The sequence below is a fragment of the Pseudoalteromonas thalassia genome, from assembly GCF_049257215.1.
Classification (GTDB): domain Bacteria; phylum Pseudomonadota; class Gammaproteobacteria; order Enterobacterales; family Alteromonadaceae; genus Pseudoalteromonas; species Pseudoalteromonas lipolytica_C.
The window spans coordinates 57,672-288,357 of the sequence record NZ_JBMMUE010000001.1 but is presented as its reverse complement, the minus strand read 5'-3'; the positions used below and the strand labels follow the sequence as shown (position 1 = coordinate 288,357).

Annotated in this window: 218 protein-coding genes, 1 tRNA gene and 4 pseudogenes (2 of these 223 only partly in view); 60 read left to right on the top strand and 163 right to left on the bottom strand. The window is 41.1% G+C overall.

What is annotated here, in order from left to right:
- The 4 genes and pseudogenes from AAEU31_RS01390 to AAEU31_RS01375 all read right to left on the bottom strand — a co-directional run.
- Positions 1 to 1,792: the 5' portion of an HD domain-containing phosphohydrolase gene (locus AAEU31_RS01390; RefSeq protein WP_421966210.1), read on the bottom strand. Its footprint begins 1,385 nt before the window's first position; the window shows 1,792 of its 3,177 coding nt (coding positions 1-1,792); its start codon is at positions 1,790 to 1,792; the stop codon falls past the left edge of the window.
- A gap of 122 nt (positions 1,793 to 1,914) precedes the next feature.
- Positions 1,915 to 3,489, bottom strand: a pseudogene (locus AAEU31_RS01385) (HD-GYP domain-containing protein); the annotation flags it as partial.
- Positions 3,490 to 4,439: 950 nt separating this feature from the next.
- A complete protein-coding gene (locus AAEU31_RS01380) occupies positions 4,440 to 5,603 on the bottom strand; it encodes a GGDEF domain-containing protein (protein WP_421966209.1) in 1,164 nt (387 codons plus the stop codon).
- A gap of 175 nt (positions 5,604 to 5,778) precedes the next feature.
- Complete coding sequence (locus tag AAEU31_RS01375) at positions 5,779 to 6,429, bottom strand: glutathione S-transferase family protein (RefSeq protein ID WP_421966208.1); 651 nt, start codon at positions 6,427 to 6,429, stop codon at positions 5,779 to 5,781.
- Between the two features lie 101 nt (positions 6,430 to 6,530).
- Here AAEU31_RS01375 and AAEU31_RS01370 point away from each other — a divergent pair, with 101 nt between their 5' ends.
- Positions 6,531 to 7,370 (top strand): LysR family transcriptional regulator, encoded by an 840-nt coding sequence (locus tag AAEU31_RS01370; RefSeq protein ID WP_421966207.1) that lies wholly within the window; start codon positions 6,531 to 6,533, stop codon positions 7,368 to 7,370.
- 13 nt (positions 7,371 to 7,383) lie between these two features.
- On the opposite strand, the gene AAEU31_RS01365 is transcribed toward AAEU31_RS01370, so the two are convergent.
- Positions 7,384 to 9,387 (bottom strand): winged helix-turn-helix domain-containing protein, encoded by a 2,004-nt coding sequence (locus AAEU31_RS01365; RefSeq protein ID WP_421966206.1) that lies wholly within the window; start codon positions 9,385 to 9,387, stop codon positions 7,384 to 7,386.
- Between the two features lie 130 nt (positions 9,388 to 9,517).
- On the opposite strand from AAEU31_RS01365, the gene AAEU31_RS01360 reads away from it, so the two are divergent.
- The 3 genes from AAEU31_RS01360 to AAEU31_RS01350 all read left to right on the top strand — a co-directional run bounded on the left by AAEU31_RS01360 (position 9,518) and on the right by AAEU31_RS01350 (position 13,392).
- On the top strand, positions 9,518 to 11,524 hold the full coding sequence (locus AAEU31_RS01360) for a fused MFS/spermidine synthase (protein WP_421966205.1): 2,007 nt from the start codon (positions 9,518 to 9,520) through the stop codon (positions 11,522 to 11,524).
- 78 nt (positions 11,525 to 11,602) lie between these two features.
- The gene (locus AAEU31_RS01355) at positions 11,603 to 12,250 is read left to right on the top strand and encodes a DUF6795 domain-containing protein (protein WP_421966204.1); all 648 of its coding nucleotides are present in this window, start codon (positions 11,603 to 11,605) and stop codon (positions 12,248 to 12,250) included.
- On the top strand, positions 12,247 to 13,392 hold the full coding sequence (locus tag AAEU31_RS01350) for a lipase family protein (protein WP_421966203.1): 1,146 nt from the start codon (positions 12,247 to 12,249) through the stop codon (positions 13,390 to 13,392). Before AAEU31_RS01355 ends, AAEU31_RS01350 begins: the two co-directional genes overlap by 4 nt.
- Before the next feature lie 82 nt (positions 13,393 to 13,474).
- On the opposite strand, the gene aroC is transcribed toward AAEU31_RS01350, so the two are convergent.
- On the bottom strand, positions 13,475 to 14,575 hold the full coding sequence (aroC, locus tag AAEU31_RS01345) for a chorismate synthase (RefSeq protein ID WP_421966202.1): 1,101 nt from the start codon (positions 14,573 to 14,575) through the stop codon (positions 13,475 to 13,477).
- A gap of 65 nt (positions 14,576 to 14,640) precedes the next feature.
- On the bottom strand, positions 14,641 to 15,576 hold the full coding sequence (prmB, locus tag AAEU31_RS01340; protein WP_135923936.1) for a 50S ribosomal protein L3 N(5)-glutamine methyltransferase: 936 nt from the start codon (positions 15,574 to 15,576) through the stop codon (positions 14,641 to 14,643).
- A 101-nt stretch (positions 15,577 to 15,677) separates the two neighbouring features.
- Here prmB and smrB point away from each other — a divergent pair, with 101 nt between their 5' ends.
- Together smrB and AAEU31_RS01330 are read left to right on the top strand one after the other, a co-directional pair.
- Positions 15,678 to 16,235, top strand: coding sequence for an endonuclease SmrB (gene smrB, locus AAEU31_RS01335; protein WP_135923935.1), 558 nt, complete (start codon positions 15,678 to 15,680; stop codon positions 16,233 to 16,235).
- A 24-nt stretch (positions 16,236 to 16,259) separates the two neighbouring features.
- Positions 16,260 to 17,180, top strand: a complete 921-nt coding sequence (locus AAEU31_RS01330; protein ID WP_295512678.1) for an AEC family transporter — start codon at positions 16,260 to 16,262, stop codon at positions 17,178 to 17,180.
- A gap of 3 nt (positions 17,181 to 17,183) precedes the next feature.
- Here the strand turns inward: AAEU31_RS01330 and AAEU31_RS01325 are convergent, their stop codons facing one another.
- Genes AAEU31_RS01325 through sixA form a run of 4 tightly spaced genes read right to left on the bottom strand, consistent with a single transcriptional unit; the run spans position 17,184 to position 19,251 of the window.
- Positions 17,184 to 17,918 (bottom strand): SDR family oxidoreductase, encoded by a 735-nt coding sequence (locus tag AAEU31_RS01325; protein WP_421966201.1) that lies wholly within the window; start codon positions 17,916 to 17,918, stop codon positions 17,184 to 17,186.
- Positions 17,915 to 18,391: an ASCH domain-containing protein gene (locus AAEU31_RS01320; RefSeq protein WP_421966200.1), complete on the bottom strand. Its 477-nt coding sequence runs from the start codon at positions 18,389 to 18,391 to the stop codon at positions 17,915 to 17,917. The genes AAEU31_RS01325 and AAEU31_RS01320 overlap by 4 nt, the downstream gene beginning before the upstream one ends.
- The gene (locus tag AAEU31_RS01315) at positions 18,375 to 18,725 is read right to left on the bottom strand and encodes a RidA family protein (RefSeq protein WP_421966199.1); all 351 of its coding nucleotides are present in this window, start codon (positions 18,723 to 18,725) and stop codon (positions 18,375 to 18,377) included. Before AAEU31_RS01315 ends, AAEU31_RS01320 begins: the two co-directional genes overlap by 17 nt.
- 49 nt (positions 18,726 to 18,774) lie before the next feature.
- A complete protein-coding gene (sixA, locus tag AAEU31_RS01310) occupies positions 18,775 to 19,251 on the bottom strand; it encodes a phosphohistidine phosphatase SixA (RefSeq protein ID WP_138557457.1) in 477 nt (158 codons plus the stop codon).
- A 196-nt stretch (positions 19,252 to 19,447) separates the two neighbouring features.
- On the opposite strand from sixA, the gene AAEU31_RS01305 reads away from it, so the two are divergent.
- Together AAEU31_RS01305 and AAEU31_RS01300 are read left to right on the top strand one after the other, a co-directional pair.
- A complete protein-coding gene (locus tag AAEU31_RS01305; RefSeq protein WP_199527867.1) occupies positions 19,448 to 22,168 on the top strand; it encodes an insulinase family protein in 2,721 nt (906 codons plus the stop codon).
- Between the two features lie 176 nt (positions 22,169 to 22,344).
- Positions 22,345 to 24,459 carry a sensor domain-containing protein gene (locus AAEU31_RS01300; protein ID WP_421966305.1) on the top strand — a complete coding sequence of 705 codons (2,115 nt, stop codon included), beginning with the start codon at positions 22,345 to 22,347 and terminating at the stop codon, positions 24,457 to 24,459.
- On the opposite strand, the gene AAEU31_RS01295 is transcribed toward AAEU31_RS01300, so the two are convergent.
- Positions 24,456 to 24,650: a hypothetical protein gene (locus AAEU31_RS01295; RefSeq protein WP_135923927.1), complete on the bottom strand. Its 195-nt coding sequence runs from the start codon at positions 24,648 to 24,650 to the stop codon at positions 24,456 to 24,458. The two genes, AAEU31_RS01300 and AAEU31_RS01295, sit on opposite strands and share 4 nt — an antisense overlap.
- A gap of 374 nt (positions 24,651 to 25,024) precedes the next feature.
- On the opposite strand from AAEU31_RS01295, the gene AAEU31_RS01290 reads away from it, so the two are divergent.
- A complete protein-coding gene (locus AAEU31_RS01290; protein WP_135923926.1) occupies positions 25,025 to 25,501 on the top strand; it encodes a DUF4234 domain-containing protein in 477 nt (158 codons plus the stop codon).
- Positions 25,502 to 25,579: 78 nt separating this feature from the next.
- On the opposite strand, the gene AAEU31_RS01285 is transcribed toward AAEU31_RS01290, so the two are convergent.
- The 7 genes from AAEU31_RS01285 to efpL all read right to left on the bottom strand — a co-directional run bounded on the left by AAEU31_RS01285 (position 25,580) and on the right by efpL (position 32,889).
- On the bottom strand, positions 25,580 to 26,899 hold the full coding sequence (locus AAEU31_RS01285; protein WP_421966198.1) for a DUF58 domain-containing protein: 1,320 nt from the start codon (positions 26,897 to 26,899) through the stop codon (positions 25,580 to 25,582).
- Positions 26,896 to 27,879 (bottom strand): AAA family ATPase, encoded by a 984-nt coding sequence (locus AAEU31_RS01280; RefSeq protein WP_138557453.1) that lies wholly within the window; start codon positions 27,877 to 27,879, stop codon positions 26,896 to 26,898. Before AAEU31_RS01280 ends, AAEU31_RS01285 begins: the two co-directional genes overlap by 4 nt.
- Positions 27,876 to 29,024, bottom strand: coding sequence for a hypothetical protein (locus AAEU31_RS01275; protein WP_421966197.1), 1,149 nt, complete (start codon positions 29,022 to 29,024; stop codon positions 27,876 to 27,878). Before AAEU31_RS01275 ends, AAEU31_RS01280 begins: the two co-directional genes overlap by 4 nt.
- On the bottom strand, positions 29,014 to 30,474 hold the full coding sequence (locus AAEU31_RS01270; RefSeq protein WP_421966196.1) for a hypothetical protein: 1,461 nt from the start codon (positions 30,472 to 30,474) through the stop codon (positions 29,014 to 29,016). The genes AAEU31_RS01275 and AAEU31_RS01270 overlap by 11 nt, the downstream gene beginning before the upstream one ends.
- Positions 30,464 to 31,414, bottom strand: coding sequence for a stage II sporulation protein M (locus AAEU31_RS01265; RefSeq protein WP_421966195.1), 951 nt, complete (start codon positions 31,412 to 31,414; stop codon positions 30,464 to 30,466). Before AAEU31_RS01265 ends, AAEU31_RS01270 begins: the two co-directional genes overlap by 11 nt.
- Positions 31,411 to 32,139, bottom strand: a complete 729-nt coding sequence (locus tag AAEU31_RS01260) for an RDD family protein (protein ID WP_421966194.1) — start codon at positions 32,137 to 32,139, stop codon at positions 31,411 to 31,413. The genes AAEU31_RS01265 and AAEU31_RS01260 overlap by 4 nt, the downstream gene beginning before the upstream one ends.
- Before the next feature lie 177 nt (positions 32,140 to 32,316).
- On the bottom strand, positions 32,317 to 32,889 hold the full coding sequence (efpL, locus tag AAEU31_RS01255) for an elongation factor P-like protein EfpL (protein WP_135923919.1): 573 nt from the start codon (positions 32,887 to 32,889) through the stop codon (positions 32,317 to 32,319).
- A 190-nt stretch (positions 32,890 to 33,079) separates the two neighbouring features.
- Between efpL and AAEU31_RS01250 the strand changes: the two genes are divergently transcribed.
- Positions 33,080 to 33,466, top strand: coding sequence for an MmcQ/YjbR family DNA-binding protein (locus AAEU31_RS01250; protein WP_135923918.1), 387 nt, complete (start codon positions 33,080 to 33,082; stop codon positions 33,464 to 33,466).
- Between the two features lie 14 nt (positions 33,467 to 33,480).
- Here the strand turns inward: AAEU31_RS01250 and AAEU31_RS01245 are convergent, their stop codons facing one another.
- From AAEU31_RS01245 to fadI, 3 genes are all read right to left on the bottom strand, one after another.
- The gene (locus AAEU31_RS01245; RefSeq protein WP_421966193.1) at positions 33,481 to 34,011 is read right to left on the bottom strand and encodes a GNAT family N-acetyltransferase; all 531 of its coding nucleotides are present in this window, start codon (positions 34,009 to 34,011) and stop codon (positions 33,481 to 33,483) included.
- A gap of 138 nt (positions 34,012 to 34,149) precedes the next feature.
- The gene (gene fadJ / locus AAEU31_RS01240; protein WP_138557448.1) at positions 34,150 to 36,375 is read right to left on the bottom strand and encodes a fatty acid oxidation complex subunit alpha FadJ; all 2,226 of its coding nucleotides are present in this window, start codon (positions 36,373 to 36,375) and stop codon (positions 34,150 to 34,152) included.
- The gene (gene fadI, locus AAEU31_RS01235) at positions 36,375 to 37,685 is read right to left on the bottom strand and encodes an acetyl-CoA C-acyltransferase FadI (protein WP_063529462.1); all 1,311 of its coding nucleotides are present in this window, start codon (positions 37,683 to 37,685) and stop codon (positions 36,375 to 36,377) included. The genes fadJ and fadI overlap by 1 nt, the downstream gene beginning before the upstream one ends.
- 358 nt (positions 37,686 to 38,043) lie before the next feature.
- Here fadI and AAEU31_RS01230 point away from each other — a divergent pair, with 358 nt between their 5' ends.
- From AAEU31_RS01230 to AAEU31_RS01195, 8 genes and pseudogenes are all read left to right on the top strand, one after another.
- Entirely contained in the window at positions 38,044 to 39,000 is a 957-nt protein-coding gene (locus tag AAEU31_RS01230) for an AAA family ATPase (RefSeq protein ID WP_135923914.1), read from the top strand.
- Between the two features lie 3 nt (positions 39,001 to 39,003).
- Entirely contained in the window at positions 39,004 to 39,948 is a 945-nt protein-coding gene (locus AAEU31_RS01225; RefSeq protein ID WP_421966192.1) for a DUF58 domain-containing protein, read from the top strand.
- A 2-nt stretch (positions 39,949 to 39,950) separates the two neighbouring features.
- Positions 39,951 to 40,391 carry a DUF4381 domain-containing protein gene (locus AAEU31_RS01220; protein ID WP_138557445.1) on the top strand — a complete coding sequence of 147 codons (441 nt, stop codon included), beginning with the start codon at positions 39,951 to 39,953 and terminating at the stop codon, positions 40,389 to 40,391.
- A complete protein-coding gene (locus tag AAEU31_RS01215) occupies positions 40,384 to 41,370 on the top strand; it encodes a vWA domain-containing protein (RefSeq protein ID WP_135923911.1) in 987 nt (328 codons plus the stop codon). Before AAEU31_RS01220 ends, AAEU31_RS01215 begins: the two co-directional genes overlap by 8 nt.
- A gap of 1 nt (position 41,371) precedes the next feature.
- Entirely contained in the window at positions 41,372 to 43,249 is a 1,878-nt protein-coding gene (locus AAEU31_RS01210) for a VWA domain-containing protein (protein WP_421966191.1), read from the top strand.
- On the top strand, positions 43,243 to 44,892 hold the full coding sequence (locus tag AAEU31_RS01205) for a BatD family protein (protein ID WP_421966190.1): 1,650 nt from the start codon (positions 43,243 to 43,245) through the stop codon (positions 44,890 to 44,892). The genes AAEU31_RS01210 and AAEU31_RS01205 overlap by 7 nt, the downstream gene beginning before the upstream one ends.
- 78 nt (positions 44,893 to 44,970) lie before the next feature.
- Positions 44,971 to 45,513: pseudogene (locus AAEU31_RS01200) on the top strand (sigma-70 family RNA polymerase sigma factor); the annotation flags it as partial.
- Positions 45,513 to 46,262, top strand: a complete 750-nt coding sequence (locus AAEU31_RS01195; protein WP_421966189.1) for a DUF3379 family protein — start codon at positions 45,513 to 45,515, stop codon at positions 46,260 to 46,262. The pseudogene AAEU31_RS01200 and the gene AAEU31_RS01195, both read left to right, overlap by 1 nt.
- A gap of 74 nt (positions 46,263 to 46,336) precedes the next feature.
- Here AAEU31_RS01195 and AAEU31_RS01190 read toward each other — a convergent pair whose 3' ends face one another.
- From AAEU31_RS01190 to AAEU31_RS01175, 4 genes are all read right to left on the bottom strand, one after another.
- Positions 46,337 to 47,527, bottom strand: coding sequence for an amino acid aminotransferase (locus AAEU31_RS01190; protein ID WP_421966188.1), 1,191 nt, complete (start codon positions 47,525 to 47,527; stop codon positions 46,337 to 46,339).
- 73 nt (positions 47,528 to 47,600) lie between these two features.
- A complete protein-coding gene (locus AAEU31_RS01185) occupies positions 47,601 to 48,260 on the bottom strand; it encodes a GAF domain-containing protein (protein WP_138557441.1) in 660 nt (219 codons plus the stop codon).
- Positions 48,261 to 48,305: 45 nt separating this feature from the next.
- The gene (locus AAEU31_RS01180; protein ID WP_421966187.1) at positions 48,306 to 49,976 is read right to left on the bottom strand and encodes an ATP-binding SpoIIE family protein phosphatase; all 1,671 of its coding nucleotides are present in this window, start codon (positions 49,974 to 49,976) and stop codon (positions 48,306 to 48,308) included.
- Positions 49,976 to 50,281, bottom strand: a complete 306-nt coding sequence (locus AAEU31_RS01175; protein ID WP_135923903.1) for an STAS domain-containing protein — start codon at positions 50,279 to 50,281, stop codon at positions 49,976 to 49,978. Before AAEU31_RS01175 ends, AAEU31_RS01180 begins: the two co-directional genes overlap by 1 nt.
- Before the next feature lie 133 nt (positions 50,282 to 50,414).
- On the opposite strand from AAEU31_RS01175, the gene AAEU31_RS01170 reads away from it, so the two are divergent.
- The gene (locus tag AAEU31_RS01170; protein ID WP_135923902.1) at positions 50,415 to 50,744 is read left to right on the top strand and encodes an SUI1 family translation initiation factor; all 330 of its coding nucleotides are present in this window, start codon (positions 50,415 to 50,417) and stop codon (positions 50,742 to 50,744) included.
- Positions 50,745 to 50,760: 16 nt separating this feature from the next.
- Here the strand turns inward: AAEU31_RS01170 and AAEU31_RS01165 are convergent, their stop codons facing one another.
- Positions 50,761 to 53,760: a bifunctional diguanylate cyclase/phosphodiesterase gene (locus AAEU31_RS01165; RefSeq protein WP_421966186.1), complete on the bottom strand. Its 3,000-nt coding sequence runs from the start codon at positions 53,758 to 53,760 to the stop codon at positions 50,761 to 50,763.
- 332 nt (positions 53,761 to 54,092) lie between these two features.
- Here AAEU31_RS01165 and AAEU31_RS01160 point away from each other — a divergent pair, with 332 nt between their 5' ends.
- From AAEU31_RS01160 to AAEU31_RS01150, 3 genes are all read left to right on the top strand, one after another.
- Complete coding sequence (locus AAEU31_RS01160) at positions 54,093 to 55,244, top strand: chorismate mutase (RefSeq protein ID WP_135923901.1); 1,152 nt, start codon at positions 54,093 to 54,095, stop codon at positions 55,242 to 55,244.
- Between the two features lie 127 nt (positions 55,245 to 55,371).
- On the top strand, positions 55,372 to 55,890 hold the full coding sequence (gene dsbB / locus AAEU31_RS01155) for a disulfide bond formation protein DsbB (RefSeq protein WP_135923900.1): 519 nt from the start codon (positions 55,372 to 55,374) through the stop codon (positions 55,888 to 55,890).
- Positions 55,890 to 56,192 carry a DUF6170 family protein gene (locus tag AAEU31_RS01150; protein ID WP_421966185.1) on the top strand — a complete coding sequence of 101 codons (303 nt, stop codon included), beginning with the start codon at positions 55,890 to 55,892 and terminating at the stop codon, positions 56,190 to 56,192. The genes dsbB and AAEU31_RS01150 overlap by 1 nt, the downstream gene beginning before the upstream one ends.
- A gap of 23 nt (positions 56,193 to 56,215) precedes the next feature.
- Here the strand turns inward: AAEU31_RS01150 and AAEU31_RS01145 are convergent, their stop codons facing one another.
- On the bottom strand, positions 56,216 to 56,509 hold the full coding sequence (locus tag AAEU31_RS01145) for a ComEA family DNA-binding protein (protein WP_135923898.1): 294 nt from the start codon (positions 56,507 to 56,509) through the stop codon (positions 56,216 to 56,218).
- Between the two features lie 287 nt (positions 56,510 to 56,796).
- Here AAEU31_RS01145 and AAEU31_RS01140 point away from each other — a divergent pair, with 287 nt between their 5' ends.
- The gene (locus tag AAEU31_RS01140) at positions 56,797 to 57,099 is read left to right on the top strand and encodes a YebG family protein (protein ID WP_135926253.1); all 303 of its coding nucleotides are present in this window, start codon (positions 56,797 to 56,799) and stop codon (positions 57,097 to 57,099) included.
- Positions 57,100 to 57,161: 62 nt separating this feature from the next.
- Here AAEU31_RS01140 and putP read toward each other — a convergent pair whose 3' ends face one another.
- The gene (gene putP, locus AAEU31_RS01135) at positions 57,162 to 58,673 is read right to left on the bottom strand and encodes a sodium/proline symporter PutP (protein ID WP_135923897.1); all 1,512 of its coding nucleotides are present in this window, start codon (positions 58,671 to 58,673) and stop codon (positions 57,162 to 57,164) included.
- Positions 58,674 to 59,043: 370 nt separating this feature from the next.
- Between putP and AAEU31_RS01130 the strand changes: the two genes are divergently transcribed.
- A complete protein-coding gene (locus AAEU31_RS01130; protein WP_421966184.1) occupies positions 59,044 to 60,267 on the top strand; it encodes an EAL and HDOD domain-containing protein in 1,224 nt (407 codons plus the stop codon).
- Positions 60,268 to 60,333: 66 nt separating this feature from the next.
- Here AAEU31_RS01130 and AAEU31_RS01125 read toward each other — a convergent pair whose 3' ends face one another.
- The 10 genes from AAEU31_RS01125 to ccmA are packed head-to-tail and all read right to left on the bottom strand — an operon-like array spanning position 60,334 to position 68,046.
- Positions 60,334 to 61,065 carry an MlaA family lipoprotein gene (locus AAEU31_RS01125; protein WP_135923895.1) on the bottom strand — a complete coding sequence of 244 codons (732 nt, stop codon included), beginning with the start codon at positions 61,063 to 61,065 and terminating at the stop codon, positions 60,334 to 60,336.
- A 9-nt stretch (positions 61,066 to 61,074) separates the two neighbouring features.
- Entirely contained in the window at positions 61,075 to 62,334 is a 1,260-nt protein-coding gene (gene ccmI, locus AAEU31_RS01120; RefSeq protein WP_421966183.1) for a c-type cytochrome biogenesis protein CcmI, read from the bottom strand.
- Positions 62,335 to 62,796, bottom strand: a complete 462-nt coding sequence (locus AAEU31_RS01115; RefSeq protein WP_135923893.1) for a cytochrome c-type biogenesis protein — start codon at positions 62,794 to 62,796, stop codon at positions 62,335 to 62,337.
- Entirely contained in the window at positions 62,793 to 63,365 is a 573-nt protein-coding gene (locus AAEU31_RS01110; RefSeq protein WP_421966182.1) for a DsbE family thiol:disulfide interchange protein, read from the bottom strand. Before AAEU31_RS01110 ends, AAEU31_RS01115 begins: the two co-directional genes overlap by 4 nt.
- A complete protein-coding gene (locus AAEU31_RS01105) occupies positions 63,362 to 65,317 on the bottom strand; it encodes a heme lyase CcmF/NrfE family subunit (protein ID WP_138557435.1) in 1,956 nt (651 codons plus the stop codon). The genes AAEU31_RS01110 and AAEU31_RS01105 overlap by 4 nt, the downstream gene beginning before the upstream one ends.
- A gap of 1 nt (position 65,318) precedes the next feature.
- Positions 65,319 to 65,798, bottom strand: coding sequence for a cytochrome c maturation protein CcmE (gene ccmE, locus AAEU31_RS01100; RefSeq protein WP_135923890.1), 480 nt, complete (start codon positions 65,796 to 65,798; stop codon positions 65,319 to 65,321).
- Positions 65,795 to 65,998: a heme exporter protein CcmD gene (ccmD, locus tag AAEU31_RS01095; protein WP_054553244.1), complete on the bottom strand. Its 204-nt coding sequence runs from the start codon at positions 65,996 to 65,998 to the stop codon at positions 65,795 to 65,797. The genes ccmE and ccmD overlap by 4 nt, the downstream gene beginning before the upstream one ends.
- A 2-nt stretch (positions 65,999 to 66,000) precedes the next feature.
- Complete coding sequence (locus AAEU31_RS01090) at positions 66,001 to 66,738, bottom strand: heme ABC transporter permease (RefSeq protein WP_135923889.1); 738 nt, start codon at positions 66,736 to 66,738, stop codon at positions 66,001 to 66,003.
- 1 nt (position 66,739) lies between these two features.
- Complete coding sequence (ccmB, locus tag AAEU31_RS01085) at positions 66,740 to 67,426, bottom strand: heme exporter protein CcmB (RefSeq protein WP_421966181.1); 687 nt, start codon at positions 67,424 to 67,426, stop codon at positions 66,740 to 66,742.
- Positions 67,426 to 68,046, bottom strand: coding sequence for a cytochrome c biogenesis heme-transporting ATPase CcmA (gene ccmA, locus AAEU31_RS01080; protein ID WP_135923887.1), 621 nt, complete (start codon positions 68,044 to 68,046; stop codon positions 67,426 to 67,428). The genes ccmB and ccmA overlap by 1 nt, the downstream gene beginning before the upstream one ends.
- 102 nt (positions 68,047 to 68,148) lie before the next feature.
- Here ccmA and fliK point away from each other — a divergent pair, with 102 nt between their 5' ends.
- Entirely contained in the window at positions 68,149 to 70,782 is a 2,634-nt protein-coding gene (fliK, locus tag AAEU31_RS01075) for a flagellar hook-length control protein FliK (RefSeq protein ID WP_421966180.1), read from the top strand.
- A 5-nt stretch (positions 70,783 to 70,787) separates the two neighbouring features.
- Positions 70,788 to 71,096 (top strand): EscU/YscU/HrcU family type III secretion system export apparatus switch protein, encoded by a 309-nt coding sequence (locus tag AAEU31_RS01070; protein ID WP_421966179.1) that lies wholly within the window; start codon positions 70,788 to 70,790, stop codon positions 71,094 to 71,096.
- A gap of 30 nt (positions 71,097 to 71,126) precedes the next feature.
- On the opposite strand, the gene AAEU31_RS01065 is transcribed toward AAEU31_RS01070, so the two are convergent.
- The 31 genes from AAEU31_RS01065 to AAEU31_RS00915 all read right to left on the bottom strand — a co-directional run bounded on the left by AAEU31_RS01065 (position 71,127) and on the right by AAEU31_RS00915 (position 101,512).
- Positions 71,127 to 71,531, bottom strand: a complete 405-nt coding sequence (locus tag AAEU31_RS01065; protein ID WP_421966178.1) for a DUF2802 domain-containing protein — start codon at positions 71,529 to 71,531, stop codon at positions 71,127 to 71,129.
- A 15-nt stretch (positions 71,532 to 71,546) separates the two neighbouring features.
- Positions 71,547 to 72,044 (bottom strand): chemotaxis protein CheW, encoded by a 498-nt coding sequence (locus AAEU31_RS01060; protein ID WP_054553251.1) that lies wholly within the window; start codon positions 72,042 to 72,044, stop codon positions 71,547 to 71,549.
- Between the two features lie 21 nt (positions 72,045 to 72,065).
- Complete coding sequence (locus tag AAEU31_RS01055; protein WP_421966177.1) at positions 72,066 to 72,824, bottom strand: chemotaxis protein CheW; 759 nt, start codon at positions 72,822 to 72,824, stop codon at positions 72,066 to 72,068.
- Positions 72,825 to 72,826: 2 nt separating this feature from the next.
- On the bottom strand, positions 72,827 to 73,597 hold the full coding sequence (locus AAEU31_RS01050) for a ParA family protein (protein WP_135923878.1): 771 nt from the start codon (positions 73,595 to 73,597) through the stop codon (positions 72,827 to 72,829).
- Between the two features lie 11 nt (positions 73,598 to 73,608).
- On the bottom strand, positions 73,609 to 74,568 hold the full coding sequence (locus AAEU31_RS01045; protein ID WP_135923877.1) for a flagellar motor protein MotB: 960 nt from the start codon (positions 74,566 to 74,568) through the stop codon (positions 73,609 to 73,611).
- A gap of 4 nt (positions 74,569 to 74,572) precedes the next feature.
- Positions 74,573 to 75,337, bottom strand: coding sequence for a flagellar motor protein (locus AAEU31_RS01040; RefSeq protein ID WP_135923876.1), 765 nt, complete (start codon positions 75,335 to 75,337; stop codon positions 74,573 to 74,575).
- Positions 75,330 to 76,469 carry a protein-glutamate methylesterase/protein-glutamine glutaminase gene (locus AAEU31_RS01035; RefSeq protein WP_138557432.1) on the bottom strand — a complete coding sequence of 380 codons (1,140 nt, stop codon included), beginning with the start codon at positions 76,467 to 76,469 and terminating at the stop codon, positions 75,330 to 75,332. The genes AAEU31_RS01040 and AAEU31_RS01035 overlap by 8 nt, the downstream gene beginning before the upstream one ends.
- Before the next feature lie 63 nt (positions 76,470 to 76,532).
- Complete coding sequence (locus tag AAEU31_RS01030; RefSeq protein ID WP_421966176.1) at positions 76,533 to 78,809, bottom strand: chemotaxis protein CheA; 2,277 nt, start codon at positions 78,807 to 78,809, stop codon at positions 76,533 to 76,535.
- A gap of 15 nt (positions 78,810 to 78,824) precedes the next feature.
- Positions 78,825 to 79,592 (bottom strand): protein phosphatase CheZ, encoded by a 768-nt coding sequence (locus AAEU31_RS01025; RefSeq protein WP_135923873.1) that lies wholly within the window; start codon positions 79,590 to 79,592, stop codon positions 78,825 to 78,827.
- A 17-nt stretch (positions 79,593 to 79,609) separates the two neighbouring features.
- Complete coding sequence (cheY, locus tag AAEU31_RS01020) at positions 79,610 to 79,993, bottom strand: chemotaxis response regulator CheY (protein ID WP_016708035.1); 384 nt, start codon at positions 79,991 to 79,993, stop codon at positions 79,610 to 79,612.
- A 40-nt stretch (positions 79,994 to 80,033) separates the two neighbouring features.
- Positions 80,034 to 80,744 (bottom strand): RNA polymerase sigma factor FliA, encoded by a 711-nt coding sequence (locus tag AAEU31_RS01015; RefSeq protein WP_135926251.1) that lies wholly within the window; start codon positions 80,742 to 80,744, stop codon positions 80,034 to 80,036.
- A 26-nt stretch (positions 80,745 to 80,770) separates the two neighbouring features.
- The gene (locus AAEU31_RS01010) at positions 80,771 to 81,631 is read right to left on the bottom strand and encodes a MinD/ParA family ATP-binding protein (protein WP_135923872.1); all 861 of its coding nucleotides are present in this window, start codon (positions 81,629 to 81,631) and stop codon (positions 80,771 to 80,773) included.
- Complete coding sequence (flhF, locus tag AAEU31_RS01005) at positions 81,624 to 83,105, bottom strand: flagellar biosynthesis GTPase FlhF (protein ID WP_421966175.1); 1,482 nt, start codon at positions 83,103 to 83,105, stop codon at positions 81,624 to 81,626. Before flhF ends, AAEU31_RS01010 begins: the two co-directional genes overlap by 8 nt.
- A 20-nt stretch (positions 83,106 to 83,125) precedes the next feature.
- Complete coding sequence (gene flhA, locus AAEU31_RS01000; protein ID WP_421966174.1) at positions 83,126 to 85,237, bottom strand: flagellar biosynthesis protein FlhA; 2,112 nt, start codon at positions 85,235 to 85,237, stop codon at positions 83,126 to 83,128.
- Between the two features lie 71 nt (positions 85,238 to 85,308).
- The gene (gene flhB / locus AAEU31_RS00995; protein ID WP_135923869.1) at positions 85,309 to 86,439 is read right to left on the bottom strand and encodes a flagellar biosynthesis protein FlhB; all 1,131 of its coding nucleotides are present in this window, start codon (positions 86,437 to 86,439) and stop codon (positions 85,309 to 85,311) included.
- Between the two features lie 9 nt (positions 86,440 to 86,448).
- Complete coding sequence (gene fliR / locus AAEU31_RS00990; protein ID WP_135923868.1) at positions 86,449 to 87,228, bottom strand: flagellar biosynthetic protein FliR; 780 nt, start codon at positions 87,226 to 87,228, stop codon at positions 86,449 to 86,451.
- A complete protein-coding gene (gene fliQ, locus AAEU31_RS00985; protein WP_054553264.1) occupies positions 87,229 to 87,498 on the bottom strand; it encodes a flagellar biosynthesis protein FliQ in 270 nt (89 codons plus the stop codon).
- Positions 87,499 to 87,538: 40 nt separating this feature from the next.
- Complete coding sequence (fliP, locus tag AAEU31_RS00980; RefSeq protein ID WP_421966173.1) at positions 87,539 to 88,279, bottom strand: flagellar type III secretion system pore protein FliP; 741 nt, start codon at positions 88,277 to 88,279, stop codon at positions 87,539 to 87,541.
- A 4-nt stretch (positions 88,280 to 88,283) separates the two neighbouring features.
- Entirely contained in the window at positions 88,284 to 88,667 is a 384-nt protein-coding gene (gene fliO, locus AAEU31_RS00975) for a flagellar biosynthetic protein FliO (RefSeq protein WP_135923866.1), read from the bottom strand.
- On the bottom strand, positions 88,664 to 89,065 hold the full coding sequence (gene fliN / locus AAEU31_RS00970) for a flagellar motor switch protein FliN (RefSeq protein ID WP_135923865.1): 402 nt from the start codon (positions 89,063 to 89,065) through the stop codon (positions 88,664 to 88,666). The genes fliO and fliN overlap by 4 nt, the downstream gene beginning before the upstream one ends.
- A gap of 22 nt (positions 89,066 to 89,087) precedes the next feature.
- Positions 89,088 to 90,179, bottom strand: a complete 1,092-nt coding sequence (gene fliM, locus AAEU31_RS00965) for a flagellar motor switch protein FliM (RefSeq protein ID WP_135923864.1) — start codon at positions 90,177 to 90,179, stop codon at positions 89,088 to 89,090.
- 9 nt (positions 90,180 to 90,188) lie between these two features.
- Positions 90,189 to 90,710 carry a flagellar basal body-associated protein FliL gene (gene fliL, locus AAEU31_RS00960; RefSeq protein ID WP_135923863.1) on the bottom strand — a complete coding sequence of 174 codons (522 nt, stop codon included), beginning with the start codon at positions 90,708 to 90,710 and terminating at the stop codon, positions 90,189 to 90,191.
- 75 nt (positions 90,711 to 90,785) lie between these two features.
- Complete coding sequence (locus tag AAEU31_RS00955) at positions 90,786 to 92,999, bottom strand: flagellar hook-length control protein FliK (protein WP_421966172.1); 2,214 nt, start codon at positions 92,997 to 92,999, stop codon at positions 90,786 to 90,788.
- Between the two features lie 100 nt (positions 93,000 to 93,099).
- Positions 93,100 to 93,555, bottom strand: coding sequence for a flagellar export protein FliJ (fliJ, locus tag AAEU31_RS00950; protein WP_063706592.1), 456 nt, complete (start codon positions 93,553 to 93,555; stop codon positions 93,100 to 93,102).
- On the bottom strand, positions 93,555 to 94,874 hold the full coding sequence (fliI, locus tag AAEU31_RS00945; protein WP_421966304.1) for a flagellar protein export ATPase FliI: 1,320 nt from the start codon (positions 94,872 to 94,874) through the stop codon (positions 93,555 to 93,557). Before fliI ends, fliJ begins: the two co-directional genes overlap by 1 nt.
- A gap of 32 nt (positions 94,875 to 94,906) precedes the next feature.
- Positions 94,907 to 95,725, bottom strand: a complete 819-nt coding sequence (gene fliH, locus AAEU31_RS00940; protein WP_135923860.1) for a flagellar assembly protein FliH — start codon at positions 95,723 to 95,725, stop codon at positions 94,907 to 94,909.
- 3 nt (positions 95,726 to 95,728) lie between these two features.
- Entirely contained in the window at positions 95,729 to 96,769 is a 1,041-nt protein-coding gene (fliG, locus tag AAEU31_RS00935) for a flagellar motor switch protein FliG (protein ID WP_036970138.1), read from the bottom strand.
- Positions 96,762 to 98,477, bottom strand: a complete 1,716-nt coding sequence (gene fliF / locus AAEU31_RS00930) for a flagellar basal-body MS-ring/collar protein FliF (protein WP_135923859.1) — start codon at positions 98,475 to 98,477, stop codon at positions 96,762 to 96,764. Before fliF ends, fliG begins: the two co-directional genes overlap by 8 nt.
- Positions 98,478 to 98,497: 20 nt before the next feature.
- A complete protein-coding gene (fliE, locus tag AAEU31_RS00925; protein WP_135923858.1) occupies positions 98,498 to 98,830 on the bottom strand; it encodes a flagellar hook-basal body complex protein FliE in 333 nt (110 codons plus the stop codon).
- Positions 98,831 to 98,999: 169 nt separating this feature from the next.
- Entirely contained in the window at positions 99,000 to 100,403 is a 1,404-nt protein-coding gene (locus AAEU31_RS00920; protein WP_135923857.1) for a sigma-54-dependent transcriptional regulator, read from the bottom strand.
- Entirely contained in the window at positions 100,400 to 101,512 is a 1,113-nt protein-coding gene (locus AAEU31_RS00915; protein WP_135923856.1) for a sensor histidine kinase, read from the bottom strand. The genes AAEU31_RS00920 and AAEU31_RS00915 overlap by 4 nt, the downstream gene beginning before the upstream one ends.
- Before the next feature lie 128 nt (positions 101,513 to 101,640).
- Here AAEU31_RS00915 and AAEU31_RS00910 point away from each other — a divergent pair, with 128 nt between their 5' ends.
- Positions 101,641 to 102,228 carry a DNA-3-methyladenine glycosylase I gene (locus tag AAEU31_RS00910; protein WP_135923855.1) on the top strand — a complete coding sequence of 196 codons (588 nt, stop codon included), beginning with the start codon at positions 101,641 to 101,643 and terminating at the stop codon, positions 102,226 to 102,228.
- 53 nt (positions 102,229 to 102,281) lie between these two features.
- On the opposite strand, the gene AAEU31_RS00905 is transcribed toward AAEU31_RS00910, so the two are convergent.
- Both AAEU31_RS00905 and AAEU31_RS00900 read right to left on the bottom strand, forming a co-directional pair.
- Positions 102,282 to 103,721 (bottom strand): sigma-54 dependent transcriptional regulator, encoded by a 1,440-nt coding sequence (locus AAEU31_RS00905; RefSeq protein ID WP_421966171.1) that lies wholly within the window; start codon positions 103,719 to 103,721, stop codon positions 102,282 to 102,284.
- A 141-nt stretch (positions 103,722 to 103,862) separates the two neighbouring features.
- Positions 103,863 to 104,648 (bottom strand): flagellin N-terminal helical domain-containing protein, encoded by a 786-nt coding sequence (locus AAEU31_RS00900; RefSeq protein ID WP_421966170.1) that lies wholly within the window; start codon positions 104,646 to 104,648, stop codon positions 103,863 to 103,865.
- 193 nt (positions 104,649 to 104,841) lie between these two features.
- Between AAEU31_RS00900 and pseB the strand changes: the two genes are divergently transcribed.
- From pseB to AAEU31_RS00880, 4 genes are all read left to right on the top strand, one after another.
- On the top strand, positions 104,842 to 105,843 hold the full coding sequence (pseB, locus tag AAEU31_RS00895) for a UDP-N-acetylglucosamine 4,6-dehydratase (inverting) (RefSeq protein ID WP_421966169.1): 1,002 nt from the start codon (positions 104,842 to 104,844) through the stop codon (positions 105,841 to 105,843).
- Between the two features lie 8 nt (positions 105,844 to 105,851).
- Positions 105,852 to 107,015, top strand: coding sequence for a UDP-4-amino-4,6-dideoxy-N-acetyl-beta-L-altrosamine transaminase (gene pseC, locus AAEU31_RS00890; RefSeq protein ID WP_421966168.1), 1,164 nt, complete (start codon positions 105,852 to 105,854; stop codon positions 107,013 to 107,015).
- Positions 107,012 to 107,896: an aldo/keto reductase gene (locus AAEU31_RS00885; protein WP_421966167.1), complete on the top strand. Its 885-nt coding sequence runs from the start codon at positions 107,012 to 107,014 to the stop codon at positions 107,894 to 107,896. The genes pseC and AAEU31_RS00885 overlap by 4 nt, the downstream gene beginning before the upstream one ends.
- A 62-nt stretch (positions 107,897 to 107,958) precedes the next feature.
- Positions 107,959 to 109,101 (top strand): Gfo/Idh/MocA family protein, encoded by a 1,143-nt coding sequence (locus tag AAEU31_RS00880; protein ID WP_370317390.1) that lies wholly within the window; start codon positions 107,959 to 107,961, stop codon positions 109,099 to 109,101.
- A 13-nt stretch (positions 109,102 to 109,114) separates the two neighbouring features.
- Here the strand turns inward: AAEU31_RS00880 and AAEU31_RS00875 are convergent, their stop codons facing one another.
- From AAEU31_RS00875 to AAEU31_RS00715, 33 genes are all read right to left on the bottom strand, one after another.
- On the bottom strand, positions 109,115 to 110,668 hold the full coding sequence (locus AAEU31_RS00875) for an AAC(3) family N-acetyltransferase (RefSeq protein ID WP_421966166.1): 1,554 nt from the start codon (positions 110,666 to 110,668) through the stop codon (positions 109,115 to 109,117).
- The gene (locus tag AAEU31_RS00870) at positions 110,637 to 110,897 is read right to left on the bottom strand and encodes an acyl carrier protein (protein ID WP_304636853.1); all 261 of its coding nucleotides are present in this window, start codon (positions 110,895 to 110,897) and stop codon (positions 110,637 to 110,639) included. Before AAEU31_RS00870 ends, AAEU31_RS00875 begins: the two co-directional genes overlap by 32 nt.
- Complete coding sequence (locus AAEU31_RS00865; RefSeq protein ID WP_421966165.1) at positions 110,897 to 111,979, bottom strand: FkbM family methyltransferase; 1,083 nt, start codon at positions 111,977 to 111,979, stop codon at positions 110,897 to 110,899. The genes AAEU31_RS00870 and AAEU31_RS00865 overlap by 1 nt, the downstream gene beginning before the upstream one ends.
- A 7-nt stretch (positions 111,980 to 111,986) precedes the next feature.
- Positions 111,987 to 113,465 (bottom strand): class I adenylate-forming enzyme family protein, encoded by a 1,479-nt coding sequence (locus AAEU31_RS00860; RefSeq protein WP_421966164.1) that lies wholly within the window; start codon positions 113,463 to 113,465, stop codon positions 111,987 to 111,989.
- Positions 113,458 to 114,966 carry a class I adenylate-forming enzyme family protein gene (locus AAEU31_RS00855; protein WP_421966163.1) on the bottom strand — a complete coding sequence of 503 codons (1,509 nt, stop codon included), beginning with the start codon at positions 114,964 to 114,966 and terminating at the stop codon, positions 113,458 to 113,460. Before AAEU31_RS00855 ends, AAEU31_RS00860 begins: the two co-directional genes overlap by 8 nt.
- Before the next feature lie 4 nt (positions 114,967 to 114,970).
- Positions 114,971 to 116,533, bottom strand: coding sequence for a UDP-2,4-diacetamido-2,4,6-trideoxy-beta-L-altropyranose hydrolase (gene pseG / locus AAEU31_RS00850; RefSeq protein ID WP_421966162.1), 1,563 nt, complete (start codon positions 116,531 to 116,533; stop codon positions 114,971 to 114,973).
- A complete protein-coding gene (locus AAEU31_RS00845; protein ID WP_229677543.1) occupies positions 116,520 to 116,771 on the bottom strand; it encodes a phosphopantetheine-binding protein in 252 nt (83 codons plus the stop codon). Before AAEU31_RS00845 ends, pseG begins: the two co-directional genes overlap by 14 nt.
- Before the next feature lie 5 nt (positions 116,772 to 116,776).
- On the bottom strand, positions 116,777 to 117,814 hold the full coding sequence (gene pseI / locus AAEU31_RS00840; RefSeq protein ID WP_421966161.1) for a pseudaminic acid synthase: 1,038 nt from the start codon (positions 117,812 to 117,814) through the stop codon (positions 116,777 to 116,779).
- 1 nt (position 117,815) lies between these two features.
- Positions 117,816 to 118,565, bottom strand: coding sequence for a cytidylyltransferase domain-containing protein (locus AAEU31_RS00835; RefSeq protein WP_421966160.1), 750 nt, complete (start codon positions 118,563 to 118,565; stop codon positions 117,816 to 117,818).
- A 1-nt stretch (position 118,566) separates the two neighbouring features.
- Positions 118,567 to 119,871, bottom strand: a complete 1,305-nt coding sequence (locus AAEU31_RS00830) for a DUF4910 domain-containing protein (protein WP_421966159.1) — start codon at positions 119,869 to 119,871, stop codon at positions 118,567 to 118,569.
- A gap of 1 nt (position 119,872) precedes the next feature.
- Positions 119,873 to 121,183 (bottom strand): aminotransferase class III-fold pyridoxal phosphate-dependent enzyme, encoded by a 1,311-nt coding sequence (locus AAEU31_RS00825; RefSeq protein ID WP_421966158.1) that lies wholly within the window; start codon positions 121,181 to 121,183, stop codon positions 119,873 to 119,875.
- A gap of 36 nt (positions 121,184 to 121,219) precedes the next feature.
- On the bottom strand, positions 121,220 to 121,729 hold the full coding sequence (locus tag AAEU31_RS00820) for a GNAT family N-acetyltransferase (RefSeq protein ID WP_421966157.1): 510 nt from the start codon (positions 121,727 to 121,729) through the stop codon (positions 121,220 to 121,222).
- Positions 121,729 to 123,807 carry a motility associated factor glycosyltransferase family protein gene (locus AAEU31_RS00815; protein WP_421966156.1) on the bottom strand — a complete coding sequence of 693 codons (2,079 nt, stop codon included), beginning with the start codon at positions 123,805 to 123,807 and terminating at the stop codon, positions 121,729 to 121,731. The genes AAEU31_RS00820 and AAEU31_RS00815 overlap by 1 nt, the downstream gene beginning before the upstream one ends.
- Positions 123,808 to 123,818: 11 nt before the next feature.
- Positions 123,819 to 124,118, bottom strand: a complete 300-nt coding sequence (locus AAEU31_RS00810; protein WP_421966155.1) for a hypothetical protein — start codon at positions 124,116 to 124,118, stop codon at positions 123,819 to 123,821.
- A complete protein-coding gene (gene fliS / locus AAEU31_RS00805) occupies positions 124,108 to 124,536 on the bottom strand; it encodes a flagellar export chaperone FliS (RefSeq protein WP_370317404.1) in 429 nt (142 codons plus the stop codon). Before fliS ends, AAEU31_RS00810 begins: the two co-directional genes overlap by 11 nt.
- Before the next feature lie 41 nt (positions 124,537 to 124,577).
- On the bottom strand, positions 124,578 to 125,981 hold the full coding sequence (fliD, locus tag AAEU31_RS00800; RefSeq protein WP_421966154.1) for a flagellar filament capping protein FliD: 1,404 nt from the start codon (positions 125,979 to 125,981) through the stop codon (positions 124,578 to 124,580).
- 26 nt (positions 125,982 to 126,007) lie between these two features.
- Positions 126,008 to 126,430, bottom strand: coding sequence for a flagellar protein FlaG (locus AAEU31_RS00795; protein WP_370317406.1), 423 nt, complete (start codon positions 126,428 to 126,430; stop codon positions 126,008 to 126,010).
- An 88-nt stretch (positions 126,431 to 126,518) separates the two neighbouring features.
- Positions 126,519 to 127,484 carry a flagellin N-terminal helical domain-containing protein gene (locus AAEU31_RS00790; protein WP_370317407.1) on the bottom strand — a complete coding sequence of 322 codons (966 nt, stop codon included), beginning with the start codon at positions 127,482 to 127,484 and terminating at the stop codon, positions 126,519 to 126,521.
- 161 nt (positions 127,485 to 127,645) lie between these two features.
- Complete coding sequence (locus AAEU31_RS00785; RefSeq protein ID WP_421966153.1) at positions 127,646 to 128,620, bottom strand: flagellin N-terminal helical domain-containing protein; 975 nt, start codon at positions 128,618 to 128,620, stop codon at positions 127,646 to 127,648.
- Between the two features lie 426 nt (positions 128,621 to 129,046).
- On the bottom strand, positions 129,047 to 130,012 hold the full coding sequence (locus tag AAEU31_RS00780) for a flagellin N-terminal helical domain-containing protein (protein WP_370316349.1): 966 nt from the start codon (positions 130,010 to 130,012) through the stop codon (positions 129,047 to 129,049).
- 348 nt (positions 130,013 to 130,360) lie between these two features.
- A complete protein-coding gene (gene flgL, locus AAEU31_RS00775) occupies positions 130,361 to 131,593 on the bottom strand; it encodes a flagellar hook-associated protein FlgL (RefSeq protein ID WP_421966152.1) in 1,233 nt (410 codons plus the stop codon).
- A 2-nt stretch (positions 131,594 to 131,595) separates the two neighbouring features.
- Complete coding sequence (gene flgK / locus AAEU31_RS00770) at positions 131,596 to 133,605, bottom strand: flagellar hook-associated protein FlgK (RefSeq protein WP_421966151.1); 2,010 nt, start codon at positions 133,603 to 133,605, stop codon at positions 131,596 to 131,598.
- A 13-nt stretch (positions 133,606 to 133,618) separates the two neighbouring features.
- The gene (gene flgJ / locus AAEU31_RS00765; RefSeq protein ID WP_135923826.1) at positions 133,619 to 134,575 is read right to left on the bottom strand and encodes a flagellar assembly peptidoglycan hydrolase FlgJ; all 957 of its coding nucleotides are present in this window, start codon (positions 134,573 to 134,575) and stop codon (positions 133,619 to 133,621) included.
- Between the two features lie 205 nt (positions 134,576 to 134,780).
- Complete coding sequence (locus AAEU31_RS00760; protein ID WP_135923825.1) at positions 134,781 to 135,875, bottom strand: flagellar basal body P-ring protein FlgI; 1,095 nt, start codon at positions 135,873 to 135,875, stop codon at positions 134,781 to 134,783.
- A 12-nt stretch (positions 135,876 to 135,887) separates the two neighbouring features.
- Complete coding sequence (flgH, locus tag AAEU31_RS00755; protein WP_135923824.1) at positions 135,888 to 136,571, bottom strand: flagellar basal body L-ring protein FlgH; 684 nt, start codon at positions 136,569 to 136,571, stop codon at positions 135,888 to 135,890.
- Positions 136,572 to 136,586: 15 nt separating this feature from the next.
- Positions 136,587 to 137,375: a flagellar basal-body rod protein FlgG gene (gene flgG / locus AAEU31_RS00750; protein ID WP_135923823.1), complete on the bottom strand. Its 789-nt coding sequence runs from the start codon at positions 137,373 to 137,375 to the stop codon at positions 136,587 to 136,589.
- A gap of 21 nt (positions 137,376 to 137,396) precedes the next feature.
- Positions 137,397 to 138,161, bottom strand: a complete 765-nt coding sequence (locus tag AAEU31_RS00745; protein ID WP_054553307.1) for a flagellar basal body rod protein FlgF — start codon at positions 138,159 to 138,161, stop codon at positions 137,397 to 137,399.
- Between the two features lie 148 nt (positions 138,162 to 138,309).
- Entirely contained in the window at positions 138,310 to 139,662 is a 1,353-nt protein-coding gene (gene flgE / locus AAEU31_RS00740) for a flagellar hook protein FlgE (RefSeq protein WP_130052109.1), read from the bottom strand.
- A gap of 56 nt (positions 139,663 to 139,718) precedes the next feature.
- Positions 139,719 to 140,399, bottom strand: a complete 681-nt coding sequence (locus AAEU31_RS00735) for a flagellar hook assembly protein FlgD (protein WP_135923821.1) — start codon at positions 140,397 to 140,399, stop codon at positions 139,719 to 139,721.
- A 13-nt stretch (positions 140,400 to 140,412) separates the two neighbouring features.
- Positions 140,413 to 140,844, bottom strand: a complete 432-nt coding sequence (flgC, locus tag AAEU31_RS00730) for a flagellar basal body rod protein FlgC (protein WP_135923820.1) — start codon at positions 140,842 to 140,844, stop codon at positions 140,413 to 140,415.
- 2 nt (positions 140,845 to 140,846) lie between these two features.
- Complete coding sequence (flgB, locus tag AAEU31_RS00725; protein ID WP_135923819.1) at positions 140,847 to 141,257, bottom strand: flagellar basal body rod protein FlgB; 411 nt, start codon at positions 141,255 to 141,257, stop codon at positions 140,847 to 140,849.
- A gap of 134 nt (positions 141,258 to 141,391) precedes the next feature.
- Positions 141,392 to 142,222, bottom strand: coding sequence for a CheR family methyltransferase (locus AAEU31_RS00720; RefSeq protein ID WP_135923818.1), 831 nt, complete (start codon positions 142,220 to 142,222; stop codon positions 141,392 to 141,394).
- Between the two features lie 21 nt (positions 142,223 to 142,243).
- Positions 142,244 to 143,176 (bottom strand): chemotaxis protein, encoded by a 933-nt coding sequence (locus AAEU31_RS00715; RefSeq protein WP_135923817.1) that lies wholly within the window; start codon positions 143,174 to 143,176, stop codon positions 142,244 to 142,246.
- A gap of 142 nt (positions 143,177 to 143,318) precedes the next feature.
- Between AAEU31_RS00715 and flgA the strand changes: the two genes are divergently transcribed.
- From flgA to flgN, 3 genes are all read left to right on the top strand, one after another.
- Entirely contained in the window at positions 143,319 to 144,023 is a 705-nt protein-coding gene (gene flgA / locus AAEU31_RS00710) for a flagellar basal body P-ring formation chaperone FlgA (RefSeq protein ID WP_135923816.1), read from the top strand.
- 79 nt (positions 144,024 to 144,102) lie between these two features.
- On the top strand, positions 144,103 to 144,423 hold the full coding sequence (gene flgM, locus AAEU31_RS00705) for a flagellar biosynthesis anti-sigma factor FlgM (protein WP_138557479.1): 321 nt from the start codon (positions 144,103 to 144,105) through the stop codon (positions 144,421 to 144,423).
- A complete protein-coding gene (gene flgN / locus AAEU31_RS00700; RefSeq protein ID WP_135923815.1) occupies positions 144,416 to 144,847 on the top strand; it encodes a flagellar protein FlgN in 432 nt (143 codons plus the stop codon). The genes flgM and flgN overlap by 8 nt, the downstream gene beginning before the upstream one ends.
- 97 nt (positions 144,848 to 144,944) lie before the next feature.
- Here flgN and AAEU31_RS00695 read toward each other — a convergent pair whose 3' ends face one another.
- Positions 144,945 to 145,403 (bottom strand): LPP20 family lipoprotein, encoded by a 459-nt coding sequence (locus tag AAEU31_RS00695; protein WP_135923814.1) that lies wholly within the window; start codon positions 145,401 to 145,403, stop codon positions 144,945 to 144,947.
- Positions 145,404 to 145,516: 113 nt separating this feature from the next.
- Between AAEU31_RS00695 and AAEU31_RS00690 the strand changes: the two genes are divergently transcribed.
- Positions 145,517 to 146,719, top strand: coding sequence for a flagellar assembly protein FlgT (locus tag AAEU31_RS00690; protein WP_421966150.1), 1,203 nt, complete (start codon positions 145,517 to 145,519; stop codon positions 146,717 to 146,719).
- Here AAEU31_RS00690 and AAEU31_RS00685 read toward each other — a convergent pair.
- On the bottom strand, positions 146,690 to 147,589 hold the full coding sequence (locus AAEU31_RS00685) for a LysR substrate-binding domain-containing protein (protein WP_421966149.1): 900 nt from the start codon (positions 147,587 to 147,589) through the stop codon (positions 146,690 to 146,692). The two genes, AAEU31_RS00690 and AAEU31_RS00685, sit on opposite strands and share 30 nt — an antisense overlap.
- A 110-nt stretch (positions 147,590 to 147,699) precedes the next feature.
- Between AAEU31_RS00685 and AAEU31_RS00680 the strand changes: the two genes are divergently transcribed.
- From AAEU31_RS00680 to AAEU31_RS00670, 3 genes are all read left to right on the top strand, one after another.
- Positions 147,700 to 148,428 (top strand): glutathione peroxidase, encoded by a 729-nt coding sequence (locus tag AAEU31_RS00680; RefSeq protein WP_421966148.1) that lies wholly within the window; start codon positions 147,700 to 147,702, stop codon positions 148,426 to 148,428.
- Between the two features lie 233 nt (positions 148,429 to 148,661).
- Positions 148,662 to 150,095, top strand: a complete 1,434-nt coding sequence (nhaD, locus tag AAEU31_RS00675) for a sodium:proton antiporter NhaD (protein WP_421966147.1) — start codon at positions 148,662 to 148,664, stop codon at positions 150,093 to 150,095.
- Between the two features lie 280 nt (positions 150,096 to 150,375).
- Positions 150,376 to 151,440 carry a zinc-binding dehydrogenase gene (locus AAEU31_RS00670; RefSeq protein WP_138557381.1) on the top strand — a complete coding sequence of 355 codons (1,065 nt, stop codon included), beginning with the start codon at positions 150,376 to 150,378 and terminating at the stop codon, positions 151,438 to 151,440.
- Positions 151,441 to 151,512: 72 nt separating this feature from the next.
- Here AAEU31_RS00670 and AAEU31_RS00665 read toward each other — a convergent pair whose 3' ends face one another.
- The 14 genes from AAEU31_RS00665 to rppH all read right to left on the bottom strand — a co-directional run bounded on the left by AAEU31_RS00665 (position 151,513) and on the right by rppH (position 163,691).
- On the bottom strand, positions 151,513 to 152,832 hold the full coding sequence (locus AAEU31_RS00665) for a HipA domain-containing protein (protein WP_421966146.1): 1,320 nt from the start codon (positions 152,830 to 152,832) through the stop codon (positions 151,513 to 151,515).
- Positions 152,810 to 153,112, bottom strand: a complete 303-nt coding sequence (locus tag AAEU31_RS00660; protein ID WP_135923808.1) for a helix-turn-helix domain-containing protein — start codon at positions 153,110 to 153,112, stop codon at positions 152,810 to 152,812. The genes AAEU31_RS00665 and AAEU31_RS00660 overlap by 23 nt, the downstream gene beginning before the upstream one ends.
- A gap of 283 nt (positions 153,113 to 153,395) precedes the next feature.
- Positions 153,396 to 153,470, bottom strand: a tRNA-Arg gene (locus AAEU31_RS00655).
- 182 nt (positions 153,471 to 153,652) lie between these two features.
- On the bottom strand, positions 153,653 to 154,306 hold the full coding sequence (locus AAEU31_RS00650; protein WP_135923807.1) for a FlgO family outer membrane protein: 654 nt from the start codon (positions 154,304 to 154,306) through the stop codon (positions 153,653 to 153,655).
- Between the two features lie 3 nt (positions 154,307 to 154,309).
- The gene (locus tag AAEU31_RS00645) at positions 154,310 to 154,984 is read right to left on the bottom strand and encodes a FlgO family outer membrane protein (protein WP_135923806.1); all 675 of its coding nucleotides are present in this window, start codon (positions 154,982 to 154,984) and stop codon (positions 154,310 to 154,312) included.
- A gap of 14 nt (positions 154,985 to 154,998) precedes the next feature.
- A complete protein-coding gene (locus AAEU31_RS00640) occupies positions 154,999 to 155,592 on the bottom strand; it encodes a FlgO family outer membrane protein (RefSeq protein ID WP_138558642.1) in 594 nt (197 codons plus the stop codon).
- A gap of 380 nt (positions 155,593 to 155,972) precedes the next feature.
- On the bottom strand, positions 155,973 to 156,308 hold the full coding sequence (locus AAEU31_RS00635) for an SPOR domain-containing protein (protein WP_421966145.1): 336 nt from the start codon (positions 156,306 to 156,308) through the stop codon (positions 155,973 to 155,975).
- 138 nt (positions 156,309 to 156,446) lie between these two features.
- Complete coding sequence (locus tag AAEU31_RS00630) at positions 156,447 to 156,839, bottom strand: SPOR domain-containing protein (protein WP_421966144.1); 393 nt, start codon at positions 156,837 to 156,839, stop codon at positions 156,447 to 156,449.
- 547 nt (positions 156,840 to 157,386) lie between these two features.
- Positions 157,387 to 158,268 (bottom strand): UTP--glucose-1-phosphate uridylyltransferase GalU, encoded by an 882-nt coding sequence (galU, locus tag AAEU31_RS00625; RefSeq protein ID WP_135923802.1) that lies wholly within the window; start codon positions 158,266 to 158,268, stop codon positions 157,387 to 157,389.
- A gap of 26 nt (positions 158,269 to 158,294) precedes the next feature.
- A complete protein-coding gene (locus AAEU31_RS00620) occupies positions 158,295 to 159,146 on the bottom strand; it encodes a thymidylate synthase (protein WP_135923801.1) in 852 nt (283 codons plus the stop codon).
- A 13-nt stretch (positions 159,147 to 159,159) separates the two neighbouring features.
- Complete coding sequence (lgt, locus tag AAEU31_RS00615) at positions 159,160 to 159,963, bottom strand: prolipoprotein diacylglyceryl transferase (protein ID WP_130052128.1); 804 nt, start codon at positions 159,961 to 159,963, stop codon at positions 159,160 to 159,162.
- A gap of 14 nt (positions 159,964 to 159,977) precedes the next feature.
- Entirely contained in the window at positions 159,978 to 160,787 is an 810-nt protein-coding gene (locus tag AAEU31_RS00610) for a sulfite exporter TauE/SafE family protein (RefSeq protein ID WP_421966143.1), read from the bottom strand.
- A gap of 75 nt (positions 160,788 to 160,862) precedes the next feature.
- A complete protein-coding gene (gene ptsP, locus AAEU31_RS00605) occupies positions 160,863 to 163,139 on the bottom strand; it encodes a phosphoenolpyruvate--protein phosphotransferase (protein WP_421966142.1) in 2,277 nt (758 codons plus the stop codon).
- 33 nt (positions 163,140 to 163,172) lie between these two features.
- Positions 163,173 to 163,691: an RNA pyrophosphohydrolase gene (gene rppH, locus AAEU31_RS00600; protein ID WP_138557318.1), complete on the bottom strand. Its 519-nt coding sequence runs from the start codon at positions 163,689 to 163,691 to the stop codon at positions 163,173 to 163,175.
- 540 nt (positions 163,692 to 164,231) lie between these two features.
- Here rppH and mutH point away from each other — a divergent pair.
- Positions 164,232 to 164,903: a DNA mismatch repair endonuclease MutH gene (gene mutH, locus AAEU31_RS00595; protein WP_058586533.1), complete on the top strand. Its 672-nt coding sequence runs from the start codon at positions 164,232 to 164,234 to the stop codon at positions 164,901 to 164,903.
- A gap of 48 nt (positions 164,904 to 164,951) precedes the next feature.
- Here the strand turns inward: mutH and eno are convergent, their stop codons facing one another.
- The 5 genes from eno to rlmD all read right to left on the bottom strand — a co-directional run bounded on the left by eno (position 164,952) and on the right by rlmD (position 172,449).
- Positions 164,952 to 166,250, bottom strand: a complete 1,299-nt coding sequence (gene eno, locus AAEU31_RS00590) for a phosphopyruvate hydratase (protein ID WP_138557317.1) — start codon at positions 166,248 to 166,250, stop codon at positions 164,952 to 164,954.
- Between the two features lie 113 nt (positions 166,251 to 166,363).
- The gene (pyrG, locus tag AAEU31_RS00585; RefSeq protein ID WP_063529466.1) at positions 166,364 to 167,998 is read right to left on the bottom strand and encodes a CTP synthase; all 1,635 of its coding nucleotides are present in this window, start codon (positions 167,996 to 167,998) and stop codon (positions 166,364 to 166,366) included.
- A 157-nt stretch (positions 167,999 to 168,155) separates the two neighbouring features.
- The gene (gene mazG, locus AAEU31_RS00580; protein ID WP_421966141.1) at positions 168,156 to 168,956 is read right to left on the bottom strand and encodes a nucleoside triphosphate pyrophosphohydrolase; all 801 of its coding nucleotides are present in this window, start codon (positions 168,954 to 168,956) and stop codon (positions 168,156 to 168,158) included.
- A complete protein-coding gene (relA, locus tag AAEU31_RS00575) occupies positions 168,956 to 171,115 on the bottom strand; it encodes a GTP diphosphokinase (RefSeq protein WP_135923796.1) in 2,160 nt (719 codons plus the stop codon). The genes mazG and relA overlap by 1 nt, the downstream gene beginning before the upstream one ends.
- A gap of 8 nt (positions 171,116 to 171,123) precedes the next feature.
- Positions 171,124 to 172,449 (bottom strand): 23S rRNA (uracil(1939)-C(5))-methyltransferase RlmD, encoded by a 1,326-nt coding sequence (gene rlmD, locus AAEU31_RS00570; protein WP_421966140.1) that lies wholly within the window; start codon positions 172,447 to 172,449, stop codon positions 171,124 to 171,126.
- 80 nt (positions 172,450 to 172,529) lie between these two features.
- Here rlmD and barA point away from each other — a divergent pair, with 80 nt between their 5' ends.
- Positions 172,530 to 175,292 carry a two-component sensor histidine kinase BarA gene (gene barA, locus AAEU31_RS00565; RefSeq protein ID WP_235382560.1) on the top strand — a complete coding sequence of 921 codons (2,763 nt, stop codon included), beginning with the start codon at positions 172,530 to 172,532 and terminating at the stop codon, positions 175,290 to 175,292.
- Positions 175,293 to 175,398: 106 nt separating this feature from the next.
- A complete protein-coding gene (locus tag AAEU31_RS00560) occupies positions 175,399 to 175,647 on the top strand; it encodes a hypothetical protein (RefSeq protein WP_421966139.1) in 249 nt (82 codons plus the stop codon).
- Positions 175,648 to 175,829: 182 nt separating this feature from the next.
- On the opposite strand, the gene pdxJ is transcribed toward AAEU31_RS00560, so the two are convergent.
- The 10 genes from pdxJ to rpoE all read right to left on the bottom strand — a co-directional run bounded on the left by pdxJ (position 175,830) and on the right by rpoE (position 184,349).
- The gene (pdxJ, locus tag AAEU31_RS00555; protein WP_054554340.1) at positions 175,830 to 176,561 is read right to left on the bottom strand and encodes a pyridoxine 5'-phosphate synthase; all 732 of its coding nucleotides are present in this window, start codon (positions 176,559 to 176,561) and stop codon (positions 175,830 to 175,832) included.
- A 43-nt stretch (positions 176,562 to 176,604) separates the two neighbouring features.
- On the bottom strand, positions 176,605 to 177,291 hold the full coding sequence (recO, locus tag AAEU31_RS00550) for a DNA repair protein RecO (RefSeq protein ID WP_135923793.1): 687 nt from the start codon (positions 177,289 to 177,291) through the stop codon (positions 176,605 to 176,607).
- Between the two features lie 16 nt (positions 177,292 to 177,307).
- Positions 177,308 to 178,240 carry a GTPase Era gene (gene era / locus AAEU31_RS00545; RefSeq protein ID WP_135923792.1) on the bottom strand — a complete coding sequence of 311 codons (933 nt, stop codon included), beginning with the start codon at positions 178,238 to 178,240 and terminating at the stop codon, positions 177,308 to 177,310.
- Entirely contained in the window at positions 178,230 to 178,907 is a 678-nt protein-coding gene (gene rnc, locus AAEU31_RS00540) for a ribonuclease III (RefSeq protein WP_135923791.1), read from the bottom strand. The genes era and rnc overlap by 11 nt, the downstream gene beginning before the upstream one ends.
- 2 nt (positions 178,908 to 178,909) lie before the next feature.
- Positions 178,910 to 179,845 carry a signal peptidase I gene (gene lepB, locus AAEU31_RS00535; protein WP_135923790.1) on the bottom strand — a complete coding sequence of 312 codons (936 nt, stop codon included), beginning with the start codon at positions 179,843 to 179,845 and terminating at the stop codon, positions 178,910 to 178,912.
- A gap of 26 nt (positions 179,846 to 179,871) precedes the next feature.
- Positions 179,872 to 181,659: a translation elongation factor 4 gene (gene lepA, locus AAEU31_RS00530; protein ID WP_135923789.1), complete on the bottom strand. Its 1,788-nt coding sequence runs from the start codon at positions 181,657 to 181,659 to the stop codon at positions 179,872 to 179,874.
- A gap of 69 nt (positions 181,660 to 181,728) precedes the next feature.
- The gene (locus AAEU31_RS00525) at positions 181,729 to 182,178 is read right to left on the bottom strand and encodes a SoxR reducing system RseC family protein (RefSeq protein ID WP_295512559.1); all 450 of its coding nucleotides are present in this window, start codon (positions 182,176 to 182,178) and stop codon (positions 181,729 to 181,731) included.
- A gap of 3 nt (positions 182,179 to 182,181) precedes the next feature.
- Positions 182,182 to 183,135 (bottom strand): MucB/RseB C-terminal domain-containing protein, encoded by a 954-nt coding sequence (locus tag AAEU31_RS00520; RefSeq protein ID WP_135923787.1) that lies wholly within the window; start codon positions 183,133 to 183,135, stop codon positions 182,182 to 182,184.
- Positions 183,136 to 183,139: 4 nt separating this feature from the next.
- Complete coding sequence (locus AAEU31_RS00515; RefSeq protein ID WP_135923786.1) at positions 183,140 to 183,766, bottom strand: sigma-E factor negative regulatory protein; 627 nt, start codon at positions 183,764 to 183,766, stop codon at positions 183,140 to 183,142.
- A gap of 1 nt (position 183,767) precedes the next feature.
- On the bottom strand, positions 183,768 to 184,349 hold the full coding sequence (rpoE, locus tag AAEU31_RS00510; RefSeq protein ID WP_036969086.1) for an RNA polymerase sigma factor RpoE: 582 nt from the start codon (positions 184,347 to 184,349) through the stop codon (positions 183,768 to 183,770).
- A 404-nt stretch (positions 184,350 to 184,753) separates the two neighbouring features.
- Here rpoE and nadB point away from each other — a divergent pair, with 404 nt between their 5' ends.
- Positions 184,754 to 186,376, top strand: a complete 1,623-nt coding sequence (nadB, locus tag AAEU31_RS00505) for an L-aspartate oxidase (RefSeq protein WP_135923785.1) — start codon at positions 184,754 to 184,756, stop codon at positions 186,374 to 186,376.
- Here the strand turns inward: nadB and AAEU31_RS00500 are convergent.
- Positions 186,351 to 186,659: a hypothetical protein gene (locus tag AAEU31_RS00500; protein ID WP_135923784.1), complete on the bottom strand. Its 309-nt coding sequence runs from the start codon at positions 186,657 to 186,659 to the stop codon at positions 186,351 to 186,353. The genes nadB and AAEU31_RS00500 overlap by 26 nt on opposite strands.
- 91 nt (positions 186,660 to 186,750) lie before the next feature.
- Positions 186,751 to 187,002, bottom strand: a complete 252-nt coding sequence (locus tag AAEU31_RS00495; protein WP_135923783.1) for an FAD assembly factor SdhE — start codon at positions 187,000 to 187,002, stop codon at positions 186,751 to 186,753.
- Between the two features lie 120 nt (positions 187,003 to 187,122).
- On the opposite strand from AAEU31_RS00495, the gene ygfZ reads away from it, so the two are divergent.
- Positions 187,123 to 188,034, top strand: coding sequence for a tRNA-modifying protein YgfZ (ygfZ, locus tag AAEU31_RS00490; protein WP_421966138.1), 912 nt, complete (start codon positions 187,123 to 187,125; stop codon positions 188,032 to 188,034).
- 12 nt (positions 188,035 to 188,046) lie between these two features.
- Positions 188,047 to 188,532 carry an FKBP-type peptidyl-prolyl cis-trans isomerase gene (locus tag AAEU31_RS00485; RefSeq protein ID WP_135923781.1) on the top strand — a complete coding sequence of 162 codons (486 nt, stop codon included), beginning with the start codon at positions 188,047 to 188,049 and terminating at the stop codon, positions 188,530 to 188,532.
- A gap of 53 nt (positions 188,533 to 188,585) precedes the next feature.
- Here the strand turns inward: AAEU31_RS00485 and AAEU31_RS00480 are convergent, their stop codons facing one another.
- The 5 genes from AAEU31_RS00480 to AAEU31_RS00460 all read right to left on the bottom strand — a co-directional run bounded on the left by AAEU31_RS00480 (position 188,586) and on the right by AAEU31_RS00460 (position 194,681).
- A complete protein-coding gene (locus AAEU31_RS00480) occupies positions 188,586 to 189,050 on the bottom strand; it encodes a hypothetical protein (RefSeq protein WP_421966137.1) in 465 nt (154 codons plus the stop codon).
- Between the two features lie 14 nt (positions 189,051 to 189,064).
- Entirely contained in the window at positions 189,065 to 189,850 is a 786-nt protein-coding gene (locus tag AAEU31_RS00475) for a DUF481 domain-containing protein (protein ID WP_135926247.1), read from the bottom strand.
- 68 nt (positions 189,851 to 189,918) lie between these two features.
- Complete coding sequence (locus tag AAEU31_RS00470; protein ID WP_135923779.1) at positions 189,919 to 190,239, bottom strand: HI1450 family dsDNA-mimic protein; 321 nt, start codon at positions 190,237 to 190,239, stop codon at positions 189,919 to 189,921.
- Between the two features lie 119 nt (positions 190,240 to 190,358).
- The gene (locus AAEU31_RS00465; RefSeq protein ID WP_421966136.1) at positions 190,359 to 193,472 is read right to left on the bottom strand and encodes an efflux RND transporter permease subunit; all 3,114 of its coding nucleotides are present in this window, start codon (positions 193,470 to 193,472) and stop codon (positions 190,359 to 190,361) included.
- Between the two features lie 9 nt (positions 193,473 to 193,481).
- A complete protein-coding gene (locus AAEU31_RS00460) occupies positions 193,482 to 194,681 on the bottom strand; it encodes an efflux RND transporter periplasmic adaptor subunit (protein WP_421966135.1) in 1,200 nt (399 codons plus the stop codon).
- Between the two features lie 258 nt (positions 194,682 to 194,939).
- Here AAEU31_RS00460 and AAEU31_RS00455 point away from each other — a divergent pair, with 258 nt between their 5' ends.
- The 7 genes from AAEU31_RS00455 (at position 194,940) to AAEU31_RS00425 (ending at position 201,117) form a co-directional block, all read left to right on the top strand.
- Positions 194,940 to 195,731, top strand: coding sequence for a crotonase/enoyl-CoA hydratase family protein (locus AAEU31_RS00455; RefSeq protein WP_421966134.1), 792 nt, complete (start codon positions 194,940 to 194,942; stop codon positions 195,729 to 195,731).
- Between the two features lie 69 nt (positions 195,732 to 195,800).
- Positions 195,801 to 196,154, top strand: a complete 354-nt coding sequence (locus AAEU31_RS00450) for a CidA/LrgA family protein (RefSeq protein WP_421966133.1) — start codon at positions 195,801 to 195,803, stop codon at positions 196,152 to 196,154.
- Positions 196,144 to 196,854 carry an LrgB family protein gene (locus AAEU31_RS00445; protein WP_135923775.1) on the top strand — a complete coding sequence of 237 codons (711 nt, stop codon included), beginning with the start codon at positions 196,144 to 196,146 and terminating at the stop codon, positions 196,852 to 196,854. The genes AAEU31_RS00450 and AAEU31_RS00445 overlap by 11 nt, the downstream gene beginning before the upstream one ends.
- Positions 196,855 to 196,887: 33 nt before the next feature.
- Positions 196,888 to 197,727, top strand: coding sequence for a mechanosensitive ion channel family protein (locus AAEU31_RS00440; RefSeq protein ID WP_421966132.1), 840 nt, complete (start codon positions 196,888 to 196,890; stop codon positions 197,725 to 197,727).
- A gap of 101 nt (positions 197,728 to 197,828) precedes the next feature.
- Positions 197,829 to 198,980 carry a PepSY-associated TM helix domain-containing protein gene (locus AAEU31_RS00435; protein WP_421966303.1) on the top strand — a complete coding sequence of 384 codons (1,152 nt, stop codon included), beginning with the start codon at positions 197,829 to 197,831 and terminating at the stop codon, positions 198,978 to 198,980.
- Complete coding sequence (locus AAEU31_RS00430) at positions 198,980 to 199,450, top strand: PA2404 family protein (RefSeq protein ID WP_281546630.1); 471 nt, start codon at positions 198,980 to 198,982, stop codon at positions 199,448 to 199,450. Before AAEU31_RS00435 ends, AAEU31_RS00430 begins: the two co-directional genes overlap by 1 nt.
- Before the next feature lie 254 nt (positions 199,451 to 199,704).
- Positions 199,705 to 201,117 (top strand): family 43 glycosylhydrolase, encoded by a 1,413-nt coding sequence (locus AAEU31_RS00425; protein ID WP_421966131.1) that lies wholly within the window; start codon positions 199,705 to 199,707, stop codon positions 201,115 to 201,117.
- Between the two features lie 32 nt (positions 201,118 to 201,149).
- On the opposite strand, the gene AAEU31_RS00420 is transcribed toward AAEU31_RS00425, so the two are convergent.
- Together AAEU31_RS00420 and AAEU31_RS00415 are read right to left on the bottom strand one after the other, a co-directional pair.
- The gene (locus AAEU31_RS00420) at positions 201,150 to 201,899 is read right to left on the bottom strand and encodes an RIO1 family regulatory kinase/ATPase domain-containing protein (protein WP_421966130.1); all 750 of its coding nucleotides are present in this window, start codon (positions 201,897 to 201,899) and stop codon (positions 201,150 to 201,152) included.
- A gap of 86 nt (positions 201,900 to 201,985) precedes the next feature.
- Positions 201,986 to 202,450: a MarR family winged helix-turn-helix transcriptional regulator gene (locus tag AAEU31_RS00415; protein WP_421966129.1), complete on the bottom strand. Its 465-nt coding sequence runs from the start codon at positions 202,448 to 202,450 to the stop codon at positions 201,986 to 201,988.
- A gap of 127 nt (positions 202,451 to 202,577) precedes the next feature.
- Here AAEU31_RS00415 and AAEU31_RS00410 point away from each other — a divergent pair, with 127 nt between their 5' ends.
- From AAEU31_RS00410 to AAEU31_RS00400, 3 genes are read left to right on the top strand one after another with little or no spacing between them, the layout of a single operon-like run.
- Positions 202,578 to 203,729 carry a hypothetical protein gene (locus tag AAEU31_RS00410; RefSeq protein ID WP_421966128.1) on the top strand — a complete coding sequence of 384 codons (1,152 nt, stop codon included), beginning with the start codon at positions 202,578 to 202,580 and terminating at the stop codon, positions 203,727 to 203,729.
- Between the two features lie 48 nt (positions 203,730 to 203,777).
- Positions 203,778 to 204,668 (top strand): dienelactone hydrolase family protein, encoded by an 891-nt coding sequence (locus AAEU31_RS00405; protein ID WP_421966127.1) that lies wholly within the window; start codon positions 203,778 to 203,780, stop codon positions 204,666 to 204,668.
- Between the two features lie 49 nt (positions 204,669 to 204,717).
- Positions 204,718 to 204,933 carry a hypothetical protein gene (locus AAEU31_RS00400; RefSeq protein WP_054562273.1) on the top strand — a complete coding sequence of 72 codons (216 nt, stop codon included), beginning with the start codon at positions 204,718 to 204,720 and terminating at the stop codon, positions 204,931 to 204,933.
- A gap of 65 nt (positions 204,934 to 204,998) precedes the next feature.
- On the opposite strand, the gene AAEU31_RS00395 is transcribed toward AAEU31_RS00400, so the two are convergent.
- The 7 genes and pseudogenes from AAEU31_RS00395 to AAEU31_RS00365 form a co-directional block, all read right to left on the bottom strand.
- Positions 204,999 to 205,706: a TorF family putative porin gene (locus AAEU31_RS00395; RefSeq protein WP_421966126.1), complete on the bottom strand. Its 708-nt coding sequence runs from the start codon at positions 205,704 to 205,706 to the stop codon at positions 204,999 to 205,001.
- 11 nt (positions 205,707 to 205,717) lie between these two features.
- A complete protein-coding gene (locus AAEU31_RS00390; RefSeq protein WP_421966125.1) occupies positions 205,718 to 206,935 on the bottom strand; it encodes a BCCT family transporter in 1,218 nt (405 codons plus the stop codon).
- Between the two features lie 129 nt (positions 206,936 to 207,064).
- Positions 207,065 to 208,735 carry a choline dehydrogenase gene (gene betA / locus AAEU31_RS00385; protein WP_421966124.1) on the bottom strand — a complete coding sequence of 557 codons (1,671 nt, stop codon included), beginning with the start codon at positions 208,733 to 208,735 and terminating at the stop codon, positions 207,065 to 207,067.
- Positions 208,735 to 210,198, bottom strand: a complete 1,464-nt coding sequence (betB, locus tag AAEU31_RS00380; RefSeq protein ID WP_421966123.1) for a betaine-aldehyde dehydrogenase — start codon at positions 210,196 to 210,198, stop codon at positions 208,735 to 208,737. Before betB ends, betA begins: the two co-directional genes overlap by 1 nt.
- 1 nt (position 210,199) lies before the next feature.
- Positions 210,200 to 210,790: a transcriptional regulator BetI gene (betI, locus tag AAEU31_RS00375; protein ID WP_199527253.1), complete on the bottom strand. Its 591-nt coding sequence runs from the start codon at positions 210,788 to 210,790 to the stop codon at positions 210,200 to 210,202.
- A gap of 281 nt (positions 210,791 to 211,071) precedes the next feature.
- Positions 211,072 to 211,539 (bottom strand): nuclear transport factor 2 family protein, encoded by a 468-nt coding sequence (locus tag AAEU31_RS00370; RefSeq protein ID WP_421966122.1) that lies wholly within the window; start codon positions 211,537 to 211,539, stop codon positions 211,072 to 211,074.
- 89 nt (positions 211,540 to 211,628) lie between these two features.
- Positions 211,629 to 212,084 (bottom strand): annotated as a pseudogene (locus tag AAEU31_RS00365) (MFS transporter); the annotation flags it as partial.
- Between AAEU31_RS00365 and AAEU31_RS00360 the strand changes: the two are divergent.
- Both AAEU31_RS00360 and AAEU31_RS00355 read left to right on the top strand, forming a co-directional pair.
- Positions 212,083 to 212,460 (top strand): annotated as a pseudogene (locus AAEU31_RS00360) (LysR substrate-binding domain-containing protein); the annotation flags it as partial. The pseudogenes AAEU31_RS00365 and AAEU31_RS00360 overlap by 2 nt on opposite strands.
- Before the next feature lie 98 nt (positions 212,461 to 212,558).
- Positions 212,559 to 213,647, top strand: a complete 1,089-nt coding sequence (locus AAEU31_RS00355; protein ID WP_421966121.1) for an alkene reductase — start codon at positions 212,559 to 212,561, stop codon at positions 213,645 to 213,647.
- A gap of 7 nt (positions 213,648 to 213,654) precedes the next feature.
- Here the strand turns inward: AAEU31_RS00355 and AAEU31_RS00350 are convergent, their stop codons facing one another.
- Both AAEU31_RS00350 and hrpB read right to left on the bottom strand, forming a co-directional pair.
- Positions 213,655 to 214,092, bottom strand: coding sequence for a membrane-bound O-acyltransferase family protein (locus AAEU31_RS00350; protein ID WP_421966120.1), 438 nt, complete (start codon positions 214,090 to 214,092; stop codon positions 213,655 to 213,657).
- Positions 214,093 to 214,242: 150 nt separating this feature from the next.
- Entirely contained in the window at positions 214,243 to 216,663 is a 2,421-nt protein-coding gene (gene hrpB, locus AAEU31_RS00345) for an ATP-dependent helicase HrpB (RefSeq protein ID WP_421966119.1), read from the bottom strand.
- 248 nt (positions 216,664 to 216,911) lie between these two features.
- On the opposite strand from hrpB, the gene AAEU31_RS00340 reads away from it, so the two are divergent.
- Positions 216,912 to 217,109, top strand: coding sequence for a CsbD family protein (locus AAEU31_RS00340; protein WP_135926245.1), 198 nt, complete (start codon positions 216,912 to 216,914; stop codon positions 217,107 to 217,109).
- A 40-nt stretch (positions 217,110 to 217,149) separates the two neighbouring features.
- Here AAEU31_RS00340 and AAEU31_RS00335 read toward each other — a convergent pair whose 3' ends face one another.
- From AAEU31_RS00335 to metA, 4 genes are all read right to left on the bottom strand, one after another.
- Positions 217,150 to 218,190 carry a GGDEF domain-containing protein gene (locus AAEU31_RS00335; RefSeq protein ID WP_421966118.1) on the bottom strand — a complete coding sequence of 347 codons (1,041 nt, stop codon included), beginning with the start codon at positions 218,188 to 218,190 and terminating at the stop codon, positions 217,150 to 217,152.
- A 178-nt stretch (positions 218,191 to 218,368) separates the two neighbouring features.
- Entirely contained in the window at positions 218,369 to 220,999 is a 2,631-nt protein-coding gene (metH, locus tag AAEU31_RS00330; RefSeq protein ID WP_421966117.1) for a methionine synthase, read from the bottom strand.
- Between the two features lie 9 nt (positions 221,000 to 221,008).
- A complete protein-coding gene (locus AAEU31_RS00325; RefSeq protein WP_421966116.1) occupies positions 221,009 to 222,076 on the bottom strand; it encodes a homocysteine S-methyltransferase family protein in 1,068 nt (355 codons plus the stop codon).
- On the bottom strand, positions 222,066 to 223,013 hold the full coding sequence (metA, locus tag AAEU31_RS00320; protein WP_135923752.1) for a homoserine O-acetyltransferase MetA: 948 nt from the start codon (positions 223,011 to 223,013) through the stop codon (positions 222,066 to 222,068). The genes AAEU31_RS00325 and metA overlap by 11 nt, the downstream gene beginning before the upstream one ends.
- A gap of 246 nt (positions 223,014 to 223,259) precedes the next feature.
- Between metA and ettA the strand changes: the two genes are divergently transcribed.
- From ettA to AAEU31_RS00305, 3 genes are all read left to right on the top strand, one after another.
- Positions 223,260 to 224,933, top strand: coding sequence for an energy-dependent translational throttle protein EttA (gene ettA / locus AAEU31_RS00315; RefSeq protein ID WP_135923751.1), 1,674 nt, complete (start codon positions 223,260 to 223,262; stop codon positions 224,931 to 224,933).
- 138 nt (positions 224,934 to 225,071) lie between these two features.
- Positions 225,072 to 225,437, top strand: coding sequence for a PilZ domain-containing protein (locus AAEU31_RS00310; protein ID WP_135923750.1), 366 nt, complete (start codon positions 225,072 to 225,074; stop codon positions 225,435 to 225,437).
- Positions 225,438 to 225,490: 53 nt separating this feature from the next.
- On the top strand, positions 225,491 to 226,399 hold the full coding sequence (locus tag AAEU31_RS00305) for a histone deacetylase family protein (RefSeq protein ID WP_295511751.1): 909 nt from the start codon (positions 225,491 to 225,493) through the stop codon (positions 226,397 to 226,399).
- Between the two features lie 80 nt (positions 226,400 to 226,479).
- On the opposite strand, the gene cyoE is transcribed toward AAEU31_RS00305, so the two are convergent.
- The 5 genes from cyoE to cyoA all read right to left on the bottom strand — a co-directional run.
- A complete protein-coding gene (gene cyoE, locus AAEU31_RS00300; RefSeq protein WP_054554292.1) occupies positions 226,480 to 227,364 on the bottom strand; it encodes a heme o synthase in 885 nt (294 codons plus the stop codon).
- Between the two features lie 142 nt (positions 227,365 to 227,506).
- The gene (gene cyoD, locus AAEU31_RS00295; protein WP_421966115.1) at positions 227,507 to 227,866 is read right to left on the bottom strand and encodes a cytochrome o ubiquinol oxidase subunit IV; all 360 of its coding nucleotides are present in this window, start codon (positions 227,864 to 227,866) and stop codon (positions 227,507 to 227,509) included.
- A complete protein-coding gene (gene cyoC / locus AAEU31_RS00290) occupies positions 227,866 to 228,501 on the bottom strand; it encodes a cytochrome o ubiquinol oxidase subunit III (protein ID WP_054554290.1) in 636 nt (211 codons plus the stop codon). Before cyoC ends, cyoD begins: the two co-directional genes overlap by 1 nt.
- On the bottom strand, positions 228,498 to 230,486 hold the full coding sequence (gene cyoB / locus AAEU31_RS00285) for a cytochrome o ubiquinol oxidase subunit I (protein ID WP_054554289.1): 1,989 nt from the start codon (positions 230,484 to 230,486) through the stop codon (positions 228,498 to 228,500). The genes cyoC and cyoB overlap by 4 nt, the downstream gene beginning before the upstream one ends.
- Before the next feature lie 2 nt (positions 230,487 to 230,488).
- Positions 230,489 to 230,686, bottom strand: the 3' end of a protein-coding gene (cyoA, locus tag AAEU31_RS00280; RefSeq protein WP_421966114.1) for a ubiquinol oxidase subunit II. 717 nt of this gene lie beyond the right edge of the window; the window shows 198 of its 915 coding nt (coding positions 718-915); its start codon lies beyond the right edge, outside the window; it ends in the stop codon at positions 230,489 to 230,491.

The window sequence follows — 230,686 nt, the reverse complement described above, 5'->3', positions numbered from 1 at the left end:
ACAGCTTAATTTTCTCGCGAGTAGAGCTTAATACACCTTCTTTGGGCACCACTATCGCTAGGAAATCGCTATTATCGCCCATCTCAGAAAGCGGGGTGATATATACGTACTTTTCAACCCCATTAAGAGTCATCAAACGTAAATGGGCAAAGTTTGTTTTATCTTTAATTAAGGTTAAAAATTCAGGGTAAGGCACGGTGCCAATCACTTGTGGTTGCTGATTGGGGTCGCTTCCTAACCATTTACGCTCAAGTGCTGCAATATACGAATCTGGCAGTTGCTCTATTGCCATATCAATTAAATCTTTAAGCGCTGCATCCTCCGGGTGAAACAGTAAATGCAGCGTATCGGGTAAAAGGTCATGGCTGTAACTATCAAGCTGATTATATTGAACCCCATCAATAAAAAACTGCTTTTGGGTGTATTTGAATACCGCCTCGTTATCTAGGCCTGCAAAGACCCGCCCTTGGCTTACCGCATCAAGTACCGCTTTTGTACTTGGCAGCTCAACAATGTCGATGTCGGGAAAGTGCTCTTTGATCACTTTGATCACCGACCAACCTTCGCCAATTGCAAGCTGCTTACCCGCCAACTGCTTCATACTAACAACTGGGGGCGTACCTTGTGCAGTAACAATACTAAATGGTAAGGTTGCCATGGTTTGGCTCATAATACCAAGCGGCTCATTGGCAGGCGTTTTAAAAATAGGCTGAATAACATCTATTTCTTTTTTAGCAAATTGATTCAAAAACTCAGACCAAGTAAACCCATTGATAAAGGTCACTTTAATTCCGAGCATATTGGCCAAGCCATTAATGTAATCAATGCTATAGCCTTTGGGGTTACCGCCGACACTAAAATCCATTGGCGGCCAATTAGTTTCGTTTGAAACACTTAAATAAGGGTACTTAGCCAAGACACTTTGCTGGGCCTCAGTCAGAGGGAGTTTTTCAAGCGTTGGCAGAAGTAAGCTATGCTTTTGTTGGTTAGAGGCGACAATTTCACCCTCTTTATTATAAATATACAGCTCACTTAAATACTGGCTGCTCATTTTACTTTGCTGTTTGCTTAGGTACTCTGAAATGCTCGATAAGCTAACGTCTAACGCCAACACACTATTTTCGCTTGCTGACTTTATCGAATAGGTTTGCCCTGGTGCTTGCAGGTGGGTAAAGAAGTATGGTTTGGTTTTATTGACACGGGTAGAGTTTGCTTGCTTAAACCACAAACGCTCTCGGGGGTCATAGCTGGTACCTTTTGTTTGAGAGATGCGTAAATTAAATTGCTGGTCAAAGTAATGAGTGTGCTGAACTCGATCTGCCCCTTCACCGGTAATATGGATCACCACCCAGCGATCAGCTTCGATGGCTTGCAGCTGTTGGCGAACTATTTCACTACTCTCTAAATTAATTAATTCGTAAAAGTCACCATTTTCATACCCCACATATAAAGCATAAAACAATGGATTGAGCTGCATGATTTCACTCATGACATTTCTCAGTTCACTTTTATCTTCATTGTTGGCACTGATAAGACTACCGTTTTGTACCATCACACTTAAAGTGTTTTCAGATTTTTCGTTCACACCGGTCAGGTAATCAGCGACAGAGCCTGTGGCTAAATTAAAGTTTTTGACACTGGCTTCTAACGCCATTTTTTCACTGAAATAATATTGCAAACTGATGGCAATTAACGCGGTGAGTGAGGTTGCTAATACGAACACAGCAACAACGGTAAGACGAATCGAAAAACGAATTTTTTGTTTGAGTTTTTGAAAAGCAGATACCAGCACTTATGCATCTCCTTGCAATGCTTTGTTCGTAAATAATATTAGCTTGTATAATATGTATACACCAATAACTTTGTATTACAAACAAAAACACTGCAATATTAGCCTAAAGCATAAGCAAATAATTATCTTAGATATTTTTGAATATCGACCGAATCGATTTGCGACTCATCTAAAAACTGTTTTGCATATTTTAGGTATATGCCTGAGGTTAAAAATAGCTCAAATACATCACGATCAATATGCTCGTCATCGACCATCTTCGCTAAAATATCAATTGCAACACTCAGAGGTTTGGCTTTTTTATACGGCCTATCTGTCGCAGTTAGAGCCTCAAAAATATCAGCCAGCACTAACACTCGTTCAGGTATTGATAAATCTTTTGCAGTTAATTGGCGAGGATATCCAGTACCTTTTAATGTTTCATGATGCGTCGAGGCATAACGTGGGATCCGAGCAAGCTCTTTCGGAAAAGGAACATTAGAAAGCATGCGAATAGTACTGATAACATGTTCATTAATTTTAAACCTATCCTCAGCAGTGAGCGTACCGCGTGAAATAGATAAATTATAAATCTCACCTAGATTGTATTTATACTCAGGGATTGTCATTTTTATCCCTAAATCAGGTTCGTAATCAATGGCCTTTTCATGAGGAATTAAATCACTTGGTTTATCACTCAATAGTGATTCTTCAACAGGCAAAGTTTGATCTTTAAGGTTTACCATGCGCAACTCTTCAAGTGGCGATAAACCAAGACTAGCATCGAAGTGACGATACCACTTGATGCTGGCAATCTGATGTAAACGATTTAATTGCGACTCATCCATAAACTCTCCGCCGACATTACATGCCGCAATAAAGCTAAAATCTGCATGCAACTTTTCAATCTCAGCGTCTAATTGCTGTTGTAACTGCTGTTTTTGTTCTGGGTTTACAAGCAGTTTTTCGTAGTAGTCTAGTTTTGCATCTCGCAGCAGTACTTCAAAGCGCATACGAACTTCATGAATTCGGTTGTAAATTGTTTCCAGCTTAGTGCCTTTATCAACAATATGTTCTGGCGTAGTAATTTTACCGCAGTCATGCAACCATGCTGCTAAACGAAACTCTCGTCGCTCATCTGGGGTTTTAAAACTAAACTCAGAAAACGCCTCATCCTTTGAACCTGATGCTGCATCGGCAAGCCAAATTCCGAGCTCTGGCACCCGCTCACAATGCCCTGCCGTGTAAGGTGATTTATCATCAATTGCTTGCGCTATAAGCTCAATAAAAGATTCCATTAACGCTTTTTGCGAGTTTTCATGCTGCTCAATTGAGCGACTCATATCAACCATAGAACTGGCTAAATAATGAATCTCTAGAATATGGCTCGAAAGTGTAGAAACCTCATTGTAATCACGCTGTTGGATTTTTTTATTTTCGCCCACCAATTTCAAAATAGGATTAACAATCGAAGATGCAAAAAACCACGATACGGGCAAAAGTAACAATAAACATAACCCTGTGACTAAAATTGAGATTCTGATTTTCTCTTTAATAATTGCTAGCACATCTTCTTTCGCAACTAGCACTGTAAAGTAATCCACTTCATCAGAGTGCATATCGCCACTAAGTGGTAATGGCACTACAAACATATATTTTTCTTGACCATTTTCGTGCACATCAAGCATTTTACCGAACTGTTGCTTTTTATTGGCAAGCCCAGGTTGTTGCTCATCAAGTCGAATAAGCGCAGATAAGTCGTCGAATGTTCGTTGCTGACTTTGATTACGACTTGCTGCGATGATTTCGCCACCACCCCGGTAAACATACATTTCAGAAGAAACTAAGAACTGCATTTTAAGTTGTTGCTCTAAAAGAAAGTGGCTCAAACTGGAGCTGGCTATATCAAGTGCAAGTACATCACCTGTGTCTGCTGACTGTATTGAATAGGTATAGCCCGGCATTTCTAATAGATTAAAAACATACTGCTCAGACTTTGAGACTGACTCACTAGAGGCCTCCTTAAACCACTTTCGGGTACGAGGATCATAGTCAGTTTTTTCTTCTTTGACTCTAATAACCGAAAGGCTTTCATCCAAGAATAACTTTACGGTTTTGCGAGCATCACCTTGCCCGGAGACTTTATAAATCAACCAGCGCTCCAAAGGCCGGATTTGAAAACTAGCGGGTAAGATTGCATCACCTTTTAAATTAATTACTTGCAGCATATCACCATTTTGATGCGCAAGAATTAATGAGTAAAAATCCGCATGTCGACTTAGTACCTCTATCAACACATTACGCAAGGTGTCTTTATCCTTGCTATCTTCAGAAAAGAGTCGAGTATCATGGATCATTACGCTGAGCGTATTATCAACCCGATGATTTATTCTCGAGATATGGTCTGCTATTTGTTGACTGGTCTGCTTAAATTGGTCCGTTTTTGTCTGCAGTACAAACTTTTCACTAAAGTAATAATGGAGACTAATTGCCACAATCCCTGTTAATAAACTTGCCAAGGCAAACACCAGTAACACACTGACGCGAATTGAAACTTTAAAGCCCTTAGGTTGGCCTGGTAGCATATTGCGGCTCCTTGCATGCTGAATATACCTATCTAGGTATAAAATAAAAGTGAAATCTAAAACAACTTATTTAGACAGACTCGCTAGATTTTAACGACCAGTTGATTGCGACCAGCCTCTTTGGCTTCGTATAACGCTGAATCTGCTCGAGCAATAACAGACTTTTGAAGCTCCTCACGCATAACTGTCAAACCAAAGCTTGCTCTTATTGATAAACACATATCATTAAGATGTAACGGCTCAGCATTCAGTGTTTCAATCATCTTATTGACAATTATCATCGCATCTTCAACAGAACAAAGCGGCAACACAATTACAAACTCCTCTCCGCCAAAACGATAAACATCGTCAGAAGCTCTCAAAGACTTTGTAAGGAATGTTGAAAACTTTTCTAGCACAGCGTCGCCAACTTCGTGCCCATGGGTGTCATTAACACGTTTAAAGTAATCAATATCAGCTAAAACAACACATACTTGTTTTGATTTATATTGATTTTCTTTACTGAGTTTTTGGTAATGCTCATAAGTATTATCAAACGCTCTGCGGTTAGGTAACTGTGTAAGCGCATCTTTCAAGGCCTGCTTTTTCATTTCTTGAGCTAATTGACCTAATTGCGTATTACGTACAAATAGCTCACGACGAATAATGTGTTCATGGGCAGCCATGATCGACCCCGCTAAATTAGCCGCTATGTGAGCTAAAATAACCACATAAAAAGAATGCAAATTTATATCTTTATTAAAATAAATAACGGAAATAGCCAAACAGCTATAAAACACACCTAATAGCGCTGATAGTTTCAAGGAAAGCAAAGTAGAGAAGTAAAATGTAATCAATACAATGACATCAAAAAACATATGCAATATATAATGACGCTCATAGGTGATAACCATAAATTGCATATTCAAAAACATAAACATCATAAAGGCGATGACCATCTTTATTAATTGCTTCGGTGACTTTACAAAACTAATACCAAAAGCAGCGCTAACGCATACAAATACAGTGATAGTTCTACCAATCAAAGCAATTTCAGGCCAGAAATCTGGCTGAATGATCATCTTATCGAAAAAAGTGACGAGCATACTGACAACGGCGATTATACATGCAAGAAATTGAGCAAGCTTTTTATCTTGCATCAATTTACTTTGTATAAATAACAACTCAACCTGTTTCGACTTGAACTGACAAGCATAACGGTTAATAGTCATATCTTTGTTTAATAACTTTGCAGCATAAACGCCCATAAATGTGCCTACAACAAAAGGGAGAATGAGAAGTGTTGAATTAAAGAGCAACAACTCTATTATAGAAGGAAGAGATTAGAATTGAACTAGTTATTTTGTATAAAAATAACACATTTTAACCAGTACAATATAAGTAGGGGCAAACGAAGTCTTAATGAAATACTCCGTGGTTATGTTATAAAATTTCTTTTCCTGCCTCATCACATACAACAATATCGGTTTCTTTTAATGCTTGATTGATCCAGGTTTGCAACACAGGGCATGCTAGCACATACTGGCAATAAGCTTGTGCTGCACGCGACAGCTCCACCTGATAGGTTTTAAAACGCAACACCACAGGTGCAAACATCGCATCAACAATAGAAAACTCGCCAAATAACCACGCATTAGGATAACGCTGCTGCTGAGCCGAAAAAATCTCATCGATACGTGCGATATCTTTTTTAGCTTGCTCTGATAATTCAACATGCCTTTTAGCGCGAATGTTCATCGGCATTTCATTGCGAAGTGCAGCAAAACCAGAATGCATCTCGGCAGCTAGACTTCGAGCTTTTGCTCTTTGGGCTATTTCACTAGGCCAAGCAGCACCATTTAGATAAGCATCATTGATATATTCACAAATAGCGAGTGAATCCCACACGATTAACTCAGCATCAATAAGTGCCGGCACTTTTTGCACTGGAAACGTGCTTTTTAATGCTTCATAAAACTCAGGCGTATCTAAAACTAACTGTTGCTCTGTAAAAGAGATATTGAATTTACTCAGTAAATACCACGCTCTTAATGACCAAGTTGAGTAATTTTTATTGCCAATAAATAATTGCATTGCGCTTCCTTTAACGTTTAGATTAGGCTCACTATAAAACAGCAATTGGTGAATTACTCGCCAATTGTTTTTATGCTACCTATAAGTAAAATTGATACATTATGGATATTGATGCCCTCAGGACTTTTTGTGCCTTTGTTGATACAGGCAGTTTTACCCGCGCTGCAGCACAGATTTGCAGAACCCAATCTGCGGTAAGTATGCAAATGAAAAAGCTTGAACAAGACATTGCAAGCCCCCTATTTGAAAAGCAAGGTCGTCAACTGGTGCTAACTCATCAAGGCCACCAGCTAGCAAGCTATGCAAAACAATTGATAGCGCTTCATGATGAAGCGTTTAAGCAATTAAAAGCAGGCACAGGCAATATGCGCGTACGCATAGGTTGTCCTGACGACTATGCCCACTCTTTACTACCAGAGCTTGTTGGTGCCTTACATCAACAGTTTAATGCGCTAGATTTACAAATAAGCTGCGCCCCAAGTACTGAGCTTAGAGCCAAGCTAGACCAAGGTATGCTCGATTTAGTGATTGCCACTCGCTCGCCAGACAGCGAAGAAGGTTACTTATTACAATCAAGCCAAGGTGTGTGGGTGAAATGCCCCGGTTTTAAGATTAACAATTCAACCCCACTTCCTATCGCCTTGTTTCAACGAGACTGTAAGTTTCACCAAGCCAGTATTGAAGGCCTTTTAAAAGCCGAACGCCGTTTTAATATTATTGCCTGTTGTGGCTCAGCGGGAGCGTTACATGGCTTGATTAAACAGGGACTGGCAATTGGCAGTATGGCGCGAATAAGCATGCAATCAGGTGTGGAAGAAATCAGCAATAACTCACTTCCGATACTGCCTGTCATTGATATCGTCCTGCTTTACGGTAATCATGCCCACAACCCACTCAGTCATGAAAAAATTAAACAGCTTGTGGAAATAATTAAGGCATAAAGACCATATCAAGCTAAAGAAGCTTTACTAACTTACGAGTTCTATTAGGCTCTGTAAGGTATAAAAACTCTGTTAAATCATGGGCACTGTTGATCAGCATATGTTGCTTAGGTTGAGTTAATTGCCAACTTTCGGTTGCGGCAGTTGCCAAATCGATACGCTGGAAATTAATAGTATCAGCATGCTCCATAGTGACCGCTAATTGCTGGTTACTTACAGATATACCAATGATGTCATTGTTAGCTGCTTGCCAAACAGTCTCAATATCTCCTCGGCTATTAACTCGAAACACTTCGTTGCTATTTGAAAAATAGATCTGGTCTTGCTCATCTAAATCCATGCCATAGCAACTTAAACGTTTCCCTGAGCCTGTGAATGGTGTCAAAGTTAGGCTTGTTAAATCGAATTTAGCCGGATGAAACGTCTGTCCATCCTCTGCTCGATACGAAACTAAAATCGCGTCTTGATTGTGATACATTTCTCTCAAATAGAAAGAATGATTGCCGTGAGGAATTGTTTCATAAGTGCCACTGCTTAAATCAATTTTAAACAATGTATCTTTACTTGCGGCGTACACCTGTCGTGCGTCCTGGCTCCAAACAATGCCAAATAACTCATGGTTATCAGGATTAGCAAAAATGCGCGTTTGCTTGCCATTATCGTATAAAAATAATTGTTTTAATCCAAAACGATGTGACTCAAAAACAAATTTCGTTGAGTCTGGCGAAAACACGGGTAGAAAGTCGATTGATGAGGTATCAACGAGTTTGGTCAATTTGTCAGGGGTGGCGCGTGTTTGGCTAACAATATCTACATCAACATTCACTAACTCCATCAAAATGGCTTCAGCGTCTGGTGTGTACTGGGCATCACGAATTATTTGATAATTATTAAATGAAATTAGCTGAAGCTCACCATCTAGCTCTAGATTAATAAGCTGATTTCGTTGACTTATCAATAGCGCTTGATTGTTCGGGTGCCAACTTAACCCTTGAATACCGTTTTCTATGATAGCAATAGTTTGTATTTTTTTACTGGCAAGGTCGAGTACATCAATACGGTATTTGTTTTGACCCGCTTCAATCCCCATTGCGACTTTACGGCCGTCTTTCGATAACGCATTAACGAGTAACCAATCTTGCTGTGTAGCGGCTAGTAAATGTGCCTTTTGTTTAGACTCTAAGTTGAGTGAAACGAGTCGAGTATCGTTGTTTAGTTTATCTTTTTCTATGTAATAGAGCAGCTTATCAGCATGCCAATCGATATGGTGACTGGTCACAACGGTGTCATTTAAAACACTCACCGTCGCTTGTTCTAATGGCTGAAATTTCGATAAATCAATGCTTAATGTGTTCAGATATTGTTTCTGCTCTGCGCTTTTCACAAACGCAATCGCATTATCGGAGTTAGACCACCCCAAAGCGTAGTAGCTTGCTGCGTCTTCAGTTAGCCTCACCTCTCGCTCAGTCGCAAGCTCTTTAATCCAAATCTGCTGACTTCCTTTATTACCTCGAACAAAAGCAAGGTACTTACCACTATGTGAAAGTGACAAATTAGCTTCATTTAGTTCACTCGAAGTGAGTGGCATCAACTGGGTAAAGTGAGCATTATCTTGTTGCTTAGGGACTAGTTGCCACGCAATAGCGATAAGGCTTACTAGTAAAACAAACAGCAACCCAAGATGTTGCGATTTTAGTTTTTTGCTTTGCCCCTGTGTTACTTTTTCAAGGCTATAACCGCGCTTAGGGTGTGTAATTATATACTGCGGATTTTTGGCATCTTCTTGGAGTGCTTTTCGTAGCAATGCGATACAACGCTGTACAGAACTTGGGTTGTAGGTAGCATTAGGCCACACTTTTGCAAAGATTACTTCTTGGCTTACAACTTCACCTTTATTTAAATAAAGGGTATGTAATACATCCATGACCTTTGGCTCGACTATTTGCTCATAATCTTGCGATGAAATTAAACATCGACTCTCATCAATTGCAAATTTGCCGATTCGATAACGCGCCACTTACTTCTCCAATAAATATTTACGAATCAAAGATTAAGGTTTTCTTAAGAGAAACTCAAGCGTTACTCCATTGTCACTTTGCTCTGGCTATTGGATTGTTTTTGCTATCTCAAAATAGGTAATAAAAACAATGTATAAATATTTATCAACGCTCACTATTTTCATCAGTGCTTTTTTAATTTTTCAAATTCAGCCGATGCTTTCAAAGCAACTTCTACCGCAATTTGGTGGTGGTGCTTCTATCTGGTCAGCAAGTTTAGTGTTTTATCAAGTCATGTTACTTATTGGCTATTTCTATGCGCATGGTATGGGTCGCTTTCATATTAAGTTGCAGGTAGTCACCCATATAGTTTTAGTCAGCTTTGCCACACTCATTGTTGTGACAGAATTTGCAGCCCCAAATCTCACAAATTGGCCGCCTACGCTTGCGGTGTTTGTTAATTTATTTATAGAAATTGGTCCAATATTTATTCTACTGAGCGCTACCAGCGTTATTTTACAAAGATGGTATGTGCAAACTGCTTCAGCACAGGTGCCTTACCATTGGTATTCCATCTCAAACTTGGGTTCTTTAATGGCGTTAATGAGCTACCCACTCGTTTATGAATTACTATTTTCTTTAGAGCAGCAAACTACTTACTGGCTATTTGGACTCATCAGCTACTGCTTGTTATTAGCACTTCTTGTAATATTTTTACTAAAGAAAGCACCCGATTTATCAAGAGCATCTATTCAGACTAGGCATATCACGCTATTAAAAGGTAAAGGTCAATGGCTGTTATTAAGTGCCTTAAGCTCGGCCATGTTGGTATCTACCACGCATATGATCAGCACTAATATTCCACCCATGCCATTACTTTGGTCGTTACCTCTTGTAATTTACTTGCTCACCTTTAGTTACACGTTTGCCAACAAAGTAAATTATCAGCGTCATGTGTGGGCATATGCGTTTATATTTTCGGCTTTTGCAGGCCTGCTGATGTTTTATTTTGGCAGCTTATTCAATGCCCTAGCCCAGCTTATAATTTACAGCTTTATTCTATTAACCGCCGGTATGGTCTGTCATGGTGAGCTGAGAAACAAAGCCCCTGAAAACGAGCAATTTACCGTTTTTTATTTTTATATCGCCCTTGGCGGTGTGTTAGGTTCGCTTTTCAGTACGCTCGTTGCCCCATTGCTATTTGTCCAGATTGACGAGTATTTACTTACATTAGCGGTTATCTTTAGTTTTGTGTGTTACTACCAAACAAAAGCTAAAACAAAGACAAACCAGCTCAAATTCACTCTCATGACCAGCTCAGTTACTTGGTTAGCATGCTATTGTTTTTTAGCGGTAAACTTTAACCAATATAACATTGCCACTAGCCGCAATTTTTATGGCTATTTAGCGGTAAAAGATATAAACACTCAATCAATAAAAGAAAGGCGCTTAATTGACGGCACCACGATTCATGGCTCAGAGCCACTAAATCCAAACCAACAGTTTGAGCAAAGTTATTACCACCAGCATACTGGTGTCGCTAAATCACTTGCCATACTAAAGCAAAACAGCGCACTAAACATTGGCGTGATTGGTTTGGGTGCAGGCGTTTTAGCTCGGTTTGCAGACCAACAGGATAGTATTCACTTTTTTGAGTTAAACCCTGCTGTGTACGAGATGGCAAAGCGTTATTTCTCATATTTAGAAAACAGTGAAGCCAAGCTCACAGTCAGCTTAGGGGATGGTCGTATTGCGCTAAAAAATAATGCGAACGAAGTATTTGATGTCTTAATTATTGATGCATTTACCAGTGATGTAATTCCTGCACATTTGCTAACCCAAGAAGCAATGTCACTTTATTGGCAAAGGCTCAATGAAAATGGCGTATTGATTGTGCATATCTCAAATAATCATATCGACTTACTGCCTGTATTACAGGCACATAGCCAATATTTTAATAAGGCAATGTTAAAGTTTAGCTATCAAGGCCATAGCCCATCAGACATAGGCTCAGACTGGGTGGTGCTAACTGATAATCAGGCTTTTTTAAATCGTGTATCTATCAGTGATTTGTCGCCTATTAAACGCTACCCACATAGCGAGCTGGCAATGTGGACTGATAGCAAACACAGCCTACTCCCTTTATTAAAATTCTAACAGGCATAAAAAAGGAATAATCAACTTTACATCTGTTTTTCAATCTATTAGTGTTCCCTAAATACGCACGGATTGCTTATGAAAAAATCAATTACAAATAAAATTACCCACATTATTCTAGCCTTCTCTGCGTGTGTAATTATTTTCACAGCTATAGGTCAAGGAGACGATATGTTTAGCTGGTTCAGAAAGAAAAAAGAAGTATTTTTAAGCCCAGAAGTCAATGGTATTGTGACTGAGAATGGTCAACCCATTGCTAACTTAGAGATAATTCGCGCACTGACTTATATAGATGGTGTAGAGCGCCGTGATACAGTCACAACAGGTAAAGATGGTCACTTTCACTTTCCAAAGAAAACAATATTTTCCTCTATTCCGAATAAATTAATTTCGGAAGACAGAGTACACCAGAAAATTGTTATAGAAAAAGATGATCAGTCAATCATTGGTTTATGGGGGACGACTCAGCCTGGCATATACGAAATTCCAGAATACACAGAAAAACTAAAGTTTTTAAATTGTGAACTAACTAACCCATTAGTGAGATTTGAGTTTAAAAATAATACTAATGAACACCTCAATAGAATTGCGACAAGTATTTGCAGATGGGAAGTGGATTATATCCCAACGTATATAATTGAAAATGGAGAAGCAAAATATAAGATTCATGATGGAAACTTTAAGATTTTAACTGATCGTTTTACAGGGAAGAGAGTAGAATTATGAGACAAACGTTACCCCCAAGTATTGCTGCGAATGTAGCGACTAGAGTCTACGATATAAAAAACAGCTATAATTTTTCGGAAGATTTTAGTGTCGGCTTTGTAGACAATTTCAAGATCACCAGCAACCAAATTAAAGGTATTAGTGGTGGCTTAATAAACCAACTTCTAAACCGCACAACAGGGTTTGCTTTAACAGCTGAAGGAATATCTCCCCGGTTTAAAGGCCATCATATTATAGGTATCCGCGGAACTGTTTTTACCTCCTGTTCTGATTGGCTAACCAATTTAAATGTAGCCATTACTCACGGACCTAAAAACTTAGAGGTGCACTCTGGTTTCGAAAAAGCATTTACCAGTATGAAACCCATGTTTGAGGCTTATGTAAAAAGTCATAAACCTAAGTGCTTGCACCTTGTTGGGCATAGCCTTGGTGGTGCCATCGCACAACTCACGGCAATTTGGGCAAGCGAAAAAGGCATTCCTGTAAATTTATATACCTTTGGTGCGCCGCGAGTTGTATTAAACCACTCAGTACATTCTGCCGCTCACAATATTGGCCAGTATCGCGTTACACATGGCGCAGACCCCGTCCCATGCGTGCCTGCTTGGCCGTTTAGCCATACATCTAGCGAATATCAAACGGCAATGAATGAAGGGGCATTTTTTAACCTTAATGCGCATTCCATGGAAAAAAGTGAGCCCGGTTACGCTAATACTGTTGCCGCCTATCAAGACTACGCCAGCATGGAAAGCTCAATTAAGCCCCTTCACTACAACCATACTGTATTAAAGTATGATCAGCGCTTTAATGTTAGATTCTCGCTTAACTGGCAGCGAGTAATTACCAATGGCTTAATTACTTTTTTAAAGAAAACAGGACAATACGCCTTCATCTCTGCACAGGCAGGTTTAACTGTCGGGTTAACTTTTTATGATATTTTAGCCCGCTGCCTATATGAATCAGTGGTTAAATTTGTTGAGCTTACAGAAGAGTTAAAAGGGTTAATTGGCCATATGCTCGCGTTTGTTGGTAAAGCATCATATGAAGTCAAAGAGCTTACCGCTCAATTTATTCGTTGGGTATTAGGTTTAATGATCAAAAAGCTATACATGGTAGCAAAGCAGGCAATTGATCGTATTTAAGTTTCTTTATTGACCTTCTGCAATCAAAAACGCGGCAATATTAGAGCCGCGTTTTAAGTTTATAGTTCTTTGCTAAATCAAGTTAATCAATCGAACCTTTGATTGGTCCATGTTCGTGGCTTACATGTGGGTTTTGACCACGTTGACGCAATAAGTGATCCATTAAGGTAATCGCCATCATCGCCTCAGCAATAGGAATTGCACGAATACCTACACATGGGTCATGACGTCCTTTGGTGATCATCTCTACCGCTTCGTTGCTGGTGTTAATGCTGTTGCCCGGTATGGTAATGCTTGAGGTTGGCTTAAGTGCGATAGAGGCAATGATATCTTGCCCTGTCGAGATACCTGCAAGTACACCACCCGCGTGGTTTGATGTAAAACCATCAGGAGTCAATTCATCACGGTGTTCAGAGCCTTTTTGCTCAACCACATCAAAGCCATCACCAATTTCAACGCCTTTTACTGCATTAATGCTCATTAACGAGTGTGCAAGCTCTGCATCTAGGCGATCAAATACTGGCTCACCTAAGCCTACAGGCACATTTTTAGCAACCACTTTAACTTTAGCGCCTACTGAATCACCTTGTTTTTTTAGGTCGCGCATGTACTCATCAAGCGCTTCTAGCTTGCTGGTGTCTGGAAAGAAAAATGCATTATTTTCTACTTCATCCCAGTTGTAGTCTTCTGCTTTGATTGGCCCTAGTTGGCTCAAACATGCTCGAATTTCAATACCATGAAACTGTTTTAAGTATTTTTTAGCAATTGCACCTGCCGCTACACGAATAGCCGTTTCACGGGCAGAAGAGCGACCACCACCTCGGTAATCACGGATACCGTATTTATGCCAATAGGTATAATCGCCATGACCTGGACGAAACACCTCAGCGATTTTGCCGTAGTCTTTTGAACGTTGATCGGTGTTTTCAATCAGTAAACCAATGCTAGTACCTGTGGTTTTACCTTCGAATACACCTGAAAGAATTTTTACTTCGTCACTTTCGCGGCGCTGCGTTGTATAACGACTTTGTCCCGGTTTACGACGGTCTAAATCAATTTGTAAGTCGGCCTCGCAAATTTCAAGGCCTGCTGGTGTACCATCAACAACGCCGCCTAATGCAACGCCGTGGCTCTCACCAAAGGTGGACACTTTAAATAGTTGTCCAATGCTATTACCTGCCATTAACTTTCCTCATTCCTAATGACTACTGAGACCGAGCCCTCAGGCTCGGCTTTTAAAATCTGCTATTAGTCAGCAAAATACTTAACTAGTTGCTCTTTGCTGATCACAAACACACCTAATCCACCTTGCTCGAACTCAACCCACTCAAACGGTGCATTTGGATATAACGCTTCCATATGTACCATAGAGTTGCCGACTTCGACAAATAACAAACCGTTATCAGTTAGATGTTCAGCGGCTTCAGCTAAAATTGTACGCGTTACGTCTAGGCCGTCATGACCCGATGCTAAACCAAGTTCTGGTTCATGGTGGAATTCACGCGGTAAATCAGCCATATCTTCAGCATCAACATAAGGTGGATTTGCTACGATCAGATCATATTTTTGACCCGGAACGCCACTAAACACGTCTGATTGAATTGGTAGTACGCGGTCATTGAGCATGTAATCGCTAATATTAATATCAGCAACTTCGAGCGCTTCATAAGAAATATCAACCGCATCAACTTGAGCATCTTCAAATGCTTGTGCAAGTGCAATGGCGATACACGCAGAGCCGGTACATAAATCAAGAATGCGCGTTACTGAGCTTGGCTCTTCTAACCAAGGTGCAAAGCGGTTGTTAATTAGCTCTGCAAATGGCGAGCGTGGAATTAACACGCGCTCATCAACATAAAACGGCATACCTGCAAACCATGCTATGTTGGTCAGGTATGGTACTGGCGTACAATCATTAATACGCTCTGCAATTAGTTCAGCTAAACGGTTTTTCTCGGTGCTGGTTAAACGCGCATGCATTAGCTCTTTTGGCGCGTCGATAGGCAAACTTAATGCGGGTAATAATAAGCTAACTGCTTCATCCCACGCATTATCTGTGCCGTGCCCAAAGAAAATACCACTGCTGGCAAATTGACTGGTTGTCCAACGTAACCAATCGTGCAACGTTGAAAGTTCTGCAATTGCCTCGTCTAAAATTGCATCTTCAATCTGGAAATGGTTCATGTATGTTCCTTAACTTTCAAAGTCTATTCTGACGCGTATTGTACCGTCTTTTCAGTTGGTTTTTACTCGATTTTTAGCGTTTTTTTGTTTAGACTGCCGCCATGAAAAAAGATCCCCACGCCAACAATCACATTAGCCCTGACGATATTGATTTATTTCGTCAGAGTATTAGTGGTGCCAAAGCCTTTAAACAAGACACTATTCGATTCACCAATAAGCCTAAAGTGTCACAAGCGAAGCAATTTTCCCAGCAAAAAAAGCAACATCAGGCAGAATTTTTCTTTTCTGATGAATATGTACCAGACATCGACACTCATGGCACTGTCAGTTATGTCAAACCAGGTCATGATAGCTTTTTGGCAAAGCAACTTCGTCGTGGAGATTACCCGCCTGAGTTAACCCTTGATTTACATGGCTTAAATAAAGAGTTAGCCAAAGATGAGCTGGCTGGATTAATTCATGAGTGTAAAAAACAGCACTACTATTGTGCCTGTATTGTGCATGGTATTGGTGAGCGCATACTCAAACACAAAGTGCCACAATATTTAGTACAACACCCTGATGTAATTGCTATGCATCAAGCACCTCTTGAGTTTGGCGGTAAAGGTGCGGTACTTATTTTAATTAATCTTCCACAAAGTGATGAGTTCAGACGCTAGCGTCTTCTTGTCATAAGGCCTAATGTGCATATTTTTTCGATTATTTTTCCACTGATTTTTATCGTTTTAAGTGGTTACATTAGCTCGCGTAGCAAGTTTTTATCGAAAGAGCACATAGCAGGGTTAAGCAAGTTTACCTTTTACATTAGCGTGCCTGCTTTTCTATTTTTGAATATGGCACAAGCCGATTTAAAAAATAGTGTTTCTGTTGCCGGCTTTTTAAGTTTTTATATTCCAGTATTAGCTATTTATGCCCTTGGCTATGTGATTGACCGGTATTTTATAGCAACGCAATCTGCACCATCGCGTCACGCTGTATTTGCTCTTGGCAGTAGTTACTCAAATACCGTACTGGTAGGTCTGCCTATTATTATTGCTGCTCTTGGGCAGCAAATGGTCGGCATTGTGTTTATGATCATCACTTTTCACAGCGCATTATTGTTTACCCTCACCTTTTTGCTCAGTGCTAAGTCGCAGCAAACATTCTCTTGGCGAGCATTTGCTAAAAACATGCTACTGAACCCAGTCGTGTTGAGTATCAGTAGTGGCCTTGCTGTTAACCTATTTGGTTTTACACTTTTTGATGATTTAGCAAATGGCCTGAGCTTACTTGCTAAACCCGCCATTGCGTGTGCGTTATTCGTGTTAGGGGCAAATTTGGTGTTCTATAAAGTTGCAGACAACTGGCAGGCCTCCGTTATTGCTACCATCATCAAACTTGCCGTTTTACCTTGTGCTGTATACTTTTTTGCTAGCCACGTTTTTAATTTGGAGCAATCTCTGCTGAAAGTACTTGTCCTTTTAAGCGCCTCTCCTTTAGGTGTAAACGCTTATTTAATTGCTAATCAAATTAAACAACATCAGGCGACACTGGCAAGTAGCGTTGTGCTTTCAACGGTGTTAAGTGTAGTGAGCTTTAGTGTTTGGTTAACTATTTTACTTTAGTTTTTATAAACCACCTGAAACATCTATAAAACTGCCTGTTGTAAATGATGCTTGCTCACTTGCCAAAAAGTAAATCGCTGAAGCGACCTCATCAGCTTCTCCACCACGCCCCAGCGGCAATTTAGATTTTAAACGATCGACGCGGTTTGCTTCACCACCATCACGATGCATATCGGTATAAATAAGACCAGGCCTTACCGCATTAACTCGAATGCCTTTACTCGCTACTTCTTTTGCAAGACCAATAGTGAAGGTATCAAGTGCTCCTTTGGATGCGGCATAGTCTAAATATTCATTTGGCGAGCCGGTTCGCGACGCACCCGATGACACATTCACAATACTACCTTTATCCATGCGCTTAATTGCTTCTCGCGCACACAAAAATGCCCCTGTGACATTGCAACTTAAAATAGTGTTAATACGCTTAGCATCCATCTCTAATAACGGCATTTGCGGCATCATTATCGCCGCGTTATTCACTAACACGTCTAAGCGCGCAACCAGCCCATCGAGTTTGGCGAACATGGCGATTACTTGCTGCTCATCTGCGATATCAGCTTGTAATAAGTACGAATTCACACCGAGGGATTTTAGCTGTTGGGCTACCTGCTCTGCACTTGCTTGATCTGACTTATAATTAATACACACATCATAGCCATGTTTAGCAAACAGCTTTGCTGTCGCGGCACCAATACCTCGTCCGCCGCCAGTGATAAGAACCACAGGATTTGAACTCATGCTGACTCCTTAAAAATTAACTTAAACTGTTCACACACTAAAGGCATATCGGGGTGACATTGATAGCCTGTGCCAGCTAATTCTCGCTGATAATAGTCCCAATGTACGCGTTGCCAATATTCAAGGCTTTTGTCGCCCTCGCCTTCTAGCGCGGCATAATCTGCGCTTATTTGATTAAATGCGGTAATGGTTACAGAGACAGTTTCAATAATACCTAGCGGCTGTCCTAGCCAATTAGTAAAAATGGCCAAATCACCCACTTCAGGAAGGGCTTCATTGTTGGCTTTAAACCAATAAAGTGAAGGGGTTGTTGCTTGTTTTACGCCATTTAAAACCAGCAATGCGCAGTCATTGGCATCTTGCTCACTATCACAAAAATGCCAACTTGGTAATTGAACAACTGCGCGCCCAGATTGCTCATTAAAGCGAGCAATCAACTGCGCAATTCGCTGCTCGTTACTTAACAGCTGCAACAACAGAAATCTCTACAAGCAGAGCATCGCGCGCCATTTTTGCCTCAACACAAGCGCGAGCAGGTGCATGATCCTGTGGTACCCATGCATCCCAAACAGCGTTCATCTCGGCAAAATATTCCATGCTTTTCAGATAAATAGTGGCACTTAACATATGCTCTTTGCTACTACCAGCCTCAATGAGTAAGGCTTCAACTTTATCAAGCATAGTTTGAGTTTGTTCAGTGATATCTTTTTCAGCATCAGCACACACTTGGCCACACAAGTAAACAGTGCCGTTATGCTTAACAATGCGGCTCATACGCGCACCCGTTTGTAAGCGTTCAATTGTCATAGTAAGGACTTAAAAAATTAACAGTGGCGCTAATTTAGCAAATCTACTGTTATATTTCGACGTTATTTGGTGAGTGAATACTATGGTAGTAACTGCGCTGATTGTGCTCATCATATTCAATTATGGCGACTGCGCCAGTATTGAAAATAGGCATGTGGCCAGGACTCAACTGATCAACCAAATAGCTGACTATTGGCATGTGCGCTACCACTAACCAAGTATTACACTGAGGATGCATGGCAATGAGGGTTTCTAAATAATCAGCAGCAACTTGTGGCACGCCATCTGGCGTAATATCGCTACAAGTTTCATTAAATTGTAACGAAATATTTTGCGTTGCATCAGTAGCGGTTTGTTGAGCGCGAATGTAAGGACTCACCAACAGAGCATCTGGTTTATAATGTGTTGCTAACCATTGCCCCATTCTACTGGCTTCTTGATGACCATTTTCGGTCAGTTGTCTTGCTGCATCATCTGCTTGCATTGGCGTTGCTTCGCCATGGCGCATGATTAAGATTGTTTTCATAAAAAATCAACCGATTAAAGAATATAAAACAGTAGCCAGTTTGCTTGATTGTTAGCTATATTAGAATATCATCACTAGATACATTAAACATCCGCTTATTGATATTCAGGTAGATTTTCATTGCTGTGCCATTTTTAGCCTTCCTGAAGTTATCATCTGTTGTTAGCGAGTTAACGCATTCTTTCAGGAGCATCTTTTGAATATCAGCCGCAATGATAACAGAACATATCAGCCCCTAACACTGGACAATGGTCTAAAAGTGCTCTTGGTGCAAGACCTTGAGTCAACAAAATCCGCGGCTTCTATGGCGATAAACGCTGGTCACTTTGACGATCCTCTTGATAGACAAGGGCTCGCTCACTTTTTAGAACATATGCTTTTTTTAGGTACTGATCTGTACCCAGAGTCAGGCGGGTTTTCTAATTTTGTTTCACAATCAGGTGGCAGTACCAACGCATGGACAGGCACTGAGCATTCTTGCTTTTTCTTTGATATCAATAACCAACAATTTTCAGAAGCTCTGGCTCAATTTAGTCGCTTTTTTATTGCGCCACTATTAAGCCCTAACGAAACTGCTAAAGAACGAAATGCGATCGATGCTGAGTTTAAATTAAAAATAAAAGACGATGGCCGTCGTATTTACCAAGCCCATAAAGAAACCGTTAATCCTGCTCACCCTTTTGCTAAGTTCTCGGTTGGTAACCAACAAACACTTGCAGATCGTGAAGGTTGTATTAGCGATGAATTACGTGCCTTTTTTGACCGCCACTACCAAGCACAATGGATGACTTTAGTCATTTGCAGTAACGAAGATATTGCCACGATGAGCGACTGGGTAAGCCAATATTTCAGCGCCATTAAAGGGCAGCAAAAAAGTAAGGCGATCATTGAGCAGCCTCTTTATCGCAAACAAGACTTAGGTAAAGTGCTGCATATTGAGCCACACAAGCATATGCAAAAGCTAATTATAAGTTTTGCAATGCCGAACATTGATGACTTTTATCGTCACAAAACGGTGAGCTTTATTGCTCATTTACTCGGCTATGAAGGCAAAGGGTCGCTGTATTCAATTTTGAAAGAGCAAGGTTGGATCAACGCGCTTTCTGCAGGTGGTGGTATCAATGGCAGTAATTTCAAAGACTTTAACATCAGCATGGCGTTGACAGATGAAGGTATTGAATACTATGAAGATATCGTCGAAATGGTGTTTGAATATATCTGCTTAATTAACCAAAACTGCGATAAGTTGCCGCGTCTTTATCAAGATAAAAAGAACCTTTTGCAAATCGCCTTTGATAATCAAGAAAAAGCACGCTTAATTGATTGGGTAAGTAATTTAAGCATTAACATGCAGCATTATGATGAAGCTAACTATGTTCAGGGTGACTACCTTATGGAAGGCTTTAATCAGTGTGCCCATGAAATTGCTATGCAATGGCTTACGCCAGACAATATGCGCTTAGTGTTAATTCACCCAGGTGTCGAACCTGAGCATACGACAGCATGGTACAATACGCCTTATAAAATTGAGGATATTTCTCCTTGCTGGTTAGAAGCACTCGGCGAAATAAACACCCCCCTGCCTAAAATGTGCTTGCCAAGCGCCAATCCTTACCTTAATAAAGAGGTTGAGTTACTCCCCTTAGACGCGCCAACAAAAACACCAGAATTACTTGTAAAACAAGAAGGTTTTGATTTTTGGTTTAAGCAAGATGCAACCTTTCGTGTTGCAAAGGGGCATTTTTATTTAGCAATGGACTCTTCCTTTGCGATAAAAGATGTTAAGCATATGGCACTCACACGTTTGTTTGCCGACCTATTTATGGACAGTGTCGCTGAACAATTTTATCCAGCAGAACTGGCAGGCCTTAGTTATCATTTAACCTCTCACCAAGGCGGTTTGACCTTACATACTGCAGGCCTTTCATCGAGTCAGTTAGAGCTGGTTAATGAGTTACTTGAAGCACTCTTTAATGTTGAGATCTGCGCAAAACGCTTTGCAGAATATAAAAAGCAACTAGTTAGGCATTGGCGAAACAGCAATCAAAACAAACCTGTAGGTGAATTATTTAGTATTCTTGGTGCACAGATAATGCCTTGGAACCCAGAACCAAATGCGCTTGCACAAGCTTTAAAAGATACGAGTTTTCATCAATTTAATTGCTTTAGAGAAGAGTTTTTCAAAGCATTGCATGTAGAGTCTTTTTTGCATGGTAATTGGCAGCGTAGCGATGCATTGAAATTCCAAAAACAAATCGCTGAGCACCTCGCTGGCAGCAATACCATAATTGATTTAACCAGACCTCTATCTACTATTACGGATGTGTCGCAGCAGCGCTTTTGTTTAAATTGTAATGACCATGCGATGGTTCTTTATTACCAAGCTCAAACCGATGCGACTGAAGAAAAAGTAAAAATGATGTTGTTGAACCACCTCATCAATCAAGATTACTTCAACGAATTAAGAACCAAGCAACAGCTAGGTTATTTGGTAGGCGCAGGTTACGCACCTTTCAATACCCGCGCTGGTATCGCTTTTTATGTGCAATCCCCTAAACATAGCGCTGATGAAATTTTAAAACGTCATAAGCAGTTTATTGAAAATTATGTAACACAGATCTCACAAATCAGTGAGCAACAATGGCTTGATACAAAAGCAGGCTTAGTGACTCATATCGCAGAAAAAGACAAAAATTTGCGTCTTCGCTCACAGCGTTTATGGCTAGCCATAGGTAATCGCGACAGTGATTTTAACATGCAGCAGCAACTTTTAACTGCCCTAGAAGCATTAAGTCTGAGCGATATGCAGCAATATGTGTGCGAGATATTCAGCGATGAACGCCCAAGAATAGAACTTTTAAGCGAACCTAAGACTAAAAAGACAGCAAAAACCACCCTTTATTCGCATTCTCTTTGACTCATTCGTCAGCTTGGATTAAATTAACTGGTGCGAATTAGGGTAATGCATTAATGACAAAAATAATAACAATGATTTCTGCTTTTCTAACAATAAGTATAGCGAGCGTTTTTAGCGCCGCTGCAAGCCCCATAGAACTTGAGCAAACAACTTTGCTGTTAATACCAAGTGGGGTGATGTTGTTATTACTGCCGTACCTATTATTTATAATTTTCAAGCTCAAACGCTCTCGCCATCAACTCCGTATCTCAGAACATCGACTAAAAAGTACTGTAGAGGGAAGCGGAGATACATTGTGGGATTGGAATATAAAAACAGGCGAAGTGCTACGTATTAACGACAAATACACCGCGAATACTAATAATACCAGCGCCTTCCCTCCTAATCGTGACCTTATCCATCCCCATGATGTCCACCAAGTAGAAAAAGCACTAAAAAAACATTTTGCAGAACACACTGCTTTTTTCGAAGCAAGTTACCGTATTAAAGATAATTTTGACCGTTGGCACTGGGTATTAGACCGCGGAAAAATTATAGAAAAAGACGCAAACTTACAGCCATTACGCATGACTGGCACCGTGCGGGATATTTCGCAATTAAAGTCCACTGAGGCACGCTTAAACTTATTTGCTAAATGTGTTGAGTCATTAACTGACGCGATTGCTATTTACGATAAAAACTTCAAATTAGTCGATTTAAACCCAAGCTTTTTAACCTTGTTTGGTGGCAGCCGCGAGCAATACCTAAAAAAAGACTTCATGCTTAATGGTTATGACCAAAGTTATGTAGATGAAGTTAAAGCGACTGTTAAAGCCACTGAACATTGGCAACAAGAAGTCAAACTGAGAAACGCCAAGCGACAGCTACTGCCCATTGAAATTTCAATTGATGAAATCAAAAATGAGCACAATCAAATTTGTAATTATGTGGTTGTATTCTCTGATCAAACTGAACGAAAAAAAGCCGAATCGCAACTTCATAATTTATCAAACCGTGACCGCACAACAGGCTTACCTAATCGAAATCTGTTCTTCACGAATTTAAAGAAGCTCGCTAAGCAAGATAACCATCATGCCCTGTTAGTTTTCGATTTAGATAACTTTAAAAAGATCAACGACTCACTTGGTCATCAACTTGGCGATAGCTTGCTGTCTAAGCTTGCGATGCGTTTGAATAAACTTACCCGCGAAAAAGACGTATTTTATCGCCTAGGTGGAGATGAGTTTGCACTGGTCATGTCGGGTACCAACGACATACACACCATTACTCGTATGGCTAAGCTATTTTTAGCGGCGATAGCTACACCATTCAACATGGCAGGCCATGAGCTGGTGATCACATCGAGCGTCGGTATTGTGTTATTTCCTGAAGATGGTAATACCCCAGAGTTATTGCTTAAGAATGCCGATACAGCCATGTATCATGCCAAGAAAAAAGGGAATAGTTACCTATTTTTCAACGACACGATGAACCGCCAAGCCGTCAAAAGGCTACAAATCGAAAACTTGATGCGCTACGGCTTAAAAGAAGATCATTTTGAAGTCTATTATCAGCCGAAAATGAATATTCGCACTGGCAAACTAGATGGTATGGAAGCACTGGTTCGTTTTATTACTCCGAAAAAAGGCATTATAAGCCCGGGCGTATTTATCCCTATTGCAGAAGAAACCGGGCAAATCATCGAAATCGGTGAAGTGGTCTTAAACAAAGCATGTCGTGATGTAAAAAACTGGATTGATCAAGGCTTATTTAACGGCCGAGTTGCTGTTAACTTATCAGCGAAACAATTCAGTTTGCCTGATTTGACCACTCGCATTGATGTAATTTTACAAAAAAATGAGCTGCCATCTTATTTCTTAGAACTTGAAATTACCGAAGGTACGGTAATGGATGACCCTAAAGAAGCGATAACAATTATGCGCTCACTAAGCGCTCGTGGTATTCACCTAGCAATGGATGACTTTGGTACGGGTTACTCATCATTGGCCTATTTAAAGCAATTTCCGCTTAACACCTTAAAAGTTGATAAAGCCTTTATTGATGATATGCAATCAGAGCGTGGTCGCAACATGGTCGACTCGATTGTGACCATTGCCCATAACCTTGATTTACATGTAGTTGCTGAAGGGGTTGAACAAGCTGACCAAGTGACAATGTTAGAACAATTAAAGTGCCAAACAATACAAGGTTATTTCTATTCTAAACCGTTATCACAGCCCGAATTTACAGAATTTTTAAAAAGCCAGCTCGATAAGTCTGCGCCAAGTTTATTAAGAAGCGTAGAAGCCTAAGGTCGCCAGCCACATGATTGGCGGCCGATATGACGAATAAAGGCACGTCGATAATGTACGTTAAACAAACACCACGCAATTGGGCCAAGCATTCCACCGAGAAGCATCCAACGCTTTACTGGCATCCCTTTAGACAACGACTCTAAATACATCACTAAAACAAACATACAGCTTAAAATAACAAATAGCACACAACACCTCATTAAAAATCAGCGGCAGTGTACATAATTCACACAGCTTTTGGAACTTCACACTTTATATAGTCTGCATAACGCGTGTTTATACAACGAACTTTTTATTATTTTTACTAGGTAAAGCAACAATTAATGTGTACTAAATAATTACAATTTACTAATATAGGAACAAACTAATACCAGTTCGCTTAATTAAGTGGTCTATTTTGAGGCAATAAAACCTCGTTGATAGCAAGGCAAAAATTTCGTTATTTAGTTGTTCTAAATCAGAAATTTTTAACGCAGATAGCGACAGGTTTAATCCCTCAAAATGATTAAGTATTATTGCGGATTGGTGTAATCAAGGAACTAACAAAAAATGAGGATCCGTTGTGTCTGAAGAATCAACAAATGTATATGAAGCACCTGAAGCAGAGCTAACTCAAGCAAATACAAGTGGCAATAAACCTATTTTAAACTTTGAGCGCTTCTCCGCTTGGGGCGTATTCTTTTTGAGTCTTATCACATTAGGTATCTACGCCTTATACTGGCTAGTAAGCCGCGCAAACAAAGCAAACGCACTTGCTAAACATCAGGTAAATCAAAACTTAATTTATGGCTATGTTGCTATTTACGTAATCAACTTTGTTTTGGCATTCACCGATATTTCTGAAGTCTTGTCTGCTATTGCTTCTATTATTTCTTTAATTGTTGGTCTGGTATTCATTTTCTCGCTACGTACTTCACTAAAAGAGTTAATTAATGAAGGCAGCAATGAGCCGGTACATTTAAGTGGCATACTCACGTTTTTCTTTTATGCGATTTATTTCCAATACAAAATTAATGAGGCCATTGATAATCAAAAGTAATCGTTTCACAGGTTTCGTTAATTAATAAAAAAGGCATTGAATTCAATGCCTTTTTTATTAAAGCTTGGTATTCGGGTATTACAACGCCCCTGAGTGCTTCACATTCAAATAGGTATTAAGCACATGCGGTAACAGCTGCTCAGGGTTACAGTCTATGGCTATCACCCCTTGCTTTTTCAGCTTAGCCATATTGGCTTTATGTGAATTTAGTAGTGCTAATGCTGCACAGTAACTGGTTGCATCTTCATACTTTTCTATAGGCTCTTCGAGCACTTCACTCACGGCACGATTGTTAATATTGATAAGTGCCACTAAGTGATGTTTTTGCAATAGCTTTATTGCAGGCATTAACTCGTCAATACTTTGCTCATCTAGGGTGGTGACTAATAACACTAAAGAGCGTTTACTGCGCTTAGCAATTAACTGGTTTACAGCTACCAAATAGTCACTGCTGCTATTATCTGGGTATAAATCATAAAAATGATTCATCACCCGAGATACATTCTGCGCGCCTTTAACATCGGGTAACCAGCGTAGGTTTTGGTTAAAGCTCTGCATACTAAACCAATCACCTTGCTTTAAAACCGTGTGAGAAAGTAGCAATAATGCATTTAAAGCATGATCAAAGTGGCTGCCTTCATTGGCTTCTATGGCCATTTTTTTTGAGGCATCAAGCATAACTATTACATGCTGGTTTTGCTCTTCTTGATACTCTCGCGAAATTAATTTTCGGCGTTTACTTGTTGCCTGCCAATCTATCTGTCTGACGCTGTCACCTTGGCGATATTCGCGTAATTGCTGGAATTCAATACCATCACCGCGCTTTTTGGTAAGTTTTAACCCCGAAATAGGCTTATTCACGACCCCGCTTAAATGCTGTTTCGAGGTAACACGGCTAAAGTCTGGGTAAACCTTTAACTGAGTAGCTTGAGTTGCCAACCAATTTGCTTGCCAAAGGCCTAGTGGCGACCCTACCCTCAGCTCAATCGCACTAATTTGTGCATCCCCCCGCTTATGGGCGCGTATCATAAAGACCAGCTTTGCCTGTTGCGTAGCGTCAATGAATAGGGTTTGCATTGGCTTTAACAATTCAATAGCGTTGCTTAAATGCACACTCACATCTAATTGCTTAGCATGTTTGGCATTATTTTTAATCAACACGTTTAAATCTTGGCGTCTGTATAACGCCATATTTAGGTTAGTTTCTGCGCTTACTTCGAGTAAAGGCGATGACTTAGCTGCCAAGCAATCAACAATTGCAACTAAAGCTGGCACCAATAACAAGGCGGTTAAAAGCATGCCATTTACCTGAGCAATAGCACACACAAGCATAAGCAACAGAATGAATGCTGTTAACACAACTAAACGTTTTGCTGGCCTAAGCTTGATACGGTTCATGAGCGTGGCGCTTCAACACTTGCTAAAATAGCACTGATCACTTCGTCAAACGAAACACCTTCCAGTTCTAAGTCCGCAGATAAAATTAAACGGTGCCTTAAAATATTTGGCGAGACTAGCTTCACATCATCTGGGGTAACAAAATCACGGCCATTCATCAATGCCATTACTTTTGCAGCTTTAATGATATTAATTGAGGCACGTAACCCTGCACCATGAAGCACGCCTTGCCAAGTTCGTGAGCTACGAACTATATCAACGGCATAATTAAGAATTTGCTCGTCTACTAAAATATCCGCACAAAGCTGTTTAATTTCAGCAATACGCTTGGCATCTAATACCGCTGGAAGCTGCTCCACTTTGCTTTCATTAGAAACTATTTGTGTATTCAGTTTTAAAAGCTCAACTTCCGATTCATGAGAAGGAAAACCAAGCTCTACTTTCATCATAAAGCGGTCTAATTCGGCCTCTGGTAATGGGTAAGTCCCTTCTTGATCTAGTGGGTTTTGAGTGGCTAATACCATAAACGGGGAGTTTATTAATAACGATTCACCATCAATAGTGATTTGTTGTTCTTGCATCACTTCAAGTAAGGCTGATTGCGTTTTTGCTGGCGCACGATTAATTTCATCAGCAAGTAAGATATTAGTAAAGGCAGGGCCTTTTTTGATATTAAACTCACCTGACTTCATATCATATAAGCTATGCCCTACTACATCCGAAGGCATTAAGTCTGGGGTAAATTGTACACGTGAGAAATTTACACTTAAGCTTTTAGCTAAAGCTCTAACAAGTAATGTTTTACCAAGTCCCGGAACCCCTTCAAGCAGCACATGGCCACCAGCAAAAAGAACGGTAAGCACATCTTCTACAATGGCATCTTGACCGACTAACACACGCGAAATGTTATGCTTTACTTGTTTTACTGCATCAGCTGCCTCAACTAAGCTCATGCGATTAGTGTCTAATTCCGTGCTCATAAGGCATTCCTTAACTGTTTAAATCGTTTTATATAATTTGTTCTTTGTGTTTTTGAGTCAGGTAACTTGCTAGCCAATAGCTGCGCTACCTGTTGTTTTTCAAAATGGGTTAAATTAGCAATACTCTGCGCCTGTTTTTCTGCGCTTAGCATTTTAAAGTTTGGTACACGCGCTTCTACCTTGCTGTAAAAGTCTTTCTTGAGTGCGGCAAATAATACGGCTTCATGGCCGTGCTCAGAGTAAAAATTTGCGAGTGCACGAATATGCTGATTAAAACTGGTTTTAGCTTCAAAATCAGGGGCGTATGCTCGGCCAATACGGCTCGTAATATGCCACACTGCAAGCACAATTAATAACACTAGAGTCACTACAAATTGCCAGCTCCAGTGCCAAAGCTTTGCAAGCCAATTAGGGTAAGTCAGGTATGGAACATAGCTAATACTCTTAGCGCCTTTACTTAACCAAAGTAATAGACTGCCATGGTCGAGGTGGCGCAAACGATAGTTAGTAAAAGGTAATAACGATGGCATCACAACTACTCTGCCTTGACCAAAGGCAAAATCACACATTACGGTTTTGCCCTCAGAAGTATTTGTACTTACACCAGGGCAGTTTTCGATGTAAAAGGCACGGCTTAATTCGAGTTCGAGCTCAGTATTTTCATCAATAGACAACACACTGTTTTTATCTCCCTCTTTGCGCATCGCAAAATCATACTCAAAGACATCTTCTTGACTTAGCACATTGATGCCAAGCTGCCCAAAGAACACTGAATTATCGATTGCTAGCTCTTCGCGCTGCCTATTTAATACATAAATTAAACGCCCGCCATCAGCGACCCAGTCAGCAAGCTGAGTATCAAGCAGATAAGAGTCAGCAAGTACGGCTTCATCTAAAATTAAAATGCTTTTTGGATCTATCGCAAGCTCTTCACTTTGTGCTTGTTCAGCCAAGTGTTTATCTTTGATCCAACTTATTCCATTGGCCTTTAAAAGACGTTGGGCCATGGTGAAGTTATCTTTGGCAACATCTGAATGAAACCCTATTTCAACTTCTCTTTTTTCCCAATCTAATGAGGCCAGTGAGACAACAATAAACACGGTAAACAAGACTAATAGAGCAATTAGCACAACCTTAAGCTTCATGGGCTTGCTCCTGAGTATTTGCTGTCATTGCTGTAATTTGTGCAGTTAACTCTACAAAATTGATATCAGGGGTTTTATGACCCCAAGCAACCGCGACCCATGCAGAAAATAAGCGGGCAAATATCGCTTGCCCTTGATTTGGCACCTTTGCATCAATTGCACGTTTACATTCGCGTTCAGTCATCGAGCGGTGCAGGCGCACTTGGTGATGCTGCTGAGCCCAACTCAGGGTATGATGAAGCAAATACGCTAACGCTAAGCGATGCTCACCTTGCTCAAAGCATTGCTGTGCAGCAGCTATTAAATCTGCTGGTAAATCTTTACTTTTAATCTCTGCAAATAAGGCTGGGATCACTGACTCTTCAGTTACTTTTGTGCGCTCAGGTAAGCTTAAGTTGGCAAAAAAACCTCGTTTTTTAATCAAGTAATAAATGAGCCAAACCAGTAATAATCCAACTAACAGCCAAACTAATACACCAAACCCATTGCCTATCGCTGTAAACAGATCGATAAGCCATGACCAATCACTGTGTGATGAACTCTCTGTAGGCTCTAAATTTGGCACCCAAGTGGTTTCTGTTTCGATGACATTAGGCTCATTATAGAGTGCGGTGACTTGCTCTTTTATCGCTTGCTTATCGATTTGCTCAGCATAACTAGTTGATGGTTGCAGGGTAAACATTGTTAGCATAAATAGCCCTACAGTACTGAGTAAGCCTACGAGGCGGGTACGAATGTTTTTAAATGCCAGCTCAATGTCCCAACCTTCAAGCTCTACACGGCGGTGTAAATAAGCAAGAAATCCACCACTAACAAATAAAGGTGCAACCAACGAAATACTAATTATGTAGATAAGGTTAAAAGCTATCTCTAGCCACTCTGGAGATTCAAAAATTTGGTACATAGCCTCTTCGGCAGAAAACGATTGGGGGATTAATGCGATAGTCAGTGCCGATATCCCCATCAACAAAATGTATTCAAAATGCACACAAAACAGCATCCATAGTGTTTGCTTAGGCTTCGTTGAGGCAAACAATACTTGCTTACGCTTGGTTTTTCGCTCATCTGAAAGTCGTTCTAGTTGCTCAACTGGCGCTAAAAATGCACGATTTGGGCTAAGCCTATATATCGTTAAATGAGCGACCATGTCGGTCATTTTTAACTGTTTCACTGACCTTAAACTACGACTAATACTTAGCGGCTGATTAAACACCGCTTTTGACATGTAATCGAGTAATGGCCGCTCAAATAGAGGCTTGAGCCACCAGATAACAAAAGCACTTATTCCCCAATTAAACAACAGGCCAATCATTAAAAATACCGGGACTGCCATTATTAAATACATAGCTACCAATGCTACAAAGTGCTGCTTAACCAGTAATACCGTTAAATCAAAGGTTTCATAGGCGCTGCGCTTACGAGGGTTAAAGCTTAGGTGATTAAGCTCCATAACGCATGCCCTTATATAAGCGAAAAATCACATAAGCCCAACAGCCTGCGCCAACAACATACTTAATTTCATTGGCAATATCACGAGGTGACCAAAATGCTTCAATAAAAGCGGCTATCACCAACATTAAAAATGCCCCAACAATCAGTGGGAGTGCTTTTTGAGCAGCCTGTTTCATCGCATATGCACGGGTAAACTGGCCGGGATTTAAAAGCCCGTAACCAATCTGACAGCCTGCCGCTGAGGCAATGATGATAGCGGTTAACTCAAACGAGCCATGGGTGATAACAAATGAGAAAAACGGCCCTTCAAAACCAACATTAACAATATGAGCGGCAATAGCCCCAAAATAAAAGCTATTGAATAATAAGAAAAAGGCAGCGCCTACACAGAACAACACACCGCCTGCAAACATCTGAAATGCAATACCAATATTATTGTAAATGTAGACCCCGAACATCATGAGATCTTGTGATGCGCCTCGCTCAGCCGATTGTACACTACCACTGGGGTTATACATTTGTTCGATATTAAGGACGGTGCCTTGCCCTAAAAATGTATAGACGGCATCAGGGTCAAGTGTCACCCAAATAAAAGCAATAAGAGCCAATCCCCAAAATGCCAATAAGTTAATGCCAAGCATTAAACGGTTTTCATATAGGGCGCGAGGAAATGCTGTGCGTGCTACGTGCCATAATTCAGAAAATTGATTACTACGCGATAAATAAAGTCGCTTTTGCCCTAACTGCACGAGTCTATTGATTTGCTCAATCAACACGGGGCTGTATTGACGACTTTGCGCAATGGCTAAGTCATTACACACTTTTCGATACATATTAGGAAAGTGAATAGGTAAAGTCTCTGTACTTTTTTGTTCACACAAAGTCTTAAATTCATCCCAGCGTTCACTATTCGACTTTACAAATTGAGTTTGTTTCATGGTTTACCCTCTTGCGGTGGGTAACCTGTATTATCATTGACTTGTCCAGCATAATGGCGCGCATAACTGAGCAATTGCCACTCAATATTGTTTTCATCTGTCGCAAATGACTCTGCGAGAATACGCGCTAGTTCGTGGCGCCTAGCATCAGATAACTCGTCATGACGCTCAGCAAAAGCCAGCACTGCAAGTTGCTCTTCGGTAGTTAAACTTACTGTAGGTACATGCACTTGGCCTTTCGACAGCTCTGGTCGCGCTTCTAACTCGTCTTCATAAATAACCATAGTACCAGCAGCCCAATCACCAATTCGCTTGAAACGGTTGTTAAACAACATAACCACAAGACCCAAGAAATAGCCTATCGGTAACATATCTGCGGGGCGTAATAAGTTGCGCACCACTATTTGCGAAAAGCTCGCGGGTAAGCCATTATCTTGCACAACACGAATTTTAAGTCTTTTTTTACCGGGTGTTTGGCCATTCTCCATTTCATAAAGAATGTTGTACCCCCAAGAAATTACAAAGTAAGCAATTAAAATAAGCCCTTGCCCTGCATCACCTAAAAATGCCAAAACGCTGCTCACAGCAATTAAAACAAGGCCTAGGATAATAAAATCAATAAGGTAAGCGTAGCTTCGGGCAACAACGCCAGCAGGAGTTATGGCGATATCAACGCCTTCGGGAAGTTTTATATATTCTCTGTTTTCCAATCCGTGGTTTAACATTAATCGACAACTAGCATAATTATTGTTTTCGTAAGCCCTTAATGATGCGGCTTTTCTGTCCCTTTTTCAATGCCTTTGTAGGAGCAAACTTTTATTCTGTCGCTTAATAAAACACTGAAATACTATTTTTTGACACAAAAAAACCGGCAAATAGCCGGTTTCTATCAGTGAGTGCTATTATTTCTCAGCACGGCCCATAAATTTATGTTCAACCGTGTTGATACGAATTCGGTCGCCTGTAGAAATATGCTCAGGAACTTGAATCGTTAAACCCGTTGTTAAACGTGCAGGCTTTGAACGTGCACTAGCAGAAGCACCTTTAATTGAAGGGTCTGTTTCTTCAACAACAAGTTCAACGCTTGATGGTAAGTCTAGGCCAACCGGAGCACCATCAATTACAATTACGTGAAGACCCTGAGTTTCTTCATTAACGAATAAAATTTCTTCGCTAATCGCTTCTTTGTTTAAGTTATATGGCGTGTAATCTTCATTATCCATGAAAACATACTCTTCACCGTCAATGTAAGAGAACATTGCTTCACGGCGAGTTAAGTCAGCTAGCTTTAACATGTCGCTGTCTTTGAATGTTTCATCCACTTTACCGCCTGTTACTACATCGTATAAACGCATGCGGTATAAGCTACCACCTGCACGACCTTGCGGTACAGAACGTTGAATATCTTTAACTACTAAAACACGGCCGTTATGCTCAATAGCGGCGCCTTTTTTAACTTCACTTGCCTTAGGCATGGGTGTATTCCTATCGTTTTTTGATGACAGGAATTTACCACGTAATAGCGTTTGTTCAATAAAAATTTATAGTTTTAAATCACATCTGTGATTTATCCTATTTTTCAGCAAATTATGGCAATAGTTGTCTCCAAACTACGAAAAAGCTGCTATGTTTATAACTACGAAAAATGACTTCAAGGATTGGATCATGAATCAACACGCAGTACACGAATATTTAATGAACAAGCCATTGGTGATGATCACACAACCATTTGGCCAAGATGTCGATGTTTATAAAGTTAATCATAAAATGTTTGCCACCCTCGCAGAGGGCAAAGAAGGTCAAACAGATGATGAAGGCAACCTTGTATGGTGGCTTAATCTAAAGTGCGACCCTGATGAGGCTCAAGCATTACGTGATATTTTCCCGTCTGTGATCCCGGGTTATCATATGAACAAACGTTTATGGAATACGGTTATTTTAGATGGCACCGTACCACAAGGAGAAATTGAACGAATGATCGATAATTCGTTTAATTTAGTGGTTGCGAATATGCCAGAAAAAGACAGAAAAGCGATTGAGCTTCATCTGTAAAAGTTTTGCACTGATCACACTCTGTGATCAGTGCAGCTTAAATGATAATGATGATCGGCATACAAAATACCACCAATTGCATAGGAATCAGGTTGCTTTTCAATCAGCTGAAAGCCACACTTCTCAAGTACTTTTTCTGAACCGATATTACCTTCGGTAACAACCGCTTTAAATTCACGTACAGCATGTTCTGATGCGGCATAATCGAGCACCGCTTGCAAAGACTCAGTGGCATAGCCTCGACCATGAAAGTTAGGCAACAGCAAATAACCAACTTCTTGTATCTCAGGGACAGTTGATGAGGTAAACCCAGTCACGCCAACTTCTTTTCCTGTGCTGGTTTCAACAATCACTAAACACAGTGGTGTATTCGAATTTGGCTGCCAAGGCTTTAAACGTTCATTAAACTTAGCGCGTAGCTGCGCTTCTGACGGCTTATCAAAGCATTTCGCTATTACTTGGGCATCATTATGCAAAGTATAAAACAATGGCCAGTCATCGGCATTTAACAGCCGTAATGTTAATCGCTCAGTGGTGAGAGTCATGGTGATTAATCAATTAGTAAATAAACCTAGTTATAACAAACCGACATGGCGAGTTAAATACCACTTATGGCCAATATCGAAGCAAAAAGCCCCGCTCAATGTGAGCAGGGCTTTTAAATTAGCTAATTAATTAAAATACTAGCTTTTAGTTGTTTCGGTATCAGCTTCTTCTGAGGCTTGCTCGTCTTCGACCACTTCTTTGGTTACTTCAACCGGATCGACAGGCGCAGCTTCTTCAACTGCCGGCTCTTCGCTTTCTGCTTGGTAAAAACGACCACCCTTTTCAGCCATTGCTTTTAACGTATCACAAGGTGTGAAAATTGGGTTGTAGTTAGCAAAAGTCGCCATTTCTGAGCTCACTTGTGCGGCACCAAGTTTATCCATATAGCTAAATGGACCGCCTAAGAATGGTGGGAAACCGATACCAAAAATAGCACCAATATCACCGTCACGCGGGCTTGCAATAATGCCATCATCTAAACAGCGCACCGCTTCGTTCAGCATTTGCGCAACACAACGTTTAGCAATTTCGCTCTTGTTTAAACGAGGTGATGGCGTAACACCCAGTAGCTCGTAAACTGACTCATCCACTTTTTTATCTTTCTTGTCGTAAAGATAAAAACCACGGCCAGTCTTACGACCTAAGCGCTTAGAGTCAATTAAGCGATTAAAGGCATCCGGGGCTTTAAAGCGCTCGCCCAATTCTTTTTCAAGGATTGGCGCAATTTTAGAACCGATATCAATCCCTACTTCATCAAGTAACGCTAAAGGCCCTACCGGGAAACCAAACTCAACAAGTGCTTGGTCAATCTTTTCAATTGGCTCACCTGCAAGCAGTAAATTAGCCGCTTCATTGACATAAGGCGCTAAGATACGGTTTACATAGAAACCAGCCATGTCTTTAACCACAATTGGAGTTTTACCTTGCTTACGGGCAAAGTTAACCACGCGTGCGATAGTTTCTTCAGATGTACCAGCGTGTGGAATAATCTCAACAAGTGGCATTTTCTCAACAGGTGAGAAGTAATGCAGACCAATTACATTTTCTGGACGTGCTGCATCAGCAGCGATTTGCGCAATAGGTAATGATGAGGTATTACTTGCAAAAATCGTATTGTCTTGGCACTCACGTTCTACATCAGCCACCATACCTTGCTTTAAAGCAAGATCTTCAAACACCGCTTCGATAACGATATCGATGTGCTTAAAGCCACTGTAATCGGTGGTACCGGTGATACGGTTCATGGTTTGTTGTAGTTCTGCTTTAGATAAAATACGACGCTTTTGCTTTTTATCTAAAATTTTATAGCTGTAGTTCATTGCATTGCTAATGCCCTTTTCAGCCACATCTTTAATGCGCACTGGAACACCGGCTTTTACGGCACTAACATGAGCAATACCCGCGCCCATTAGGCCGCCGCCTAATACTGCTGCTTTAGCGATTGCTGGTGCGTCATCATTGCGCCACTCTTTTTTCATTTCTGTGGTTGCAAAGAAAATACCGCGCAATGCTTTTGACTCATCGCTCATAACTAGCGTGGCAAAACCTTCAGCTTCAGTTTTGTATGCTTTTAACTGATCAAGCTCAACACTTGCACGAACCGCTTTAATAATCGCTAAAGGAGCTGGGTAGTGACCGCCTGTTTTCTTCAGCACATTTTCTTGTGCTTTTTTGAAAATAATATTACGACCAAATGGGTTTGACTCAAGTAATTGGCTTAATCGGTCTAGCTTAGGTTTAGTAACCTTAGCCTTCCCTTTGAGTGCAAACTCTTTAGCAACATCTAGTAATACACTGTGCGGGACACAATCATTTACTAAGCCTGTTTTCTTCGCTTGCTTTGCACGCACTTGTTTACCTGTAAGCATCCACTCAAGTGCTTTTTGCAAACCAACTAATTTAGGTAAACGTTGTGTACCACCACCCCCTGGTAATAAGCCTAACTGTACTTCAGGTAAACCAAGCTTAGTGATATCGCTGTCTGAACACACGCGATAATCACAAGCTAAAGCAAACTCTAAACCACCACCTAATGCTGCACCGTGTATGGCACTAACCGTTGGGAAAGGCAGCTTTTTCATATCGAAAAATGCTTGCTGGCACATTTCGCTTAACGCTAATGCATCTTCACGGCTATTGGCGCTATCAAGCATTTTAATATCAGCACCAGCGATAAAGTTATCGCTTTTACCACTGATAAATACCATGCCTTTTACCGCTTTTTCTTGTGCGTCTTTAAGTAAGGTTTTTAAATCTTCTGCAAAACTACTACGCAGGGTGTTCATTTTTTCACCCGGCACATCAATAGTTACAACGGCTACGCCGTCATCAGCCACTGATAAACTAAATACTGAATCTGTCATTACGCACTCTCCAATACAAAGGCTGCGCCTAAGCCACCCGCTGCACACGCAGTCGTAAGCGCTAAGCCGCCACCGCGACGATTAAGTTCATGTAAGCTTTGCGTGATCAGGCGCGCGCCTGTTGCCGCAAATGGGTGGCCGTATGCAAGAGAGCCACCTAATACATTGAACTTGTCCATGTTAATTTCGCCGATCGCTTTACTACGACCTAGCTTTTCTTGTGCAAATTTATCTGACGCAAACATCTTCATGTTGGCAAGTGTTTGCGCTGCAAATGCTTCGTGCATTTCGATTAAATCTAAATCAGCTAATGTGATACCAGCTCTATCTAAGGCAATTGGCGTTGAGTGCGCCGGACCCATTAGCATGTCTTCATGTACACCAATTGCAGAGAAAGCAAAACTGCGTACATAACCTAAAATGTTGTAACCCAATGCTTTTGCTTTGCTCTCACTCATCATTAATACCGCTGCTGCACCATCTGTTAATGGTGTAGCGTTAGCTGCGGTAACTGAGCCGTGTTGACGGTCAAATACTGGTTTTAATTTGGCGTAGCCTTCAACTGTTGAGTTATGACGGATGTTATTGTCTTGCTCAATAAAGCTCTTATAAGGTGCAACATGGGCAGTCATCACTTCGTCTTTCAGTTTACCATCAGCCCACGCTTGGCTTGCAAGAGTGTGAGAACGGTGTGCTAAAGCATCTTGATCTTCGCGGCTAATGTTATGCGTTTTCGCCATTTGCTCAGCTGTTTGACCCATAGATAAGCCAGTAGAGTACTCAGCGACCGCTGGCGGTACAGGCAGTAAGTCTTTAAGACGCAGTTTTGAGAAAATCTTTAATCGCTGACCAAGAGTGCGTGCTTTGTTTAAATCAACAAGGCTACCCGCTAATTTTTTGCTAACACCAATAGGTAATACAGATGATGAGTCAGCACCGCCCGCGATACCAACTTGCACTGAGCCTGCCATAATTGACTCAGCCACGTTAGCAATGGCTTGGAAACTTGTCGCACACGCACGCGATACAGAATAAGCATCAACAGATACAGGCATACCCGTACCTAATACGATTTCACGGGCAATATTTGGCGCTTCTGGCATTTGTACTACTTGACCAAATACCAGTTGGTCGATTTCAGATTTATCGAAATTTAGTCGCTCAAGCATTTCGTTGACAACTAACTTACCCATATCAAGGGCTGGTACATGGTGGAATGCTGTGGCTTGCTTTGCAAACGGCGTTCGTAGGCCGCTAACGATTGCGATACGATCGCCTTTTGCTGTTTTAAGTATATTTTGCTCAGACATTTATGCTCTCCCGCTGACAGGTCTGACCTGTTTGTTTTTCCTGATTCTAAAACAACCCGTGTACGAATGCCAATAGTAAGTTTTCAACCATAGGCTTTTTTCGACCGATTTACAAAAAAACACTGTATTTATATGGTAGGCTAAAATTTTTATAGGCTAGGATAAAATTCCTTAAAAAATAACGAACTATTTGAGGATTTTCTGTCTAACACTTGTGTTATAACTTTTGAATCCTTATAACTTGTTGATAGCGCCCCATTCACGGTAGCGTAAACACAATTGATAAGCACTGAACGTTTCACGTTTGTGCGGTATAAAAACAATTTTTGACTCACGCTTTTAGGACAGTCTTTTTATTATGGCAGTTAACGCATTTTCACAATTAAAAACATACTTAGACACGCAAATTATCGGCCAACCCCAATTAACTCAAGCACTGTTAATCGCAATTTTGGCTGATGGCCACTTATTAGTTGAGGGCCCTCCGGGTCTTGCAAAAACCCGTGCTGTAAATGCATTAGCAAAAGGCGTTGAAGGCAGCTTCCAACGAGTTCAATTTACCCCTGACTTACTACCTGCGGATGTCACCGGTACCGATATTTATCGTCAGCAAACCAGTGAGTTCGTATTTGAAAAAGGCCCGTTATTTCATAACCTAATTTTGGCTGACGAAATTAACCGTGCTCCAGCTAAAGTACAATCAGCACTTCTTGAAGCCATGGCTGAACGTCAAGTAACTGTTGGTAAAAACACCTATCCACTGTCTGACCTATTTATGGTTATGGCAACGCAGAATCCGCTCGAGCAAGAAGGCACTTACCCACTGCCAGAGGCCCAGCTTGACCGCTTCTTACTGCATTTAAGCATTGATTACCCGGGTGCTGAACACGAATTAGACATTTTACGTCTAACCCGAGGTGAAGCTATCTCTGATAAGCAAGCAACGACGCAACAAATTAGTCAAAGTGAGCTTTTTGCTGCCCGTAAAGCCATTTTGGGTTTGTACTTAGCTGAACCACTAGAGAAGTACCTAGTACAATTAATTGTTGCCACCCGTGAAGCGTCTGAACTTGATGAGCAACTTGGCCGCTGGATTGAATATGGTGCAAGCCCACGTGCAACGATTGCCCTTGATAAGTGTGCGCGTGCTCATGCTTGGCTTGAAGGTCGTGATTTTGTAGCCCCTGATGATATCCAAGCAGTGCTTCACAATGTGTTACGTCATCGTATTATATTGAGCTACGAAGCGCAGGCCGATGGCATTAGTAAAGACGATGTGATCAGCCGTATTTTAGAATTGGTGGCAGTACCATAAGCTATGTCGAGCCAATTTGATACAGCGGCGTGGTTAGCGGCAAGCCATAGTCAAGGCGTAAATTTATCACTCAAAGAGTTGATGTATTACAAAGCCAAAGCTCGCTTGCTAGAACTTGCGCCCAAAGTAAAAATCAAAAACAGTTTAGCTGGGCAATACCTTGCGCCTCATAAAGGCCGCGGTATGGAGTTTGCCGAGGTACGGCATTACCAAGCCGGTGATGACATACGCTCTATCGACTGGCGTGTTACCGCACGTACTGGCGAAACCCACACTAAGCTGTTTCAAGAAGAAAAAGAACGCCCTGTTTTCGTATTTACTGACTTTTCAAACTCAATGCTGTTCGGCTCAAAGTTATTATTAAAGTCAGTGCAAGCAGCACACATTAGTGCATTGGTTGCATGGTCAGCATGTCAACGCGGTGATCGCATCGGTGGTCTGGTGTTTAATCAGCATAGCCATCACGAATTAAAGCCTACATCGCGCGAAAAAGCAGTGCTAAAGCTTTGTCACAATTTATGTGATATTCACAGCCAAGCACTGACTAATATAGATCAAACAACCACCAACTTATTTAGCGAAAACCTTAAACGCCTTAATCATTTAGCAAAACCAGGAAGCTTGGTTTATATCGTCTCTGATTTCAGTGCCCTTGATGAAGCAAGCTTCAAACAGCTTGAGATGCTAAGCAGACACTGTGAGTTAATTGGCTGCCATATTAGCGACCCATTCGAGCATCAGTTACCGGCTTTTAAGCAAACTGTGACCGTGTCGGCTAATGGTCAAGAGCTGGCTTTACCGTTAATGGATAAGCAATTTCGCGAGCGTTTTGCTAAGTCTGCTGAAGAGTCGTTTTCTTATAGATTAAAACGCTTACAAAAATCTGGGCTTAGTTTAATTTCATTCAGTGCAGCCACCCCACTTGAGCTGCAATTAGTGAGAAAGTAACAATGCAAAAAAATCCGCTAGATGGCTTACATGATGTCATTGCACCAACCGAGGTTGCATGGTGGCCACTTGCTCCAATTTGGTGGCTTATCATCGCCTTAGTTGGTTCGTTATTAATTGTCGGCTTAGTGCTTTTATATAAAAACCAGCAGTTTAAAAAAGCCAAAAAACAAGCCATTAAATTAAGTAAAACAGTGGCTGATGATGACGCACAACAGCTACACATTATTTTAAAACGTTTAACTCGTCATTATTACAACAACCAGCTTGCCTCTCAGCCTTTAGCAAAGTGGTCAGAAAGCTTGTCTAAGCTTAGTGGCGACAACTTTAGTTACGATGAACTAATGCCACTTTATCAACAGCAAACGAATAATGCCGAGCTTGGGGCTAAATTACGCAGCGCCATCCACAACTTTAAACTCAAGGAGCCAATCAATGTTTGAGTTTAGTTGGCCATGGTGTTTTGTACTTTTACCACTTCCTTGGTTATTAAGCCGCTTTATGCCGCTAAAGCAGCAAGGGCAGTTACGTTTACGTATCCCAGGCTTTGCTAAGCTTGGCTTGAATAATCAAACAGTGCAGCAACATAGCCGTAAAGTTTCATTACTCGAATGGGCAGTATGGGGTTCACTGGTTGTTGCAATTGCAAACCCAACTTGGCTTGATGAGCCTATCACACTACCTAATGAAGGCCGCGACATTATGCTTGCAGTGGATTTATCTGGCTCAATGACCGAGCAAGATATGGCCTATCAGAATCAATATGTCGATAGGCTAACCATGGTAAAAGCTGTATTAAGTGACTTTATTGAGCAACGTCAGGGTGACCGCCTTGGTCTTATTTTATTTGGCGATACGGCATTTTTACAAACGCCACTTACACGTGATGTTAAAACTGTGAGCCAAATGCTAAGCGAAGCACAAATAGGCCTAGTTGGCCGAGCAACAGCCATCGGTGATGCATTAGGTTTATCGGTAAAACGCTTTGCCAACAAAGATGAAAGTAATCGTATTGTTGTGCTATTAACTGATGGACAAAACACCGCTGGTAACCTTGATCCAGAAGATGCGCTACTGTTAGCCCGCGAAGAAGGTATCAAAGTATATACCATTGGCGTTGGCTCAGATAACCCACGTGGTTTTAGCCTATTTAATATGGGTGGCATGAATGGTGGTAACCTTGATGAAAGCTTATTAAAGCGTATTGCAGAGCAAACCGGCGGCTTATACTTTAGAGCAAAAGATGTGGCTGGTTTACAACAAATTTATCAAGAGCTTGATAAACTTGAGCCTATTAGTAGCGATGAGCAAACGTTCCGCCCGCAAATTTCTTTGTTTTATATTCCACTGCTTATAGCGCTTGGCTTAATAAGCTTAGCAATGCTAGTCAGTTTTATCCGCCAATTTAAGCAGGAGAGCTAGTATGGATTTTGAATTTATTCGCCCTGCCCTACTTTGGTTATTAATCCCAACATTGATTATTTTTAGTGTGTTGTTAGTGCGCAATAAAAAAAGCGCCCCAGCTGATTTAATAGCCCCCCATTTGGCACAGTTTGTAATGAGCGACAACCACAAAAAACAAAGCCAACCACTTTGGTTAGTTGCGCTGTTTACCTTATTAGCTATTGTGTTTTCTGCTGGCCCAAGCTTTGAGAAAAAACAAGTGCCAGTGTTTCAGGCAAAAAACGCTCGAGTCATTGTGATGGATATGTCGTACTCTATGTTCAGTACCGACATTGCGCCAAGCCGGTTAGTTCAAGCTCGCTTTAAAGCACTTGATATGATTGAGCTTTTCAAAGAAGGTGATACAGCATTGGTTGCTTATGCAGGCTCTGCATTTACTATTTCGCCGCTAACCAATGACGCCAGCACGTTGGCTAATCTTATCCCAAGCCTAAGCCCTGATATCATGCCAAGCAAAGGCTCAAATGTGATTGATGGTTTAGAAAAAGCAAATGAGTTACTTAAACAAGCGGGTTACCTTGAAGGCGATATTATTTTAGTAACGGATGGTGTTGACCAACTTGACCAAGAAGATATTGCTCGCTTTACAAGTGAATCGGATTATCGCTTAAATATTTATGGTGTAGGCACTGAGCAAGGTGCGCCAATCAAGCTTCCTGAAGGTGGTTTTTTGAAAGACATGCAAGGACAAATTGTTATTCCAAAATTAAATGTGAGTCGCTTAAATGCACTTGCACGTAATAGTGGTGGCAAATTTGCGCTCTATCAAACCAGTAATCAAGATATTAAAACATTCGCGCCTAGTGCCAATGCTGAAGTGCTTAAAGATGAAAAACAAAGCCAAGCTTTATGGCGTGTTGATGCGGGCATTTATGGCCTGATTATTTTACTACCGTTAGCACTTTTTTTGATTCGCCGAAGCAGCCTAGTGCTTGGGGTTTTGTTTGTTATGCTACTGCCTCAGCAACAAGTTTACGCCGCTGAGTTACCAGAGGTGTTTAAAAACCAAGACCAACGCGCCCTTGATGCCTATCAGCAGAATCAATTTGAAAAAGCCGCACAAGCAGAAAACGCGCAACTAAAAGGCGCAGCCCTTTATCAGCAAGGTAATTACCAAGCGGCCATGGACGCCTTTAGCGAAGATAAGTCAGCTACTGGTTTGTATAACTATGGTAATGCTCTTGCCAAGGCTGGTGAGCTAGAGCAAGCCATAGAGGCTTATAAACAAGCCCAGCAACTTAAAAATGATTTTACTGAAGCAAAAGAAAACCAAGCCCTCGTTGAACAGTTATTGCAGCAGCAAGAGCAACAACAGCAGCAACAAGATCAACAGCAAAACAATGATCAACAAAACAGCGATGGCCAGCAAGATAACCAGCAAAAGCAACAGGGCGAGAATTCCCAGCAAGGCGAAAACTCTGAGCAAAGTGAGCAGCAAGAGGGGCAACAGCCCTCTGAGCAAGGTGAACAATCAGATCAAAAAGGTGAGCAAAGCGAGTCTGAAAGTGGCCAGCAAAACAAACCTGAAATGGAATCTGAAGCACAACAGTCACCACAATCAGGTGAACAAAAGCCAGAGCAGTCCCCCGAGCAACAAGATGCAAAACCAGAGCCATCGCAAAGCGATGAACAAGCTAAACAGCAAGCAGAGCAACAAGCTATGCAGGCACAAGCAGCTGAACTGACTAATGAAGAGAAAGAAAAAGCACAACAGCTTAATCAGTTACTTCGTAAAGTCCCTGATGATCCTGCGATCTTATTAAGAAATAAAATGCAACTAGAATCACAAAAACGAAACTATCAACGTCGTCCACGAGGAGCCGAAAAATCATGGTAATGCGATTATTATGTTGTTTATTGCTAATCGCGGCAGCGCCGCTTTGGGCTGCCACCCAACTACAGGCAAGTGTTGATAAAAACCCAGTCCTTGCAGGTGAGTTTTTCATATTAACTATTACCGCTGACGACACCATCAACAGCGAGCAACCTGATACCTCTGTACTATTAAAAGACTTTGTTGTTGGACCAACGAGCGTTAGTACCCGCACCAACATTATTAATGGTGAAATCAGTAAGCAAACGAGTTGGTCTGTAAAATTAATGACTCGCAAAGAAGGGACTTACACAATCCCAGCATTTACCGTTGCTGGTGCAACTTCGCAGCCAATTGAGTTAACGGTTAGCAAACGGAGTCAAAACTCTGAACAAAGCCAAGATGCATTTATCAAAACCAGTATTAAACCGCAAAGTTTGTATGTGCAAGAAGCCGGTGTTTATACAGTTAAGCTATACATAGACAACAATAAAGAGCTACTTGATGGCAACCTTACGACACCAGAAATGGAAAATGCCGAATTAACCGCCATCAATAAACAATCAGAAAGCTATGAGCTGATTGATGGAAAGCGTTATTTGGTGATCACTCGCGAATACCTAGTGCAACCACAAAAAAGCGGCATTAATACCATTACAGCCCCTGTCTTTAATGGCCGTATCCGTCAAAACTATCGCCAAATGGCAATTTCAGCTATGGGTGAAAATGTTGATGTAGACATAAAACCAATTCCTGATAACTACACAGGTGCTTGGCTGCCAAGTGAATTAGTCAACCTTGATGAGCAATGGCAACCAAAAGATGACACGGTAGAGGTAGGTACGCCAATTACACGTACTATCAAACTCACCGCGCTTGGTGTCACTAAAGAACAGCTGCCTGATATCGAGATGCCACAAGTACAAGGTTTTAGAAGTTACCCTGATCAAAAAGAGAATAACCACTTAGTGCGTGATGGTCGCGTTATTTCTCAGCAAACAGCCTCTTATGCGTTATTACCTCAAACACCAGGAACGTACACTTTACCTGAAATCAAACTGCCTTGGTTTAATACTAAAATAAACCGTATCAGTTATGCCACACTTCCTGCACGCACAATTACGGTGATACCAAGTACTAACCCATTAACCCCGCCACCAGCGACGCTTACACAGCCCCAAACTGACAACTCTGCCGCTGTGACAGATATGCCACCGGCTGTGCAAACTGTCACTCAAGTCAGCACACCAGCTTGGCTCGTAATTGTTGCAGCTGTAGGCTATGGCCTGTGGTTAGTCACTTTGGTTCTGTATATTAAAAAACGCCCAACAGTACGTGAAGTCGCACCACAATCAGTAGCTGCTTCTTCAACATCACTTGATGAGCTTAAGAAGGTCGCTAAACAACGCAACAATGCTCTCTTCTACAGCACATTAATGGCCTACGCTAAACAGCAAACCGGTCAAACAACACGACCAATTGAGCACCTGCAAGCAACACTTAACAATCAAGCCCTCAATGAGGAAATTGCTAAATTACGCGCTAAACTCTATAGTTCAGCAGACGAGCATTCTGATTTAGCAAAGATTGTGGCTTTGCTTAGCCAAGCCACTAAGCACGTTAAGTCGACAAACCAAGAAGATGTATTAAAGAATCTATACGATTAATATTAATACGTTGAATTTAAACGGCTAATCTACAATTAGCCGTTTTTTATATAAAAATAATATAAATTCAGAAAGTTTTTTTCTGGTGGGCGGGTCTTATTTACTATGACAGAAAAACAAAAGCGATATGAAGCACTGGTTCATATCTACCACAGTGAGCTTTTTCGCTTTGCATATTGGTTATGTCGTGATCAGAGTATTGCAGAAGACTTAGTGCAGGAAACCTTCCTGAGGGCTTGGCGTGCCTTGGATTCACTGCAAGATCAGCAAGCAGCCAAACCTTGGTTACTCACTATATTACGACGAGAAAATGCTCGGCGATTCGAACGCAAACAATTTGATTACGCCGATGTTGAAAATGACACACTTGTAGATGAAAAAAGCACGACGCTTGATGCTGAAATGGAACAAACAGTGATTCAACGACAAATTGGAAAGTTATCACAAGAGTATCGCGAGCCACTGCTGTTACAAGTAGTAATGGGGTGTTCGGGTGATGAAATTGCCGAGATACTCGATTTAAATAAAAACACGGTAATGACACGTCTTTTCCGTGCCAGAAACCAGCTTAAAGAGGCTTTAAGCAGTGATGATGATCAACTTAGAGGAGCATCAAATTAATGGATGAACTCGAGTTTCGCCGCCGCATCCTCGCCGAGCCAAGCACGACTGATAAGGAGCTTGACGCGTTTGCCGAGCAGGACGAAGATAAACAGGCGTTTATCGATGATGTACGTGCCTTAGATGATGAGCTAAGCAAAGCACTCAACATACCCGTGCCTGAAAATCTAGCAAAGCGAATTATTGATAATACTTATGCAGCAGAAGAACAGCTCTCTGAGCAGCCGTTAGACACTATTATTGAGGCTAAGTCGCGCTTTGCCTTTAATCGCCTTTATTTAGCGGCTGCAGCGTCGTTTTTAGTGGCAATTAGTGTGTTCTTCGTCACTAACAAACAGCATACGTTATACAGTGTTGGTGAGCATGCTTTTACTCATTTGTATCATGAAATTGACTCGCTCAATAAACATGAGCCAATTGACCTTGCCTATGTGAACGAAAAGTTTGCAACAATTGGCGGACATTTAGATGAGCTACCCGGTAAAGTTACTTATTTAATGTTTTGTAATTTTCAGGGGAAAAAAGGCCTGCACTTGGTATTTGAATCTGACTTTGGCCCAATGACTGTCTTTATCGTCCCTGCTGACGAACAACCTTTTGGTACTGGCTCAGAAGATTTCAGTGATGAACGTTTTGCTGGGCATATAAACCGCGGAAAACAAGCTGATACGATACTGATAGCCAGCCTTGATGCACCGCTTGATAGCTATAATGCAATGCTAAATGATGCGATACGCTGGTTACATTAGCCCTGTCCGCAAATAAAATTTAGATACAAAAAAACCGCAGTGTGACTGCGGTTTTTTTATCGCTATAGAGCCGATTATTTACAAACGTCTGCTACTGCATTAGCAAAGTAATCAATGTTTGCATCACTGATACCAGCAACGTTTACACGGCTAGAACCAACAATGTAGATTGAGTACTCTTTTTGTAAGCGTTCGATTTGCTCTTTATTAATACCTAGGAATGAGAACATACCATTTTGACGGTCAATAAATGAGAAATCTTGTTCAATCCCTTTCGCTGCTAAGCTTTCTTTGATTAAAGTACGTAAACCATTAATACGGTTACGCATTTCATCAAGCTCATCGTGCCACATTTGCGTAAGCTCAGTGCTGCCTAAAATCGTGCTAACAATATCAGCACCGTGTGCAGGCGGCATTGAATAAATACTACGTACAACGCTTAATAATACAGAGTTAGAGATATCAGCAGTTGCAGCATCTTTTGCAATAATTGAACACGCACCGATACGCTCGCGGTATAGACCGAAGTTTTTCGAACATGAAGAACAGATGATTAGCTCATCTACCGCTGCTGCTAGTTTACGTAGACCCGCAGCGTCTTCTTCAAGGCTTGAACCAAAACCTTGGTAAGCAATATCAACAAGTGGCGTAAAACCAACTTCAACAGCAAGATCAGCAACGGTGCTCCATTGCTCAGCATTTAAATCCATACCGCTTGGGTTGTGACAACATGCGTGGAATAACACAACATCACCTTTAGGCACTTGCTTTAGGGTGTTTATCATGTCATCAAACAATAGGTCTTTATTTTCGTAATCGTAGTAAGGGTACTCTTTTACTGTTAAGCCTGCCGCTTCGAATAAGCTGATGTGGTTTGCCCACGTTGGCGTAGTAACCCATACCGTTGCATCTTTATTGCAACGCTTGATGAATTCAGCTGCAACACGAAGTGCACCTGTACCACCTGGTGCTTGTGCAGTGCGAACACGGTTTGCTAATAACGCAGGATGCTCACCCAGTAATAAGTTTTCCATTTTTTGGCAGTAATCTAAGTTACCCGCCAAGCCAATGTACGATTTACTGGTTTCGTTTTCTAAACGAAACGCTTCCGCTTTTTTAACCGCTTTTAATATAGGCGTATTGCCTTGCTCATCCTTATAAACACCTACACCCAAATCGATTTTCTTCGGGTTTGTATCTTGTTTAAAGGCCGCCATTAGGCCAAGAATAGGATCTGTTGGTAATGGTTTTAATTCTGAGAACATTGACTATCTCTTTTTATAGGGGTTAGCGTTGCCACTAGCTTAACATAAAAACCCAGCCTAATTACTAGTTAAATTAGACCAAGAGTTGAGGAATTTTAATACAACATGCCACAAGTAATGCAAGGGTTTGTTGATCAAAGAAATCAGTATTAAATGCTTCTGCATCTATAATACCTAAGCATTCGTTTTTGTCTGAAAGTAATGGTAAACAGGTCTCTGCTTTCACTTTAGGATCGCAAGTATAGTACTCACCACCTTGAGCAAGGTAATCAGCAACGTTATTGATCACACGCCCTTGCTTAGATAGTGCAACCTGTACATTATTGCTACCCTTAGCGAATGCGTCTGTTAGAGGAAATAACGGACGACTTGGCGCGCCATGGTAAACCAGCTTCAATAACTGTGGGCCTTCGTCTGTATTTGTTGCTTGATAAATACCAAACCAATCTACTTGCGTCTGGGCTACGACAAAATCGATGATTTGTTGAAGCTTAGCCAGCTTTTCAGTGTTTACAGCATTGTCTGCAACATAGTCGTTTAATTTGAATGGTTCATCTTGCAAATAACCAAATAAGCTACACGCACCACCCTCGCCTAGCTCAGGGATTTGGTACTGCCAGCGCACTGAAGGTAATGCTGACTCTGCAAGATATTGCTCAAGGTTTGATAATTGCTCCGCAACAAGGTTTTCAGGTAAATCTAGTTGGGCAACAGATAAGTAAGTAGAAATCATTTAGCCATCCAAACATCTATAATGCCGAAATGATAACATGCGATTTTAGTGTGAGCTAGCTTTGCTTGCAGTTAATTTATAATTAATTTCGACTTGGTTGCCAGCGCTATTAAATGAGACTTTAGAAGCTATCTCAGAAAGTAAACATAGACCTCGACCATGTTCTCTAACTAGGTTTTGCTGACTCTGCCCTGTTTTTGAAAATCCATTCCCTGAGTCACAAATCGTAAAGTCTAATTCTAATGTTTCGGGACTATATTGAATATCTATAATGATTAATGCTTCGCTTAACGAAGCCAGAGCTTCTTCTCGCTGTTGATAATAGATTAAAAAACCGTCTTCTTGGTTTTTTATCTCTGAGTCAAGCCCAAGAACACCATGATCAAGTGCATTATTATAAGCCTCAGATAACATCAAAAATATATTAGCCCGATGATCATTTAAGCCACCAATTTTGCTAAGCAGTTCGATCACTTCTAAAACGGGGTCGGTACTTTTAATTTGCTTTGCGTTTAAACTCATTGAGATATGAAAAGGTAAAGGCGAAAATTGCTCATATGTCTGTTCTGGTGAAGGAACCGGCAAACAATTTAACAACACTAAGCTCAAGTCATCTTGTTGTTGATTACCACGCGCAAAACGATTAACACGCTCAATTATTTGTTCTGTACTTATATACGATTTTGACGCTAATACTTTTTTAAATCGTTGTTCACCAAAGTACTCATCATTGAGGTTAGTTGTTTCAATAATGCCATCTGTTGCCATCACGATTCGCGATGATGGCTCAACTTCGATGTGAATTAAACCACGTTCAAACTCTTCAGGCTCAAGAATACCCAGCGCCATATGCTGTGATTCTAGCGTTCGGGTTATGTTGCCTTTTTCATTAATAACATAAATGTCAGGTAAACCACCTAACCATGCTGAAGCACTTCTTCCAGATTTACTCAACTCTAAAATAGTCGCAGCACAAAACATATGGCCTGGCAGTAAATTGCCCAGTACAGTATTAATTTCAGCCGCAATATCACTGACCGACATACCTTTACTTACCATGGTATAAAACACGCGTGAAGCGGGTAATGCTCCAACCGCTGCAGCTAAGCCGTGACCTGTAAAGTCTCCTAACATGCAATATAAACTGCCAATAGGGCTTTGTGCCACAAGAAACATATCACCATTAAACATGGCGGCAGGAGATAAATGGAAGTCTAAATGAGCAGGAAATGCTTGCTGGTTTTCTAATGCGTTATTAAAGATATGCTCAACAATCTCATGCTCTCTTTCAACTTGATTTTGATGGTACTCAAGTTGCAAATTCTGATCATGGGCTTTTTGGCTTAGGTTTCTAATTCGGCTATGTGCTTTTATCTTGGCGTTTAGAATCACTTCTTGAAATGGTTTTTGTAAGAAGTCATCTCCCCCAACAGCTAAACAACGCTCAAAACTTGCCTCATCTTCTAATGAGGTAATAAAAATAATTGGCAGGTAAACTTGGCTGAAGCGCTTTTTGATTATCGATGCAGTTTCAAAGCCATCCATAACTGGCATGATGACATCAAGTAACACGATGTCGATTTTATTCTCTTCTAATAGCTTTAATGCATTCAAGCCATTATCGGCAGTAAAAACACGATAACCTTGTTGCTCTAACATCACTGTTAATAGACGGCGATTTAACTCTAAATCATCAACAACCAATATATTTAGCATCAATCAATATCAAACTTTTTGTCAAAACGAGAAATTTGCAGAATTTTCTTTAGCTGTGGCTGACAGTTACTGATTTGAATTGTGTCGACCTTACCAGAAAGGTTTTTTTTCATGTTAAGCAGCATACCTAGTGCAGAGCTATCCATATAGTCTGTTTCTCTTAGGTCAATAACAACTTTGTTAATATTATCGTTTAAGTCAGCATAAGCCTGACGAAAAGTTTGCACTAGATTAAAATCAAACTTTCCTTTGATCTGAACGGTTAAAATTTCGCCATCTGCAGATGTACTGCACGTTAAACTCATAATAAACTCCTAACAAACAATTCCTTCCTCAGAATTATCTAAATATAACTGCTTAAAAGAAATAAGCCAAAAATTAAAACACTTAGAATGAAATTTGTTATTATTTGGGCAAGCTTTCACAATGAGATCCACTATGAGCGACAATAATCTAGTTTATTCAACAGCGACTGGCCGTATTGAACAACCTAAAGAAACAAAGCCAACCCAAAGCAAAACGTTTAAAGATGGCTTTTTACGTATTGAGCGTCAAACAAAAGGCCGCAAAGGCAAAGGCGTCATGCTAGTTGTTGGTATTGACAGTGAGCAACATGACTTAAAAAAGCTGGCTAAAACCATTAAAAGTAAAATGGGTCAAGGTGGCGCCGTTAAAGAAGGCATCATTGAGGTGCAAGGTGACGACAGAGAAAAACTCAAAGCTATTCTCGAAGGGCTTAAATTTAAAGTAAAAATTGCAGGGGGCTAGTCAGCCCCCTCACTCCTTATGACTTCATTGAGCTTAGGTGCTCATAAAGCGCTGGTAACTCATCTTCTGGGACTGGTTTACTGTAATAGAAGCCCTGCACAATATAACAATTGTTATTTTGCAAAAATTCTATTTGCTCAATCGTTTCAACCCCTTCAGCAACCACGTTTAGTTTAAGCTTTTGCGCCATCGCGATAATTGCAGCCGTGATTTCCATGTCGTTGCTATCCTCAGGAATATCTTTAACAAACGAGCGGTCAACTTTCAAAATATCAACCGGGAAACGCTTCAAATAGCTTAATGATGAATAGCCTGTACCAAAGTCGTCAATCGAAATCGACACGCCCAATGCTTTCAGTTGATGTAGTTGCAAGATAGCAGCTTCTACATGCCCCATCAGCATACTTTCTGTGAGCTCTAAGTGCAGTCGCTTTGGCTCCACACCGGTTTGCTTAATAATGTTATCAAGCGTCGATACTAGGTTGGCATCTTTAAACTGTCGAGCAGATAAGTTAATCGAGATATTATTTTTTAAATTCTGATCTGCTAATCGAGCTGCAAACTCACAGGCTTCTTTTAAAATCCAGGCTCCTAACTCAACAATTAATCCAGTTGCTTCAGCAATAGGAATAAATTTTGTCGGTGGGATCATCCCCTCTTCCGGATGGAACCAACGTATCAGCGCTTCGTACCCAACAACTTGGTTGTTACGACAATCAACTTGAGGTTGGTAGTACACTCTGAATTGGCCTTCACGAATACCTGTACGTAACTCATTTTCAATGAATAATCGTTCATTCGCAGCAGCATTTAATTCTTGGCTATAGAAGTGATAGGTGTTTCGTCCCTTTGCTTTCGCTTCATACATTGCAAGATCAGCATGTTTGAGTAATTGGTCTTCTTCTTGGCTATCAAATGGTGCCATTGTAATACCAATACTGGCACTAATGATCACTTCATTGTTACCTAACTTAATTGGCTCATTAAGCGTACGTTGGATGGTATTAGCAACTTCTGTCGCATGAGTTTGATGCTCAATACCACTAAGTAAAACCGCAAACTCATCACCGCCTAAACGGGCTATGGTATCTTCTGTGCGTAAACGTTTTTTCAAGCGATTGGCTACTTCAACCAGTAATTGGTCACCAGCGTCATGGCCTAACGTATCATTGATACGCTTGAATTCATCTAAATCAAAATAGAACAAAGCAAAGGCATAATGACCACGCTCTGCTAAGGCCATAGACTTACGCAATTGCATTCTAAAGAAAGTACGATTTGCAAGCCCCGTCAAGGTATCAAAATAAGCAAGTTGCTCCATCTTACGTTGGCTTTCTTTTACAAAAGAAATATCTTGAGCTGATGCCACGTAACTGGTTATCTCACCACTGTCTTCACGAATTGGTGAAATACTTAAAGAAACCCAAACAGATTGACGATCATTTGCTTGTAATAAGGTATCACCGCGCCAATAATTTCGGCTTCGCAGGTCAATATCAATATCATCAACTAATATTGCCATTTCTTGTGAAATAATGCTCAGTAAAGGAGAGCCTATAAAGTGACGTTCTTCAAAGCCTGTCATCTCAACCATTTTTGGGTTGACGTATTTTACTTCAAACTCTTCATCTGTAATGACCACCCCTGTTCCGGAAAATGCAACAGCCTTAGATAATCGATTTGCCGCTTTTTCTGCAATTTCCTTTTCACTGATACGCTGATTTAAACCATCTATCAATTTACGGATCTCAACGGCCATATCTCTGAAAGAACCATTCAAGGTACCGATTTCATCTTTATTTTCTTTGGGAAACTCTGTTTGCAATTGCCCTTTACCAAAGCTCACCACAGCATTAACCAAAGAGTGAATACGGCGTAACACTAATTGATAAAGTGCTTGATGAAGTAACAGTGCAACTAAAATAGCGTACAAAATAAATAAGCCAAAAAATTTAACTTTCAGCTCTTCTAACGCAGATAATGCCGATGAACGCTTTTTATAAATACCAATATACCAGTCGAGCTGTTCAACTTTGCGGATATTGATAATGTGAGTTTCACCATCTTGTACAAATGAATTTGCCGACTCAGGCAACCTAAGACGAATGGTTTCAGAGACTAGCTTTTGCAAGTCAGCATTCACAAAATCTTGAGTCGCTAATTTTTTCCCATCACGCCCGTATTTTTCTAATGTTTTCTTATCTAAATCAGGGTGCGCCAATAATTGACCATTCGCATCAAAAACAAATAGGTTTTGTTCGCGATCGCCAATCGGTAATTGAGAAAGCAGTGTTTCAAGTGCAATATCACTTCCTGTTACACCAAAAAACTCATTTCCACGATAAATAGGAACGAGCACACTCACAACCCATTTGTGCCATATATTATCGTAATAAACATTTGACCAAACAGCTTCACGACTTGGGTTGGTAGCTTCTTTAGCGTAGTTAAAGGTTTTACCAGTCGTAAAATTAAAATCGCCCGGAACATTTAGCGCCCAGTTAGGCGGCGCAATACGAATAAAATTGTCTTTTGTGATCAGATAGAAATTGAAAAAGTCTTGGATTAAGGTAGGTGAAATAATTTTCCATAATGACTCGGAATCATTAATTAATTGTTTGTAAAACGGTGAGTAATTTTCTTGTGGTATAAATGCAGCTGATAACCCATCAGCAGAAGTGCTACGAATACTGCCGTCTACAGCAAATTTAATTTCTGAGTTAAAATTACTTTGCAAATGAGAGTCGCTTTGTAGCAACTGACTACTAACAACAGAATTAGCCTGTTCCGCAATATTAATTTTAGTGTTGATTAAATGATTAAACTGCTTTGTTAAGCGTTCACTTGAGTGCTTTAAGAGATCATGCTCTTCAAACACGAGTTGCTTCTCTTCGGATTTGAGCATTAAAGCCGCTGCACAAATACCCGCAATTAAACAAATCGCAGAGATCAGCAGCGACAATTTCATACTTAATGAATTCACACCAAACCGTGATGGCGGTCGTCGATACACCACAGGACTACCTTATTAATAATTGTTATTATTTATTATGCAAAAACAAATATACCAGATTCATTTTTATATTTATAAATTTTTTATGAAGATTAATGAATTTTCCTAATCAGTGTACTCATTTATAAATTACTGCGATATGCAGTTGACTTTGTGTACAAGTGTTTTTACATTAAAGCAATGAATAAAATTATTTCTCGCACACGTTTTTCGTTTTTTAGCTTCTTTAGATAGAGGAGGCTTAACTGTTTGCGAGATAAATTCACCGAATAGCTAAAGCCTCCCTCTTGGGAGGCTTTTTTGTTTGTGCACTGTTTTGGAATGAGGAAACCAACATGAGCAATGATGTATTAAATGCATTACGACACGATATCAATGAAATAGATTCAGATTTATTAGTCTTACTGGCCAAAAGACGCCGAATAAGCCATAGCGTTGTTGAGTATAAGATTGCTAACAATAAACCAATACGAGATGAAGCACGTGAGCAAGCGTTACTCGAAAAGCTAATAAGCTATGGTAAATCACTTGGCCTAGACGCCTACTACATAAACAATGTCTTTCAGACTATTCTTGAAGACTCAGTTTTAAATCAGCAAGCCATGTTGCAAAAGAACCTCAACCCTGAAGCAATGAGCGAAACACATCGCGTAGCATACTTAGGTGGACAAGGCTCATATAGCCAACTAGCTTGCCATAAATATTTTAGCCGTCGCCCAGGTAAAGTAATTGAAATGGGCTGTACTAGTTTTGATCAAATCACAGGTAAAGTAGAAAGTGGTCAGGCAGACTTTGGCTTATTGCCTATTGAAAATACCAGCTCTGGCAGTATTAATGAGGTGTTTGATTTATTACAACATGCGCAAGTATCCATTGTCGGTGAAGTGACACACAGTGTTGAACATTGCCTATTAGCGATGCCTGGCACGGAGCTTTCTCACATCAACAAAGTGTTTGCTCACCCTCAGCCTTTTGCTCAATGCAGCCGCTTTATCCAAGGTTTGGGAGATATTCAGCATGAAACCTGCGACTCAACCTATCACGCCTTAAAATCAGCTGTTGAAACACCTAACAGTGCCGCAATTGGTTCAGCACAAGCCGGTAAAAATGTTGGCCTAGAGGTTGTTAAGTCAGGTCTTGCTAACCAAAGTGAAAATCATAGCCGCTTTATCGTTGTAGCACGTAAGCCGTTACAAGTTTCAAAGCAAATTCCGACCAAAACCAGTTTAATTATGGCTACAAAACAACAAGCCGGTTCTTTGGCAGATGCACTGATGATTTTCAAACACCATCAGATCAATCTCGTAAAGCTTGAATCTCGCCCTGTACCTGGTAACCCATGGGAAGAAGTGTTTTATGTAGACCTTGAAGCGAACCTTGATGACTTACATGTTAAACAAGCGCTCGAAGAGCTAAAAGAACACACCCAGTACACCCGTGTATTAGGCTGTTATCAAAGTGAATCATTACAAGCAGTAAGCGTTTAATCCACCTTATTCTATTAGTTAAATAAAGGAGCCAACAGGCTCCTTTTTGTTTAATTTTATCGCAGAGACTTGCACCCCCTTCCCAGTGTAAGCATAATCTTGAAAACATTTTTAAACTGGAACATACATGAATTGGTTAGCAGAATTAGCAACTAAAAGAACACCTTGGCTATTATTAGCCGTGATATCCTTAGCATTTGAAATCACCGCATTGTTTTTTCAATACAATATGGGTCTTGAGCCATGCATCATGTGTATTTATCAACGTACAGCAGTATTAGGCTTACTTGCTGCAGGTGTTATAGGTGCGATTAACCCGCAGGCGATGGTATGCAGAGTATTAGCATTTGTCAGTTGGGGTATATCAGCAATTTGGGGTTATTTTATCGCCAAAGAACACATTGCAATGCAAAACAACACTGATCCTTTTGCATTTAGCTGTGCTTTTGAACCAAACTTTCCGAGCTTTATGCCTCTTCATGAGTGGATCCCAAGTTTCTTTGCTGCTACTGGTGATTGCGGCAATATAGATTGGCAGTTTGCATCGCTGAGTATGCCAGCTTGGATGGAAGTGATCTTCGCTGCGTTCTCTGTCGTATTTTTAGTGGTTATAATTAGCCGCCTTGTATGCAAAAAGTCACTGTAATGATATATTTTTTTACCAGTCAAATACCTGAATTAAAGGCCTTTAAAGTGAGGCAGCGCCAGCAAATCATTGCCCTTGCACTTAGCCATTTGAGCCCTATGCACAAAATCACTTTATCTGTCTGTAAACTTGCTTTTTTGGCATCACTATTTTTAGGGCTCGCGTATTTTGAAGGATGGATGCTTCTGCCCTGGTTACTGTTAGCGGGGGTAAGCTATCCGCTTTTAACCACACCACTCGAAAATATATTTGCATTGCCACATCTGCAAACCGCTATTAAAGAATACAAACAGGGCTGTTAGGCCCTGTTTGATAGAGTGGCTTTCTAAAGCGTAATTTGTCCCTTTAATTTTTGGTAGAGTTTCTCACCAATCCCCTTAACCTCTTTTAGCTGTTCGACAGTTTTAAAGTTACCTTGGCTCTTACGATATTCAATAATTGCTTTGGCCTTTGCTTCACCAATACCTGGTAATTGAGTAAGCTGCTCTAACGTGGCTTTATTCAAACTTACTTTTTGTAGCTTAACATCTGCAACATCAACAGGTTTCGCTGCAAGTGCAGCTGTGGCGGGCAAAAGCGCAAGGCTTGAAGCTAACAATAGACTTGATAATAATTTCATATTTTCCTCCATGATGTCCTTACTTGGACAACTAATTTCCTTTGTTACCAAACACTCGCTCCATCGCTTGTGTTCTTAAAATTATAGGCCTAGCAGTTTTCCGATGCTTGGATAGATTTTAGGTAACAATTTAAATTAAGCTAATTTCGCTTTCTTTGTCAAATGATAGAAAGAAAAATGTAAGTTGCTACTTGCAAATAATGCCACAACACATTACTGTATATAAAAACAGTAATCAAGATGGCGATTTTACGCTACAAATGCCACGCTTAAATGCAGGAGAGATCATGGCTGTTGTTGTTAAATATGTTGTAGAAAGAAACGGAGTCGAGCGCATGACGTTTACTACTAAAAAAGAAGCTGATGCGTATGACAAAATGCTCGACATTGCTGAGTCATTGGAACTAATGCTTGAAAAAGTTGATGTACCATTAAGCGAGCAACAAATTGAGTCACTGGCGCTTGAAATGGCAAAAGAAAAAGACCAATTTATGGCTGTACTCAAAGGTGCAAAAGAAGCACCTGCGAAGCCTAAAAAAGCAAAGTCAGACGATAACGTTGCAGATATAAAAGAGAAAGCTGCAAGCTAACCATTCGCTATAAAATTAAAAAAGGGCAACATCTGTTGCCCTTTTTTGTGTTTAATCAAAAATTACAGTGATGATTCAACTTCATCAAATAAGTCTGTAATTTCCTTTTTCGGCTCGGCTGTCATAAGGCTTACAACAACAATCGCTATCGTTGATAAAATAAAGCCAGGGACAATCTCATAGATGATTGCACTTAGAGCTTGGCCGTCAATAGTGATTGGCGCGTAAATCCAAAACAACACTGTTGCTGCACCAACAACCATGCCACTGATTGCTCCTTGTAAATTCATGCGCTTCCAGTACAAACTAATTAGCACAAGCGGACCAAATGCAGCACCAAAACCAGCCCATGCATTACTTACTAAATCAAGGATTGAGCTGTCACGGTCATACGCAAGATAAATAGCAAATAAAGCAACCAAAATAACACTGATACGACCCACTAACACTAGCTCTTTTTGTGAAGCGCTACGATTTAAATAAATCTTATAGAAATCTTCTGTTAGTGAACTTGAACATACTAATAGTTGCGACGAGATAGTACTCATGATCGCCGCTAAAATAGCAGCCAATAAGAAACCCGCAATAAGTGGATGGAAAATAAGCTCAGATAACACCAAGAAAATCGTTTCTTTATCATCGATTGGCATTTGATTTTCGAGCATGTACGCTGCGCCAAATAAGCCTGTAAATACGGCACCAATAGCTGAAAGCGTCATCCACGACATCCCTACACGACGCATCGTTGGCATATCTTTAACAGAGCGAACTGACATGAAACGAACAATAATATGTGGCTGACCAAAATAGCCTAAGCCCCATGCCATTGCAGAAATAATGGCAATTGTTGAACCACCAGCGAACCAGTCCATCATGTTAAGTGCATGTATTTCTGTTTCTTTAGGAGAACTTAATAATAAGTCATAGCGTGCATTTGCAAGCGTATCCATAAATGGTTGATCAAGCATAGTGTAGGTTGCAATAGGCACCGCTAACAGCGAGATAAACATGATACAGCCTTGCACGAAGTCAGTTAAGCTCACTGCTAAAAAGCCACCAAATAAGGTGTAAAGCACAACAACACCCGTAGTAATGTACAAGCCCATTTCATAACTCATATTAAATGAGTTTTCGAACAGCTTGCCGCCCGCTACAACTCCTGATGAGGTATATAGAGTAAAGAATACAATGATAACGACTGCAGAAATAACACGTAAGATATTTTTATTATCTTCAAAACGGTTTGCAAAGTAATCAGGGATAGTTATCGAATCATTGGCTTTTTCGGTGTAAACACGTAACCGAGGTGCCACTAAAAAGTAGTTAGCCCATGCACCAAGCACTAAACCGATTGCAATCCAAACCTTGCTTAGGCCAAATAAGTACATTGCACCTGGTAAGCCCATTAATAACCAACCACTCATGTCTGATGCACCCGCTGAAAGCGCCGCAACACTTGGAGATAAGTTACGTCCACCTAGCATATAACCTGACACATCATCTGTTGATTGCTTATAGGCATATAGCCCTATACCCAACATTACGATGAAGTATAATGCTAACGAAATTATCATTCCTGTTTCCAAATTAGCCTCCAAAAATTAGTTAATGTTGGCTTTTAATCCGAATAATGACTCGCAAGTTATTTAATTATAAGACATTATTGGGGTAAAAACCGATATCACTCATGACTATACCACGCTTCGCCACTATAACTCCAATAGTGCCGATAACCAACTAAGTTTACATTTACAACGATACGCTAACAAAATTGTGATATTTAATCATAACTTATAGAATTTCATTACGATTTATCCTAGTCTTAACGTTAAGATAAAATCATAATTTATCCCCATATCTTGTCATTTTATTAATGCTATTTTAGATACAATGGCATATATTGCGAGGGGATAATGAAATAACTGATGTGGACAAGCTTGGACTATGTATTTTTACGCTGCGCGCCAACCGATTTTAGATAAGGAAAAGAAACTAGTCGGCTACGAACTCCTCTTTAGGGATGGAGTAGATAATGTGTTTCCAGATATTGATGGCGATGAAGCAACGTCACGGCTCATTGAAGGCAGCCAATTTAACTTTGGTTTGGAAGACTTAACAGACAACAAACCTGCTTATATAAACTTTACGTTAGAAACATTACAAAAGGGTTACCCGTTATTATTAGGTAAAGACAATGTTGTAGTTGAAATTCTTGAAACTATTCAACCTGGTAAGCGATTACTGGCTCTCGTCAAAGATTTGAAAGAAAGAGGCTATACGCTAGCACTTGATGATTATATTCACCAACCAGTTTGGCGTCATTTTTACCCGTATATTGATCTTATAAAAATCGATTTTCTAACCTGTACACCTGAATCTCTGCAGACGGTGATTGAAGCTATAAAGCCTCACCCACACATTAAGTTGTTGGCAGAAAAAGTTGAGACCCATGAGAAGTACCAACTGGCCCTCGATATGGGTTTTAGCTACTTTCAAGGCTTCTTCTTTTCAAAACCTGAGATGGTGCAAAGCAAAACTTTACCACCGTCTGAGATGGCATTAGCTGAGCTTTTGTATGAAACATCGAGTATGGACTTAAATCTTAAAAAAATCACCGATGTATTTGAAAGAGATGTTAACTTATCTTACAAGTTACTGCGTTATTCAAACTCTGCAGCATTTAAACGTCGTGCTGAAATCAGCACCATCAAACAGGCACTTATCGTTTTAGGTAGCGAAGAAATTAAACGTTTCTTATCGCTGTTATTCGCCGCACAAGTGGCTGCAGATAAGCCTGCTGAACTCATCCGCTTATCACTCACGCGAGCTCGCTTTGCTGAGCTGTTAGCTATCAGTCATGGGCAATTACGCGATACTGGAATGGCATTTTTGACCGGTATGATGTCGCTTATGGATGCAATCTTAGATGAAGATATGCCAAGCGTAATGGGCAAATTACCGCTAACAAATGAAATTAAAGGTGCCCTTCTTCATGACGAAGGTTTATTAGCAACGTATTTACGCCTTGTGAAGTTTTACGAGCAAGCTGACTGGGAAAGTGCCAAAGAGATCCAACAACAACTCGGCCTCAAACCTGAAGAGGTGCCCGATGCATATCACGATGCATTGAACTGGTCGAATGAACAAATGTCTGTATTCGGCGACTAATGTTCGAAATGTAAATACAAAAATGCCAGCAATATTGCTGGCATTTTTTCGTTGTGGTCAACGCTATTAAAGGTTTTCTAAGAAGTCTTCATCAAAATCGTCTGGCTCTTTTTCCATTGGCGGATTGCCATCATGAAGCTCATATAATTGACGCTGGAAATAGATATCTTTAACAAATATGTACGGGTCAAGTGACTCATTTAATAGACTTTCTTGAGGTATCAAAGAAGCACGCGCTTCAACCGCTTTCAGTGCAAAGACTAAAATGGTTTGAGGTGTTGTTAACGCTATTTCAGGTAATACTATGTTATCAACTACATCACCCGTTAAATTTCGTACTGTACTTGGCCCCATGCCAGGTATCATCAAGTAGGCACCATCTCCTACTCCCCACACACCTAGCGTTTGGCCAAAATCTTCATCAACGATCTCTAGCCCTAATGAAGAGGCCACATCGAAAAAGCCAAATAAGCCAACCGTCGAGTTCACTAAGAAACGCGCAAGGCTGATCCCCATATTCCCTGGTTTGCCCTGCAAACCAGCGTTAACCATATCAGTTGGTGCAGTAATATTATCAGTAAAGTTAACAATACTGCGCCTAACAGGCATAGGTGTCACTGTAACATAGCCCACCGCAGCCGGGCGGAGAATATAAGCATCAAGCACGTCCATGTTAAAGTCATACATAGGACGATTGAATGACTGCAATGGATCTCGTTCATCCGCTTTTTCTTCGGGTACTTGTGCGCATCCTGCAAGTACAGCAAAAAAAATTAAAAATATACTATGCCTAAACATTGGCTATCCTTAAGGTATTAACTCATTAATTAGCAACGAATATTCTTTAACGTTAGTACGCTCCAAGACATCCGACTTGCCTTCCAACTCGCCGCTAGAAGTTACCACAGTTGCATCTTTCGATAAACGCGCGGTTAAAATAATTTGCTCAACACTCGATAAATTCAGGCCATCAACCATTGCGTTAGCATCACTTAACGTCACGGTTAGTGGAAAGCTATATTCTGTCATTTTTACTACAGCTAATGGCATTTGCGGACCACTGGCTGCTTTTGCAAAAACAAATAACGTGCCGTTTTGTGGCTGTGAGTCAGCAAGTGCAGGGTCCAAATCAACTGTGATGCTAATTTCACTGTTTGAAGCATCAGCTACTTCTGTATTTGTGACTTGCTCATTATTTAAATGGGCATCAATTTCAGCAATACGCTCTGCAATCATGCTATAACGAGGGTCGTTTTGCTCCATGCTCGCTAGCAGTACTTCAAACGCGGTTTTAGCTTGCAGCCAATCTTTACGCTCGTAGGCAATTAGGGCCAACAATGAGATTGCATCAATATTGGTTGGCTCTGCTTTTAACACTTTTGAAAGCATAGTCGCAGCCTGAGACATGTTCGCGTCATTGCCTTCCATTAGCAGAACTTGCGAGTAGCTGATCAGCACTTGCTTGTTATCCGGATTCATTTTCAATACTTTATCAAATGACTGCTTTGCCATATCAAATTCATTTAACGACATCGCAACACGTCCAAGTAGCATCCAAGCTACTTCGTCATCACCACTTTGATCAAGTTTAGTACGCAGCGCTAATGCAAATGCTTGAAGTTCATTTGCAGTCAACGGCTCACCATTTTGCATCACAGCTCGCTCACCGTATGACTTTAGATTTGCCATTGCATCATGCCAGCCTTTTATTTGCTGCTGACTGCCAGTGTAGCCATAGAAAATAGCTGTTAAAACGATTAAAAAGCCTGCTCCTGTTAAAGCAAATATACGATTGTTACCTTTGCTGTTTAAGGCTTTTTCTGGTGATAACTCATTAAGTAAACGACGCTTTTGCTCAACAACTGCCTCGTCATGCATTTGTGCATCGATACGTTGATTTTCAAGATCGTCTTTAAGCTCATCTAAACGTTGGTAATAAATTCGGATCAATTCCGAGTTTGCATTGTGATCAAGGCGTTGAATACGTTCGCGTTTAAAAAACGGCACGACAACAAACAGCAATGCAATCAGTGTGAGTAAAACAAAAGAAGCCCACATTAATGCCATTTAGCTTTGCTCCTGACGTTGATTTTGTTCAATTAGTTTTGCAAGTAATTTCTCGTCTTGCTCAGTCCATGTTTGCTTCACTGATGCTTTACGCTGACGCAATACAATAAAGCCAAAGCCAAGCACCACAATGAGCACTGGTAATACCCAAAGCACAAGTGTTGCTGGAGTGACAGGCGGATCGTAATGAACGAAGTAACCGTAGCGGTCAATCATATAGTCAATCACTTCGTCTTTTGTTTTGCCTTCTTTTACTAAGGCTAATACTTTATCGCGCAAGTCTTTAGCAACAACGGCGTCTGAGTCGGCAATATTCTGATTTTGACATTTAGGGCAGCGTAACTCTTTAGTTAATTCACTAAAACGCGTAGCTTGCTCTTTGTCATCGAACTGGTACTTGTCTTGCTCTGCAATTGCACTAAAGGCGATCAGCAAGCTTGCTAGAAGAATAACGAATCTCATTGCTGTAATTCCTGCATTAACGGTGCAAATTTAGCACGCCAAACACGTGGATTAATATCACCGGTGTGATGAAGCAAAATTGTGCCCTGCTTATCAACTAAAAACGTTTCAGGCGCACCAGATACCCCTAAATCAAGGGCTAATGTACGCTTTAAATCCAAAATATTGAACTGATAAGGGTCGCCAGCGCGATTTAGCATGCTGGTTACATCTTCACGTAACGCATTAATATCAAACTGGCCATCAAAGTCAGGGTCATAACCTTGCTCGTAATATAAGCCAATAATCTTAACGCCCTGCTCTCTAAGCTCTGTTAAATAACCTAACTCAGCTAAACAGGTCGGGCACCATGTGCCCCACACATTCAGCAGGTATACTTCGCCTTTCAGATCAGCATCAGTCCAACGCTTTGACTCATCCATCAAATCAGGTAGGTTAAATGTTGGCATAGTCTGACCAATACGCCCTGTTTGCAGCTCACGCGGGTTTGCAAACAAGCCTTGATATAAAAACACACACAACAAAACGAAAATCAACAATGGCGCTAGCGCTAACAATTTGCGGTTCATGCTGAAGCCTCCTGCTTAGTCGATTTCTGGCGATAGCGTTTATCACCAAGCACTAAAAAGCCTGCCAGTGAAATCAAGATGCCACCGAGCCACATCCAACGAACATATGGTTTATGGTAAATACGTAACGACCACGCACCTTGGCTTAATTGCTCACCTAGCGCTAGATACAAGTCACGGGTGAAGCCTGCATCAACAGCTGCTTCTGTCATAAACTGCATGCCAATGTCATAACGGCGTTTTTCAGCATGTAAAACCGTCACTTGTTTATCATTTTTCAGTACGGTGACAACCCCAGCATGGCCACTGTAGTTAGCCCCGCGAATAGACTTAACACCGTCAAAGCGATACTGGTATTCATTTAAAGCCACTGTGTCACCCGGTTTCATTGATACATCACGCTCAACCGAGTAAGCAGAGGTTAACGTGACACCTGCAATTACAAACGCTAAACCAATGTGACCTAAAACCATTGCCCAATAGCTTAGACCTAATCGCTTAAAGCCTTCACCTATGGTTTTATGAATAGTTACTTTTGCAGCTAAATCTATCAGTGTAGTAACAAAAATCCATACTGCTAATGCGGTTGCAATAAAGGTAATTGGCGCAATTACGTCGTAGCTTGAATATAACCATGCACCGGTAACAACCACACTGACCACAGCCGATAATAACAGCTTGTTCTGTAGCATTGACCACTTGTTTTGCTTCCAGCGTAACAGCGGACCTATCCCCATTAAGATAGCAAATGGCACGAGTAAAATAGCAAACATCTTATTGAAGAATGGTTCACCTATCGAGATGCTGCCTAAGCCAAGTTCTTTGTGGATCATTGGCAATAAAGTGCCCAGTAAAACAATCAGTGTTGCCACAACTAAGAAAATATTATTTAACCAAAGCGCTACTTCACGTGAAGCAAACTTATAGCGCCCCTCACTTTTAACCTGCGAAACACGCAGTGCATAAAGCGATAAACCACCGCCAACGACAATGGCCAAGAAAGCTAAAATAAACATGCCGCGATTAGGGTCTGACGCAAAAGCATGCACAGATACAATAATGCCCGAACGAACAATAAAGGTACCCAGTAAGCTTAACGAGAATGCTGCTATAGCTAGTAATACGGTCCAAGACTTAAATACACCACGTTTTTCTGTGGTTGATAATGAGTGCAACAACGCGGTTGCCACAAGCCAAGGCATTAGTGATGCGTTTTCAACGGGATCCCAGAACCACCAGCCACCCCAGCCGAGTTCTGAGTATGCCCACCAACTACCAATGGTAATACCAAGTGTTAAAAAGCCCCATGCAGTCATTGTCCAAGGACGAGACCACTTTGCCCAAGTATTATCAAGTTTGCCTGTAAGTAACGCCGCAATGGCGAATGAGAACGACACAGATAACCCAACATAGCCCATATAGAGCAAAGGCGGGTGAATTATCATACCTGGGTCTTGCAGTAATGGGTTTAAATCGCGACCTTCAACAGGGAAATACGGTAATAAGCGCTCAAATGGGCTCGACATTAATAAGGTGTATAGCATAAAGCCAACACCTAAAAAGCCTAGCACGCCCAATACACGAGCACGTAATACCCAAGGTAATGATTGTGAGCGCATAGCAACAACCGCTGTCCAACCTGCTTGCATCACTAACCAAAGTAAAATTGCTCCTTCATGGCCACCCCATGTTGAGGTTATTTTGTAGTACCAAGGTAAGGTGCTACTTGAGTGATAAGCAACATACGAAACGGTAAAGTCGTCGGTTAAACTGGCATAAATAAGTGCTGCAAAAGATAAAAGTACGAATACGAACTGACCAATTGCCAGTGATGGGGCTGCACGCATTAACCTTAAATTGCCGGTATGCGCCCCCCACAAAGGAAAAATACACAGTAGAACACTGAGCACCATGGCCAGTGTTAAAGAAAAATAACCGAGTTCTGGGATCATATTAATTGCCGTTATCTAAGTTATAGGTCGGTTTTTCGTGTTTGATACCCTTCACAGCTTCTGCGACTTCTGCTGGCATGTATTCTTCATCATGCTTTGCAAGTACCTCAAAGGCATCAATTTCATTCGCTTTCACTAACACGCCCTGTGCCACAATCCCTTGGCCTTCACGGAATAAGTCCGGCAAAATTCCTTGATAATTAATTGTCACCATAGGGCCCGTATCGATTAACTTAAAGCTTACCTTTAAGCTTGATTCGTCACGGACAACTGAGCCTGGCACAACCATGCCGCCGATACGTAGTTTTTGCCCAATATGCGGTTTTTCTTTATTAGGCCCTTTTCCATCAACCAATTCACTTGGTGTATAGAATAAATTAATGTTTTCTTGCAGTGCATACAGCACTAAACCAATCGTTGCACCCACACCAAAAATAATGGCTACAACCGCTAATAAACGCTTTTTACGTCTTGGATTCATTGCCCTGCCTCTTGCTTCGCTTTCTTAATGCGCTCTTCACGTTGTGCTTGCTGCTTTACTGAAGAGAAAATACGTTTTGTGTCGTTTAACGAACTAAATAAAATACCAAGTAAAATTAATGCACAGCTCCCAAACGACAGCCAAACATAAAAGCCATAGCCACCCATGGCAATAAAATCTGCAAAAGAATCAAACTGCATGATTAACCTCGCTCAAGCATATCACGCACCCAAGGGCGGTGCTTTTCACGTTGTAAAATTTCGTTCTTAAGACGTATTAACGTCACCGTACCGACGAACGCTGCGAATGCCACAATATTCACCATCAGTGGCCAAAACATGCTTGGATCAATGGCTTTAGTATCAAACTTTGTAATGGTTGCACCTTGATGCAAGGTGTTCCACCACTCAACCGAGAAGTGAATAATCGGTAAATTGATCACCCCGACAATCGCTAAAATACAGGCTGCCCGACCCGCCGCTTTTTTATCTTCAAAAGCATGATAAAGCGATAACACACCAAGGTATAAAAATAACAGAATAAGCTCAGAGGTTAGGCGTGCATCCCACACCCACCAGGCGCCCCACATAGGTTTACCCCATGCAGCACCGGTAATTAATGCTATCGCTGTCACACATGCCCCAACAGGTGCAATTGCAATCACTGCGAGTTCTGCATTACGTAATTGCCATACTAGTGCGATCACTGCAGCAATCGCCATAGAAGAGTAAGCGCCCATAGATAAAATAGCTGAAGGCACATGGATAAAAATAATTCGGTAGCTGTCTTTTTGTTGGTAATCGGCTGGGGCATAAGCAAGCCCCCAGACCCATCCAACAATCATACAGACCACCGTAACGACGGCGAAATAAGGCAGTAAGGTGTTACACAATTGGTAAGCACGATCTGCTTTTGCGTAGGGATGTAACCACTTCCACATATTAACTTACACTCACTTTCAATGCTGACGATATGGCAATTGGCGCCGCTATAATCGCTACGATTAGCATGGCACCAAGGATTGCAAGCTGTCCGCTATAGGCAAGCTCCATAGAGCTGGTATCGATAGCCGAGGTTGCAAAAATTAGTACAGGGATATACAAAGGCAAAACAAGTAAACTCATTAAAATGCCACCTTTTTGTAATCCCACAGTCAGTCCAGCACCAATTGCGCCAATGAAACTCAGCAATGGCGTCCCTAACAATAACGTCAGAACGGTTGCTAACAGCGCTGAACTTTCTAAATTCATTAATAAAGCAAATACCGGAGTCATAAGCACAAGAGGCAGCCCCGTAATAACCCAATGAGCCGCAACTTTAGCAAGAACGGTTAGTGGTAATGGGTATGCCGAAGCGATTAACTGCTCTAATGTTCCGTCGTGATAATCATCACGAAATAACTTATCTAAACCTAACATGGTCGAGAGTAATGCTGCGACCCAAATAATGCCTGGCGCCATACGAGCAAGTAGACCGGGCTCAGGGCCAATTGCTAACGGAAAAAGTGTAATTACAATAAGAAAAAACAAGATAGGGTTAACGATTTCAGCACGCTGACGAAACGCTAATTTAAGATCTTTAGAAAAAACCGCAGAGAATAGTTGCCAATACGAGTGCTGCTTTACCATCAGTGGCGATACTCCAAAGTCACTGTTTTAAGGTCACTAAAATGTGCCGTTAAATCTTGGTGGGTGGTTAATAAAATAGCTCCACCCGCATTAAGATGCTCAACAAATCGCTCTTGCAAAAACGCCACCCCACTTTTATCAAGCGCAGTAAAAGGCTCGTCTAATATCCACAGTTTGGCGTTATTTAACCAAAGACGAACCAATGCAACACGACGCTGTTGTCCTGCTGATAACATGCGCACAGGTACGTCTTCAAGACCCACTAGACCTATCTTAGCTAAGACCGGATATAAGTCTTGCTTGCTATCATAGCCGTTTATTTTCAGCCAAAAAGCAAGGTTCTCAAGTGCCGTAAGTTGACTATTTACACCGGTCTTATGACCGATAAATAATAACTCATCAGCAAATTCATCATAGTATTTTGCGATAGAACGTTGTTGCCATAATACCTCACCTTCATCAGGCATAGCGAAGCCTGCGATAATACGCAATAATGATGTTTTACCAGCCCCATTTGGACCAGCTAACTGCATAATTTGCCCAGATTTTAAGCTGAAATTAAGATCCGCAAACAAACAACGATCTTGCTTGATGCAGGTGACGGCCTTAATGTGTAACAAGATGACGATTCTCTATACCCAAAATTAGGCGTTAGTCTACCATAATGATAGGGTAATACGAATATTGCTTTAAAACGATTAACTTATATTTGATCTAAAATAATGAATAAACAAAGCCAGTTGACTCTCAGCACCCAGCTTAATATTGACCCTAAAAGTATTAGCAGTGCTTCACAACATTCATCAAGCGAGGCATTAAAAATGCTCGCTGATCAGAGTCTAACTGCCCGTAATATCGTGATTAGCAAACACAGTGTGCAGATGGATGTATTAATCAACAATGCATGGCAAACATTGCGTTTATCTACTGAGCAAGAAAATCCCAAAACTGAACGATTCTTATCGGCAAACATCCAATTAAGTAATGATGGCAAAGGGCTCACTATTACACCTCTGCCTATCACAATTACACTGGGTAAAAGTCAGCAAATGCAAGCACTTCTTAACTTGTTCACACAGGGGAATGCAAATACAAACACGCCCTACCCGGCAACTATTGCCAGCAATCAGCCAATGCTGCAACTGCCATCATTGAAAACAGAGTTTGCCCTTAACAATACCTTGGCAACACTGTTAAAAACTGAAGCGCCACTCAAAGCAATCTTGTTGCCAGCTACAAATCAGCAAAATAGTTTTAACTTAAACATCATTAATCGCTTTGGGGATTCACTGCATCAACAAAGTGTTAGCCAACAAAAAGTCGCTGATTTAGTCGCTAAACTAGTCCCAGAAATAGACTTAAAACTCACCGGCCAACAGCTACAATTGAGTTTAGCAACCAAACAAAATAGCGAGTTAACGCTGCCACTTGCAGCAATCCCCCCAAAACAAGCAAAACAAATTCAAGCGCATTGGCAATTTAATCCTCATACGCTAAAACTGCTATCACAGCGCGTAAAAGAGACCATTGAACTTGTCAACAAAGCGCCAATACAACATTTGTTATTAAAAAACTCACTCTCAGATACATTTACACATGCTCTTAAAAGCCAACCACTTGACAGTAAGACAACGCCTTTGGCTCCATCAAGTAGTAATGATTCACCAATACGCTCTTGGTTAAAAGACAGTTTTGCCGATTTGAAAACCCGTATTAGTGATGCAGTGCGTTACTTTGAGCGTTTACCAGCAACAACAAAATCAACAGCTAACTTATCTGTTAGTCAAACGCCGGGCGCAAGCAACAGTGTAAGCCAGCTAGGGTATAATGCTAAACAAATCAATATAATTAAGCTCGCGTCTTTAGACCCAAATTGGTCGAGGTTAATGACCTCTAACTCGCCTTTAAAACAACAGCCGGGCCCACTTTTGCCTACCATCAATAACAATGTGCAGTTGCCCGCCACAAAGTCTGCTGGCGAACAACCTATGTTGCCTGTCAGCTTTAATAAGTCGGCGCCGCTAATTCAATTGTTTCAGCAACTTAAAGTAAGTCTTGAACCATTAATAAATACGCCCGCAATCAATGACAAAGCAGCACTCATTAGTAGCGCTCAAATAGCCGAAAAGCCTCCTACAACTTCAGCGGCAAATGCTATAAATAAGGCGAACTCTATACCCGCTCAAGCTTCAAACATCGCCACTAATATTGATAACGCAGTATCGAAAGACAATCCAGCGCTTGCAACTAAGGCGATTAAACAAACTGTGAGTGGTGATCAGTTGCAATCCTTAGCGGGAACAAAGGGTGCAATTACAGAGCAAACGACAAATCATGTAAAAGTTAAAGCGGAACTGCCTGCACCAATAACAAGCCAAGTTTCTTCTCTCGCTCCTTTTTTAGCAGCAAAAGAGCCTAATTTACGCCAACCCCTACTCGCTATTAGGCCTATTGAAGCTGCACTAATAGCCAAGTTAGTGCCAATGCCACAGAGTCAAAAGCCCACAAGCACGCCACTACCTGTGCAGTTAAGTGAAAAGTTAGTCGCTCTTAGTGAGCAAAGTACGTCTTCTTCTGTTGATCTAAATAGGTTAGTTAATCAAGCATTTAACCGCATGATTTCAAGTCAAAACATACACCCAGCAACGATCGAGCGTGAACTACTAAGTATACTTAGACCAGCATCTTTAACACCACAAAACCAACAAGCAAGCTTTAATCAAGGTCTAGAGCAACTAGCAGTAACCGCTTTGGCTGCACCTATTATTAATCAGGCTCCCACTAATTTAAGCTTTAACAACCAAACAGGTCTTGATGCCTTATTGCAAGTGCTAGTACCCAATTTTAAAGCCGTTAATGGCAGTAAGTTACTGGAGCAATTACAACAACCCAATTTGCAAGCCTTAGCGGGTGAGTTAAGCCAAGTAAAGAATACTCTCACTCAAGTACAAACGACACCGATAAACCAACAGCAAGATAGTAACCCGCTTGCACAATTTTTCTTACCGATGAAACTTCCAGCAGAGGCAGGGCAAACAGAAATCAGCTTAGGTCAATACAAAAAGCCGAGCAAAAACAAGCTTGAAAGTAAAAATGTATGGTTTGTTAGGCTAAACTTTGACTATGCGCAGCTTGGTAAATTACAAGTTACCGCAGAGGTTATGGACACAGCGGTAGATTGCCAATTATTAGCCTCTTCACAAGAGGTCACGGCTCTTGCACATCCGCATTTAGAAACGCTGCGTCATAAACTAGCAAGCCATGGTCTAAATGTTGGCGAGCTTAATTTGCAACAAGGTACGCCAAGTCATCAAGCCTTTTACAAGTCACATGCAATTATTAACATCAAGGTCTAAATTTTATGAGCGAACAATATCAACATAAATCTGCTATTGGCCTACTCTACGAAGCGGGCAGTTCGCCTCGAATAACCAGTAAAGGCTTTGGTGAACTTGCTGACGAAATTGTTAAACTTGCCGAACAAAAAGGCATTTTAATACATCAAGACGCTGACTTAGCACAAACCTTATCGCACCTTGAGTTAGGTGAAGAAATACCAAAAGAGCTTTACTATGTCATTGCTGAATTAATTGCATTTTCGTATGTATTGCGTGGTAAATTTCCACCGGGTTGGCAAGATTTTCAGGGTAAGCTCAACATTCAAGCTTAGGGCTCAGAAGTGCTCCAATAAAAAAGCGCCTCATTGGGCGCCTTTTTGTTTATGAAGAGACATAAGAAGTTCAGCTTCGGCTCTGGGTAACTCGCATTCACGAATTATTTCTTCTAAATCAGCACCTAGCTCAACCATTTTAACCGCTCGCGAATAGATTTTCGCATTCGGATCATCATATTTTTGTGCGTCTTGTAGTTGCTCAAGTTCTCTACTTTTTTCTTCAACAGCTACAACACGTTTGCCAATACTGAGCATTCCTGCACGCATTTCTGCAACTTCACTGCGTAATATACTCAATTGTTGTTGAGCATCTTGCAGCTGTTTTTGCTTAGCCTGAATTGCGGCAGCTTGTTTATTGTTATTGACAAAAATAAGCCCCAAACACACTAAAACTAGTAAGATTGAGGCAACAAACAAAGAGTATAACAGCATATAGTTTCCAAGCGTTTATAGTGCGCTCAGCTCGTCCCACTCATCGTCATTTAAAAGCTTGTTAAGGTCTACCAAGATCAATAACTCACCATCACGGTTTGATACACCTTGAATAAACTTAGCACTTTCTTCTGTGCCAATATTTGGCGCACTGTCAATTTCTGAGCTACGCAAATAAACCACTTCAGCGACACTATCAACTAAAATACCAATGACTTGTTTTTCAGCTTCGATGATGACAATACGTGAGTTGTCGGTAACTTCTGCGCCCATCAAACCAAAACGTGCACGGGTGTCGATCACTGTTACAACATTACCGCGAAGGTTAATAATACCCAACACATACGAAGGTGCGCCTGGAACAGGAGCAATCTCGGTATAGCGAAGCACCTCTTGTACTTGCATTACGTTAATGCCGTACGTTTCTTCTTCAAGCTTAAAGGTTACCCACTGTAACACTTCATCGTTGCTATCAGCATTTTTATTAGCTGACAGTAGTCTTTCTTCACTCATGCTATTACTCCGTAAAAATAGTTACTGCTCACGGCTGTCTAAGCCCTGCTCTAGCAATTGATATAAATTTTCAACGTCAATCAAGGCGCACATTTTCTCTTTGATAACACCGGCTAACCATGGCCGCTTACCTGATTTTGCTCGCCATTTTACATCTTCTTTTTGAAGCGTAATATTATTTACGAGCTTTTCTGCCAATAATCCCCATTGACTATCACCTAAGGTGATTAAATACTGATAATTTAATGCTTGTTCTAATCTTTCATCATATTTTTCTGGCATAACCCAACGTGCAGTATCAACAACATTGAGTTTTTCATCTCGGTTAAGCATTACGCCTTTAAACCATTTTGGTTTACCAAACAATTGGTTAACCTCTGTCAGTTGATGAATTCCCCCTAATGCTTTTAGTGGTACTGCTAAGGTTAAACCTGCAACTTCAAAAAACAGTGCCTGAAACTCGCCATCAAAGTAATCTTCTTGGCGCTCAGACGATGTCTTAGCAATAATATCTGCATTAGATTCTGCAACTATATCTTTGATATTAGCTTGGTTCTCGGTTTTCTCAAGCTCTTTAGTTGACTCAACACTCGGTAAAGGCGGTTCAGTAGCAATTACTGTGGAGGTAATCTTTTCTTCTTGCTTTTGTTCAGACTCATTAACCTGCTCGAGTAATTTAGCTACGGGTTCAAGATTCTGCTCGCTAGGTTCATCTTCACACAGCAAAGCACCCAAATATTGGGTCATCACTTTTTCATTAGCAAATAAATGCTTACTCATCATTAACCTTGTGCAACTAAATAATCAAGCAAGGCGCGATAGGCAAATACACCTCGAGAACGAGGGCAAAATTGAATCGGCACTTGTTGTGCTAAACTAGCATCTCTAAATTTTGTATCGACAGGAACAACACCCGACCATACTTTGTCTTTGTAATTATCCTGCAGAGTTTTATACGCTTCAAGTGATGCTTTAGTCCGTTTGTCGTACATTGTAGGAATAATAGTATATTGATACTGCTTTGACTGCGATGTTTGCATTAATTCCATCGTCCGCATCATTCGGTCAAGGCCTTTAAGAGCCAAAAACTCAGTCTGTACTGGCACCAAAATACGCTCGCTGGCTGCCAAGGCGTTAACCATCAACACCCCTAGTACTGGTGGGCAGTCAATAATTGCATAGTCATAATGGTCACTAATTTTTGCCAGCGCTTTCTTAAGAATTAAGCCCATACCATTTTTATTACCCATGCTTCTATCAAGTGTCGCAATTGCCATAGTGGCAGGTAAAATATCAAGGTTTTCTAATGTTGAAGGGCATAACGCTTGCAAAATTTCTTCACTTGCCATGCTGTTGCCGCGTGCAAAAATATCATATACGCTAACCTCAAGCTCTTCAGAATCAATACCAAAATAATAAGTTAAAGATGCATGTGGATCGGTATCAATAAGTAAAACGCGCTTACCTTGTAATGCAAGAATACCCGCAAGGCTGACAGCTGTAGTTGTTTTCCCTACGCCACCTTTTTGATTTGCTACTGTCCAAACTTTCACATCACACCTTATTATTGTTCATTGCGCGTGGTTATTCGAATACCACCATGAGGTAATTGAATCACTTTAATGGTGTTATCATTGCTTGGCAACTCAATTTCAGGAGCTTGTTGCTGCGGCTTTTCAGTGTCTTCATCACTAGGGGTTGTCGGTTCTGGTGGTAAACCATATTTAGAAAGCGCAACCACCACTTTACGGTTTTCAGCTCGGCCTTGTTCTGTATCGTTACTCGCAAACGGTGAATATTGTCCGTAGCCTTCAATCGCCATACGTGCAGGGTTGATACCTAAGTTTTCAAGTTCAACTAACACTGAAGTGGCACGTGCAACCGACAATTCCCAGTTAGAACGAAACATTTCATTGCGAATACCTTCGTTATCGGTATAACCACGTACACGAATATAGTTATCTACAGGGGCAATTATATCTTTGACTAAGCTTACAACTTGCTTGGCTCGTTGCTGAGCAACCGCACTTCCAGAAGAGAACAGCATACCCGAACTCAATTCTATAATTAGCCAATCTTGATGTAACTCAAGACTTGCCTCACCATCGCGAATTTCATCTATCAGCGCAGACTGTAACTTGGTAAGAAGGCTATCGAGTGGTTTACCTAGATGCTTCTTATCTATATTACTGGTCTCACTTTGCCCATCAAGTAGCTCTGGGCCTTGTTCATCTTTACGGATGCTTTCTCCGTATAAAATATCATTTTCGGGACTGACTCGGTCAGTCAAAATCCCCGTACCGTTGACACCAGTTCCAACTTGCTGCTGCTGACGGGCTGATTTTTCAAAAACTTGTTCAAGAGAATCTGAGAGGATTTGGAAATCTTCATTTTTACTAATTGCGATCGCGTACATCACCACAAAAAACGCAAACATAATAGTCATATAATCTGCGTATGAAACCAACCAACGTTCAGTATGCTGACTTTTTTGAGTGTTTTGACGCAAGCGACGGCGCAACATGATATTACTCGTCAACTAAACTTGGGCGATCAACACGGTACGCCTCAAGTTTAAGTTCAATATTTAGTGGGCTTTCGCCTTGAGAGATTGCAATAATACCTTCAGCAAGTAACTCATGATAAAGCATTTTTTGCTCAATTTGCTGCTTCAGCTTATTCGCCATAGGTAAAAACAACAGGTTTGCTAAGCCAACACCATAAATGGTAGCGATAAAGGCGGTTGCTACACCCGCACCTAGTTTTTCAGGATCAGTAATAAATTGCATTGCTTGTATTAGGCCTAATACGGCACCTAAAATACCGATTGTCGGGCTGTACCCCCCCATCGCTTCATACACTCTGCTAACTTCAAGCAAGCGCTCACGTTCAAGCATTAAGTCGATTTCTAGCGTATCTCTAAGTCTATTCTCATCAATACCGTCAACTAATAAGTTCAACCCTTTTGCCGCGTAGGGGTCTGAATGAGCAAGTGCTTCAGACTCTAATGATAAATAGCCCTCTTGCCTCGCTTTATGTGACCAGCGTTTTACTTGCTCAATGGCGGCATCGATATCATGATATGGAGGAAAAAAAACCCAATGACTAATTTTAAGTGTTTTTGCAAAAACACTGCCTGGGGTTTGCAGCATCACAGCACCTAAGGTACCGCCAAGTACGATGACTAGCGCAGGCCCGTTGAATAAGGCTGTTACCACTCCTCCTTCTAGCGCATAACCAAAGGCAATTGCGCTGACAGCAACGATTAAACCAAGAAAGGAAAGCTTATCCACAGCCAGTCTCTCGCGTTAAACGAGCCGCAACATCATTTAATGCAAGACTTTCACTGGCAAGGCCTGCATTAGCAACAGCTTGAGGCATACCATATACGACACTCGTTTTTTCGTCTTGAGCCCAAATTGTCGCACCTGCTTGCTTGAGCATGCGGGCACCATCTCGGCCATCAGCCCCCATTCCCGTTAACACGACAGCTAATACATCTGCCCCGTACGCTTTGGCTGCACTGGCAAAAGTAACATCAACACTTGGTTTATAAGTAATACGAGGACTATCGTCTTCAAACACGCGTAGCGTACGTGAGCTGCCACGTCCTTCTACCAGCATTTGCTGACCACCCGGAGCTAAATAAGCTGTGCCAGCAACCAGTCTATCGCCTTGCTGTGCTTCTTTTACGTTAATTTTACACAAGCCGTTTAGCCGTGCAGCAAATGCCGGAGTAAACGCCGCAGGCATATGTTGGATAAGTAAAATAGGATGCGGAAAATTAGCTGGTAATTGCGTCAAAATAGTTTGCAATGCCACAGGACCACCCGTTGACGTACCAATTGCGACCAACTGATATTGTTTACCTGAAGCCCGAATGTTACTTGCAGCAGATGGCGATGAAGAGCCCGCAGTCGGTGTTGAACGACTAAAACTGCGATCTGGCTGTACAATACCGCTGCTGCGTGAACTGGTAGAAGTTGACGGTCTTACAATAGGTGCTGGGCGGGTAAATCGAGAGATTCTACGACGGCCAATCTCTTTTACTTTATTTTGTAATAATGCAATTGCATCTTCATTATTACGTGCAATGTCTTCAAATTTCTTTGGTAAGAAATCAAGCGCACCGGCATCTAATGCATCAAGAGTGGCTGTTGCACCATCACGAGTAAGCGATGAAAACATTAAAATAGGCGTGGGTGTGGCTGCCATAATTTCTTTAACGGCACTTATGCCATCAAGTACAGGCATTTCCACATCCATGGTAATTACATCAGGCTTTAGTTCTCGGGCCTTATCAACCGCTTCGCGCCCATTTACTGCAAACCCTATTACCTGAATATTGCTGTCTTGCTCTAATATTTCGCTCACTCTACGGCGAAAAAAGCTTGAATCATCAACAACTAATACTTTGACTGCCATTGGCACTCTCTTGTTATTTATCGTATTTAATGCAGCCTATTGGCTGCAAATTACTATTTCTTATTAGCCAACGTAGTGCTTGAGCATACTCGGTACATCTAAAATTAACGCAATGCCACCATCTGATGTGATTGTTGCACCAGCCATACCAGGTGTACCTTGAAGTAATGCATCAAGAGGTTTAATTACGACCTCTTCTTGACCAATCAATGAGTCAACAACAAACCCTACTTGCTTGGTACCAATTTGCACAATCACCACGTGACCTTCTGCTTTTCGCTCTTGGCGGTTGGCTCCTTTCACTAACCAGTGTTGTAAATAGAAAAGCGGAATCGCTTTTTTACGCACAATAATTGTTAGCTGACCATCAACAACGTTAGTTTTAGTTAAATCAAGATGGAAAATTTCGCTAACACCTGCAAGTGGTAATGCGAAAGTTTGCTCACCTACCACAACCATAAGGGTCGGTAAGATAGCCAGTGTTAATGGCACCTTGATTTCAAGCGCAGTACCTACTCCCAATTCTGACTGGATATTAACCGAGCCATTAAGCTGGGTGATCTTCGTTTTTACTACATCCATGCCGACACCACGGCCTGAAATGTCAGAGATCTCTTCTTTCGTTGAGAAACCCGGTGCAAAAATTAGATTATAAGCCTCGGTGTCAGATAAACGACTTGCTTGATCATGGTCAATAACCCCTTTGCTAATCGCTATTTTCTTCAGCTTTTCAGCATCCATACCTGCACCATCATCACGAATGGTCAGTAAGATATGGTCACCTTCTTGAGATGCCGATAAAGTGACAGTACCTGTGCGAGGTTTACCCGCAGCTTCACGCACTTCTGGCATTTCAATACCATGGTCAACAGAGTTACGCACTAAGTGCACCAATGGATCTGCTAACGCTTCTACAAGGTTTTTATCTAAATCTGTTTCTTCACCAACCAACTGCAGATTAATATCTTTTTTCAAGCTACGTGCTAAGTCTCGTACTACGCGAGGGAAGCGACCAAATACCTTTTTAATTGGTTGCATGCGGGTTTTCATTACCGCACCTTGCAAGTCTGCTGTAACCACATCAAGGTTTGAAATAGCTTTGCCCATTGACTCACTGTTTGTGTTATTAGCAAGGCTCACTAATCGATTGCGCACTAATACAAGCTCGCCCACCATGTTCATAATTTCATCTAGGCGTTTTGTATCAACACGTACAGTGGTTTCGGCCTGAGGTGGCGGCGCTTTTTTCGGTGCAGCAGCAGACTCAGGCGCTTTAGCTGGTGCAGGAGTCGCTTTACTTGGTGCTGCTGGTTTACTCGGTGCAGCTTGTTGTGGCGCAGCTTTAGCAACAGGTTTCTCTGCTTGCGTTGGTTTCTCTGGCTCTACGTTCGGTGCGGCTGTTGGGGTGCTTTCAAGTGACTTTGGTGCACTCCCTTTGCCATGTAATTCGTCAAGTAATGCTTCAAATTCATCATCACTGATCTCGTCATCACCATCACTACTTACACTGGTGGTGCTAGGAGCAGCAGGTTTTGGAGCTTCAGGTTGAGGGGTATCGGGTTGTTTAACTTCACCAAAACTGCCCACACCATGAAGTTCGTCTAATAAGCTATCAAACTCATCGTCGGTAATGTCATCACTATCATTGCTGCTTGAATCGAGAGTTGCAGCTGCAGGTCCTTGACCTTTACCATGTAACTCATCAAGTAAACTTTCAAATTCGTCTTCAGTGATTTCATCAATATTCTGTGAAGCACTCTCTTGGGCTAAACCACCACCATCAAATAGCATATCAAAAGCAAACGGGTCGCTTTCATCAATATTATCAGTGTTTATGTCGGCTGTTACATCAGCAGTATCAACAACAGGTTCTTCTACTACTGGCTCTTCAGGTGCAGGGGTTGTGTCTTCAATAACACTTGTGTCTTCTCCTGCAAGCTCTTCTGCTGTTGGTGGCTGACTTAACTTGTGAAGTACATCAAGTAGAGCAGGATCGGCTGGCTCTGGTTGCTCACGATTTTGAATAGTTGAGAACATTTCGTTGATGGTATCAAGAGCTTGAAGAATAACATCCATTAATTCAGGTGTTACACTACGCACACCTTGGCGAAGTAAATCGAAGACATTTTCTGCACCATGACAAGCGTCAACAAGCTCTGTCATACTCAAGAAACCTGCCCCACCTTTTACAGTGTGGAAACCTCTAAAAATTGCGTTAAGTAAGTCTTTGTCTTCTGGGTTGTTCTCAAGCTGAACCAATTGTTCTGACAAAAGCTCTAGAATTTCCCCTGCTTCAACAAGGAAATCCTGTAAAATATCTTCATCGACTTCAAAGCTCATGCAGTTACTCTCCTCTTAGAAGCCCAAACTTGATAATAGGTCATCAACTTCATCTTGTCCTGAGACAACATCATCACGTGACTCTGCATCAATAATTGGCCCTTCAGGACCTGCTAGCGTATCGCTTGTTGCAGGTGCTTGTTCTGTGGCCTGTTTTTCTTGTTTTTGCTGACCATCTTCTTGACTGCCGAATACAGTTAAGAGATTAATTAAACTGTCTTCAACTTCTCGTACTAGTTCAATAACACGGCGAATTACCTGACCAGTTAAATCTTGGTAGTCTTGTGCCATAAGCACATTGGTCATCAAGCCTTGTAATTCATCAGTTTTAGTATGAGAGTTGTTCATGAACTTATCTAAGCTATGGCATAAGGTTTTAAACTCACCAAGCTCAATTTCTCTGTTCATCAATCGATCCCACGTGGGCTTGATTGTTGCAATTTCATCAGCAAGTTGTTGTGCAATAGGTAAACTTGCCTCAACAGCATCCATGGTTTTATTTGCTGCATTTTCTGTCATTTCCATGACATAGTTTAATCGCTGTTTAGCGTCGGGTATCGCATCGGTAGTTAAATCGGCGAGACGAGTATCAAGATCAAAGTTCTTTAACGCTTCATGCAATTGACGCGTCAATTTACCGACTTCGGCAAACAACTCTGATTGTTCTTTTGATGCGGCTTCAAGAATTAGCTTATCTGCCTTCTCTTGTTCACCTTTTTCAAGATACTCAACAAGTTGACGAGCTTGCTCTAAACTTATATGAGGCGCAGCAGGTGCTGACATAAGCCTCTCCCCTTAGATTAACCTAAACGTTCAAACACTTTTTCCAATTTGGTTTTAAGTGTCGCAGCAGTAAATGGTTTAACAATGTAGCCATTAACACCTGCTTGAGCAGCAGCAACAATTTGTTCTTTTTTCGCTTCAGCTGTTACCATTAAAACAGGAATGTGTTTAAGGCTATCATCGGCACGTATAGCACGTAACAAGTCAATACCTTGCATGCCAGGCATATTCCAATCTGTTACAACAAAATCAAATTCTTGATTTTGTAGCATTGGTAATGCTGTTGAACCATCATCAGCTTCCTGCACATTGGTAAAACCTAAATCCCTTAATAGATTTTTAATGATACGTCTCATTGTAGAAAAATCGTCAACAACAAGAATCTTCATGTTTTTATCCAAAACATCCTCCGGTGAGGTTTGAACCTATATTTACTTACTACTAATTAATCCAGTCATTGATTTTTGCTTTGAGCTTAATCATCGCCTGACCATGTATTTGACTCACACGCGACTCGCTAACATCGAGTATGTGTCCTATTTCTTTCAAGTTCATTTCATCGTTGTAATACAAAGACAAAACAAGGGCATCTCTTTCTGGTAACGATTGGATAGCCGTTAATAGAGACTGGTTAAACCGCTCATTTTTAACGTTATTAAACGGTTTGTCTAGTGCTAAATCATGACCCATTGGTGTTATTACGTCTTCATCAACACCTAAATCCTCGATACCTAATACTTTACTAGAATTAACGTCATGTAGAATATGATGGTACTCATCTAGTGTAATATCAAGTTTTTCAGCAACTTCTGTGTCTTTGGGCTCGCGGTTTAGGGTACTTTCTAATTCAGCAATTGTTTCTGCGACTAGACGTGCATTTCGATGCACAGAGCGTGGTGCCCAATCGCCTCGACGGATTTCATCAAGCATTGCACCGCGAATTCTGATACCTGCAAAGGTTTCAAAACTTGCACCTTTACTAGCGTCGAAGTTTTTTGACGCCTCAATAAGGCCGATCATGCCTGACTGAATTAAATCATCGAGCTGAACACTAGCAGGTAAACGAGCAATCAAATGACACGCCACTTTTTTGACTAAAGAGGCGTGCTTTTCAACAATCGCATTTAAATTCTGTGCTGATTGATATCCCATCGCTTTATTCACCGATGTTGTCATAGTTAGCCGTTTACTAGTTTCTCAATAAAAAATTCTAAGTGACCAGACGGTTGGTTAGGGATCGGCCACTTAACTGCTTTCGTTGCTAATGTTTTAAACGCCACCGCTGCTGGTGAGTTTGGAAATAACTCAACGATAACCTTTTGACGTCGCGTAGATTTACGCATATTTTCGTCATAGGGAATCGTTGCGACTAATTCCATAGAAACATCTAAAAAACGATCCGTTACTTTTGAAAGTTTAGCAAATAATTCTTGCCCTTCACGCATGCTACGCACCATGTTGGCAACAATTTTAAATTTATATACACCATGCTCTCGGCTTAACACTTTAATAAGCGCGTAGGCATCTGTAATTGAGGTAGGTTCATCACATACAACCACAACGACATCTTGTGCTGCACGTGAAAAGCTTAATACCATGTCCGAAATACCTGCGGCGGTATCGACAATTAAAATATCAAACTCGGTGTTTAATTCGCTAAAAGCGCGAATAAGGCCTGCATGCTCAGAAGGAGTTAACTCAACCATGCTTTGCGAGCCAGACGTTGCTGGCACAATTTTAATACCAGCAGGGCCTTCTACAAGAATTTCATCAAGCTCACATTCGCCAGATAAAACATGAGATAAATTACGTTCAACACGTAAACCAAGCATCACGTCGCAGTTTGCCAATCCTAAATCGGCATCCAATACTAATACGCGGTTTCCTTGCTGACCTAATGCAATTGCAGTGTTGAGTGATACATTCGTTTTGCCCACACCACCTTTGCCGCCAGTAACAGCGATAACTTTAACGCCACTATTATTATTTTGATTCATTTTGCGCAGGCCGCTTGCTTGATCTAATACTGTGTTAATCATACATCCCTACTGTGTTCGACGCTACTGCTTGACGTCGTGAATGTTGTGCTTTTGCTCGTTTTAAATACAATTGTTCAGCTTTTTTCACTAGTTTTTCAGCATTCGCTACGCGAATATCTTCTGGAACACGCTGACCATTAGTAAGATACCCTATTGGCAGACGATTTTGAATCGCTATGCTAATAATCTCACCTAAACTCAACGATTCATCCAATTTAGTGAAGATACAGCCACTTAGCTGAACCTTTTTAAAGTGTCTTACGGTTTCTTGTAGCACATTAATTTGTGCTGTAGCACTCAACACTAAATAACTACGAATATCAACTCGCTGATTACGCATTAAGGTATTAAGTTGCTCAGTTAAGCGTAAATCACGTTGGCTCATACCTGCAGTGTCTATTAATACTAGACGCTTATTTCGTAAATGGTATAGCACTTCAGCCAATTCATTGGCATCTTTTACTTGCTTCACACCACAACCAATAATACGGCCATAAGTTGCAAGTTGCTCGTAGGCACCAATACGGTAAGTATCAGTCGTAATAAGCGCCACTTTATCGGCACCATATTTTTGTGCACCAAGTGCTGCGAGTTTTGCAACAGTGGTTGTTTTACCAACACCCGTAGGGCCAACTAAAGCGAATACACCACCTTGACGCAGGATTTCGTTATTCGTTGTATGCATTTGGTTTTCAACCATTTGCAGAAGTGCTTGCCAAGCTTGTTGACGTGATACATCGTCAGGAATAAAACAGGCCATTTGCTCTGCAACGTCACGCTCAATACCCATACCAGCTAAACGGTCAATCATACACGCACGAGTCGGATCGCGACGCGCCATATCTTGTTGCATTAAGCCTGATACTTGATGTTCAAGTAATTGACGAATGGCATTCATTTCTTCGCGCATTGTCGCAATTTCAGATTGGTTTGCCGGCGCTGCTTGTTTGCGCTCTGTAGGTGTATCTAGATCATCAAACCCTGAGTCTAAGTCATCATCAAAACCTAAACTGTGCGCTTGTGTTTGCATACGTGGAGCAGCTTGCTCTTGATAGCGTGGTTTTGGAGCATATTCAGGACGAGGTTGGTCATAACTTTGCTCTTTAGGTTGATAGTGTTCACTCGTATCAATACCAGACTGACTGAACATTGACGCCAGCTCTGGCGAACGAGGGCGTGGGGCTTGACGCTCTAGTAACGCTTGTAAGCTATCGGCAACTTTTGCTTGCGGCTCAGGCTTGGCACGCATTGGCTCTGGTTTGATAAAGTTATGCTGTGGCGCAGGTGCTGATTGCACTGGCGCTGGGTTTGCTTCTGCTTTCGGGGCTGCTTTGTCATAATCAACAGCTGCAACGATTTCAACGCCGTTGGCTAGCTTTTTGTTTGACATAATTACCGCATCAACACCTAACTCGTCTTTCACTTCCTTGAGTGCTGTGCGCATATCTTTGGCAAAAAAACGTTTAATTTTCATGGTTCAACCCCTTTACTATCCTATTGTTGGCCTACTGAGCTGACAATCTTAATCTGTCTTTCGTCTGGTACCTCTTGGTAAGACATCACCCTTAAACCTGGGATGGTGTACTTAACGAAGCGAGATAACACAGTACGTAACATTCCTGACGTTAACAGTATCGAAGGTTCACCGGCCATTTCTTGGTTTTGATGCGCTTCGTTCAATGATTGTTGAAGTCGCTCTGCAAGGCCTGGCTCAATTCCGGCACCTTCGTCACCTGCATTCTGAAGTGACTGATGCAACATCTGTTCCAACTCAGGCGCCAAGGTTATGACAGGGATTTCTGAAGACATACCAACGGCGTCTTGAACGATTAGTCTGCGCAGTGAAATTCGCACTGCAGCCGTTAGTACATCAGGGTCTTGGCTACGTGGGCCATATTCAACAAGGGTCTGTACAATTGAGCGCATATCGCGAATTGCCACCCCTTCGTTTAGTAAATTTTGTAGCACTTTTACGATTGTTGTGAGTGGTAATACTTCAGGAACCAGTCCTTCAACCAAACGAGGATGACTCTTCGCTAACATATCTAATAAGTTTTGCACTTCTTCATGGCCAAGTAGTAACGCTGCACTATTAGTAAGTAACTGACTAATATGAGTCGCAACAACAGTTGCTGAGTCGACTACGGTGTAGCCTAATGATTGCGCTTCATCTTTTTGATCTGGTTTGATCCATACCGCATCTAAACCAAATGCAGGGTCTTTAGTAGCCAAGCCTTTGATTGGGCCAAATACTTGACCAGGATTGATCGCGAGCTCATCGCCATGCTTAAGCTCGCCCTCGCCGCTTGAAACACCCATCATCGTGATTCTGTAAGCGTTAGGGTCAAGTTCTAAGTTATCGCGAATGTGCACAGGAGGTACCAAGAAGCCAAGTTCCTGAGACAGCTTTTTACGCACACCTTTGATACGATTTAACAGTTCACCACCTTGAGATTGGTCAACAAGTGGAATTAAGCGATAACCTACTTCTAAACCAATCACATCAACTTGCTGTACATCATCCCAGCCAAGTTCTTTTTGTTCTTGTTTGTTAGCAACACCTGTACCCGTTGCACCGCCATTAGCTTCTTGCTCTGCTTTCTCAGCTGCAGCTTTAAGTTTTTGTTGTTGCGTGTAATACGCTAAATAACCTAACAATGCACCTAAGCTTAAAAATGCAATATGTGGCATGCCCGGTACTAAGCCCATAATGATTAGGATACCAGAGGCAATGAATAACGATTTTTCATTACCCAATTGCGTTTTAAACTGATCGCCCATGTTGTGCGATTCATTTTGACGGGTTACAACAATCGCGGTGCCGATTGATAATAATAGCGAAGGTAATTGCGCAACAAGACCATCACCAATGGTTAGAAGAGTGTAAACTTCCATTGCACGACCAAAAGTAAGATCATGCTGGATCATACCAACAAATAAACCACCAACAATGTTAATAACCAAGATGACAATACCAGCAATCGCATCACCTTTTACGAATTTACTCGCACCATCCATCGAGCCATAGAAATCGGCTTCGCGAGTTACTTCTTCACGACGTTCACGGGCTTGCTCAGCACTAATAAAACCAGCGTTTAAGTCAGCATCAATTGCCATTTGTTTACCTGGCATTGCGTCAAGGGTGAAACGAGCTGACACTTCAGAAATACGGCCAGCACCTTTGGTGATAACCACAAAGTTAATGATGATAAGAATAAGGAAGACGACTAAACCAACCGCATAGTTACCACCGATAACCACCGAGCCAAAGGCCTCGATTACTTTACCCGCAGCGTCCCCACCATTATGACCTTCAAGCAATACCACACGGGTACTGGCTACATTCAGTGCTAAGCGCATGATGGTTGCAATCAGAAGTACCGCTGGGAACATACCAAACTCAAGCGGTTTCATGGTGTACACAGTAACAAGTAACACCACTAGAGCTAACGCGATATTAAACGAAAAAAGAATATCTAAAAGAAATGGAGGCAGGGGTAAAATAACCATACCCAAGGCTGCAAGTACCAGCAGTGGCGTACCGACACCCTTAGCATATTCTTTTTTATCTCTGTTAAGTTGTTGTAATACCGCTTTAAATTCCATAATTCAACAATTTCAAAAAATTGACACTACACGGAATTTGCAATAACTATTCCAAGTTATATGGCTAGGAATTAATATTTGTAACCATCTGGAATCGGTAACTTTTTGTCGAGTGGAACAGGCCGTTTACCACGTCCTTTTTGGAAGCGTTTTAACTGGAATACATAAGCGAGAACCTGAGCAACTGCAGTGAACAGCTGATCCGGAATTTGCTGGCCCACATCGGTGGTGTGATAAAGCGCACGAGTAAGCATTGGAGACTCAACAATAGGCACATCGTTTCCTTTACCAACCTTACGAATTTGCATAGCAAGTTCATCAACCCCTTTAGCAAGCACAATAGGCGCACCCGCTTTGGCTGTATCATATTTTAGCGCCACAGAGTAATGAGTCGGGTTGGTAACAATAACATCGGCATCGGGGACATCTTGCATCATGCGCCTTTGCGACATTTCACGCTGCGTACGGCGAATACGCGCTTTAATTTGTGGGTCACCCTCTGAGTTTTTGTATTCGTCTTTTACTTCTTGTAGGGTCATCTTCAGCTCTTTATGATGCTTGTGGCTTTGATATGGAGCATCAATCGCTGCGATGATTATCAACGTGCAGGTCAATCCTAAAAACATCCAAGAGAGGATCTCAAGCGCATGAATAAAATTACTGGGTGCGCTTTCTTGGCTCAAATGAAGTATTTCATCAAAAAAGGTATTAATTAAAAACACCGCAAAGCCTGCAACCACTGCAAACTTCAAAATGGATTTAACAAGCTCTACGCCAGCTTGAGGGCCAAGCATACGTTTAATACCTTTTGCAGGCGACATTTTACTCGCTTTTGGTGCTGCGGCTTCCCAGCTAAAATTAAATCCGCCTAGCAAGGTATTTCCTATAAAACCAGCAATGACAATGATAAAAACGAACATCGCCATAGGGAAAATCAACGCATCAGCAACAATTCCCCACACAGAGAACATTTTAGTGGTGTCGTAGGTTTCATTGCGGTTCAGGCTCAATAATCGGCCCATAATGTTGTACAAACCTTTGCCGATTTCAGGACCATAAATTAGTAACGAAATTGCTGAGAAAATAAGTACAAACATAGTGCCGAGCTCTTTTGAGCGCGCTACTTGGCCTTTTTTCTTGGCATCTTCTATTTTTTTCCCGGTGGGTTCTTCGGTTTTTTCTTGACCTGAATCTTCAGCCATGGCTCGCTCCTAAGGTGTACAACCAACAAGGCTGCACATTAACTCAACCATTTTTAACCACTGAAACTCAAACTGAGTCATAAAGTTACCAAGCGTTGCCCAAATAATCACAAGACCAGCTACAAGAGTAAACGGGAAACCTATGGAAAAGATATTAAGTTGCGGTGCTGCACGGGTCATTACACCAAACGACATGTTAATAACCAGCATAGCTGTTAGTGGCGCCAAGGCAAGTACTAAGGCTGTGGTAAACATCCAACCGCCCCAAGTAACGATATCCCAGTAATGATCCACCGCCCACCAATTACCATCGATTGGCAATACCTCAAAGCTATGAATAACCATTTGAATCATCATCAAATGACCGTTAAACACAAAAAACAGCAAAGTAGCCAAAATGAGATAAAACTGGCCCACTGCTGGAACATTCATACCGTTTGACGGGTCAACGACCGACGCAAAACCAAGACCGGTTTGCATTGCTAGTATTTGTCCGGCAAGAACAAAGGTATTGAGCAGTAAGACTGAAGCAAAGCCAATCGCAACACCAATCAGCATTTGCTGTATCACGACTAATATCATTTCAAATGAGAAAAGATTATTAAAGCTTGCCTGCGGCAACATAGGTACAGCAACAAACGTTACTACAATAGCTAAACCTAGTTTAATTCGTGTGGGAACGTTTTTCGCGCCAAGACCAGCCATAATCATGATCATTGAGCTTATGCGGACCAACGGCAGTAGAAAATCACTGAGCCATTGAATTATGACTGCAAATGGAAACTCCATTTAGCCTGCAATCTCCGGTATCGACATCACTAAACGCGTAAAGTAATCCATAAGCTCTTGAGTAAACCAATGGCCCCCGATAATAAGTGCACTTATGGTAATTAACAAACGCGGTAAAAAGCTTAAGGTTTGCTCATTGATTGATGTTGCCGCTTGGAAAACTGCCACTACAAGACCAACTAATAAGCCTGGCACCACGATTGCAGACACTAACTTTATGACTAAAAACAGCGCGTCACTGAGTATATCGACAAAAATTTCTGGTTCCATTTTGTCTCTCCTACCTAATTATGTGCTTGTAATTGCATGGCTACACCCCAAGCCCAAAGCTCTTCGCCAGTGTGCCCATCACAAGGCTCCAACCATCTACTAGCACAAACAGCATAATCTTAAAGGGTAAGGATACAATCATAGGTGAGAGCATCATCATACCCATGGCCATTAATACCGAGGCGACAACTAAATCAACTATCAAAAACGGGATGAAAAACATAAAACCAATGATAAAGGCCGTTTGTAATTCGCTGGTAACAAACGCAGGAATTAAAACAATTAGCGGAGTATCTTCTGGTGAATCTAATTTATCGTAGCCGGCAATTTTTGCGAAGGTTTCTAAATCTTTTATGCGAACTTGCGAGAGCATAAAAGCTTTCATTGGCTCTTTTGCAAGCTCCAATGCTTGTGTAGAAGTAACCTGTTCATTTAAATAAGGCTCAATTGCACGTTCGTTTACCTGCTGGTAGATAGGAGCCATTATAAAAACACTTAAGAACAATGACATACCAAGCAATATTTGATTCGATGGTGTTTGTTGTAAACCAATAGCCTGACGCAAAATAGCAAGTACAACTATGATACGTGTAAATGAGGTCATCATGATGACTGCGGCAGGAATGAAGCTCAGCGCAGTCATGATCGCTAACACTTGCAGCGTTACCGAGTAATCTTGCGAGCCATCAGGGTTAGTGGTGATAGTGAGCGCTTCGACACCTTCTGCATTGACGGAAGGTAAAAACAACACACTTGCTAAAATAACGAGCCACTTGATCATAGCGTTAATTCTTTTTATTAGAAGGTGATTGTGGGTTTAATAGTTTGCCAAATCGTTTTGCTAGTTCTGGCAATTCTTTTTCTTTTAAGGGTGTTTCAAGCTTATGTAAGTAATTAATACTGTGAGGTGTCACACCAATTAAGTGTTGAGCGTTATCAATTTCAATCACCATTAATCGCTCACGTGAGCCTAACGGTAAACTTCGGACAACTTTAAACTCATCACTGTTAGCGAGATTCGGATTAAGCTTTTTTACAAAAAAGGCCAATCCAATAATAACAACCAACACCAAAAGCAAAGACATCACCATAGACAGAAGATCTGCCGTCGGTGATGCCGTTGGAAACACAGTGCTCGACGCACTCGATAAAGCGATAAGTGCGTTCATCGTAACTTTTTAATACGCTCTACTTGGCTAATCACATCCGTTAAGCGAATACCAAACTTGTCGTTTACAACGACCACTTCACCATGCGCAATTAGCGTACCATTAACCAACACATCAAGCGGTTCACCTGCAACCCGATCAAGTTCAACCACAGAACCTTGGTTTAATTGCAATAAGTTACGAATATTGATTTTTGAACGACCGACCTCCATCGAAATAGTCACCGGAATGTCTAAGATGGTATCAAGCTTTCGTTTTTCGTCACTTGAGAGCTCATGCCTTTCATCTTTTAATTCATCAAGCTCTGCCACAGAAGCATCACTTGTGGCATTTTCGGCTTCCTCAGCTTCGGCTAAGGCCGCAGCCCATTCGTCCATTGTATCTTGATCATCACTCATTATATTTAACCTTATAAATCGACTACCAGTCTAAATCGACACCATCAGAAAGGTGTAGATCTTCTTCTAGTTCTGCTAATTCTGCATCTGAATCCAGTTTTTTGCCACCTTTTGTGAACACATGAAGCTCAGACTTAACTGATTCAGGGCGTTTAATTTTTTCGCTAATTTGTAGAGCAACATTATCTCTAGAGCGGCCCATTTTTGCTCTAAATGTCGGTAACTCTTCAACAAACACAGTGATATGCTCTGGCATTTCAACCGGAATAATATCACCCGCTTTAAGCTCCATAATCTGCTGTAGCGTTAAATCTATTTCGAGAAGCTGTGTTGATAAGTCAACCTCAACATCCATAATTTCGTCGCGCAGCGCTTTACTCCAGCGTAAATCAGTATCTTCTGTATCTGATTGCACACCGGCATCAAGTAATTCACGGATAGGTTCAAGCATTGAGTAAGGCAATGCGATGTGAAAATCACCACCACCGCCATCAAGTTCAATGTGAAATGAACTGATAACAACCACTTCTGTTGGGCTAACGATATTGGCCATGGCTGGGTTTACTTCTGAGTCTAAATACTCAAACGACACATCCATTACCGGCGCCCATGCTTCTTTATAATCTTCGAAGATAATTTTTAGCAGCATTTGCACGATACGGCGTTCTGTTGGGGTAAATTCGCGGCCTTCAATTTTGGCATGGTAACGACCATCACCCCCAAAGAAGTTATCAACCAAAATAAACACCAAGCGTGCTTCCATGGTGATAAGCCCTGTGCCTTTTAACGGACGAAAACGCACCATATTCAAGCTTGTAGGAACAAATAAGGTATGAATATATTCACCGAATTTGATCATTTGTACGCCGTTAATCGAGACTTCAGCGGTGCGGCGCATCATATTGAATAAGCTAATGCGCATGTGACGCGCAAAACGTTCATTCACGATTTCCAGCGTCGGCATTCGACCACGTACGATACGATCTTGTGAAGAAAAATCATATTGCAGTGTATTACTGTCTAAGTCATCACCTTCGTGAATATCTTCCTCATCGACTTCATCAACACCATGTAAGAGCGCATCAATTTCGTCTTGAGATAATAAATCGCTCACGCTGACCCCTTATTGCATCACAAAGCCGGTAAACAGTACCCGCTCGATCACTTTGCTGCCTTCCACATCATTTAAAGCAGATTGCACTTTTTCAAGTGCTGCAACACGAACAGACTCTTTACCTTCACTGGTACCTAGCTCATCCGCTGTCGTAGTTGACAGTACGCTTAATAAGGTACTTTCAATGAGTGGAATATGCTTTTTAGCCGTTTCTTCATTTACTTCGCCACGTACTAAAAGCTGCACTTTAATTTGCACAATACGGTCACGACTAGCGCCCGGTACATTGAAAACAAAAGGACGAGGCATAGCAACATACAAAGCAGAGCCAATTTCAGCAGAACTTGAAGGTGCCGCGGCTTCTGCTGCCGTTGTTTCGTCGGCAAGACTTTCTACTGGTTCTTCACCACCCATAAATAAAAAGTAGCCTGCTGCAGCAGCCACTATCACAACGACCGCAGCAATGATAATTATGAGCTTCTTTTTACCTTTACCTGTATCTTCTATTTCTAAATTTGCTTCTTCGGCCATTGTCACTTCCTTAAGCGTTACAACAATTAGGAAATATACTCATTGTAACTATTTTATTTCTTATAATAGCAGGACTTATGCATAGTAATCTATTGATGATGAAGATTGTTGTCGAGAAGTTTCTGCACTTTGTGCTGTTACCTCTTGTTGCTGCTCTTCATTGTGTTGATTACCAGCTAACTGGCCTTGACCAGGCTCTCCATCCTGCTGCTCAGGGCTACCCTGCTGAATACTACTTTCACCTAGCTCTATTCCCTGCTGAGCAAGCATTTCGCGTAGTCGCGGCATAGATTGTTCAAGCGCTTCTTTAGCTTGCTGGTTTTGTACTACAAAGTTTATTTGTGCCTGCTCTGCGTCACTGCGGATACGTATTTGCATACTGCCCATTTCAGGCGGATCAAGACGGATTTCAGCTTCTTTATTATTAATATTTAACAAAGCACTGACTCGTTCCTGAAGCATTTTCGCGGCATCACTTTTAATGATATTAATCGCTTGCATAACCCCAGGATCTACACTCACCGATTTGCTCTGTGCTTGCTGAGTTGTTTGCGTCTGCATAATATGCGCATCTAAAGCATTTTCATGATGATGCTGAGCAATATCATGTGCTGTTGGCTGAATCGACGTCGCCACAGGCGACGTTAACTGATTTAATAACTGAGTAACTCGCGGGGTACTAACCTCCTGCGACCGTTCAGCATTAAGCTTAATATCTCGCTCAGCTGATGACTCTTCAGAATTATTTACGTTACCTACCGCAGGGGCTAACTTTTCAGCTCGCGTAGGTGTTGTATTACTATTTTCTACCGCGCTTGCATTGGCTGAAGTAACCGGCGTAGTTAGATTTGTTTTCTCGTTAGTGTTAACAGCCTCTGAAAGCCAAGCCTTAGCTGCTGTTAGTTTTTCAAATTGGCTAGTACCAGCTGTGACTATTTGTAGTTGTGCATTAACCTTGTTCAACAGCGCTTGTTGCTCATCTTTTGTCAATGCAGCCAGTTGCTTTTCAACACCTACAGGCAATTTAAAGTCACTTGTTTTTTGCTCAGATAACTTAACACCTTGCTGTATTTGCGACTCATCAGCCGTTAATTGTGAGGCTTGATTTTGCGTGACTTGCAACGGCGTAGTTTTGTTCATCAATTCTGTAAGCAAGTTTTTAATAGTTTCAGCGTCTTTTGAGTCTAACTTGTGATCTGTCTTTAACTGATTAATTTGTTGTTCAAGCTGTTGTTGCTCCTCGTGGGTAAGTGATAAACCTTTTGCAAATTCACTAACAGCTTTACCATCACCGCTTTGCACCTTAGCAAACAAACTGATAATTGATTTATCTGTTACAGAATTTTCTACCCCTTGGTTAACTTTAGGTGAATCAAGGTTTTGCTCTGTAGAGGAAACAGTTTTGGCATTAGTGACTTCTGCAACCACTGAACTGGCGACACTAGCTTGGTTATTTTGAGCGGCGAGCTGTGCTGATGTTGGTTTTTGAGCATCAGCCTCTCCCGTAGCCTTTAACAGACTATTAAGGCTATTTTTTTCCGAGAGGTTTGCTTTTGTCTCTTTAGCTGATTCGGACTGTTGCGGCACTGTATTTGGCGTATCAGCTGCAGAAACAGTTAGTTTTTTATCAATTAATGGGCTATCACTATCAGACGTTTTTGCATCTTTCTGCGGTATTTCAGTACCAGCTTTTAACTGATTATCGACAGCTGTCGCAACTTTTGATTTATGTAATACGCTCGCAGCAGTATTGTTGATATCAGAATTGCCAGCAGACTTATCAGCATCAGACATAGAGTTCATTGGTGATGGAATTATTGGGGTAACAGAATCACCAGAGACTGGCTTTTTAGCAGTTACATCATCACCTAACTCATTATCTTCAATAAGTTTATTAACCCGTGTACTCATCGCTTGGGCTGCATTAATTTGCGAAAGTAATGAGTTTTCTTCATTTAGGCTTGAGTCTGTTTGTGACTCATCTTGCTCTTTTGTTACAGTCTCACTCGTATTCTTTTTGCTATCGCTTTCATCTGCTGTGGCTGATTCGTGGTCATAGTCTGTATCGACAGTCAGCTCTTCAGACTCTTGCTCACTTTTTTCAAGACGAGAATACTCGTTGTCATTTTTAGATTGAGAGGTTGTTTGGGCATTTGCCGCTTCACTTGCTTCTGTTAATGACGTTAAAAAGCGCAACCCTGAAGCTGTATCGTAAGACTCCGTCTCTTTGCTAGAAAAACCAGTACCTTGCTCAGTTTTAACCTGCAAATTGATATCACTGATCGCCATAATTCACCTAAAAAGAAAGAGGCAATTTGCCGCCGCAAGTGCCAAAATTAATGCTTCTGATTAAGTAAATGCAATTAACATGCCTAAAAAGGTAAGGATTTTAGAGAAGTGCGTTTTTAAGCTGACGTTGATAAAACTGATTTGAAGCAAATTCGTCCAACATTTTTTGCTCCGCTTTCGCCACTAGCATCGCTTGCTTTTCAGCTTGTTTCTCAATTAACTTTGCCACCGCTTTTGCTTTCACTTGCTGTTTTAACCACAAGGCTTTGCGCTGCGTAACAACTTGCTTAGCAGTATTAACAGTGCTTGCTTGCTGGCGAATCGCTTCTTCTATTTTGGCAATAAAGGCATGGTATTGGCTAAACCCAGCGCTAGACAAACCTGAGCGCCCTTTCAAATGTAACTGCTGAGAATACTCCATGCGAAAGTTATTCAGCCCTTGCAGTTTTTGTTGATTACTTTGTAAGTGCTGCTGCGCTTTTAAGTAATCCATGCGTAAAGACTCTTCTTTATCACTCTCAAGCTTTAACAATAAATCAAGTTTACTTTTAGCCATTAACCTTGTCCTAATAACTGCGCTAGACCTTGCAGACCATCATCATAACTAATAACGTCTTTCATGCCTTGCTGAAGGAATTGATTGACTCGCGGCATCATATTGATTGCTTGATCGAGCATAGGGTCGGTGCCTTTTTGATAGGCCCCTAACGTGATCATGTCTTTGTTCTGTTGATACATTGAATACACTTGCTTAAGCACTCGCGCTTGTTGCATATGCGCTTCAGAGACCACTTGCGGCATAACACGGGAAATTGATTTTTCGATATCAATAGCCGGGTAATGACCGCTGTCGGCTAAATCCCGAGATAAAACAATGTGACCATCTAAAATAGCGCGGGCAGAGTCAGCGATTGGGTCTTGCATATCATCGCCCTCACTGAGCACGGTGAAAAATGCCGTAATCGCACCTTGCCCTTCACCACCATTACCAGCACGCTCCACCAGCGCAGGCAGTTTAGCAAATACTGAAGGCGGGTAACCTTTGGTTGCAGGCGGCTCGCCAACCGCTAAAGCGATTTCACGTTGTGCCATGGCATAACGGGTAACAGAGTCCAGTAACAACAAAACATTAAGGCCTTGATCACGAAAATATTCAGCAATGGTTACTGCACTTTCGCAACCTTTTAAACGCATTAAAGGTGAAGCATCGGCCGGTGCAGCTACTACAACTGAACGTTTACGACCTTCAACACCTAAAATCTCTTCAATAAATTCTTTTACCTCGCGGCCGCGTTCACCCACCAAACCGACCACAATCACATCAGCCTCAGAGCCACGTGTCATCATCCCAAGTAGCACTGACTTACCAACACCAGAGCCTGCAAATAGCCCCATACGCTGACCTTGACCTACGGTAATAACAGAGTTGATAGCCCGTACACCTACATCCATAGGCTGGCTAATTGGACGTCTTGCAAGGGGGTTTATGGAATTTTGAGCAAATTTAAGATGGTGCTCAGCATTAATCGCCCCTAAACCATCGAGTGGACGACCAAGACCATCAACGACACGCCCAAGCAAACTCATACCCACAGGTAAACCAGTTTCATTCATCTGTGGGATCACTCGTGCCCCAGGCAGTACACCAGAAATATGGTCATTGGGCATTAAATACAAAGTTTGGTCGTTAAAGCCAACCACTTCTGCATCAACAAAGCCATTTATCGTCTCAATTTTACATTGACTGCCAACCGGCGCTCTGAGCCCTTTCGCTTCGAGTGTTAAACCAACAACACGCGTCAAAATACCAGCAACAGCTGGTTTTGGGGCTTTGATATGTTTTTCGTAGCGTTTTAAGCGATCGCTAAGGGTCATTGCGTGAGTACTCATAAAGAGCCTAATAAATGTTATATACCACTGCTATGCAAAAAGTTTTCCAACGTTTCTTTGACGCGGGTTTTAACTGTCATATCCAAAGATGACTGCGGGGTTTTGATTTCACAACCACCACGTTCTAAGGTTGGCTCTGCAACTAACTGCCAATGATTATCTGCAATAGTTTGTTCGCCATAGCTTTGTGTAATTAATGCTATGTCATCAGGATGTAAGTGAATACGTACTTTCGCTTGTTCTTCGCCTAATGCGTCAATGGCCTGCTTTAATGCATGCAAGATGACTTCTGGTGAGGTTTTAATTTCTTGGTAAACTAATACCTCAGTTAGCATGACCGCTAACTGCACCAACTGCTTCTCTGCACTTTCATCAACTTTTGCTAATGGTTGAGATAAGCTATCAAGCAAACTTCTCAGTGTGGTTAACTGCTCTTCTAAAATTGGCTTTATTTCTTCTTGACCTTGCTCTTTACCTAGTTCAACGCCTTCTTTAAAGCCTGCTTCTTTGCCTTCATGAGCCCCTTTTTCAAAGCCATCAATATAACCTTGCTCATGACCTTGCTTAAGCCCTTCTTCGTAAGCATCTTGGCGAATTTTTTCAAGCTCTGCCATGGTCAGAGCAGGAATTTCCGGCTCTTCGGGCTGTTCTTCTACCGCTTGTTTTTGACGCTCCTTGCGGTACATGTCAGCTAAAGGCGTACCATAGGCAGTTGAACGTCCAGCCAACTTTCTGGTGTCTTGTGCAACATCAGGAATTGGCCAGTTTTCAAGAAGTTCATCCACTGCTTCACTAGGGTGAATTGGCCGACCTTTATGTAAAGAAGGTTTAGACATGGTTTATAGGAACTCCTCACCACCGCCGCCGCCAAGCATTATTTCGCCTGAGTCAGCTAAACGACGTGCTGTCGACAAGATTTCTTTTTGTGCAGCTTCAACTTCACTAATACGCACAGGTCCCATCGCCTCAAGGTCATCTGCTAATAGCTCAGCAGCACGTTTCGACATGTTACTTAAAATCTTCTCTTTCAGTGCTTCATCTGTTCCTTTAATTGCTTTCATAAGTACATCTTGTTGTACTTCACGAAGAATTGCTTGAATGCCTCGGTCTTCAACATCCATTAAGTTTTCAAATACAAACATGAGATCTTGGATTTGTTGCGACATTTCTTCGTCATGCTCTCGGATCGAATCCATCAACTGACCTTCAATATTGGTATCTAGGTAGTTCATGATATCTGCCGCTGCTTTCAAGCCGCCCATTTTCGCAGCTTGCGCACCTGCTTGACCTGCGAACTGTTTCTCCATGATTTCGTTTAGCTCTTGGAGTGCTGCTGGTTGAACTTCTTCAAGGTTAGCGATACGCATGGTTAAATCTAAGCGCACTTTTTCAGGAAATTGCGACAAGATTTCAGCTGATTGCTCAGGCTCTAAATATGATAAAACAATAGTTTGGATCTGCGGGTGCTCATTACGAATAATATTCGCTACCTGCTTTGAGTCCATCCACTTCAGTGAATCAAGGCCTTTGGCGCCAGAGCCCATAACAATTTGGTCAATAAGGCTGGCAGCCTTATCTTCACCAAGTGCCGCTGTAAGCGCTTTTTTGATAAAGTCTTCAGATTGGAAACCTATGGTGCTGAAGCTTTGAATTTGCTCAATAAACAAGTTGTGAACAGCGCTAATTTTCGCTTGTGATAAATCATCCAGCGCCGCCATCGCCATACCTACTTTCTGTACTTGCTTAGGCTCTAAATGTTTTAGAATTTGCGCAGCATCTTCTTCCGATAAACTCAGCAATAAAATAGCTGCTTTATCGACACCGTCTAATTTATCAACATCAAACGCCGGTGGTAGTTGTTTTTGTTCTTGATCAGTCATCTTCAGTTAACCACGCTTTCACCACTTGAGAAGACAGTTCTGGTTCATTAGCAACCAATGCACGAACTGCTTTGAGTAAATCTTCATCGCCATGTAAATCTGGCAGCTGTAGTGTACCATCACTTGAGAATCCTACAGCAGCAGAGTCAAAGTCTTTATTTAGCATATCTAGCGTGCTATCACCAATATCTACACCCGCACTTAACGCATCTTCATCATACTCTTCAAGTGTATCGTCTGGGTAGATTAAGCGTTTCAGCATTGGTTTAACAACAGCCAAGATAAGTACGATAATAACCAAGGCACCTAACGCTAAGCGAAGCATTTTCATGAACCAGTCTTGTTCCCACAGCGGCACTTCAATCGCCATTTCTGTGTTTTCACGAACAAACGGAACTGTGACTACTTCAAGTGCATCACCACGTTGCATATCAAAGCCTACACCACCTTGTAGTAAACGACGAATATTTGACAATGCTTCGACAGAACGAGGCACCATAGTCGTTTCACCGTTTTCACCAACTTCTGGTACGTAATCAACAGCGACTGATACGCTAATACGACGAATAACACCTGTTTGCTGACGCTTATGAGAAATCGTGGTATCTAACTCGTAGTTGCGTGTTGCTTCTTTGTGAGAACGGCTAGGGTTAGTCGCTGAGCCTGCACTGCCTTGACCTGCAATTTCAGGAATATTCGAGTTTGCAGGTGGCTGATTTGTAAGCGCACCAGGAATACCTACAGCAAGACCGCCGATGTTATTTTCTTCGAAAGTCGTTTCGCTTCGCACTGCTGGTAAATCAGGGTTATAGCGTTTTTGAGTTTCTTCTACTGCACTAAAGTCCATATTTAAATCAACTTGCGCAGTGTAGTTACCTAAACCAACCACTGGAATGAGAATGCTGTCGATTTTATTTAAGTACTCTTCTTCACGCTTGCGCTCTATTTCATACTCTTTACGAGAACGTGCAGCGAGTGAGTTTTGTGAGCCTGAGTTTAGTAAGCGACCATTTTGATCGGTAACAGTAACACGCTCTGGCGATAAACCTTGTACCGCTGAGGCAACAATATCAACCACTGAGTCAACTTCTTCACCATCAAGCGTACGGCCGCGTTTAAGTGTTAAAACCACTGTAGCTGAAGGTTGTTTTTCGCGACGAGCAAATACGTTTTCTTTTGGAATAGCTAAAAGTACTTTGGCGCGAGTAACATTTTTTAGCTCTTCGATAGTGCGAGCAAGTTGTTGCTCACGACCATGTTTTAAACGTTCACGTTCTAGGCGTTGGCTTACACCAAAGCCCATATCTTGCATGATGATGTCAGTGCCTGAGCTTGGCGCTTGCTCAAGGCCTTCACGAGCCATCAATAGCTTAATGTTTTGGTATTCACCTTCTTCAACAGAGATGACATTACCATCGAGTTCGTAATCAATCTTTTGCGCGTCTAAAAAGTCTAGCGTTTGAATAAGCTCTTCCGTTGGCATTTTACCAAGCGGACGCATATCTGGCTGACGTGCCCAAATGATAATAAAAATTGCGATAGCCAAACAAATTGCCAAAGCAATCACTAAAGTAACCTGGCGTAAAACATCTACACCGTTTAAGGCACTTAAGTAGCCTGACTTTTGCTCTTGTTGATCATCAGTATCGGTAGAATCGATACCGCCGCCTGCTAGGGCTAGATCAGTTGATTGATTAGATTGCGCCACGATAATTCTCCACTACCTAGTTACACAGGCATGTTCATGATTTCTTTATATGCTTCAACAAGTTTATTACGAACCTGTACCGTTGCTTCGAATGCAACTGATGATTTTTGTGAAGCAATCATCACATCTGCAAGCGATACACTGCGATCACCCATTTCAAGAGCCGTCACTTTTTGCTTGGCTTCTTGTTGCAAGCCATTCACTGTATCTAATGCATTGGTAAGTAGATCACCAAATTGTGCCGTTGATGTAGGCTGTGTCTGAGTTGGTAAATTTGTAATTGAGTTACTACGGCTAGCTTCAAGGGCCATAGATTGCATTTCTTGAAATAATGCGCTGTTTTGAACTTTCATAATACTCTCTGACAATACAGTTTACTTATAAACTGATAAAGCACAAACCGTGCCACAAAATAAAACCAACATTTTCAATGGCTTACACCGTTTATTTTGCTTGTCAGAGTTTTGACAGCAAACAAGCCCACATGCTGTGAGCTTGTTTGACACTGTTTTGGAAGGGGGATTAGGCTGGCAGTGCAATCCCAAGATCGCGCATCTGCGCTAGCTTATATCGCAAGGTGCGGGGGCTAATACCTAAGGTCTCAGCCACCTCTTTTCGCTTACCATTACAGCGTGCGAGGGTTTCTAAAATAATACGATGCTCTTTGTCTTTAAGCTCGTCTTTGTAATTACCTTGCTCACTCACCTGTGGCACTGTATCTAAATTAACTTCAACGGGTTGCTCTTGATACACTGGTGCATTGTGCGGTGGCGTAGCAACTGACTTTATCTCTACCGTTAGTAACTCTTCAATGAAGACATCATCTTCATGAATGCTGTTACCATCACATAATATCAGCGCACGTTGAATAACATTATCAAGCTCTCGCACATTACCCGGCCAAGCATGTGTTAGCAGCTTTTGCTTAGCTGACTCGGTCAACATAGCAATGGGTTCTTTACTTTTCAGACAATGGCGCTCAATTAAATGCTCTGCCAATACAACAATGTCGCCCGGGCGTTCTGCTAATGGTTTCCACATCAGCGGGAACACATTTAAGCGATAATATAAATCTTCTCTAAATAGATTTTCACTAACCGCTTCTTTTAAATCACGGTTACTCGTAGCTAAGACACGAACATCAAGCTCAATCGTTTTACGGCCGCCTAAGCGCTCTACTTCACGCTCTTGTAGTACACGCAGTAATTTTGCTTGCAGACCTAAATCCATCTCGGTGATCTCATCAAGTAAGATGGTACCGCCTTGTGCTTGTTCAAATTTACCAGGGCAGGCCTGGATGGCACCGGTAAACGCGCCTTTTTCGTAACCAAATAAGGTTGCTTCAAGCATATTTTCAGGAATAGCGGCACAGTTAATGGCAACAAAGGGAGCATCTGCACGATTCGATTTATCATGAATATAGCGGGCTAACACTTCTTTACCTGAGCCACTTGGGCCAAGTACCATAACACTGGCATCTGAACGCGCTACTTTGCTCGCAAGTTCGAGTAACTTAATACTCGATGGATCAGCAACAATTGGCCCGTCTGTTTCTTTTTCCTTTTCGGGTAAATAACGACTGACCATATTAAGCAATACTTCTGGGGCAAATGGTTTTGCCATGTAATCAATCGCACCTAAGCGCATTGCCTCTACAGCATCATCAATAGTGGCATAGGCTGTCATCATAAGTACAGGTAGTTCAGGGTAGTTGAGCTTAATACTGCGTAATAGGTCAAGACCGCTCATCGCGCCCATTTGTACATCGCTGACCACTAATGAATACGTGCCTTGTTTTAACAGCACCATTGCTTGCTCAGCACTATCTGCTGCGATGCAATCAATTCCTGACATTTCGAGTGTATCAATCAAAGCTTCTCGTAAGCCTGCGTCGTCTTCAACGACTAAAATTGCGTTCGTATTCATTTTGCCTCCGCTGACGTAAATTCTGCACTTATTGGCAGGATCAAGCTAAAACATGCCCCCCCATGGGCATTATTAGTCACTTCAACCCGTCCTTGGTGCGCATTAGCGACTGAACTCACAACAGCAAGTCCAAGGCCTGTGCCTTGGCTTTTTGTAGTAAAGAAAGGTTCAAATAATTTCTCGGCCTGACTCATATCTACGCCTGGACCGTTGTCACTTACACTGATGCGAACACTGTTATCATTTGCGGTGTCGCGCTCAGCACTAAGCGATACTTCTGCATGTTTGCCAATTATTTGAATACTGTTATGAATTAAGTTTTGAATCGCACTGGCAAGTGCGGTTTTATTACCCACAATCTCAATGTCTGGTTCTGGCAAGTTAACAGCTAAGGTACTTTGGTTTTGTGCAACCATTGCATCCGCCCCCGCTTTTACTTCATTGAGTAACTGTTGCATCGAGACACTTTCAACAACTTGCTGTTCGCCACTTTTTGCAAATAACAGCATGTCATTTACTTGGGTTTCTAAATCTTTTAAACGTGACATTAATTTAGTATGAAAATTACCACGCGAGCTTTCTGGTAAACGCTTTGAACCCAAGTTTGCGGCATAAAGCATGGCGGCTGACAACGGCGTTCTGACCTGATGAGCAAGCGAAGCAACCATTTTACCAAGCGCACTTAAGCGCTGCATATGTGCTACTCGCTTTTGTAAACGCCTAGTTTCCGTTAAATCTGTCATTAAAATTAACTGCCCTGGCTCAGGTGCAAGCGCAGTAATATCAAGCTTTATTAAACGCCCATCTTTGAGTGATACCTCATGACCATCATCTTGCTTTGGTCGAAATGAGCGCTGAATAACGCTAAACCATTTTTCACCTTCAAGCGGTTCACCCAGCATATCAATAGCAATTTGATTTGCTTTTGCAATCATGCCTCGACCATCTAAAACCACAACGCCCGCAGGCATAGTATGCACTAAATGACTTAGCCAACTAGCTTGCTGGCGAAGCTCACTCAACTCGCCAACATACTCTTCTTGCTGTAAGCATGGGTTATATTGATTAGCTGTGATAAATTGTGGTTTTAATACATGTGCCAAGGCCATAATCGATACTCAAAAAATCGTGTCTACACAGCTAAATGCACAATTCATACCATAATTATTTTTGTTTTATTTCAATAAATTAAAGTCAAAATAAACACCGACAAAAAAATGACATTTGCGAGGGAACAATGCAAAAAGAACACCACTGTCGCTGCCCGTGGCTCGACACCAGCAAAGAAGATTATGTGGCCTACCACGACCAAGAATGGGGGGTGCCATTATATGATGATCACCGTTTGTTTGAGTTTATAACCTTAGAGTCAGCACAAGCCGGGCTTAGTTGGTATACCATACTTAAAAAGCGTGATGGCTATCGCAGCGCCTTTAAAAACTTTGTTGTTGAAGAGGTTGCCAAAATGACTGAGGACGACGTCGAGCGGTTAATGCAGTTTGATGGCATTATTCGTAATCGAGCCAAGATCGCCGCGACTATCAATAACGCGCAGCGTTTTATTGAAATTCAAAAAGAGTTTGGTAGTTTCTCAAACTACCAATGGCAGTTTGTAGGTGGTAAGCCTTTGGTAAACAACCTAGATAAACTAGAGGATTACCCGGCTATTACTGAAGCCTCCACAGCATTTGCCAAAGATTTAAAAAAGCGTGGTTTTAAGTTTTTAGGCCCAACGACTGTGTATGCGCACATGCAGGCCTGCGGTATGGTGAATGATCACAGTAATGATTGTTTTAGAAAAGCCGAAATCGTGAGTGAATATTAGCCGCAAATCTGCAGAAACATGCTTTATGTAGAGAGCATTAAACCTACCGCGAGTTAATCTCGCGATAGGTTATACTTTTTCATCTTCTCAACGAGAGTTGTACGGCGTACACCTAAGATTTCAGCCGCACGCGCTACGACATAATCATAGCGCTCTAATGCTTGGCTAATTAAGCTGATTTCAAGCTCAGCAAGGTACTCTTTCAGCTCAATGCCTTCATCGGGTAATAAACCAGAGTCAACCGTTGTTGCTGGCGTATCAAGCTCTTCGTCTTCGTAATCACTAAAGCCTGTGCTAAAAATATCGTTGAAAGCATCTCGTTCCATCAGCTCTTCAGGGTACTCAGGCTCATAGGCTTCGACCTCAATGTAACGATATTTAGCTGGTAGGTCTGGCACATCAACCACTTTATCAGGGAACATAATGACCATGCGCTCTACTAAGTTGGCTAGCTCACGGATATTTCCCGGCCATGCATGCTCTTTTAAGCTTTGAATTGCCCGTTCGGTGAATTTTGCTGTTGTGCCACTTTGCTCATTCACACGGCGCATTAACTCTTTTAAAAGTAGAGGAATGTCGTCAGCACGCTCACTTAGCGAAGGGTTTTCAATTGGAAACACGTTTAAGCGATAAAAAAGGTCTTCGCGGAAGTCGCCCTTTTCAATCATTTCTTCAAGATTACGATGAGTTGCAGCAATAATTCGTACATCAGCTTGAATAGGCTTTGTCCCACCTACTCGTTCATAACTGCGCTCTTGTAATACTCGTAAAAGCTTAACCTGCATTTGCAGTGGCATGTCACCAATTTCATCTAAAAACAGTGTACCGCCTTGTGCTAATTCAAAACGCCCTTTTCGCGCTGAAATTGCCCCAGTAAACGCCCCTTTTTCGTGACCAAATAACTCACTTTCAAGTAATTCACCAGGAATAGCACCGCAGTTTACTGGCACAAATGGCCCGCTATTTCGTTTAGATAGTAAATGAACGTTGCGTGCAACAACTTCTTTACCTGTGCCTGACTCACCTAAGATCAGCACATTGGCATCGGTTTTTGCTACTTGCTCAATTAAAAAGCGCACATCTTTAACAGCTTCGGTTTCACCTACTAAACCATCAAATGATTTGTTAGATTTAGCTTGTTTATGGTCACCCGGTAGCATGCGCTGATATTGCTGACAATCATGCAATAGCTGAGTAGTTACATCATGGTTAAATGGCTCACAAATTAAACCTACTACATTTGCAATGCTTAGTAACGGTTTGAGTGTTTCACCAATTAATAAAAACGGAATGGCAGGAAACTGTTTGATCACAGCCTCGTGATTTAGCTGCTGTAAAGCACCAAGAATGACCATACATTCTTGCTGTTGATGTTTTTCACAAAAAGACTGTAATGTAGTCTCATCAACTAATTGTGCAGTTTCACCAATGAAGGTAAGTGCTGCATGTAAACCTATCGCACGATTATTATTATTGTCTAAAATTAAGATCATTATTGGCGAACCACAGTTACCACGGGGTTTGTTAATGTTAAATTGTAAGCGAGTTTAGGAGGGATGCAAGCGCTAAGCGGCAATTTATTGACATCAACGCCAAAAAATAGTCACTTAACGCCTAAAAACAAGACTAAAGTATTAAAGCAAACCTAGGATAGATTCTGCTGAACGATTCGCTTGACCACGTAAAGCGATTGAAGCTTGCGACAAAATATCGTTAGCTACTTGATCAGACACTGCTTTTGCGTAATCAGTATCTTCAATGCGGCTTCGACTCGCAGCAATGTTCTCTCGCTGGTTACCTAAACCTTTTATCGTACTCGCCAAGGTGTTTTGAAAAGCACCAAGTTCAGCACGCTGATTATTAATCTCTTCAGCAGCTTGATCGCTGATATCAATGGCCGCTTGCGCACCTGCTTGGGTAGATATATCAATACCCGCAATCACAGAAGCAATACTGCCATCAGATGGCGTTACTGATTGCGTCGTGTTGGCATCAGGACCAACCTGAAACGACACTTGCTCACCATCAAATAAAGGTTTGCCAGCAAATGTCGCATTTTCAAATGTTTCTGAAATTTGCGTTTGCAATTGTGACACTTCTTCTTGAAGTGCTGCTCTGTCAGTATCTGTGAGCGCACCGTTACCCGCTTGGATAGACAGCTCTCTAATGCGTGATACTGCATCATTTACACCTGATAGGTTTGATTCAGTAACTTGTGAATAAGAAATACCATCGTAGGCATTGTTGATAGCTTGGCTATAACCATCTTGCTGCGATGTTAATCTATCAATAATTTGCAGTGCAGCGGCATCATCTGCTGCTGAGTTTACTTTTTTACCTGACGCTAATTGCTCAGCAAGCTTATTACCTGTTTGCTGAGTCTGATTTAAAAACCCGGTATTGGGTGATTGAATTTTCATGGCGGCCTCCGACAAACCGATTGCTTAAATTATAGCTTAATTTGCCAAAATTTGTACTTTGTACCATGGTTTAGATAAATTAACTTGGCATCTGACTTGCTAGTGTATTAGTTAATAGTTAAATTACTGAGAATTGTGTCAAAATTCTCACTTTGCGTATCAAACGCCAATGATAAATAACTCGGGTAACACTATGTTCGACAATAAAACAATTTTAATTACCGGTGGTACCGGTTCATTCGGTAAAAAATACGTCAAAACGTTATTAGAACGCTTTAAACCTAAAAAAATCATTATTTTCTCTCGGGACGAACTAAAACAGTTTGAAATGCAGCAAGAGTTTGACCAACCGTGTATGCGTTATTTCATTGGTGATGTACGCGATAAAGAAAGACTTCGCCGTGCCATGCGCGGCGTGAACTATGTGATTCACGCAGCAGCATTAAAACAAGTTCCTGCCGCTGAATACAACCCAATGGAATGTATCAAAACTAATATTAATGGTGCTGAAAACGTCATTGATGCAGCCCTTGATAATAACGTAGAAAAAGTCATTGCACTGTCGACTGATAAAGCAGCGAACCCAATCAACTTATATGGCGCAACGAAGCTTGCATCAGACAAACTATTTGTTGCCGCTAACAATATTGCTGGCGGCCATAAAACAACCTTTTCAGTAGTAAGATACGGTAACGTAGTGTGCTCGCGTGGCTCTGTAGTGCCTATTTTCCAAAAGTTTATCGACCAAGGCCGTGACCATATTCCGATTACTCATGAAGAAATGACCCGCTTTTGGATAAGCCTGCAACAAGGTGTTGATTTTGTTCTAACTAATTTTGAGCGTATGCTGGGTGGTGAGATTTTCGTGCCGAAGATCCCTTCAATTCGTATTACTGATCTTGCCAAAGCCATGGCTCCTGATTTACCAGTTAAAATTATCGGCATTCGTCCTGGTGAAAAGTTACATGAAGTTATGTGTCCTGCCGATTTATGTTTTGAAACTTACGAATATAACGACCACTTTGTCATCGCCCCGGGTATAACATTTAGTAGTCGTAGTAATGATTTTACGGTGAACGCACTTGGTGAAAAAGGTGAGCAAGTTGCCCAAGGCTTCGAGTATAACTCTTTAGATAACCCAGATTATATGAGCATTGAACAGATTAAAAACTTCAATGTTCAAGCGTTACTGTAATACCTATTATGACAAATAAGCTAATTCCCTACGGTAAGCAAAGTATTTCTCAAGATGACATCAACGCTGTAATTGATGTATTAAAGTCTGACTGGTTAACGCAAGGACCTGCTGTTCCGGCATTTGAAAGTGCCATTGCAGAATATTGTGGTGCTCACTATGCCTGTGCCACTAACAGTGCGACTTCAGCGTTACATATTGCTTGCCTTGCTTTAGGCGTAGGTAAAGGTGACATCGTATGGACATCACCAATCTCATTCGTCGCATCAAGTAACTGCGCACTGTATTGTGGCGCAAGTGTCGACTTTGTTGATATCGACCTTGAGACAGGCAATATGTCTGTTGTTGCCCTTAAAGAAAAACTAGCGATAGCCAAACAAAACCAGCAACTCCCTAAAGTTGTGATCCCAGTTCATTTAGCAGGCCAGTCATGCGATATGGCAGCAATCAATGAACTTGCCAAAGAGTATGGTTTTAAGGTTATTGAAGATGCCTCGCATGCTATTGGCGCGAAGTACAAAGATAAGCCTGTTGGCAGCTGTGTTTATTCAGATATTACTGTGTTTAGCTTTCATCCAGTCAAGATAATTACATCTGCTGAAGGGGGTATGGCGGTTACCAACTGCGCTGAGCTCAACAAAAAAATGAGCCGCTTGCGAAGTCATGGTATTACTAATATTCCTGAAGAAATGACCGAGCCAAGTCACGGCCCTTGGTATTATCAACAGTTAGAGCTTGGTTTTAATTATAGAATGACTGATATGCAAGCCGCTTTAGGACTGAGTCAGTTAAAGCAGCTAGACAACTTTGTATCAGTGCGAAACGACATTGCAACAAAATATAACCATGCATTTGCAAACTCAACGCTAGCTCATTTAACACAATCGAATGAGTGTTACTCTAGCTACCATTTATATATTGTTCATTTAACACAGTGTGATGTAGAAAAACACAAGTCAGTCATTACAGGCATGCGCGAGCAAGGAATTATTGCTCACTTGCATTATATACCTATCCATTTACAGCCTTATTATCAAGCTTTAGGCTTTTCGGACGGTGATTTTCCAAATGCAGAAAGCTACTACAAACAGGCTGTTACTATTCCTCTGCACCCAACCATGACAGCAGATGAGCAGCAATTCGTTATCAATACATTGATTGGTTTAGTATGAAGCTTGCTCTAGGTACAGTGCAATTTGGCTTGAATTACGGTGTCAGTAATAAGCTTGGTCAACCAAGCATTGCCAAGGCTCATGCCATTTTAGATATTGCAAAAGACGCCGGCATTACAACAATAGATACCGCTCTTGGTTACGGCGAGAGCCACCAAGTGTTGGCATCCTATCCTTCGATTAATGACAGCTTTAACATAGTTACTAAGTTACCTCCTCTACAAGAAGAGCAGTTCTCTAATAAGGATGTAGATAATTACATTGCATTAATTGAGCAATGTTTTTCAGATTTTAAAACTCAAAAACTAAACGCAATCCTATTTCACCAAGCAAGCGACATTGAGAAACAAGGTGTAGCGCCCGTTTTAGCATATTTAAAACAACGGCAATTAGAAAATCAATTAGCGAGTAAAGGGGTTTCTTTGTATTCAGGTGCAGAGGTGGATAGCTTTACACAGTTGAGTGAAATTAACCTTGTGCAAATACCTTATAATGCATTTGATACCTACTTTAAAGACACTGGCGCTCTTTCATTACTAAATAAAAACAAGACTCAAGTGCACGCTAGATCTTGTTTTTTACAAGGCTTGTTATTAATGCCCATCAATGAGTTAGCTAGTTACTTTAAACCTTGGAAGCAAGATTTAGAATCATTTCATCAGTTAGCGCAGCATCTTGGTGTGTCGACACTCACACTCAGCCTTGCATATGCTTTAAAAGAAGATGAAATAGCTAAAGTTGTTGTTGGTGTGAACTCAGAGTCTGAGTTAGAGCAAATTTTAGAGGCCTATCAGAGCAGCATCAAAATATCTCAAGACGTGCTTAAGGAAATGACTGTTTATGACCCAAAACTCACCAATCCAGCAAATTGGCAACTATAAAAAGTTTAGAAAAATGATTGATTGCCGATAAATGGCTATGATCAAAAAAGGCAGATACATATATGAATGACAACAAAAAACAATTAAAACTTGCCTTTATAGGCGGTGGCAATAACTCAGCTGTAGGCTATGTTCACTTCGCCGCAAGTCAACTCGATAATAAATTTGCAGTTGTTGCAGGCGCTTTTTCAAGAAACCCCGATGAAAATAGTGCAACAGCACAGAGGTGGGGAATTTCAGAGAAGCATTTGTACAACAATTGGGAAGAGCTTGTCGAGCAAGAGAAAAACCATGTTGATGCATTTGTTATACTGACACCAACGCCTCACCATATTGAAGTAATAACCAAACTTCTGAAAGCGAATATACCTATTATTTGCGAAAAAGCCCTTGTTACTGGCCCTGCTGAAGTCGCTGAAATTGAAGCCTGCTACGATAAAAACAAACACTTTCTAGCCGTTACATACAACTACAGTGGCTATGCGATGGTCAGAGAGTTAAAACACCTAGTAAAGCAAGGTGTGCTTGGCACTATTCAAAAAATTCACCTTGAAATGCCACAAGAGGGGTTCAGAAGGCCGCCAGATATTGCAGGTAAACCTTCAATGCCACAAGCATGGCGTTTAAAAGATTTTGAAGTGCCAACCATTTGCTTGGATTTAGGGGTGCATTTACATCACTTATCAACATACTTACTTGAAATGGAGCCAACAGAAACAATCGCACAATTTACTAACCATTCTCAATATCCTAATTTAATTGATGATGTAAATATGTTGCTGAACTACCCAAGAAACATAAAGGGCAGTATGTGGATGTCAAAAACGGCGATTGGCCACCGCAATGGGCTTCAAATTAGAATATATGGCGACAAAGGGAGCGCTCGTTGGTTCCAGCTAAACCCTGACGAATTAGAATTAAACTACAATGACGGCCGCAGAGAAATCTTAGATAGAGCTGGGCAATGTGAGTACGCTAATCAATTTAGATATAATCGAATGAAACCTGGGCACCCTACAGGATTCGTTGAAGCCTTTTCAAATCTTTATAGCGACATTCATATGGAATTATCATTATTTAAAGCTGGAGAAAGGAAAAATAAAGACTATGTATTTGGGTTAGAACAAGCAAGCCATGGGCTTAACTTGTTCTTAGCTGCAAAACTCTCTGTTGAATCTGGGTCTTGGGAAAAGATCGAAGTATAGTTTCTTAAAATTTTTAAATTAATACTTTTTTAAAATTATAGTTTTGTTTAATAAGACTATCTTTTGTAGCTGGGTTATACCCACACATATCCCAGCTATACCATTCAGAGTCTTTTGACGAACAAAGCAAATTGATTTCTTGATTTAACTCTAGCTCTTGCCGATGTTCGGCAATCCAAGCCACCATTGCGGTCTCATGGCTTACAACTAAGGTACAAAAAGGGGAGCCTTTTAATTCTTTTAGCTTTAAATCATACAACTCTCTACTCTGATGAAAATCAGATGCATTAATTACATTTACACACTTAAAAGAGCCTCTTTTGAAAGCAACCTTTGCATGTGAAAAGTAAGTCCCACAATTTATCTTAATACTATATATTTCATCGTCTTGAATGAGTCTTTGCTCAATTACCAACCCCCAATCACGTTCTATATATCTAGGAAACTTGCTGTTAATATTGATATGTTTTTTTAGATTAAAGCCAGTGATCTTGCCTTCGAAGCTTTGACTATAAGGAAGAATTGAATTTGTATCGATTGGCAAATTATGACCAAGAGAATCAGTTATTGAAGCACTGGAGCAATACCAAGCTTCAGGAATAATGTGATCTAATGCATTAAATCCAGTGTTGAATACAAGCAACTCAAAATCAAATTTATCTGAAATCGATGTGACTAATTCATTTATAAAATACGTTATTGCTCCAGATTTGGCAAAATCATTATGGGGGATATTACAACGCTTAAGTTCTAACAATTTAACATCACAATCTTCCCCTTCAGCCAAGGCCCACTTGTTTTCCTGAAGCTTTTTCAGCACAAAAATAAAATAATCATCATAACTAGCTTTATATAATCTCCCCCTACCCAGTGTAGTGTAACTCCAAATCCCAACACTCTCGGCTTCTAAACCAACTGAGTGTGCATTTGCGGTTGCTTCAGCACTAAGAAGTGGAACAGAATAAAGCCATTGTTTTATTTTTTTTGAGCCTGAGTAAAGCCCAGAAAAAAGTTTGTCATACCTAAACGGTACATTAGCCAAATAATCGGCATAGTGAATAAAAGCAGTCCAGTTTGGCCCTAGACCTAAATTCAAACAAATAACATTATTTCCTAACAATCTTTCAAAAAGACAGTCGTGGCCATAAGACGTAGGGGTTAAGTTTTCTATTAATGCCGAAGCAGGCCCTTTAATTGCAACAGACATAAAGGGATCACAACTTCTTACTACTCCGTCCTGCTGTCGAAAAAACTCAGGGAAAGGGCCTATTTCAGCTCCTGTTTTTACCTCATCATACACTGCTGGTGCAGTTACGGTGTGTTTACCAAATGTATATGAATATGTTGGAACAATAATACTACCACTTGTCCCTACACACTCGCATAGGCTTAAATAAAAAGCCTCATTAATATCATCCAAGTTCTTTGCAGTTTTTAAAAAACCAAACATTCCAAGTGACGTCGTTACAAATACAGTATCGCCTTTTTTGATGCCGCAATTTTGAAGACTTTCAAGTATGTCTTTTTTTGTATAGCTATTCTTCATCTTGTTGTTTTTTGCTATCAATAATTAATGCTAAACCACCTAATGTTCGGAACTCCTCTGACTGAGTGTCATCAGGAGTTAGCTCAATATCAAACTCTTCTTCAATTTCCATAATAAATTGCATCAGATTGAAAGAATCGATAATACCTGCGTCCAAAAAACGAAAAGTATGATATTCAGGCTGTTTTGAGTCAGGTAGTTCTGCTCTTTCAAGCAATAAATCAACTAATACTGTTAAAGTGTTTTTCATTATTTTGGCACCGCATAAAAAATAGTTTCAAGTCCCCAATGCCCTTCTTGGCGTAAATAAAAGTCATAAGAATTAGGAGCTATTTCGTTTATAAATAAAGGAATACGCCAAACATCTTCAGGAGTATGATAGACAGATAATGATAAGGTCGGTAATTTATTCTTAATAAAGTCGGCCATTTCTACTAAAGCTGCATAATCAGCACCTTCGATATCCATCTTAATAATATTAAAATCTTCCTCATGAAGTAACTTAGCAAGGTCTAACTTAGGTACTGTTATATCTCCTGTTTGAGCTGTGCCCTTGCTTATTACTTCTACACAAGTTGCTGAGCTATTACCACGTAGAACTAAATCAAATTCATCAGGCAAACCTACGGCCCCTTGGTAAACCTCCACACCTGTATGAGGTAGGTTTATACCTCTATTATTCAGATCTGATATATTCTTAGGGCTCACTTCAATAGCTAGGTATTTATAAATTTTTTCTGGCCACCTCTTTGAGTATTCATACAATGTATCCCCATCAAATGCACCAATATCAAGTATTTTTAACTTTGGGCAAGAGTAGAGCTTGTTAATATCAGATGGGAAGTACATTTCGTAAGCTTCAGGTTCTGGATAATAACTTCTACATGGTTTTTTTCTAAAATTAATTATTTGGGATAGCGTTTTCTTTGAAATATCATCAGATAGTAAACTTTCCAGTTGTGAAACTTTACTATCATCAACCTGTTTAGTTCTAGGCTCTTGCATCCACAAAAAACCACATTCAGTCAGTTCCACAAGGCCTTGGGGAAATAAATCAAAAACATCATGCGTATCCACCGCCTCAACAAACCCCCTGCGCTTCAGAGAGCCTTTTATATCACCGTACCCTAAAATGCTAATTAAAATAGGCAGTTCATAATCCAAATCATTGGAACCTAAACTTTTAATAGGTATACCCATATAAGAGTTCAATTTAGGGGCTGCATCAATAATAGCTTTTGGAGACACGCCTGTTGATAAAAAATAACGACTTAAGGCCTGACCAAAAAGACCCGCACCATAAAGATAAAATGACCCGTTCTGTATATTCATTTAAAACCTAGAGTTTAATAGATTTAGCTTTCTCAGCAAATTTCGAGCCAAATATACTTTGACACTGATTTCTCTGTATTTTACCCAAAGCTGTTTTAGGAAGTTCTTCGACTTGAACAAAGAATACCGGCACTTGATGCGCAGCTAAGTGATTCGAACACCACTTTCTCATTTCTTTAATCGCCACCTTAGTTTTAGCAACAAAGGCTACTGCTGTAATCTCACCAAAATGTGAAGACGGTATAGGAAATGCCGCTGACTCTACAACATCGTTAAAAGTACCTACAACGGACTCTATATCCTCAGGATAAATATTGATCCCACCTGAAATAATGATGTCTTTTTTTCTTCCCTTAAAATATAAATAGCCATCATCATCCATATAACCTAAATCACCAGTATAGAAAAAACCATCTTTTATAGCTTCATTTGTTAACTCTGGCTTTTCAAAATACCCCAGAAATGAAGTGGACGACTTTACTGTGATCTCTCCGATTTCATTCTTTTTAACCGGATTAGACTCACCATCACGAATAATAACATCAGCTTGTGGGACTACTTTCCCCACACTTGCAACTTTATGTATTTCATTACTAGCATCAAAATCCGTAACAGTCCCAACCTCAGAAGCCCCATAACACTCATGGATAGGACAAGACAGCAACTTAATTAATTTACCCTTAATATCTTCTTCTATTGATGCTGAACTAGAGACAATCCTTTTTAAAGAATTAAGTTGCAGTTTTTCCTTTTCAAGTAATGAGAGTACATTGACTAATTGCGAAGAGACTGCAATTGTAAAAGTTACGTTGTGAAGTTTAATCTCATTTATCCAAGCCTTAGGGCTAAACTGCTTTAATAGTAAGCATGTTCCACCTAAAAGTAATGGTAGCAAGGTTAATCGCTGAGCAAGAGAGTGATATTGAGGAGTACCACATAAGATAATATCTTGGCTGTCCAAGCCATATATCTCTTTCGCTCCAAATGCCCTATCTATTTTAGTTTGCTGTGAAAAGCATATTGGTTTTGGCTCACCCGTTGAGCCTGAAGTCATTGTGAGTATATATAAATCATCTGCTGAGTTAGTAGCTAGATAATCTCTCAATGGTGTATCCTGTAAGCATCTTAAATCTATTTGTTTTATTGGTTGAGATAAAACTAAATCCTTTTCGTGAATAACAAACTCAGCTTTAGTCACAATAGCTGCTTTTGATATTTGAGTCTGTTTATATTCGGGGTTTAATGGAATGAGTACTGCTCCGATATCAGCTATAGCTAACATAAGAGCTGTCATTTCAACACTATTTGATAGTAAGGTAATAACTTTACTCTGTTTTTTAACACCTAAATAACTTAACTTTTTTGCAAAATCATCTACAAGCTCTAAAAGTTGATCGTAAGTATAAGCCGATTGTTCATAAATCAGCGCTACCTTATCTGGCTCGGCAACTTTACGTATGCGTGATACCAAACTTAGATTATCCACCAAAAGACTCCTTCACTAACTGTCTTAAGACTTTACCTAAACTACTTTTTGCCAAGGATTCAACTCTTTCTATAACTCTAGGCTGTTGATAATCGGTCAATTGCTGTAAACACAGTTTCTTTAATTCTGTTTCATTTACTGACGACGAGAGCGTCGTATAAACAACTTTTATTACCTCACCAAACTGAGAGTCTGGAATTGAAAAAGCCACACAATCTTCGATGTCTGGATGCATTTTTATCACTGCTTCAATATCTTGAGGGTATACATTGATCCCCCCGCTTGAGATCAACTCTTTTTTACGGCCGACATAATATAAATAGCCTTGCTCATCAAGGTAACCTAAATCACCGGTTTTGAAAAAATCACCAAGATAATAAGCTTCTCGAGTTTTTTCCGGTAATTTATGATACCCGCTAAACCCGGTTGTTGTTTTACAACAAATTTCTCCAATTTCAGTTGCTGCTAATTCTTGGCCATGCTCATCGGTAATTTTCACAGTAACAAATGGTAAAGCATTGCCTACACTGCCGCTCAATTCAGGATGTTCTGATACCGCGAAATCAGTCACAACACCAACCTCTGAAGCACCGTAACACTCGTGTAAGCGGCAACTAAGCAAAGAAAGTAAGCTTTGTTTACTCTCTTTATCTAATACCGCCGAAGAGGATACGAGGCAGCGTAAAGAACTCAAATCATGCCCTTCAACACCGTTTTGAATTAAGCTTACTAATTGAGACGAAACGGCAAATTGAAAACTCACTTGGTGCTGTTCAATTGCTTGTAGCCATAGCTTCAAATTAAACTTTGGTAATACAACCGTTGTTGCACCAAGCATCAAAGGCATTAGCACACCACGCTGAGCTAGCGAGTGGTACATAGGAGTCGCTACGAGAATAACGTCATCGGGCGTTAATCCGTAGTAGTTTATGGTCGCATCAAATGCCCTATTTACTTTACATGCTTGGCTCAACACTATTGGCTTAGGTTGACCGGTAGAACCAGAAGTCATGGTTAAGATGTAAGGTGCTTGCGTATCAATTGCATCAGTAAAAAAGCATTCTGCTTCAGCTTGTTGAACACAAAGCCAATTTGTTTCATTAGCAACACTTTGGCCTAATGTTATTAAATTTTCAGCTTCAATAAGATTATCAGCAAGAAGTGATTTGCTAATGGTCGGCCAAGCAATCACCTTAGCAACGGGGGTTTTCTTAAGAGCAATGGTCAGAGCAAGCCCTTTTATGCTAACAGGTAACGGCACAGCGGCTAAACCTAATTTAGCGATTGCCAGCAGCGAAACAATAAATTCAATACCGTTAGGTGCAAATATTGCGACACGTTGGCCTTGCGTAACACCTTGTTTTAAAAAATGGCTAGTAAGCTTAATAACCTGCTGATTTAATTCATCATACGTTACGCTTTGCTGTTGAAAAACAACAGCTACCTTAGTGGGAGTGTTAGCGACATTCGTAGCAAATAACTCATAAATACCTTTATCCACCTACTCACCCTTTTCCTACAAAATTAAAATCATCAATCGAAGCATTTGGAAATAAATGTTGGGTCACTGCCATTTTTTTTGCATCCCCTGCAATAGATTTAAATCCTGCTCGCTGATTAAGCAAATTTACAAACTTATTTTCTTTATTAATAACGGCTACCCACATTGCATCTGGGTATGTTTGCTCAGTCTCTTTTAGTTGCCAATCTAATACTAGTTGAGCATGAGCAAAATTAACATCGTCACTTGCAGCAAACCAACCACCAATTAAATAATTTTGCTGCTCTATTTCATACAATTGATGCCAAACGTAAAGTAACGGCTTACCTTTAACTTCCATAACATAAGAGTCGCGACGATTAGCAAACCACCAGCAATAATGATCAAGTTGATCGATATCTTTTGTGATCGTCATTCGCCAAGCATTGTTCGGTAAGTTTCTCGCTGCCAAATAGCGATTTATGTCCTGATCAACCACTCGCCTTAACGTGATTGTGTCGGTTAAATGCTGGTGCTGGCTTTCAATTAGGTTGCTATTGGCTTGAGTAATCTGGCTAGAAGCTAGCTCTGAAGTAATTAACTTGGCAACACGACTTGCACCTTCGCCATCAATTTTAACAGCAACGTTTTCACGCATTAGGTGTATGCGTTCTATATTTTGTAGCATTGCTAAAATGAGCTTTAAAACCTGTTCTGGCGGATAGTCTATTAAGTTTGCGATATGGAAATAATGCCCCAGATCATCTAATGCATTTTGTTGATTTTCTTGATTCTTTGCGATTGAGAACGTTAACGCAGGGGTTTTAGTCGCGGCCAGCTCATACAAGGACGTGCCTAAAGCGCCAACAAACAAGGTGCAGCTTTTATAGTATTTGGCTAAACAACGAGGTGCTTCAATTAAATTTAATTGCGAGTTACCTAAAGCTAACTCATGTAGCTGAGTAACGGATGTAGCATTAGGGCCTATAATTAGATTAACTTTATACTCTGGCGCTGTTTCAAGAATTAATCGTATGATTTCAGTAAGCTGTTTCCAGTCGCCACCACCGCCGAGAGAAAACATAAGCTCTTTATTTGAGCGCTCTGTTTGCGCGCAGTTTCGATAAGCCCTAGACAGCATCGAAAAATCAGGACCAAGTAAAAAGTTTTGTGATTCAAGTGCTGTACTTTGATAACGAGACGAAGTCTTTTCAGCATTCCATTTACTATCGATAACAAGCTCTGCTAAATGGTCTCTTTCAAGATCATCAACCGCAATAATCGATAGCACATATTTAGCCATCTCTGATTCCCATTCAATATCAAAACGATAGCTATCAACAAGTAATTTATCAATGATGAGTTGTTGCTCGTTGAAAAGCTGAACACAGTTAGCAGCATCTTCTATCTGTGTTTTTGCATAGGGTAATAAATGTATATTCCCGAGTTCTTTAGTTAAATGATCCGACAATTGTGTATCGACTAATAAAACAACCTCTTCACCTAAACATTGCAACTCTAACGCGAGCCATTTGCAACGCATAAAGTGGCCCAAGCCACATAGTGTATCGACTCTAATTGCTATCATTTAACTTCACTAACGCAGTCGCTAAATTTCCTACTTTTGCGTTTTCACTGTCGACCATTAACTCTGGAGGAACAGCAATACCATATTCGGTTTCTAAGCTCATTATAAGGCTCAGTATTTCAAATGAGTCTAACGCCCCTGCAGCTACAAAGTCATATTCAGCAATGTCAGCATCTTCAACAAATACGCCGCGTTCTAATAAAAATTGCTGAACCGAATGGATTAAGTCTTGTTTCATATCGCTCACTTTAGATCACTCCAAGACAATTGAGTGCCACAACGCAATTCTTTATTAACTGTTCGTCCAATAAGGTTTGGAAGCTCTTTTGGCATAATTTCGCCGCCCCCAGGACGCATTTGTCTTAAATGCTCAGAGCTCAGCTGCTCTCCAGCTTTAATATCTTTGATAATGTAAACACAGCGACGTGCTTTTGAAGCAACGGATGGATAGTCAACTTTACCCAGTGCTTTTTCAATTTGTCTCACACCATGGACAAGGGCCTGAAGCTCCGATGGCGTCATTGAAAAAAAGCTATCTGCAGTATTGTCTTTTTTGTCTAATACAAAGTGCTTTTCTATCATGCATGCACCGACGGCAACTGAAGCCAGTGGCACATCATTTCCCAGTGTGTGATCAGATAAACCAACCGGACATTCAAAAGCCTGTTGCATATGTGGGATAGTTCGCAAATTAATAGTCTCTGCAGGAGCGGGATAAGTGCTTGTACACTTCATCAATGCAAGTTCGGTAACACCCGCATCTTCAGCGACTTTTACCGCCTCAGCAATTTCAACTAACGTCGCACCACCTGTAGACATAATTACGGGTTTACCGGTAGCCGCTACATCACGAATTAATTGGTGGTCAATTAGTTCAGGTGAAGCAATTTTATAGGCTGGTGCATCTAATTGTGCTAATAAATCGACTGCCGATTTATCGAATGGTGATGAAAAACAAGTAAGTCCAAGTTTTGCTGATAGTTCAAACAGTTCCGCATGAAAATCCCAAGGCATATAAGCTGTCTTGTATAAATCATGTAAGTACTGACCTTGCCATGGACCCGTCGCTTCAAAGTGCGGAAGCTTACAATCCATGGTTAAAGTATCTGCGGTATAAGTTTGTAGCTTAATCGCATCAGCACCGGCTTCATGAGCGGCATGAACTAACTCTTTAGCTTTATTTAAACATTGACCATGGTTAGCTGACATTTCAGCGATGATATAACAAGGGTGATCGTGACCTACCCATGTATCAGCTATTTTAAATTCTTTCTTAAACATATTACCCAACTTGAACTTGTTCTACGTGCTCATTGATCTTAAGTATATCAGGATGAGAGCTTAGCATTTGTTTTAATTCATCAAATGTGAAATCAGTACGGTAATCGAATAAGCTATAAATGGCTTTAATTAACTCATAATCAGCTGGCTCATCTAAAGTTAAACGCCAATGACTGAAATCATCAAGGTTCTTATAGTCAGCCACTTTCATATTTCTGCAAATATATTGCGTCACATGTTCTTTTTCAAAATCTTCTGTTGCACATTCAAAGGCTGATTTAAGCGCTTCAAAAGTAAACACTTCTGTATCAAAGCCATTAGGGAAACCACAGTGAGGGCCAGCCGAAATATAATCATACTCACTGCGCACACTATAGAAGTGGTCTATAACACGTGCGGTTTCAGTTAAATCAATGAGAGGACAATCACTGGTACAACGAACAATCACAGTATCTGAGTTTGCATTTACAGACTGTGCCGCTAGGTAATAGCGACTTAATACATTGTTAGTGTCACCTTCAACATATTTCACACCTAGTCGTTCACACAACTCAGTGATCGGTCGCTGAGTGCCATCATCTGTTGTCGCGATAATGATCTTCTCTTTAAAAGGGGCTAATCTTTCAAGCATCACTTCTAATACAGGTTTTGTTCCAAGAGGTAGCATTACCTTTTTAGGTAAACGAGATGACGTCATTCTAGCTTGAATAACTATATAAAAATCTTTGTTTAATAAGGAATTGATATTCACATTACCCCTCGCCTTCAACTACTTCCAATAAACCATGCTTTTTAAGAGTATTAACGATTCCCTGCAAAGCAAAAGGCGATTCATTTATTGTATTAGCTAACGTTATTAAATCTACTTTACCGTCGGCATAACTCAATACATTAGTCATTTTCATAACATAAGAGTAATCTTGCTGCATATCACTCACATCAGGATATAGGCCTCGCTTTCCGAGTTGAGGCTCACCTAAAACAGTGGTTCTCAAATATTCATTGTTTTCAAGTAGCCAAATAGCACCAAATAATGCGTTAGCTCCGCCAGTCAAGCCTTTAGGGGTTACTAAATTTAAATCATCCAAAGAGGTATGGTATTCGGGATATTCCCCATATTTCGTCCTCATAATAGAACAAACAGGTAAGTCAACACCTGGGGCACAATATTGCCTCTCGTCGCTACCTCTTTGTAAGTAACTGTATGAGAGATAGTCTCTAGAAAAATACTCTAGGGAGCATTTGGCGACTTTATCAGCTAATGTATTGCCATCTCTAGATGCTAAATATGAATATGCTCTTTCATCCCCAATACAGCTAACAACAAAACCCGCAATTACATTCTTTTTTAAATGAGATAAGTTTTCAGCTAAATAGCTTATTGCACCTATAGTTTCAGGAACAAAAATAATCCTATATGTATACTTTCTACTTTTTAGCGTTAGTAGTCTTTTAATTATCCCCATAGTCACCACGGGACCTGATAATTCATTATTTGCCATCGATGGGTGACATATATAGGTCGATAAAAAAACTTCTTGCTTTGTTTCCCCAGGCAGAATTAGTTCAGCATAATTCATTTCACCGTCAAAAAGTTCAGAGTCTATAACCACTTCATATTTACCAGGTTCTAACTGCTTTCTCTCTTCAGATGTTAAACAAAAGCCCCAGTTTTCTCTGTAGTAAGATGTGACATAGGGGATTGCTGTTGGTAAATCAGGAATATCATATAAATGCCTTTGCAGCTCATCTAAGTCTATCTGCTTTTTCTGAGGTGTCGAATATCCCATCACGTGGAGATTGTTGGCCTTAAAATCACATATTTTCTTTCTACTGGGGGTTAAAATATAGGCATCACGAATACGCCACTCTTTTGGTATACTCCAATCTAAGACCTGAGTACCCGAAGGGATCCCTTTGATGTTCAGCTCTGGAAACAGATGCTTAATATAATTGAGAGTCTCTCGTACACCGTCCCCGGTTAAACTTCTATTGATAGGAAATAGTTCTTGGGCCCAACGATGCATCTCTTTGCCATCATCAAGATGAAAAAACATATTAATTAAGCCTTTTAAATCCTGAAGTCGAAGGTATCACCCCGTCTAATAGAGTATCATCTTCTATAGCCGCGGCTAATCGTTCAAATGCTTGATCAACAGCTTTTAGATAAATCTCTACATGATGTTCTTTGTGCGCATACATGCAGTAAAACATATTAGTTGCTAACACACCTTGCTCTAACATTTTCTCAATAAAATAAGATTTAAGTGTCAAAAAGTTTTCATTCTTTAAACTAAAATGACAAAGAGCATCAATACCAGAAACATGAATTTCAAGGCCATGCTTTTTAGCTAAACTTAGCCAGCCATCCTTAATTTTTGCACCTATCGCGGCTAGATGCTCATGGACTTGGTGTTGCTCGTAATAGTTAATCGTTGCTAATGCAGCTGTAGGCCCTACTCGTTCAGTCCACATAGTGCTAGATATAAAACTAGTTTGTGCTGCATCCATCCATTTAGACTTGCCGATGACGGCAGCCATAGCATAGCCATTAGCCATTGCCTTAGAAAAAACAGCGATATCAGGATTAATACCCAGCTTCAAATGCGAACCACCACAGTTGATCCTAAAACCCATAGATATTTCATCAATAATTAATGGGATATTTAATCGTGCTGCAATCGCCTCAACTTGCTGCCAGTACTCTTCAGATGGTGCAAAATTTCTCATTGGCTCCATCACGATAGCAGCAAGTTCATCACCATTTTCAGCAACTAACTGCTCTAGCGCTTCGATATCATTAAAAGGAAAAGGGAGTGCTGTTCCTGCTAGCGCTTTTGGAACGCCTTTAGGTGAAAGGCCAGGAATTAAGTGGTCGTTAAGATTACTGGCACTTGTAACATTGGCAGATAAGTACCAATCATGCCATCCATGATAACCACTAAAAGCAATTTTATCTTTACCTGTTGCTGCTCGAGCAATACGTACTGCGACAGTCATTGCTTCACCGCCACACCGAGCATATCTAACTTCTTCAGACCAAGGGTGTAATTCTAATAACTTCTCAGCAAGCTCAACATCCTCAGGGCAATTTAAGCTAGAACTAACCCCACTTCGAATAGAGTTAATAACTTTATCATCAACTTCATCTACTGCGTAACCAAGTATATTTGCACCAATACCAGAAATAGACATATCGAGGTACTCATTACCGTCAAGGTCCCACACCTGGCATCCTTTTGATTTAGAAAAATACCCAGGCCAAATATCAGTGCTAAACATATCTGGTCGCTTTGAAAGCAATTGAGTCAAACCCGGGATTATTTTTTTCGCAGTATCTTGTAAGCTAATACTTTTACTTTTTATCATCTTAATTTCATCGCTCTTTTGGCTGGTGAAATAAAGTTAACTTTCTTTCGTCAGCTTCATTGTAATGTAGTTATCATCTTTGACTTCATCAAGATCATACCTAATAAAACCAATTTTCTCATAAGCTTTCACAGCAGCTGTATTATTTTTATCTACCCCTAAACGAATTACATTAATCGAATGTTGTTCATAAATATAAGTAAAGCAGGCGTTAATGATCTCCTTAGCAAGTGATTTACCTCGCCACTGCGCCTCACCAATTAGGATGCCCAAAGCAGCTTCATTATCAGACCAGTCAATTGGTTCAAATTTGAAATTACCAATGTGCTCCTCTGTTTTTTTACAGAATATTCCCCAAAACATACTATTTCTAGAAGTGTTTTTTTCTTCAATGTAATCAACCAATGAGGATAGTTGCTCTGCTTTATAAGCTATAAATTGATTTTTCGAAGCATCAGAGAACCAAGATAAATACTTTTCAGTGGCATCTTTTGCTGTTAATTGCCTTAGCAACAAACGCTCAGTTAGAATGTTTGGTACTTCCATTACCTACAAACCCTTGCATTCTTTTCATAATAGTCAGGTGCTTGCTTTATAAACTCAATCCAAATATCTAATGCTTGATGGTAATAAGGCATAATTTCTTCTTCATTTCCATAATTGTACAAAAGTGAAATCAGTAAAGATGTTGTATAGAGAACCTCACCTTCCATAATTAAGAAAATATTCAAATATTTAACAGAGTACTTAAAAGAGTAAAGGTAGCGGATACTCTTTAATAATGTATCTAATGCTTCATATCTATTTATTACCTTAGCAGACAGAATACTAACCATTGTATTGCTAAAGTCTTCAAATTCCTCAAAATGTAATAATTCATCAACTGGCTTTAAGGGCTGATAGCTTAAAAATTTTTTCTGCTTTATATATTCAATTACACTCTGCTTAGTAACTTCATTTGGCTCAATAAATATAGAGTCTGTATGAAGGGGCATAGCTCCTTCAATTTTAGCTCCATTGCTGCAGTTATAACACTCTAAACCATACAATTTGAAAGAAGCGAGAAGCTTCTCCATTTGGGTGATACCTACACTCATAAATTCGTCGGTTAATACTTGGTAAACAAAGTTTCCTGGCACCGAAATTTGTTTACCTATCTTTATAGGTTGGTGTGCCGTTTCACCTTTATTATTATAGTAAAAACTAGATTTTGAATGATGGTGGGCCTCATCTACATATCCATTATCAACACCAAACAGATAAATTGATTTAAAACCTAGATGACAGGCAAAACTTAATGCAGTATTGCCTACTAGAGGATTACAGTAAGATATTGTATCTGTCATAGCTTGGCTTTCCATGAACTGAGAAAGCTGTATCAATTGAGTACCGGATTCATTCCCTTTAAGAGCAAAGCCAGTCCAAGGAAACAACTCAGGCACTTTGGGGTGCATAACATTAGTAACTAGTAAGTTAATCTTAGATCTATACTCATCAGTAAGAAACTCTTTGAGAAATTTGTAAGTAGATTCAGTTCTTTCAAGGGCGACATGGAAGTCAGGTATGATACCGTGTTTAATCAAAGCTGTTGAAGCTGAGTTACAAGAAAAAATAATAACTTCATTTTTAATTTCTTTAAGCACTTGAATACTATCATCAAGGGACGGCCCATTAGCTACTATCACTACAGGGAAGTTACCTGTAACTTTATCAATGGGGTTATTTGAATTAATCAAATTAAAGTCTGATTCAACATTTCCTAAAGTATGAGCTATCCCTATTAGCGCATCATCAAAAAAGCCGAATCCAGCGAAGAGTTGATGGAAGTTTGCCTTAAACTGGTCTATCCATCTATTTATGCTGGCTGATGGGTAATGTTGATAAAACCAAGTATACCCAACTGAAGCGATTCCAATATCCCTGGAGCGGTTATAAATATCTTTAAAGATCTCTATTTCAGACTTACCAATACCTAAATAGAGATAACCGCCATTCATATCGATGAGCTGTAACAGCTCTTTCCAATCTGCAACAAATAAACTTGCGAAAAAATAGTCTTCATTAGGCTCAAGTATATTAATAAAATTAACTTTTTTACACTTAAGCAAAGGCAATAAATGGTAGCCCAAACCAACACCAAACAATATCAAACTAGGTAAAACATCATCAAGCTTTTCATTATTCGATAAGTTTTCTTTTGCATTTAAAAAGACATCCCCCATTGACTTCATCAAGTCAACATGAATGAAATTAGTATTGTTTTCAAGAAAAGCCACACTAGAATGATCTACTCGACCAATATGTGGAGAGTCAATATTTTTTTCAACTTGCTTTTCTGCTTGCCCAATTGGGTCACCAGAGTACATGAGCACTCCGGTCTCATAATCTATTAAATTAGCAGTCCCGTTTTCATTTAAAATAAATTGAAATTTTTCACTAGGAGTATAAGTTAAATATTTTTCATATATTTCAGGGAAGAATTGTTTGAACGCAAGTAAGTTTTCTTCAAACTTAAGATTAGCTCGCTCTGCAAATTGCTGCTCTTGAACTTCTTTGTCTAATTTTTTGTTCAACTGCTGAGAAAGAGACTCTAATTTTTCTTGAATAAATTTATCCGTTGTCATTCACTTCCTGCCTACTTGATACTTTTATAAACATCTAATTTTTTTTGATTTTTTAAGTGAGAACCTAACTGGTTCGCTAAAGTCTTCTTTTGTTCTTTAGCGCTGAGTAACACCTCCCCTAACTTATAATTGATTTTAAGGAGAGCATTTACATGGTCGCTCGAGTCAAAACCTTCACTATCAAAAAAGGCTCTGAGGTTTTTATCAAACTCTGCAAAGCCTTTATCAAGAGCACCAAAGTCATTCTCTTTTATTAATTTATCGAGTAAATCCACTTGATTTTCAAGATAAATTAATTGCTCATCCAACATTAGCATCAACACCGTTATCACGAAGAGTTTGCTCTCTAATATCGTGGGGAATGGCATCCCAAGCAGACTTTATTTCTTTTAGTAAACTGCTAACTTCATCTATGATAACCGGATCGTTTTTGATACTTGCATCCAACAACCTATCAATCATGTATGAATATAATGAATAAAGGTTTTCTGTTACTTCTCCACCCACTTCAAAATCTAAACACCCTCTTAGTGCTTCAAGGATAGCTGATGCTTTAGATAAGTGTTCACTCTTTGCTTCAAAGTGTTTTTTTTCAATGGCTACTTTTGCAAGTACCATCTTTTCAACAGCACCAGCCATTAACATTTGAATAATTTCATAGCGGTCAGCACCTGCAATGCGAGTTTTAAGTGCTTCCTTTTGATAATTTCTTACTTTTGCATTATACATAATTCACCAAACAAAAATTTCTAAAAATGCTTTACTAGTTATTACTTAGACTTGGTAAAACCAGGTAAACTTGATAACTGCGCACTTAAATAGCTTTGTGTAGATTGCATTTGCGCTATCAGTACATCAAGTCCAGCATATTGTTCTCTCAACCGGGCTTCTAAAGACTCCATCCTATATTCATGATTAGCAACATCATCTTCTAACTCATCTAGTTGAGAATTTAAGTTAGTTTCTCGTTGATTCATGATTCCTTTAGAGTCTAAATAATTGTCAAAAAGAGACTCTAACTGTTTTGCCAACCCGTTTTCACCTGCAAAAGCCTTGCCAATATTATCGTAATTTTCATCCATTGCTTCATTTAAACTACGAACTAGAGATGACTTTTCAAGGTAACCTTCTTTATCTACGCCGAGACCAATATCAAAAATACTTGCGAATGGTCCCGAATCAATTAACTCTGTAGCAAGAGCATTTGATAATTGAGAATCAAAAGCTCGGATTGTTGCGTCACCATTTAAAGGTTTGCCAACACGGGTTTGTAAGCCTATTTGGCCGATTAAATTATTATAGTTCGCAATAAATTCATCAACTAACTTAGTAACACTTTCACGATCAACCTGAACTGATAACCTAGCAGTTTCATTGTCAACACTTTGTCGTTTAGCAACTATAGTCATGTCTTGCACAGCATCTTTAAAGGTATTGGTTTCACTTATAATCGAAATACCATCAACTTTAATTTCTGCACTTTTAGCTTCATCATCAGCAGCAATAGCAATACCGCCAGCACTTACACCATCGTTAGCGAGTGTTGAAACATTATCAAGTTCTGCAATATCGTTAGTAATAACTAAATCATTACCTGCACCTGATACATTTGACGTGAGGACCAATTTTGATTCTGTGCCCGTGTTAATAATATTCGCAGTGACACCAAAATTGTCGTCAGAGTCATTAATTGCATCTCGTAAGTCTGCTAATGTCGCGCCAGCATCGAGTGTTAAGTCAAAACTCTTATTACCCGCAGCAAAAGACAGAGTACCACCAGAAGCTGTAACAACATCATCAGTTGAGGTAAACAAGCCATCATTGGAAGTTGCGCGACTACCCTGAGCAAGCTCAACCACTTCAATATTGAAGTCACCTGGCGAAATATCTGAAGTTGGTGTTACAGATATAAGGTCACCATCGTCACTAGTCGGTTGCTTAATGTCAGCTATACGCTTATTAAAATTATCAATATCAGCCAGTTTTTCTATTGTATCTTGCAGTTTAGACATTGCTGATTTAACCTCACCCAGAGATGATAATTCAACCTGGATTGACTCTTCTTTTGCGATGAAAGAATTCATTTTAGGTGTATCTTCTGCAGCAACAGAAGCAGAGATAATACTTTCAAGATCTAAGCCAGAACCAACCCCTGCTGATGTAATAAGTGGCATAACAATACTCCTGTGTAAATGGAAACCTAAACTGACCGATTAAACAGCAAACCTTTATTGCTTAATTTATCGGCAAACTCATCTAAAGCTTTAGCAACTTCTCGAAACTCTTCTGTAGGAATCTCTCGAATCACTTCATCGTTTTCTTTATCCAGAACTTTTATGATGGGTGGATCGCCCTGCTCATCAAATTCAAATATTAAATTAGTTGACGTTACTGGTATGTAGTCATTTAACTTTTCTAGATTTTGTTTTACTTCGGCAATTAGATCGTGTTTATCTTTTTGCTCATTTTGTTTAGAAACCAGTTCAACATCAACCGCCTCTCTTCCAGCAAGTTCTGTGCCTTTATTTGCTTTAATATCATCAATTTCAGCTTTTAAATTTGCAGAATTTCCACCGGTAGTAAGGTTATCATTAGACCTTTGTATTGAATTAAGATCTATCATAGTAACACCTCTTAATAACTTACTCGTTAAGTATAAGCCACTTCAGGACAAATTTCCTGGCATCCCAAAGTGGCCTATAAAACAAATACTAGCCTAGTAGTGAAAGCGCTACTTGAGGTCGTTGATTTGCTTGGCTAAGAATAGAGCTACTTGCTTGTTGCAAGATTTGCATCTTAGTTAAGTTGGCAGTTTCTTGTGCAAAGTCAGTATCTTGAATACGTGAGCGTGCTGCTGAAAGGTTTTCTGCAACATTTGACTGGTTACGAATAGTCGATTGGAAGCGATTCTGCACAGCACCAAGCTCTGCTCGTTTTTTATCTACTACTGCAATAAGAGCATCCATACCTGCTAGAGTAACCTGCGCATTAACTTGGCTCGATACACTAATGCCTGTTGCTTTAAATGCAGCTGCAAATGTATCAGTTGTAAGCGCAGCACCACCAATATCTGAAGCACCATCCGCTAGTGCAGATAAAGCTTGAGAACCAACAGCAGATGCAATACCTGCAATACCTGACATGGTAAAGCCACCATTAGTAGTCATTGTACCGTTGACTGTACCACCAACATTTTTCATGCTGAAACCGATGGTTTGAACGGCATCAGCACCAACCTGAAATTCAGAGTCATATGACCCATCTAATAGGTTTTGACCACCGAAGGTTGTATCTGAAGCCACGCGATTTACTTCTTCAGATAGTGAACGTATTTCTTCCTGAAGTGCTAAACGATCTTCATCAGTATTTGAACCATTTGCAGCTTGCTGTGCCAAAGTACGAATTCGTTGAAACATATCTGTAGTTTCATCTAGCGCACCTTCTGCTGTTTGCGCTAATGAAATACCATCATTAGCATTACGTATGCCTTGATTAAGGCCGTTGATTTGGCCTGTAAGGCGATTAGAGATCTGCATACCTGCTGCATCGTCTTTCGCACTATTAATACGAAAACCCGACGAGAGACGCTTGAATGAAGTATCAAGTGAATTACCTGAATTCATTAACTGGCGTTGTGCGTTCAAAGAACTCACATTAGTGTTTACATATAAAGCCATATTAGCCTCCGCTTTATCATTATATAGCTAAACAGCGGGATACCCCTACCCTGCTATTTAACCGACATAGAGTCCTAGATTAATAGTTCTCTAAATCAGTTATCGTCTGATAAAGCGAAAGCTTTAGCCTTATTTGTAAATTTTTTTAACTAATTTTAAATTTAACCTTGTAACAAGCTTAAAGCTGCTTGAGGACGTTGATTTGCTTGGCCTAAAATTGTTTGGCTTGCTTGTTGTAAAATTTGATTTTTTGTCAAGTTAGCTGTTTCTGCCGCGAAATCAGCATCTTTAATTCGAGATTTTGCAGCGCTTAAGTTTTCGGAAATATTCGCTTGATTACGAATAGTTGATTGAAAACGGTTTTGCACAGCCCCTAACTCAGCACGCTTTTTGTCAACCACAGCTATCATAGAGTCCATAGCTGCAAATACTTGCTGAGCATTCACTTGACTGGAAACACTAATCCCCGAAGCAGTGATACTACTAAAGCCAACTGATGCGCCTGTTATACCTGTTCCGACAGTACTAATACCAGCAGCCAAAGAAGACATGCCCTTTCCTGCTACGGCTGAAGCAATACTAGCAATTCCTGACATAGTAAAACCGCCGTTTGCAGATAGTGACGCCTGTCCATTTGCAGTCCCACCCACACTTTTCATGCTAAAGCCTATTGTTTGGACAGCATCTGCACCTACTTGAAAACTAGCTCCATAACCTCCATCAAGTAAATTTTGACCACCAAAAGTTGTATCCGCAGCAATACGGTTAACTTCATCTGATAACTGACGAATTTCTTCTTGAATTGCCAGTCTATCTTCATCGGTATTAGAACCATTAGCTGCTTGTTGCGACAGGGTTCTGATACGTTGGAACGTTGAAGTAATTTCGTCTAACGCACCTTCAGCAGTTTGTGCCAAAGAAATACCGTCATTTGCATTTCGGTTACCTTGATTAAGACCTAGGATTTGTGATTGCAAACGGTCAGAAATCTGTAGACCAGCAGCATCATCGGCAGCACTATTAATACGAAGACCCGATGACAGACGCTTAAATGAAGTGTCTAAATCTGTACCAGACCGATCTAACTGTCTTTGTGCATTTAATGCGCTAACATTAGTATTTACATATAAAGCCATAATAAACTCTCTTCTTATCTGTCAAAGTTAAGTCACTTTAAAAGTGTTTTGACAAAGTGGCTTACTAGGCGGCAATTCTAAGTTGCCTAAGGCAAAAAGCTGCCACTTTGCGTGTTAGTTAGTTAACTTGAATTAAATAGAGCAATAAATAGGCCAACTATTGATAAAATAGTAACAGAATGAAAAAAGGCTCCTAAAAGGAGCCTTGAAAGAGATAAGTTGAGAGTGGGTTAAATCAACACAAACTATGGCACAGTCTGTGCTTAGTATTTTATGTTCTTACAAATGTTAGAACACTACTGTCAGGATTTTGAGCGCCTCCGCTTTATAATCCGATCTTAGCGCCTTTGTTAATACCCCATTAGATAAAGGCGCTTTTCTTTTGAGTCAAAGTTTTGACTTCACTTCAACTCAAGTTCCCAACTATTAACCTAGTAAGCTTAATGCCGCTTGAGGACGTTGGTTAGCTTGACTCAAAATTGTTTGGCTAGCTTGTTGTAAGATTTGCATCTTAGTTAAGTTAGCTGTTTCTTGAGCAAAGTCGGTATCTTTAATACGTGATTTTGCTGCACTTAAGTTTTCAGAGATATTTGATTGGTTACGAATCGTTGATTGGAAACGATTTTGAACCGCACCTAACTCAGCACGCTTTTTATCAACCACTGCAATAAGTGCATCCATACCAGCTAGGGTTACCTGTGCATTCACTTGGCTCGATACACTAATACCTGTTGCTTTAAATGCCGCTGCAAATGTATCTGTAGTCAAAGCTGCACCACCGATATCTGAAGCTCCATCAGCCAAAGCAGAGAGGGCTTGTGAACCTACAGCCGAAGCAACACTTGCGATACCAGACATCGTGAAACCGCCACTGGTAGTCATTGTGCCATTTACAGTTCCACCCACATTTTTCATACTAAACCCGATAGTTTGTACTGCATCTGCACCCACTTGAAACTCTGCATCATATGAGCCGTCAAGTAAATTTTGACCACCGAAGGTCGTATCTGCAGCAACACGGTTAACTTCTTCAGACAGTGAGCGAATCTCTTCTTGAATCGCTAGGCGGTCTTCATCAGTGTTTGAACCATTCGCTGCTTGTTGTGCTAGAGTACGTACACGCTGGAACATTGCTGTTACTTCGTCTAGTGCACCTTCAGCTGTTTGCGCTAAAGAGATACCGTCGTTCGCGTTTCGGTTACCTTGGTTAAGACCGTTGATTTGTGATGTTAAACGGTCAGAAATTTGTAGACCCGCCGCATCATCAGCTGCGCTGTTGATACGAAAACCAGATGATAAGCGCTTGAATGATGTATCAAGTGAGTTACCAGAATTCATTAATTGTCTTTGAGCGTTTAATGAACTAACATTTGTATTTACATAAAGTGCCATGATATTTCTCCCGAAGTAAACTTATCATTTACTCTCAAACTTACTCTAATTAAGCGGTAACTGTTATTTGTTACTCTGCTTGGTTAATTAAGTTATCGGTCCGCTCAAAAAATCCTTTAGTGAATTTTTAAATAATTTTTAAAATTTTATTTAATACACTGTATTTAAAAGAGAAATATTTTAGTTTTTTTACTAAACATGGCTTCTGGTTACCTTGAAAGCCGCTATCACGATGTTTTACTGAAGATATAAATACTAAAATAGAGTACTCTAAAAGCGCTTTTAAAGTGTGAAGCTTAAGGAAGGTTTTATAGGTTAAGCTTATTAAATAAGCTTAACCTATAAAAATTATAAGTAATCAAATAATGAGAGGTTAGCCAAACGACCGAATGTGGCCTGCGATGCCTGCAGTGCAGTCTCTTGTTTAGTGAGCTCTGTAATTGCTTCAGCCATATCAAGCTCAACTAACTCGGCTTTTGCAGCTTTGTTGTTAATATCAAGATCGCTATTAGACTCTTCAATTTTCTTTGCTGTGTTTAAACGTCCACCTAAACCGGCTTGAACCAGAGATACTTGGTTTTTAGCATTATTTAGCTGTACAACAGCATCGGCAAGCACCTGATCAAACTCTTCTTGCGTTAAGTTCGGCGCTGTCAGGCCAGCAATTAAATCATCTAAGGTATTAAGGGCATTCTCTTTTTGTGGTGCTTCTAGGTCTACATCAACTTGCCCGTTAGCAACAGGGTCAATAGTGACTTGCATTCCTTTAAAATTAATTTTGCCTTCATCAAAGCTACCGCTGCCAATTGTTACACCCGCTTGCTGTACCACGTAAGTATTTGGTGTACCTGTGGTGGTAATAAAGCTTAATGTATTTGCATTCGCTGCTGCAGCCGGATCAGCATTGTAGTTAGATTTATGGAAGCTATCAAAATCGCCCTGCTCTGTGACATAAATTTTAGAACTTGTGATACCACCTGACACAGTACCGTTATTTGACGCTACATTTAAACGGGCATTTACTTTTTCGAACGTATCAAAACCATTGTCACTTGATTTGATTTCTACACCTTCAGCCACTTTAATTTTGTGTTGCCCCTGATCGCCACCATATTCATAGCGACCAGACGTACTATTGTAGCTATAAGAAGGAGTGTTATCTTGATAGCCCGAAAAGATAAACTTTCCGTCTTCGGTCTTTGCATTCATTAGATCAAGTACAGTGCTTTGCAGTGCCTTAACTTCTTCAGCGATCCCTTCACGGTCGATATCACTATAGGCACCATTACCTGCTTGAATAGATAACGTATACGCAGACTCAAGTGCACCTTTAATATTTTGCAGTACACTTTCTTCTGTCGTTAAACGGCTATTCAACATAGTGATATTTTTTGTGAACTGCTCGTTGCCTTGAATGCGATCGTTATAAAGTAAAGCCCGAGCCGTGGCAGAAGGGTCATCAGCAGCAGTTAAAACGCGCTTTTGGGTATTAACCTGCTCTTGTGCTTTATTAACATTTTGCTGTGAGTTAAGAATAGAATTAAGGTTATTCTTATACATCATGTTATTTGAAATACGCATAATTACCTCGCCGCACTTAATAAGGTGTCAAAAATAGTACGTGCTGTTGCAAGTACCTGCGCTGATGCCGCATAAGACTGCTGAAAACGAAGCAGGTTTGCCGCTTCTTCATCAAGGTTTACACCAGATAATGACTCGTACCAAGCTTCAGATTGATCAGCCAATGCGGTAAAGGCCGCACCATTGGTTTGTGCTTGGCTCGTAACAACACCAATATCAGTGACAATGCCAGAGTATGCTTGGTTGAATGTTTTATGATTATCAGCGGTGCTGCTTGCTTCAACATTTTGACGCACTAAGTCGCCAGTTTGTAAGCCTGCCAGTAATAAACCATTACGATTATCATCAAAACCACCTGTGTTAAATTCAAGTGTAAAGGTATCGCCGGTAGCAGGTGTGCCTTCTATGTTAAAGTCAAAACCGTAGCTATCATATGGCGCCCCTGCTTGTGCAAGAATATTCTCTGCCGGAGGTGTGATTGTAAAGGTGCTAGTACCGTTACCGTCTGTGATTTGATACTCGTTAGCATTCGCTGTTTTTACTAATGTTATATCGCTATTAGCCAAACTAGGTGGAGGCCCCACTGTTATACCCGTCGAGTTTGCTATGTCAGTAACCGTACCCGGCGAAATATTGGCGTCACCGGTATTGTTTATATCATTTTGAGTACGTATGGGCGAAGCAAGCGCTAAGTCTTCAGGGCGCTCAGTTGCAAGCTCTAACGTTGTTGCTGCTTGTGAGTTAAGCTTCACCATAAATTGGTCACCGGCATTTGCTGTGCCTGATACATTAAGCTGTAAACCAAACGCTTCACCGCCTGTGATGGTTGATGAATCAATCCCCCCTGCCGTCACATTCGCTGTTGACGCAGTGCCAATTGGCTCACCTTTATTATCAATAGCTTGAATTTCGACAGTGGTAGCACTGGTATAGGTGATAATAAAATCACTTGCTGGCAATTCGCTGCCTTTACCTGGTTCAACCGTTGCCGTCATGGTTGATGAACCGGTATTGGCTTGGTAGCTAAATGCATCAACGGTTGGAATAGCAAAAATATCGCCACCAATTTCACCATTGGCGTCCATACCTAGGCGGTTTTGCTGATTGAATGCATCTGCCAGCGCTAAGCCCATTTGACCAAGTTGATTCTGGGCAGGGACTAAAATGTCATCACGAAAAGCAAGCAGCCCACCAATTTTGCCTTTTAATTTACTTACATCAACTTCAAGCGGCACGGCTTTGCCACCATTGACGTCGAGCTTTAACTCTTTAAAGTTTGGATCGGGGTCGCCACTAAATGAAAACAGGTTAAATGTACCGCTTTGCATAACAAGTGCTTGACCTGAGCCTAAATACACTTGTTTTTCGCCGTTATTACCATCAAGTGTTTCAATATCTATCAACTCAGATAAATCACGAATTGCTTTATCACGCTCATTGTATAAACCACTAGAGACTGACTCACGATCAGTACCATGAACCGCCGCAATTTTAGTATTCAAATCACTAATATTTTGGATAAGGTTATTCGCCTCATCTGAGAAGATTTCTAATTGTTCATTCACAACCGCTTTTTGATCAACCACGATGCTCGATAACCTATCCATCTGATCAATCAAGTTCTGTGCATCAGTCATTACTAGTGAACGAGCGACTCTTGACGAAGGCTGATTTAAGCTTTCTTGTACGTTGTTAAAAAACGAGTTGATACTGGTCGATAAACTATTTGATTCTTCTGAAAACAGGCTATCTACTCGGCTTGCTTCAGTTACAAACTGATCAAAAAATGCCTTATTTGAGGTATCACGATTTAATTGCTTTTGGGCAAACTCATTTAACAAGCGATACGTTTCGCCACGACCCACTTGGTTGTCGATCATGGTTGTGAACTCAGTGCGTTCACGCACATAGCCTTCAGTATTCACATTCGCTATGTTTTTACTGGTGGTTTGTAAAAGCTCAGAATTCGCTCTTACACCCGCATTAGCAATGTCATATAAGCTAAATGACATGAGGGTTTACTCCTTAACGTACCAATGAAGCAGCGACACTTTGAAGCTCAACACGCTTCAGCACCTGCTTTATTTTATCGGCATAATTTGGATCAGTTGCATAGCCTGCTTTTTGTAACGAATCTAAAAAGGCAGCAGGTTCTGCAGTGTTTTTTAGTGCTTCTTCGTAACGTGGGTTTTCATTTAAGAAGTCAACGAAGTCATTCACACTGTCTTTAATTGATTGATATGCGCGGAAACTTGCTTGTTTTTTAACAGGCACGCCTTGTTCAAACTCAAGGGTAAGCTTACTTGCTTTATCACCTTGCCAACGCTGATCTGATTTAATATTGAATAAGTTGTTACTGCTTGTACCATCCGCTTTGCTGATGATGTGTTTACCCCAACCCGTTTCAAGTGCGGCTTGAGCAACCATAACCGCCGGATTCAGGCCAATCTTTTGTGCAGCATTTTTGGCATGTTCCCAGATAGAACTAATAAACGATTCAGCATCGTCAAAACGATTATTAGCCTGCTCATTTAGCTCAGTATCTGTAACCGATTTAGTTTGAGCATTAGCATCATCTTGCCCTCTTGCTCGTTTATCACTATCAAACTCAGTCGTCGTTCTTAGTACTGAGCCTGGGGTAAACTGTTTACCGTCTGGTGATAACTGCTGAACGATTAAATCAGCTAAGCCTAGCGAGCCATTCGACGACAACTCGACTGAAAGCTGTTGGTCATGCATTTCTTCAAAGAACTTCACGCCACTTGAATTAAATGGGCTATCTTTATCTTCGAATGCCTCATTGGCTTTACGCATACTTTTAAGCAGCATTTGCGTAAAGATAGATTCGAATTGTGCCGCCGCTTTTTTCAGCGCCTCTTTTGACGCATCGCTAGAGGCATCACTTTTCAGGGCACTTTGACGTAGTGAGTCTAAGTTACCTAAATCAAAAAAGTTTTGCTTGTCGAGATGATTAGTATCCATCAGCTTTTTGACACAATAGTTAATAATGCAAATTAAAATGCAAAAATTGCGCCAATAAAAATCTTTAGAAATGAATAGCTAATAAGTGATATTGGTTTTGACTTACTTTAAAACAATAGTTTTAGCTAATGCTTGAAGAGTGAAAGATATAAAAAGTGCTAAAAGATATGAAAACAAAAAAACGCGCCCTAGAGCGCGTTTTAATTTAAATGATAACCAGTTGCCCGTTTATCGCCCCCGCTTCTTTTAAAGCTTCAAGTATTGCCATTAAGTCACCCGGTGCAGCCCCAACCTCATTGATTGCGCGTACGAGATCATCAAGATTAACACCTGGATTAAATACAAAAGCACGTGAGTCATCTTCATTCACATCAATAATGCTTTGATTGGTAACTGTGGTTTCACCCTCACTTAACGCATTTGGCTGCGATACATTTTGCTGCTCAGCGATCGTCACCGTTAATCCACCATGCGTAATAGCCGCAGGCTGTAGCTTCACGTTTTTGCCAATCACAATGGTACCGGTACGAGAGTTAACGATAATTTTCGCTGCCGTGTCTGCAGGTTTAAACTCTAAGTTTTCAAGAGTAGACAAATAAGCAACACGTTGAGACGCATCTCGCGGTGCTAACACGCGTACTGAGGCTGCATCGATTGCCTGGGCACTATCAGGGCCCACTAAATCGTTAATGGTTTGCTCTAAGCGCTTTGCTGTTGTGAAATCTGGACGATTTAAATTAAAAGTAATGTAATCGCCTTGCATAAACGGGCTTTTAATAGCACGTTCTACAATTGCACCATTTGGAATACGACCTACTGTTGGTGTGTTAATAATAACTCGGCTACCATCAGCACCTTCAGCACCTAGACCGCCCACAACTAAGCTGCCTTGTGCAATCGCATAAGTATTGCCATCAACCCCTTTTAAGAAGGTTTGTAATAAAGTACCGCCACGTAAACTGCCCGCACTACCTATAGACGAAACCGTAATATCAATAGTTTGCCCAGGCTTTCTAAACGCTGGAAGCTCGGCGTGCACTGCCACCGCTGCGACATTCTTTATTTTGGGTTTTAAGCTATCAGGTAAAGTGATACCAAAGCCATTTAGCATGGCTTTAAAGCTTTGTTGTGTGAACCGGCTTTGCTCACCAGTGCCTGGCAAACCAACAACAAGGCCATAGCCTACCAACTGGTTAGAGCGTACACCCTCAACCATAGACACATCTTTAACTCGCTCAGCTTGAGCAGAAAACTGCAGGCTGATTAAGCAAAGAGCAATAATGTATTTAAACCCATTCATGACTTTGTTCCTCTAAAATGGGAAAAGCGAACTGCTAAAGAATCGAGAAAGCCAGCCAGCACTTTGTGTTTCTTGCATTTGCCCTTTACCAGAATATTGTATACGTGCATTCGCTATACGGTTTGACGTGACTGTATTACTTGCTGAGACATCTTCTGGACGAACTAACCCTTCCAAACGAATAAACTCTTCACCGGTATTTAACGTGAGCCACTTTTCACCACGGATCACTAAGTTTCCATTAGGTAAAACGCGCATCACATTGACAGAGATATCACCAAATAGACTATTCGATTGATTCGACTTTGAGTCACCTTTAAATGATGACCCTGAACCAATGCCAAATTGAATGCTGTCACCACCAATGTTAACCGGATTTCCACCTAATCCAATTACAGGGTCTAAGTTAGCATCTGTTTCTTTATCGGTTTCGGTTTTTGCTGCTTTGGTTGCTTGCGTTGACTCTTGCAATTTAACAGTGATGATATCGCCAGCACGCAGTGCCTTTTTATCAGAGTACAAATCGTTTGATGTATAGCTATCAAACAAAGACCCTGTTGGCACCATTTGTTCTGTTGTAGGCTCTGGGTACATAGGCGCATAGTAAGGGTCATCCTGAACCACATGATGATTTTGCGTTGTTATACAACCACCCAGCATAAATGCTGCTGATGTGACTAAGATAAGATTACGCATGCTGCCTCCTACGACTTATAACTGTTGATTGATGTAACTAAGCATTTCATCCACTGCTGAAATCACTTTTGAATTCATTTCATAAATTCGTTGCGTTTCAATCAGATTAACCAGCTCTTCTGTTACATTTACATTTGACGTTTCAAGCGAACCTTGTACCACAGTACCTAAACCATCAATACCCGGATTACCTTGCACTGGTGCGCCACTTACAGCTGTTTCTGTGTATAAGTTTTGCCCCATTGGCTCAAGACCCGATGGATTGATGAAGTCTGTTATAGTGAGCTGACCAATTACCACATTTTCTGCCTGACCTGCTACACGAACAGATACTTCGCCATCTTGTGACACCGTAATTGATTGCGCATCATTTGGCACATTCATTTCAGGTTGCAACGGGAAACCCGCACCTGAAGTTACGATACGACCGTCTTCATCTGTCGTAAATTGACCATTACGTGAGTAAGCAATATTGCCGTCAGGTAGCTGTACTTCAAAAAAACCTGGGCCTGAAATCATCCAGTCCAGTGAGTTTTCGGTCGTTAACATATTACCTTGCGAAAAGTTCTTTTGGTTTGCTACAACCTTAGCGCCAGCACCAAGCATTAAACCTGATGGCATTTCAGTATCTTGAGACGAACGACCACCTGGTTGATTAATGTTTTGATATAGTAAATCTTCAAATACGGCGCGGCTTTTTTTGTAACCGACCGTGCTGGCATTCGCGAGATTATTTGAGATCACCGAAATATCGGTTTGCTGGGCGTCAAGCCCGGTTTTACTAATCCACAATGCTGGATTCATAACTCTACCCTCTCAGTCATCTTAAACAATGCGTAACAGCTGATCTTGACGCTCATCAAGCTCTTCGGCTGTTTTCATCAATTTAACTTGTAATTCAAATTGGCGTTGGTTGCTGATCATGTCGACCATTTCATGGACTGGATTAACGTTCGACATTTCAAGCGTACCTGACAGTACTTTTACATTGGGTGAAATATCACAGAACCCACAAAGATCATTGACCAACATATCTTCTTTTGGTCTAAATAAACCGTCATTACCTTTTTCAAGCTGAGTGTTATCAGCTTCGATCACTTTTAAGCGGTCAACCACTTCTAAAAAGTTGGCAGGTGCACCTTGCGGGCGCACTTGGATCGCGCCATCTTCGCTAAACTCAACCTTCTCAATTGGCAAAGGCAAGATAATAGGCCCGCCCTCGCCAATAACTTGACGGCCATGGCTGGTGATCAATGCGCCGTCAGGTGTGATGTTTAGTGTGCCTGTTTTGGTATAAGCTTCGTTACCTGATGCATCTTGCACACTGAGCCAACCACGGTCGCTCATGGCAATATCAAGCTCTCGGCCTGTCTCAACGAATCCACCCGATTCCATATTTGAACCAGGACGCTCTTGCATCGCAAACACACGTGATGGCAAGCCTTCACCAAAAGCCTGCATGGAACGCGCTTGTGCAAAATCAGCTTTAAAGCCAGTGGTGTTTGCATTAGCAAGGTTGTTAGCCTTTAACTCAAGACCACGCAAGCTTTGCTTGGCACCAGACATGGCAATGTAGACCATTTTGTCCATAACATTGACTCACTAAAAATACGATAACTAAAGAAATGCAATAAAAGTGCCAAAGTAAAATTGACGCATAAATAGGATGGTAAAAATGAAAAAGGCTGCCAATTGAGGGAGCAGCCTTCGTGTCGGATTAAGCTCAGAGCCGTTAAGATTAACGGATCTGTAGGATGTTTTGTTGTAGTGTTGAGTTAACTTCTAATGCACGTGAATTTGCTTGGAAGTTACGTTGAGCACTGATCAAATCAACAAGTTCACTTGTTAAGTTGACGTTTGACTGCTCAAGAGCTGATGAGTTAATTGAACCTAATGTACCTGAACCTGGTTCACCGGCAATTGGCTCACCTGAGGTTAAGCTTTTCTTCCATGCCGTGTTACCCACTTGCTGTAAACCTTGTGAGTTAGAAAAGCGCACCATTGCCACTTGGCCTAAGAATGAAGTATCACCATTACTGTAAGAAGCAACGATTTTACCATCTGTACCAATATCAATACCTGATAGACGACCTACAGTCGCACCATCTTGCTCTAGCGCTTTCACTTCAAAGTTACTTGCATATTGAGTCGGTATTTTATTCGTTGTACCAGCTTCATCGCGCCAATTGATGTTTACATCATCAGGGAAACTCGCACCGTTAGATAATAAACCAGATATACCGCCTGAAGGTATTGTTAATGGATTAAACGTTGCATCAGTATTTGCAGTCCCATCAGTGCTTTGAGGTAAACCACTTGAGTCAAACTGAAAAGTTGAAATAGGTGTGTATGGCGACGCAGTTTGCTCAGTACCATTAGCAGCAAACGGCTTTTCATCAAGTGTTGCAAACACTTGCCATTCATTGTCATTACCAGTCACTGCTGCGTCAGTTTTAACAAAGAAGAACTGTAAAATGTGTGGCTCACCTAAAGAATCATACACCGTTGTTGATGTTGAACTGTTGTACGATGCACTTGTCTCTGGGTCAAATGGTGTAACTGCTGGCGTTAATGCACGCGAATCTAAGTTAAACGACGAATAAACATTGGTCGTAGCGCGTGGAGAACCTGATGCATCAGGAATTTGTAGCGCAGAAGATGTGCTTAAACTAACAGAAGTTGTATCACCCGTTGCTTCATCAACAGGGAAACCTTGTAAGTAGTTTCCGCTAGCATCCACAATAAAGTTGTCTTTATTCAGTTTGAACGCACCAGCACGAGTATATGTAAAATCTTGTGCACCTAGGTCATTTGCCATGGCAAAGTAGCCTTCACCAGTAATTGCTAAGTCCAGTGAGTTATTAGTGAAAGATAATGAACCTTGGTGGAATTGTTGTGCCACCATTGTAGTTCTTACACCGTCACCATTTTTAGTTTTACCTGAGCTAAATACTGATGATGCGTACACATCAGCAAACTCAGCACGAGACTCTTTAAAGCCTGTGGTGTTAACGTTAGCAATATTGTTTGCTGTTACATCTAAGTCTTTTTGCGCGGCAGCAAGGCCGGTTAATGCAATATTGAAGCTCATAAGTCACCTCTAAAGTGTCAATCTGTAGCACTAGGCTAACTAGTTAATCTGTGTAATTAAGCGATTTCTGCAACATCAGTTAGCCTAACCGCGCCTTCTTTAGTATTAATAATAATGCCGCTAGATCCATTGATATTAACGCTTTCAATATTTTTGAAAGTCGCTAAAGGTAGACTGCTATAGTCACCATTTTGGAATCCTTCAGCTTTAACTTCGTATTCGCCTGGAGGCAAAAGCTCTCCATCGTCATTTTTACCATCCCACTCAAAACGAACTGCGCCAGCCGATTGAGCGCCCATGCTGATGGTACGTACAAGTTGACCTGACTCATCAGTAATGCGAAGCGTAAGATCTTCAACAGGCGTTTCTGCAATTGCCGATCCCTTAGCAACGTTACTACCATCAAAATCAATCGTATTTGATTCTAATAGTGCTTGTTTACCAACTAAGGTCGAAGCTTGTAATGCCGAGTTCGATGTCATTGACGCAGTAAGTGCATCAAATTTTGAGTTTAAATTCGAGATCCCTTCAGCCATGGTAAAGTTGGTCATCTGAGCAATCATTTGATCATTATCAGCCGGCTTGCTTGGGTCTTGAAACGACAACTGTTGTGTTAAAAGCGAGAAGAAGTCTTCTTGCGTTAAAGTGTCATCTTTCTCTTCTGGTTTGTTTTGATTGTCCTGCCAACGTAAATTATCTAAATACGTGGATGACGCACTGCTGATGTCGTTACTCATAACTTATCCTCGGTTACCGCTGCCCAAGCAACAGTGTTTTACTTAACATTTGCTTAGCTGCATCAGCAACTTGCACATTTGTTTGGTAAGAGCGAGAGGCAGAAATCATATTAGCCATTTCTTCTACGACATTAACGTTAGGTTTGTAGATATAACCGTTTTCATCCGCACTGGGGTGATTAGGGTTGTACTCTATTTGCAGAGGCTTATCGCTCTCAACAATACCCAATACTTTTACGCCAACAGAAGAGCCCTGAGGATTGCTTTGTGTTGCTGACGCTTTAGTCAACTCCGCAGCAAAAACAGGATGGCGCGCTCGGTATGTTTTGTCTTGACTAGAGCTAATCGTATTCGCATTCGAGATATTACTTGCTGTTGTATTAAGACGCACATTTTGCGCGCTCATACCAGTGCCTGAAATATCAAAAACATTATATAAACTCATGATTAAGCTCCTTGACTACCGAGGGCTTTTTTAAGGCCTTTAATTTTACTACTCATAAATTGCAGGCTTGCCTGATACTCTAATGAGTTCTGTACATACAAGTTTCGTTCCACTTGTATATCAACTGAGTTACCATCACCTGTATCTGCTTGATTTGGCGTACGAAACATTTCTGCGTTACCAACAAACCGACTGCCACCGGCAAGGTGTTTTGCGTCAGTTCGTACCATGTTATTGCCGCCTTGCTGGTTGCTTTTTGCCGCTTTTAGAGCCGCCGCAAAATCGATATCTTTTGCTTTGTAGCCCGGCGTATCAGCATTAGCGATGTTTGTCGCTAATAACTCAGCGCGTTGTGAACGGATCAACATTGCATGCGGGTGCACACCAAATGCTTTATCAAAACTGATAGCCATAACCATCTCCAAAAAATTGACTCTGCTAGTGCAGATGCAAAAGGCAAGCCAAAATTAACTAGATAGATAAAGCACGGTAAGCTTTTGAATAACAAATAATTTAGCAACCTAAGAACTAGGTTGCTAAGAAGAGATTACTTTTTCTGGTAGATAATACCTGGGTTACAACGAACCATCTCGAAGCTATCACTTAAGCCAGCCATAGATTCAGATGCCCCTAAAAATAAATACCCTTTTGGATTAAGGGCCTGAGCAAATTGAGAGATAATCTTTGCTTTTACCTCTGGAGAGAAGTAGATCAGTACATTGCGGCAAAAAATGATATCAAACTTGCCCATTAAGGCGTAAGAATCTAATAAATTCAAATGCCTAAAGCTCACCATTTTTTTGATTGGATCAATCACCTGCGCCATGCCATTGCCGCTGTCTTTAAAAAACTTTTGCCGTCTTTCAATTGATAAACCACGGGCCAGTGCCAACGAGTCATATTCAGCATTTTTACACATATCAAGCATGGTATTAGATATATCAGTGCCGATAATCTGCGCGCCCATTTTAAGTACGCCAGGGTTTTTCGCCTGAAACTCAGCAACCGACATAGCAATTGAATACGGCTCTTGGCCTGATGAACTTGCCGCTGACCAGATTTTTAGTGGCCTACGCACATCTTTCAACTCAGGAAACAGCTTTGTTTTGAGCAATTCAAATGGGTATTGATCACGAAACCATAAGGTTTCATTCGTCGTCATCGCATCCACAACAGCAGCACGAAGCTGTCTTTCATGTGGACTGAGCGTTTTACTAACTAACTGCGATAAAGACTCAACATTAAAGCGCACCATTAATGGCGCAAGACGACTTTTCACTAGGTAAAGCTTATTGTCGCCTAACACAATGCCACACTGTTGCTCTAGAAAAGAGCGAAATTGATCGTATTCGCTTTGTTGTAAGTGCTTATTTTCCAAAGTAATACCACCTATAAATAATTAATCACAATGAACCCACTTTTTAACAGCCGTTGCTAATTCGTCAGGGTTAAATTTTGCAATAAAATCATCTGCACCTACTTTTTGGATCATTGCTTGGTTAAATACACCGCTTAAAGAAGTGTGTAAGATCACATGCAAAGGTGATAATTTTGGATCCGCTTTTATCTCTGCCGTAAGGGTATAACCATCCATTTCAGGCATTTCAACATCTGAAATTAATAACCCTACGCGTTCAGTAATATCGTTTTGGCAATCGAGTTTTGCAATCTCACGTAACCGTAATAAAGCCTCTTTACCATTTTTAGCGAGTTCAGTTTGCACACCTAATGGCTCAAGGGCTCGCTTAACTTGGTTTCGCGCAACAGCAGAGTCGTCTGCTATAAAGACAATACGTTCGCCTAAGTCTCGCTGGATTTCACCATCACCCACTACTTCTGCACTTACTTCTGTATTCACAGGGCAAATTTCATTCAAGATTTTTTCTACGTCTAGAATTTCAACCAGCTCGTTTTCGATTTCGGTGACCGCAGTTAGGTAAGAATAACGACCCGCACCTGATGGTGGAGGCATTATTTTTTCCCAATTCATATTAACGATACGTTCAACACCGCCAACCAAAAACCCCTGCACAGAGCGGTTGTATTCGGCAATGATAATAAAACTGTCTTTGATATTTTCGATAGCAGGACCGCCAACGGCCATTGATAAATCAATGACTGAAATAGTCTGACCGCGAATGTGAGCTACGCCTCGTATATAAGCATTAGATTTGGGCATGTTTGTGAGTGGTGGGCATTGCAAAACCTCTCTCACTTTAAACACATTGATACCAAAGCGTTGTCGCCCTCTGAGTTTGAATAATAGTAATTCAAGGCGGTTTTGCCCAACCAACTGCGTGCGCTGGTTCACTGAGTCTAAAATGCCTGCCATTTCAATCTCCTAAAGATAAACAATCAGAGCCGGAACAATAATTGCTTTCTTTGTGTTAAAGCTACATAAGGTTACAAAGCGTCTGTTTTTTGACGCAAAATATTTATACCTTGTTTTCAACCATAAGCATAGTCGAAACAATATGAGTTTGTTAAAAAAAAGCCGAAGATACAGTGTTTTTTATTTCCTTGCTAGCTTGTTGTCCATTACACAAGTGCATGCAGAAGTATATAAAAACGAGCAGCTTCAACAGATCGCTATCGATTTTGTTAGTGAGCAGCTTACTGATCTAGAAAGTACACCACAAGTGAGTGCATTGCCGCTTGATAGCCGCATACCCGACAGAGTGTGCGAATCACCTTTAAGTAAAGAAGTACCAACAACACCTCCTTTTAATCGGCAGGTAACTGTACAACTTAAGTGCGAAGATATAAATAGTTGGACCCAATACGTACACGTGCGCATCATTGAGCTTGAGCCTGTGGTTGTTGTAACAACTCATTTGAGTCGTGGTGAAGTGATCAGGGCTGAACATTTACGCCTTGAAATGAAACCAAAACAGTTTGTTAGAACGCAATATGTGCAAGATGAGTCTATACTTATTGGCAGTCGAATTAAGCGCAATTTGCGTGACGGTACACCAATTGTAATGAGTCAGGTTTGCATGGTTTGTAAAGGCGACAACGTGACTATTTACGCTTCACTACGAGGCCTTAGAATTAAAACGACAGGCATTGCCCTTGAAGATGGTACGTTAGACGAATTAGTGCGTGTAAAAAACAAAAAATCAGGTAAAGTATTAAATGCACGTGTGGATGGTGTCGAGTCTGTTCAGGTAAATATTTAATTTTTTATATTTATGCTAAAGTATCCGCTGTGCCTGCCGATATAAAGGCATATGTTGGGTAATGTATAGGTCAAATATTATGGTAAGCAATGTCAATAATGGTCAACAACAAACCTCTGTGTTGACAAATACCAAGCAAAAAAAGCTTGATTTACAAAAAGATAATGCTAACGCTGCTGAAGCTAAGTCAGCTGCGCCAAAAGCAAGTGCAGATTCTGTAAGCTTAACACCTCAAGCTAAACAGCTTAAATCTTTGCAAGACAAAGCAGAGCAATCGTCTGGTTTTGACAGTAACAAAGTTGCCGAGCTAAAAAAAGCAATTAGTGAAGGTAAATACCAAATTGATGCTGAAAAACTAGCGAAGAACATCGCCGCATTTGAGTTTGATGTCTATGGCTAATCATAATCATTTAATTGCCAGTAAACTAACACAACAAGTTTCTTGCTTGGAGTCTATTGCTGCGCTTTTAGATGATGAACTCAATGCAATCGCATCGAAACGTGGCGAAGGGTTAAAAAGTATTGCCCAACAGAAAATCTCTTTGCTGCAACAAATTCAAACTATCGACAAAGAAGTGCAGAAACTATCAGTCAATAATGATTCTAAAGATGACGACGTTACTGCTCTTATTAAGCAAGTGAACAGCCTACTTGCTGAATGTAAAAAGAAAAACGATGTTAACGCTCATGCTGCGCATCAAGCTCAACTAAGTGTTAAACAACTTAAAGATATCTTAATCGGTTCGCCTTCATCGATGACCTACGACCAAGGCGGCAGTGTGGTTCAAGGCGACAAAACAATTGTACATAACCTAAAAGCCTAGCAACTAATATTAAATTGAATACAAAAATAAAGCGCGATAATGCCAAATTATCGCGCTTTATTTTTTAGAGCAGATTATACATTTCTGATGTTGTAACCTAGTAATAGGTTACTTTTTTCACTTCGCGTGGTTTTATTTCGCCAATATAAAGGTCATGTACGCGTTTCATATCAAGTTGTAATTCAGTTGCGTAGGTATCGCCTACTGCATAAGTTTTTATAACCTGCGCACCTTTTATTACACCTAATACTTGGCTTTGTAATTGATCGTTTTGAGCAATACTGTTTTGCACCGTTGTGCCTGCGGAAATTTTTTGCCCATACACTTGCTCAGCAAGTTCACGGTAAGCTTCAAGCTTTGACGCTTTAATTGCAAGTAAGGTGCGTTGCGACTCATTACTACTTGGTTGAGCGCTAATTGGTGCGTAACCTATTGCTTTTAGTACTGGATAATTATCAGGCTCTACATAGCGATACTCGACATGCTTGTCGAAAATACTGCTGCAGCCTGTTAATGCTGTGCAGGCAACTAGCCCGCTTAATAAAAGTGCTCGCATAATTTGCTTCCGCTTAGAACTCATTTCTCGTAAATATGCACGTTTAATGCCACATCTGGTACAGTCCTTGCTCATTTACCTGTAATCTATGAGTATCAATGCTAGGTGTCAGCATGAAAGTTAAAATTATGGCAAATATAAAATGGCTTGGTTTAGTCAGTGCAATTGTTTTTTCAAACAATAGTTTAGCTCAATGGTTTGAGTCTACAGGGCATGCTACGGTCAAAAATGGTGATACTAGTCAAGCAAAATCAGCCGCGATAAAAGATGCGATAACGCAAGCTTTAGTATTCTCTGGCGCTCGAGTTTCTTCTGTACAAACCTTGGTTGACGGGGTTTTGACACAAGATCAACTAAAGATCAGTAGCCATGGTGAAATACAAAAAATTGAATTGATCAGCGAAAACCGCCATAACGACACCTATGCCATTACCCTGCGTTTAGATATTTTCCCACAAGCTGAAGAGTGCCCAGCAAATCAATACACTAAATTTATTGCAGTTACACAAAGCCAGTTGGCTAATCGTGAACAAGCTCGTATGGGCCAAATTTTTGACGTAAACAAAGCGATTAGTGAACACCTGTATACCAGCTTAGAAAACACTCAAATGGCTGCTAAACCCACGGCTTATTATAATTTGCCGCTTAGAGTCGATCATTTCTTCACACAGCAATATGACTACAGTAATGCATTACTTGAAGAGATCACCAGCCGTAGCAATTCGCAATATGTATTGTTAAGTCGTATTCGTGACTTATCGGTCAACCATAAAATCAATAACGACTATGCTTTTTGGCAAGACGATAGTTTTAAGCGCGCATACAAAGTTGACTATGTGTTATTTGATGGCACGACATACGAAAAACTTTGGCAAAAAAGCTACCAAACAGAAGGGATTTGGCCATACAAAAAAACCGAAATTATCGATGTTTACAGCGACCGGTTTTGGGCAACCGATTATGGCAAAGCCATTACCGACATAAACCAAACATTGACCTATGACTTGCAAGCAGTTATGGCTTGCTTGCCTACTCAAGGTAAAATTCTACATATTGAAAACGATAGGCTAATCATTAATCTTGGTAAAGCGCATGGTCTTGAACAAGGGCAAATACTAAATATTGCTCATCATAATTACTTAACCGATGCGCAAGGTAACAAGTTGCCCCATAAAATAACCACGTTAAACCAGTTAAAAGTTACACAGCTTTATCAGCAGTCTGCGGTTGCAATAAGCATTGACCAACAGCCACTGCCAAATATTCAGATTAACGATATTGTTGAACTAGCTGGAAAAGATCAAATGAGCTTTTAAACCTTCATGGTGGATTAGCCATTGCGCTAACAAATCTACTCCAGCAATATGTGGGTAATGCTTACGCGTTGCAATAACCACATGGCGTTGCTGGTTTGGTTTTATCGTAAGGTAATTTATTCCAGCACGTGCTGTACATGCTAGTTTTGGTACAAAGGTAATGCCGTCATTCATCGCCACCAGCGCAAGTAAAGTTTCGATGCTATTACCTTTGTACTGATTAGACACTTCAACTCCTGCCGAAAAACAGAACTGTTCAGCTTGCTCTTTAAAGCAATGCCCCTCGTTTAGCATTAAAATATCGCATTCGTTTAACTCACGCAGTGCCACCTCTGTTCGGCTTGCAAGTGGGTGTTGTTCAGACACTGCCACTAAAAAATCTTCTTTATACAAAGACGAAATATGATAGCTCGCTAAATCTGGCACATCAGCGACAATCGCAATATCAATATCGCCGGCATCGAGTGCTGTCAGTATTTGTGCGGTTTGCATTTCAATGAATGAAAATTGTGTTTCGTTGAAGGCCTGCTTCATTGAAGTTAACAAGGTCGGCAATAAATAAGGCGCGATGGTAGGAATAATACCAACATTAACCTTCCCCTTGAGTGGATCGTGAGAGCTTGCCGCTAACTCTTTAAGCACCTTGGTTTGTTCAAGGATAAGAGAAATTTGACTAAGTAAACGCGTTCCTTGTGCAGTTAAGGTTACTTGTTTAGTAGAGCGATCAAATATTGTCACTCCAAGCTCTTGTTCAAGCTTTTTAATTTGTCCACTGAGAGTTGGCTGACTGACATAACAAGCATCTGCGGCTTTACGAAAGTGTTTAAACTGCGCCACCGCTTTTACATATTCAAAATCTTTTAAATTCATCGCAAGCTAATCAATAGTTTTTAACTATCATAACGATAAAAACAAACGATTGGAACTATTAAGCTATAGGCGACATAATAGCACTCAACAAATCAAGAGGAATTAAAACAATGCTAAACAATATTGAAGGTCAAAAAGTACCAAACGTTACATTCGCAACCCGTGTAGACGAGCAATGGAAGTCAGTAACTACTGATGAAATTTTTAAAGGTAAAACGGTTGTACTATTTGCATTACCCGGCGCATTTACACCAACTTGCTCATCAACTCACTTGCCACGTTACAATGAACTTGCAGGTGTGTTTAAGCAAAATGGTGTTGATGACATTGTGTGTATATCAGTAAATGATACCTTTGTAATGAATGCTTGGGCACAAAATCAAGAATCGCAAAACATCACCCTATTACCAGATGGCAACGGCGAATTTACTGATGGCATGGGTATGCTAGTCGACAAAAACGACTTAGGATTTGGCAAGCGTAGCTGGCGTTACTCGATGCTAGTGAAAGATGGCGTTATTGAAAAAATGTTCATTGAGCCACAAAAGCCAGGCGACCCATTTGAGGTATCAGACGCTGATACAATGCTTGAATATATTAACCCAGCTCAAGTAAAGCCTGAGCCAGTGAGCATTATTACTAAACCTAACTGCCCATTTTGCACAAAAGCTAAGGCATTGTTAGACAGCAAAGGTTATGTTTACGAAGAAATTATTTTAGGTAAACATGCTTCATTAACGAGTTTAAAAGCCATTTCAGGCCGTGAAACGGTACCACAAGTATTTATAGGTGGTGAGCATATAGGTGGTTCTGACGATTTAGAGAAACACTTTGCATAATTTTCAAGTTAGGGCTGCACTATGCAGCCCTTTTCAATTCAAATCCCCACAACTTATTGATTAATTTATAGATTAAGCAACTGGTCTGCTCTCGCCATCATCCATATTTATATTCAAAATACTAACTTCTTAGTTACTAATTTGTTACATAACCAAAAGAATGAATCTAAAATGTCTGCAGCTACATGCACACAACCCGTAACGAAATTAAAATGAATTAATTGGAACATACAATGAAAAAACTACTACAAGGATTGATCCTGTCCTTGCTAAGTTTCGCTGGCCAAGCTAATGCTGCGTCAACCGGTACTATCGATCTACTCACCCACCCTGTTGGTATTATCTGCCTTGTCATTTTTATATTCGCTTATGTACTGGTTATCCTTGAAGAAAAAATCCATCTACGTAAGTCAAAACCCGTTCTTGTTGCTGCTGGTATCATTTGGACATTAATTGCTTGGCAATACAGTGCTTACAATATGTCAGACTTGAGCACAGATGCATTTCGCCATGCCTTGCTTGAGTTCTCTGAACTGATGCTATTTCTATTGGTCGCCATGACCTATATTAATGCCTTAGAAGAGCGCAGACTGTTTGATGGCCTACGTTGTTGGCTGGTCGCCAGAGGCTTTAGTTATAAACAATTATTTTGGATCAGTGGCGTACTGGCTTTTTGTATTTCACCCATCGCCGATAACCTCACAACAGCGCTACTATTGTGTGCAGTTGTTATGAAAGTTGCCGCAAATGATAACCGCTTTATCGCCATGTCATGCATTAATATTGTGATAGCAGCCAATGCCGGCGGTGCATTCAGCCCGTTTGGAGACATTACCACGCTAATGGTTTGGCAAGCTGACGTTGTTGAATTTACAGAGTTTTTTGTATTGTTTTTACCTGCTCTTGTGAGCTATATCATTCCAGCGGCGGTAATGTCTTTATTCATCAATAATAAACACCCTGATACTGTCGACGAAGATATTGAATTAAAACGCGGTGCACTACGAATCTTATGCCTGTTTTTATTAACAATTTTAACTGCCGTAGTACTAAAAACAGCCTTTGGCTTACCTCCTGTTGTAGGCATGATGATGGGTTTAGGTTACTTACAATTTTTTGGTTACTTTTTACGAGTCACCCTGCCCGGCTCGCTTGCCAGAAAACGCGCGATGGCAGAGCGTGAAGGAGATAAAGAGCGCTTGTCTCGCCTAGGTAACGTTGTTCCTTTTGATGTATTTAGCCGGGTATCACGTGCTGAGTGGGATACATTATTGTTCTTCTACGGTATTGTTATTTGCGTCGGTGGTTTAGGGTTTATAGGCTATTTAGCACTGCTTTCTGATTTACTTTATACGAATTGGTCTGCAACTGGCGCAAATATTATATTAGGCTTGATGTCAGCGGTAGTAGATAACATTCCTGTGATGTTTGCTGTTCTTCAAATGATGCCAGAGATGTCTCATGGTCAATGGCTATTGATCACCCTAACAGCTGGGATTGGCGGTAGTTTACTATCGATTGGTTCAGCTGCGGGTGTTGCACTAATGGGCCAAGCACGAGGGATTTACACATTTAATAGCCACTTAAAATGGTCGCCTGTCATTTTACTGGGTTACTTTGCTGGTGTATTTACACATTTATACCTCAATACTGCCTATTTCGGCTAAGCCTTAAAAATGTCAAAGTTAAAACCCTGATGGTTAATTTAGGGTTTTAACTTCAATTCTATCGACAATTAAAGGCTTACTCGTTTCAAATTCGTACCAAGAAACCAATAAATACTCATGATCTTTTTGTTTTAAAAAATCATAAATGAAGAATTTATAAACAGCATTGTCGCAATTTGTTGTATTTTTGGCGTAAAAAGTCAAGATATCACCAGTCACTTTACTTTAGTCTAGAGATCGAAACGAAGAAACTTCTTCGTGATTGATCGAGGACACACAAATGACCCAAATGAACTCTGTTGCCATGCAAAATGGTAAACTGCATGTAAAACAAATTGATATTCCAACACCAGGACCAGGCCAAGTACTCGTAAAAAGCCTTGCTTGCGGTATTTGCGGTTCAGATATTCATATCACCCGCCATACAAGTGATGTATTTGATATCTATAAAAACTTGGGCATCATGGCAAACGATGCAGGTGATGACCAAGAAGTATTACTAGGTCACGAGTATGCGGCAGAAATCGTCAGCTACGGCCCAAATACCAAAGGCGAACTTGCCAAAGGCACCCGTGTAACCTCAGTGCCAATCTTACTCTCTGCCGGCGGTGCTGGCGTAGGTGTAACCCCAGGGCTGTATGGTGCCTATTCTGAATACTTTATCGTTGATGAAGCTTTGTTATTACCTATTCCTGATGCAGTCCCATCGGAAGCCGCAGCCATTACAGAACCCCTTGCTGTTGGCTTGCATGCGGTAAACCGCGCACAAATGAGTAATGACGACATAGCAATCGTGGTTGGTTGTGGCCCAATTGGCCTTGCCGCAATTGCAGCACTTAGATTGCAAGGTGTTAAACATATTATTGCCTCAGACCCACAAGAGAGCAAAAAACACGTCGCTCTTGAGTTTGGCGCGACTGAATACGTCAACCCGACCCTAGACGATGAAGTAGCCAAAGCAGCAGCCCTTGCAGACAATAATAAAGTGGTTATTTTTGAATGTGCTGGTGTAAGCCGCTTATTAAACGACTACATTTTACGGGCGCCAGCAAAAGCAAAAATCGTTGTAACAGGTGTACATACCGCGCCACTAAACGTTAACTTTGCCTATGCCACAGTGAAAGAGTTAGACCTTATTTTCTCTTATTACTACCAGCCAGAAGAGTTTGCACAATCACTTGAGAACATCGCGTCAGGCAAGATCGCATGGCAAAAAATGCGTACTGGTAAAGTCGGCATAGACGGCGTACAAGGTGCGTTTGATACCTTATTTAAACCAAATGACCATATCAAAATCATCATTGAACCATGGCGCACGGGTGAGCTTGAAAAAGTAACGGGTTAATTTAGTTTAAAAACGAGCAATAACCCTGCAATTTAGAAATTAACAATCAAACGTTAATTTCTAAGCTATAAACTATAGTTCGATATCAGGGATTACAGTTGCCTGTTCAAGAAAGTGCTCACAACGTGCATTAACTATATCAAAGTAATGCTTTAAATATGACACTTGTGATTTTGAAGGGCTATCAACAAGCGATATCGCCTGTTGTAAATTATTTTTAATACTTGTCGCTATTTTAGTTAGATGGCTTTGTAGTAACTTTTTTGAAATTCCATTTTCATCTGCAAAGTCAACTAACTGATATGCATTAATTGCATCTGGGTCAAACTCATCTCCTATACTCATAGCTAGATCCTGTTCAAACTCTGGATACATTTTAACGTTTACTAAATCATAAAATGGCGCAGGGATTAGACCTGATTTTTGCACAAAAAAGCTAAAGTTTTTGCCATGTGCATCTGAATTGTAGATGCAAAGATTAAATAACGCCCACTTTAAAATTTCAATTTTTGCCGCTATGGGGTTTTCGCAGAGTTTAGATAGCGCAAACAATTTTTCAAAGCTTGCACCATCACGAATGTGACGAACATCTCGCTGTTTACCTAAATTTCTTTCGTACTTTTTATCAACCCCTAAATTACAAGCTTGGCATGCATCAATCATATGCCTGCGCTTTACATTTTCAGGGCTAAACAATTTTCTATCGAATCTTTCTACAAGTAATGCAGGGTGGTGATCAAAATATTTAAGTTCAACATCTGCAACACTTAGCCCAGCTAGTTTTGCAAGTTTCATTGTTACAAATTCATTTATAACAAGATGTTGCTGATTATTCTTTTCAAACTTAATAATATGGGTAGAACAAAGGTCTCCTTCACCAAAACCTAACTTGCCATCAACTGACAATACATTTAATTTTGATTGAACACCTGCTACTGACAATCTTGGTTTGCCGTCCCAGACTTCCAAATGCCAAAGTTGAGGATCAGATAACTTTTTGATCAGTTCAGCATCACTAATAGCGATAAAGTTACTTTTTACTTTATCGTTTAAAACACCTTCAGGTAAAAACATCATAGCCCCAGAGGTATCTTTACCAATTCCACCGATCTGAGCAAATACATTCGTCCGTGATACCCCTAAGTAATCTATTAAATAATCTAGACCCTTATTTTCGGGTAGTAAGTTTTGTAAAAAACGTCTGATATTGACAGAAGGTATGTCATGTCTAAAAGGTAAATGAGGAGATATTGGAAAGCCCTCATCCACCCACTCTTGTTGATAACTCAATGATAAATTATCGCTTTCTCTAGAAAGATGTAATTTACCAACCTGCTTTTGGCTATAAATTATATCAAGCGTATATCTATCAGACCCAGACGTCATTCTCATCCTCCAGCGGTGAGTTAGCTGTGCTATCACTTTGCCATGGCTCAATTGATATCTTTACGCCTAATGCCGAGACAACTTTCATTAACGAGGCCACTTTTACATCAGCACTACCTTGTTCAATATTTATGTATGTCTGCTTTGATATACCCGAAAGTAATGCAGCGTCAGTTTGCGTGATATTGCTTTGTGTTCTCTTCGCTTTAATAACGTCACCAAGCAAAGAAGGTGTGAACGCCCTACTTAAATCTGGGGATTTACTCGCTTTAACTTTCTTTGCCATCACAATCTCAATTTAAACAATGTTTCTATTAAAGTCTAATCTATCAGACTTTAATTTCAACCTACACCATAAAACCAAATAAAGTCTACTTTAAAAGACTTTTATACTTATAAGACTTAAAAACCAAAATAAAGTCCAATATAGTAGACTTTATATGTAAATAATTACAATACCTCTATTAAAGTCTACCATGATAGACTTTAAAAATTTTCAGTATTACTTTGGTCATTAATAATTACATTTATGGTGAAATTATTGGGGGTGATATTCAAAAAGTGAGATTTGGTAGCCCCTACAGGAATCGAACCTGTAACTGCCCCTTAGGAGGGGGCCGTTATATCCATTTAACTAAGAGGCCACTCAAAAGCTGAGGTAAAGCTTGTAGCTTGTAGCTTGTAGCTTGTAGCTTGTAGCTTGTAGCTTGTAGCTTGTAGCTTGTAGCTTGTAGCTTGTAGCTAAAATTATAACGGGCTAAGGCTTTTTGAATCAAGCATTTGTACCAATCGGTAAGGTACTTTACCGATTGGTATTAAAAAGCTGCTAATTTAGTTTGGCTGTTGCGAATTGAATCGACTCATTTTTGAGTACAAAGTACGGGATCACTTTTTGCGCGCTAGCAACAACGAGTTTGGAATTTAAATTCACTACTCGGGCATTTACTTCTACACCATTGGTTCGATAGATTAGTGTGCCTGCTAACACATGGCTAGCGATACGGCGCTCTGCAAGTTCTTCAACGTCACGCGACATAACAAAATCACCGCGGGCGGTTACGTTAATCACATCCATCGCTTTAAAATCAACAACCCCATAACCAAACTTTTGTAGTTGATACATCATAGACTCGGCGATTTGATTGCCAAGTTGCGAGCTGCTTTTTAAGCTTGTATCAAGATCGACAAACGTCGTTATTGCAATACCTAACTCACTTTCTTGCTGCATGGTATCAACTAATTCTAGTGCCATTTGCTCAACATAATTAACCAGCGTTTTATGATGCTGATAAGGCACAAATAAGCGGTGATTTTCGTTAGTTTGTTGCGACTCTTTTTGCTCGAGCTCTTGCAACATAGCAACGTAATCAGCTTGTGATGATGTGGTGTTAGCCGTGCTTTGATTTGCCTCGCCTTGCTCAGCAAGTAATTGGCAACCTGACAACGCTAATAATATGAATGCTAAGAAAATACCTTTCATACCTTACTCACTTGCTTGTTTTAGCATTATTCCATCGCTACGATTGGTGCTATCTAAGGCATCGACCACAGATTGCGGAATAAACCCTTGTGCAGATCCCACCACGGCTTTACTTGCCAAACCAACGATACGAGCATTCACCAGTACCCCGCTTTGATGGTTAACTAGGGTGCCGGCTAGCACATAATTAAAGTTTTGGTCTTGGTTAAGCTCTAAATAATCTCGGCTAAATACATAATCACCACTAGGCGTTACACGCATGTAATCGGTCGTTTTGAAATCGACAACAGGTACACCAAAGGTATGCAGTTCGTGAATAAAACTTTCAGCGAGCTGGTTACCTAGTAACGTGGTTGAGTTGTAGTCAGCATCAAGATACACAAAGCTTGAAACAGCAATGGGGGTTTTATCGTTCACATATTGCAAGTTTTCAACTAAGTCTTGCATGATGCCACGTACATAATGATTGATATTTTTACGAGTTGGCGCTGCGGTAAAACTACTGTTGTTTAACACGGCTTGATTAGTTTGAAATACGCTGTCGTTACTATGCGGTGCAGCCACTTCTCGTTGAGCCATTAGCTGTGGTTCATCGTGCTGTTCAGGTGTATCACTAGCAAGCATCGAAGAGCAACCAAATCCCATAGGCAAACACATACTTAAAATTAAACGTTTCATTAATTGAATTCCTCTTAATATTCGCTTCGATACAACTGACCATTACGCTGCTGTACTTTTTCAGCTCCCCACATAACGTTTATCGGGATCTCTGTACTTGCCGCAGATACAACACGCTGATCTTTTGTATTGACGAGTCGAGCATTCACTATATAGGCATGTTGTTGCCGGGTAAGTGTGCCGGTAATAACAAAGTCAATATTCTGACGTTGGCGTAAGGTTTTTATATCGCGACTAAGTACACTATCGGCCGTTGGCTGCAAATTTAAAGTATTTTCTAGTCGATATTCGATAGTATGAAAGCCTAGCTGGGTAAATTGCGTAAGTAAGCTCTCTTGAATTTGCTGACTCAAGCCACTGCCTTGATCTTGCGCCAACTTAGTCCCCAGGCCATCTGCCATGTAAAAGCTCGTAACAGCAATGCGCGCATTACCTTTGTAAGGGCCTTGAATACGACTTAACTGACTACTTAAATCAGTAACATATTGATGCACTGTATAAGGAGCCATCGGTGATTTTGGCGTTTCTCTAGGGGGCGTTTTTTGTTGCTCTTCGGTTAAGCTACAACCCACTAACACTAAAAAAACGAAATAAACTAACAGACGCATATTTGCCATCCTCTTTCAACATGACAAATACAAAGCAATAATTATGCCTAACTATTATTATTGGCGAGATTTACCTTGATCGTCTAGAAACGAGAAACTCTGATACCAATTTGGTTATTTAGCTATTCCTGGCAGTTGCTCTTGCATCGCCCTACCCTCTGCATCCATACAATCGTAAATAAGTAATTTTTAACGCAGCTAGCTTCAGGCTTATCCTCATGGGTGGTTTCTGTATTTCGGGTTGGTATTTATCTAAGCGAATAAGCCTTTTAATGATAAGTCTGCTTGCTGTTTATAATCGCTACTCAGGCCGAGTATGTGAGGCTGTTAATTTGCAGAGCAAAGTAGCTGCGATTATTATTTAATACAAAAAGCAATAGTTAAAGCATCTCGCCAACAAATGTTGCAGTTACACATGACTGACCCATTTTTTTAGCAATCTCACAAAAAGCGCTGGCCTGGCTGTAGTTTTTAAAAGGTCCTGCACGCAGCGCATACAAAGTGACTCCCTTTTGATCACGCTGTTTAAAGCGAAAACTAAGCCCTTGTAAAGCATTAGGATAATCATGTTTTAGCTTCAATACTTGATGACTCACTTTATTCACTGACAAATATAGCCCCAGCTGCACACCTGCAGCTTGATTATTGTCAGTAGCGAGCTCAGGTTGCACTTTCTGCTTAGTGTAAACAGGCTCATCTTGCTCTTGCGTCATCATACACGCTGACAAAGTTAATAAACTTAAGATAATGAACAAATGCCTAAGAAGAGTAAAAAAAATCATGTAAACGTCAACTCTAAAAAATAGGCATAAATTCTAGCAAACAAAATGCCAACCCAGTTAAAAAGAATTACATTAAAAGTAAACGCGATTATCCGTGTACTTGCTTACAAAGCAATCGATCCCTTGACGTTTTATGGCTTCGCAGTCTGCTTGCGCGTTTTTAAAATACTTGTAACCACCATATTTAAGACGATAAAACGTGTGTTGCTCAACAGTAGCGGTTTCAATATTTAAAATAGGCTCACCTTGAAAAATATTGGGGGCATGCTTGGTCATTTTTTTAACAGAATAAGCGAGTAATGGCTTTGATTGAACCGATGCAAGCTGCACAGCAAAAGCATATTCATGTTTAAACGGTTGCTCAATTAACGTGCTATTCAATGAACCAGCAGGAACTGTTTCAAGCGCTGCGTGTTGGTTAACTAAAGAGGGAGAGCTATCTACTTTTATAATATTTTGACTCAACAATTGCACAAGGTGCAATAAAGGCCATTGTTTAGGGGAAAGAAAAGAGGTTGTCGTATTATTGCAACCTGACACAGTCAAACACGCCACTAGGCATATACTGTAACGTAAAGGCTTCACACAACATTTCATAATCAGAGTTCTTAAACATACCATAAAAAATTTCTTCTCATTCAAGAAGACTCGCTGTTAGCACTTACCTGTACACCAAGGCGAATAAGATCATTTTAGGTATCAAATAAAAATACTAACACATTGTTTTTTATTTAGCGTTTCAAAAAGCGGCCATGAAAAAACATCCACTTCAAGTCTACGTCCTAAAATGGCAAATAATGCAATGAGCTAGGTTTCAACACTTGAGTAGAATAAATTATCAACCAATATGCAATGAAACATTTTAATTACATTCAATCATAACAATGTGTTAGGACAAAGGTATATCAGAAAAGTCATTATTTGCATAATGAACAAAAATTAGGAAGGTAAATAAACATAAAAAAAGTGCCGTATAGGCACTTTTTGTATTATTTTTAACTAGATAGCTTAACTATTTAACAAGCGATTTAATAAAGTCGCTTAATTCATCTTTAAATTCTTCTCTGCGAAGCGCAAATTCAACAATTGCTTTTAAGTAGCCAATCTTGCTACCACAGTCATGGCTTTTGCCTTTCATTGAATAAGCATCAACAATTTCTTTTTCCATCAACATAGCAATAGCGTCAGTTAATTGAATTTCATCGCCGGCACCTGCTGGAGTTTTTGCAAGTAGTGGCCAAATATTTTTGCTTAATACGTAACGGCCAACAACCGCAAGGTTTGAAGGTGCCTGATCAACTGGCGGTTTCTCAACCATGTTTAAAATAGCTGCACTTTCGCCTTGCTGAATTTTTGCATCGCCTAGGTCAACAACACCAAATTTGTCTACTTCGTTTTTTGGCACAGGCTCGACCATAATTTGGCTCTCACCTGTTTTTTCAAAGCGTTGGATCATCTCTGCTAAGTTGTCTTTTTTAAGGTCGCTTGCTACATCATCAATGATCACATCAGGTAAAATAACCACAAATGGTTCATTACCAATAATCGGAGCTGCACAGTTGATAGCATGACCTAGCCCTTTAGCTTCACCCTGACGAACATGAATGATGGTTACATCTTTAGGGCAAATTGATTGTACCTCAGCAAGTAATTGGCGTTTAACACGCTTCTCAAGAGTCGCTTCTAACTCGAAGCTCGTGTCAAAATGGTTTTCAATTGAGTTTTTACTTGAATGGGTAACTAAAACAATTTCTTTAATACCAGCCGAAATCGCTTCATTCACTACGTATTGGATCAAAGGACGGTCGACAATAGGCAACATTTCTTTTGGAATCGCTTTCGTTGCAGGTAACATTCGCGTGCCAAGGCCAGCAACTGGGATCACAGCTTTCATTGATTTCTCCTTAAATTTTATTGTTCTTACACTGAAAACGGATACTTAATTGCATCGTGACACTGATAACCTACTACTTCAAAATCGTCTTTTGTAACCCAGGTTTCAATGTCTTCTAGTGATTTAATATTTGGGTTTATTTTTAATTCTGGCGACGCGAAAGGCTCACGCTTAAGCTGCACATCACGCATCAACTCCAGTTGATTTTCGTAAATATGCGCATTAGCAATTTTATGGTATGCCTTGCCCGGTTTGTGCCCAGTGATTTGTGCAACTAAAGCAAGTAACACAAAGCATTGTATTTGATTAAAGTTTAAGCCTAGCGGCACATCACAGCTGCGTTGATATGATGTTAAGTATAGAGTATCACCCAACAAAGAAAAGGTATGAGTGTGCATGCAAGGGCGTAAACAGCCCAGCTCAAACTCACCAGGGTTATAAAAAGTGATGATCTCACCGCGATCATCAATACCTTTTGATAAGTTATCAATAACCTTTTTTAGCTGATCAAGGTGGCTGCCATCAGGGCGTTGCCAACTGCGGCCTTGCACACCATATACACGACCCATGTCGTCTTCGCCGCGACGATGCGGGTTTTCGAGCCAAGCCTTATTCTCGTTAGCGTTTGCATTCCAAGTCATGCAGCCAATTTCACGAAACTGTGCAGCGCTATCGTAACCACGCAAGTAACCAAGTAACTCTGCGATTGCAGCCTTATAAAAGCTCTTGCGTGTAGTGATCAGTGGAAACTTATTGTTTGCCACGTCATACTCAAGATCGGCATTAATAACGGTTAAACATTTGGTGCCAGTGCGCTTATTTTCAACCCACACACCTTCATCAACGATGCGTTGACATAAATCTAAATACTGTTTCATTGATTAGCTCTTGTTATGCTTTGCTTGCCACGCTGTGTTGCGGCTTTTTATAGGCCCATATTAACAAACCAAGGCCACCGATGACCATTGGCAATGATAAGATTTGTCCCATTGAAATAACGCCTGCGAATAAACCTAAATGAGCATCTGGCTCACGGAAGTATTCAACAATAAATCTAAACACACCATAACCAAGTAAGAACACCCCAGCAACACTGCCCGCTGGACGTGGCTTTTTAATAAACCATTGTAAGATTAAAAACAGCACTAAACCTTCTAAAAAGGCTTCGTATAATTGTGATGGATGACGAGGCTCTGGACCACCTGTAGGGAAGATAAACGCCCATGGCACATCAGTTACTCGGCCCCATAATTCACCATTGATAAAGTTACCTATACGCCCTGCAAGTAGGCCAAGCGGCACTAAAGGTACAACAAAGTCGCCTACTTCAAACAATGACTTTTTACGTGTCCACGCAAATATAGCTATTGCTGTAATGACACCTAGCGTACCACCATGGAAAGACATGCCGCCTTGGTCAATTCTAAATAAATAAAGTGGGTTTTCAATAAAATAACTAAACTGATAAAACAATACATAGCCAATACGACCACCGAGTATTACCCCGAGCATGCCGTAAAATAGCAGGTCACTGACTTGTTCTTTTGTCCAACCTGAGTTTGGTTTTTCTGCTTGGCGATTAGCAAGCCACATAGCCAAAGCAAAACCAATTAAATACATTAAACCGTACCAACGTACGCTGAGCGGGCCTACCGAAAAAATAACCGGATCGATATCTGGAAATTGAAGAGCCATATAAATAAAAACCTTTAACTGAACACCATTTTAAGCGCAATTATGACAAGTAAGAGCGCAAATACTTTTTTTATTGTTGCCACTGGCAAGTAATGCGTTGCTTTAGCACCTATTGGTGCAATCAGCGACGAGGTAACCACAATCCCCACTAAAGCAGGTAAATATACAAACCCAGCAAATCCATCACTGAATGATGTTAATTGCCATCCAGCAGAGACATAGCCCACTGAACCAAACAGCGCAATGACAATACCACATGCAGCAGCACAACCAATGGCCTTTTTAATATCAACAGAAAAATAATGCAGTAACGGCACAATTAAAGCACCACCACCAATACCAATAAGTCCTGATAAAGCCCCCATTATGGCACATAAAAAGCCTAAAATGGGGCCTGAAGGTAATGGTTTTTCACTAGCCGCTTTAGCCCGAGTTGATAACAACATTCTGAGCGCAATAAACACCACACTGCCAGCAAATACAAAACGTAATAATTGTTCAGGAATAAAGCTTGCTGCAAAGCCACTGATCAATGCGCCAAGCCCAACTCCAGTCATCACCCAAGGGGCAATTTGCCAAGGCACATTAGCATTGCGATGATGAGCAAGGGCTGAAGAAGTTGAAGTAAAAATAATGGAAGCTAACGATGTTGCAATGGCAATGACTAAAACATGACTTGGATCAGCAACGTTAAATGACACCAGCAGCACACTAAGAACAGGAACAATAATTAGTCCACCGCCAATCCCAAGCAACCCGGCTAAAAACCCCACTACGCTTCCTAAAATTGCGCAGTACACCATTAAAAGTATTACGTCATGCATAGCACACTCATATATTCAATTTGTTATATACATATACTAAACGAATATATGAACGCTTCACAGCACAATTTGACCTCATGATTGCCCTTGGCTTGGGGTGTAAAATAATTCACCCAGTTGATGCTCTATCATGAAGTTGCGCGTTAATCTAAGAACGTGTTTTGCCGTTGGCTGCATTAAACACTCTGCAAGTAACTTTTCCATATCACTAACATTTAAACGTCTGAGCACAAACTTAATTTTACTAATTGATGAATAGTTCATACTCAAGCTTCGATAACCCATAGCAATGAGCAGTAATGCGCCTTCTGGGTCGCCGCCTAACTCACCACATAAACTAAATGGCAGTTCATGTTGATGACACTCTTGGGCTATTTTTAACAACACCCGCAGTACACTAGGGTGATATGGGTTAAACAACTCGGCAACGCGAGCATTAGAACGGTCAACTGCGAGCATATATTGGGTTAAATCATTACTACCCACTGAGCAAAAATCGACTTTTTGTGACCACTCTTCGAGCATAAATACACTTGAAGGAACCTCAAGCATCACCCCGACTTCTGGGCGTTCAACAGCTTGCTCTGGATATTGCTCACTTAATTCAAAGTATGCTTGTTCAAGCAACTTTAATGATTCATCAACTTCTTCTGAACCACTGATCATCGGCAGCATTATTTTTAAATTACCTAAACCAATATTCGCTTTTAACATGGCTCTAAGTTGATCTAAAAAAAGTTCAGGGTGATCAAGAGTAACGCGTATACCGCGCCAACCCAAAAACGGGTTTTCTTCTGTTATGTTGAAGTAATCTAATACTTTATCGCCACCAATATCTAAAGTACGCATCACCACAGGGTTCGGGTGATAGCTGGTTAGTACTTCGCGGTACCAAGTTTCTTGATCAGATTGGGAAGGAAACTGGCCTTTTTGCATAAACCAAGCTTCAGTACGATAAAGCCCGACACCGTCGCAGAAAGGTTTATTATCATGCTCGGTGTTTAACTCAAGGCCTGCATTAAGTAGTAAGCTAATGTGCTCACCATCACGCGTTACAGCTTCTAAACTTTGCTCTGCAAAAAAGCGATCATTTAATAGCGTTTCTTGGTATTTAAGTTGGCTATATTCTTCGTGTAACACTTGCGAAGGAGAAATATATAAACGCCCCGCATAGGCGTCTAAAATCATTGGTTTGCCTTCAAACTGCAATAACGGCACATCTTCAATACCCCAAATAGCTGGGATCCCCATCGCGCGGGTTAAAATTGAAGCATGGCTGTTCGCAGCCCCGTTCACACTCACCACCCCTGCTAAATGCCCTTTTGGCACTTCTGCAAGCATTGCTGGTGTCAGCGTACTGGCAATTAAAATAGTATCTTTAGGGTAAGGCTTTGCTGCATGTTCGGTATTCACTAAGTGATGTAAAACCCGCAAGCCGATATCCTTAACATCAACGGCACGTTCTTTGATGTATGGGTCTTGCATAGCATTAAACTGTGAAACAAGCTTTTCGATAACAATTTTAAGTGCACTTTTAGCACTCCACCCCTGTTGAAGCTGGGCTTCAACATTTTGTCCTAGACTTTTGGCATCAAGTAATTGTTGGTACACATCAAATACAGCAAGCGCCTCTTGAGGTATTGAATCGCTAAGTGTCATCGATAAAGTATTAAACTCGTTACGCGTCGCAGCAACAGCTTGAGTGAATAACTTACGCTGAGCGCTGATGTCATCATCTTTTTGTAATTCAATAGACGTAAAATCTAGCTTTGGGATCACCACGAAGGCTTCGCCTATCGCTATGCCTGGTGCACTCGATACTCCTTTAAGTACCGAAGTCTGATGGGCAAAATCATCTAGCCTTAGTAACTCTTTTATTTCTGCATGGGCTAGCTGAGAAGCAAGTTGTGCCGAAAGCGTAATTAAAAATGACTCTTCGTCAGGGCTAAAAACCCGCGCTAATTTTTGTTGAACAACAATAACGCCTAAAACCTTTTTTTGGTGCACGACTGGCACTGATAAAAACGCGTTATAGCCTTCTTCATTAACTTCTGGCGAGAGTTTAAAGCGAGGGTGTGACTTTGCAAAAGCAATATTGATGGGCTCTTCACGCTGCGCAACAAGCCCAACGAGACCTTCAGTAAAGCCTATACGAAACTTTCCAACCGCATCTGGGTTGAGGCCTTGGGTGGCCATCAATACAAAGTTGTCTTGACTGTAATCTGCAAAATAAATCGAGCAGCACTGTGTTTGCATGGCATCTTTTACCATTTGCACAAAACACGCTAGCGCACTGTTTAAGTCCGCCTGTTGCGACACTGCCTCAGCAATTGATCTGAGCGTGGCTAACATGATGCTGCTCCTATAATTTAGATAAGGCAGGCCTTATCGTTTTTGTCGCCAATGATCTTTTTGTTGCTCTCGTTTATTAAACGGCATTGCAAACGGAGCAAACTCTTTCATTACTCGACGATATACATCGCGCTTAAACGAAACAACTTGCCTAACCGGATACCAATAACTCACCCATCGCCAATCATCAAACTCGGGGTGATGAGTTTTAAGTAAATCTACATCTTCATCTTTACAACGAAGTTTCAGTAAAAACCATTTTTGTTTTTGCCCAATACACACAGGACTTGAGTCTCTGCGAATTAAACGTTTGGGTAGTTTATAGCGTAACCAATGTTTTGAACTTGCGACGATCTCGACGTCTTCAGGAAGCAAGCCCACTTCTTCGTGTAATTCTCTGTACATGGTTTGCTCTGCTGTTTCACCATCGTCCACACCACCTTGGGGAAATTGCCAAGAGTGTTGACCATAACGACGAGCCCAAAATACTTGTCCCTGATTATTGCAAATTACAATTCCGACATTGGCACGAAAACCTTCGGCATCAATCACCTTAGTGCCTCATTTGTAAGTCGATTTTTATTGATTGTTCCACATAACCCGCGATACAGCAAACACTTTACACCCAAGCATAAAGGAGATTTAAAATAACTCATTTAACACGCCCATTTAATCAAGGTGTTACAAAGCTATTTTGATAAAAATACGCTGTTTGAATAAAATAACTATTTACAACCTCTTTTTTACCATCTTACCCACAGCTTGTGCATAACTTTTATAAAACATGCCTAATTTGCAAACAAATCCACAATCCACAGTTGAAATATCCACTTTCTCCACAGAAACTGTGGATAAACATGTTTATATATCTGTATTTATACAAACAACTAATCACTTAATATCGAAGCACAACGCAACAAAACAACTAAAACATATAAATTTCAACTGGTTATACAATCAAGCCCACATATTCCACTGGTTATTTTTAGCTCACACTTAACATGCGCAAAAAACACCCAAACACAAAGATATCCACTATGGCACGTATTTGCTATCATGAACCGGTTAATTAGACAATCAAATAAACGCCTTATGCGACCAATAAAACCCGCTTCTATAAACGAATTAATGCAACGTGTTGATGCTATTGCCGGCCTCACCTTAGGGCAATTAGCTGAGCAATATCAATTTAAAACACCTGACGATTTACTGCGTGAAAAAGGCTGGACAGGGCAACTTATCGAATATGTGCTTGGCGCAACAGCAGGCTCAAAACCAACACCTGATTTTGAAGAGTTAGGAATTGAATTAAAAACACTGCCTATTTCGTTTAAAGGTAAGCCACTCGAAACAACATTTGTGTCAGTTACGCCGTTACTAAATGTTACAGGGATGACTTGGCAGCAAAGTACTGTGCGTAAAAAGTTGAATCATGTTTTATGGTTACCTATTTTAGGTGAGCGCGAGATACTGCCTTTTCACCGTACCATAGGCAGTGGCTTTTTGTGGCAGCCAAGTGCAGAGCAAGATGCCCTTTTACAAAGGGACTGGGAAGAACAAATGGAGCTAATCGCCCTTGGTCGCGTTGATGAAATTTCGGGGCACTTAGGCGATGTTATGCAAATAAGGCCAAAAGCAGCCAACAGTAAAGCACTTACCGATGCAATTGGCCCCAATGGCCAAATAATACAAACCCTACCTCGCGGCTTTTATTTAAAAACCAGCTTTACTGGCGAGATCTTAAAACAGCAATTTCAGCTATAAAAAAACCTCCCGCAGGAGGTTTTTAAAGTCTCAATGAGCTAAGCCAAATTACTGACCTTTAACTTCTTTAAGACCATTGTAAGGTGCTTTTTCACCTAGTACTTCTTCAATGCGAAGTAATTGGTTGTACTTAGCAATACGGTCAGAACGGCTTAATGAACCCGTTTTGATTTGACCTGCCGCAGTACCTACTGCTAAATCAGCAATTGTTGCATCTTCTGTTTCACCTGAACGGTGTGAGATAACAGCTGTGAAGCCAGCATCTTTAGCCATCTTGATAGCAGCAAGCGTTTCAGTTAATGAACCGATTTGGTTGAACTTGATAAGGATTGAGTTAGCAATACCGTTATCAATACCACGCTTTAAGATCTTCGTGTTAGTTACGAAAAGGTCATCACCTACTAATTGTACTTTGTCGCCAATTAGTTTTGTTTGGTGAGCAAAACCATCCCAATCAGACTCGTCTAAGCCATCTTCAATTGAAACAATTGGGTATTGCTCTGTCAGATCTTTAAGGAAGTGGTTAAACTCTTCAGAAGTGAATTTTTTACCTTCGCCTTTAAGGTCATAGATATTAGCTTCTTTGTCGTAGAACTCAGATGCCGCACAGTCTAATGCTAGCGTGATGTCTTTACCAAGCTCGTAACCTGCATTTGCAACAGCTACTTTAATTGCTGCAAGTGCCGCTTCGTTTGACTCAAGGTTAGGAGCAAAACCACCTTCGTCACCAACTGATGTAGAGTGACCTTCAGCTTTAAGTACTTTTGCTAAGCTGTGGAATACTTCAGCGCCCATACGTAATGCTTCACGGAAGTTTTTAGCGCCAACTGGCTGGATCATGAATTCTTGAATATCAACAGAGTTATCAGCGTGCTCACCACCATTGATGATGTTCATCATAGGTAATGGCATTGAGTAAACACCTGGTGTGCCGTTAAGGTCTGCAATGTGCTCATAAAGTTCAACGCCTTTTGAGTTTGCAGCCGCTTTAGCTGTTGCTAAAGACACAGCTAAGATAGCGTTAGCACCTAGTTTTTCTTTGTTTTCAGTACCATCTAAGTCAAGCATTACTTGGTCAACCGCTTTTTGATCAACTGCGTTTTGACCTTTAAGCGCTTCAGCGATTTCGTTGTTGATATAGCCTACTGCTTTTAAAACACCTTTACCTAGGTAACGTGCTTTATCACCATCACGTAATTCAAGCGCTTCGCGAGTACCTGTTGATGCACCAGATGGTGCTGCAGCACGGCCCCATGAACCATCAGCTAAATGTACATCAGCTTCAACAGTTGGGTTACCACGCGAGTCCATGATTTCGCGACCAATCACTTTTACGATTTCTGACATCTTGATTCCTCTTTTCCCGAAAATGGTGAGTTAGTGCCAATTTTATTAATTATCCTTAATGCCATTGGCTTATTAAAACAAATAAGCCGTGCATAAAGCACGGCCTATTAAAATTACGATGACGCTTTTTGGTGAGTGTGTGCAGCTGCGACAAACCCTTCAAATAGCGGGTGACCATCACGTGGTGTTGACGTGAATTCCGGGTGGAATTGCGCGGCAATAAACCAAGGGTGATCTTTATTCTCGATAATTTCGACTAATTTCTTATCTTCAGATAAACCAGTGAAACTTAAGCCTGCTTTTTCAAGCTGCTCTACGTAGTGGTTATTCACTTCGTAACGGTGACGGTGACGCTCTACAATCTCGTCGCTACCGTACACTTCGCTTACTTTTGAGCCTGGTGTTAAATGACACTTCTGTGCGCCTAAACGCATAGTACCACCTAAGTCAGATTGCTCATCACGCACTTCAACGTTACCGTCAGCATCTTGCCACTCTGTGATTAGACCAACCACAGGATGTGCTGATTTAGCGTTAAACTCGGTTGAGTTTGCATCTTCAAGGCCTGCAACGTTACGCGCATATTCAATAAGCGCTACTTGCATACCTAAACAAATGCCTAAGTAAGGAACTTTGTTTTCACGTGCATATTTAGCCGCTAAGATCTTACCTTCAACACCACGACCGCCGAAGCCACCTGGTACTAAGATAGCGTCAAGGTGAGACAGTAACTCTGTACCTTTGCTTTCTAAGTCTTGTGAATCAACGTATTCGATGTTCACGGTTAAACGGTTTTTCAGACCTGCATGCTTTAATGCTTCGTTTACTGATTTATACGCATCTGGTAGTTCGATGTATTTACCAACCATACCAATTGTCACTTCACCCGTTGGGTTAGACTCTTGATATAACACTTGTTCCCACTCAGATAGATCTGCTTCTGGGCACTCAAGATAGAAACGACGACAAACGAAGTTATCTAATTCTTGTGACTTAAGTAACGCAGGGATCTTATAGATGCTTTCTACGTCTGGTAATGAAATAACAGCTTTCTCTTCAACGTTAGTGAAAAGTGCGATTTTCGCGCGCTCGTTATTTGGTAGTTTACGATCAGAACGACAGATTAAGATATCTGGTTGGATACCAATCGAACGTAATTCTTTTACAGAATGTTGTGTTGGCTTAGTTTTAACTTCACCTGCAGGGCCTAAGAATGGCACAAGCGTTAGGTGGATAAACAATGCGCGCTCACGGCCAATTTCAGTGCCAAGCTGACGAATTGCTTCTAAGAATGGTTGTGACTCGATGTCACCAACTGTACCGCCAATTTCAACGATTGCTACATCGCGACCTTCAGCACCGTCGTATACACGTTGCTTAATGTCGTTTGTGATGTGTGGAATAACCTGAATTGTTGCACCAAGGTACTCACCACGACGCTCACGTCGTAATACATCTTCATAAACACGACCTTGTGTGAAGTTGTTGCGGCTAGTCATCTTGGTACGGATGAAACGCTCATAGTGACCTAAGTCAAGGTCAGTCTCTGCACCGTCTTCAGTTACAAATACTTCACCGTGCTGAATTGGGCTCATAGTGCCTGGGTCAACGTTAATGTAAGGATCCAGCTTTAAAATAGTCACGTTAAGACCACGTGCTTCTAAAATAGCGGCTAATGACGCTGCTGCAATACCCTTACCCAACGAAGAAACAACCCCGCCAGTTACGAAGATAAATTTTGTACTCATGCGAACCCTAGAATATCAGGAATTAAAAGGAATAATATAGAATCAAGACGGGGCGATATTGTAGCAAAGGCACTGCTATCAATCCAGATAAAATTAGCAAATAAGTGCACAAAAAACGAGCTTAACCATACTGTACCCAACCTGTTCTACAACACACTCATTTTAACTGCTTTTTAATGGCTTCCCATGCGTTGTCCATTTCTTCAAGACTAGCCGTTTCTAAACTTTGACCACGCTCCTGTAAATAAGCGGCTACTTTTTCAAAGCGTGACGCGAACTTAGCATTGGCACTTCGTAATAATTGCTCTGGATCGCGCTTGATATGACGCGCTACATTGACCGTAGCAAACAGTAAATCACCAATTTCTTCGGCGCTGTGCTCAGAATGTGGATCATGAGCCAGCGCTTCTTTTACTTCGTCTACTTCTTCTGCAACTTTATCAAGTGCCCCATGATAGCTTGGCCAATCAAACCCTAGGCTTGCCACACGCTGTTGAATTTTCTTCGCTTTTGACAGTCCCGGCATCGCATCAGGTATATCTTGCCACAGGCTCATTTGTGGTGAGGCTGATTTTTCTGCTCGCTCTTGTGCTTTTATAGCCTGCCACTGCGCAGAAAGTTCAGCATCCGATAGATCTCTTTGCTCAGCAAAGACATGGGGATGACGACGCACTAATTTATCATTAAGCGTATTAGCCACATCGGCAAAATCAAATAACCCCTGCTCTTTAGCAAGCTGAGCATAAAAAATAACTTGAAACAGTAAATCGCCAAGCTCACTTTTAAGCTCAGTAAGCTCACCTTTTTCAATGCAGTCTGCTACTTCGTAAGCTTCTTCAAGGGTGTGCGGCACAATCGATTTAAAATCTTGTTTTAAATCCCACGGGCACCCAGATTCTGGGTCCCGTAGTTTGGCCATAATCGCTAACGACTGCTCAATGGCATGCTTATCACTCATTATGAATGACCACGCTTTGCTTCATGGACACCTTCAATTTGGTGTAACTTCGACAATAAGCGGTTGGTGCTTGATAAGTCATGAACTTCAACCTGCATTGAAAACAGTGCAAGTTGCTTATCTTCAACCGTGTTAACGTTCATGTTCAGCACATTTACTTTTTCGTTTGCAAGTACTGAGCTGATATCTCGAATTAGCCCAGAACGATCGGTGGCTTCAACTTTAATAGTTAATGAGTACGAGCCGTTTACATCGTCTGACCAGCTTACTGATATCACTCGCTCTGGGTGTTTATCACGTAGTTTTTCGAACGAATCACAATCTTCACGGTGAACCGCAATCCCTCGGCCTTGGGTGATATAACCAATAATTTCATCGCCTGGCACAGGTCGGCAGCATTTTGCTACGTGGCTCATTAAACTACCTACACCATCAACAACAATACCGTTTTTATCGCCGGTGACACTTTTCGGCTTTTTAAACTTAATTTGTGGCTCGTCATCATCACGGTCACTAATAAAGTTTAATAACTGATTTAAACGAACATCTCCTGCACCAACAGCCACCATTAAATCTTCAAGACCACGCAAATTAAAGCGCTCAATTGCTGGCGCCAGATCTTTAGTTGTTAGGTCTAGCTTTTGTAGCTCAGTCTCTAAAATTTCTTTACCCGCGCTTAAATTTTTATCTCGGTCTAGTTGCTTAAACCAATGATGTATTTTAGAGCGTGCACGCGACGACTTGATATAACCTAGTGATGGGTTTAACCAATCACGACTTGGGTTGGCCTGCTTTTGAGTTAAAATTTCAACCTGATCCCCGGTACTTAACTGGTAAGTGAAAGGCACAATCTTGCCAAACACTTTTGCACCAATACAGCGGTGACCTACATTTGAGTGAATGTAATAGGCAAAATCAAGCGGTGTCGCACCCAGTGGTAAATCATAAATATCGCCTTTTGGTGTGAACACATAAACGCGGTCTTCTACTACTTGGTTTTTAAGCTCTTCGGCTAAGTCACTGCCATCAACAACTTCTTCTTGCCATTGCAGTAGTTTGCGCAACCAGCTAATTTTTTGTTCATAGCCCGAACCTCGCCCTGGTAGCGCTCCCTCTTTATACATCCAGTGCGCAGCTACACCTAACTCTGCATCTTGATGCATTTCGCTAGTACGAATTTGAATTTCGACGGTTTTACCTTCAGGGCCAAAAACCACGGTATGGATTGACTGATAGCCGTTTTGCTTCGGTGTTGCGATGTAATCATCAAATTCTTTATTCAAATGACGCCAGTTGGTATGCACAATACCTAATGCGGCATAACAATCTTGCAAGCGTTCCACCACAATGCGCATAGCACGAATATCAAAAAGCTGATCAAACTCGTAGTTTTTCTGCGCCATTTTTTTATAAATGCTGTAGATATGCTTAGGACGGCCATACACTTCACCCTCAATGCCTGCTTCAGCTAGTTTTGACTTTACTAAAGCAACCATATTTTCCATGTAAGCTTCACGAGCAAGGCGCTTATCATCAAGCTGTTTTGCAATGTTTTTATAGGTATCTGGGTGCAAATAACGGAACGATAAGTCTTCAAGCTCCCACTTAAGTTGACCAATCCCTAAACGATTAGCCAGCGGAGCAAAAATATCACGTGTTTCTTTGGCGGCAATAACGCGCTCTTCTTCACTGGCGTCTTTAACATCACGCAAGTGGCATACTTGTTCTGCGAGTTTAATCACCACGGCGCGCACATCTTCAACCATGGCTAACAGCATACGGCGGATATTATCGATTTGTACTGTACCTTTACCTTGATGGGCTAAGGTACTAATAGTGGCCATTTGGCTGACGCCAGTTAGTAATAACGCAACGTGATTACCTAACTTTTCGGTGACTGTCTCAATTGAGATTTTTTCGGCTAAAAAGTAAGGGGTCAAAAATGCGGTTGCCAGCGAATCAGCGTCTAAGTTCAGCTCGGCTAAAATTTCCACCATTTCGATTGCGGTATTTTCACGTTTTGCATCGTCACAATGCTGGCACAAATCATGAGCCTGCTTTAATAGGATTTGTTTATCTTCTGTTAGCGCTAACAGCTCGATACGGCTGGCAAAATCACTCGGCTTTGTAAGCTGATGTGACTGTCTAGTGGCTACCATAGTGCGCTTTACCTCCTGTGAAATAACGCCATCGTTTCAATATGCCCGGTATGAGGGAACATATTCATTAGCCCTATTTTCTTAATGCTAAAGCCTGCTTGTAAAATAATCGCACTGTCACGGGCTAAAGTAACAGGATCACAAGAGACGTATAAAATCGTTTTAAACTGGGTTAGTGGTAACTGCTCTAAAATGGCCATCGCCCCAGTGCGTGACGGGTCAAGGACTAACACATCAAAATCATCACTAAACCAAGCTGCTGATTTCATTGGCTGTGTTAAATCAAAACAGTAAAAATCGGTATTCGACAAAGAGTTAGTTTGCGCATTTTGTTTGGCTAATGCAACCGCAGAATCAACACCTTCAACACCAATAACATATTTAGCATACTTTGCCATTAATAGTGAAAAGTTACCAATACCGCAAAATAAATCCAGCACTTGTTCACTGCCTTGAAGTTCTAACCACTCTTTTGCTTGATGCAGCATCGCTTGGTTCACTTGCGGGTTAACTTGAATAAAGTTTTCAAGACCAAACTCAAAGCGTAAATCATAAGCTGGTATCTGGTAGTACGGCATAGGGAAATCACTGTGATTTATTTCACCACTTTGTGATTGCCATACCACGCACCAGTTGTATTCATTACACGCTGATTCTACGATTGTTTTTAACTCGTTATTAATCGTCTTAGTATGCCTAACAACCACAAAAGCCGCGTTATCAGCTTCGCATAATTGTAAGTGGCTAATACTATCTAGACCTGAATGACTGTTGATAAGAACATCAAACACAGCAAATACTTCTTTGAAAGTGCTTGTAAGCACATCGCAGTTTTCAATACTCACCAATTGCTTAGAGCCTTGAGCTCGATACCCTACTCGCATTTTTTTGGCGGATTTGTCGTGCATTACTGCAATACGCGCAGAGCGACGATAATGATGCTCATCACTCAGTAAAGGCGCTTGCCAGTTTAAATTATCAGCTTTGGCAAATTTACTAAACAACTGACTTACCGCTGCTTGCTTTTCTACGAGCTGTTGTTTTGCATCGAGGTGTTGTAACTGACAACCACCGCATACCTGATAATGTTGGCAAAAAGGAGTAACCCTATGCTCTGAGGCTGATAGCACTTTTTTACAATCAGCACTGGCAAAACGTGCCTTATCTTCTATCAACAATGCTTTTACTTCTTCGCCCGGCAAAGCACCATTAACAAAACAAACTTTACTCCCTTGTTTAGCAACGCCTCGACCTTGATGATCCATAGCGGTGACAGACAGGGTTAGCATTTTTTGTGAAACGGATTTCTTTTTGGCTTTGAAAATCTGTGCCATTGGGCAACACCTTAATTATTGATAAAGCGGAAGTAAGTATATACTCTTAAACAACGATAATAATGATAACAACATTCTTTATGACTAAATTTGGCTTACGTGACTCAGTCTTAACTCTCACTTTAATACCGACTGTGATCATAGGCTTGTTGCTGGGCGGTTATTTTACAATAAATCGTTACATTGAGCTCGATGAAATTTTATATCAACAAGGTGTGACAATAATTGAGCCGCTGGCTATAGCGGTTGAACAACCCTTGCTCAAGCGTGATAAACCGCTATTAACACGCCTAGTTAGTCATACCCATAACAAGCACTCCCCTGCTATTCAATCAATTGCTATTTTTGATGAGAACAATGAACTTGTCATTTTTAGTAAATATCAAAGTGAGTTCAAAGAGTTTATAACCGATAACTCAGCGTCACTAGACGGTATTATTGTCAAAAATTCAGAGCACTACTTAACGTTTAAAACTGCCATTGTTAATCATAGTCGCCAAGATTCGATTTGGAACCACCATAGTTACCAAGCTTCATTGGGGACTGTGGTTATCATGCTCAACAAACAACAGGCTATCATTGGTCAGCAACGCGCACTGCTCATAAGTGGCATTGTCATTATTTTAGCGTTAGTGCTGGCGACTATTTTGGCATTTAGACTTACCCGTATGTTTGTTCAACCACTTAATAAGTTAGTACTTGCTACCGACAGATTAATAGAAGGTAAAGTAGATACCGGTCTTGATAAAAAAATGTTTGGAGAGTTTGAGTTACTCAGAGAAGGCCTTAATACAATTTCGCAAACCATGGTCATGCAACGTGACGAAATGCAAAAACACATTGACCAAGCAACCTCTGATTACCGCGAAACACTCGAACAGTACGAAACCCAAAATATCCAGTTAAGTATCGCCAAAAAAGACGCGCAAGATGCTAACCGAGTAAAATCAGACTTCTTAGCCAAGATGAGTCATGAATTACGTACGCCTTTAAATGGTGTAATTGGTTTTACACGCCAGCTTTATAAAACCCCGCTAAATAAGCATCAAAAAGATTATCTTGATACCATTGAGCTGTCGGCAAACAGTTTATTGACCATTATTAGTGATATTTTGGACTTTTCTAAATTAGAAGCCGGTGCCATGGAGCTAGAATCAATGCAATTCCAGCTGCGTGACAATATCAATGAAGTTTTAACTTTATTGGCACCGAGCGCTCATGAAAAGCAACTTGAGCTATCAATTTTTATTCATCCACAAGTGCCTGATAACCTGACCGGTGACCCGACTCGCTTTAAACAAATCTTAATTAATCTGTTGAGTAACGCGATTAAATTCACTGAAAAAGGGTCGATTAAAGTGGATGTTGGCTACCGCTTGCTCGATGAAGAGCGCGCCTCAATTTTGGTCTCAGTGACTGATACAGGTGTAGGTATTCCTATGGATAAACAAGATGCGTTATTCACACCATTTGGCCAAGCAGACTCAAGTATTACTCGTAAATTTGGTGGTACTGGGCTTGGTTTAATCATCACTAAACATATTGTTGAAGCGATGAACGGTCGCATAACGCTTAACTCAGCTCCTGGCAATGGCACCTGCTTTACATTTAATGCGGTATTTAGGACACCAAGCAATATAATTACCAGCGACTTACCTACTCAATCTTTAATCAATAAACGCGTGCTTTATTTAGAGCCGCATGAACACTCTCATCAAGCAACATTGTCGTTATTGAATGAATGGCAAATGCGGGTGACTGCGTGCACAGATGAAGAAAGTTTCTTAAACGAGATCAATAAAGATTTCAGCTATGACATCTGTATTATTGGCCATACCGCCACAATAGATGATATGCAGCAGCTGAAAAGCTACGTGAAAGCAGTTCGCCCTGCGACTGATTATTTATATATTATGCTCAATACAGTGTCGCATAATATGCGTGAGGCATTTATTGGTAGTGGTGCTGATGCATGCCTTAGCAAGCCGCTTAACCACCGTAAACTGTGTGAAATATTGGCTGCACCTTATCGCCTTGATCACCCAGTACATAATATTGAACAGGGTGACGAAAAGCTTTTACCACTTAAAGTGTTAGTCGTTGACGACAATGACGCTAACTTAAAGCTTATTTGTACCCTTCTGGAAGAACAAATTGAGTTAATTGATACCGCCCATAATGGTTCTCAAGCCTATAGCTTAAGCAAAAGCCATAAATACGATTTAATATTTATGGATATTCAAATGCCAATCATGGATGGTATTACCGCTTGTAAGCTTATTCGCGAATCATCACTCAATGAAGATACACCTATCATTGCAGTTACAGCGCACGCTTTGGCGGGTGAAAAAGAGCAGCTTCTTAAAGATGGCTTTAAAGGTTACTTAACCAAGCCTATCGATGAAGATATGCTAAAACAAATCATCAGCGATCATAGCCCGCAATCACCTATTAATCGTGAGCGAAGTAAAGCAGCTGCCGTTCATTCGGAGCCACCATTTGAAAGCGCTCGTCTTGATTGGCAATTAGCACTACAACGCGCAGGCGGTAAAGAAGAACTAGCACTTGAAATGCTTAACATGCTATTACTGAGCGTGCCGGAGACCTTGCGCCTGCTCAATGAAGCTATAGAAAAAGAAGATTGCGAACATGTACTTAGCATAGTGCACAAGTTCCATGGCGCATGTTGCTATACCGGCGTACCAAAACTAAAATCACTTGCCGAAACTCTCGAAACAGCATTAAAAGGCGATTGCGATTTAAATTACATCGAGCCTGAACTGTTTGAGTTAATTGATGAGCTGAATAATTTGTTAAGTGATGCAGGTATGGTTGAGCAATAAAAGTTAGAAAGAATCTCAAGGAAGATAAATGTTTTTTATTTCATTTTTTGTTTTTGTATCGCTATCGTTCGTATGGTGCATAGTTTGTCATAAAAGGCTTGGTGTGATGGCAAACGATTACGTAAAGAACAATTACGCTGAACAGTGGCAAGAATACGAGAGTAAAGCCCAATTAATGAAGGTAAAACCTAACTCGATGGTTATTCATTCAATTAAGAAAGGTAACTTGTCGGCAATAGATGATGGTGTTTTAAAAAGCTTTAAGAAAAAGCATCAATATTTAGTGGCCCTACTCTGTCTTTCGCCTTGGCTTTCTTCATTACTTGCACAATTTATTGTTTATCTAAGTAAATAAAAACGCGGTGGATATCACATTCACCGCGCTCAGTATTCAAACTTGCCAGCGCCTATAAAAGGGCGGCAGTTCAAAGCTTATACCAATTCGCTTAATTAAGTAGTCTATTTTGAGGCAATAAAACCTCGTAGATAGCGACAGGTTTAATCCCTCAAAATGATTAATATTATTGCGGATTAGTATTAAAGCCTTGCTTCAATCATTAGGCGTTTCATATCGCTAACGGCTTTTTCTAAACCATCAATCGCTGCACGGGCAATAATTGCATGACCAATGTTTAACTCATAAATTTCTGGCATTGCCGCAATTGGTTTTACATTGTGATAATGAAGACCATGGCCGGCATTAACGATTAAACCTAGGCTATCAGCATATTGTACGCCGCTACGAATACGTTCAAGCTCCGTGTGAAGCTCTTCGTCATTCTCAGCATCGGCATAAGCACCTGTGTGAATTTCAACGTAAGGAGCATTACACGCTTTTGCAGCATCAAGTTGCGCGTTGTCGGCATCAATAAATAACGAAACCTTAATTCCTGCTGCTGTCAGCTTTTCTGTTGCAGCTTTTACTTTTTCAAAGTTACCTACAACATCAAGGCCACCTTCTGTGGTGAGTTCTTCACGTTTTTCAGGCACTAAACACACATAAGCAGGTTTCACTTCAAGGGCGATGTCGATCATTTCATCGGTGACTGCAATCTCAAGATTCATACGTGTTTGAATCGTTTTTGCCATCACATATACGTCACGATCTTGAATATGACGACGGTCTTCACGCAAATGAATGGTGATACCATCTGCACCAGCATGCTCTGCAACAGCAGCGGCATGCGCAGGATCTGGGTAACTCGTGCCACGCGCTTGGCGTAAAGTGGCAATGTGATCAACGTTTACACCAAGAAGAATATCTTTCATTTTTTTACCTGTTTAAAACAACGATTCAAGGCTGAGTATCAGCCTACTTAATAAATAACTCACGGCTTTTTAATGGCTTTTTACCAAGTAAAGGCTTGAGTAGGTATCGACTTAATTGCTTAGCCATATATAACACATCAGGGGCGCTAAAGTCATGAGCCGCTATGGCATTTAATTGCTTTCCTGAAAAGCCACTATGGGGGTCGTCATGCAACAAAAAACCGTATTCAGCAAAGTACTGATAATTTGCTGCATCGTTTATTTCATCCCCTTGCGCATCAACGCTAAAATCAACACCATAACCTAGCATCTCTAGCAGTTGAAACTCATAAGAGCGCAGCACCGCTTGCAGGCTTTTAGTGGTCGATAACTCGTGTAAATGCTGTTTATAAAGATGATAAACACTTTCCATCGGCTCGTTGATTGGTACGATACGATTGGTTAATTCGTTCAAATAAAAACCACAATATAACTGGGTGCCAGTTAACATACTTTGCCCGCCATGGGGCTCAAAACGAGTGATGTATTTTAAATCAGACTTACCGCTGTATTGTACAAGCAGAGATTGGAAAGGTTGCAGTTGAGCTTTATGTTTAGTGGCCTGACGACCACTAATACGAGCCAACATTCTCAGTTGACCAACGCCTTCTACCAGCATATCAAGCATAACTTGCGAGTCACTAAAAGGACGTCGATGCAGCAAGTATGCTGTGTAGAATTCGCTATCCATGGCGTGTAAGCTTTACTTAGTCTTCACCATAGCCAAGGCTACGTAGCGCACGTTCATCGTCAGCCCAACCAGATTTGACTTTTACCCAAAGTTCTAAAAATACTTTGTTATCAAGCATTTCTTCAAGGTCTTTACGCGCTTCACGACCGATAACTTTTAGCTTTTCGCCCTTATTACCGATCACCATACGTTTTTGTGTTTCGCGCTCAACCAAGATAAGGCCATTGATTTGCCAAACACCATTATCGAGCCATTTAAACTGTTCTATTTCTACCGTGACAGAATAAGGTAACTCATCACCCATAAAACGCATCAGCTTTTCACGGATAACTTCTGCCGACATGAATCGCATAGAGCGATCTGTCACGTAGTCCTCAGGGAAATAAAACTCGCAAAGAGGAAGACGCTTAGTTACTTCAGCTTTGATTAGTTCAATATTTTTACCCTGCTTAGCAGAAACAGGAATAATACCAACAAAGTCAAACTTTTCGCCCAAGAACTGCATGTGTGGTAGCACAAGATCGCGATCTTTTACTTGGTCGATTTTATTCATTACCAATAACACCGGACGACCACTTTGACGCACTTTGTTAAGTACCATCTCATCGTCTTCGTTCCAGTGTGTTCCTTCAACCACAAAAATGATCAGTTCTACATCACCAATTGAACTTGATGCTGCTCTGTTCATTAAACGGTTAATGGCACGCTTTTCTTCTACGTGTAAACCCGGAGTGTCGACGTACACAGCTTGGTATTTACCTTCGGTATGAATACCCATAATACGGTGACGTGTAGTTTGCGGTTTACGCGAAGTAATCGACACCTTTTGCTCAACAATGTAGTTAAGTAAGGTCGATTTGCCCACATTTGGACGGCCTACAATGGCAATCATCCCGCAGTGTGTATCTAGCTCTGCAGGTGATTTAGAGATTAAATCATCAAGATTCATTTTTAAGTATCTTTAAGGCTTTTTCAGCGGCTTTTTGCTCTGCTTTACGACGCGAGCTACCCACTGAGATAATGCTATCCATCCCTTCAACAATACATTCAACCGTGAATGTTTGATTGTGCGCTTGGCCCTTTGTATCAATAACAGTGTAGCCTGGTAACGATAGTTTGCGCGCTTGTAAGTATTCTTGAAGTAATGTTTTCGGGTCTTTTTGGTTCAAGCCTGGCGAAATTGCATCAAGGCGAGACTCATACCAGCTTAAAATAAGCTCTCCACATTGTTCAATGTTTGAGTCTAAGAACACCGCGCCAATAATCGCTTCAACAGCATCGGCAAGGGTTGATTCGCGGCGAAAACCGCCACTTTTCAATTCACCTGGGCCTAAGCGTAAGTAATCGCCCAAGCCAAATTCTAGGCCAAATTCAGCCAAGGTTTGTCCACGCACTAAGGTAGAGCGCATACGGCTTAAATCACCTTCACGTGCTTTTGGAAATTTATTATAAAGCGCATTAGCAATCACAAAACTCAAAATTGAATCGCCCAAAAACTCTAAGCGTTCATTATGTTGACCTTTATGACTGCGATGCGTCATTGCCTGCTCAAGCAACGCTTGATCAGTAAATGTATAACCTATTTTATTGTATAACTCTGTTACGTTTTTTTTCATCGTTACTGAATATTACCTAGGCGTTCAAAACGAACACCAGTTGGAACCCAGCTTGGTAAAAAGTCATCTGGGCCATTTTCAAATTCAAAACTCATCCATATAAAGACGGCTTTACCAACCAAGTTTTCTTTTGGTACAAAGCCCCAAAAGCGACTGTCTTGGCTATTATCACGGTTATCACCCATCATAAAATAATGATCGGCAGGAACCACCCACTCATCTGAGCGAGTACCCGGCTGCTGATAATAACGGCCTTTCATTTCAGGCGCTTGCGGGTTAATCAAGATATTATGATTGACTGTGCTTAGACCTTCTTCTAAACGCACCAAATTCATTGAACCTTGTTTGAACTCATCGCTATTGAGGATTTCCATATCAATTTTATTGTATTCATTACACAGCAACTCACCCTGTTGCGTAGCACCTTCTTCACATTTAGGCTGAATATAAAGGTGCTTGTTGCGATAAACAATCTTATCGCCAGGTAGACCTATTGCTCGTTTAATGTAATCAACACGCTCATCAAGTGGGTATTTAAATACAACAATATCACCACGCTCAGGCTCGTTTACATCAACTAGCTGACTGCGCCAAACTGGGTCTTTAATGCCATATGAGTACTTTTGAACAAGAATAAAGTCACCCACAAGTAAAGTTGGCATCATCGAACCCGATGGAATTTGAAACGGTTCAAAAATAAATGAGCGGAAGATGGTGATTGCCGCAATCATCGGAAAAATTGATTTAGCCGTTTCAGTAATACTTGGCTCAGGTGCAATTAATGCAGCGGTTTCTTCATCTAAATCACCACCTGCGGCATTTTGAGCAAGGGCAATTCGCTGTTGACGCTTCGGCGCAAACATAAAGTGGTCAATTAACCAAATTAAACCTGAGCCAAGTGTTAACAACACTAAGAAAATTGAAAAATAACCCGCCATGCATTAATTCCTATATCTACTTCTTATTATTTACCAACTTTAAGGATAGCTAAGAATGCATCTTGAGGAACTTCAACGTTACCTAATTGCTTCATTCGCTTTTTACCTTCTTTTTGCTTCTGTAGTAGCTTTTTCTTACGGCTCACGTCACCACCGTAACATTTTGCGATTACGTTTTTGCGTAATTGCTTAACTGTTGTACGTGCAATCACATGCTGACCAATCGCTGCTTGAATCGCAATATCAAACTGCTGACGTGGGATCAGATCTTTTAGCGCTTCCGCTAACTGGCGACCACGTGACTGCGCAATATCACGGTGCACAATAATAGCAAGTGCATCAACACGCTCACCATTAATTAGTACATCAACACGCACCATGTCTGAAGCTTGGAAATGCTTAAAGTTATAATCAAGTGATGCAAAACCACGACTTGTTGATTTTAACTTATCAAAGAAGTCCATTACTACTTCAGCCATCGGTAATTCGTACGTCACCGCAACTTGCTTACCATGGTAGCTCATTTTAGTTTGCATACCACGCTTTTCAACACAAAGTGTAATTACGTTACCTAAAAACTCTTGCGGAACTAAGATGTTAGCTTCAACAATTGGCTCACGGATTTCAATAATATTGTTTACCGGTGGTAGGTCAGACGGGTTATCTATTTGTTTAGTTCCGTCTTTTGTTTCTACTTCGTAGATTACTGTTGGCGCAGTAGTAATAAGATCAATGTCGTACTCTCGCTCAAGACGTTCTTGAATGATTTCCATGTGTAGCATACCCAAGAAACCACAACGGAAACCAAAACCAAGAGCCGTTGAGTTTTCTGGTTCGAAGAATAACGACGCATCGTTCAAGCTTAGTTTATCAAGCGCATCACGGAATGATTCATAATCATCTGATGAGATTGGGAACATACCAGCATAAACCTGCGGTTTAATGCGTTGGAAGCCAGGTAAACGCTCAGGGGCAGAATTACGTTGAAGCGTAATAGTATCACCAACTGGTGCACCGTGGATTTCTTTAATACCCGCAATAACAAAACCTACTTCACCGGTTTTTAAGATACCCGTGTTGGTTTGTTTTGGAGTGAAAATACCCACTTTATCTGCGATATGAACTTGCTCATTCGACATGATCTTAATTTTATCGCCAGAGCGTAATTCACCGTGTTTGATACGTACTAATGATACAACGCCTTGATATGGGTCAAACCATGAGTCAATGATAAGCGCTTGTAGTGGCTTATCTTTGTCGCCTACCGGTGGCGGAATATCTTTAACAATAACTTCTAATACTTCTTCAATACCAATACCTGTTTTAGCACTACATTGCACTGCATCTAGAGCATCGATACCGATAATATCTTCAATTTCTTCAGCTACACGAAGTGGGTCGGCTTGCGGTAAGTCGATTTTATTTAGAACTGGAATAACTTCTAAGTCCATTTCGATTGCTGTGTAGCAGTTTGCTAATGTTTGTGCTTCAACACCTTGACCCGCATCTACAACCAATAATGCACCTTCACAGGCTGCAAGTGAACGCGATACTTCGTATGTAAAGTCAACGTGTCCAGGGGTATCGATGAAGTTTAACTGGTATGTTTCGCCGTCTTTAGCTTTATAATTTAGTGTTACACTTTGCGCTTTGATGGTAATACCACGCTCACGCTCAATGTCCATTGAGTCTAACACCTGCTGCTGCATTTCACGGTCTGTTAAACCACCACAAACTTGGATAAGACGGTCAGAGAGAGTCGATTTACCATGGTCAATATGGGCGATGATCGAAAAATTACGGATATGCTTCATAAACTGGATTCTAAACTTCTATATAAATGGACTAAGTGTATAAAGCGACAATTTTACATTTAATTGGCTTTAATCACCATCTATTTGAGTGAAAGGAATAGTAATTGGGTGAATTTTTATTACTTTTATATCGTGCTTGAGGCTCTTAACCCTTGATTTTGCTATTGCATAGCCCGTTAAGCCACCAATCACGGCTGCTAAAATTTGCCAGCCCTCAGGTAATGAAAAAGCGGCAAAAGCGATTAAAGCAAATCCCAAACTGAGTAAAAGTGGCAACATATACACAGCCATCGCATGTTTAACTAAATGACTATCATCAAGTGCTAAGGTCACTTTTTGACCGACTTTTAACTCAAAATCAAAGGTATAGGGGAAAGTTTTTTTGGCTGTTCCAAACAGTTTAGCGAATACTTGCGAGCCACATCGACCATTACAGCCGGCACAGGCCTGCTTTTGCTCTGCTTCTAAGTTCGCTGTCGTGCCTTTTACCGACACGACAGTGAGTGTTTGTTCAATCATAATTTAAAGAGGTCGCGCTACCGACTCAGCTATAGCTTTGGCTGTCATAGCAGGAATATTACCAACAACCGATACATCAAAGCCACCGCCATTGTGAACATAAACCGTCGTTGCACCCGATGATAGTGCACCACTGGCTCGTTTGCCTGGTAAAGGTCTTTGAATAAACACAGATACTTCCACAAAACCATCAGAGTATAAGTAATAGTCTGTTAGTTCATTATTTAAGTCTAATTTGTGGCGATCTGACTTTAACAATTTGAATCCATCTGGCAACCAGCCAATATTCCAATTATTGCCAGCACCTTCAGATGCATTTTCAATCTCAGTGGTTGGCATAGCAGCAGGAAAACTACGGTTTTGCATTTCAAGTAGCATTGGCGCTGGCTGCTCGGTCACACTTATGTGAGTTAACTGTAATTGCTCCAACATTTCGCCTTTATGATCAACATAAGCAGACTTAAGTAGAAGCGATGATTCGGTATCAATCCAAATCCAGTAGTTAAATTTATGCTCATCTTTTGATTCAATACGCACTAACTGCGCTGAGCGACCTGCAATACGTCCTTTACCACCTAGCACAAAATCATAATGTGCACTTACGCGTTCAATATCTTTAAAAAGTACTTCAGGAATAGGCCCGGCAATAGTGTCGGTTTTGATTGTATAAGGCTGTGAGTGAGGCTCAAAATAAGTAACTTGTCCGTTAACTCTTGCCATCTCAAGCCCTGCACCATTAAGCAAGCTCAAATGTTCAAGCTCGATATCACCTTGTTTAGCATGCAACCAACGATAAGGTTCCATGGTTTGGCCTTTAACAACGACAAAAGATGCATCAAAGTTGCGGGTATGAACGGCATCAGCCATATTAAGTAATAATGCTTTGGCGGGGTTTTCATCACTGGCAAAAGCCGGAGCCATTAATGCCAGTGACAAAATAAAAGTAAACACTTTCATTTAATTAGTTTTTTTCCTCTTCTGCGTTTTCTGCAGTTTGTGAACTTTCCAGAGAATAGGCAACACGTGCTTGACGCTGATGCTCAAGAACTAATGCCCCTATACGCTGCTGTTGTAATTCACGTAAACCTTGCTCTGCGTTTTCAAGTGCAGGCTGTTCTGATGAATAGCTAACAGGTGACGCAACCCCCGTTAAAGGTGTTGTTTGTAAAAGTGGAATGTCACTTTCTGGTGATTCGGTGTTCTGCGGCAATGTTTGTACGCCCACAATCGCAAACATAGCAACACTTGCAGCAATTGCCACTTGTGCAAATGGACGACGCCAATTAAATGCTACAACGTTATCTGTGCCTGTTGCCGCCACGATTTCTTCGCTTTTTGGTGCTGTTGTTTTATTCGCGAAATCAGCGTAAACAGGTTCTTGCTCAAGTGATTCTGCCACTGCGTCTGCAATGTCGAAATTAAAAGCGTTATTATTTGCCTCAGCACGCATTACGTCACCGATCATCGCGTAACGACCAAATGTTGCTACATCGTCGTTAGTGATCGCTTGATCAGTTAACTGCTGCTCGCCGTCAAGTAACGCGGACAACTGCTCATTATCCAACTTGTTAACGTCTGCTTTTGTCATACTAAGACTCACCTATTAATGGATTCAATTTATTATCAATCGCCTCACGGGCACGAAATATACGCGAGCGTACCGTTCCCACAGGGCAATCCATAACCACGGCTATTTCTTCATAGCTCATCCCTTCAATTTCACGAAGGGTTATCGCGGTCTTCAGATCTTCAGGCAAACTATCAATCGTATTAAAAATTACAGCACGTACTTCGTCACTTAATAACAGGTTTTCAGGTGATGCGTTAGAACGCATAGCATCTGCACTGTCATAAAATTCGGCTTCTTCAGCATCAACATCGTTTGCGGGGGGCTTTCGGCCCTGCGCAACCAAGTAATTTTTAGCACAATTTACGGCGATACGGTATAACCAAGTATAAAAGGCGCTATCACCTCTAAAGTTAGGTAGAGCTCGATACGCTTTAATAAACGCCTCTTGCGCGACATCAGCGACATCACCTTGGTTCGACACATAACGTGAAATCAAACCCGCAATTTTGTTCTGATATTTTCTAACTAATAGGTTGAAGGCGTTTTTATCTCCTTGCTGGACCCTTTTAACTAACGCTAAATCCAAATCCTGCTCGCTCATTCGAGCCGGTACTCCTCTGTTTGATTCTTGCTTGCTATTCATATACTCGCCATTGTTTACACAAACTCTGACTGCAGCATGAATATAAAAGTTCAGTTTAAAATGATTTTTTTATAAAATAGCATGCAAATAAATTGAGTCATACCGATCTTATTACACAATAAGTTCAAATACTGCTGTTAAATCAACGGGTACATAAGTTCACTGTGAATTAAATAAATTTAAACAAACAGCCTAAAGTAGACTGTTTATGTGACCTAAAACCTAATAAGATTGGTATAACATATTAAAATGACTAATAGTGTTACTGCAAATATGGTACATATACGTATACCACATAAAAAAATATTTGCTCAAACTTTTGGCACTACTAGCCGAGCATTGTAACCGCAAAGACCACAGACATGAACCAAAATAAACATCACATTACTGATGTCGCTATCATTGGCAGCGGCGCCGCTGGCCTTTCTCTTGCTTTATCTCTTGCTAACCATTGCAAGGTCACTGTACTAAGTAAAGGTGCACTGACTGAAGGGTCAACCTTATATGCACAAGGTGGCATTGCCGCGGTATTTGATAAAAAGAATGACAGCATTGAATCTCATGTTGAAGATACACTCGATGCGGGTGGTGGTTTATGTGACCGAGATGCGGTGCATTACACTGCAAGCAATGCTAAGACGTGTTTGAAATGGCTAATCGAACAAGGTGTGCCTTTTGATATGGAGTTTGACTCAAAAGGTAAAGAGCGCTTTCATTTAACCCGTGAGGGTGGCCACAGTCATCGCCGTATTTTACACGCTGCAGATGCCACTGGTCGCGCAGTGCAAACAACTTTAATTAGCCAAGTACAAGCCCATCAAAACATTACCTTGCTAGAAAACTATAATGCGATTGATTTAATCAGTGATAAGAGTCTAGGTAAAAAGGGCAAACATATTCATGGTTTATATGTATGGAACTGTGAAGAGAAAAAAGTCGAAACAATTTCAGCCAAATTCGTTGCACTTGCAACTGGTGGAGCCAGCAAAGTTTATCTATATACTTCAAACCCTGATGTATCAAGTGGCGATGGTATTGCCATGGCATGGCGTGCGGGATGTCGGGTTGCCAATATGGAATTTAACCAATTCCACCCAACTAGTTTATATCACCCAGAGCTACAAAACTTTTTGATTACCGAAGCAATGCGTGGTGAAGGTGCATATTTAAAACGCCCCGATGGCACCCGTTTTATGAAAGATTTTGATGAGCGTGAAGAGCTTGCTCCTCGCGATATCGTGGCTCGTGCTATCGATTTTGAAATGAAACGCCTTGGTGCGAACTGTGTCTATCTTGATATTAGCCACAAAGACAAAGACTTTATCATTGAGCACTTCCCTACCATCTATGCAAAATGTTTAAGTGTGGGCTTAGATATTACTAAAGAAGCCATTCCAGTGGTTCCGGCTGCACACTATACCTGTGGTGGGGTAATGACTGACTTTAATGGCCGCACAGATTTAGACAACCTTTATGCTGTTGGCGAAGTCGCTTATACAGGCTTACATGGTGCTAATCGCATGGCGAGTAACTCGTTACTTGAGTGTATTGTGTTTGCCCATGCCGCAGCGAAAGACATCTTAAGTAAAATCGATGCAAGCCCAGCCCTTGAAGCCCTCCCACTATGGGATGAAAGCCGCGTCACTAATTCAGATGAAGAAATCGTCATCACTCATAACTGGCATGAACTAAGATTATTTATGTGGGATTACGTGGGGATTGTACGCTCAACTAAACGCTTAGAGCGTGCCCTTCACCGTGTGGAGTTACTACAACAAGAAATTCACGACTACTACGCTAACTTCAGAGTGTCTAATAACTTATTAGAGCTTAGAAATCTCGTGCAAGTAGCTGAGCTGATAATTCGCAGTGCCCTTGAGCGTAAAGAAAGCCGTGGTTTACACTACACTATTGATTACCCAGAACAAAACGACAATCCAACACCAACAATACTGACCCCTAAGTCGGTTGCTGCACTGCAATAACAGCACGTTTCAAACGCGAAAAATAAACGTCTTCTACACTGGCTGCTGAAATAATCAGCCAGTGTGACTGATAAAACCCCTCAAGCCTGAGCACTACGTAGTTTGCAAAGATATAACTTTTCGGACTTATCTCGCCTTGCAATTGAATGTTGTCACTCACAAATCTTAACTGTGAGTATTCTAAAATAACTGTGCCGTTTTCAGGATGTGCTTGTTTTGCTTTTTTAAAACTAATAATTCCTGCAATCAGGCTAGATGAAATAGCAAATATTTGTGTTATCAAGGAGTGGGCGGTAAGAAAGAACGCGATAGCAAGAAAACAAAAAAAGACCACAAATGGTTTGTGGTCTAGCTTATTATTTTTAACGACAAACCTATACACGAACTCGGTCTAAAATTAACGAGACCATAGTGTTTAGTTCTGGATCTTTACACTCTTCATGCCCCATGAACCATGCAAACAAATCAGGATCATCGCTCTCAAGTAAGCGTTGAAATACAGCTTGCTGCTCTTTGCTAAGTGAGTCAAACGCTTCTTCAACGAATGGCATGAATAAAACATCAAGTTCCAACATACCGCGACGGCATGCCCAACGAATACGTTCTTTACTGTGAATTTCAGTCATTTTAAACCTCGTACTTATTTGTCTGCAGTTTAACAAATTGCCATCGAATAAACAGCTATTTAAATTGCTACCCTAACTAAGTTATCATTACCTCTCATTCATATCGTAAAGAAGGTTTTTATGTCGACTGTTTACGCATGTCCTTTATCTTATTCGCTTATCAGCCTAACTGGCAAAGATAAGCTGTCTTACCTTCACGGACAAATTACACAAGATATCAATAAGCTCAACAAAGATAACTTTTTATGGGCTGGACACTGTAATGCCAAAGGCAAACTTTGGGGTGTGTTTAGACTTTTTGAGTATCAAGATAGCTACTACCTTGTGGGCACAAAACCTGAAGTTGAGCAGTCACTGGTAGAGTTAAAAAAATATGCGGTATTTTCCCAAGTAGACATTCAGCAAAGTGAAAAACCGCTTATTGGCCTAATTGGTGATGACCTTAATAATACACTTAAATCACTCAACATTGAGTTTGATGAGGAACACAGTGCCGTTGACTTTGCTGGCGGTAAAGCATTAAAACTTGCTGATAACCGTGTTTTACTGATGGTCAATAACGACTTTTGTTTACCAGACGAAGTCACGGCCCTTGATGATGATGCACGTTGGCAACAAGCTGCAATTGCAGCTGGTGAGCCATCTTTAAATAGCAACGCCATTGGCGAGTACGTACCACAAATGGTGAACCTACAAGCACTAGGCGGTATCAGCTTTAGAAAAGGTTGTTATACAGGCCAAGAAACTGTCGCTCGCATGAAATATCTGGGCAAAAATAAACGCGCTATGTATATCGTTGCAGGCACAGCCGAAGGTCAACTTGATGAGCTTGAGCTCGAAACCAAGATGGGCGAGAATTGGCGTCGTGCAGGCAAGCTAATTAGCCAAAGTTATAATCAAGATACGCAAACATTAATGGGCCTTGTTGTGCTGCCAAACGACAATGAGGCAGGCCAAGTGTTGCGTGCTAAACACCTCCCTCAGGTTGAGCTATCAATTCAAGCTCTGCCTTACTCTCTCGAAGATGAATAAATAGGAAAGACTATGATCGTAGCAGCAAACAAAGTGGTAAAAATGCATTATTCAGTATTGGATAATAACAAAAACACTATCGACAACTCTTTCGATGGTGAACCACTGGTGTTTATCGTGGGCACTGGCTACCTAATTCCAGGCCTAGAGGATGCGCTACTAGGTAAAGAAGCCGGTGACACATTTAGCGTAACTGTAGAACCAGAGCAAGGCTATGGTGAACGTCATGATGACTTGATGCAAGCTGTGCCTAAGTCGATGTTCGAAGGAATGGAAATCGAAGTTGGTATGCAGTTTCGTGCGACAACTGATGCCGGTGATCAATCTGTAATGATCATCGAAATCCAAGATGAAGATGTGATTGTAGATGGTAACCACCCTCTTTCAGGGATCACTCTACATTTTGATGTTGAAGTACTTGAAGTACGCGATGCAACAGAAGAAGAGTTGGCACATGGTCATGTGCACGGTGAAGGCGGTTGTGGCCACAGCCACTAGGCCATTACTAAAAAAAGCGCCGAGGGCGCTTTTTTTATATCTAAAATTTATGCTTATTCAGCTGCTATCTGTACATCTAAAGAAGGTTCAGATTCAACAATATGTGTTTTAAGCGCAGCAAGTAAACCTTCTTGGTCATTGGTCCCTAAGCGATACTTTGTACCGTCTTTCATAGCAAGCTCTACGGCACTGAATCCAGAGACACTGTAAACCCACCCATCATGTGTAATACGCAGGCCTATGCCATGTCGAAATGAGTTACTTACTGCCCGAACAGATTCAATCTCATCAAAGGTAACTGTTTTACCAAATACACCCGGACCGAATGCCCAGCTTACGTTTTTATCACTCACCTTGATGGTTAAACCATGAAACAAAAAGGCCACCAGCACTAAGATAGCACTAAACACCATGAGTGGAATATCTGCACCAATTAAATTCCATGCTAAGGCAATAAAGCCGCCAATCCAGCCTAAAATAACAAAAATAAAAATAGCGTACTGCTTATGTTGATACATACTGAGATATTCTCTTAAAAGCTATAAACAAAGGTCGCACTCAGCTCAGAATCGTACTTGAGCTTTTCTTCTTCCGGTTTTGAGTTATAGCGATACATATAAGTAAATTTGAGTGATACATCACCCATAATTTTGCTGATCAATGAGGTTTCTGATTTTAAACGCGAGTTTAATCCCGACAACGATTGTTCATAACTGACGTCTTGATTAAAGCGAGTGCGAGCAGAGACCGTACGCTCCCACTGCAATGCCATTCGAAGTAAGTAACCTGTTTTTGTTTCATCTTCTTCTGTGGCTGTCTCTTGATCTGCCACTGAGCGATACAAACCGGGTCCTACGTCAATATCCACCTTATTTTTACTACCTTGATAAATACGATTTCCGTATCCTGTCGCAACGGTGCTTTTAAATTCTAGACCACTAAATTTGTCTCGTTCGTAATCACTATAAATAAAGAATGATTCGTTTTTGACATTCAGCTTGTAGTTGCCTTGCCCAGATACAAAGATACGATCCGCAGACACTTCTTCAGTTCCTGTTTCATCGTTACGATCACGCTTGTACAGGGTGTCGAGCTTAAATTGATTACGCCACTTTTCAAAGTCTTGATAAAGGTTACCTTTAAGTTTGAAGCTGGTTGAATCTGTATTACCACGACTTACCATAAAGCCAAACTCAATATCACCATAAAGCAACTCACCTTTATGAATTTTATGGATCTCTTCTTCTGATAATTGCCCGTATTCATGAAAGTCTTCAAACGGATCAACAGCAAAAGCCTGCCAACTACTAACGAGCATGGCGGCTAAGGTAATTCGTTTTAGGGTATTAAAACAATTAAAAGTAGAGTCAAACATCAGCTGGCGCGTTATTCGCTATCTTTCCAAAGTATGTGGCAAAACGGAGCATCTTTATCTCGGCTAATTAAAATCTTGGCGAATAAAATATCTTGGTTTTCAAATTCAAGTCCAACTAAGACTTGTACAAACAGCTCAGGTTCAATTTCTAGTGCAACAAATTCTTGCCACTGCTCATCAGGCTCACCTTCTTCAATAAAACCCAACTCTTCTCTGTGTTCATTAAAGTCAGCAATATCCTGCTCGTTCAAATTATCAGGTGCTAACTCTAAAAAGATATCATATGCCTGATGTGTTACTTCTTCTTCACTATATAAACGTGGACCTGCCATTGTTCAAACCCTCTGCGCATTCGGATTGCGTTAATCGGAATATGATAACAAACCTATTTTCTTTTTTGCCAAAAAAAAAGCCAGGTTACCCTGACTTTTTTGTTATTTTTTATCAATTATTAATCGCGAGCTGACTCACCCTTGATTTTTTCGCGCATAGATTGCACTAAAGTATAAAATAGCGGCACTAATAAAGTACCAAAAATTGTGGCGGCAAGCATACCAAACAACACTGTGATACCAAGTGAAATTCGGCTTCCTGCCCCTGCCCCACTGGCAAATACCAGCGGTAGTACACCAAGCACAAACGATAATGCAGTCATCAGTACTGCTCTAAAACGTAACTTGGCTGCATTTAATGCCGCTTCAAATATAGTTTTTCCTGCAGCCCGCTCTTCCATAGCAAATTCAACAATCAAGATGGCAGTTTTGGTTGAAAGACCAATTAGCAGCACTAACCCCACCTGTGCATAAATGTTGTTTTCCATACCAATTACGTACAGCGCAAGCATGGCACCAAATAGCGCCAGCGGTACCGCAGCAATAACCGAGAAAGGAATTGTCCAACTTTCGTATTGCGCTACTAAGAATAAGTAAACAAATACCACTGCTAAGCCGAACAAAATCGGAGCCATGTTACCGGCTTCAATTTCTTGCTTCGATTGGCCTGCCCATTCGTATACATAGCCCGTTGGCAATTGATCAGCCAACTCTTGCATTACTTTAATAGCATCACCACTTGCATAACCCGCCGCTGGTTGTCCGCTAATGCTTGCACTACGATATAAGTTAAAGTGCGTTAAACTTGTAGGGCCAAGAATTGGCTCAAGTTTAGCGAGTGTTGTGAGCGGCACCATGGCACCTTCATCATTTCGTACATAGTAATACTGCAAGTCTGTTGGGTTCTGTCTAAATTGGCTTTCTGCCTGCATGATCACTCGGTAAGTACGGCTAAATTGATTAAAGTCATTAATATATAATGAGCCTAATTGCGCTTGTAGCGTCAAGAAAATATCACTCAATGCGACCCCTTGTGCTTTCGCCTTATTACGGTCTACCTCTAATAAGTACTGTGGCACATTAGCCCTAAAGGTACTGTATACATTAGAAAGTTCTGGTCGCTGGTTTGCTTCATAAACAAGGCCATTTAACACTTGAGCAAGCTTTGCTGGCTCACGCCCTTCACTGTCTTGTAATCTAAACTCAAAGCCTGCACTAGTGCCAAGCCCGGGTATTGAAGGAGGGTTAAATGCCATGATTTGCGCATCTGGCATTGCCCAGAACTGTCCCATCAAGCGGGTTAAAACCGAACGTAAGCCAAGCTCCGGACTAGTTCTCTCTTCCCAATCTTTGAGTACCACGATACCCAAAGCGTTGTTTGAGCCTGCACCACCAAGTAATGAAAAACCAGACACCGCAATAAAATCGGTTGCAGCTGGTTCATTTTTCACAATATCGCCCAACTTGTGCATCACATCTTGGGTACGGCCACTTGCTGCAGCATCTGGAAGTTGCACATCTACAAACAAGAAGCCTTGATCTTCTGCTGGTACAAAGCCCGTAGGAACGGTTTTCACCAACCACCCAGCAGCTGCAAAAATAACCACGGCAAACAGTGCCATTCTTGCTGTACGTTTTAGGATAAAGTTAATAACTTTACTGTAACCATTGGTTGAGCGCGTAATGATGTTTTCAAATGGTGCTAACCATTTAATAGGCTTCATGGCTTTTTCATTAAGCAGTAATGCACATAATGCGGGACTCAAGGTTAATGCATTAACGGAGGAAATAAGCACTGCAAACGAAATCGTGACCGAAAATTGCTTATAAAGCTCACCCGTTATCCCTGGCATAAAACCAACAGGCACAAACACCGCAAGCAGCACTAAGGTCGTTGCTACTATTGGCCCTGATACTTGCTCCATCGCCTTTGTGACCGCTTCTTTTATTGGTAGCTTTTCTTCTTTTAGTATCCGCTCAACGTTTTCTATAACAATGATGGCATCATCAACAACAATACCTATTGCGAGTACCAAGCCAAATAAAGTGATCAGGTTAATGGAATAACCCATCATCATCATAAAAGCAAAAGTACCTACTAACGATACTGGAATAGCGACCGTTGGAATAAGCGTTGCGCGCCAGTTTTGTAAGAATAAAAAAACTACTAAAATAACCAAGCCAACGGCTTGAACTAGAGTAACCACCACTTCTTCGATTGAACGGTTAATAAATTCTGTGGTGTCATAAGGAATCGAATACTTCACACCATCAGGCAATTGTTTTGCAAGCTCTTCCATTCGTGCTTTAACATCGTTAGCTACTTGCGTCGCATTCGCTTCAGTCAATTGGTAAATTACAATAAACGCGGTGTCTTGCTGGTTTAACTTTGCGGTGGTGCTATAACTTGCCGCCCCCAGTTCAATGCGCGCAATATCGTTCAAGCGCACAAAGTTACCGTCTTTATTTGAGCGAATTATGGTTTGACCAAACTCTTCTGGGGTTTTTAAGCGCCCTCTTGCTTGAATCGAGTATTCAAATTGCTGACTAGGAGCCGATGGCGCAGCACCCAATTTACCTGCGGCTACAATAGTATTTTGTTCTTGCAATGCAGCCCGCACTTCAGCCACAGTTAAACCAAGCGAAGCCATACGATCTGGGCGTAACCACAAGCGCATTGAATAGGTTTGCTCCCCCATAACTTCAGCAGAAGCAACCCCGTTAATACGCCCTAACGGTTCAGTTAAGTAGTTAGTTGCGTAATTGCTCAAGAAGATTGCGTCAATATTTTCCTTATCAGAGTAAAGGTTAATACCGAGCAACATTGAACTAGACTTTTTCTTAACCGATACACCTTGGCGCTTCACTTCCTCAGGTAAACCTGACTCCGCCAGTGCAACTCGGTTTTGGACATTAACTTGAGCAATATCAGTATCTGTACCGACCTTAAAGTACACCGTAATATTCGCGGTGCCATTGTTCGATGAGGTGGATTCTATGTACATCATATCTTCAACCCCATTGACTTGCTCTTCAATGGGTCGCACAACAGACTCTTCAACGATCTGCGCACTTGCGCCTGGGTAGCTGGCAGATATCTGCACTTGTGGTGGTGTTATTTGCGGGTACATATTCACTGGCAATAATGACATTGAAATCAACCCCGCGATGGTAATAACAATCGATATTACCAAGGCAAACTTAGGACGAGATATAAATGTTTTACTGATCATATCCCACTCCTAAGAGTTAGCTTTGCTAGTGATGGTGCCCGTTGTCGGATCGACTTGCTTTTCTACCGGTTTAACCTCAGCGCCTTGACGCACTTTTTGTAAACCTTCAATAATGACTTTTTCACCAGCCTCTAAGCCTGACTCAACAACCCACATAGCATTAATGCGTCGACCTAATTGAACAATGCGCATAGCAACTTTGTTTTGATCATCAACAACAAGTACAAATTTCCCTTGTTGATTTTCCTGCACAGCGACTTGTGGGATCAGCGCTAATTCTTTTTTATTTGTGCTTTCAACAATTAAGGTTACAAATAAGCCTGGCATCACGATCCCCTCAGGATTATCGAACGCAGCTCTTAGCTCTACAGTGCCGGTGTTTTGATTAATTTTTGTATCTGCAAAATCAAGCACACCTTTATTTGGGAATGTTGAATTGTTAGGAAGTTTAAGAGTTAAATCGATGGGTACATCTTGCGGGTTACTCTCACTAGTTTGATGCTCTTGACGATAACTAATGTAGTCCCCCTCTTCCACCTGAAAACTAACATAGATAGGGTCAACATCTGTCAATTCAGCAAGCTCATTTGATGATGGGCCAACAATATTCCCTACATCGTAATTTACTTTACCAATGCGCCCTGTAAATGGAGCATGTATTTCGGTGTAGCTTAAATTTAATTCTGCTTTTTCAAGTTCAGCTTCAGTTGCCTTAACTGCTGCTGTTGCTTGTTCGAAATTAGTGGTTAATTTATCTAGATCAGACTGAGAGATAAATCCTTCAGAGGCGACTTCTCGGCCACGCTTTAAATCGCGTTCAGCTGAACTCGCTGCTGCAATTTTACTTTTTAAATCGGCTTTTACTTTAGCCACTGTCGAGCGGTATTCAGACGGGTCAATACGCAGCAGCAACTGGTCTTTCTCAACAGTAGAGCCTTCATCGAAGTGACGTTCTATTAACTCGCCTTCTACACGAGCTCTAATTTTTACTTCTTGAAACGCTTCGGTTCGTGCTACAAATTCACGATAGTTGCCGATTTCTTTTGTAGAGACATTAAACACAGAAACAGCCGGAGGCGGCGTAGCTTGTTGTTTTGCTTTATCATCTGAACAGCCAACCAATGTGGTTGTTAATGCTACAGAAATTACAGCAAAAGCCAAAGAACGAGATGATTGTTTAGTTATGCGAGCTGTTTTGCGCATCAGCATATATATACTCCTTGTAGCGCGACTTAAAGCTAAGTCTAGTCGTGTCATGGGATTTTGCGAAAGTATCTAACTAATCACAAAATCAAACTAGCTATGAACTAGCATCTTTGTTTTAAAAATATACACCAATTTGTAACTAAATATATGACAAGGTTACCCATTTTTGGAAAATATAATGATTCCTTGCGACACATCAGCAATTCTTTACTTAGTTGTAATTAGCTCGTAAGCTCTAACAAACAGGTCAGAGGAGTTACCATGATAAAACTAGAAATAAAACAACAGGTCGCATGGGTAAGCCTTGCTCGTCCCGAGAAACAAAATGCACTCAGTTTTGCCATGTTTGTCGAACTTGCAAACGTAATCAAAAAAATTAAACGCGATCGCAGTTTACGCGCGGTGGTTATCTCTGGCGAAGGCGACCATTTTTGCTCTGGTCTTGATGTTGCTGCGGTGATGAAAAAGCCGAGTAATATCATCAAGCTGTTATTCAAGTGGTTACCAGGAAACCAAAACTTAGCGCAAAAAGTGGTGTTAGGGTGGCAAGACTTAAGTATTCCGGTGATTGCAAAAGTGACCGGATATTGCTTTGGTGGCGGTATGCAAATCGCACTCGGTGCTGATTACCGCATCGTCGATAAAAACGCTAAATTAGCGATTATGGAAGCGCGTTGGGGCCTGTGTCCTGATATGGGGGCAAACGTAGTACTTGCAGGCTTAATGAAGCGCGACCAAGCACTTTGGTTAGCAAGTCATGCAGAGCCTATATCAGCTGAAGACGCTAAAGAATATGGCTTGGTTACGCAACTGACTGATGATGTCGATAAACAAACCGATGCTGTCCTTGAAACCTTAATGGCCCGCTCGCCAGATACGCTTGCTGCAATTAAGCGAATTACCCAGCAAAGCTACCGCTCACAGCAGCGTAAAATCCTCGCTAAAGAAACCTGGAGTCAAATTCGCTTACTAATGAATCCTAATACCAAAAAGGCGATTGCAAAGGCAAAAGGTGCAGAGGATATCCAGTATAATAATGCCAAATCATGGTAAGCTAAAGTCGCATAGTACAACTGACAAGGGTATGATGTAGTTGTACTTTATTCGCAATTATTCACAATCATGAAATACCTTATCAGTAGTGCCATCATCCTTGCTTGTTTAGCCATTGCTAAATATTTAACGGCTTTGTTTGCAAGCACATTCCCTGCACCATTAATTGGCATGGTTTTATTACTCATTCTTCTTTTAACAGGCTTAGTTAAAGAGCAAGATTTAAAACCCTCAGCGACCCCATTACTGAACTTTATGCCGCTGTTTTTTATTCCTGCAGGCGTCGGTATTATTGAGCATTTAGGAGTTATTAACGAACACTGGTTACTCCTTCTTACCGTGTTTATTATTGTTCCCCTGACGAGCATTATTCTCATAGGCTCACTATTCGCCTACTTTAAGGGGCGCGAAAATGACAGTTAGTTTATGGTGGTTGAGCATTCCTTTAACTGTTTGCCTTTTCTTGGTTTTACGTTTTTTAAACGCTAAAACGCAACATGCAATCAGCAAAGCTTTAACTAACCCAGTGTGCTGGGCAATCGTGTTAGTTTCTGCGCTGTTAGTGGCACTAAAACTCCCATATGAGCCTTTTGCCAAGCACAGTAAAGTTTTAAGTTGGTTTTTAGAGCCAGCTATCGTAGCTTTAGCATTACCGCTTTATCAGCAATTTATACATGTCAAAAAAAACCTGTTATTGATTCTTATTAGTTGTAGCTTAGGTGTGATCAATGCAACAGTGGTTGCTTCATTTATTTGTTATTTATTCGATGCGCCTGCACAGCTAAGCGCCTCACTCGCTAGTCTATCGGTCACTACGCCAATAACGTTACTTGTTACAGATGCTCTGGGTGGTATTCCCTCTTTGGCAGCAGCTATGGTGATATTCATTGGTGTGCTGGGAGCCATATTTGGTAATTTGATTTTCTCGCTGATAAATATCCGCAATGCGCAAGCAAAAGGTGTTGCAATCGGCACGGCTTGTCATGCAATAGGCACTGCGTCATTAATTGTAGAGCAACCTAAAGCGGGGGCATTTGCCTCAGTGGCAATGGCATTAAGTGCACTACTGAGCGCTATAATAGTGCCGCTACTCTATCCTGTTATGCAATATGTTCTGGTATAGTCAGCATTAGCAGTAACCTTGTTAGGAAAACATATGATTGAGTCTGAAATACAACAAGTCGAGAAATACTACAATCTGATCATGGAATATTTGGTCACCTACAGCATGCAAATTTTAGGTGCCATATTAATTCTCTTCATTGGCTTATGGATAGCGCAAAAAGTGTCGAATATGGTTGCAGGTCTAATGCAACGTCACAATATCGATATCACGCTGACTAACTTTGTCAGTAATGTCATCAAAGTATTACTGATCATCATGTTCTTGGTTATTGCCCTTGGCAAAATTGGCATTAGCGTAACCCCTTTTGTCGCAGCGATTGGTGCCGCATCATTAGGTGCTGGTTTGGCGCTACAAGGCATGCTGTCAAACTATGGTGCAGGACTTGCGATTATTGCAACAAGGCCTTTTGTTGTGGGTGATACTATCGAAGTAAAAGGTGTCAGTGGGCAAGTTAAAACCATTGAGCTTGGTCACACAATTCTAATAAACGAAGAAAAAGTCGAAATCACCATTCCTAACAAACATATTGTTGGTGAGATTTTACATAACTCGTTTAGCTATTCATTAGTTAAAGGTGAAATAGACATCGCTTATGATGCCAATGCTGATCTCGCTATTGAGCTTATCGAAAAAGTGTTAGACGAACATGAGCTAGTTAGTGATGCTCCTCATGCACAAGTCGGTATTGAGCGCTTTGCCGACAGCGGTGTTACCTTGAGTTATCGTTATTGGGTGCCAACCACCAAAATTATTGAGACTAAATTAGCGGTCAACCGCAATGTATTTAAAGCAATTCAAGGGGCGGATATCGAAATACCATTCCCGCAACGAATTGTTACCCTCAATCAAACTAATGATAAAGGCGCTTAATAGCGCCTTTTTTACAGCTCGTCGACAGACATTGTGTTTACTTAAAAGACTGTAGTACAATTTGAATGATAACAATTACTATCATCAATTAACGTCGAGCTATTTTTACCATGAGTAAACGTCTTTGGTTCCAACTGCATGGTTGGTTTTCGCTTCCTGTATGGGTGCTATTTTGCTTTATTTGTGTCACAGGCACTGTGTCTGTGATAAGCCATGAGCTCACTTGGCTCACCAATAGTGAGGCACGTGCAAACAATCCTAACGACTTACCAGCATTGGGGGTTGATGAAGTTATTAATAGCGTTGAAAAAGCCTACCCGACCGCCGATGTGATGAGTGTGCTCACTTACGAGCCTTACCTGGTTAATGCGGTTATTTTCACTGATACCGATAAGCCATACGCGGTAGCCTACGTCAATCAATACACAGGTGAAGTACAAGCAGTTAATACAACAATATCGTTTATCGAGTTTATGCGTACCCTGCACGGCTGGCTGTTCTTCCCTTGGCAAGAAGGTTACAGCGTTGGTTACTACCTCGTCAGCGCCATGGCTTTTGTCATTTTAGGTGCTCTAGTAACAGGCTTGGTGATTTATAAAAACTTTTGGCGTGCCTTTAGCCAGCCAAAACTGCGTTTTAACCAAGGCAAAAAAACCTTTCTAAAAGATTTACATACCCTAAGTGGCGTTTGGTCAATTTGGTTTATGGCAGTAATGGCACTCACAGGCCTGTGGTATTTGGTGCAAGCCATCATGTGGCATAACGAAATAGACATTGAAGAGCACGCGCCGCTGGTGGCAGTGTCAACTTTACCTACGGATAAACAAACACCGCCTACCGATTTAAAAGCGGCACTGGCTATTACCAAAGAAAAATACCCAGATTTCAAACCTAGCTATGTGATGCTGCCAGAGCATAACCGTGGCATGTTTAATATCATGGGCAGTGGCGATACTATTTTCTACGATAACTACGCCTACTCAACGTCAATCAATCCTTGGACTGGCGAAATCGCAGCAAGTAAAAGTCCAGAAACCATGTCGGGATTACTCACCCTCTCGCATATCGCTGATCCACTGCATTACGGTAATATTGGCGGTCTGTGGACAAAGGTTATTTGGTTTATCTTTGGTTTGATTTTAACTGGTATGTCAATCACGGGCTTTATGATGTATGCCGCTAAATTAGTAAATAATAAACCTGTAAAAGCGCGCCAAGCTGCGCCAGTAAATAACGTTCAGGAGGCAAATTAATGGCTCGTTTACAAGCAACTTGGTGGCAACGTAAAAAGTATATTTTGCATGCTGTGGTACTGGCTTTGCCTGTTTGGTTTATTTATCAATCATTGAACCCTCAGTTTCCTGCTCTTTGGCAAGAGCAACAAGCAGGCGAATTTAAAATCGCTCCAATGCCGCTAAATGAAGATGCTCCTTACTCACACCACAACGAATACGTTAAAGACTTCTTTATTGCTTTTAATCAAGGTGACATAAGCAATATTCGTCAGGCGTATTTAAATATTGGTCAGTCACCTTTGCCACTGGCAGAGTTTGCAAAAGATGAAGAAGGCATAATGCATGGCACCAATCACGGTCAGCATGCCCACGCGATAGCCCCTAAAACTATCTCAGCAGATGATAAACTGTGGATCACCATACAAACTTGGCAAGGCCAACTGCATACCCTCAAATGGGATATTCCCAGTCAGTTTATTACTCAATAACATCCGAAAAGCCACTCACTGAGTGGCTTTTTTGTATCTCAGCTAAACACTCAAGTCCCTTCCTAAATAGTTAAAGGTAAAATTTTTGTTAATTTTATTACCGAAAAACTTTACAAAGATAATAATATAATAAAGTATTATAAATAGTTTGCATTTACACCAATGCTCTTAATTGGGTTACTCGCTGTAGATCAAACCTAATCCAAGGAACAGAACACACAAGGAAAGCTCAATAACAATGATTTGGAGACACTATGATACTTTCAAAAAAAGCGCTCGCTGCGCTTAGCTTTGCAACAATACTGATACTTCCCAGTGCTTATGCGCTTGATAATGGCGTATATACAATTAAATCAAAGTACAGTGCTAAGTTTGTTGAAGTAGAAAGCGCGCAAACCAATGATGGTGCAAATGTTAGTCAGTGGGCTGACACTAACCACGACACCCAGCGCTGGTTAATTACCAATGTTGGTGGTAATAATTATTCAGTTATTAACCTTAACAGCGGTAAGGCCCTAGAAGTATATGAGTGGTCAACAGCCGATGGTGGCAATGTTGTACAGTACGAATATGCTGCTCTCGCCAGCCAACACTGGCAAATAAATGATGAAGGAAGCGGCTATTACAGCTTCATCAATGATCACAGTGGTAAAGCGCTCGACTTATATGAATTTAATGGCAACGATGGCGCAAATATTAGCCAGTGGAGCTACAACGGCAGCGATGCGCAGCAATGGCAGCTAACCAAACTTGCCAATGTTGAATCAACCCCTTTTGATCCATCAACAACCAATGGCACAGCAGATCACTGGCCACTGACTGGTAGTTTAGTCACCCATGATCCGACTATTGGCTATGAAAATGGCACCTGGTGGATTTTTCAAACTGGCCCAGGAATTTATGGTAAATACTCAAGTGATGGTGTGGACTGGAATGATGCTTTACCTGTTTTTCCTAATGGACTTGCTTGGTGGGAGAACTATGTGCCTGATCATGATGGAATTGATGTCTGGGCGCCTGAATTAAAACGCTACAATAATCGTAGCTGGCTCTATTATGCCATTTCGACCTTTGGTTCCCGAGTCAGTGCTATCGGTTTAGCATCAGCCAGTAGTGTTGCTGCAGGCGATTGGCGTGATGATGGTTTAGTGATCAACACCACCAATAGCAATAATTACAACGCTATTGACCCCGATCTTGTGGTGGCAAAAGATGGTGCACCTTGGCTAACATTTGGCTCATGGAACTCGGGTATTAAACTAACACGTATCAACCCAATAACGATGAAACCATTTGGTCAAATTTACTCATTGGCAAGTCGTTCAGGTGGTATTGAAGCGCCCACGATTATCTATCGCCAAGGTTACTACTACTTATTTGTATCAATGGGTAAGTGTTGTGAAGGCACTAACAGCACCTACCGCATTGCATACGGTCGTTCTACCGATATTCGCGGCCCTTACCTAGATAAAAATGGCAATAATATGTTATCTGGTGGCGGTAGCATTCTTGATGCAGGTAATAATCAATGGGTAGGCCCAGGTGGGCAAGATATTCTAAATACCGATGTGATTGTTCGTCATGCCTATGATGCCGGTGATAATGGCAGACCAAAGCTTCTCATTAGTACTCTTAACTGGGATGCTAATGGTTGGCCTAAATACTAGTTCTCCCCACTAAGCGCGTGCAAACGCGCTTTTTAAAACCTTTCAAAAATACTACGGATAAAGTCAGAATTAAGAATCTGAGTCACAGCCCCACTACACCATAAATAAGCGCGTTGTAGCGGATATCCTCTAAAGATCCAACGCTTACGCACATGATTAAAGTCGTGTAAATAATCCGCCTTTGTTTGCGGTAACGAATCATTGGCTAGCTTCTGCCATGCTTTATAAACCCCACTCATATCGGCACCACGCATAAAACGCTGTAACCAGCGCGGAAACCGTGCAAAGCGAATCGCTGACTGAAAATCAATAATGTATGGCTTGCCATCTGTCGAACAAATGACATTTCCCAAATTACGTAAATCGAGGTGCACAACGCCGCGGCGGTGCATTTTTGCTACTAAGCGCTCAAACTCTTTAAAGAACTCACCCGATAAATGCTGCTGTTGCATGGCAAGCTGGCGAAGTGGCGTGCCTTCAATAAAATCATAAGCAATAGCAATTGATGACAAACGACAAAAGTTATCGACTACTCCATCTACGTCTTGCAAGCGTGCCAGCCCCTTATACTCTTGATTGATAAAAAGCGGCGCGATGGTTTTTCTTACCCACCATGGGCTGTGCTGAAAGTCTTTAATAATTAAGTCAAATTGCGCGTCTTTATAACGATAAACAATGGCATTGGCAAAACGGCCTGTGTGAACAACCGACAAACCTTCTGGGTTAAATTGATGAGCTGGAAATTGAGCGTGAAGCTGTACAAGCAAAGATGATTCGAACATAACAACCCGGACTTGTTAAAATTAAATGCCTAGGCAACTATATTATCAAAATGCGCTAACAGCGACAACGTACCGCTTATAGAAATTTATGCTTTTAAATTATGAATTGCTCTAAACAACAAGCTAGCAAGTTGCTTTTGCTCGTAATCAGAGAAACCTGTGAGTGCTTTACGATAGATATCATTCACGGTTGGTAAAATTTCTGGATAGAGCTGTTGGCCTTTTTCAGTCAAGTATAAAAGAGTTGAACGACGATCTTCAACTGACTGCTTTTTAGCAACTAAGCCCTTATCTTCTAAACGAGAAAGTAATCGACTCATGGCACCACGGTCATACACCATGTGCTCACAAAGCTCGGCCAAGGTATTTACTTTGCCACGCGCAAGTAGCACAACCACTATGTATTGGGCCGACGTTAGCTCTTTATCCTCTAAAGCATCATCAAGATGAGTCACCAGGTTTGAACGCAAATAAGAGACTAAACGACCTAAGTCTTGCACTGGGTCTAAATCTTCAATACAGCACTGGCCAATTGATGCAGGTTCTTTCATATTTCCTCTAAAGCGATTAATAGCAATTCATAGACAGTTAATCGGCAAAATAATTCAATCCTATTAGATTGCTTCAATGGCTATGAATAGTGTAGCGTGAAGAAGCTTACTAACTGTCGGGGGCGTCATGCTAACTAAACAACATATTATCAAGTATTTATCTCTTACAATACTGCTACTTCTTTGTTGGCTAGAGCATTATAACCATTTCATCATGCGCTTTATCGACAGCGCCCTTGTGCAATCAACCCTAGTGTACGCATCATCTCGTACAGTTAATGCTGCTATATCGCTGTTGCAATCAGCCGAAGTGGGCATTGGTATTGCCAGTATTCAACCTGCACAATTACTCGACCCGGTGAATGACTTAGCAGAATACATGTCAGATGCCATGCGCCTCGCTATCGGCTCATTATTTTTACAACGCATTTTATACACTATTTCTTCGGGGGTTATTTTTAGCGGTGTATTTACTGTTTCGGTCGTCGCTTACTTTATTTGTGAATGGCGTAACTATTTACCTAACTTGCGCCATAAAATTATGGCGAGCCTTATTTTAATTCGTTTTTTAGTGCCAGCAGTGGTGCTGACAACAGGCCTTGTTAGCCAGATATTCTTAGATGAGCAAATAAACCAGCAAAGTGAAATCGTGAGCGAAAAAGTCGAGACAGTAAATAGCAGTGCAAATAATGCCTCTGCCCTATCTGCCAAGCTAAAGGCCGAAGTTGATAGTAAAAAGCAAACCATCTTCGACAAGCTATCGCTATTGAATGAGCAGCAAATTAAAAACCACCAGCAAGCGACAGAACTCAAAGCTGAGCTGGCAGAGCTCGATACCCAAATAGCAGCAATTCAAGCTACCCGCAGTTTGTCTGAACGACTGACTTTTACTGAACTTGAACAAGCAAAACCGCTACTCGATAAAAAGCAGCAACTAACTGAGCAATTTAATGCGGTGCTAAACCAGCAAAAACAGCTAAACCAAAACAAAGACGCCTTAAACGAACAACTAGAAAACTTAAATGCATCACTCAATCAAGACCAATCGTCGCAGGTGAGTAAAATTATAGACACCGTTACCTCTGGCATTAGCAATATGGTAGCTGCCGTCGAAGACTTATTTATCGACTTTTTGAATATCTTGTCACTGCTGATTTTAAAGCTGTTATTAATGCCATTGATTTTTTTATACCTATTTAACAAAGCCTTTAAAGCCATTTGGCAGCGCCGCTTTATGGACGTAGTAATGCAAACAAAACAACTGGCTGTTAATCGCTGATATTTCAGCTAAAGTTATAAACCTAACTCGTTTTTAAAGGATATAAGTATGACTGAGCAACGCCATAACCACATTCCCCAAGAAGCTTTCGATTGGTACGATGAATACGCCCATGGCTTGATGGACCGCCGTACCTTTATGAAAAAGCTGGGTGGCTTAGCTGCCCTTGGCTATTCAATGGCAATGCTAAGTAGCGCTTTACTACCAAACTACGCATTAGCTGAGCAAGTATCCTTTAATGACCCTGATATCAAAGCCAGTTATAAAACCTTTGATTCGTTTAAAGGTCACGGCGAAGGTAAAGGTTATTTAGTCGAACCTGCTAACTTAACGGGTAAGCACCCAATAGTGTTAGTGATCCACGAAAACAGAGGCTTAAACCCTTATATTAAAGATGTTGCTCGCCGCCTTGCCAAAGCTGGATTTATTGCCTTTGCGCCAGATGCGTTACACCCTCTTGGTGGCTACCCTGGTAATGATGATGAAGGCCGCGCAATGCAGCGCTCTATGGATAAAGAAAAAATCCAACAAGACTTTATTGCCGCAGCTGAATACATAAAAAAACACCCAAATAGTAACGGCAAACTCGGTGCAGTAGGCTTTTGCTTTGGTGGTTATATGGTTAACTACCTTGCAGCAGTTGATAGCAAACTAATTAATGCAGGCGTGCCCTATTACGGCACTCCCGCCGTTAAAGAGCTCAGACAAAATATCAAAGCCCCACTACTTGTGCACTTAGCCGAGCTTGATAACCGCGTTAATGCAACTTGGCCTGAATACGAGAGCGATTTAAAAGCGCATCAAGTGCCTTACACTATGCACATGTATGAAAAAGCAAATCACGGCTTTCATAACGACTCTACTTCTCGTTATGATGAAAAACAGGCAGAGCTTTCATGGCAGCGCACATTGGCGTTTTTCAATGAGCAATTGATTTAAACAAAGCAATTTCATACACTCTCGAAAAAATTTTAGGCTAGAAGATAAGATGGAATCGCAAGTCAGTTATCGCTTTGACTCACAGCAAACCGCCAATCGGTTTTTAAACAAGCTTAAGCACTGGTCAGTGGCTAAAGTTACTGCGAGTCTTTGCCAAGGGGGTTATGGCGTAAAAATACGCTACGAAGTCGATACCAGTGGCTTTGATTACACTCTTGCAGAGCTTGATGATTTAGCGATGCAACACGAAGGCGAAGAGATTTAACTTTCAGATTCTAGGCATAAAAAAACGGCTAACTTAGGTTAGCCGTTTTTATATTAAAGCTGTGCTTACAAATCAAAGCTACGCGAAATAGACGCGACAATTCGCTCGTCTGCATACTCAGAATCAATACTGGTATTCTCACCTGCAATTTCAATATCAAACCCTGCATAGCTCGTTTGATACGCTAAACGATAATGCTTATATGACTTATCGCTGCCATCCCAGCTAAACTTATCGCCATCTAATGAATTAGATACATCAAAGCTGGCACGAATTGCATGGTTTGGCGCTACTTCAAATGTGTGCGCTAGCATGTAAATTAAATGGCCTGCGCCAGTACCAAAATAATCCCAAGTATACCAAAAGTTAAGCTCTACTTGCCCAATGCTGCTGGCATAACCAAATTTCGAATACACCTCTGGGTAGTTGCCATCGCTTGAGTAATCTTCACCGTGGTAAGAGTAGTAAGCAATACCATAATCAACACTAAGGGCATCCGTTAACTCAGCATAGTTACCAAAATACGCATCCCATTCAATGTCAGTGCCATCGCCAAAATCTACATTTGAAGCCCACGTACCTACATACATACCTGAATCTGCAAAGGCATAATCTAAGCTGCCTTGAATCGCTGGGTCATTCATGGTTTGGCTGACACCATTGAAGGTGTAATCTGATGCCAATGTAACCGTAGTAGATAAGTCAGCCATGGCTGATGTCGATAGTAATGCCAATGGCAACGTTGCTGCTAATACTGTTTGTCTTGTTGTCATGTTGGTTTCCCTTAGCTAACTGTTTCTATTTTTGTGTAATCTAATTTATTGTCTTTTGGTGAGCCTTCGATATTTTTCACTGTTTTTAACTTGCTGTAGCCAATAAAGGCAGCACAGCCGAAAAATAACGCAATAACTAGCGCGCCAACCCATTGGATCTGTAAAAAGTCGAACTTAAACAGCAGGGTTAATAACGAAAGCGCCACCACATTTAAGACAATATAATTAACCTTACCAAAACGTTTCACCGTTAAGTTTAGGTTATCTGTGTATAAACGGATCAAAGAATCAAGTGAGTTGATCACAAACACCACACCAACAAACACCATAGCGATGTTTTTCAAGCCTGCTGTTGCAATACCCGCTTCATGGTATTGATACAAAACACTAAACCAGATAGCGATTGGAATAGACGGAAAAATCAACATAGCCGCCAGCACTTGGTAAGTTTTTAAGCCACCCACAAAGCGCGAGGTAAATTGACCAATCATGATACTCCAAGCAAACCACCAAAACAGGTAGAAGGCATGGTAATCATTCAGTGGTAATACAAACTCATTGATGTTGCCAAAGTAACCACCGATCAACGTAAGGTTATCAACAAATGCTGATGTTTGTGCATCAGAACCAACAAAGGCACCGAACCACATAAATGTGATTAAAGCGATAAACAACCAAGTAGTCGAAATACTTAAAAAGCGTACATACTTAATGTCTGTGCTCGAATACACAGCAAAACAAATCGCTGCAAACACCATTAAGTAGAATGTCGGAATAATTGACTCGCCATCACCAAGCGACGGTAAATACCAAGGTAAATTCGACAGCAGTAAAAATGCAGTAAATGCGCATGTCCCAATAATAACAACGTTATTAATTAGTTTTACCAAAGCAATTTCAAAGAACTTTACTTTGGGTTCTATTACACAGAAATAAAAGCACGTAAGGAAATAAAATCCCCAGATCAAGAAGCCCCAAAAACCAAATTCAATGGCTAGTGGATTGGCAAACGCATACTCTGGGCTTGCTTTTATGTCTGCATAACCTGCAAACTCTGTCAGTGGAAACATAATCAAGCCAACATCTAGGCCTGATGTAAATAAAATTGCAATGAACGTAAACGTTCTAACCGGTGTGACGCCAACACACCTTACCGTACCCCATTTAAATAAAATAACTACAATTGCTAACAGGGTAAAAATGATGCCAGCACTAAGCCAAAAGGTCATAGTTACCCCCCCAAAATAAGTAATAATACTTCATTGTTTCTCCAGTTTTATTCCTCGCATTAACGCACCACAAACAACTCATGATGCGCGCCACTGCAAGCCCCACAGTCGAAACTGCGGGTGGCCTTATTAGATCTCCGAACTACGCTGCGTTGATTGCCATTGTTTTTCCATAGCAACATCTGCAGTTGATGCCGATAACAAAGGCTTACCTAAAATGTGGTCAGCCGCTTTTTCTGCCACCATAATGGTTGGCGCATTTAAATTACCGTTTGGAACGGTTGGGAAGATAGACGAATCCACCACCCGTAAACCTTCGATACCGTGTACTTGAGTTTGCGAGTTAACCACGGCCATCTCGTCTTCACCCATCTTGCACGAACATGACGGATGGTAAGCACTCTCAACCGCTTGACGAACAAAAGCATCGATTTCTTCATCGCTTTGAACATCTTTACCTGGTTGAATTTCATCATCGCGGTACTCATCAAACGCACGCTGTTCAATAATCTCACGAGTTAGACGTACGCAAGCTCTAAAGCCTTCAATGTCATCTTTATGCTGTAAGTAGTTAAATTGGATCTTAGGCGCAACCTGTGGATCCGCCGACTTAATTGTCACCGCACCACGGCTTTTTGGTTTGTTATGCCCAACATGAACTTGGAAACCATGACCATCAAAGGCACTTTTACCGTCGTAACGAATTGCAGCTGGTAAAAAGTGATACTGAATATCTGGCCATTCAACGCCCGGTTTTGAACGAATAAATGCACATGATTCAAAGTGATTCGTTGCCCCTAAACCTGAGCGGTTTAATAACCAACGAGCACCAATTAGTCCTTTTGAAACAAGACCTAACTTGCCGTTTAAAGTAATAGGTTGCTTACACTTATATTGGAAATAAAACTCCAAGTGATCTTGTAAGTTTTGGCCAACACCTGGTAAGTGATGTTTAACCTCAACACCCGCTTCGCTTAGGATGTCTTTATCACCAATACCTGATAGTTGCAGAATATGCGGTGACCCAATTGGACCCGCACTTAAAATAACGTCTTTAGCTGCAAATGCTTGCTGCTTAGAGCCAGATACTGAAAACTCAACACCAACGGCTTTTTTGCCTTCTAGCAATACTTTTTCAGCTAAGGCACCGGTGATTAGCGTTAGGTTTTTACGTGACTTAACTGGGTCTAAATACTCACGGCTGGCTGAGCTTCTTACACCGTCTTTAACTGTCATATGCATTGGCCCAAAGCCTTCTTGCTGGGCTGCATTGTAGTCATCAGTCTGCGCATAACCTGCTTGTTGGCCCGCTTTGATAAAGGCTTTATAAAGCGGGTTAGCCATTTCATTACCGTTATTAACCCCTAATGGGCCGTTATCGCCACGGTAGTTGTTACCACCTAAATAGAATGATTCAGCACGTTTAAAATACGGTAAACAAGCTTGGTAATCCCAGCCATTAGCACCATGTTGCTGCCACTCATCAAAATCTTTGGCATGACCACGTACATACACCATGCCGTTAATAGATGATGAGCCTCCTAACACTTTACCGCGTGGGCAGTGCATTTGACGGTTATCTAAATACGGCTCTGGCTCGGTATGAAATTGCCATGCATATTTGTCAGTATTCATCGGGATCGATAGCGCAGTAGGCATCTTTATAAAAATGCTTTTATCGCTACCACCCGTTTCAAGTAATAACACCTTATTAGAAGGGTCTGCTGATAGTCGGTTTGCCAACACGCAGCCTGCTGAGCCAGCACCGACTATGATGTAATCATAGTTCTGTGTACTCATTAAAATGGACTCTCTATATTGCTCATACCCACATAAATCGATTTAGTTTGGGTATAGTGATCTAAAGTTTCGATACCGTTTTCACGGCCGACACCTGATTGCTTGTAACCACCTACAGGCATTTCAGCAGGTGAATTACCATAGCTGTTTATCCAACAAATACCGGCTTGTAATTGATGGATCACGCGGTGTGCGCGCTGAATATCTTTAGTGAACACGCCTGCGGCTAAGCCTAGGTGCGTATCGTTTGCACGCTGAATAACGTCATCTTCATCATCAAACACCAACACACTCATTACTGGGCCAAAGATCTCTTCTTTAACTATGGTCATGTCGTCTTTACAGTCGACAAAAACGGTCGGCTCCACAAAGTAGCCATTAGGTGCAGATGCAGGTGACAGCGCCTTACCGCCGGTTAGCAAGGTTGCGCCTTCTTGAATACCTTTATCGATATAGCCAAGTACAAGCTCTTGATGCTTTTTAGAGATAAGCGCCCCTAAATTCACCTCAGGATCCATTGGGTCGCCAGCAATAATATTTTGCTCAGTACGTGTTTTCAGCTCATCAATAAACTGCTGATAAACATTTTTGTGCACATAAATGCGCGTACAGTTAGTGCAGATTTCGCCTTGCGTATAAAAATTACCTAGCATTGCCGCACTAACAGCTTGTGATACATCGGCATCATCAAATACTAGTAACGGCGACTTACCGCCAAGCTCCATGGTCACATCTTTAAGTGAACCAGCAGCGCTTGCCATTACTTTTTTGCCTGTGCCCACTTCACCAGTGAACGACACTTTTTCAATATTTGGGTTTGCTGTTAACCATTGCCCTACTTCAGCAGCGCCTTGCACAACGTTGAATACGCCAGCAGGTACACCCGCTTCGATGAAAATCTCTGCAAGTTTAATTGCGCCAAGTGGTGTTTCTTCTGAAGGTTTGAAAATAACCGCATTACCCGCAGCCAGTGCCGGGCCTGATTTCCAACAAGCAATTTGCAGAGGGTAGTTCCATGCACCAATACCGGCACAAATACCTAGAGGCTCTTTACGTGTGTAGTAAAAGTCATTGCCAACCATTTGTTGCTGACCCACTTGTGCAGGCGCAAGACCAGCAAAATACTCAATTACATCGGCGCCAGTTTCAACATCAACACACTCAGCTTCTTGCCATGGCTTACCCGTATCAAGTACTTCAACTTTTGCCAGTTCATCGTTACGTTCGCGTAAGATTGCAACGGCTTTTAATAAAATGCGGCTACGCTCAATTGGCGTCATTGCAGACCATGCTGCAAAGCCTTGTTTTGCGCTTTCGATTGCCGCGTTTTGAATAAACTCATCGGCGATTTCAACGTGATAAATTACTTCATCCGTTGCAGGGTTCTTTACTGCAAAAGTATCGCCAGTTTGATTTTTCAAAAAGTGGCCATTTATAAAATTTTCGTAAACAGGTGTGGTCATTTTAGGCTCCATACTGTTTTATCAGTGAACGAATGTAGTCTTTTACTAATTGCTCACAATGTTCGAATTGATCATGGTCTGACTTACTTAATACGGCTCTTAGCCATAAACCATCGATCATGGCTGCACTTAACTCAGCAGCTAAGTTGGCATCGCTATCGCTCATTAACTGTTTGAATGAGCTTAATAAATTACTAAATAAACGTTTACTATTTACGTTTTGTAAGCGATGCAACTGGGCGTCGTGCATTGAATGCGCCCAAAAGCTCAACCAAGTTTTGGTGTTATTGCTTTGCTGCTGAATGCGCGAAAAGTTTGCTTCAACGATAAACATTAATCGTTGCTCTGGGCTAGTATGCGGCGTTACTTGATTCATCAGAGCTTGCTTTAAACTCGTCAATAAATAACGCACAGTGGCTTCAATTAAGCCCTGCTTGCCACCAAAATAATGACTGATAATGCCAGACGATAAGCCTGCCTTTTTACTAATGCTATTTATGGTGGTGCCTTGCAAACCAAGCTCTGCAACCGACTCTATTGTGGCGTCAATTAACTGCTGACGACGAACAGGTTCCATTCCAACTTTCGGCATAATTTTTTATTGATTGAACGTTCAATTAAAATAAAGGTTAAGGTAATCAGCATGGCAATTCAAGGTTGACAAATTGTAAACAGCCGCAAAGCTACACTCGTAAATTAAGCTAACCCACTGTTCTTACGTTTATTATTCGATATATAAAAAAGTTTTAAATTTATTCAAAATAAAGCCTAAAAAGTATTAATTTAGGCTGAAATGCGGAAAAAATAGAAAATTTATTGCGGGGGTATTTTTAATAAAAAAGCGCTTATTAAACGCTCGTGTTAAAGCAAAGTTCATTCGTGGTATTTACGAATAACCGCTATTTTGCCATCTTCTATTTCGAGCACATCCATAATGGTTTGCGTGTATTCAATTTCTTGCTGGTTTTGTGGGTGTATGCCTTTAGCATGATGGGTATAACGTAAGGCAATGGCAGAATCATTAAAAATAAAGGTATCGAGTAAATTTGCTTGGTATTCAGTGTGCGCACCAAGGTAAAAAGTCATGCCTTTACGCATCATGGCTTTACCATCTGGTTCTCTTGAATCATCGTTTTGATAAGGTAAGTGTTGATTTGCTACATCGTCAGTTAATAAAGCTAAAAAAGCTTCTAACTCTTTTTTAGTCGCATTAGGTGCTTGTGTTGCAACCATGGTATTAAAGTACTGCTGTGCTAATGCTGTGAGCTCTGGATTAGCTTGCTTTGCTTGGCTGCTAAATGTGCTTAGCAAACAAATAGCTAGAAAATAAAGGTGCTTCATCGTTATTCCTTGTGGTTTTAGTTATTGACTAATAATCAAACTACGAACCTAAAATAACGACAAAGCACCGAACTATCAACAATTTAGTTTTAAGCTGTTTGTGGCTTTATGATCTCACGTTTATCTAAATAACCGCTGTATCGTGTTGCAATTAGCGCCGCTAAACTGATGATAGCACCAATCCAAGCTGTGTCTTGCAATGAGTAGTTTTCCACGACAATGCCACCTAACACTGAGCCCAGCGCAATACCGATATTAAACGCAGCAATGTTTAACCCAGAGGCCACATCGACGGCATTGGGTGTAAACTTTTCGGCAAGTTTAACCACATAAACTTGCAGCCCAGGCACATTACCAAACGCAAATGCCCCCCATACAAGTATGGTCAGTACCGCAGCGACTTTAGATTGCATGGTAAAGGTCAGCACCAACAGCACAATACTCAAAGCACTAAAGATAATAGTCAGCGCACTAATGGGGCCTTTTTTATCGGCTAATTTACCGCCGTAAATATTACCAACAGCAACCGATACCCCATAAACCAGCCCTGATTATTTAAAAGCGGCACCACCATTAAATGAGCTAACCGACTTAGCCTCGCACCAGCTTATTGGTTTTACCGATGCGCCGCATTTAAACCACTGGCCGCTAACCACGCCTTTAGACCTGAAATTTTCAATCAGTGCATCAAGTGGTGAAACTGTGCGTCAGCTTTGTATTCAAGGTCATGGCATTACCTTGTTGTCGGAATTTATGATCCACGAAGATTTAAAAGCAGGCCGTTTAGTAAAAGTGCTCGAAGGCGAAGTACTGAGCCCTAATCGCCGCGAAAAAGTACATGCGGTGTATTATCAAAACAGCGGAGTGTCATCCCGGGTATTGGCGTTTTTAGACTTTATTGCACCAAGATTAACACTGTAGTTTTTACGTTTTTAACAAAAGTGTTTTGTGATTAGTGGCATTAATTTCATAAATAATTTTCGTTATGCTGAAAGCATATTCGCTTTCAAGGAGCCGTAATGAACAAATTATTCGAAACCGTACAACTTGCCGGTCATACATTAAAAAACCGCATTGTCATGCCACCGATGACTCGCTCTCGCTCATCACAACCGGGTGATATTGCCAATGAGTTAATGGCCGACTACTATGCCCAGCGAGCCAGCGCCGGCTTAATCATTAGCGAAGGCACACAAATATCAGCCCTAGGTAAGGGCTATGCTTGGACACCAGGTATTTACACTGCCGAGCAAATTGCTGGCTGGAAAAAAGTAACCGACAAAGTTCATCAAGCTGGTGGCATTATGTTTGCTCAGCTTTGGCATGTTGGCCGCGTATCTCACCCAAGTAACACAGGTGGCGAGCAACCAATTGCGCCATCAGCTATTGCAGCCAAGGGCGTTAAAGTTTTTATTGATGAAGATGACAAACCCGACTTTGTTGCCACAGCTCAGCCACGCGCAATGAGCCATGACGATATCAAACAGGTTATAAACGAATACCGACAAGCTGCCCGTAATGCAGTTGATGCAGGGTTTGATGGTATTGAACTTCACGCTGCTAATGGTTACTTAATTAATCAATTTATTGATTCAGAGTCGAACCAACGCACCGATGAATATGGCGGCAGTTTAGAAAACCGCTTACGCTTTTTACAACAAGTGACAAAAGCGGTAAGTGATGAAATTGGCGCTGAGCGTGTAGGCGTGCGCCTTGCACCACTCACAACACTCAATGGGACGGTTGATGATAACCCGTTTGAAACCTATATTGGCGCAGCAAAAGTACTCAATGACCTTAACGTTGCTTACCTACACATTGCCGAAGCTGATTGGGATGATGCACCTTTAATGGAGCAAAGTTTTAAGCAAGCGCTACGTGAAAACTATGCCGGATTAATGATTTATGCGGGCAAGTACACTGGCGATAAAGCAGAGCAAGCATTAGCCGCAGGCTGGGCTGATTTAATTGGCTTTGGTCGTCCGTTTGTTGCTAACCCAGATTTACCAGCTCGTATTGAACAAGGTATTGAGCTTGCGCAGCATGATCCAGATACCTTATTTGGAGGCGGTGCTAAAGGCTACACAGACTACCCTTTAGCAACGTAAAAACGCGCTAAAAAAGGTGGCTCGTCAACCAATAGCCCAGCACAATAAAGCTGATGTTGGCGAGCGCTCTTAACCACCACGGAGCAGAACTAAACTGCAATTGGCTGTACTTGCTTACTAATACCAACACGCCCATCACAGTAAACCAAGGAGCAAAAAAGAATATTGGCTTTAACTTCACTAAACTCACCGCTAAATCGTGCAGCGCACCGCTTACAGCAAAGGTCACAACAACAGCACACCAAACCGGCATAATGTCATTGCAAGGCTTCATCACATAACGAGATAGATAATAGCTCCACACCGGATTCCAATATCGCCAAAATAGATAAAACGAGCTAGCACCCAGCGAACGTGTCAGCATATTGCGCAGCGAATCTTTATGACCAAGGGGCACGCCTGTGCGTTTTTTAACATATTGAGCAAGGGTAATAGCTGCAGACACGGCTTTCTCTTTTTTACTAATGACTAATTCAGACTACTAAACAACCAACAAAAGAGAAACCAAAACAAGGCTTGAAATTGTAACGGTTTATGAAGCGTGCAGATCTAAGACAGGTGATGAAGCTGAGCTAAGCACTCAGCTTCATTAAAGTCACATCTTACTTTTTACTTTATTAGTCGCTTGGCTGGTGGCAGGGTTGTCTGGCCAAAAATGTTTTGGGTAACGCCCTTTCATTTCTTTTTGCACATCGCGGTAACTCGTTTGCCAAAAGTTAGCTAAGTCTTGGGTTAGCTGCAGCGGTCGCCGCGCTGGTGATAATAGCTCCATTAATAATGGCAGTTTACCTTGGGCCAGCAAAGGCGTGCTGGTCATGCCATACACTTCTTGCATGCGCACACTGAGCTTTGCTGGGCCATCGAGCTGATAGGTCACTTTTACATTTGAACCACTTGGCACAGTTAATCGCAAGGGCAGGTGTTCATTCAATAGGCTTTGCTGCTGCCAATCAAAACAGCTTTTGATCGCTTCGCTGTAATTGAACTTTTTTAATTGCTCAAGGTTTTTAATATCATCCAAATAAGGTGCAAGCCATTGGTTATCGGAAATGAATTCATCATGATTTAAAAGTGGGAATGATTCTGGTAACAGCTTACTTGCCAAGCTCATTCGAATAAGTAACTGCTCACTGTCAGGCTGATCATTAAATAGCGAAAAGCCATGTTTACTAAATAAGTTTAACCACGCTTTAGTACGCTCGTTTTTATCTAGTGGCTGTTTACTTGGCTGACTCGCTACAGTGATAGCACCGAGTTTAAGCTCATCTTGATGGATAAAACGCCCTGCTTTTTCATCGTATTCGCAGCGAGTTTGCTCAGTAAATAAATGCGAAAGCTCATCTTCAAGCTCACTTGGCATAAAGGCAACAGCAGCAAAAACACGGTTTCCCTTGTGGCCGCCCATATGCGCAATGGCAATATAATCATCGTTATGCCAAAACTCCTCGCTTAAATCGGCGCCTGCACCATTGGCAAGTAAATAACCATTACCGCGCTTTTTTGCTAGACGGTCAGGAAAAGCAAGCGCCACCAGCAGCGACAAGTACTCTGTTTTAAGCTCATTAACCGGCTTGAGTTGCAAGCGTGATAGCCAATAATTTAATTGCTGCTTAAATACTGGGTGAGGTTTGCTGTGCTGGCTATGCAATGCCAAATTAAGATCAGCTGGCATACTAATTCGGCTTTCAAGTAGCGCCGTTAAATACCCCGCTAATACATAAATACCAGGCATGCGCTGCTCTAGTTGCTTTGCCTTAATGAGCATATGCGAGAGGCGAATATCGGCTCCATAGCTCAGCATTTGGCTGCCAAGCGAAGTAAGCTTTTCATTTTCATCAATGGCTTCGAGCATTTTCAAAAGTGCCGTTGCCTGTTTAACCTGCTGGCTACTTGGTGGGTCGAGCAAGCTAAGCTCAGCAAGTGATGCCCCCCACTGCTTTGCCTCTAATAACAACTGACTAATATCACTGGTAAGAATTTCTGGCGCATCATGGCTATTACGGCGCTCAAAGGTTTGCTTAGAGCCTAACCGATACACAACCCCCGGCTCAATGCGCCCAGCACGACCAGCGCGCTGTATGGCTGAAGAACGAGAGATACTTTGCGTAACAAGCTCTGTCACACCCGTTTTTAAATTAAAACTGGCAGCACGACGTTTACCGCTATCAACCACAATACGTATTCCTTCAATGGTCAAACTGGTTTCAGCCACATTGGTGGTTAATACCACTTTACGTTTGCCATTTTTAGCAGGCGCAATAGCAGCTTGTTGCTCATTTTTATTTTGCTCACCATACAAGCTAAATATCTCAACATTATCACCTAAATCGTTTAGAGACTGCTGAACCCGGATGATTTCACGCTGCCCTGGTAAGAATACTAAAGCACTGCCCGTTTGCTCACTAAGCGCCTGTTTAATTACTGCAGGTATTTCATCTAGCCAGCGGCTTTCGTCTTTAAGTGGAATATACACTTCATCAATGGGGTAGCTTCGCCCTTGTGATGAGATGATAGGACAGCTAAAGAACTCACTGTAACGCTCGCCGTCTAAGGTTGCCGACATCAGTAAGATTTTTAAATCATCGCGAAGTGCTGCTTGTGTTTCAAGGGCAAATGCCAAAGCCGTATCAGCAGCAATTGAGCGCTCATGAAATTCATCAAATATAAGTAAATCAACATCACTAAGCTCTGGATCATTTTGCAACATACGCGTCAGCATGCCTTCGGTGACAATTTCAAGCTTAGTTGCAGAACTAACTTTTGATTCGCCACGAATACGTAAGCCGACACTGTCGCCAACTTTTTCATTTTGCTGACTTGCCAAGTACTGAGCAATATTGCGTGCGGCGAGTCGTCTTGGCTCCAACATAACAATGCGTTTAAAGTGCCCTTCGCGCATTAAGGTAAGAGGTAGCCATGTTGATTTACCCGCTCCCGGTGGCGCTTGCAATAAGGCCATAGGGTTACTCTGTAATGTTGTTAACAGGGATTGATAAATATCTTCAACTGGCAGCACGTTAGGTATCTCTTACTTTCTTTTCGCGCATTGTATCAAAAAATTACAGGCAGGGATGAGTAGCCTTAAATTGCATGAAATAATTACACGCTTCAACCTTTAAACAGGTACAAATTGCAATTAGATAACTCCACCACCTAACACAAAAAAATTAAAAATCAATAATATCAATTGCTTACTTACAAGACTGGAGTGGCATAACGATTGCTCTTATTAACACGAATGTTTAACAAAGTAAGGAGATTATGATGAACAGCGATCGTTTAGAAGGTAATTGGAAAGAACTTAAAGGTAAAGCGCAACGTAAATGGGGCGAACTTACTGATGGTGATTTAGATGTGATTGAGGGTAGCCGTAAAGAGCTTGTTGGTAAAATCCAGCAAAAATACGGTAAATCGAAAGAAGAAGCTGAGCGTGAAGTCAGCGACTTTGAAAAAAGCCATTAATTTGAGCAATAAATAAAGCCGCTAATTGCGGCTTTATTTATCAAGCTGGCTCGTGCTTTGCTAAATCAGCTTCAGCAACCGTTTGATTTTTACCTTGCGATTTAGCACGGTAAAGTCGCTTATCAGCAATGTTTAAGCAATGATCAACACTCTCATCTGGCACGCGTTGGTATAAGCCAATACTTAAGGTGACATGAAAACGATGCTGACCACTAGTGAATGGCTTTTCAGCGAGCTTTTTATGAATGTTGTCTGCAAGTTGGTAGGCCCGTTGTTCATTCCCCGCAGGAATAACAATTAAAAACTCTTCGCCGCCCCAACGGGAAATGACATCTTCTTCTGTGCACACTTTATTAAATACATCAGCGAAAAATATTAGCACCTCATCGCCTACTTGATGACCATAGGTGTCGTTAATTTGTTTAAAGTTATCAACATCCATCAGCAAGAACACAGCCCCTTCGCCAAAGCGTTTATCTTGTAAGCACTCAGTTGCAAAGCGACGATTTACAAGTTCAGTCATTGCATCATAGCGAGCAAGCTTTTGATTAATTTTAAGTTGCTTCATTAACTCTAAACTGTATTTGTTGCGGTAATATTCGTAGAAGCCACCCAAAATACATAAAATAGAGAAGCACAGCATGACCCGCGTTGGAAAGTAATGACTCGAATAACTGTAATAACCAAATTGATCGGTAAAATAGAAAAGCACTGAGATAATAATGGCAAGCAGGATAAGATCGAACGCTCCGCGCTTTAAGCCACGAATAAAAAAGGTCACGGGAGATACAATAAATAGCCATAACGGTCCTGTGCCATTACTGCCACCCGAGACAGTTAAGAAGCACATCATTGCATAAAGTGCGTACAGCATGAGTACTGAGATAAATTGATCACGCCCCTTTATTAAAAAAGGCAAAGCAAAAATTACAACGCCAACAATTAATAAATAACTTAACGCGATGTAGCCATCTTGATAACTTGTGACCGACATCAACAAAGAGGTCACTGCACCAATAAATGCAAATACGCGTAAGAATCGCGCTTTATCTCTCTCGCTTGCATTCACAGTATCAATCACAATTTCACCTTAGATTCCTTGCTCAACCTCAATAACTTTAACACAAATATCTAAATTAGAAGGAATTTGCCAGTACTAAAGCAATTAAAAAGAAAAAAGTATGAAAAAAATGGGCATAAAAAAACGAGCCATTTGAGGCTCGTTTTTAATTTAAACAAAAGCTAATAACTAAAGGTTATTATTCTGGCTCATAGCCCAAATTAGGCGACAACCAACGCTCAGCTTCAGCAAGTGTCATGTTGGTACGCTTAGCGTAATCTTCAACCTGATCTTTTTGAATTTGCGCCACTGCGTAGTACTTAGATCCAGGGTGAGAGAAATACCAACCAGAAACTGCAGCACCCGGCCACATTGCATATGAACTTGTTAGTTTCATGCCAATACGCTGTTCGGTATCAAGTAACTGCCAGATTTTCTTCTTCTCGGTATGCTCAGGACAAGCAGGATAACCTGGCGCTGGGCGAATACCTTGGTAGTTTTCACGAATAAGTTCATCATTCGATAGATTTTCATCTACCGCATAGCCCCAATATTCTTTACGCACTTGTTCATGCAAATATTCAGCAAACGCTTCTGCTAAACGGTCAGCAACGGCTTTAACCATGATCTTATTGTAGTCATCTTGCTTGGCATCGAAGGCATCGGCAAGGTCATCCTCTTCAAGACCACCAGTTACCGCAAAAGCACCAAAGTAATCTGGGGTGCCTTTTGGCGCGATATAATCGGCTAAGCAGTAGTTAGCAAAATCGTTTTTTTCAGTTTGCTGACGTAAATGACACGATGTAGTTAAAAGCGTTGTACGCGACTCATCGGTGTAAATCTCAATGTCATCCCCTACTCGGTTTGCTGGGAATAAACCAATAACACCAAGAGGTTGTAGCGCACCTGATTGCTCAAGTTCATCAAGCATTGCATTGGCATCAGCAAATAAGCTTTTAGCTTGTTCGCCGACTATTTCATCTTCAAGAATACGTGGGTACTTACCTGCAATTGACCACGTCATGAAATAAGGTGTCCAGTCGATGTACTGTCTTAACGTCGCAATCGAAACATCTTTAAACTCTGTGACACCTAGCTTTTTCGGCACAGGTGGTGTGTAGTTGTCCCAATCAAGTTTTACAGCGTTGTCGCGAGCACGCTGTAAAGTAACGGGTTTTGAGCGCGGCTTTTTACGTGCTTGTTGTTCACGTACTTTTTCATACTCAGTCTTGGTTTTCTCTAAAAATGCTGGCTTTAACTCTTTCGACAATAAATTAGAAACCACACCCACAGCACGGCTGGCGTTATTTACGTAAACCACACCTTTATCATACTGAGGTTCAATTTTAACCGCGGTATGCGCTTTTGACGTTGTTGCACCACCAATCAAAAGCGGTAATTCAAAACCACGACGGGTCATTTCTTTCGCAACATGCACCATTTCATCAAGCGATGGGGTAATCAGCCCTGATAATCCAATAATGTCGGCTTTTTCGTCAATGGCTGTTTGCAAGATTTTCTCTGCCGGCACCATCACACCAAGGTCGATAACCTCGTAGTTATTACACTGCAGTACAACGCCTACGATATTTTTACCAATGTCGTGTACGTCGCCCTTAACGGTTGCCATAACCACTTTACCGTTGGTTGCGCCCTCTTCTTTTTCTGCTTCAATGAAAGGATCAAGATAGGCAACGGCACGCTTCATTACACGAGCAGATTTAACAACCTGAGGTAAGAACATTTTACCTGCACCGAATAAGTCGCCTACTACGTTCATGCCGTCCATCAGCGGGCCTTCGATCACTTCGATAGGCTTAGCTTTGCTCTTGCGGCACTCTTCAGTATCTTCGTCAATATACTCGGTAATTCCTTTTACTAACGCATGTTCAAGGCGCTTTTCAACAGGCCAAGTACGCCACTCTAAATCTTCTACTTTCTCTGCTTGCGCCATACCTGAGTATTTTGGTGCAAGTTCAACAAGTCGCTCACCAGCACCTGGGTCGGTATTGAGGATCACATCTTCTACAGCTTTTCGCAGCTCTTCGGGGATATCGTCGTAAACCGCTAATTGACCAGCATTTACAATGCCCATATCCATACCCGCTTTAATCGCGTGGTATAAAAACACTGAGTGAATAGCTTCACGCACTGGGTTGTTGCCGCGGAACGAGAACGACACATTCGATACACCACCCGACACTTTACAATGCGGTAAGCCTTGCTTGATTCGACGTGTACCTTCGATAAACTCAACAGCGTAGTTATCGTGCTCTTCAATGCCCGTTGCGACAGCAAAAATGTTCGGGTCAAAAATAATGTCTTCTGGTGGAAAGCCAATATCATCAACGAGTATTTTGTAGCTTCGCTGACAAATCTCGAACTTACGATCAGCAGTTTCAGCTTGCCCTTTTTCATCAAACGCCATTACAACCGCAGCAGCGCCAAAGCGCTTAATTAGCTTAGCTTGGCGGATGAATGGCTCTTCACCTTCTTTAAGTGAAATTGAGTTAACAATGGCTTTGCCTTGAATACACTTTAAGCCTGCTTCAATCACATCCCATTTCGATGAGTCGACCATGATAGGTACTTTTGAGATATCAGGCTCTGAGGCAATTAAGTTTAAAAACTTTACCATCGCCGCTTTTGAGTCCAACATGGCTTCATCCATGTTGATATCAATCACTTGCGCGCCATTTTCTACTTGTTCACGGGCAACATCGAGAGCGGTCTCGTAATCTTCTTCCATGATCAAGCGCTTAAACTTAGCCGAGCCAGTTACATTGGTGCGCTCACCGACGTTAGTAAATACAGCAATTTGGTCAGTCATGTCGGTTTCCTAGTTTAAGTTGCACGCTTCAAGGCCCGATAAGCGCATACGCACTTCAAGCTCTGGCAGTTGGCGAGGCTTAACACCACTCAGGCCTTTCGCAAACGCCTTAATATGAGCCGGTGTGGTGCCACAACAACCACCTACAATATTAATAAAGCCAGATTTGCCCCAATCGATAATTTCTTTAGCCATTTCAGGGGCTTCTAAATCATATTCACCAAACTCATTCGGTAAACCTGCATTTGGATGCACCGAGGTAAAGGTTTCACAAACGCGCGATAGCTCTTCAACATACTGGCGCAGTAAGTCTGGGCCAAGGGCACAGTTGAGGCCAATTGAGAGCGGTTTAATATGGCGAATAGAGTTATAAAATGCTTCGGTGGTTTGTCCTGATAAAGTACGACCAGAGGCATCGGTAATGGTGCCTGAGATCATCACAGGCAAACTACGACCAGCTTGCTCGAAAGCTTCTTCTACGGCAAACGAAGCGGCTTTTGCATTAAGCGTATCAAAGATGGTTTCAATCAAAATAAGGTCTGCGCCACCTTCCATCAGTGCCAGTGTCGACTCAACATACGCAGCCACCAGCTTATCAAAATTGATATTGCGATAACCTGGGTCATTTACATCTGGTGAAATAGAGCAGGTTTTTGACGTTGGCCCAAGCACACCCGCTACATAACGCGGTTTACTTGGCTCTTTTGCTTCAAACTCATCACACACGCCGCGCGCAAGTTTCGCTGACTCGAGGTTGATTTCGCGACTAAGACTCGCCATATCGTAATCTTCCATCGAAATAGTCGTGGCATTAAAGGTGTTGGTTTCGATGATATCGGCACCGGCTTCTAAGTAAGCACGGTGAATATCAGCAATGATCTTTGGCTGAGTCAGGCTTAATAAGTCATTATTGCCTTTAATAAGTACATGCCAGTCTTTAAAGCGCTCACCGCGATAGTCTTGCTCTTCTAATTTATGTTCTTGGATCATGGTGCCCATCGCGCCATCGAGGATTAAAATTCGCTGTTTCAGCGCCTCGGTCAATTGTTCGCGTTTATTCACTGCATTATTCGGCATAGTTGTTAGTCCTTACGTCTTGGCTAACTAAGTTAATATCATACGGTGTAGTTTGGTACACATAATAGTTTAACCAATTCGAAAACAATAAAAAGGCATGACTTTGCCATGTTTTCGATGGTTCGTTATCAGGGTTATCATCTGGGAAATAATTTTCTGGTTTAGGTGCGTCTGCAGACTTCTCGCTATCACGCAGGTACTCTTCTTTTAAGGTATGCGCATCGTACTCTGGATGACCTGTAATATACACTTGGCTGCCAGACTTATTCTTAATTAAATAGGCACCAACTCGCTCAGAACCAGCTAACACCACCAAATCATCACAGGCAGTGATCTTATCAATATCAATATGACCATAGCGAGAGTGTGGCACTAAAAAGGTATCATCAAAGCCACGGGTGAGTGCTGCGTGGTCAAAATAGCTTTTGTGGGTAAATACACCACTTAACTTATTTGGTTTAAGTTCACGCTTAAGGCCATAGTGGTGATAAAGCCCTGCATGGGCCGCCCAACACGAAAACAGCGTAGAGGTAACATGCTGCTCAGCCCAGTCTAAAATCACTTTAAGTTCATCCCAATAGACAACATCGTCATACTCTAAATGTGCAAGCGGCGCACCTGTGATGATCATAGCATCGTAGTTATTGTCTTTTACCTCAGAAAAATAACGATAAAACGTATCTAAGTGCTGCTCAGAGTTACTACTGCTGCGGTGGGTATCTAAGCGCAACAGCTCAACATTAACTTGCAGCGGTGAGTTAGCTAGTAAGCGAATAAACTGCACCTCGGTTTCTACTTTGTTTGGCATTAAGTTTAAGATGGCCAAACGCATTGGGCGAATCTCTTGCGTTTTCGCACGGCTTTTTGGCATTACAAACACGTTTTCCTGACGTAACTTTGCAATAGCTGGCAATTCATCTTTTACTGTAATGGGCATAGCGGGCTCCGAGCATACATATTAGAGTGCTAATTATGAACGGATAGTTAGAAATTTCAACCTCTAGATGTTTAGATGTCCAAATGAAGTGATATTTCTGAGTGGTCATTAATTAAAATGTATGACTCTTTAAGTAAATAACACCTTGATATTAAGCCTATCATAAACGCTGAATTCTGTATTTTGAGGTAGTTTGGGTATACAATACTTGCTGTTAATTTTTATTATAAATTGAAGGCTTCTTTCATGGTGTTACCAGACAAGTTTATATTCTCGATGAGTCGAGTATCTAAGGTTGTGCCACCTAAGCGCACTATCTTAAAAGATATTTCTTTACACTTTTTCCCAGGCGCAAAAATTGGTGTGCTAGGTCTAAACGGTGCAGGTAAATCAACGTTACTGCGCATTATGGCCGGTGTTGACCAAGACTTTGAAGGTGAAGCTCGCCCTCAACCAGGCACTAAAATCGGTTACTTACCGCAAGAACCGCAGCTAGACGAGAACAAAACAGTTCGCGAAACAGTAGAAGAAGCGGTAAGCGAAGTTAAAAATGCATTAAATCGCCTAGATGAAGTATACAACGAGTATGCAATGGACGGTGCAGACTTCGATGCACTTGCTAAAGAGCAAGGTGAGCTTGAAGCTATCATCCAAGCACACGATGGTCACAATATTGATAACGTGTTAGAGCGTGCAGCTGATGCATTACGCCTACCACCTTGGGATGCAAAAATTGAACACCTTTCGGGTGGTGAGCGTCGCCGAGTTGCGATCTGCCGTTTACTACTTGAAAAACCAGATATGCTTATTCTTGACGAACCGACTAACCACTTAGACGCTGAGTCAGTTGCTTGGTTAGAGCGCTTCTTACACGACTACGAAGGTACTGTGGTTGCTGTAACCCACGACCGTTACTTCTTAGATAACGTAGCAGGTTGGATTTTAGAGCTTGACCGTGGTGAAGGTATTCCTTGGGAAGGTAACTATTCATCGTGGCTTGAGCAAAAAGATTTACGTTTACAACAAGAACAGAAATCTGAAAAAGCACGTCAAAAATCAATCGCACAAGAACTTGAATGGGTTCGTTCAAACCCGAAAGGCCGTCAAGCTAAGTCTAAAGCACGTATGGCACAGTTCTCAGAGCTTCAACAAAACGATTACCAAAAACGTAACGAAACGAATGAGCTATTCATTCCACCGGGTCCACGCTTAGGTGACCAAGTTATCGAAGTGAAAGGCCTGAAGAAGAGCTTTGGCGACCGCGTATTAATCGATGACTTAAACTTTGCAATGCCTAAAGGCGCTATCGTAGGTATTATCGGTGCCAATGGTGCAGGTAAATCAACGCTATTCAAAATGCTAAGCGGTGAAGAAAAGCCTGATAGCGGTGAGATCATTGTTGGTGAAACAGTAGAGCTTGCAACTGTTGATCAGTTCCGTGGCAACATGGACGAGAGCAACACTGTTTTCCAAGAAATCTCAAACGGCCAAGACGTATTGAAAATTGGTAACTTTGAATTCCCAAGCCGTGCCTATGTTGGCCGCTTTAACTTCAAAGGTAACGACCAACAAAAATTCGTTAAAGACCTATCAGGTGGTGAGCGCAACCGTTTACACCTAGCTAAGCTGTTAAAAGCTGGTGGTAACGTATTACTTCTGGATGAGCCAACCAATGACCTAGACGTTGAAACACTACGTGCACTTGAGAACGCTATTTTAGAGTTCCCTGGCTGTGTAATGTGTATCTCGCATGACCGTTGGTTCCTTGACCGTATTGCTACACATATTCTTGATTACCGTGACGAAGGCCAAATTAACTTCTTCGATGGTAACTACACAGAATACGAAGAGTGGTTGAAGAAAACCTTAGGCGCCGAAGCGGCACAACCTAAGCGTATCAAATACAAAAAAATTGGCTAATTAGCTGATATTATAAAAGCCCCAGTTTAGGGGCTTTTCTATAACTATTAACTTTCATCAGTAATTATCAGCTGTTTTCTCTCATTCATTTCATATTGAACTATACTGTTTAGGCTAAAAAGTATGGAGAATAAAGACATGAATGAACGCAGAGAGTTTTCTAGGGTGCTATTTTCTTGCCCAGCTGTCCTTCATATAGAAGGTAACGACTATCACTGTCAGTTACTTGATTTATCATTACAAGGTGCACTTATCACTAAAAGTGATTCATTTTTAATACCTATCCATTCTAAAGCCGATTTAATTTTCACCCTACCCGAATCAAGTATTGAGATAAAAATGCAAGTTGAACTGTGTCATGTTGAACATCAGCATGCTGGGCTTCGCTGCGAACATATTGATATAGATAGTATTAGCCACCTTAAGCGACTCATTGAGCTAAACCTAGGTGATGAAGCACTATTGCATCGAGAACTAGCGCATTTAATTCACGCTCCAGAGTAAACATCTGCTCAGAAATTCGCTATGCTGTAGCAAATTCAGCTATTCAATGAGCTATGCAGTTAAATCCCCATTTACCTTTGGTTTATCATCCTAATTATTCGTTTAGCTTCGATCCAAACCACCGCTTTGTAATGAGTAAGTTTGCTTATTTATATGAGCATGTGCAAAACCTTGGATTAATAAATGACAACCTAACTCAGCCGATGCTTGGCACGCCTGAGCCCCTTGAGTTAGTACATTGTGAAAACTACATCCACGACCTTTGGCATAATCGTTTAGATGAAAAAGCGATGCGCCGCATAGGCTTACCTTGGTCAAAAGAGTTAATGGCACGTACCTTTACCGCCCCACTTGGCACCTTACAAACAGCACGCTTAGCGCTGAAACATGGCATCGCTTGTCACTTAGCCGGTGGCACTCATCATGCTCATACTGATTTTGGCTCAGGTTATTGCATGGTAAACGATCTCGCGTTCACCAGTGAAACCCTAATAAAAAGTGGTGAAGTGACCAATATACTTATTTTTGACTTAGACGTTCATCAAGGTGATGGCACCGCAGCAATGCTCGCACATCAACCTTATGCTTATACCTGCTCTATTCACTGTGAGAAGAACTTTCCGTTTCGAAAATCGGCCAGCGATTTAGATATTGGTTTAGCACCGAATGTCGCTGATAGTGAATACTTAGGCGTTGTTGACGATACTCTGAGTTATTTATTAAACACCCTAAACCCAGATTTAGTGCTTTATGATGCCGGTGTTGATGTATGGCAGCAAGATGGCTTAGGAAAACTTGATATAAGCTGGCAAGGGATAGCGCAACGCGACCATTTAGTCCTCAAGCGTTGCCTTGAGAGCAATGTACCTGTCGCAACCGTAATTGGTGGTGGCTATGATAAAGACCATCGTCGCTTAGCTGCTCGTCATGGCATTGTAGTTGAGCAAGCTGCTCGTTTTTAATATCAGCAATGAAAAAAGGCCCGGGGAGAAAAAACCGGGCCTTTGCTACTGTAACATTGGGATATGTTAGCAACTTTTTTCTAAGTTAAAACAAGTAGCTGTGGAGCTACCGAATGGTAATCTAAAGCCATAGCAATGCTCAAAACCGTGATATTTACAATTGAAAAAGCAAACACTTGGCGCGCCCAGCCGCTAACATCAATATTGCGACGATAGCCACGAAGCGCCATTAGCAACCACCAAAAACTCGTTGTACAAGCTACAGCCATAAAGGCTAAACCTGTATAACCACTAATGGTTAATAACATCACAACCAACGCATACACGGCGATATATAAAACAATGTGATGCTTTGCCTTCTCGATCCCCTGCGCTACTGGTAACACAGGAATTCTGGCCGCTTGGTAGTCGTTATAACGAAAGATTGCAATTGCATATGAATGAGGCATTTGCCATAGACTAAACATGACCAATAAAATCACAGCACCAGCATCAAACTGCCCAGTTACGGCACAATACCCCACTACAGGTGGTACTGCGCCAGATAAACTTCCGACAAAGGTGCCGTACACAGAACGACGTTTCATATATAAGCTGTACACACCGACGTAAATGACGTAACCAAAAGTAGCAAATAAGAGTGCCACTACGTTGGTATACACTGCTAATAAACCGAAACCAATAACACCAAGCACGATGCCATGTGCCATAGCCGCCTTTGCTGACATTTCGCCAGTTACTGTGACGCGTTTGCGAGTGCGCGCCATAGCAACATCAATATCACGATCAATCACGTTATTGATCGCGCATCCTGATGCTACTACTAAAGATAACCCTAGCAAGGTTGCGATCATTAACCACGGGTCAATATCACCGCGAGAGGCTAGCAAGAATCCCCCCGCGACAGAGATCAAATTGCCCATGATAATGCCAGGTTTAGTGACATTTAAATAACGTCGAAACACTTCCTCGACTCCTCTAATTTTCAGCACAAACGCAATATTACGAAAGAAACTAGCTAGTAACAGACTGTAAGAACTGGAGACACAACCTCAAACTAACCAGCTCCTTTCGTAAATCTTTTTACCAATTACAAAGTAATTGTTATCAGTACATCATCATGGCGTTCGATTCGTAGATGATCCACACCGACAAACCAACCACCATCACGATGATTAAAGCACTAAAGATAAACGACAATGAACTTGCCTTGCCGTCTTCTGTTTTGAAGTTTAGGTGTAAGAAATATTTCAAATGCACCCAAATTTGCACAATCGCCATGCTCACGATGCACCATACAGTGGTCGTTTTAGAAAACGAACCACTCATCACAGCCCAAAATGGAATAGCCGTTAAAACCACTGACAATACAAAACCAATTAAATAATCTTTAACGCTGCCATGTGATTGCTCATTATGTGCATGAACTTCTAAGTTATTAATTACATGTGATTCACTGTGACTCATTACATTGCTCCCATTAAATAAACAACGGTAAATACACAGATCCACACCACATCTAAGAAGTGCCAGAATAGGCTTAAACAACTTAGGCGTGTCACTGTTTGTGGGTTTAAACCACGGCGCACAACTTCAATCATCAGGACAGTCATCCAAATAAGACCTGCTGTAACGTGAAGACCGTGTAAGCCCACCAAAGAGAAAAACGATGTTAAAAAGGCACTTTGTTGAGGGCCATTACCGTGCGCAATTAGGTGATGGAATTCATATACTTCCATACCAATAAACACAGCACCAAAGGCAAAGGTAACCAGCAACCAAGTTAGGGTAGCCGCCTTTTTCTGCCCGTGAGCAGAAATCATCGCAAAACCAAAAGTGATACTACTGAGTAGTAGTGCTGCGGTTTCAACCGCAACAAAATCAAGTTCAAAAATGTCTTTACCCGACACACCGCCAGCGGTATTCATGAACAATACTGCATAAGTTGCAAAGAATGATGCAAACAACAGGCAGTCAGTCATAAGGTAAAGCCAGAAACCAAATACGGTGTTACCACCTGTATCGTGGTGCTCATGGTCATGTGCATCGACATGACCGTGTGCGCCGTTTAAGGTGTCGAGTCCTGCAGAAATGCTACTCATGCATTCACCTCCTTCGTAGCGGCTGTATTGTGAGCCGTTTCTAGTTCAACAATTTCATCTGGTTGCACGTAGTAATCAACATCGCTGGTGTAACAACGTTTGATGAACACCACGATAGCACCCAGTAAACCAAAGGCCGCAAGCCACCAAATGTGCCAGATCATGGCAAAACAGAAGGTTGTTAAAGCTGCGCTCATTAATACACCTGCCGATGTATTTTTTGGCATATGAATTGGGCTATAAGAAGCTTCTTGCTTGTAAGCTAAGCCTTTTTCTTTCATGTCTGTCCACGCATCGATGTCATCAACATGTGGGATTTTCGCAAAGTTATAGTATTGCGGAGGTGAAGCAGATGCCCACTCAAGAGTATGACCATTCCACGGATCACCTGTTGTATCATCAAGTTGCTCGCGGTTTTTGAAGCTCACTACAAGTTGCACAACTTGGAACAAGATACCGAACATAATGATTACCGCACCGCCAGCTGCAATGTATAACCAAATGTTCCAATCAGGGTTGTTAGTGTGGTTTAAGCGACGTGTCATACCTAAGAAACCAAGTACGTATAACGGCATGAATGCCACAAAGAAACCAATTAACCAACACCAGAAAGATCTTCTGCCCCAGCTCTCGTCAAGTTTGAAGCCCATTGCTTTAGGGAACCAAAACGCAAAACCAGCTAAATAACCAAATACCGCACCACCAATAATAGTGTTATGGAAGTGAGCGATTAAGAATAAGCTGTTGTGTAATACGTAGTCAGCACCAGGAATAGCAAGTAACACGCCGGTCATACCACCGATAGTGAACGTCACCATAAAGCCTAAAGTCCAAAGGACAGGCACAGTAATACGTAAACGACCACGATACATAGTGAATAACCAGTTAAACAACTTAACCCCGGTCGGTACCGCGATAACCATGGTCATAACACCAAAGAACGCATTAACGTTAGCACTAGAGCCCATAGTAAAGAAATGATGAAGCCAAACGATAAAACCTAAAATCGAAATTGCACCGCTTGCATAAACCATCGACTTATAACCAAACAGACGTTTACCAGCAAACGTTGAGATTACTTCTGAGAAAATACCAAATGCAGGTAAGATCAGAATGTAAACTTCAGGGTGACCCCATGCCCAGAATAAGTTGATGTACATCATCGCATTACCACCTAATTCATTCGTGAAGAAGTGGAAATCGAGATAACGATCAAGCGTTAGCATTGCCAGTACAGCAGTTAAAATAGGGAACGATGCTGCAATTAAGATATTCGCCCACGTACATGCCCAAGTAAAAATAGGCATTTTCATTAATGTCATGCCTGGTGCACGCATTTTAAATACAGTCGCTAAGAAGTTTACCGATGTTAATAAGGTACCCAAGCCGGATATCTGCAAGGCCCATATATAATAGTCGACCCCGACACCCGGACTGAATGACAACTCTGACAACGGTGGATACGCAACCCAACCTGTTTTAGCAAACTCACCGAAGAATAATGAGATATTGATTAGGATTGCACCGCCAGCAGTTAACCAAAAGCTAAGGTTATTTAAGAATGGGAATGCAACATCACGGGCACCAATTTGCAGCGGTAAAATGATGTTCATTAAACCAATCATAAACGGCATCGCCATAAAGATGATCATGATCACCCCGTGCGCCGTAAAGATTTGATCATAGTGCTCTGGTGGTAAGTAACCACTAGCACCGCCGGTAGCCATTGCTAATTGAAGTCGCATCATAATGGCATCCGCGAAACCACGGAAAAGCATGATAAGCGCAAGAATGATGTACATCACACCTAAACGCTTATGGTCAATTGAGGTGATCCAGTCGTGCCAAATCACGCCCCACTTTTTATATTTTGTTACTAAGCCTGCCACTAACAGACCTAAGACAGCAACAACCGTCATGGTAACCATGATAATTGGTTCATGAAACGGGATTGCGTCTAATGTTAATTTACCTAACAACGACATGATTATTCCTCGTCCTCGCTGTGCTTTTTATGAGCAGAGTGCTCTGGCATAGCGTGTTGCATTGCACCGTGAGAGCCATGCGCTTGCATATATTTCATTACGATTGAATGGAACATATCTTTATCTACGCTGGCATAGTATTTAACTGGGTCGTATTCACTTGGTTTTGCAAGTTCAACATAGCTTTGCTTAGTCAGTGC

What these genes read in the sequence shown, in the direction of transcription:
- AAEU31_RS01380 (WP_421966209.1), bottom strand. Translation starts at nt 5,603, where the DNA reads ATGGGCGTTTATGCTGCAAAGTTATTAAACAAAGATATGACTATTAAC.
- AAEU31_RS01375 (WP_421966208.1), bottom strand. Translation starts at nt 6,429, where the DNA reads ATGCAATTATTTATTGGCAATAAAAATTACTCAACTTGGTCATTAAGA.
- AAEU31_RS01370 (WP_421966207.1), top strand. Translation starts at nt 6,531, where the DNA reads ATGGATATTGATGCCCTCAGGACTTTTTGTGCCTTTGTTGATACAGGC.
- AAEU31_RS01360 (WP_421966205.1), top strand. Translation starts at nt 9,518, where the DNA reads ATGTATAAATATTTATCAACGCTCACTATTTTCATCAGTGCTTTTTTA.
- AAEU31_RS01355 (WP_421966204.1), top strand. Translation starts at nt 11,603, where the DNA reads ATGAAAAAATCAATTACAAATAAAATTACCCACATTATTCTAGCCTTC.
- AAEU31_RS01350 (WP_421966203.1), top strand. Translation starts at nt 12,247, where the DNA reads ATGAGACAAACGTTACCCCCAAGTATTGCTGCGAATGTAGCGACTAGA.
- aroC (WP_421966202.1), bottom strand. Translation starts at nt 14,575, where the DNA reads ATGGCAGGTAATAGCATTGGACAACTATTTAAAGTGTCCACCTTTGGT.
- prmB (WP_135923936.1), bottom strand. Translation starts at nt 15,576, where the DNA reads ATGAACCATTTCCAGATTGAAGATGCAATTTTAGACGAGGCAATTGCA.
- smrB (WP_135923935.1), top strand. Translation starts at nt 15,678, where the DNA reads ATGAAAAAAGATCCCCACGCCAACAATCACATTAGCCCTGACGATATT.
- AAEU31_RS01325 (WP_421966201.1), bottom strand. Translation starts at nt 17,918, where the DNA reads ATGAGTTCAAATCCTGTGGTTCTTATCACTGGCGGCGGACGAGGTATT.
- AAEU31_RS01315 (WP_421966199.1), bottom strand. Translation starts at nt 18,725, where the DNA reads ATGACAATTGAACGCTTACAAACGGGTGCGCGTATGAGCCGCATTGTT.
- sixA (WP_138557457.1), bottom strand. Translation starts at nt 19,251, where the DNA reads ATGAAAACAATCTTAATCATGCGCCATGGCGAAGCAACGCCAATGCAA.
- AAEU31_RS01300 (WP_421966305.1), top strand. Translation starts at nt 22,345, where the DNA reads ATGTTGTTATTACTGCCGTACCTATTATTTATAATTTTCAAGCTCAAA.
- AAEU31_RS01285 (WP_421966198.1), bottom strand. Translation starts at nt 26,899, where the DNA reads ATGAACCGTATCAAGCTTAGGCCAGCAAAACGTTTAGTTGTGTTAACA.
- AAEU31_RS01280 (WP_138557453.1), bottom strand. Translation starts at nt 27,879, where the DNA reads ATGAGCACGGAATTAGACACTAATCGCATGAGCTTAGTTGAGGCAGCT.
- AAEU31_RS01275 (WP_421966197.1), bottom strand. Translation starts at nt 29,024, where the DNA reads ATGAAGCTTAAGGTTGTGCTAATTGCTCTATTAGTCTTGTTTACCGTG.
- AAEU31_RS01270 (WP_421966196.1), bottom strand. Translation starts at nt 30,474, where the DNA reads ATGGAGCTTAATCACCTAAGCTTTAACCCTCGTAAGCGCAGCGCCTAT.
- AAEU31_RS01265 (WP_421966195.1), bottom strand. Translation starts at nt 31,414, where the DNA reads ATGAAACAAACTCAATTTGTAAAGTCGAATAGTGAACGCTGGGATGAA.
- AAEU31_RS01260 (WP_421966194.1), bottom strand. Translation starts at nt 32,139, where the DNA reads ATGTTAAACCACGGATTGGAAAACAGAGAATATATAAAACTTCCCGAA.
- efpL (WP_135923919.1), bottom strand. Translation starts at nt 32,889, where the DNA reads ATGCCTAAGGCAAGTGAAGTTAAAAAAGGCGCCGCTATTGAGCATAAC.
- AAEU31_RS01250 (WP_135923918.1), top strand. Translation starts at nt 33,080, where the DNA reads ATGAATCAACACGCAGTACACGAATATTTAATGAACAAGCCATTGGTG.
- AAEU31_RS01245 (WP_421966193.1), bottom strand. Translation starts at nt 34,011, where the DNA reads ATGACTCTCACCACTGAGCGATTAACATTACGGCTGTTAAATGCCGAT.
- fadJ (WP_138557448.1), bottom strand. Translation starts at nt 36,375, where the DNA reads ATGACAGATTCAGTATTTAGTTTATCAGTGGCTGATGACGGCGTAGCC.
- fadI (WP_063529462.1), bottom strand. Translation starts at nt 37,685, where the DNA reads ATGTCTGAGCAAAATATACTTAAAACAGCAAAAGGCGATCGTATCGCA.
- AAEU31_RS01230 (WP_135923914.1), top strand. Translation starts at nt 38,044, where the DNA reads ATGGCAGTTAACGCATTTTCACAATTAAAAACATACTTAGACACGCAA.
- AAEU31_RS01225 (WP_421966192.1), top strand. Translation starts at nt 39,004, where the DNA reads ATGTCGAGCCAATTTGATACAGCGGCGTGGTTAGCGGCAAGCCATAGT.
- AAEU31_RS01220 (WP_138557445.1), top strand. Translation starts at nt 39,951, where the DNA reads ATGCAAAAAAATCCGCTAGATGGCTTACATGATGTCATTGCACCAACC.
- AAEU31_RS01215 (WP_135923911.1), top strand. Translation starts at nt 40,384, where the DNA reads ATGTTTGAGTTTAGTTGGCCATGGTGTTTTGTACTTTTACCACTTCCT.
- AAEU31_RS01210 (WP_421966191.1), top strand. Translation starts at nt 41,372, where the DNA reads ATGGATTTTGAATTTATTCGCCCTGCCCTACTTTGGTTATTAATCCCA.
- AAEU31_RS01205 (WP_421966190.1), top strand. Translation starts at nt 43,243, where the DNA reads ATGGTAATGCGATTATTATGTTGTTTATTGCTAATCGCGGCAGCGCCG.
- AAEU31_RS01195 (WP_421966189.1), top strand. Translation starts at nt 45,513, where the DNA reads ATGGATGAACTCGAGTTTCGCCGCCGCATCCTCGCCGAGCCAAGCACG.
- AAEU31_RS01190 (WP_421966188.1), bottom strand. Translation starts at nt 47,527, where the DNA reads ATGTTCTCAGAATTAAAACCATTACCAACAGATCCTATTCTTGGCCTA.
- AAEU31_RS01185 (WP_138557441.1), bottom strand. Translation starts at nt 48,260, where the DNA reads ATGATTTCTACTTACTTATCTGTTGCCCAACTAGATTTACCTGAAAAC.
- AAEU31_RS01180 (WP_421966187.1), bottom strand. Translation starts at nt 49,976, where the DNA reads ATGCTAAATATATTGGTTGTTGATGATTTAGAGTTAAATCGCCGTCTA.
- AAEU31_RS01175 (WP_135923903.1), bottom strand. Translation starts at nt 50,281, where the DNA reads ATGAGTTTAACGTGCAGTACATCTGCAGATGGCGAAATTTTAACCGTT.
- AAEU31_RS01170 (WP_135923902.1), top strand. Translation starts at nt 50,415, where the DNA reads ATGAGCGACAATAATCTAGTTTATTCAACAGCGACTGGCCGTATTGAA.
- AAEU31_RS01160 (WP_135923901.1), top strand. Translation starts at nt 54,093, where the DNA reads ATGAGCAATGATGTATTAAATGCATTACGACACGATATCAATGAAATA.
- dsbB (WP_135923900.1), top strand. Translation starts at nt 55,372, where the DNA reads ATGAATTGGTTAGCAGAATTAGCAACTAAAAGAACACCTTGGCTATTA.
- AAEU31_RS01150 (WP_421966185.1), top strand. Translation starts at nt 55,890, where the DNA reads ATGATATATTTTTTTACCAGTCAAATACCTGAATTAAAGGCCTTTAAA.
- AAEU31_RS01145 (WP_135923898.1), bottom strand. Translation starts at nt 56,509, where the DNA reads ATGAAATTATTATCAAGTCTATTGTTAGCTTCAAGCCTTGCGCTTTTG.
- AAEU31_RS01140 (WP_135926253.1), top strand. Translation starts at nt 56,797, where the DNA reads ATGGCTGTTGTTGTTAAATATGTTGTAGAAAGAAACGGAGTCGAGCGC.
- putP (WP_135923897.1), bottom strand. Translation starts at nt 58,673, where the DNA reads ATGATAATTTCGTTAGCATTATACTTCATCGTAATGTTGGGTATAGGG.
- AAEU31_RS01130 (WP_421966184.1), top strand. Translation starts at nt 59,044, where the DNA reads ATGTATTTTTACGCTGCGCGCCAACCGATTTTAGATAAGGAAAAGAAA.
- AAEU31_RS01125 (WP_135923895.1), bottom strand. Translation starts at nt 61,065, where the DNA reads ATGTTTAGGCATAGTATATTTTTAATTTTTTTTGCTGTACTTGCAGGA.
- ccmI (WP_421966183.1), bottom strand. Translation starts at nt 62,334, where the DNA reads ATGGCATTAATGTGGGCTTCTTTTGTTTTACTCACACTGATTGCATTG.
- AAEU31_RS01115 (WP_135923893.1), bottom strand. Translation starts at nt 62,796, where the DNA reads ATGAGATTCGTTATTCTTCTAGCAAGCTTGCTGATCGCCTTTAGTGCA.
- AAEU31_RS01110 (WP_421966182.1), bottom strand. Translation starts at nt 63,365, where the DNA reads ATGAACCGCAAATTGTTAGCGCTAGCGCCATTGTTGATTTTCGTTTTG.
- AAEU31_RS01105 (WP_138557435.1), bottom strand. Translation starts at nt 65,317, where the DNA reads ATGATCCCAGAACTCGGTTATTTTTCTTTAACACTGGCCATGGTGCTC.
- ccmE (WP_135923890.1), bottom strand. Translation starts at nt 65,798, where the DNA reads ATGAATCCAAGACGTAAAAAGCGTTTATTAGCGGTTGTAGCCATTATT.
- ccmD (WP_054553244.1), bottom strand. Translation starts at nt 65,998, where the DNA reads ATGCAGTTTGATTCTTTTGCAGATTTTATTGCCATGGGTGGCTATGGC.
- AAEU31_RS01090 (WP_135923889.1), bottom strand. Translation starts at nt 66,738, where the DNA reads ATGTGGAAGTGGTTACATCCCTACGCAAAAGCAGATCGTGCTTACCAA.
- ccmB (WP_421966181.1), bottom strand. Translation starts at nt 67,426, where the DNA reads ATGGTAAAGCAGCACTCGTATTGGCAACTATTCTCTGCGGTTTTTTCT.
- fliK (WP_421966180.1), top strand. Translation starts at nt 68,149, where the DNA reads ATGAATAAACAAAGCCAGTTGACTCTCAGCACCCAGCTTAATATTGAC.
- AAEU31_RS01070 (WP_421966179.1), top strand. Translation starts at nt 70,788, where the DNA reads ATGAGCGAACAATATCAACATAAATCTGCTATTGGCCTACTCTACGAA.
- AAEU31_RS01065 (WP_421966178.1), bottom strand. Translation starts at nt 71,531, where the DNA reads ATGCTGTTATACTCTTTGTTTGTTGCCTCAATCTTACTAGTTTTAGTG.
- AAEU31_RS01060 (WP_054553251.1), bottom strand. Translation starts at nt 72,044, where the DNA reads ATGAGTGAAGAAAGACTACTGTCAGCTAATAAAAATGCTGATAGCAAC.
- AAEU31_RS01055 (WP_421966177.1), bottom strand. Translation starts at nt 72,824, where the DNA reads ATGAGTAAGCATTTATTTGCTAATGAAAAAGTGATGACCCAATATTTG.
- AAEU31_RS01045 (WP_135923877.1), bottom strand. Translation starts at nt 74,568, where the DNA reads ATGTTGCGCCGTCGCTTGCGTCAAAACACTCAAAAAAGTCAGCATACT.
- AAEU31_RS01035 (WP_138557432.1), bottom strand. Translation starts at nt 76,469, where the DNA reads ATGGCAGTCAAAGTATTAGTTGTTGATGATTCAAGCTTTTTTCGCCGT.
- AAEU31_RS01030 (WP_421966176.1), bottom strand. Translation starts at nt 78,809, where the DNA reads ATGAGCTTTGAAGTCGATGAAGATATTTTACAGGATTTCCTTGTTGAA.
- AAEU31_RS01025 (WP_135923873.1), bottom strand. Translation starts at nt 79,592, where the DNA reads ATGTCAGCACCTGCTGCGCCTCATATAAGTTTAGAGCAAGCTCGTCAA.
- AAEU31_RS01015 (WP_135926251.1), bottom strand. Translation starts at nt 80,744, where the DNA reads ATGGGATATCAATCAGCACAGAATTTAAATGCGATTGTTGAAAAGCAC.
- AAEU31_RS01010 (WP_135923872.1), bottom strand. Translation starts at nt 81,631, where the DNA reads ATGATTAACACAGTATTAGATCAAGCAAGCGGCCTGCGCAAAATGAAT.
- flhF (WP_421966175.1), bottom strand. Translation starts at nt 83,105, where the DNA reads ATGAAAATTAAACGTTTTTTTGCCAAAGATATGCGCACAGCACTCAAG.
- flhA (WP_421966174.1), bottom strand. Translation starts at nt 85,237, where the DNA reads ATGGAATTTAAAGCGGTATTACAACAACTTAACAGAGATAAAAAAGAA.
- flhB (WP_135923869.1), bottom strand. Translation starts at nt 86,439, where the DNA reads ATGGCTGAAGATTCAGGTCAAGAAAAAACCGAAGAACCCACCGGGAAA.
- fliR (WP_135923868.1), bottom strand. Translation starts at nt 87,228, where the DNA reads ATGGAGTTTCCATTTGCAGTCATAATTCAATGGCTCAGTGATTTTCTA.
- fliQ (WP_054553264.1), bottom strand. Translation starts at nt 87,498, where the DNA reads ATGGAACCAGAAATTTTTGTCGATATACTCAGTGACGCGCTGTTTTTA.
- fliP (WP_421966173.1), bottom strand. Translation starts at nt 88,279, where the DNA reads ATGATCAAGTGGCTCGTTATTTTAGCAAGTGTGTTGTTTTTACCTTCC.
- fliO (WP_135923866.1), bottom strand. Translation starts at nt 88,667, where the DNA reads ATGAACGCACTTATCGCTTTATCGAGTGCGTCGAGCACTGTGTTTCCA.
- fliN (WP_135923865.1), bottom strand. Translation starts at nt 89,065, where the DNA reads ATGAGTGATGATCAAGATACAATGGACGAATGGGCTGCGGCCTTAGCC.
- fliL (WP_135923863.1), bottom strand. Translation starts at nt 90,710, where the DNA reads ATGGCCGAAGAAGCAAATTTAGAAATAGAAGATACAGGTAAAGGTAAA.
- AAEU31_RS00955 (WP_421966172.1), bottom strand. Translation starts at nt 92,999, where the DNA reads ATGGCGATCAGTGATATCAATTTGCAGGTTAAAACTGAGCAAGGTACT.
- fliJ (WP_063706592.1), bottom strand. Translation starts at nt 93,555, where the DNA reads ATGGCTAAAAGTAAACTTGATTTATTGTTAAAGCTTGAGAGTGATAAA.
- fliI (WP_421966304.1), bottom strand. Translation starts at nt 94,874, where the DNA reads ATGACCCTTAGCGATCGCTTAAAACGCTACGAAAAACATATCAAAGCC.
- fliH (WP_135923860.1), bottom strand. Translation starts at nt 95,725, where the DNA reads ATGTCTAAACCTTCTTTACATAAAGGTCGGCCAATTCACCCTAGTGAA.
- fliG (WP_036970138.1), bottom strand. Translation starts at nt 96,769, where the DNA reads ATGACTGATCAAGAACAAAAACAACTACCACCGGCGTTTGATGTTGAT.
- fliE (WP_135923858.1), bottom strand. Translation starts at nt 98,830, where the DNA reads ATGAAAGTTCAAAACAGCGCATTATTTCAAGAAATGCAATCTATGGCC.
- AAEU31_RS00920 (WP_135923857.1), bottom strand. Translation starts at nt 100,403, where the DNA reads ATGAATACGAACGCAATTTTAGTCGTTGAAGACGACGCAGGCTTACGA.
- AAEU31_RS00915 (WP_135923856.1), bottom strand. Translation starts at nt 101,512, where the DNA reads ATGGCCTTGGCACATGTATTAAAACCACAATTTATCACAGCTAATCAA.
- AAEU31_RS00910 (WP_135923855.1), top strand. Translation starts at nt 101,641, where the DNA reads ATGCAAAAAGAACACCACTGTCGCTGCCCGTGGCTCGACACCAGCAAA.
- AAEU31_RS00905 (WP_421966171.1), bottom strand. Translation starts at nt 103,721, where the DNA reads ATGATCTTAATTTTAGACAATAATAATAATCGTGCGATAGGTTTACAT.
- AAEU31_RS00900 (WP_421966170.1), bottom strand. Translation starts at nt 104,648, where the DNA reads ATGAAAATTCAATCACCCAATACCGGGTTTTTAAATCAGACTCAGCAA.
- pseB (WP_421966169.1), top strand. Translation starts at nt 104,842, where the DNA reads ATGTTCGACAATAAAACAATTTTAATTACCGGTGGTACCGGTTCATTC.
- pseC (WP_421966168.1), top strand. Translation starts at nt 105,852, where the DNA reads ATGACAAATAAGCTAATTCCCTACGGTAAGCAAAGTATTTCTCAAGAT.
- AAEU31_RS00885 (WP_421966167.1), top strand. Translation starts at nt 107,012, where the DNA reads ATGAAGCTTGCTCTAGGTACAGTGCAATTTGGCTTGAATTACGGTGTC.
- AAEU31_RS00880 (WP_370317390.1), top strand. Translation starts at nt 107,959, where the DNA reads ATGAATGACAACAAAAAACAATTAAAACTTGCCTTTATAGGCGGTGGC.
- AAEU31_RS00870 (WP_304636853.1), bottom strand. Translation starts at nt 110,897, where the DNA reads ATGAAAAACACTTTAACAGTATTAGTTGATTTATTGCTTGAAAGAGCA.
- AAEU31_RS00865 (WP_421966165.1), bottom strand. Translation starts at nt 111,979, where the DNA reads ATGAATATACAGAACGGGTCATTTTATCTTTATGGTGCGGGTCTTTTT.
- pseG (WP_421966162.1), bottom strand. Translation starts at nt 116,533, where the DNA reads ATGATAGCAATTAGAGTCGATACACTATGTGGCTTGGGCCACTTTATG.
- AAEU31_RS00845 (WP_229677543.1), bottom strand. Translation starts at nt 116,771, where the DNA reads ATGAAACAAGACTTAATCCATTCGGTTCAGCAATTTTTATTAGAACGC.
- pseI (WP_421966161.1), bottom strand. Translation starts at nt 117,814, where the DNA reads ATGTTTAAGAAAGAATTTAAAATAGCTGATACATGGGTAGGTCACGAT.
- AAEU31_RS00830 (WP_421966159.1), bottom strand. Translation starts at nt 119,871, where the DNA reads ATGTTTTTTCATCTTGATGATGGCAAAGAGATGCATCGTTGGGCCCAA.
- AAEU31_RS00825 (WP_421966158.1), bottom strand. Translation starts at nt 121,183, where the DNA reads ATGATAAAAAGTAAAAGTATTAGCTTACAAGATACTGCGAAAAAAATA.
- AAEU31_RS00820 (WP_421966157.1), bottom strand. Translation starts at nt 121,729, where the DNA reads ATGGAAGTACCAAACATTCTAACTGAGCGTTTGTTGCTAAGGCAATTA.
- AAEU31_RS00815 (WP_421966156.1), bottom strand. Translation starts at nt 123,807, where the DNA reads ATGACAACGGATAAATTTATTCAAGAAAAATTAGAGTCTCTTTCTCAG.
- AAEU31_RS00810 (WP_421966155.1), bottom strand. Translation starts at nt 124,118, where the DNA reads ATGTTGGATGAGCAATTAATTTATCTTGAAAATCAAGTGGATTTACTC.
- fliS (WP_370317404.1), bottom strand. Translation starts at nt 124,536, where the DNA reads ATGTATAATGCAAAAGTAAGAAATTATCAAAAGGAAGCACTTAAAACT.
- fliD (WP_421966154.1), bottom strand. Translation starts at nt 125,981, where the DNA reads ATGCCACTTATTACATCAGCAGGGGTTGGTTCTGGCTTAGATCTTGAA.
- AAEU31_RS00795 (WP_370317406.1), bottom strand. Translation starts at nt 126,430, where the DNA reads ATGATAGATCTTAATTCAATACAAAGGTCTAATGATAACCTTACTACC.
- AAEU31_RS00790 (WP_370317407.1), bottom strand. Translation starts at nt 127,484, where the DNA reads ATGGCTTTATATGTAAACACTAATGTGAGTTCTTTGAACGCACAACGC.
- AAEU31_RS00785 (WP_421966153.1), bottom strand. Translation starts at nt 128,620, where the DNA reads ATGGCTTTATATGTAAATACTAATGTTAGCGCATTAAATGCACAAAGA.
- AAEU31_RS00780 (WP_370316349.1), bottom strand. Translation starts at nt 130,012, where the DNA reads ATGGCACTTTATGTAAATACAAATGTTAGTTCATTAAACGCTCAAAGA.
- flgL (WP_421966152.1), bottom strand. Translation starts at nt 131,593, where the DNA reads ATGCGTATTTCAAATAACATGATGTATAAGAATAACCTTAATTCTATT.
- flgK (WP_421966151.1), bottom strand. Translation starts at nt 133,605, where the DNA reads ATGTCATTTAGCTTATATGACATTGCTAATGCGGGTGTAAGAGCGAAT.
- flgJ (WP_135923826.1), bottom strand. Translation starts at nt 134,575, where the DNA reads ATGGATACTAATCATCTCGACAAGCAAAACTTTTTTGATTTAGGTAAC.
- AAEU31_RS00760 (WP_135923825.1), bottom strand. Translation starts at nt 135,875, where the DNA reads ATGAATGGGTTTAAATACATTATTGCTCTTTGCTTAATCAGCCTGCAG.
- flgH (WP_135923824.1), bottom strand. Translation starts at nt 136,571, where the DNA reads ATGCGTAATCTTATCTTAGTCACATCAGCAGCATTTATGCTGGGTGGT.
- flgG (WP_135923823.1), bottom strand. Translation starts at nt 137,375, where the DNA reads ATGAATCCAGCATTGTGGATTAGTAAAACCGGGCTTGACGCCCAGCAA.
- AAEU31_RS00745 (WP_054553307.1), bottom strand. Translation starts at nt 138,161, where the DNA reads ATGGACAAAATGGTCTACATTGCCATGTCTGGTGCCAAGCAAAGCTTG.
- flgE (WP_130052109.1), bottom strand. Translation starts at nt 139,662, where the DNA reads ATGAGCTTCAATATTGCATTAACCGGCCTTGCTGCCGCGCAAAAAGAC.
- AAEU31_RS00735 (WP_135923821.1), bottom strand. Translation starts at nt 140,399, where the DNA reads ATGAGTAACGACATCAGCAGTGCGTCATCCACGTATTTAGATAATTTA.
- flgC (WP_135923820.1), bottom strand. Translation starts at nt 140,844, where the DNA reads ATGAGTTTATATAATGTTTTTGATATTTCAGGCACTGGTATGAGCGCG.
- flgB (WP_135923819.1), bottom strand. Translation starts at nt 141,257, where the DNA reads ATGGCTATCAGTTTTGATAAAGCATTTGGTGTGCACCCGCATGCAATG.
- AAEU31_RS00715 (WP_135923817.1), bottom strand. Translation starts at nt 143,176, where the DNA reads ATGGCAGGCATTTTAGACTCAGTGAACCAGCGCACGCAGTTGGTTGGG.
- flgA (WP_135923816.1), top strand. Translation starts at nt 143,319, where the DNA reads ATGAGTTTGTTAAAAAAAAGCCGAAGATACAGTGTTTTTTATTTCCTT.
- flgM (WP_138557479.1), top strand. Translation starts at nt 144,103, where the DNA reads ATGGTAAGCAATGTCAATAATGGTCAACAACAAACCTCTGTGTTGACA.
- flgN (WP_135923815.1), top strand. Translation starts at nt 144,416, where the DNA reads ATGGCTAATCATAATCATTTAATTGCCAGTAAACTAACACAACAAGTT.
- AAEU31_RS00695 (WP_135923814.1), bottom strand. Translation starts at nt 145,403, where the DNA reads ATGCGAGCACTTTTATTAAGCGGGCTAGTTGCCTGCACAGCATTAACA.
- AAEU31_RS00690 (WP_421966150.1), top strand. Translation starts at nt 145,517, where the DNA reads ATGAAAGTTAAAATTATGGCAAATATAAAATGGCTTGGTTTAGTCAGT.
- AAEU31_RS00685 (WP_421966149.1), bottom strand. Translation starts at nt 147,589, where the DNA reads ATGAATTTAAAAGATTTTGAATATGTAAAAGCGGTGGCGCAGTTTAAA.
- AAEU31_RS00680 (WP_421966148.1), top strand. Translation starts at nt 147,700, where the DNA reads ATGCTAAACAATATTGAAGGTCAAAAAGTACCAAACGTTACATTCGCA.
- nhaD (WP_421966147.1), top strand. Translation starts at nt 148,662, where the DNA reads ATGAAAAAACTACTACAAGGATTGATCCTGTCCTTGCTAAGTTTCGCT.
- AAEU31_RS00670 (WP_138557381.1), top strand. Translation starts at nt 150,376, where the DNA reads ATGACCCAAATGAACTCTGTTGCCATGCAAAATGGTAAACTGCATGTA.
- AAEU31_RS00665 (WP_421966146.1), bottom strand. Translation starts at nt 152,832, where the DNA reads ATGAGAATGACGTCTGGGTCTGATAGATATACGCTTGATATAATTTAT.
- AAEU31_RS00660 (WP_135923808.1), bottom strand. Translation starts at nt 153,112, where the DNA reads ATGGCAAAGAAAGTTAAAGCGAGTAAATCCCCAGATTTAAGTAGGGCG.
- AAEU31_RS00650 (WP_135923807.1), bottom strand. Translation starts at nt 154,306, where the DNA reads ATGAAAGGTATTTTCTTAGCATTCATATTATTAGCGTTGTCAGGTTGC.
- AAEU31_RS00645 (WP_135923806.1), bottom strand. Translation starts at nt 154,984, where the DNA reads ATGAAACGTTTAATTTTAAGTATGTGTTTGCCTATGGGATTTGGTTGC.
- AAEU31_RS00640 (WP_138558642.1), bottom strand. Translation starts at nt 155,592, where the DNA reads ATGCGTCTGTTAGTTTATTTCGTTTTTTTAGTGTTAGTGGGTTGTAGC.
- AAEU31_RS00635 (WP_421966145.1), bottom strand. Translation starts at nt 156,308, where the DNA reads ATGATGACGCAAGAGCAAGATGAGCCTGTTTACACTAAGCAGAAAGTG.
- galU (WP_135923802.1), bottom strand. Translation starts at nt 158,268, where the DNA reads ATGAAAGCTGTGATCCCAGTTGCTGGCCTTGGCACGCGAATGTTACCT.
- AAEU31_RS00620 (WP_135923801.1), bottom strand. Translation starts at nt 159,146, where the DNA reads ATGAAACAGTATTTAGATTTATGTCAACGCATCGTTGATGAAGGTGTG.
- lgt (WP_130052128.1), bottom strand. Translation starts at nt 159,963, where the DNA reads ATGGCTCTTCAATTTCCAGATATCGATCCGGTTATTTTTTCGGTAGGC.
- AAEU31_RS00610 (WP_421966143.1), bottom strand. Translation starts at nt 160,787, where the DNA reads ATGCATGACGTAATACTTTTAATGGTGTACTGCGCAATTTTAGGAAGC.
- ptsP (WP_421966142.1), bottom strand. Translation starts at nt 163,139, where the DNA reads ATGTTAGCCACGCTCAGATCAATTGCTGAGGCAGTGTCGCAACAGGCG.
- mutH (WP_058586533.1), top strand. Translation starts at nt 164,232, where the DNA reads ATGCGACCAATAAAACCCGCTTCTATAAACGAATTAATGCAACGTGTT.
- eno (WP_138557317.1), bottom strand. Translation starts at nt 166,250, where the DNA reads ATGTCAGAAATCGTAAAAGTGATTGGTCGCGAAATCATGGACTCGCGT.
- pyrG (WP_063529466.1), bottom strand. Translation starts at nt 167,998, where the DNA reads ATGAGTACAAAATTTATCTTCGTAACTGGCGGGGTTGTTTCTTCGTTG.
- mazG (WP_421966141.1), bottom strand. Translation starts at nt 168,956, where the DNA reads ATGAGTGATAAGCATGCCATTGAGCAGTCGTTAGCGATTATGGCCAAA.
- relA (WP_135923796.1), bottom strand. Translation starts at nt 171,115, where the DNA reads ATGGTAGCCACTAGACAGTCACATCAGCTTACAAAGCCGAGTGATTTT.
- rlmD (WP_421966140.1), bottom strand. Translation starts at nt 172,449, where the DNA reads ATGGCACAGATTTTCAAAGCCAAAAAGAAATCCGTTTCACAAAAAATG.
- barA (WP_235382560.1), top strand. Translation starts at nt 172,530, where the DNA reads ATGACTAAATTTGGCTTACGTGACTCAGTCTTAACTCTCACTTTAATA.
- AAEU31_RS00560 (WP_421966139.1), top strand. Translation starts at nt 175,399, where the DNA reads ATGGCAAACGATTACGTAAAGAACAATTACGCTGAACAGTGGCAAGAA.
- pdxJ (WP_054554340.1), bottom strand. Translation starts at nt 176,561, where the DNA reads ATGAAAGATATTCTTCTTGGTGTAAACGTTGATCACATTGCCACTTTA.
- recO (WP_135923793.1), bottom strand. Translation starts at nt 177,291, where the DNA reads ATGGATAGCGAATTCTACACAGCATACTTGCTGCATCGACGTCCTTTT.
- era (WP_135923792.1), bottom strand. Translation starts at nt 178,240, where the DNA reads ATGAATCTTGATGATTTAATCTCTAAATCACCTGCAGAGCTAGATACA.
- rnc (WP_135923791.1), bottom strand. Translation starts at nt 178,907, where the DNA reads ATGAAAAAAAACGTAACAGAGTTATACAATAAAATAGGTTATACATTT.
- lepB (WP_135923790.1), bottom strand. Translation starts at nt 179,845, where the DNA reads ATGGCGGGTTATTTTTCAATTTTCTTAGTGTTGTTAACACTTGGCTCA.
- lepA (WP_135923789.1), bottom strand. Translation starts at nt 181,659, where the DNA reads ATGAAGCATATCCGTAATTTTTCGATCATCGCCCATATTGACCATGGT.
- AAEU31_RS00525 (WP_295512559.1), bottom strand. Translation starts at nt 182,178, where the DNA reads ATGATTGAACAAACACTCACTGTCGTGTCGGTAAAAGGCACGACAGCG.
- AAEU31_RS00520 (WP_135923787.1), bottom strand. Translation starts at nt 183,135, where the DNA reads ATGAAAGTGTTTACTTTTATTTTGTCACTGGCATTAATGGCTCCGGCT.
- AAEU31_RS00515 (WP_135923786.1), bottom strand. Translation starts at nt 183,766, where the DNA reads ATGACAAAAGCAGACGTTAACAAGTTGGATAATGAGCAGTTGTCCGCG.
- rpoE (WP_036969086.1), bottom strand. Translation starts at nt 184,349, where the DNA reads ATGAGCGAGCAGGATTTGGATTTAGCGTTAGTTAAAAGGGTCCAGCAA.
- nadB (WP_135923785.1), top strand. Translation starts at nt 184,754, where the DNA reads ATGAACCAAAATAAACATCACATTACTGATGTCGCTATCATTGGCAGC.
- AAEU31_RS00495 (WP_135923783.1), bottom strand. Translation starts at nt 187,002, where the DNA reads ATGACTGAAATTCACAGTAAAGAACGTATTCGTTGGGCATGCCGTCGC.
- ygfZ (WP_421966138.1), top strand. Translation starts at nt 187,123, where the DNA reads ATGTCGACTGTTTACGCATGTCCTTTATCTTATTCGCTTATCAGCCTA.
- AAEU31_RS00485 (WP_135923781.1), top strand. Translation starts at nt 188,047, where the DNA reads ATGATCGTAGCAGCAAACAAAGTGGTAAAAATGCATTATTCAGTATTG.
- AAEU31_RS00480 (WP_421966137.1), bottom strand. Translation starts at nt 189,050, where the DNA reads ATGTATCAACATAAGCAGTACGCTATTTTTATTTTTGTTATTTTAGGC.
- AAEU31_RS00475 (WP_135926247.1), bottom strand. Translation starts at nt 189,850, where the DNA reads ATGCTCGTTAGTAGTTGGCAGGCTTTTGCTGTTGATCCGTTTGAAGAC.
- AAEU31_RS00470 (WP_135923779.1), bottom strand. Translation starts at nt 190,239, where the DNA reads ATGGCAGGTCCACGTTTATATAGTGAAGAAGAAGTAACACATCAGGCA.
- AAEU31_RS00465 (WP_421966136.1), bottom strand. Translation starts at nt 193,472, where the DNA reads ATGATCAGTAAAACATTTATATCTCGTCCTAAGTTTGCCTTGGTAATA.
- AAEU31_RS00460 (WP_421966135.1), bottom strand. Translation starts at nt 194,681, where the DNA reads ATGCTGATGCGCAAAACAGCTCGCATAACTAAACAATCATCTCGTTCT.
- AAEU31_RS00455 (WP_421966134.1), top strand. Translation starts at nt 194,940, where the DNA reads ATGATAAAACTAGAAATAAAACAACAGGTCGCATGGGTAAGCCTTGCT.
- AAEU31_RS00450 (WP_421966133.1), top strand. Translation starts at nt 195,801, where the DNA reads ATGAAATACCTTATCAGTAGTGCCATCATCCTTGCTTGTTTAGCCATT.
- AAEU31_RS00445 (WP_135923775.1), top strand. Translation starts at nt 196,144, where the DNA reads ATGACAGTTAGTTTATGGTGGTTGAGCATTCCTTTAACTGTTTGCCTT.
- AAEU31_RS00440 (WP_421966132.1), top strand. Translation starts at nt 196,888, where the DNA reads ATGATTGAGTCTGAAATACAACAAGTCGAGAAATACTACAATCTGATC.
- AAEU31_RS00430 (WP_281546630.1), top strand. Translation starts at nt 198,980, where the DNA reads ATGGCTCGTTTACAAGCAACTTGGTGGCAACGTAAAAAGTATATTTTG.
- AAEU31_RS00425 (WP_421966131.1), top strand. Translation starts at nt 199,705, where the DNA reads ATGATACTTTCAAAAAAAGCGCTCGCTGCGCTTAGCTTTGCAACAATA.
- AAEU31_RS00420 (WP_421966130.1), bottom strand. Translation starts at nt 201,899, where the DNA reads ATGTTCGAATCATCTTTGCTTGTACAGCTTCACGCTCAATTTCCAGCT.
- AAEU31_RS00415 (WP_421966129.1), bottom strand. Translation starts at nt 202,450, where the DNA reads ATGAAAGAACCTGCATCAATTGGCCAGTGCTGTATTGAAGATTTAGAC.
- AAEU31_RS00410 (WP_421966128.1), top strand. Translation starts at nt 202,578, where the DNA reads ATGCTAACTAAACAACATATTATCAAGTATTTATCTCTTACAATACTG.
- AAEU31_RS00405 (WP_421966127.1), top strand. Translation starts at nt 203,778, where the DNA reads ATGACTGAGCAACGCCATAACCACATTCCCCAAGAAGCTTTCGATTGG.
- AAEU31_RS00400 (WP_054562273.1), top strand. Translation starts at nt 204,718, where the DNA reads ATGGAATCGCAAGTCAGTTATCGCTTTGACTCACAGCAAACCGCCAAT.
- AAEU31_RS00395 (WP_421966126.1), bottom strand. Translation starts at nt 205,706, where the DNA reads ATGACAACAAGACAAACAGTATTAGCAGCAACGTTGCCATTGGCATTA.
- AAEU31_RS00390 (WP_421966125.1), bottom strand. Translation starts at nt 206,935, where the DNA reads ATGACCTTTTGGCTTAGTGCTGGCATCATTTTTACCCTGTTAGCAATT.
- betA (WP_421966124.1), bottom strand. Translation starts at nt 208,735, where the DNA reads ATGAGTACACAGAACTATGATTACATCATAGTCGGTGCTGGCTCAGCA.
- betB (WP_421966123.1), bottom strand. Translation starts at nt 210,198, where the DNA reads ATGACCACACCTGTTTACGAAAATTTTATAAATGGCCACTTTTTGAAA.
- betI (WP_199527253.1), bottom strand. Translation starts at nt 210,790, where the DNA reads ATGCCGAAAGTTGGAATGGAACCTGTTCGTCGTCAGCAGTTAATTGAC.
- AAEU31_RS00370 (WP_421966122.1), bottom strand. Translation starts at nt 211,539, where the DNA reads ATGAAGCACCTTTATTTTCTAGCTATTTGTTTGCTAAGCACATTTAGC.
- AAEU31_RS00355 (WP_421966121.1), top strand. Translation starts at nt 212,559, where the DNA reads ATGAACAAATTATTCGAAACCGTACAACTTGCCGGTCATACATTAAAA.
- AAEU31_RS00340 (WP_135926245.1), top strand. Translation starts at nt 216,912, where the DNA reads ATGAACAGCGATCGTTTAGAAGGTAATTGGAAAGAACTTAAAGGTAAA.
- metH (WP_421966117.1), bottom strand. Translation starts at nt 220,999, where the DNA reads ATGACTGACCAAATTGCTGTATTTACTAACGTCGGTGAGCGCACCAAT.
- AAEU31_RS00325 (WP_421966116.1), bottom strand. Translation starts at nt 222,076, where the DNA reads ATGCCGAATAATGCAGTGAATAAACGCGAACAATTGACCGAGGCGCTG.
- metA (WP_135923752.1), bottom strand. Translation starts at nt 223,013, where the DNA reads ATGCCCATTACAGTAAAAGATGAATTGCCAGCTATTGCAAAGTTACGT.
- ettA (WP_135923751.1), top strand. Translation starts at nt 223,260, where the DNA reads ATGGTGTTACCAGACAAGTTTATATTCTCGATGAGTCGAGTATCTAAG.
- AAEU31_RS00310 (WP_135923750.1), top strand. Translation starts at nt 225,072, where the DNA reads ATGAATGAACGCAGAGAGTTTTCTAGGGTGCTATTTTCTTGCCCAGCT.
- AAEU31_RS00305 (WP_295511751.1), top strand. Translation starts at nt 225,491, where the DNA reads ATGCAGTTAAATCCCCATTTACCTTTGGTTTATCATCCTAATTATTCG.
- cyoD (WP_421966115.1), bottom strand. Translation starts at nt 227,866, where the DNA reads ATGAGTCACAGTGAATCACATGTAATTAATAACTTAGAAGTTCATGCA.
- cyoC (WP_054554290.1), bottom strand. Translation starts at nt 228,501, where the DNA reads ATGAGTAGCATTTCTGCAGGACTCGACACCTTAAACGGCGCACACGGT.
- cyoB (WP_054554289.1), bottom strand. Translation starts at nt 230,486, where the DNA reads ATGTCGTTGTTAGGTAAATTAACATTAGACGCAATCCCGTTTCATGAA.